Consider the following 228,123-nt stretch of genomic DNA (forward strand, 5'->3'; position numbering starts at 1 on the left):
CCCAGCATCTTATGACGCACCTGCTGACCAATTCCAAATTTACTGGCAATCATCAATACCTCCTGACAAACACTGCCTTTGATACCAATATGGCGTCAAAGGCATCGTTTTCAAGTTACAGTACGCGACAGGCGACGCCCTTCAGATAAAGCCCTTCAGGATAACTGGCGATCACCGGGTGATCGGCCGCCTGGCGGAACTGCTCTATAAATTGTACATCACGCTGGGCATCTACGGCGGCGTCGGCGATGATTTTCTGGAATAAATCGGTCGGCATCAGGCCTGAGCAGGAGAAGGTCAACAACATTCCACCCGGATTGAGCAGCTGCATCGCCAGCATGTTGATATCTTTATAACCGCGGCAGGCGCCCGCCAGCTGGTTTTTATTTTCCACAAACTTCGGTGGGTCCATCACAATCAGGTCGAACTTTTCACCGCTATCGCGATAGCTGCGCAGCAGTTTAAACACATCGTCGCGCAGGAACTGCGCTTTGCTGAGATCCAGCCCGTTCAGCTCGACGTTCTGTTTCGCGACGTCCAGTGCGGCCTGAGAGGTATCGACGCTAATGACTTCGCGGCAGCCGCCCATCAGCGTGGAAACGGCGAAACCGCCGGTATAGGAAAAGCAGTTCAGTACGCGCTTGTCCTGCGCATAGCGGCGCGTGGCGAAACGGCTGTCACGTTGATCGAGGTAGTAGCCGGTCTTATGGCCGGTGCGGATATCTACCAGCAGCTTCATGCCGTGTTCGGTAATCGGCAACAGGTCGGGCGGCAGCTCGCCGCTTACCGGCCCCTGCGTCAGCGCCAGGCCCTCTTTTTTACGCACCGACACGTCGGAACGATCGTAAATGCTGCACGTCGGGTAGCACTGCTGCAGCGCGGAGATAATCGCTGGACGCTGGTATTCGGCGCCGGCGGAGAGCAGCTGCAGCACCAGAAACTGACCGAAACGGTCGATAGTGACACCGGGCAGGCCGTCAGATTCGCCGGCGATCAGACGATAGCTGTCAAGGCCGTCGCGCGCGGCCAGCCAGTCGCGCAGCTGCTGCGCGCTCTGCAGACGACGAATAAAAAAGGCGATATCGACGGATTCATCTTGCTGCCAGCTCCAGACGCGCGCGCGGATCTGCGAATCGGGAGAAAAGGCGGCACGGGCCAGCCATTTGCCCTGGCTGTCGCAGACATCGATGGTTTCGCCGCGTTGGGCTTTACCTTCCATTCGGGCGACGGCGCCGGAAAATATCCAGGGATGACGACGGAGCAGGGACTTTTCACGGCCCTTAGCGAGAATCAATCGAACAGTCATATTTTGCTATGCTTACCAACGGAAAATGAGGCGACATTGTCCGGTGGATACCGGAAAAATGCAATCAAACTGGATCGCAGGAGGGCGCAATGGCGCAGCAGTGCATAAAAGCCTGGGTTTATGGACGGGTGCAGGGCGTCGGATTTCGCTACAGCACGCAGGCGCAGGCGCAGCAGCTGGGGCTGACGGGTTACGCGCGCAATCTGGATGACGGTAGCGTAGAGGTGCTGGCCTGCGGCGACAACGCGCAGCTGGAGCAGCTGCTGGCATGGTTAAAGGCGGGCGGGCCGCGCAGCGCGCGCGTCGATCGCGTGCTGACCGAACCGCATCAGCCAGCGGAGACGCCGCAGCGTTTCACCACCGGTTAAGCGGATAATAAAAGGGAGGCGCCTGGCGTTACAGGCACTTCACCGGTTTCGGCAGGCCCGCGATCCTGGTCGCCTGCTTTGCCGGGCCATCGGGAAAGAGCCGAAACAGATAGCGGCTGTTGCCTTTCTCTTCGCCGAATTTCTGCGCCATCGCTTTCACCAGCATGCGAACGGCAGGCGAGGTGTTGAACTCCATATAAAATGCACGCACGAAATGCACCACTTCCCAGTGCGCTTCGCTCATTTCAATCGACTCTTCTGCGGCGATCTGCTGCGCCAGCGCTTCGCTCCAGTCCGCCGGATCTAACAGATAACCTTGCGCATCGCGCGCAATTTCTTTGCCTTCGAACAGCACGGTATAACCTCAATAATGAAACCTGCGCCTATCTTAGCAAAATTGCCGACGGCAAAAAAACAAAGCCCCGCAGAACGGGGCCGGATAACGCAATCGCATAGCGGCTGGCTTAGTCGTTACGCGACGAGAAGCCAAGAATGCTGAGCAGGCTGATAAAGATGTTATACAGCGAAACATACAGGCTGATAGTAGCGCGAATATAGTTGGTTTCGCCGCCGTGAATGATATTGCTGGTTTCCCACAGAATCGCGCCGGTGGAGAAAAGAATAAACAGCGCGCTAATCGCCAGCTGCAATGCCGGCAGCTGCAGGAACAGGTTAGCGATCACTGCCACTAACAGCACGACGAAACCCGCCATCATCAGGCCGCCGAGGAATGACATATCGCGGCGCGTGGTCAGCACATAGGCCGAACAGCAGAAGAAGACCAGCGCGGTGCCGCCGAGCGCCAGCGCGATGGCGTCGCCCATCCCGGCCGACAGGAACGAATTCAGGATCGGCCCCAGGCTGTAGCCGAGAAAACCGGTAAAGGCGAAGGCGGCCAGAATGCCGGCCGGACTGTTCGCCAGACGGTAGGTCAGGAACATCAGGCCGTAAAAACCGACCAGCATCAGGATCAGGCCTGGCGCGGGCAGATTCAGCAGCGTGCTGGCAGTCGCCGTCGCGGCGGAGAAGGCCAGCGTCAGCCCCAGCAAGAAATAGGTGTTACGCAAAACTTTATGGGTGCTGAGCAGCGAAGCGCCGGCACCAGAACGGGAAACGATACGATCCATAATGCACCTCATACAGGGGTCACAATCTTAGCGCAGAGCATACGAAGCGGGGGAAAAGGGAAAAGGCGTTTTACCCTTCTTTACGCGTGAAGCCGCTGATTTTGTGAGCCGAGTGGTGATAATGGCAGCAAAAAAACTGTCGTTGGCTGTTTTTCAGGCGAACGGTCAGCTTAGCTATTTACATTGCCCTAAGGGGTGTTTATAGTTCGCCTCATTGCGGAGGGGTGGCCGAGCGGCTTAAGGCAGCGGTCTTGAAAACCGCCGATGGGAAACCATCCGAGAGTTCGAATCTCTCCTCCTCCGCCATCGAATCTATGACGGGCCAGCAGCGATGCTGGCCCGTTTTCGTTTGAGTGTCAAGCCTCGTTGCTGCCGTTTTCGCCGCTGCGCTGCGAAAATAATCAGTCAGCCATTTTTTGTTTTAAAGGGACTTGCACAAGCAGAATCAAGCCGTTAGACTGCGTCGCACAATATGACGCGTCGGCAATTACGGTTGCAGATGGTCTTGCGGAGGGGTGGCCGAGTGGCTTAAGGCAGCGGTCTTGAAAACCGCCGATGGGAAACCATCCGAGAGTTCGAATCTCTCCTCCTCCGCCACATTTCAGAGAGAGCCAGCACAGCGTGCTGGCTTTTTTGTTGCCTGTCATCCGCTCGCGTGCGTGCCCAGATTGCCTTCATATCCTGACCCCCGCGCTTTCCCGTCATGACGTCGCCATCCTCTTTTCTCCTGACGAAGACGAATAGCCGCCAGAAAGGTGCGCAAGTCTGAAAAACATCCCGTTGCTTTTCAATTGGCTGGCAGGACGCAACCGCGATGTCGCGCGTCTGCTATAGTCCTGATACGATATGAGTCCTGTATTCGCTGCCGCAGGCGGCGCGTCACACCTGATATTGGCTCTCACACCTCCGGTCAGGAGTCAGCAAGTCATCATCGGATCGAATGGAACAGTAACAATGATCAAAAAACTCACTCTTTGTGCATTGTCGGTTATTGCGGCGTTACCCTTAGGATTTTCCGCTCAGGCCGCTGATGGCGATCTGCAACTCCAACAGGTTCTTATGCTGAGCCGCCACAATCTGCGCGCGCCGCTGGCGGATAATGGCAGCGTATTGGCGCAGGCCACCAAAAAATCCTGGCCGCAGTGGGACGTGCCGGGCGGCGAACTGACCACGAAAGGCGGCGTGCTGGAAGTCTATATGGGGCGTTATACCCGTGCCTGGCTGGCGCAACAGGGACTACTTAAAGCTAACGCCTGCCCGGATTCGAACGAAGTATTCGCCTATGCCAACAGCCTGCAGCGCACCGTCGCCACCGCACAATATTTTGTTACCGGCGCGTTCCCTGGCTGCGACGTCGCGGTCACCCATCAGGATGAAATGGGCACGATGGACCCGGTATTCAGCCCGGTGATCACCAACGACAGCGATGAATTCAACAAAAAAGCGCTGGCGGCGATGAATGCGGAAGGGGAGAAGTTAAGTCTTAAGCCCGCCTTCCAGCAGCTGGAAAAAATCATCGATTACAAAAACTCACCGGCCTGCGACGGTAAAAAACAGTGCACGCTCAGCAGCGATAATCAGAATAAATTCAGTGCGGAAAACGGCAAGGAACCCAACGTCGCCGGCCCGCTGAAAGTCGGCAACTCGCTGGTGGACGCCTTTACCCTGCAATACTATCAGGGCTTCCCGCTTGAGCAGATCGCCTGGGGACAGATTAAAACCCCTGAGCAGTGGCAGACGCTGTCCGCGATTAAAAACGGCTATCAGGATGCGCTGTTTACCTCGCCAGAGATCGCGCGCGAGGTCGCTTCGCCGCTGATCGACTATATTCGCAGCCAGCTTATCGATCAGGATAAAGCCTCTGCGCCGAAGGTAATGCTGATGGTGGGACATGATTCCAATATCGCCTCGCTGCTGGCGGCGCTGGATGTGAAGCCGTATACGCTGCCGGGTCAGTATGAGAAAACGCCGATTGGCGGTCAGGTGGTGTTTGAGCGCTGGCATGATGCGAAAGCCGATAAAGATCTGGTGAAAATCGAATATGTTTACCAGACAGCCGATCAGCTGCGTGACGGCGAAGTGCTCAGCCTGAAAAATCCGCCGCAACGTGTCACGCTGCAGCTTAACGGTTGCCCGACGGATGGTAACGGTTTCTGTTCGTGGGAGCAGTTCAACGGCGTGCTGAACGCAGCGTTGCAGGGTACCGCGCTACAACCGGCTGCGGAGAAGCCGAGCGCGCCGGCAGCCAACGACGCCGCAGCAACGGATAAGGCAGCGACGGACAACGCGGCTACCGATAAAGCGGCGCAGGCAAAGGCTGCGGCGGACAAGGCAGCGCAGGAGAAGGCTGCCGCTGCTGACAAGGCGGCGAAAGAGAAGGCTGCGGCAGAGAAGGCTGCGGCGGACAAGGCAGCGCAGGAGAAAGCTGCCGCTGCTGACAAGGCGGCGAAAGAGAAAGCTGCGGCGGACAAGGCAGCGCAGGATAAAGCTGCCGCAGCTGATAAGGCGGCGAAAGAGAAGGCTGCGGCAGAGAAAGCGGCGGCAGAGAAAGCTGAGCCAGCCAGTCAGTCAAAACCGCAGGCTGCGCCGGAAGCGCAGACGCCAGCTGATAAAGCGCAGCAGGCGCCGGAGAAAGAGGCAACGCCTGCGGCGTAAACCGTTGAGTGCGAAAAAAGGGAGCCAGGCTCCCTTTTTTTATGGTTTGCGTCGGGCCATTTTACGCAGAATGGCCACTTTATGAGCTTACTGCCCTGACACGACCACCAGCTTCTGGTTTACAAACTCTTTAATGCCGAGATCGGAAAGCTCGCGCCCGTAGCCGGAACGCTTAATGCCGCCGAAAGGCAGCTCGGCCGCGGTATCGCTGGCGGAGTTGATAAACACCATGCCGGTTTCAATACGTGAGGCAAGACGTTTGCCGCGCGCGATATCGCCGGTAAACACGGCGCCGCCCAACCCGTAATGGGAGTCGTTCGCCAGTTTCACTATCTCGTCATCGTTTTCCACGACATAAACCTGCGCCACCGGGCCGAAAAACTCTTCGAAATAAGCCGGATTGTCGCGGGTGATGTTAGTTAAGATTGTTGGCTGATAAAAACAGCCAGGGCCGTCGATAACTTTGCCGCCATAGTGTAGCGTCGCGCCCTGTTTAACCGCATTTTCTACCTGCTTCGCCAGGGTATCGCGCGCGCTGGCTGAAGATAGCGGGCCCAGCGTAGTGCTTTCATCCAGTGGATCGCCGATTTTCATCGCTTCAAAGGCGGCAGTGAATCTCTCCAGGAAGCGATCGTAGATGCTGCGCTGCACAATAAAGCGTTTCGCGGCAGTGCAGACCTGGCCTGCGTTGCTCAGACGCGCCTGCGCGCCCTGTTTGACCGCCTCGTTGAGATCGCAGTCGTCCAGCACCACAAAAACATCATTGCCGCCCAGCTCAAGCGTGGTTTTCTTCAGATACTTGCCCGCCTGCTGCGCAACGGCGCTGCCGGCGCGTTCCGAACCGGTCAGCGCGGCGCCCTGTACGCGATCGTCAGCGATCAGCTCAGCCACCTTGTCGCTGGAGATAAATAGATTGGTCCATGCGCCTTCAGGCGCGCCGGCTTCACGCACCAGCTCCTCAAACAGGCTGGCACAGTGCGGCACGATGGCGGCATGCTTCGCCAGCACCGGATTGCCCGCCGCCAGATTAGGGGCGAGCACGCGCATCAGCTGGTAATAAGGGAAGTTCCACGGCTCGACGGCGACCAGCACTCCCAGCGGATGATATTCGACCCAGGCGTCGCCCAGCTCGGTGGGATAAGGAACCGGCTGTAAAAATTTCTCGGCATGTTCGGCATAGTAACGCGCAATCTGCGCGCAAATCGCCACTTCGCCGCGACTCTGCTTCAGCAGCTTGCCCATTTCAAGGCTGGCGACTTTCGCCAGCTCCTCCGCCCGGCTGTCGATCAAATCCGCCAGCTTATGCAGTACCTGAATACGTGGCTGAACAGGGCCTCTTGACCAGTCGGATTGCCAAAGCTGCCACGCTTTTTCCAGCGCCGATTCGACATACTCGTCGCTGTGCGCAGGCCAGGTTTTCATCACTTTGTTGGTGGCGGGGTTCACAGATTGATAAGCAGACATAAGAGGCTCCTTTTCACTGGCGGGAAATAGAGAGGGGCGGGAATTTCCCGCCCCCTGAATGGTATACGTGGCTCAGACGTTTTTACGTTCGACGACCGTATCATCCCATGTCAGGACGTCGGCCTCGGTTTTATCAAAAGCGCGGAACAGCACTTCGTCATTGCCCTGCTGGCGCCAGATCTCTTCGGCCAGCTTTTCATCGTAATTTGCCACTTCAAAAATTGCCTCAGCAATCTCAGGTGAGGTATGGCGCAGGCTTGCCCATTCGCCGACATGATGTGCTTTGGATTGTTGCGTTGCCATAATGTTCTCCTGTGTTGGTTGAGACTATCCGTTCAGCTTTACCGCCAGACGGGCGACATGCTCGCCCTGAAAGCGGGCGATATTCAGTTCTTCTTCCGAGGGCTGTCGCGAGCCGTCGCCGCCGGCGTAGGTCGATGCGCCATAAGGCGTGCCGCCGCGCACCTGACCAATATCGAACAGCTCCTTCGTGCCGTAGCCGATGGGAACGATTACCATGCCGTGATGGGCCAGCGTCGTCCAGGTTGAAGAAATCGTATGCTCTTGCCCGCCGCCGGTGCCGGTAGAGGTAAAAACGCTGGCCAGCTTGCCGTAAAGCGCGCCGGAAGCCCAGAGTCCGCCGGTGCGGTCAAGGAAGGTGCGCATCTGACCTGACATATTGCCGAAACGGGTAGGGGTGCCGAAAATAATGGCGTCATACTGAGGCAGTTCTTCTGGCGTGGCTTCCGGCGCGTCCTGATCGGTTTTACCGCCCACCTGAGCAAAGCGCTCAGCGTCCATGGTCTCCGGTACGCGCTTCACGATGACTTCAGCGCCCTCTACCTTACTCGCGCCTTCGGCTACCGCTTTCGCCATCGTTTCAACATGTCCGTACATTGAATAGTAAAGCACCAGAATTTTCGCCATTATTCGACTCCCTGTTGCATAGTGTCTGATGTGATATCTAACGACTTAACCGATTTTTTCAGTCAGATCGTTTATTTCTTGGTGGTATCCGGTTTTTTATCACCTGATTCCGGCGCCTGTTTCGGATCGTCTTTACTCTGCTGGGATTGATTCTGGGTCATAACGTTCTCCTGTAGCAATGAAAGATAACAACAGTAAATGAGTATAGAAGAAGACAGCGAGCTTGCCTGGACGCATCGCAGGATTGACCTGCCGCGCCGGGAAAAGCACACTGTCAGCCTCTTTTTTCAGGACTTTCTGAATATGAACGGTCGTTTATCACGTTACAAATGGCGTCTCACCCTGCCGGAAGCCATTCTGATTTTTATCACTATGATCTGGGGCGGCACCTTTATGGTGGTGCATCACGCCATGACCATGAGCGGGCCGTTCTTTTTTGTCGGTGTGCGTTTCGCTACCGCCGCCTCGCTGCTGCTGCTTTTTTCTCTGCGCGGCCTGGGGCGTTTTACGCGCCGCGAGCTCATGGCGGGGTTGTGGATCGGCATCGCCATCGGCTGCGGCTATGGTCTGCAAACCTGGGGTATGCAAACCATTTCCGGCAGCCAGTCCGCCTTTATCACCGCGCTCTATGTGCCGTTGGTGCCGCTGCTGCAATGGATCTTTTTAGGCAAAATGCCGGGGCTGATGTCCTGGTGCGGCGTCGCGCTCGCCTTCGGTGGATTGCTGCTGGTGGCGGGGCCGGAAAGCGGCGGGCTGGCCTTTAGCCAGGGCGAACTGGCGACGCTGCTCAGCACGCTGGCGATTGCGGCGGAGATCATTTTAATCAGCGCCTGCGCCGGCAAGGTGGATATCCGGCGCGTCACCATCGTGCAGCTGGCGGTAGCCTCGATCTTCTCCTTTATGCTGATGGCGCCGAACGGGGAGCAGGTGCCGACCATGTCGCCTTATCTCTGGGGCAGCGCGCTGGGATTAGGCCTGGCCAGCGCGTTGATTCAGGTCACCATGAACTGGGCGCAGCGCAGCGTGTCGCCGACCCGCGCGACGGTCATCTACGCGGGCGAGCCGGTCTGGGCTGGCGTGGTGGGGCGCATTGCTGGCGAGCGTCTGCCCGGCGCGGCACTGCTGGGCGGCGCGCTCATCATGCTGGGCGTCCTGGTAAGTGAAATAAGGCTGAAAAGGCGGGCAGAGGCGGCGCCCGCCGTCCGGCAAAATATCCGGGAAGAGTAAAAGCTAGCGATGCTGACGCGCGATGCCCGCTTCAGCTATCGGCGTCGCGCGGCGTCGGCGCAGGATAGCATGCAGCAGTATTGCGCCAAAGGTGGCGGTGCCGATGCCGCCGAGCGTAAAGTCGCCGATTTTCAATGCGAAGTCGCCCGCGCCGAGCACCAGCGTGACTGCCACCATAATCAGGCTGCCGTTCTGGCTCAGATCCACCTGATTTTGCACCCAGATGCGCGCGCCCGCTACGGCGATCAGGCCGAACACCACAATCGAGGCGCCGCCGATAACCGGTGCGGGGATGGTGTGGATCAGCGCGCCGAACTTCGGCGAAAATCCGAGCAGCAGCGCGATAAAGGCGGCGGCGACAAAGGCCAGCGTCGAATAAACACGCGTCACCGCCATTACGCCGATATTTTCGGCATAGGTGGTGACGCCACTGCCGCCCATGCTGCCGGAAAGCAGCGTCGCCAGCCCGTCGCCGACAAACGCGCGTCCGATCCAGGGGTCGAGATTACGTCCGGTCATCGCGGCCACCGCCTTGATATGGCCGAGATTCTCCGCCACCAGGATCACCGCCACCGGCGCGATTAGCATGATAGCGGAAGCGGAAAAGATCGGCGCGGTAATCTGCGGCAGGCCCAGCCAGGGCGCCTGCGCTACCAGGCTGAAATCCACCGGCGTGCCCAGTCCCAGCCCGTTGGTCAACAGCGCGTAGACGCCCCAGGCCGCAATCAGCCCCACCAGAATCAGCAGGCGCTGGATCATGCCGCGCGTAAACACCGCCGCCGAACCGATGCAGAGGATAGTCAGCACCGCCATCCAGCTGTCGAATATCGACGCTGAGACGCTGCGTACCGCTATCGGCGCCAGGTTCAGACCAATCGCCATCACCACCGCGCCAGTGACTACGGGCGGCATCAGCCGCTCGATCCAGCGCGTTCCCGCTTTCATCACGATAACGCCGATCAGCGTATAGAGCAGGCCGCAGGCGATGATGCCGCCCAGCGCCACGCCGAGGTGCGGATTCAGCCCCTGACCATTGAAGCCGGTGACGGCGATCACCACGCCGACAAACGCGGCGCTGGAGCCCAGATAGCTGGGTACCCGACCGCCGGTGATAAGGAAAAACAGCAGCGTACCGATGCCGGACATCATGATCGACAGATTGGGGTCCAGCCCCATCAGCAGCGGCATCAGCACCGTGGCGCCAAACATCGCCACCGCGTGCTGCAGGCCGAGGATCAGCGTCTGTCCGGCAGGGAGCGTCTCATCGGGCGCAACAATGCCCGTCTCGCCGACCGCTATTTTTTTATGCCATTGAGGAAACCACGAACGGGCCATTTTATTCTCCTGCAAAAGGATGATGTGCCGCGACGGCGTTAGCTGGCTTCCCGCCGCAGCAGGTGATGGTAGTCGCGATCGAACCAAATCAGGCCGGATCCCTGTTGGCTGCAAACCAGCGCCTGCGCTTCGCAAAACAGAATATCGTGCGTGCCGACGCTGACCGTATGGCTGATGCGACAATCAAAAGAGGCGACGGCGCCGTTCAGAATCGGCGCGCCCGTCGCCAGCGTACGCCAGTCGGCGGTGAGAAAGCGCGCCTCCATCGGCGTTTTGCCGCCGAACAGATTCGACAGCGCCTCATGACCGGCGGCCAGCGTATTGACGCACAGCACCTGATTTTGCGAAAACGCCGGCCAGACCGAAGCGGATCGGTTAAGGCAGACCAGCAGCGTAGGCGGCGTATCGGTCACGCTGCAAACGGCTGAGGCGGTAAAACCGGCGCGCCCGCCTGGTCCGTCGGTGGTAACGATATTAACGGCGGCGCCCAGCCGCGACATGGCGTTGCGAAAATCTTGTTTCTCCACGGCGGTCAGCGAGGAGACTAAAGCGGATGACAACATAGTGACTCCTTAATCGGCTCAGGCGACGCGGCTGGCGTCCTGCGAAGCGGTCACCGGCGTGGCGTCGAGCCAGGCCAGCAGCAGTGAATTAAAGGTGGCGCTGTCGGTAACGCTCATCGCGTGGCCGCCCCAGTCCATCTGGCGCAGCGAGGCATTGGGCAGCGCGTGGCAGAGCTGCTGCGAGCAGGGCCAGGGCACCAGCAGATCGTCTCGCGCGCAGATCGCCAGCACTGGCTGCGTGATGAGGGCGGCCAGCAGCTGAAAGTCGGCGCTCATCAGCGCGTTCAGGCGGCGTAGCAGATTTTCCATTCCCTGAAAATGCGCGCACTGCAGCGCCTCTTCCGCTTCAATGCGCGCCTGATTGGCGGAGAGCCAGTCGGCGGGATAGAGAAACAGCGGCTGCGCACGCACGTAGGCATCCACCCCAGCGTTAAGCAGCAGATCCTGACGTACCTGGAAGCAGCGGCGCGTATGGGCGTCCAGCGTCAGCCAGCCGTTGGCCACCACCAGCCGCTTTACGCGCGCGGGGTAATCGAGCGCCAGCTGTAGCCCGATCAGCCCGCCCAGCGCGTGTCCCATCAGATCGAAACGCGCGATGCCCGCCTCGCTCAGCGCCTGCGCCAGTTCGGCGGCCATATCGTGCAGGCTGTAGCCCTCCGGCAGGCTATCGGGGCTATTGCCGGTGCCGCGCTGATCGTAAGTTACCAACCGGTAACGCTGTTGCAACGCCGGTATCTGCGGCAACCAGAAGCTGCCCAGGCCGCCGAGACCGGCAGAAAGCACCATTACCGGGGCGTCGCTGTCGCTGCGGCCGGAAATCTCAATATGCATAAACGCCTCACTTAGCGATATGGGCGGTGGTGGCGATCTCGATCAGCGCTTCAGGCTTCACCAGTCCGCACTGAATACAGAAGCGGGCGGGCTTATCTCCAGGGAAATAGTCCGCGTAGACCTGATTGATGGCGGCGTAATGCTGCCAGTCGGTGAGAAACAGCGCGTTGAAGGTCACATCTTCCAGCGTGCCGCCTGCCGTTTCGATCACCCCTTTGATGATCTCCAGCACGTGACGCGTCTGCGCTGCCGCATCGCCCGGATAAACCACGTTGTTCTGCGCGTCGAACGGCAGCGTGCCGGAGACATAGAGCACGCCGTCCGCCAGCGCGCCGGGCGAAAAGGGCGCTATCGGCGCGCCGCTGCCGGGAGGAATAATCACTTGTTTAGGCATAACGGCGTTCCTTATTGCGCAGCGGCGCAGGTTGATTGTTGCAGAGCCTCATGCCCGGCCAGCGCCGTGCAGAAAGTGCTGACGTCCGAGACCCAGCCGAAAAAGGTTTCAATATTGAAAATCGCCGCCTGCTGAGCGAAAGGCGGGCCCGCCTGATGGGTAGCGTCTTCCAGCACGATGCCGAAATATTCCAGAAAGAAGCCGTCGCGCAGCGTTGACTCCACGCAGACGTTGGTAGCGATGCCGGTAAACACCAGATGACGAATGCCGCGGCTGCGCAGCATGCCGTCCAGCGGCGTATGGTAGAAACCGCTGTAGCGCGGCTTCGGCAGCACGATATCGCCCGGCTGCGGCTGTAGCCGTTCTACCAGCGCATAGTCCCAGCCGCCTTTAGCCAGTAGCTTGCCCTGCAGTTCCGGGCGTCGGCGCATGGTTTTTAGCGCGTTCGATTTATGAAAGTTTGGCGATCCGGCGTCGCCCGCCTCAATATATTGTTCGTCCCAGCCGTTCTGAAACCAGATAATCTGAAGGCCGGCGGCGCGTGCGGCGCTGACCGCAATGGCGATATTTTCAATTACCGGCTGCGTGGTCGAAACATCAAATCCCGCGAGGTCGAGATAGCCGCCCGGTGTGGCGTAGGCGTTCTGCATATCCACCACGATCAGCGCGGTTTGCGCGGGTGGAAAAACGATCGCTTCAGGACGGGCGGGCAGGGTGACGGCCGCCTGCTGACTGGCGCTGGCGCAGATAACCGGCTTCATCATGCCACCTCCTGCGCAGCCTGAGTCAGATGGGCGCGGCAGGCGAGCAGTGGCTGAATACGTTCGCCAAACGCTTCGATGCCCGGCAGGAAATCATCAAAGGTCAGCAGCACGCCCTGCGTGCCTTCAACCTGCGCGACCTCATCCAGCATGCGCGCCACATTGGCATACGAGCCGACCAGCGTGCCCATATTGATATTCACGGCGGAGGTCGGATCGGCCATCTGTCGCACGTTAGTATTGCTGCCGGAACGCTTATCCTGCTGGCTTTGCATGGTCAGCCACGCCAGCGCTTCCTCGTCAGCGCCCGCCTTGTAATGCTCCCATTTGGCGCGCGCCGCCTCATCGGTTTCATCGGCGATAATCATAAACAGCACGAAAGAGCCAACGTCACGCTGCTCAGCGTCAGCCGCCGCCTTCATGCGCGCCGCAGTGGAGGCAAAAGCGGCGGGCGTGTTGACTCCTTTGCCGAAGCAGAAATTGTAATCGGCGTGGCGGGCGGAGAAGGCCATGCCGGCATCGCTCTGACCGGCGCAGATCACCTTCATCGATTTGCGCGGACGCGGGCTGAGGCGGCAATCGTTCATGGTAAAAAACTCGCCTTTCAGATCGCTTTTGCCGCTGCCCCAGAGGTCGCGCAGCACGGTGACATATTCGGTGAGATAGTCGTAGCGCCGGGTGAAATAGTCGTCGCCGGGCCACAGGCCCATTTGCTCATACTCCGGCTTCTGCCAGCCGGTCACCAGGTTGACGCCGAAGCGGCCTTCGGCGATGGAATCAATGGTGGCAGCCATGCGCGCCACGATGGCTGGCGGCAGCGTCAATGTTGCCGCCGTAGCGTAGATTTCGATGCGTGACGTCACCGCCGCCAGGCCCGCCATCAGCGTGAAGGATTCAAGATTATGATCCCAGAATTCGGTTTTGCCGCCGAAGCCGCGTAGCTTGATCATCGATAGCGCGAAATCGAAATGGTAATGCTCCGCTTTTTGTACGATCGCCTTATTGAGTTCGAATGTGGGCATATATTGCGGCGCGTTGCTGGAAATCAGCCAGCCGTTGTTACCGACAGGAATAAAGATGCCTATTTTCATGTGAAACCCTCATAGTGGATGTTTCCCGATCGCGCTGCGGTGCATCCTGCCTCCTGTTCCGGCGGCGCTCAGAAGGAGGAAAGCAAAGGCTGTGCCATAAAAGATAAAAAGAAGATAATCAAACAGATAACCCAAAATAAGTAGCTAATGCGCCAGCGCGTTGCGCCAAAACAGACCATTTGGTCAAAACGCTTTGCACAAAAATCAGGCGGGAAAGAGGGCCATGTGCAGAGGCTGACGCAGCTTTCCCTATCTCTGCTAAGATGCAGCGCGAACAGTTGCAGAGAAAGGAGCGGGAAAAAATGGAAAACAAGACACCCACGCGGCGCGCGCGGGCGGTGGCGGCGAAGCGCTCGGCGATCCTTGACGCCGCGCTTGAGTACTTTTCACAGTTCGGCATGCACGGTACCAGCCTGGATAAAGTGGCCGAGCGCGCTGGCGTCTCGAAAACCAACCTGCTCTACTATTTTCCCTCGAAAGAGGCGCTCTATATCGCCGTGCTGAAAGAGATTCTGGATGTCTGGCTGGCGCCGCTGCGCGCGCTGCGTGAAGATCAGGACCCGCTGGCGGCGATTCGTCACTATATTCAGCTCAAGCTGGAGGTATCGCGTGACCATCCTCAGGCCTCCCGACTTTTCTGTCTGGAGATGCTGCAGGGCGCGCCGCTGTTAAAGGCAGAGCTGGAAGGCGATCTCAAGGCACTGATTGACGAAAAGTCGCGCGTCATTGAAAACTGGATCGTGCAGAAGCGTTTGGCGCCGGTAGAGCCGCAGCATCTGATTTTTATGCTCTGGGCGACGACGCAGCACTACGCGGATTTCTCCGCGCAGGTTGAGGCGATTACCGGACGCACCCTGAACGATGAGGAATTTTTCCAGCAGGCAGTCGCCAATGTGCAGCATATGGTGATTGAAGGCATTCGTATCCGCCCGGCGCCTTAAAAACTTTACGTTCAGCGCGACGGAACCCTGCCAGGCTTATAGCGTTACGTTTCAACGCAGGAGCAAGCATGGATTCCGTTTCGCAACTGGTTCTCGGCGCGTCGGTGACGATGGCTGTCATGGGCCGACGCGCGCTGCTCTGGCAGTCGGCGCTGGTGGGCGCGTTCTGCGGCACGCTGCCCGATCTGGATGTGTTTCTTGACCATGGCGATGCCATAAGAAACATGACGCTGCATCGCACCGAAAGTCATGCGCTGATCTGGCTGACGCTCCTCTCTCCGCTGCTCGCCTGGCTTACCGCCGGCGTGCTGAAGCAAACTTTCCAGTGGGCCCGCTGGTGGCCAGCCGTCTGGCTGGCGCTGATTACTCATCCGTTGCTCGATCTGATGACGGTGTACGGTACTCAGCTGGGCTTGCCGTTTACCGACTATCCCTGGGCCATCGGCAGCATCTTTATTGTTGATCCGCTCTATACGCTGCCGCTAATAATCGGTCTGATTGCCGCCCTGTGGCGTCGCCAACCGCGCTGGAGCCGCGTCGGGCTGGCGATCAGCTCGCTTTATCTGCTCTGGAGCATGGCGGCGCAGGGCATCGCGACGCATCAGGTTGCGCCGCAAATCGCACGGCAGGTGGGAGGCAATGCGCGGCTGCTGGTTACCCCGACCGCCTTTAATACGCTGGTCTGGCGCGTGGTGGCGGTCACGCCGGAGCGTTACTATGAAGGCTACTGGTCGCTGTTTTCGCCGCAGCGCCCGTTGCAGCTCAGCGCGCACGATCGCGGCGCGGGGCTTTATCAACAGTGGAAAGGGGACTGGGCGGTAGAGAGGGTGGCCTGGTTCAGCCACGGCTTTTTTGCGCTGCGTGAGCATGACGGCAATCTGCTTATCAGCGATCTGCGCATGGGCGAAGCGCCCCATTTCACGTTTACTTTCAATCTGGGCGCGCCGCAGGCGCGGGATCTGCATCCGGCGCGATTGCCTTCTGAACGGCCGTCGCTGACGGAAATGTGGCGGACGCTGCGTCAGCGCTTGTAAACAAAAAGGGCGAACCGCCGTTCGCCCTTTGCAATGTTAATCTCTGGTCATGCTGCCTTGCGGCGACGCATCCACCAGCCAAAGCCCAGCATGATAAACCACAGCGGCGTCACCATCAGCGCGTTGCGCGTATCTTCCTGCAGCGTCAGCAGAACGATAACGAAAGCGAAGAAGGCCAGACAGACCCAGCACATCACTTTGCCCAGCGGCATCTTGAAGGTGGACTGCTGGTGACGCTGCGGATACTGCTTACGGTATGCCATATAAGAGCAGAGAATGATGCTCCAGACGAACATAAACAGGATGGCCGAAACGGTGGTCACCATGGTGAAAACCGTCATTACATTTGGAATCAGGTAGATCAGCGCCACGCCCGCCAGCAGGCAGAAGCAGGAGAAGAACAGCCCGGAGGTCGGCACCGCGCGCGCGGAAAGACGACCAAAGGTGCGGTGCGCCACGCCCTGTTCCGCCAGGCCATAGAGCATGCGGCTGGTGGAGAAGATGCCGCTGTTTGCAGAGGAGGCCGCAGAGGTCAGCACCACAAAGTTGACGATGCTGGCCGCCGCCGGCAGGCCAATCAGCATAAACATTTCAACGAACGGGCTGCGGTCGGCCACAACGCTGCTCCACGGCGTAACCGCCATGATTACCATCAGCGCCAGCACGTAAAACATAATAACGCGCAGCGGAATTGCATTGATGGCGCGCGGCAGCACCTTGTGCGGATCGTGGGTTTCCGCCGCTGCGGTGCCCACCAGCTCGATGCCGACGAAGGCGAAAACAGCGATCTGGAAGCCAGCGAAGAAGCCGCTCAGTCCTTTCGGGAACATGCCACCGTGATCCCAGATATTCGAAAGCGCCGCGGTGCCGCCGCCGGGGGATGGATAGTGCATCGCCACCAGTACGATACCGGTCACGATCAGCGCAACGATGGCGACGATTTTGATAATCGCGAACCAGAACTCCAGCTCGCCGAACATCTTCACCGTCACGATATTTAGCGCGAGGAACACCAGCACGCAGAGCAGGGCGCTCATCCAGATGGAGAAGTCAGGGAACCAGAGCTGGAAATAGGCGCTGATCGCCACCACATCGGCGATGCCGGTCACCACCCAGCAGAACCAGTAGGTCCAGCCGGTAAAGTAGCCTGCCCAGGGGCCGAGCAGGTCGGCGGCAAAATCGCTAAAAGATTTGTATTCCAGATTTGACAGCAGCAGTTCGCCCATCGCGCGCATGACGAAAAACAGCATAAATCCGATGATCATATAGACGAAAATGATCGACGGACCCGCCAGACTGATCGTTTTCCCCGACCCCATAAACAGGCCGGTGCCGATGGCACCGCCGATAGCCATCAGCTGAATATGACGATTATGAAGGCTGCGCCGGAGCTTATCCGGGCCTTCTGCTTTTTGCAGCGTAGTTTTAACGTTGTCTACCATAAAATGGTTCCTGTCTGTGATGTTGTGCGGCTCTGCTGGCCGATATTTATCGTTCTTACCGGCAGGTAAGTTGGCATAAGATAGTGTAATTAACGGATTAACAGCTAATGATTTTTGCCAATCCTACAGGATCTCTTGCGCGATGTTGGCATCATTTATTTACGTCTTGTGCAAAGGCACAACTTTTATGCAGCATTGGTATAAAAAAACACATCATTGACCTCTTTTGCAGCAAACGACGGCGGAATGACTACACTTACCGGGTAACCGCAACGGCGGCTAACGGGAGAAACAGGTGAAAGGTATTGCGATCGCGCTGGCGATCATTCTGGCCGTGCTGGCGGGTTTTCCCTGGCTTGAGCGTCATCTGCCGTCGCACCTGAATCCGTTTGCGCCGCTTTTAGTGACCGATCCGCCTGGTTGGGTCACCCGCTACAAGCTGCAGCGCATCCGTCACGATCCCGCCGCCTGCCTGGCGGTGCTGGAGCGTGCGCGGGAGGCGGGGCTGGTAAGTTTTACCCAGCCGCCTCCGATGAGCGGCGCTTGTCCGTTGGCGGCGCCGATTCGCATCCAGCGCTTCGCCGATGTAAGGCTCAGCAGCAGCTTTCTTGCCAGCTGTCCGTTGGCGGTCAGCAGCACGATGTTTGTACTACAGGCAGACAGGCGCGCGCGCTCCGGCCCTCTGCATTCGTCGCTGAGGCAGATTGAACATGTCGGCAGCTACGCCTGCCGGAATATTTATCATCGTGCGCAGGGGCGGCGAAGCGAGCATGCAACGGCGGATGCGTGGGATGTGACGGCGTTCCGGCTGGCGAACGGCACACGCATCAGCGTTGGACGCGACTGGCGCAGGCCTGATGAAGCGAGCGATTTACTACATCAGTGGTTCAACGACAGCTGCGCCTGGTTTGGCAATACGTTGGGGCCGGACTATAACGCGGCGCACGCCACACATTTTCATCTGGGGATGCGGGGCTATGGAATTTGCCGTTAACGGTGGCGATTTTTAGCACAGCGGCGAAAAAATTTATTATCACGGCAGTGATAATTCACGCTTCCGGGACATTTTTTTTAGTGAATAAAAACTAATATGACATCTCAGAACTTCTAATATAAATTATAATAATCATTTACAGCGATTATTACCTGCCAATCAGAAATTTAATTTTTTGCGCTTTCATTTTGTTTACAAAACAGTGATATCTATTAGCCTGTGTTATGTTTTTCGCGGGTACTCTGTAGAAAACCAGGATTATCCTGGATTGCGTCTGGCCGCGGCTGAGTTATAGTTTGTTGCAGATCACAAAAATCCATTCTATGAAAACAGCAAGGGGATTGAATATTTTTAAGAAAAATCTTACTCTTTCTCCATTGGCGATTGGAAATGTATAAAAGCAGCGCTAATGAATATAACTTTACTAAATTACAAGGATTTAATAAGTCTACTTAAGACATTAAGTTTACATCTGCTTAACGGACCCTAAATGCAGCCTTTTTAAACATCAGTCCGTTGAACAATATAATTAAAAAAATTTTTCGAGAGCATTTAATTTTTTGTTACATCGGTGGCAGTTTGACTTAAACCACGGCGCGAGCAGGTAGCGCGTACCGGTGAGGCTTTAATGACGTTCGATGATTACTTTGCCTGGCGCAGGGAGGTCGAGGCTCAGTTTTTTTTACTGAATAACACGAAAGAGTTAACAAAAGCGTTGCAACAGCAGATTGAAGCGCTGGGGCTGGATCACTTTGCCTTATTTATTCGCCATCCAGTACCTTTTACCCGGCCTAAAACCTTTCTTTTCACCACATACCCACCTTGCTGGATAAAGCGATACGAAAATGAAAACTATTATGCCGTCGATCCTATTTTGCAGGAGTGTTCACTGCCGGGAAAATTTATAGCCTGGGGGGATGCCGTTTCGGATAAGAATGAAATATTCTGGCGTGAGGCAAAAGCGTACGGATTGACATCAGGCTTCTCTTGTTCGCTGATGGCGTCCAATCGCGCAACGGGTATATTATCGGTAGTATCCAAAAAAGCGTTAAATATGTCGCATATGTTGCCGGAACAGCAGTTAAGACTACAGTATCTATTGGACCTGTCTTTGCAATCGTTACTGCGCTTAGATGATGTATCCATGCGGATTTTAGATATAACCTTAAGTTCGCGTGAACTGGAAATTTTAAAATGGACAGCGGAAGGGAAAACGGCAGCCGAGATTTCATTGATACTTTCTATCTCGCCTTACACGGTTAACTTCCATCAGAAGAATTTACAAAAGCGGTTTAATGCGCCAAATAAAACCCAGGTTGCCAGCTATGCGGCCGCCATTGGCTTGCTGTAAATAGGATTGCAACTACTAAATTTAGTAGTTTCATAAGGTTAACCGGTTGTCTACCCTTCGGCCGGGGTATCAGCTGGGTAAACGCCGTATACATACGGCTCAAACGAGGGAGTGCGACAGGGGAATATGATGAAGATTATCCAAACCCAGCTAAAGGATATGCCATCCTCGTTATTGGCTGAATTGGGCAGTTATCGTTACAGTGTGTTTGCGCGCGGTGAAGGGTGGTCGATACCCTCGCGGCTCAGTACGCCGGGACAGGAGTACGATCGCTTCGACCGTTCCGACGTAACGTGGCTTATCGCCTGGCATGTACGTTTTGGCATCTGCGGTTGCGCCCGCCTGATGCAGTGGCAGGAACCCGGCAATATTGAAGGCTTCAGCGTACCGTTCGATCGTAAAGAGGCGGTCTGGGAAATGTCGCGTTTCTCCGCGCGTCTTGACGTTGACCATGAACTGCCGCTAACCATTCTCTGGCATGCTGTCCAGCTGGCGGAGCTGTCGGGCATCGATTATCTGGTCAGTGCCGCCACGCCGATGCTGGAGCAGATGTTTGAACAGCACAACGTGGGGTTCGAGCCTTTAACGCCGGGATTAATTCAGTCTGAAGACAATCTGTTCGCAGTAAAAATTCCGGTGAAACAGCAGGGTCTGGCGGAGAAGTATCGCGGCGCGCGCCGTTTCAGCCCGGAAGAGGTGTTGCCTTCGCTGGGCGTTTCTATCAACTGGCAGTCGCACGGGCGTTAATGCCAGCGGGTCCAGAGCGTAATCAGCAACCATGCGGCCAGCACCCAGCACAGCACGGCGCTGGCCAGCGCGAGCGGCAGACGCATTATGCCGATAAAAAACCATAACGAGAGAAGATAGAGAAAGTAGGGCAAAATCGCCCACATGCCGAAAATGATGGTGGCGCGCAGCGCTGCCGAGCCCTTATCTGTTGCGACAAGGTAGTGCGCAATCAGCGCAAATGTTGGAAAGAGCGGCAACAGCCCGGCGATATAGTAATTCTTACTCTTCGCCAGCAGGCCAATCGCCACCACCACGAATGCGCCAATCAGCGCTTTAAGCAACAGACCCATTGTTTTGTCCATGTTAAAAGATTTAACATGCGTGAATGCTGTCGCAAAATCAATGGGTTCGTGATAGTTAACGGCGGTATGCGGCCTTAATCTGACTGATTGTCTGACTGAACGTTTCCGCCTGCTGCGGATCGTCCAACTGGGCGATAACACGTTCCATGTTGATAATGACTTTGCCCGCGTCCGCCTGACCCATGCCTTTCAGCATCATCGTGACCATCGCTTTCAGGCAGGCCACTTCATTCGCCAGGGTTTTTGTCTCTTCCGAAGTGGTAAAATCGTTCTGACCCATAGTTTCTCCTTGATAATCCTGTGTAAATATTCAGGCCGTTACTTACATCCCGAACCTGGCAAAGTATAACATAAATTATGAGACCGCTTTCTCACACCGCGCCGTGGATTGCGGAATAATTCACCATCTGAATCATCTGCATAAAATAAAAGCTGGACGTTATTTGGAGTGAGAAAAAACCTGACAATGTAATTATTAATAAAAAACTCATCACACAAGTTATCATCGCAACCTGTTGTATATAAACACCTTTTTCTTTAATTTTCTCTTTACTTATTTTTAATGCTTTTGACTTTTTATTATCTGGGTCGATGAAAACATTTCACAAAATTGTGAATAAGAGACGTGCAGGAATGCTATTAGCGCCATCTAAAAAAACGGTGAATTATGTTCAAACCTGCAACAAAAAAGAGTAACATTAAGCGGCTTAATTAAAGCGTCCCATAAACATCACCATTTCCGGAGAAATCCTCTTTTGATTAGCATTCTTCTTGTGGATGACCACGAACTGGTACGCGCAGGGATTCGTCGCATACTGGAAGATATCAAAGGTATTCAGGTAGCCGGCGAGGCATGCTGCGGTGAGGACGCGGTGAAATGGTGTCGTACAAATCAGGTAGATGTGATCCTGATGGACATGAACATGCCAGGCATCGGCGGTCTGGAGGCCACACGCAAAATCGTGCGTTTCAATCCTGACGCTAAAATCATCATGTTGACTATCCATACGGAAAATCCGCTGCCGGCGAAGGTGATGCAGGCAGGAGCCGCGGGCTATTTGAGCAAAGGCGCTGCGCCGCAGGAAGTGATCAGCGCCATTCGCTCCGTACATGCGGGACAGCGTTACATCGCTTCCGATATCGCGCAACAGATGGCGCTGAGCCAGATTGAGCCTGAAAAGAGCGAATCTCCCTTTAGCTGTTTGTCGGAACGGGAATTGCAGATTATGCTGATGATTACCAAAGGGCAGAAAGTGACAGATATTTCTGAACAGCTTAATCTGAGCCCTAAAACCGTCAACAGCTACCGTTACCGAATGTTTAGCAAACTGAATATCAGTGGCGACGTAGAGTTGACGCATCTGGCCATCCGGCATGGCCTGTTTAATGCGGAGTCGTTGATCAGTAGTGAGTGAAGTCTTTGACGCAAAATCTTTTCTGAAAACCGTCACCAGTCAGCCAGGCGTATACCGCATGTATGACGGTGACGGTACGGTTATCTACGTTGGTAAAGCGAAAGATCTGAAGAAACGCCTCAGCAGCTACTTCCGCAGCAATCTTGCCAGCCGTAAAACCGAAGCGCTGGTGGCCAATATTCACCATATTGATGTCACCGTTACGCATACCGAAACCGAAGCGCTGCTGCTTGAACATAATTACATTAAGCTCTATCAGCCTCGTTACAACGTGCTGCTGCGCGACGATAAATCTTACCCCTATATCTTTCTGAGCGGCGATCCCCATCCGCGTCTGGCGATCCATCGTGGCGCCAAACATGCGAAAGGCGAATATTTCGGCCCCTTTCCTAACGGTTACGCGGTGCGCGAAACGCTGGCTCTGCTGCAAAAAATCTTCCCCGTGCGGCAGTGTGAAAATAGCGTCTACCGCAACCGTTCGCGTCCCTGTCTGCAATATCAAATTGGTCGCTGTCTGGGCCCGTGCGTCGCCGGACTGGTAAGCGAGGAAGAGTATGCTCAGCAGACGGAATATGTTCGCCTTTTTCTGTCCGGTAAAGACGATCAGGTGTTGAACATGCTGGTCAGCCGCATGGAGCAGGCCAGCCAGTCGCTACGCTTTGAGGAGGCCGGGCGCCTGCGCGATCAGATCCAGGCCGTTCGCCGCGTGACGGAAAAGCAGTTTGTATCCAATCAGGGCGACGACCTGGACGTTATCGGCGTCTCCTATGATGCGGGTATGGCCTGCCTGCACGTGCTCTTTATTCGTCAGGGCAAAGTCCTGGGCAGCCGCAGCTATTTCCCCAAAATTCCTGGCGGCACCGAGCTGGCGGAAGTGGTGCAAACCTTTGTCGGCCAGTTTTATTTGCAGGGCAGCGAATCGCGTACGCTGCCAGGCGAGATCCTGCTCGATTTTAATCTGCCAGAACGCGAGCTGTTGGCGGAATCACTCAGCGAGCTGGCCGGACGCAAAATTCATATACAGAGCAAACCGCGCGGCGATCGCGCGCGTTATTTGAAGCTGGCGCGCACCAATGCGGCAACGGCGCTGGTGACCAAATTAACCCAGCAGTCTACCATTCATCAGCGGCTGACGGCGCTGGCTGAAGTGCTGCATCTGCCACAGATAAAACGCATGGAGTGTTTTGATATCAGTCACACCATGGGCGAGCAGACGGTTGCGTCCTGCGTCGTGTTTGACAGCAATGGTCCGGCGCGAGCGGAATATCGCCGCTATAATATTACCGGCATTACGCCCGGTGATGATTACGCGGCAATGAATCAGGTGCTGCGCCGTCGTTACGGTAAGGCGCTGGAGCCGGAAAAGGTGCCGGATGTCATTTTGATCGACGGCGGTAAAGGCCAGCTGGCGCAGGCGAAAGAGGTTTTCGCCGAGCTGGAGGTGAGTTGGGACAAAAATCATCCGCTGCTGCTGGGCGTGGCGAAAGGCAGCGATCGTAAAGCTGGCCTGGAGACACTGTTCCTGGAGCCGGTAGGCGAGGGGTTCTCCCTGCCGCCCGATTCGCCGGCGCTGCATGTGATCCAGCATATTCGTGATGATTCTCACAATCATGCGATTACCGGGCATCGCAATAAACGCGCCAAAGTAAAAAATACCAGCGCGCTGGAAAGCATCGAGGGCATCGGCCCGAAACGGCGCCAGCAACTGCTGAAGTATATGGGCGGCCTGCAACCGCTGATGAACGCCTCGGTGGAGGAGATAGCCAAAGTACCCGGCATTTCTCACGCCCTGGCGGAGAAAATCTTTTACTCGTTAAAACACTAGCATTGAAACCCTGGTGGCAATGTAGCAACATACGGGTAAACCCTACTCATGCCAGACAGTTAGCGTACCTTATGCAATTGAATATTCCGACGTGGCTCACCCTGTTTCGTGTCGTCCTGATTCCTTTTTTTGTACTGGCATTCTATCTGCCGTTCCACTGGGGACCGATGGCATGCGCTATCATCTTTGTGGTGGCGGCGATTACCGACTGGTTTGACGGCTTTCTGGCCCGGCGCTGGAAACAGTCCACCCGTTTCGGCGCCTTTCTCGATCCGGTGGCTGATAAGGTGATGGTGGCGATGGCGCTGGTGCTGGTAGCGGAGCATTTTCACGCCTGGTGGATTACCCTGCCGGCGGCCACCATGATCGCGCGCGAAATCATTATTTCGGCGCTGCGAGAATGGATGGCGGAGATCGGCAAGCGCAGCAGCGTGGCTGTTTCCTGGATTGGCAAAGTAAAGACAACAGCGCAGATGCTGGCGTTGGTGGCGCTGCTCTGGCATCCTAACCAGCTGGTTTCAGGCATCGGCGTCGTTGCGCTTTATATCGCTGCGGTGCTAACTTTTTGGTCAATGTTTCAATACCTGAGCGCCGCCCGTGGCGATTTGCTTGAACATTGATCGATACGATGTAAAAAACGGCAACCGCTCCAAAGGTGAGGATAATTTTATTGACTCACTGACGCAGGCCGGTAGAATGCAATGCATGAGATGGCTACAGGCCGTCGACAGTAAAAGCGCACGATTAAAAGGCGAATTTTTTGTAAATGCGGGAATAGCTCAGTTGGTAGAGCACGACCTTGCCAAGGTCGGGGTCGCGAGTTCGAGTCTCGTTTCCCGCTCCAGTTATAGTTTGCAGATCTTCGCGATCTGTAAAATGCGAAAAAGGGCCTTTCGGCCCTTTTTTTGTATCTAAAATCTTCCTGCAAAACCCTCTGTAAGCAGCTTACCGTACTTCTCCTGCCGAGCCGGATATTCCTCTACCTTAAAATTTATTGCATTTAAATAAACCGCGATTTTTCAAAAACTGTTATTAAAGTGGCAGTTTACCTTTTCCGTTGATTACTAATTCTATTAATTATTAATAACTTTTTATTCCCTTCCAAAATTAATTAAAGGTTGTTGATTTTTTTTATATATATAATTTTCATTATGTCAATTAATGGAAGGCGTAAAAAAAATATATGCAGGTTATTGATTTAACGAAAGTATTTTTCTTCTTATTAAGAAAAACAATATCATTTTACCGTGAGAGAAATGTGCGGCTTCTGGTTTAACGATAAAATATCAGATAATCTACATATGCAGCCCAGCAGGTTATAGCCTTCAAGGAAATATATAGATAACCATGTCAATGCGCAGTGTAACTGGCATTGAAAATAGTAAATGGTAAAAGCTATATTATCAAAATTTTGCTATTGAAGTTTTTTGTTTTTAGTTGATGGTAAGTCTGTCTGATTTTTATTAATTACAAATGGCCGAAACTACCTTTTACAACTCGCCTTAACAGAAAGGAGATAATATATTTTAGCTCGTTTTTTAAATTGTTATCAGTAAATTCACCTCTGCTCAGGTGATGATTGCAACTGAAGATTGACAGCGTTAACGGATAAAATAGTTAATAACGGAATGGTATTTTCTTTTGCGTTAAGTCCATTTTAACCCAATAAGTTGTTAACCTTAAGCTGCTATTATTTATATACTCTGGAGCTGTTTAAAACGGTGCAACTTTGTCAACAAGAAGCGCTGTCTCGCACTATTGAAAAAAATAATAAATTTAATGGCAATGTAAGCCATTGAAGCTGTTGCCTTGGTGGGGATTACCAGGAATCAATGATTCTTATCCGTTTGTTAATCAAGGCGTTATCAACAATGATCGTTATTACAGGTAAAATGAAATGAAAAAAAACACCATGCTTGGATTAGTTAAGTTTAATCCAATTGCTGCCTCTATTCTGTTAGCGTTGCCGATCGTAACGCAAGCAGTCACACCGAGTACAAGGGGGACCAATGTCAATCAGGTCAATGGAGTAACTGTCATTGATATTGATACGGCAAATGCAAAAGGCATTTCTCACAATATTTATGGATCATTAAGCGTCGATAAAAATGGTTTGATATTCAATAACAGTAATACCAGCGTCAACACCTCGCTGGCTGGTCAGATTAATGGTAACAGCAACCTTACCTCTGGTAGCGCAAAAGTTATTGTTAACGAAGTGACAACCACTAATAAGAGCCATCTGAATGGCATATTGGAAGTTGCGGGTAGCAAAGCGCATTTAATTATCGCCAACCCGAATGGCATTAGCTGCCAGGGCTGTGGCTTTATTAATACGGATAAGGTGACAATAACCACCGGTAAGCCAGATATGCAAAATGGTGAGTTAAAAGGCTATAGCGTTAACGGTGGTATAATCAACGTCAATGGCCTGGGCAGCGATTCGCCAACGGAAATCCTGGCACGTTCTGTTGCCACAAGCGGCCTGGTTATCGCACCGTCCCTGTCAGTAGTAGCGGGCAGCAACTACGTTGATACGACAGGGAATGTGACGGGAAGCGTGAAGGCGCAGGGAAGCCGTAACCAATATAGCATTGACGTAGCCAATATTGGCGGCATGTACGCTGACAGAATTAGTCTGGTCAGCACGGATAAAGGTATTGGCGTTCGTAACTCCGGTGTAATAGCTGGCTCTTCCAGCGTCCAGATTAACAGTAACGGTAAGCTGGTTAACAACAATGCCCAAATAACTTCTGGCATGAACGTGGATATAAAAACCAGCGAAATGCTGGAGAATGTTACCGGAAAAATTTCCAGCGATGGCGATATCAGTATTAATACTAACCGGAAGACAATTAACAACTCGCGCGCGGGTAATATTATTTCTTCTGGAAACATTAATATTGACAGCGGTGCGCTGGACAACACTAATGGTAAAATGGCTGCAAGCGAAAAGCTGGAAATTAATACCAATAACAACAAGCTGATCAACTACGGCAAAGGTGAAAGGGTAGGCATCAATGCTGGGGCCGTGGTGCTGAATACCGGCGTCCTTGATAACCGTGATGGTTCCTTAAAAGGCTACAATATCAGCGCTAATAGCAGCGGCATCAATAATACTCATGGAATTATTGAAGCTTCAGGCAATATTGATTTAGTAAGTAACCTTGATATCTATAATACCGAAGGGCGAATCCGTACCGCTACAGGTCATATCAAAATCGATGCCTCTAAAGGTATCTTTAACAACAATAAAACCAGAACCGCTGATTATACCAGTGAGGATACGCTGGGCGTCGCTGCCGGTGAAGGCGGTGCCGAAATTAAAGCCATCACTGTGAATAACCAGTCAGGGCAAATTGGCTCAAACGGTACCATCTCTTTTATCAGCACCGGCAAAGTTGATAACTTCAAGGGTAAACTGTCCGCTGAGAAAGGGCTGACTATTAAGGCTAAGAACTTTAGCAACGGCCAGGCCGGCACCAGCGTTAATGGCAATGTTACTATAGATCTGACGGGCGAGTTTGCTAATAATATTGGCATCTTTTCTGCCAGAAATGGTGATATCTCCCTGAAGGCAAATTATGTTAATAACAGCGGTGCAGTACTGGAAGGGCGGAATGTTAATATTGAAGCTAAAGATTGGGTAAACAATAAGGATGCCCTGTTGGTTGCTCATCAAAAACTGGTGATCAATGCTGTTAACCATATAGATAACAGTAATGGCGAATATTTTGGCCATGATTACGGGATCTACCTGGGAATGATGAACCAGCCTGGCGGACTTGATGGCAAGGGCGGAGTGGAGATTCATACCAGAAGCATTAATAACAATCATAGCCGTATCGTTGCCGAATCTGGCTCGCTGGATATGGTAATCGGTGAAGCAGTTCATAACTCTCATGCCATGATTGTTTCTAAAGCAGGTGCCCCAGTCAACATCAAGGCCCAGAGTATCCATAACAACTACTCTACGATCAGCAGTAATGGTGCCCTGAATATTGAAACTGGCTTCCTGAGCAACAGCGGTAGTGGCACTATGATTGATAATAATGCTACAGGGATCATATCTTCTGTCGATGATTTAAGGCTGACGGTAGGGCAAAGTTTTACTAACTATGGCTGGATCAACAGTAAAAAAGATGCCTACATTAATGTTAACGGTACTTTATCAAACTCTAATACAATTAATGCCGATGGCTCGCTTTTTATTAACGGCACCAGCGTTAATAACTACAGAAGCATGTCGGCAGGCAACAGACTGGAAGCGAAATCAGATTCATATATCGATAACTTCGGCAATATGAACGCTGCTGTTATGGCGCTTGATGCTAAGGGTAGTATTGGCAATCTCGGCGTTATCCTCGGTAGAAGCGCGTTAACGACCAATGCCCGGAATATTTATAACTATGCCACTATGACGAGCTATGGCTTTTAAACGATAGTAACAAGCGGTCAATGCCGGTCGCTTTGCTAACTTATGAACGGCACGGCGCACCCTGCCTGACGCTTATCGCATAATAGTGGTAATTTAACTCAGTAATACAATAAAAGCGGCAGCTATGCTGCTGCTTTTATTTGATTGAGAAAAGGTATGAAATTCAAAACGGATCTTTCTTGTTTTTTTATCGCTTGCCTGCTCCCTTTCCAGGCGGTAGCCGAGACGGATTTAAACCATCTGATCAAGGAACAGCAGAATAATGACCATGCGACGCGTCGTGAAAACCGGATTGAAAAAAAAGATGTCTATTCCAGCGTTGAGCCGCAGGCGTTAAATAAACTGAATATTCCGCAGGAAAAAGAGTGCTTTGTAATAAAAGAAGTAGATCTACAAAATGATTTCCTGAAAAGCGCGGCAATTAAGAAAATAAAAAAAGAGATGGCGGGGCGGTGTCTGGGAGCGCAGGGCATAGAAAAACTGGCTGTTGCGCTACAGGATTATTTTATCAGCTCTGGTTTCGTCACTACGCGGGTTGAAATCCCTTCGCAGGATTTAACAACTCACCATCTGATATTAAAGGTTGTGCCGGGACGTATTGATAAGATTATTATTCAGAATAATGATGTTCGCCATGAAATTTTACCATTTGCTACCGGTGATATCCTTAATATCAGAGATATTGAACAGGGGCTGGAAAATTTACAAGGCGTACCGGGTGTTAACGTAAAGGTGGATATCGCGCCGGGAGAGCGGAATGGCTACAGCAATGTCGTTATCGCGACCAACCGCTCCTCAAACTGGAATGTAAGGGCATCTTATAATAATTGGGGAGATAAAACTACCGGACAACAGTTGGCAGGCGGTGCGGGATATTTATATAACCTGGCAAGAATTAATGATATTTTTTATCTGTCGGGAACACGCAGCTCAACGGGAGAATACAAAAGCATTGGCACCTATTATTCTTTCCCGTTTGGTTACTGGGACTATGAGCTGTTTTACAGTAAAAGCGGATCCCGGCAGGGCATGAAGATTGACTCTCTGGATCTAAATTACCGTGGTGAAAGCAAATACTGGAGCTTAAAATCGTCCAGAACGTTTTATCGCGATAAAGATAAAAAAATCACCGGTAGCGCTGAAATATTCAGAAGAAAGTCAGATTATAAGCTGGATGATATCGATCTGGTACTACAAAAACGTGATATGGGCAATGTGCGCTTTGGTGTTAATTATAAGCAAAATTTTTCTGGCGCGGTGCTGGATGGCGCTCTCACCTATCAACGTTTTTTAACCTGGTTTGGTGGAACCGCTACGCCGGGTATGAAGTCAGGAGATGTAAGCCCCTTGGCTCAGGTCGTGAATCTGGAGGTAAATTATGCCCAGCTATTAAATAATCTTCCGGTTAAGAGCTATTACAATATTAAATTTGGTGCACAGTACGCACCTGAATCGTTAACTTTACAGGATCAGATGACGTTGGGCGATCGCTGGAACGTACGTGGTTTTGAAAAAAGTCCGGGGCTATATGGCGACAGAGGTTACTATATTCAAAATACATTGAATATTGTTACAGGTGTTAGTGACGCTGAGTTTTATCTTGGCGCTGATTATGGACAAGTCTCAGATTGTATTTCTTCACAGGATGGCTACGATAGCAAAAAACTTATGGGGGCAACTGCCGGAGTAAAAGGCAGTATCAGATCGCTGGGGTATGACGTTTCGCTGTCTGCTCCCATCCTGTATCCAGATAATTTTTCTACTGATAAATTCAATATAAATTTTCAAATTTACTACCAGTTATAATAATGATCACAGGGAAAGAAATGTTTGTTGGTACGGATATTGTTGAAGTCGAACGCATTAAAAGAGCCATTTCGCACTGGAAACACGATTTCCTTAATCGCGTCTTTACCGCGCGTGAAGTCAGTAAAATTAATGCTGAAACGCCTGATTATCAGCGTGCTGCGGGACTGTGGGCTGCTAAAGAATCTATGGTAAAGGCCATTGGCCTGGGATTTCGTAACGGTATAAGTTTTCAGGATATGGAAGTAGAGTATGATGAGTATGGCTGCCCATATTTTATCCTGCGCGGACGATTAAAAGAAATTGTAGCCGAAAAAGGAAAAGCAAAAATATCACTGAGCATTTCACACTGCCAAAACTATGCGATCGCCGTTGTGGCTGTTACGCACGATTAAAATAAATTACCTAACAGAGCGTAGCTATTTGTATGTATAAGTATGACGACCTTATCAATAAAACAGTGCTGGTAACCGGAGCCAGCGGTGACATCGGGCTGGCCATTTGTGCGAAATTTCTTGAACAAGAGTGCCAGGTATATGCCCTGTATAACACACGATCCGCTGAATTAATCGAGCTTAAGAATCGGCATCCTCAAGGCGACAAACTTCATATTTTACAGTGCAATCTTGCTGATAAAGATGAGGTGAGCAATTTATGCGTCTGGCTGAATAAATCAGCCGGAAAGCTGGATGTTTTGGTTAATAATGCCGGCATCGTAAAGGATAGCCTGTTTGCCGCCATGAGTTTTGAAGATTTCAGTACGGTTATCGAACAGAACCTGCTTACTATTTTCAGACTGACAAAAGAGACGCTGATGTTGTTAAGAGCGGCAGAGAATCCGGCGATCGTGAATGTGGCATCTATCGCTGCGATTATCCCCAGTGTAGGTCAGACGAACTACAGCGCATCCAAAGGCGCGCTTCTTGGCTTTACCCGTACCCTGGCAGCAGAAATGGCAGCCAGAGGCGTACGCGTAAATGCCGTGGCGCCAGGCATGATTGAGTCGCGGATGGTAAAAAAGGTTTCGCGAACGGTGGTAAGAGATGTATTAAGTTCAATACCGCTGAAGCGTTTGGGGCAAAGCGCTGAGGTGGCCAACACGATTGTTTTTTTAAGCTCTTCAGCATCCAGTTATATTGTTGGACAAACCATCATTATCGATGGTGGTCTGGTTATGCGGTGATCTATGTCTAAATATGCGATTCCTGCAAAAATCTTCCTTGAGATGGGAGGCTGGCGTCAACCTTTGATAATGGTTGATCGTATTGACGATTATAAATATGGAGAAAAAGGCTATATTCGGGTTGTCAAGCATGTTACCTATAATGAGCCTTATTTACTGGGACACTTTCCTGAAGATCCCATTATGCCGGGCGTAATGATTGCTGAAATATTTGGGCAGGCCAGTGAATACCTTTCATTTCTGACCGATATCTGTGATATTTATCGGGAGCGCCATCAGGAAAATTTGCAATCGTTGCGGGATATTCGCGCCAGAATTTATGATGCCGGGATGCTTGAAATTATCCGCGCGCGTCGGGCTCAGGTACGGGGCGTGCTGGCAGCGCAGAATTTAAAATTTAAAGAAGTCGCCTGTCCCGGAGATACCATAGAAGTGATTAGCAGACTCGCTTTTTCCGACGAGAGCGGTTTTAAGCACTACGCTGTTTCTGCTCATGTCGGCAAAAGAGAGATTAGCAAAGGCACCATCATCAATTACCGTGAAGTTAAATAGTTATTACAGGGAGATAAGTGGATGAACACAGTTAAAGATGATATTGAAAAGCGTAAAAAGATATTATTTACCATCAAAACTGAAATTATTCAGCGGCTAAATATTTCTAAAGAACCATCGCAAATTGATGACGATACAGCGCTTTTTGGTAATGGCCTGAGGCTTGATTCCGTTGATGCCACAGAAATAGTCGTTATGCTGGATAAAGTTTTCAATGTTCAGGTAAGCGAAAGCGACGATCCCTCTTATATGAGAACGATTAATAGTTTGGCATCATTTATAATTAAGAAAAAACAATAAACATATATTATAAATAAAAAAGCCATAAAGGAATAAAGGTGTTTCATATGAAAACGCTTCATAATTTGCATTTGAACAGTAATGCCCGTATGGATGTTTATAACAGCATGAGTATGCCTGCTGCTTATCATGCTCCTGAAGTTGAATATAAAGCTGTGAGAGAAAACGCGTTGCTGGTTGACTATTCGCATATGGCTATAGTTAGCGTAACTGGCGAGGATGCCTGGGCGCTTGTTAACCAGATGGCCTCTGCCGATGTTTCCGCCATCCGCGATGAACAGGGAATATATTCTCTGATCCTTAATGACGACGGGACTATCCGTGGCGATGCTTACTTTCTTTGCACGGATGAGGGATATTATATTCTTTCCGAAGATCTGACCGCTGACGAGATTATAACTAGTCTCAATACGATTCTGGAAAATGCTGAGGAGTTAGATATTCAGGAGCGGCCTGAAATCAGCGCTCTGAATGAGGCCGATTGGGGCGCTATATTACTGGAAGGACCCTATTCCTGGGAGGTGCTGGCGGAAATTTACGGATTCGATATTATCGGTCTGCCTTACCATGAATTTATGCCCACGGATGATGGTTTGAACGTTTTCCGCTGCGGTAAGCATGGCGAGTTCGCCTACTTGATGCTTGGCGAGCAGAGGGCGCTGGCTGAACTCTGGATGCGCTTACTGGAAGTAGGAGAGAAGTACCTGCTTAAAACCGGCGGCCTTGAGTATCAAAAGATAGTGCGAATTGAAAATCCCGTGTGGGACGCATCAATTTATGCAGCCTGTTCGTATAATCCGGTTGAGCTTCAGTTGCAGTGGGCTGTTCAGTACGATAAAGAAAATTTTACCGGAAAAACGGCTGTCGAAACCCTTTCCCGCAACGGTGCGGAACGTAAATTAACCGGTATTATTCCCGTCACAACGTGCGAAAGTATCCAGGCTGGGGACAATGTGCTGGTCGGCGAAGAGGTTGTCGGTTCGGTCATTACCAGCATATTTTCGCCCGCGCGCCGCTCTGTTATCGCACTGGCTATGATTGATAAAGATTATGCCTATTCAGATATCGCCGGTTTTACCCTCAGTACCGCGCATGGCGACGTTGCTGCAATGACGCAGGGGTTACCGTTCCTTTATAATTTTAGTATGTTGGTTAATCCGGCTGAACACAGCTTTATCGACCCGGCAAAATTGCGCAGCGCGCTGTAGTTTTATTTCAGCGAAAAATTAAATAATGCGGGTCTGAAAAAAATGAGTAAAAAAGTGTTATCTCAGACCCGTTTTTTTCATGATGGCGAATATTCACAGGCAAGAATAGCGCTGTCAATATCAGGGATAGATTATGAAAATAACCAGGAAAAGAGTTGTTATTACCGGTATGGGGATCTTGTCATCGCTGGCTGATAATATTGTTGATTTCAGAGAGGCGCTATTCAATAAACAGTGCGGTATTAGCGACAGCAAGCGGTTTGCCGCATGGTTTGATAACGCGCGCGCTGCTGAAGTAGCGCAGCAGCTTGATTACTCCGAACTTTCGGACGATCTCGTTAAGTCACTCGATAATGCTGCGCTCTGGGCATATAAAGTCGGTAAGGATGCACTGACTCAGGCCGGACTGGTTAATAATAAAGCGTGTCTTAACGAAACCGGGCTGATTATCGGGGTTTCCTCTGCCGGTACCGAGGCTTTTCTGCCGCTATTTGAGCAGCGCATTCAGGATTTCTCTCTCAAAAAAGCGGTCTGTTCCGGTGGGTTTGCCTCCTGCTGTTCCAGCGTCTCTACCTTGTTGGGCTTGCAAGGCGGAATGGAGCTGGTTGCAACCGCCTGCACTGCCAGTCCGAACGCCATCGGCATCGCCTATGACTACATCCAGAACGGCAAAGGGAAAACTATGCTGGCGGTGGGAACCGAGCCGATTTATCTGCCTACGTTCGCCGGTTTTTATGTTCTGAACGTCATGCATTCCGATGCCTGCACCCCTTTTTCCGGCACGCCGGGCATGTCAATAGGAGAAGGGGCGGGAGCGCTGGTTCTTGAAGAGTATGAACATGCCGTGGCGCGCGGCGCCACCATCTATGGTGAGATTCTTTCCTATGCTACCTCTTGTGACGCCTATCATGAAACCGGGCCAGATCCGCGCGCTGGCGGTGCAACCCAGGTGATGTTGAAAGCCATGGAGAATGCAGGCATCACGCCCGACTGCGTTGACTATGTAAATGTGCATGGCACCGGAACGGAAGCGAACGACAGAATCGAAACGATGGCGATGAAAAAGGTTTTCCCCCATGCGGCGGACCTGCCGGTAAGCTCGACCAAATCTTATTTTGGCCACAATATCGGCGCGGCAGGTATTGTGGAATTAATTGCCTGTCTGGTGACGCTGCCGCAGAAAAAGGTTCTGCCGACGCTGAATTTTACTCTGCCACGTCCTAACTGCGATCTCGATTATGTAGCAAATGAATTTAGGGAAAAAGATGTCAACATCTTCATGAAGAATAACTATGCCTTCGGCGGCAATAATTGCAGCCTGGTGGTAAGTATGAAACCCGCCTCCGTGCCGGTAACCTCTTATGAAGCGAAGCGGGTGGTTATTTCCGGTATTGGCGCCGTTTCCGCCATTGGCCATACGTTTAATGAAATCGCGGACTTTATCTGGTCGCAGAATCGCTCTATTGAGCTCCAGCCCGTTAAGTTTCATAGCGATACGCTTGAGGAAGCCAGAGAGTTATTACGCGTGCTGGTTGAGACGCGGCAGCTGGAAGAATTACTGGGCGCTGAATATTCCTGCAATACACAGCCATTACCCGAGGAGAGAGAAAATTTTAAAACCTTCCGGATCGCGCATCTTGAGCCGCGAAAATATTTACGGCGCTACGATGCGCGCAAAGCCACCAACGGCGGAACCTACGCGCTGGTTGCGCTGGCCGAGGCGTTGAATAGCGGCAGGCGTAAAATCAGGAAAGAGGGTAATGAATTTGGCTTGATCATGGGCATGTGCCGTGGCCCGCAGGAAACGACCTATAAATATCTGCAAAGTCTGAAGCCAGATCCGCGCAAAGTGCGTACCTCGGAGTTCCCCGGTTCGCTGATGAATGCAATCGCCACCTTCTGCGGTATTTCTGAGGGAATCAAAGGTTACACCACGACGCTGGCGACCGGAGAGAATGCCGCGCTGGGTGCGTTAACCTACGGTTATGAACTGGTACGCCAGCAACTTCAGCCGCAGGTCATTGTAGGGGGCGCCGATGAATATTTCCCGTCGATGTCGCTCTATATGGACGCCGTTACTCAGAAACTACATATGACCTCGGAGGCGAGCGATTATCAGATCTACAGCAGGGATGCAAAAGGATCTATTCCAGGCGAAGGGGCATGTATGCTGCTGCTGGAGACGCCGGAAACGGCTGAAGCGCGCGGTATCGATGTGCTGGCGGAAATTGCAGGTTATGGTAAATCAAACAGCATCAGCTATTTTGATGCCGCCCAGCTAAGTGAAAAATCAGCGGCGTTGGCGCTGGCAATAAGGCGGGCGTTGGCAGATGCCGGTACCGCGCCGCATGAGATCGATCTCGTCTGCGGTAGCAGCAACGGCAGCAAAGAGAGCGCGCAAATTGAAATCGAGGCGTTCTGTCAGATATTTCAGCAGGAAAACCCCCGGGTGCCGGTGGTGAACTACAACGCTTTTTTCGGCTTTATTGAATCTTCCGCAGGGTTAATGAACCTGGCTGTGATTATCGACTGTATTAAGAGACAGGCGGTACCTGCTATCCCCTATACGCAGGAGTTTTGCGATGACCGCCTTAACTTTGTGCGCAGCCCACTAAAAGTAACGCTAAAGCAGGTTTTACTGGTAGGGGCGACCGAAGGGGGAAACTATTATGCATTTGTCATCAAAGCATGAGGCGTTGGATAACGCAGCGTTTATTTGCGGCTACAGTGCCCATTTACCTTTTGCTGCCAGCAGCGAAGCGTTAATCGAAAACCTTAAACAAGGTAAACGCGTCAATAAAAGCAACTGGTTCGCTTCAGATAAAGAGGCGATAAAGTGCGGGTTTAACAAAAATAAAACTGTGGCCCGGCTGACGCATAAAGAGCACAGCCCGCTGGAGCAGCTTGATCGCCTGATCGAAGAGGCGCTTGCACAGGCGAAGCTGAATACACGCTGCCTGGCGGGGGAAAATGTCCGGGTCTATTTAACCGGGCTTGGTCCCCGTGTTGATATAAAAGAGTACAGGTATTTCTACGACTACAACGATATTGACGATCTCAGGCTGGCAACATCGCTGAAAAGCCTTCACGCCTCTAATATGTCGCAGGATCGTCTGGCGCAGGCTATAGCACAAAAATATTGCCTGCAACATCTGCCGCCTAATTTACACTGCACCAGTAATTCTTCGCTGGCAGCAGTCCATATCGGCTGTCAGGCGATAGAAAAGGGTGGCGTTGATCTGGTAATGGTAATCAACTGTTCGGAAATTAAAACCCAGGATTTGTGGTTTCTTGAAAGCCAGTCAATGCTGGCCAGCGATGTGGTGCAGCCTTTTGGCGAAAATAGCAAAAGCGTATTATTTGCCGAAGGTTTCTGCGTTATGTTACTTGAGGGGGGCAGGCATCGCCAGGCGCGCCAGAAAAAAGGGGGCATCAGGCTGCGCTCCGCCTATACGCAAATTAGCGCCAAAAGAAGCAATGATGCCGCTTATTTAACCAGTAATATCTTAAAGGTTATGCACAGCATTATGGCTGCGACGGAAGTAACCTGTGATGATATTTGCGCGGTGATACCTCATGCCAATGGATCGGAAATAAGCGATAAAGCTGAGGCCAGGGCGTTAGCTATGCTGCTGGAACAGCATCCGGTTCCCGTTTTAGCTTATAAAGGCCAAATTGGATATACCACTACCGGATCGGGTATTATTGATTTAATTATCGCTCATCATACTTTATGTCATGGCGAATTGCTTCCACCCGTAACAAATGATGTGATTATCAAAGAAATTTCTCAATATATGCTGCCCGAAAAAGGTGTCATGAAGCATCATAAACATCATCTGCTAAAAACGGGCGTAGGCGTGGATGGTTCCGTTATCGGCTTAATGCTTTCTAATTATGAATAGTGGAACGGTGAGTATGGACCAGATCTACTTATCCTCTTTTGCAATGCTTGAGCCTGAAGACGATTTTTATTTATATTCTCCCAGTTGGCTGAATGTATGGGAGTCATATCACCATAACAAATCATTAAAAGCCACTCAGGCTCAGGCGTGGAACCTTAAACGTTTTGGTACCGTAAAAGATACCTATGCCGGGGAAATGATCAGATCGCCCGGTTATATGAAATATATTGAGGCGATGGAGCAGGCAGCAGATCTCGCCTTACAAAAAATGACAGCAAAAGAGCGGATGCTGTTAATGAGATCGCGTACGGCATTTATTTATATAGATTCATGGGGAGAATCGGGATTATTTGAAGATATTTCCAGCATGATGCATGTTACCCTGATTGATACGTTACCGAAAAATCTGCTGAAAATTTTTTCGGTTAAAAACTTCACCTGCAAAATACGCGGTGAAAAACAATCCCTGATGCAAGCAATAAGGCTGGCTCAGGATTATCTGAACTGGGATGTTTTCGATTTCGTGGTTATTTGCGGTGCTTATCGCGCCATACCGATTTTAATTTTTAGCGAAGAAGAGGGCGCGGCTACCCGTAAAGAAAAACCTCAGCGCATCAGGTCTAACATGTGCGTTGAGCGCGTTGGCTGTTTTATTTTCAGTCAGCGGGAGAGCCCGCTTAAGATCGGCTGCGGTAGCTGGGTGATGCCGCACCGGAATGAAACCGGCAACGCAGAGCCGCTCATCGGCGAAGCCGAGCTCAGTCTGGTGTCGATGGCAGGCTTGAGCAACAGCAAACTCAGTGTAACGCTCGCCAGCGCGCTACAGGCCGCAGGCGCTGAAACGATCAATCTTAGCGATCGCTATGGCAGCAGCGGCTGCCTTACGCCAGCGCTAAGCTGGATATACCTTGAGCAGCACGTTAACAGTTCAGCAAAAATGCGCACCATCGTACCGGACCATCTGGGCGGGTATAACTACTTTGATAGCTGGTATTGTTAACCAGATTAACAGGAAGCATTATGGCGAACGCTATTAAGGAACTGCCGGCAATTTTTCTGAGTGGTATTAATAAAAGCTTTGGCAGCAATGAAAATAAAGTTGAAGCATTGAAAAATATCAACCTGGAAATAGCCAGTGGTGAGTTTATCGCCCTGTGCGGACCTTCCGGCAGCGGTAAAAGCACTTTGCTCAATATCCTTTCAGGCATCGATCATCCCACTTCCGGGACGGTGATGTTTCTGAATAAAGTGCTTAACAATCTTAATGAAAATCAGCTTTCCCTGATCAGATGTCAGCATCTTGGATTTATTTTTCAGTTTTTTAATCTGATCCCGGTTTTAAATGCTTTTGATAATATTTTTTATCCGCTGATCCTGAACGGCAACTACAGTAAAAAAGAAGCGCAGGCGCGCGCATCGCACTATTTAAACAGTGTAGGACTCAGTCATATGGCAGATCGTAAGCCGGGCCAGCTATCGGGCGGTCAGCAGCAGCGGGTCGCTATCGCCAGAGCGCTGGCGCATGATCCGACGGTAGTAGTGGCTGATGAACCTACCGGTAATCTGGATCTGGCGACCGGCGATGCGGTTTTAGATCTGCTGATGAAAATTAATGAAGAAACCAAAACGACATTTATTATCTCGACGCATTCGACCCAGCTAAAGGAACGGGCCAGGCGTGTTGTTGAAATCAAGGATGGAGAATTAGTCAGTGACGCTGAAAACTAAGCTGCGCCTGTTGTTTTGCGTTTTTTTTCTGCTATTTGATCTCCGGGCGGCCGCTGAAACTTCTTTGCCTGCGGTGGAAAAGGTAGTGCAACAAAAATTTCCGGCTAAATGGAGTGAGCTGCAAAAAACTACGGATAGCTTGTGGCGCGAATATCGTGAAAAGGAAAATATTATTTCGCTGATATTCTATTCATACGGGATGCTGAAATTAGCTAATCACTATAATACGATAAACGATCTGGTTAATGCAGCCGAATATGCCAAGCTGGGTTTTTTTTACCTCGACGAGGCGGTAGATCTGTATGAAAACGATCTACGCGTGCGTTATCTGCGCGCGCGCGTTGATGCCTGGCTGCCCGGCAGCCTGGGACGCTGTATTATTGCAATAAATGATACGGAATTATTACTGAAATCAGCAGCGCGCTACGGTAAAGAAATAACCGATAATATTAATTACATGCGTTACCATGCGCTTAAAAGCTGTAAGGAAGATAAACAGGCTGATGCGCTGCTTGCGCAGATAGCAGGCAATAAACCGAAGACAGAGTCAGGCTCACCAGAGAGTAATGCTGCGTCTGAATGGGATGTGAGCGAGGTCCGGCAGATCATATTGCCGTTAGTGAGGGATGCACATGATTAGCGCCAGGGAAGGAATGGTTTTTTTTGCAGCACTGGTTTTGGCGATGGTGCTTTATTGCCTTTTTTTCAGGCTTCAGGATGCTAAGTTTGCCTTTTTAAATCTGTTTCGCCATAAAAGGCGTTCGCTTTCCACTATTATAGCGATTATTCTCGGTGGCGTGTCGATTTTCCTCTATGGCGGTTTTATCGATTACTCCTTCTGGATACTGAAAGAGCAGACGGTAAGAACCAACGTCGGACATCTGCAAATTTATAATAATTTATATTTTGAAACCTCCAACAGAAGCCTGAGCGTGATTAAAAATTATGAAACGCTGAAGAACGAAATCTTAAAAGATGATGGGCTGGCTAAATATATTTCTACCCTGTCCGGGCAACTGGAATTTACCGGAATTATTTCACAGTATGAAAGTGAAACCTCAAGCTATTTTTCCGCGTTGGGCGTAGAGCCGATTCCGGCGCTGAAGCTTGGCGCTTTTGATCGACTGCTGTCGGGAAGCGATCTCTCCCGGGTAAAGCATAATGAGGTAACGCTGGGAAGCGGCCTGGCAAAGACGCTTAACGCGCATTACGGCGACTGGGTGGATACTATGGTGGTGAATACACATGGCGGCCAGGGAGCGATCTCTCTTAAGGTGCGTGGTGTTTTCGCCTCCGGCATCAAAGATTATGACGATGTGGCAATGAAAATCCCGCTGGAGACGGCACAGCGCATGATGGGCACGGATGGCGTAAGCAAAATATTAATTTTGCTTAAAAACGACAGCGATTTGCCGATATTCGCCATGAAGCTTCGCCAGTTTATCAAAGATAAAAATTTGCCGTTAACCATCAAAACATGGCAGGAGATATCACTGTTTTACCAGCAGGTAGAGGGGCTGTTATCAGGGATCTATTTCTTTATAAAAATTATCGTCGCCCTGATCGTGATCTTTATGATCGGTAACGCCATGACCATGAATATTGCGGAAAGAACCCGCGAAATTACTACGCTGCGAGCCATAGGACTCAAACCTTCCCATATTACCCGGCTATTTTTGCTGGAGGGGATATTTACAGGTTTTACTGGCGCGATAGGGAGTTTGATCATTGGTTTTGCTATTGCCGGCGCCATTAATCTACATGGCATTGCCATGCCGCCATCTCCGGGACAAACGCAGGGATATACCGCCTTTATCAAGGTCAATAACCCTCAGTTAATCTGGATGACATTCTTATTGCCGGTACTGACTTCTGCTCTGGCGTCGATTCTGCCCGCGCTGCGGGCAGCCAGGCTGAATATCGCTGATGCGTTCAAATCTGTATAAGGAGAGCATAATGATGAAACAGAAAAAATGGTCCTTATTGTTCCTTCTGCCTCTCCTGCTCTCTCCTGTACCGGGATGGAGTGAGACATCGTCGCCGCAGGCGCTGGATATTATTCGTCTGTCCGACGCGGTGCGTTCCCCTAACCGACCTTTCCGCTATACCGTGACGATACAGGAATATAAGGCCGGTGCCACACAGCCCGACAGTAAACAAATTCTGGATATCTCAATGCGCTTTATCAAGCCTGAAAAAGGGAGCGAGGCTGATGCGCGCTCCCTGGTCCGATTCGTCTGGCCGCCCAGGGATAAAGGTAAAATCATGCTGTCAGATTGGTACGATCTCTGGTTTTACACGCCGGAACTCAGGCGTCCTATTCCGATATCCCGCCAGCAAAGGCTGCTGGGGCAGATATCTAATGGCGATGTTATCGTTACAAATTTTGAGTATGGCTATAACGCTGAGCTGGTAGGGGAAGTGCCCTGTGGAGAAAAAAAGTGCTATAAGCTGGTGCTGGCGCGCAAGTTACCCGAAGTCACCTATCCGAGAGTGATCTATTACGTTGAAAAAGAGAGCGACTATCGCCCCTATAAAGCGGATTACTACTCCCTCGATAATAAACTGATTAAAGAGGTGCGCTACCAAAACTACAGGCAGGTATTGGGGAAAGCAAGACCCACCAAAATTGTGATTCAGGATGCCCGCTACGGTAACGCTTACTCCGTTATGGAATACAGCGATATTCGCTTTGAATCGCTGCCCGTATCGCATTTTACAAAAGAGTATATTCAACGCGGGGGGCGCTGATGTTACGTTCTGCTCTGCCGGTTTTATCGGCAGTTCTCTTCCCGGCGATGCTTATGGCGGATTGTCTGCCTGCGGATATGGTGCTTTTTAGCCAGTTGGCCTATATGAACAGAACGCCAACGCTTTGGCAGATTGCGGGGAATAGCCCTTACCGTACCGATAATCTGTATAATGATTTTGGGATTAAATATGCCGGTCAGTGCGCTTTAATTGAGAATGAGCTTGATGTTAACTTTTCTGTTTATGGTCTGACTTATTATCCTTATCGGCATGTGGAAAAATTCGAGCAGGACGACAACCGTCTCAGAGGAATTATTAATCAGCTCAGCTTCTCTTATAGAGTTGCAAAAGCGCTCAGGGTAGAAGCGGGCAAACTGAAAAATCCTGTTGGGCTGTTCTATCTAAAATCTCCGGCGGTATTGCTGAACAATTATTATGCGGGCTTTAAAGCTACCCGCATATACGATCCGTTAATGAAACAGATCTATCCTGAAACCTCCTGGGCGATTAAATTAGCCAGTGACAGCACAGACTATTCATGGTCTTTAACGGCAGTACCAAAGTTAACCCATATTGATAAGCGGTATGAAGCATCCAGCAACTGGTCGGTAACGGAACGCGCTAATGCCAGTGAACGTTACCTGTTTTCTTACACCGATTATCGCCTGGCGGCCCATACACCTGCTGTCAACCTGGCTATAGGCGAGACAAAAAGCATTGCCGTATCCGACAGTTTTCACTATACGCCGCAGTGGGTGTTTAATGCTGAGTTCGCCTGGCACGGAAAAGAGCAGTGGCGTCATTTTAACGTTGATAATGCTGAGAGCGTACAAAATTATCGCTTCCCAACTTCACTCTACCGCCTTGCTGAGAAGAACGGCCTCGAGCTGGCGCTGGGCGGGCAGTACACTACCGATCATTTCAGCGTACTGGGCCTGGAATACTATTATCAGAGCGAAGGGTATTCCAGCAGCGAGTGGCGAAAACAGCGTAAATTTATTGATTTTTTAAACAAAACCACGCCTTATGTCACATTAAATCAGGCTTTTGACAGCTATAAATATTTAATGGCGGCTGAAATAAATAACATTGCTAATAAAGGCAGCCTGCAAGGGAAACATTATATTAATGGCTATGCCAGCTTCATGATGGCGGATAGCTCCACTCTGCAACCCTATGTCGTGTTGAATTTACAGGATCAAAGTGCGATGTGGGGTGTTAATTATAACAGGCCGCTGGCGCAGAGTGACGGGAAAATGGAATTTTACAGCGGGATTTACCATGCGCAGGGAAGTAAATATTCTGAGTTTGGTCTTTTTGGCAAGACCGTTGGGGTTTATTCTGGGATGAAATATTATTTTTGAGAAAATGCATATGAATAGCAATGTAAACTCATCGACTGTTGCTCTGCTTTTTGCCGGGCAGGGTAATCCTGTTATTGGTATGGGAGCCGATCTGTGGGATATTAATAAAACCACAAAAGCGATTTGGGATTGTGCCAGCGATATAGCGGGTATCGATCTGCGCCGCTGCTGCTTAAAAGGGCCAATGAATAAGCTGATACAGACCAGGGTTCAGCAGCTTGCTGTGACGGCAATAAATATTTCACTCTATTCATTAATGCGAGGAAAGTTAGAGTCCGAGTCCATTGTGGCTTCCTGCGGTCATAGCGTTGGGGAATATAGCGCATTATACGCTGCTGGCGTTATTACTCTTGAGGCGCTCTTTAAAATGATCGACTTTCGCGCCAGGGTAATGGATGAGCTGAGTAAAGTTAACAGAGGCGCTATGGTGGCGGTAAAGGGCGTGGACTACCTGGCGATGCGTGATTTGCTGGCCCGCTCTGATATGGAGTTGGATATTAGTTGCGATAACAGTCGCCGCCAGCAGGTGATTGGCGGAGCCTTGCCCGCGTTGAGCCAGTTTTCACAGAAGCTGGTTGCCGACCGTTATGAAACGATGAAGCTGGGCGTTAGCGGTGCCTGGCATACGCGTCTGATGAGCGAAGGCGTTCAGCCTGTGAGAGATTTTCTGGCCGGTATAAGCATCGAACAGCCTCAACATGAGGTAGTGATGAACGTAACCGGACGACCGGAAATGAACCCGCAAGAGATACGGGAAAATTTATCGCTGCATCTCACCCATACCGTGAAATGGACCGATTCGCTGGAATATTTGCTGATGCGTAAAGAGCCCGTTATGTTTATTGAAATAAGTAATAAAGCTTATCTGGGGCTGTTGCTGAATGATTTCTCTTCTTTTTCAGCGCAGCTGTCATTGCATTGCAGAAAAATAATCTGATATGAAGGTGCTGTTATGAGTCCCGATTATTTTAAATTTATACGCTATCATGACAAGAGATTGATCCTTATTCTTTATCTTGTTCTTTTTATGCTGCTGGGTTTTTACTGGAAAAATAATGGCTATTCACTAACGCGACAGGATACGTGGCTTATCAGCGGCATCGTGGCAATCGTATTTTTCAACCTTATTTGTGAACTTAAAGCCTGGTGGATGTATAAGTATGTCCTGAAAAGCATAGACTTTGAATTTTTCACTGGCAAACGCTGCTCCACAATAGAAAAAATAGCCAGCACACCGCTGGCAGGCGGTTTTATCGCTTACTTTATTACCTGGTTAACCATTCAGGCTGCTTTTTTTGTTTCTGAGAAGCTGGAGAGTGTTTTTGGCCTGCTGCTTCTGCTGCCGCTCTTTTTATATCTTATCTACAGACGATTAAGAATCTGTTATATCAAACAGGTAATCATGCAAGAGGAGCATAACACGCGTTATAAAACTCTTTATCAGGCGCTCAGCCATTACATTTTACTCAGCCTGGCATTAAATGTGTTAACTATTAGTCCGCTGAAAAACAATGCCGACTTTTCTTTAAATGAGGGGTGGCTCTCGGCGCGACTGATTATTGCGATGTTTATTCTTTGCGCTATCGTTCTGGCTATAGATCTGATTTTTTCCTGCCGCTCCAGACGTTATGTTCTTTTGGGTAAGTTGTTTCTGAAAGAGATTGAAATCACCTCGCCGGCTGCTGTCCCCTGTGCTTCGTTGTACGCTAAACCCGTCGTGCTCAGAATACTCTTTTTGTTGATCGTACAGTTTGCATGGATTTTACTTCTCAATGTCGTGCTTACCCTGCTGGAGTGGAACCTTCCGTTTGAAGTTTATTACCTGTTCTGCTTCTTTCCGGCAGGTGGATACTATTGCCTGCATTTATGCTGGCTATGGCGCACCGATTATCTTGCAGCATGTGATATGTACCTGCGCTGTAATGTAATCAGCAAGCGCTCTGGTTTCTGGTAGCGTCAGCTTTTTTGAACAAAGGGGCAGGGAAGCTGGCAGCCAGCCCAAAAGCGTCAGCGGGCGGTAGGCTGCGTCAGGGTATGAGGTTACGGTTAAGTCTGTTCTCCTTTCAGGAAACCCATCTATACTTATGGCGCCTTTCATACCAGGCGGCTGACGCAGACATTTACCCGGCTGCCGGCAGAGTTTGCTGTCGGTGTGAAAAGCGCGCAGTTGAAGCAGGGGCCGGAGCCGTGCCGCCCCGGAGAAGGAAAGGCTCTAAAAAAATTTAACTTCAGGGGGTTGCCAACCTCATTAAGTTAGTCCATAATGCCGTCCATCAGATGAGGGAAGGCGAAAAAACTTCTCGAATCAAGGAGTTAGCAGCGAAAATTGGTTGCTTCTCATACAGAATTTAGATTGTCCGGTTGCGGGTAATCATACGGAATAAAGGCGCGTTGGCAGAGTGGCCATGCAGCGGATTGCAAATCCGTCCACCTCGGTTCGACTCCGGGACGCGCCTCCAATTTACACCCTGCCCGGGTGGTGAAATCGGTAGACACAAGGGATTTAAAATCCCTCGGCTGTATGGCTGTGCGGGTTCAAGTCCCGCCCCGGGCACCATCGAACATACCGAATAAAATCAAAGCAATAAGCAGTGATGTCGTAACCGCCCAAGGGCGGTTTTTTTGTTTTTGTCGATTCTTTCCTGACAAATTGTAAAAACCTGTAGGCGCACAAAGATACGAGCAAACCACCATCATCCCGGCGTCAGTCACTCTTAATAATAGTTACAACATACTAATAAGCGATGCTTCTCGGTTTCAGCAGCATGAAAAGAAAGGCTTAACAGGGGCTGAAAGGGCGCAGATTGATAAGCGACAAAAGAGAAAAGCGCAGAAAGCGCATAATAGCGCTTTCCTTAACTTGTCCGTTTGGTCATCTCTTTATGACAGCGCCGGTTCGCTGCGAAAAAGAAGATAAACGATTCAGGGCCTGCCCGGCCTGATGCGCCGCCGCAGGCGATATCTTAACTTTCTGTCGTAAGTCACTATGTTAATTTGTCAGGATGAGGCCAGAACATTTGTCACCGACAGTCGACTGGCCGCTACGCTCGCGCTGGTGGCAGGCGCGCTGAATACCGCCGCTTTTGAGGCGGTAGGCTTCTTTTCGGCCAATATGACCGGCAACGTCTCCTCGCTCTCCGAGCGGCTGGCGCGCAGTGAGCTGCCGGTCGCATTCTTTTTTCTCGAAATTGTCTGCCTGTTTATTCTCGGCTCCGCCTTTTCGACGCTGCTGATTAATCAGGGTCGACGTCACGGCATTCGTTCCGTATATGCGATCAATATTCTGCTGGAGGCGCTGCTGTTGATGCTGCTGGGCTGGGTCGAAGCCTGCTTTACGGCTCTCTCCTCCGGTACGCTGATGATCCTTAGCCTGAGCTTTTTGATGGGCCTGCAAAATGCCGTTGTAACGCGGATCTCCAATGCGCGCGTGCGCACCACTCACGTTTCAGGAACCGCGACCGATATCGGTATTGAGCTGGCGATGCTGATCGACATTGTGCGACGCCGGGAATCACCGGAGTATGCGCCGGTTTATCTGCAACGGCTGCTGCTGCATGGCGCGACGTTAACAGCGTTTTTACTGGGCGGAGTCGGGGGATAGGGCTTTATCGTCTGACTGGCGAGGCGTTTCTGCTGGTTATCGGCGCGCTGCTGGCGTTGCTGGCGCTGGGCTCTCTCTGTAAAGCCCGGCGCCAGCGCACGTAACAGAAACCGCCGTGCGCGGCGGCCTCTGATCCCTTTAGAGTGTGCCGCTCAGGCGACGATGGAATTCGCTGCTGCGCGTATCCAGGCCGATGATGGTGACCTTCGCCTGGTAGCGCTGATAGCGATTTTCAATGGCGTCGAGCGCCGCCACGCTGGAGGCATCCCAGATCTGCGCATGGGTTAAATCGATAGTCACATCCTGCGGATCGTGCGCATAGTCGAAATGCTCGAACAGATCGTTGCTGCTGCCGAAAAACAGCGGCCCGCGCACGAGGTAACGCACCGATTCGCCATCGGCGCTCAGCTGCCGCTCGGCATGAATCACATGCGCCACGCGGCGGGCAAACAGCAGAATAGCGAACAGGACGCCGCCAACGACGCCAATCGCCAGGTTGCCGGTCCAGACGGTTGCCGCAACCGTCAGCGCCATGGTTACCGTTTCCGACAGTGGAATGCGCTTCAGCGTGGCAGGTTGCAGGCTGTGCCAGTTAACGGTCTTCAGCGCCACGATCATCATAATGCCCGCCAGCACTACCATCGGGATTTGCGCCATCAGGGCGCTGAGGCCGGTCACCAGTAACAGCAGCACCAGCGCGGCCGCCACGGTTGATACGCGGGTGCGCGCTTTGCCCAGCTCGACGTTCACAATTGTCTGACCGATCATCGCGCAGCCGGCGATACCGCCATAAAAGGCGGCAAGGATATTACCTACGCCGAGTCCCCAGCACTCACGACGTTTGCTGGAGGGCGTATCGGTCAGGTCGTCGACCAGCTTCGCGGTTAACAGCGACTCCATCAGGCCCACCAGCGCGATGCTTATCGCGGTCGGCCAGATAATCTGCAACGTGGCGAGGTTAAGCGGCACGGCCAGCTGATTCAGACCGGGCAGTCCAGCCTGCATCGGGCCTTCGTCGCCGACGTTCGGCACATGCAGCCCGCAGAAGATGGCGATGGCGGTAATCACCACGATCGCCACCAGCGGGGAAGGGACGCTTTTCAGCAGGCGCGGCAGCAGCAGTACGATAGCCAGCGTCAGCGCGAACAGCAGCCATACCGGCAGCGACTGCCCCCAGACGTGCGGCACCTGGGCAAAGAAAATCAACACGCCCAGCGCATTAACAAAGCCGAGCATCACCGAACGGGGAATATAGCGCATCATGCGCGCCAGCCCGGCGAGGCCGAACAAAATCTGTATCACGCCGCCCAGCAGCACGGCGGGCATAATGTACTCAACGCCGTGCGCGCGCACCATTGGGCCAATCACCAGCGCCACCGAACCGGCGGCAGCCGTCACCATCGCGGGACGTCCGCCCAGCAGAGAGAGCGTCAGCGCCAGCACCACCGAGGCGATCAGGCTCACTTTCGGATCAACCCCGGCAATAACGGAGAAGGAGATCACTTCCGGGATCAGCGCCAGCGCGGTAATCACGCCGGCCAGACACTCGCGCGTCAGTAATTTCGGCGAACGTAGCACGCGGGCAACGGTTAACTCGCTGTCGACGTGCTTTGCCTCGCGCGTCGCAGAAGGGGTAGTCATAATTTGCAGGCTCTTATTGTCTTAACAGGATGCGGCAGCGCGCACTGTAAATCTGAAAGGGATAAATTGTCCGGGCAGGACAAGCGCGATATGTTAACGGTTATTGTTCGCTGACACCAGTTTCAGGCTCCGTCCGACCATGGTGAAAACGCACGTTTATCAGCCAGAGGAAAAAAGATGCAGCTACGCATTGCCAGACCGGTCAGCGATTTACGTCATAGCCAGCAACTTTACTGTCAGGGATTGGGCATGCAGCTGCTGGGGGCGTTCAGCGATCATCAGGGGCACAGCGGCGTGATGCTCGGCTACGCGGATGAAAGCTGGCATCTCGAATTTACGCAGTGTCTTCATCACCCCGCCGCGCCTGTTTCAACCGAGGAAGATTTGCTGGTGCTCTGGCTGCCTGAGGAGCCGCTATGGCTGGCGCGCTGTCAGGCTATGCGGGCAGCTGGTTTCCAGGCGATTAACCCCTTTAATCCTTACTGGAAAACCGCCGCCCGCACGTTTATTGATGGAGACAACTACCGCACGGTGGTGCGTCTCGGCTGCTGGCCGCCGGTTAGCTGAGAATATCGTCTTCGGTCTTATGGACCACCAGCTCCAGAACGTGACGGTAAATATCGAGCATTACTACGTCGCTTTCCAGCTCCAGTCGCTGAATAAGCCTGGCGATGATCGCTTTGTTGGTAATCGGCTGGCCAGCCTGGAGGATCTCAGCCACTACAGTGCCAAGAATTTCCATCTCATTAATGGCCGCGGTTTCCTGCGCATTAAAGTAATCAGCAATTTCTCTGTCAGTCTGAGGTGTCATAGTCTGCATTTCAGTCCTCTTTAACGCGGCCAGCGCGCGTTAAGGCTTATTGTATCAAGACGATATCGGCCGGTAAGGTCGACCGGGTTTTAAGGGGTACAAGCAACGCAACGATGCCAAAACAGGATGCAACACATCCTTCAGACGAAAAAAAACCTCTGAAGGTGGAAATCCGAGTTAAACACCTTCAGAGGCGACGCAAATGCATCATTCGTTACAGAGCCGTTATCAGGCTCAGCGGTAAAGTTATACAGAAACATCAAAGTTGTACAAAGGTTGATTATACATATTGTGCTATTTATTAAAAATCATATAGTTAAATTACTAATTAATTATTCAGAACTTATACAAAATCCCTAAAAAAGTATTTAGATTGCAACATTTGCCAAACTCTTCTTTAGGTCAGTTAATTTTTTCCATAATTTGAGAATGTTCTGAAGGTCGCCTGCGCCTGAAAATCGCGTGTTTCACTGACAAAATCGCCATCTTACTTTGCGCGGCAAATTATCTTTCGTCTAACATTTTAGAAGAGATACGGGATAAGGCCAGTCGAAGAAAACATCGCTAGCGGTTTGGCTGCATGGAGGCTCGCATGTCGTGCTGTTAACGATGCAGGCGATGCCATTTTTTGCACAACAATACGCCATGTGCATTCTTCACAATCCTGTGCCTCAGCGCCTATACTTAACTACGGCGATTTACATTGAAGTCTAATCATTAGGTGCCTATATTTTGGATTCCCAACAGCGTTTCTCCCGTCTGCTGCATCTCGCTGCGCATGCCTGGCGTTTGGCGATCGATCGACGGCTGAAAGAGAGCGGCCTCAGCATGAACAGCTGGCTGGCCGTGGCGACGCTGGCCAGCGAAAGCGAACCCATGACGCAAAAAGCGCTGGCGCAGGTACTGGGCCTAGAAGAGGCGAGCGTGGTGCCGCTGGTGGATCGTCTGGTGGCGCAGCAGCTGGTTGAGCGCTCGCAGCCGGAAGAAGATCGCCGCAAGCGTCTGTTGCTGGTTACTGAGCAGGGCAACGCGCTGTTCAATAAGGTCAAAGTGGAAACGGATCGGCTGCGCGGCGAGCTGCTGGCGGATATCGACAGGGACGAGCTGGCGATAGCCCAACGGGTATTGCAACAGTTGCTGGATAAGACAGGAACGCTCTGACGTGGCGAAATCAAATCCCTACGCGCCGCGACAGTGGCAGCCGCATGAAAAGCCGATGCTGCCCGGCTCGCCTTCGACGCCGCTTCACCCCGCTCATAAGCGCATCGCCTTCGGGCTGGTGGGGCTGCTGATTACGTTGACCGGTGCGCTCAGTAACGCGCTGGTAACCGCGAACCTGACCAACCTGCAGGGCACCTTTGGCGCTTATTCCAACGAGATCGCCTGGTTGCCCGCCGTCTATGTAATGGGCAACATTTCTATCAACCTCTTACTGGTAAAGTTTCGCCAGCAGTTTGGCCTGCGCATTTTTACGGAAGCCTTTTTGCTGCTCTACGTGCTGGTGGCTTTCTTTCACCTGTTCGTTAACGATCTCAGTTCAGCGATCATTGTGCGCGCCGCGCACGGTATGGTGGCGGCCGCGCTCAGTTCGCTGGGCATTTATTATCAGGTGCAGGCATGGCCGGCGAAGCACCGCCTTAAGGCGCTGGCGATCGGCATCGGTGGTTCGCAGCTGGCGATACCGCTGGCGCGGCTGTTTTCGTCAGAGCTGTTGCAGCTCGAAGAGTGGCGTGGCCTCTATCTGTTTGAGCTGGGGCTGGCGGTGGTGGCGCTGGGCTGCGTGTTGATTTTGAAATTGCCGCCCAGCGACCGCAGCAAAGTTTTCGAAAAGATGGATTTCGTCACCTTTATTCTGATGGCGCCGGGCATGGCGCTGCTCTGCGGCGTGCTGTCGCTGGGGCGCATCGAGTGGTGGTTCACCACGCCCTGGCTCGGCATCTGCCTGGCGCTGTCATTGCTGTTGATCGTCAGCGCCATCGTACTGGAGCACAACCGCGCCAATCCGCTGATCAATACGCGCTGGCTGAGCAGCGGCGCGATCGTCAGGCTCGGCATCGTAATGATCATGATGCGCGTGGTGCTGGCGGAGCAGAATACCGGCGCCATCGGCTTTTTACAGCAGGTGGGCCTGATCAACGATCAGCTGCATGGCCTGGCGCTGGCGATCGTCAGCGGCGTGGCGCTGGGCATCGCCGCCAGCGCATTGACCCTGAAGCCCGCGCACTTCAGCTGGCCGATCGTTATCTCGCTGCTGATTATGATGGTCGCGTCGCTGATGGATGCGCACGCCAATCCGTTGACCCGTCCGCATGATATGTACCTTAGCCAGTTTCTGCTGGGCTTCAGCAGCTCGTTCTTTATGGCGCCCGCCATGCTGTTGGGCATCGGCAGCGTCGTCGCGCAGCCGAAAAACCTGGTGAGCTTCGTGGTGCTGTTCGGAATGAGCCAGAACCTGGGCGGCCTGATCGGTTCGGCGATGCTGGGCACCTTTCAGATTTGGCGCGAAAAATATCACTCCAGCCTGCTGGGCGATCAACTTTCGCTGCTCGATCCCAACGTCACCGATCGCCTGAGCCAGTACAGCAGCCTGTTCGGCAGCCAGCTGAACGACGCCACGCTGCTCAGCGCGCAGGCGGTCGCTCAGCTGCAAAGCGTCGCCACGCTGCAGGCGAACGTGCTGGCCTGGAACGATACCTATTTACTGACCGCAGGGATGGCGTTTTGCACGCTGGCGTGGGTGCTCTGGCGCCTGATGCGTCAGCGCATCCTCACCCGGCGCCAGCAGCGACGCGACGCCGCCGCCGCGGCGCAACCTGTTACGGCAACCTCTGAAAGCATGGAGAAACAATGAGTCAGCAGGAAGAAAGTAAAGCCGCAGAGCGCGAGCGCACCAATAAACGCCGCATTCTTTCTGTCGCCGTCGGCAGCGGCATCGTGATCGTCGGCGTCCTGATTATCCTTTACGCCTGGCAGCTCTGGCCGTTCACCAGCGCGGTGCAGAGCACGGAAAACGCCTATGTGCGCGGGCAGGTCACCTTTATCAGCCCGCAGGTCAGCGGCTATATCACCGCGGTCAACGTTCAGGACCTGCAACCGGTACGCAAAGGCGACGTGCTGATGACCATCGACGACCGCATCTACCGGCAGCGCGTCGAGCAGGCGAAAGCGCAGCTGGCGATGAAGCAGGCGGCGTTAGCCAACAATCAGCAGCAGCGTCGCAGCGCTGAGGCGGTGATAGCCCGCAACCAGGCCGCGCTGGAGAACGCAAAGGCGCAGGCGGTAAAAAGCGGCTTCGACCTGAAACGTGTAGAGAATCTGGTGTCGGACGGCTCCCTGTCGATCCGTGAACGCGACGCGGCGCGCGCCGCCAACAGCCAGGCGGTGACCGCCGTGCAGCAGGCGAAAGCGACGGTGGATGTTTCACGTCAGGATCTGCAAACGGTGATTGTGAACCGCGCCTCGCTGGAGGCGGACGTCGCCAACGCCGAAGCGGCTCTGCGGCTGGCGCAGATCGATCTGGATAACACGCGCATCATTGCGCCGGAAGATGGACAGCTGGGGCAGATTTCGGTACGGCGCGGCGCTTACGTCTCAGCCGGAACGCGTCTGACCTCGCTGGTGCCGGGCCAGAAATGGGTGATCGCCAATATGAAAGAGACGCAGATGGCCAACGTGCGTCCCGGCCTGCCGGTCACCTTTACTGTCGATGCGTTGAACGGCGCGACGTTCCACGGCGTGGTGGAGTATATTTCTCCGGCGGCGGGATCGGAGTTCAGTGCCATCTCGCCCGATAACGCCACCGGCAACTTTGTCAAAATCGCCCAGCGCATTCCGGTGCGCATCAAAATCAACGGTGAGGAACAGACGCGCCTGCGTCCCGGCATGTCGGTGCAGGTCAGCATTGACACTTCCGCCGCGCCGGTGGAGGCGCAGCCATGACGGGGCGCAAACTGCAAACCCTGGCGCTGCTGATCCCGCTGCTGGCGGGATGCGCCACCGAAGTGGAAAAGGCGCCGTCCTCGCTGCCGGTGCCGCAGCAGTGGCGCAACCAGGTCGGGCCCGCCGCCGCGCCGGAGGCAAACTGGTGGCGCGCCTTCGCCGATCCCGATCTTAACCGGCTGGTTGAGCAGGCGCTGCGCAATAATCCCGATATTCTGACCGCGCGTTCCCGCGTCGATCAATATCGGGCGCAGCTACGCGCCGCGACGGGGGATAACTTCCCCACGCTGGATGTCGGCGTCGGCGCGACGCGCGCCCGCACGCTGTCGGCGGCGACCGGCGCGCCGCATGACGGCAACGTTTATCAGGGGCTGTTGCAGGCGAATTACGACGTGGATCTTTGGGGCTCGCGCAGCAGCAGCATCGACGCGGCGCGCGCCTCGCTGGCGGCGCAGCAGGCGGCGGCCGCAGCGGCCGAGCTGACCATCGCCACCTCGGTGGCGTCCGGCTATATGTCGCTCCTGGCGCTGGATGAACAGCTGCGCGTCACCCAGGCGACGCTGGCGACGCGGGAGAACTCGCTGAATCTGGCGCAGCGTCAGTTTGAAGCGGGCTATACCTCGCGGCTGGAATGGATGCAGGCGGCGTCGGAATATCAGGCGGCGAAGGCGCAGATCCCGCAGCTTGAGCATCAGATCCGCCAGCAGGAGAACGCGCTGAGCATTCTGGTCGGCATGAATCCGCGCCATATCGCGCGCCAGACGCGCTTCGCGCAGGTGATGCCGCAGCGGATGCCGTCGCTGCTGCCTTCGCAGCTGTTGCAGCGACGACCGGATATTGTGCAGGCGCAACGCCAGCTGCTGGCGGCGGACAGCTCGCTCGCCTCGTCGCAGGCGAAGCTGCTGCCGTCGCTGAATCTGACCGCTTCCGGCACGTTGCAAACCTCGGTGCTGCATCAGCTGGTGGACAATCCTTTCCGTCTGTGGAGCGTCGGCGGCAGCGTGCTGGCGCCGCTGCTGAACCGCGAAGCGCTAACGGCGCAGGTCGACGTCTCGATGGCGACGCGCAATCAGGCGCTTTATGCCTATGAAAAAGTGGTGCGCAACGCCTTCAGCGAGGTCAACGACGCGCTCGACGCTATCGAACAAACCCAGGCGCAGCTGCGGGAAGTGGAAAAACAGCAGGAGATCGCCGCGGATACGTTGCGCATCGCCCGCAACCGCTATCAGAACGGCTACGCTTCCTATCTTGATGAGCTGGATGCGCAGCGCACGCTGTTTAGCGCGCAGCTCAATGTGGTGCAGCTGAAAAACACTCTGCTGCAGGCGCAAATCGATCTCTATCGCGCGCTCGGCGGCGGCTGGCAGCCGTAACGGTGGCAGGCTGCCAGCGACCGGCAAAGGTGCGCCAGCCTGCCGGTCTTCGCCACAGAGACGCTTTCCCGTGAAACAGGTTATGTTACACTGAAAAACCGCATTGCAGGCGCAGCGCGGTAGCGCGTTTTGCCGCGATTTATTCCTGCTGTGATGATAATGAAAATGAACGAATCTTTGCCGCCCGACCCGCCAGAAAGAGACGAACCGCCGACGCTGGATGATGCGCAGTTCGCGGTGGTGGTGCTTGCGGTAACCTCATTTACGCTTATAATTTTTGTGCTGCTCGTGACGCTGTGGATGTCATAAGGTCATGAGCATGCGGTTCGGGGCAAAAAAAGGAGAAGGGTATGGAGAGTCGGGAGGACAAGCTTATCGCATTGATCGTTTTACTTTCTGCCTGCCTGATTACCGTGGTATTTCTCTTCGCTGTAACCTGGCTGAACGACGTACGCCGTTCAGCCCAGACGTTTCCTGAACCACAAGCCTGCTATGCGCCCGTCGAGGAATCCGCGTCGTCACCGCCCGCTCGTCGCTAACCCTGATTCTGCATCTTAATTTGTTGACTGCGTAACGCCAGCGCCAGCGGCTCATACAGCGTGCGGCTGCCGTTGGGATCGGGCAGGCCGAACAGCGGGCCAGGCGAGCGGCGATCGTCCGCCCACGCGGGATACTCCACCACCGGATAGATCGAAATACCCTCCATCGCCACGCCGCGCTCCAACGCCAGCTGCACCTGATCGGCCACCACGTTCAGCCAGTTCGCCCGCGCGTCGCCCTCCGCGCCGGTCTCCGCCAGCAGCATCGGACGCTGATAGCGTTGCCATACCTCCTCCAGCAGCAGGTGCAGTGGCCGCCAGGCGGACTGGGTGATGGTCAACGGCGATCCGTCGCTCAGCCACTGATTATCGGGATAGTAGTTAAGCCCGATAATATCCAGCGCCTCCGGGCTGCCGCCCAGTTCAGGAAACTGGCGGCCGCACAGCATATCCCAGGCGTCGAACTGCGCCAGATTCTGACGCGTTGCTTCCTCGCGCGCCGCCGCGCTGTCGTCGGCCGGCGCCACATGCACCAGCGGATCGGTCAGCACAAAGCGCGCCTGCGGATAGACTTCGCGGATCGCCGCGATCGCCGCCAGGCTGGCGCGCACCAGCTGCTTCTTCAGTTCCGGGCCGCGCCCGCTGGCGTACGGGTTCAGCCAGGCGACCTCCGCGCCGGCCCAGGACCAGAAAGAGATCTGATTCACCGGCGTAAAGAAAGGCTGCTCGATGCCCTCATTGCGCATCACCTCCGCCATCGCTCTGGCAAAGCGGGCAAAGGCGGTAATAAATTCGGGGGACCAGATATCGAGATGAGACGGATAGCCGAAATGCGCCACCTCCCAGATGATCTGGATCCCGTGCTGGCTGGCGGCATGCACCATCGGCAGAAAAGAGGACCAGTCATACTCGCCGGGCTTTTTCTCGATCAGATACCAGCGCGCGCCATCGCGGGCGGTCAGCAGACGATGCTGCGCCAGCGCGGCGTAGTCTTTATGCACCAGCATGTCATGGCCGCTGCTGATAATCATATCGAGGCGTTTGCCTTCGCCGCGACAGGCGGTGGAGCAGGGGAAGCTGCCCTGGAAAAAGCTGTTGAACAGCGACGGTTGATGACGCTGCGGCGACATCGGTGAAGATGTGGTTGGCATGCGGTTCTTCTCCCGTGAAAAAGGCAGGCGCGGAACGTTTCGCTAAGTCTAGACTAAATGACAACCCTGACCTGATTTTCACAGCACATATTCCCAGGGAGGAAAGATGCATAACCGATTGCGTATTATGCGGGGCGACATTACTCAGATGGAGGTGGACGCCATCGTCAATGCGGCGAACAGCAGTCTGCTGGGCGGCGGTGGAGTCGACGGCGCGATTCATCGCGCCGCAGGCCCGGCGCTGCTCGCCGAATGTCGCCATCTGGCGGCCACGCGCGGCGGCTGTCCCACCGGCGAGGCGGTGCTGACCGGCGCCGGCAACCTGCCGGCGCGGGCGGTAATCCATACCGTCGGCCCGGTGTGGCGCGGCGGTCAGCAGGGCGAAGCCGAACTGCTGGCCAGCGCCTGGCGCAACAGCCTGCGGCTGGCGGCGGAAAACCGCTTCGCCACTCTCGCCTTTCCGGCGATCTCTACCGGTATTTACGGCTATCCTAAAGCGGCGGCGGCGGAAATCGCGCTGCGCACTATCAGTGAATTTTTTCAACATCATGACTACCCGCAACAGGTGTGGCTGGTCTGTTTTGATGAGGAGATGTATCGGCTTTATCAGCAGCAATCAGAACAGTCGTATGACGCCCGAGGAATACAGGGTGAATAATAACAATCAGAACCATATAAAAAGGACAATCAATGGCTGAAGCACTTTATCCGCAGGATAACTTGACGCCTGCAGACAGTCGCACTCGCCTCGCCAGGGCAGTGACGCCCCGTACCGCTCAGCATCCCCGACACAGCGGCCTGCATCCGCTGAGCGACGGTCTTGACGCCTTCGCCGCGCGCTACTTGCTGCTGTCGATGGCCGAAGAGCGCATCGATATTCAGTACTATATCTGGCAAAACGACATGTCCGGTCGGCTGCTGTTCAGCGCGCTGCTGGAAGCGGCCGATCGCGGCGTGCAGGTGCGCCTGCTGTTGGACGACAACAATACGATGGGGCTGGATAAAACCCTTAGCGAACTGAACCGCCATCCGCAGATCGCCATCCGGCTGTTTAACCCTTTCTCCTTCCGCACGCTGCGCGCGTTGGGCTATCTCAGCGATTTTGCCCGCCTGAATCGGCGTATGCACAATAAAAGCATCATCGTCGATAACATGGTCACCATCGTTGGCGGCCGTAACATCGGCGACGAATATTTCGGCGCGGGCAAGCAGCCGCTGTTTTCCGATCTCGATGTGATGGCGATCGGGCCGGTGGTCGAAGAGGTTGCGGACGATTTCGAACGCTACTGGCACAGCGGCGCGGTAAAAACCTTTGAATCGGTGGTGGATGAGGCGAGCGACGAGTCGCAGACGGCGGTGCGCCTGCCGGAAGCCTGGCGCGACAGCGAGCAGGTGCAGCGTTATATGCAGCGCGTGCAATCCTGCGGCTATATGGCGCAGCTGGACAGCGGCGAGCTGGAGATGATCTGGGCGCCGGCGCGTCTGCTGAGCGACGATCCGCGTAAAGGATTGGGCAAGGCGCGACGCGGCACGCTGCTGCCGCAGCGCATGTTGGAGGTAATAGGGCGTCCGCAGCGGCAGTTCGACATTATTTCCGCCTATTTCGTTCCCACGCGCGCTGGGGTGGCGCAGCTGTTGGGTCTGGTGCGCCACGGCGTCAGCATCGCGATTTTAACCAACTCGCTGGCGGCCAACGATGTTTCGGTAGTGCACGCGGGCTACGCTAAATGGCGCAAAAAATTGCTGCGCCACGGCGTAAAGCTCTATGAGCTGAAGCCGCAGCATGACGGTGAAGAACGGCCGCACGATCGCGGGCTGACCGGTAACTCCGGCTCCAGCCTGCACGCCAAGACCTTTAGCGTCGACAATGAAAAGGTCTTTATCGGCTCGTTTAATTTCGATCCGCGCTCGGCGGTGCTGAACACTGAAATGGGGCTGCTAATAGAGAGCGACGTGCTGGCAGGCAATATCCATCAGCGCTTTGTCGAGGAGATGCGCGATCGCGCCTGGTCGCTGCGGCTGGATAAGTGGGGCCGCATCAACTGGGTCGAGTATGAAGGCGAGCCGGGGGAAGTGGTGCATAAACATGAACCGAAGACGCGCTTCTGGCAGCGTCTGCTGGTGCGGCTGGTCTGGCGTCTGCCGGTGGAGTGGCTGCTGTAGGCGGGCGTTTACGCCCGCCGTAAAGACAGGAGAGAAAGCCGCCGCGGGCGGCTTAATCGTTTGGCTCTCAGGGACGCGGCTTTTTGCCGGAAAACAGAAAGCGCAGCAGCGGAATGCGCAGGTGAATCTCATACAGCAGAAAGGCGATGCCGAAGACAAACGCCAGGCCGGCGACGAAGCCCAGCGCGTTGTTGTGAATGTGCGGCGTAATAAAAATGCCATACAGCAGCGTTAACGGATGATGCACCAGGTAGATAAACAGCGAGGCGTTCACCAGCCAGGTAATACGCGCCGAGTGGGCGTTAAGGAAGCGATGGCCGAAGGCGAACACCATATTGACCATCCACAGCCCCATCAGCATCGACACTACCGCATCAATCTCATACATCCAGCCTTCGCCGCTGCTGTAGCGCTGGTTCGCCATATAGGCGATAAACGCCAGCGCCGCGCCCAGCGCCGTCCAGGGATTGAACCGGATAAAGCGCGCCTTCAGCGCCGGGTTGCGCCACGCCAGCGCGCCGAGACAGAAAAAGGGCAGGTAAAACAGCGTCTGCATCACCACAAAGTTAAACAGGCCGTCGGTCAGCAGGGCGGGCTGAAAAATAAAGATCAGACGGCGCATCACGCACCAGCAGAGGCTGTAGAACACTATCGCCAGCGTTAAGGTCATCCAGCCGGGCGCCGCCGCTTCTTCGCTGGTGACGCCGACGCGCAGGCGACGGAACAGCCAGAGGCCGAGCGTGGTAAAGATCACCAGCACCAGTAAAAACCACAGGTGTGAGATGAGTTCCCAGACCAGAGTGTTGTACTTGTCGTACAGAGAGAAGTGCGGCCAGCCGGCAACCTTACCGGTCCACGCTTTCAGCATAAAAAACTGCGGCAGGGTAATCAGCGGAATGGCGGTCAGCATGGGAATGCCGACGCGCTCGACGCGCACTTTCCACCACTCTTTTGGCGCATAACGCAAGTAAAGCATGTAAGAGAAATAGCCGGAGATCACGAAAAAGACCTGCATACGGAAAGCATGAATAAAATCATTAAATATGGTTAACCAGAGGGAGGGCTCCGCGCTGTTAACGGACCACTGGTGGCTGGAATAAATAAGTGAAACATGAAAAGGGACGCCAAGAAGCATCAGATAGGCGCGAATCGAGTCAAAAAAATATTCACGCTGCTGGGTTTTTGTACGCATAATTATCCAGTTTTAGTACGTTTTTTGCTCCGGCTCACTCTGAACCTGACAAAAGTGAGCGCTTTACTTTACCGGAGCGGGAATCCATATAATATCAGCCGATTCTGTAACAGACGATCAACTAAGGTTAACGTCTGAACCGCAGGGTAAATGGGAACAAAACCGCTGATATACTGTCGGAAAACGGAATAATCCATTAATATGGATGAGATTGATTTAAGCACACGAAAGGGGGGATGTGCTGATTACTAACAAAAATAAAACGGAACTGAAAAAACTGCACTGGTCAGGTGCGGCAGTTCTGCTTGCCTTGTATGCCAATAACAGTTGGGCTTTTAGCATTGACGATGTGGCAAACGAGGCGAAGTCGTTAGCGGGAAAAAGTTTTGAAGCGCCAAAGAGCAATTTGCCCTCTCAGTTTCGTGACATGAAATATGCTGACTATCAGCAGATTCAGTTTAATCACGATAAAGCCTATTGGAACAAACTGAAAACGCCATTCAAACTGGAGTTCTATCATCAGGGCATGTATTTCGACACGCCAGTGAAACTTCATGAAATCACCGCCAGTACGGTGCGTGAAATCAAATATAACCCAAACTATTTTAATTTCGGCAATGTGCAGCACGACCCGGAAACCATTAAAAACCTCGGTTTCGCCGGATTTAAGGTGCTCTATCCGCTCAATGCCAAAGGCAAGGATGATGAAATCACCAGTTTCCTCGGCGCCAGCTATTTTCGCGTGATCGGCGGCGGCCAGGTTTATGGTCTCTCCTCGCGCGGTCTGGCGATCGATACCGCGCTGCCGTCGGGCGAAGAGTTCCCGCGCTTCCGCGAGTTCTGGATTCAGCGTCCGAAACCGCAGGACAAGCAGCTGGTGATCTATGCGCTGCTTGATTCGCCGCGCGCCACCGGCGCCTACCGCTTTGTGCTGCGTCCGGGCAAAGACACCAATGTTGACGTGCAGGCAAAAGTCTATCTGCGCGATAAAGTGGGCAAGCTGGGCGTCGCGCCGCTGACCAGTATGTTCCTTTACGGGCCGAATCAGCCTTCTCCGATAGTGAACTATCGTCCTTCTCTGCATGATTCCAACGGTTTGTCGATCCATGCCGGCAATGGCGAGTGGATCTGGCGTCCGCTGAACAATCCGCGCCATCTGGCTGTCTCTACCTTTACCGTAGAGAACCCGAAAGGCTTCGGTCTGTTGCAGCGCGGCCGCGAGTTTAGTCAATACCAGGATCTCGACGACCGTTACGATCTGCGCCCGAGCGGCTGGATCGAGCCGCAGGGCGACTGGGGCAAAGGCCGCGTCGAGCTGGTGGAGATCCCGACCGCGGATGAGACCAACGACAACATCGTCGCCTTCTGGACGCCGGAGAATCTGCCGGAGCCGGGCAAGGAAATGAACTTTAAATATCGTCTGCACTTGACCCGTGATGAAGACCAGTTGCATTCGCCGGAAACGGCATGGGTGAAAAGCACGCTGCGCTCCACCGGCGATGTGAAACAGTCGAACCTGGTGCGTCAGCCGGATGGCACCATCGCCTTCGTGGTCGATTTCGTCGGCGAAGAGATGGGCAAGCTGGCGGATAATACGCCGGTCGCGCCGCAGGTCAGTATCGGCAACAACGGCGAGATTGTTGAACAGAGCGTACGTTATAACCCGGTCACCAAAGGCTGGCGCTTAATGCTGCGCATTCGCGTGAAAGACAATAAGCAGCCGACCGAAATGCGCGCCGCACTGGTTAACGGTGATAAAGCGCTGACGGAAACATGGAGCTATCAGTTGCCTGCCAATGAATAAATCAATGCTTACTCCAGCCGACTATATCGACGCGCTGCCGCTGACGCCGGAACGCAAAGCGGCGCTGTCGTCCAGTCTGCCCGCCCCGGAGGCGGGCGGTGACGTCTACAGTCAACTGCATCAACAGCTGGGCCAGGACGGCCCGGCTGAAGCGCGCCCTGACGATGCGCCGCTGACCTCGGTCAAAGCGCGCATCGAAATGAGCTGGCCCGATTCTGTCGACGGCGGAAAACAGTTCGGTCAGGATTACCTTGACCGCACGACGCTGAAGGCGATGCCGCCGGTAAAGCGTTCGTTGATGTTCCCGGAAGCCTGGCGCACCAACCCGCTGGCCCGCGCCTGGGATTCCCTGCGCGGCCGCAAATCAACGCCGCGCTATGCCACGGCGGAAGAGCAGCGACAGGAAGATAAATGGCGTCACGTCGGCTCCATTCGTCGCTACATTCTTCTGATCCTTACCCTGTTCCAGACGGTGATCGCCACCTGGTATATGAAGACCATTCTGCCTTACCAGGGCTGGGCGCTGATCGACCCGATGGACATGCTGAACCAGAACTGGCAGCAGTCGCTGTTGCAGCTGCTGCCTTATGTGTTGCAGACCGGCATCCTGTTCCTGTTCGCTATTCTGTTCTGCTGGGTCTCCGCTGGCTTCTGGACGGCGCTGATGGGCTTCCTGCAGTTGATGATCGGGCGCGATAAATACAGCATCTCTTATACGCTGAACGGCGATGAGCCGATCGATCCGACGCACCGCACGGCGCTGATCATGCCGATCTGCAACGAAGATGTGGAGCGCGTCTTCGCCGGTCTGCGCGCTACCTGGGAATCCGTCGTGCGCAGCGGCGAGAGCGAGCATTTTGACGTCTATATCCTCAGCGACAGCTACGACGCCGACATCGCCATGGCGGAGCAGAAGGCGTGGATGGAGCTGGTGCGCGACGTGGGCGGCGCCGGCAAGATCTTCTATCGCCGCCGCCGCCGCCGCGTGAAACGTAAAAGCGGCAACATTGACGACTTCTGCCGTCGCTGGGGCAGCCAGTACAGCTATATGGTGGTGCTGGATGCGGACAGCGTAATGAGCGGCGAGTGTCTGACCGGTCTGGTGCGCATGATGGAAGCGAACCCGAACGCCGGCATTATCCAGTCTTCGCCGAAGGCGTCGGGCATGGATACGCTCTATGCGCGTTGTCAGCAGTTCGCCACCCGCGTTTACGGGCCGCTGTTTACCGCCGGTCTGCACTTCTGGCAGCTGGGCGAATCGCACTACTGGGGCCACAACGCCATTATCCGCGTGAAGCCTTTTATTGAGCACTGCGCGCTGGCGCCGTTGCCGGGCGAAGGGTCGTTCGCCGGTTCGATTTTGTCGCACGACTTTGTCGAAGCCGCGCTGATGCGCCGCGCCGGCTGGGGCGTCTGGATCGCGTACGATCTGCCTGGCTCCTATGAGGAGCTGCCGCCGAACCTGCTGGACGAGCTGAAGCGCGACCGCCGCTGGTGTCACGGCAACCTGATGAACTTCCGCCTGTTCCTGGTGAAAGGGATGCACCCGGTGCACCGTGCGGTATTTCTGACCGGCGTGATGTCCTATCTCTCGGCGCCGCTCTGGTTTATGTTCCTGGCGCTTTCGACGGCGTTGCAGGTGGTGCATACCCTGATGGAGCCGCAGTACTTCCTGCAGCCGCGCCAGCTTTTCCCGGTGTGGCCGCAGTGGCGACCGGAACTGGCGATAGCTCTGTTCTCCACGACGCTGGTGCTGCTGTTCCTGCCGAAGCTGCTGAGCGTGGTGCTGATCTGGTTCAAAGGGGCGAAGGGCTACGGCGGCGCGCTGCGTCTGCTGCTGTCGATGCTGCTGGAGATGCTGTTCTCGGTGCTGCTGGCGCCGGTGCGCATGCTGTTCCATACGGTGTTCGTGGTCAGCGCTTTCCTTGGCTGGGAAGTGGTGTGGAACTCGCCGCAGCGCGATGACGACGCTACGCCGTGGAGCGAAGCGTTCCGCCGTCACGGTTCGCAGATGCTGCTGGGCATCGTCTGGGCGGTCGGTATGGGCTGGCTCGATCTAAACTTCCTGTGGTGGCTGTCGCCGATCGTCTTCTCGCTGATCCTGTCGCCGTTTGTTTCGGTGATCTCCAGCCGCGCGAGCAATGGGCTGGCGACCAGGCGCGCGAACTTATTCCTGATCCCGGAAGAGTACGCGCCGCCGAAGGAATTGCAGGATACCGACGCCTATCTGCAGCTGAACCGCGAACGCGCCCTGAAGCATGGCTTTATGCATGCGCTGTTCCATCCGTCGTTTAACGCGCTGGCTACCGCTCTGGCGACCTCGCGTCACCTGAAAAGCGACCTGCTGGATCACGCGCGCGACCGTCGGGTTGAGCGTGCGTTAAGCGAGGCGCCTGCGAAACTGAGCCGTGATGAGCGTCTGGTGCTGCTCAGCGATCCGGTGACGCTGGCGCGCCTGCACTATAGACTGTGGCAGGATGCGGAGAAATATCACGAGTGGCTCGATTACTATCGGACGCTGCAGCTCAATCCGCTGGCGTTAGCGCCAGCGAAGTAAGCCGCGCGGCCTGCAGGCCGCGGTGAAAAACGTCAAGCGCCGTTTCTGACGGCGCGCTAAATTCAGGCGGCCTGCGGGCCGCTTTTTTTATCCCGGCCCTTTACGCTACCTTTACCTTTGAAGCGCTGGCGGGCAGGGGACGGGCGGTTACAATGGCCTGTTTTTATAAGAGGGGAAAACGGGTGAAAAGAGGTTTACGCGGCGTCATGCTGCTGACGGCGGTGCTGCTGTTGAGCGGCTGTGGCAGTATCATCAGCCGTACAGTGCCCGGACAGGGAAACGGCAATCAATATTATCCTGGAGTGCAGTGGGACGTGCGCGACACGCCGTGGCGCTTTTTGACCATTATCGACGTGCCGCTGTCGGCCCTGCTGGACACGCTCCTGTTACCGGTAGATGCCCGACACGGCCCTTATGAGTAATCAACCGCGGCGCGGCGGTTACCAGCGGTCGGATTCGTTATTGCTGCCGCTGTCTTCCCACTCCTGCGCCACCGCTTCGCCTTCTTCAGTATCCAGCGGTGGTTCAAGCTGAAATTCGCCTTCATCCCATTCGTGCAGCGTGTTCTCCGGCATCCACTCCTGACGCAGCTCAACTTCATCGAAATCGCCGTCAAAAATCGCCTGCGCAGCTTCGCCGGTGCGAATCGGCGAGAGTTCGCCATCATCGCTTTCATCAGCGAGGAATTCCGCCTGCCACATAATTTCCCCATCCTGCATTACATATTTTTGCAGGTTGAATTGTCCTACCGATACCTCGTCATCATCCAGATCCGGGTTATTCGCCAAAAACTCTTCGCGGGCGTTATCGATAGCTTCTTCCAGCGTGCTAAACATGCTCATGGTTTCTCCTTATTCTCCTTGGGGATGGTTTCAAAAAAGGATAGACGAAGTTTTGCCGCGTCATGAGTTTGCTGAATAAAAAAAATGGCGGGCGAGAGCAAAAAAGAACCCCCTTTCGTTTCACGCTGAAACGAAAGGGAAAAGGCGATCAGTAGAGTTTTGGCTCGCCCTCAGGGCGTGTCTTAAAGCGGCGATGCAGCCACATATACTGCTCCGGCGCCATCAAAATCGACTCTTCGACGATCTGATTCATGCGCGCGGCGGTCGCCGCTTCGCTCTCGGTGGAAATGTCCTCGACGCTCGGCAGCACCACCAGCTCGTAGCCCTTGCCGTGCGGCAGACGGCGCGGCACAAAGGGGATCACCGCCGGGTTGGCGCTACGGATAAGCAGGTAGCTGCCCTTGGTCGAGGCGGCGTTCGGCACGGCGAAGAAGGGCACGAAGACGCTGCTCTTTGGACCGTAGTCGTGGTCGGGGGCGTACCAGATAATCTCGCCCGTCTTCAGCGCACGGATCATCCCCTTGAGATCTTTGCGATCGAGCATGCTTTTATTGGAGCGCATCCGCCCCCAGGTTTGCAGCCAGTCGATCACCGGGTTGTCATTCGGGCGATAAACGCCGATGCCAGGATTGAGCATGCCGAAGAAACGCGCACCCAGCTCCAGCGTCAGGAAATGCATGCCGATCAGCAGCACCCCTTTTTTCTCTTCCAGGGCGCGCTTAACATGCTCGTCGCCGGAGTTGGTGAACCATTTGCGTACCCGCCAGTCGGGCCAGAACCAGGCGATGCCGGTTTCCAGCAGGCCCATGCCGACTGATTCAAAATTGCGCTTTACCAGCGCTTCACGTTCGGCAACGGGCATGGTGGGAAAACAGAGCTCCAGATTGCGACGGGCAACCGCGACGCGGCGCTTCATAAAGCGCATCGATAAACGACCGAGGCCGCAGCCGAGGTGGTAAAGCACCGGATAAGGAAGCAGAACCACAAGATAAAGCAGGCCAATGCCAAGCCAGAGTAACCAGTAACGCGGATGCAGCAGATCGCGAGAAAATTGAGGCAGCTGAGTCATGTTCTTCCAGATAGTCGTTGCGGCAGGCGTCTGTTGCCGCAGTGTCCAGTTTAAGGGGCATATTGTGCCACTTTTTTTACGCCAGCTGAAATAATGGTGTCAGCCAAAATGAACGGCGGCGCTACAGAGGCGCCGCCGGAGAGGATTTACAGGTTAAACAGCCCCTTCACCTCATGGGGTTCGCAGCGCCAGTACTGCGGCGGCGCCTGCACTTTTTCGCCCAGTTCGGCGGCGGCGTGCCATGGCCAGCGCGGATCGTAAAGCATCGCGCGCGCCAACGCCACGGCGTCCGCCTCGCCATTCACCAGAATCGCTTCCGCCTGCTGCGGCTCGGTAATCAGACCGACGGCGATCACCGGCATAGAAGTCATCGCTTTTTTAATGCCGACGGCGAACGGCACCTGATAGTTGGGGCCCACGCTGATCTGCTGTTGTGGCGAAAGGCCGCCGCTGGAGACGTGGATATAGTCGCAGCCTGCCGCCTCCAGCGCCTTGCTTAACGCGACAGACTGCTCCTCATCCCAGCCGCCTTCAACCCAGTCGGAGGCGGAGATGCGCACGCCGACCGCTTTGTCGCGTGGGAAGACGCGGCGAACCTCGTCGAAGATTTCCAGTACCAGGCGCATACGGTTTTCCAGCGAGCCGCCATATTCGTCGTCGCGCTGGTTGGAGAGCGGAGAGAGGAACTGGTGCAGCAGGTAGCCGTGGGCCGCGTGGATTTCCACCAGCTCGAAGCCCAGACGGTCAGCGCGGATAGCGCTGTCGATAAAGGCCTGCTTGATCTCCTCAATGCGTGCTTTGGTCAGCGCCAGCGGCTTATCATCGCCTTCGCTGTAGGGCAGCGCGGAGGGCGCGGAGGTCTGCCAGCCGCCCTGCTGCGGCGTTAAAAAGCCGCCGCCGCGCCACGGCACGTCGCAGGACGCTTTGCGTCCGGCATGGCCCAGCTGAATACCCAGCGGCATCGTCGCGTAGCGTTTAACATCATTGATGGTTTCCGCCAGCGCCTGCTCCGTTTCGTCATCCCACAGCCCCAAATCCTGTGGCGTGATACGCCCGGCGGCTTCCACCGCGGTCGCTTCGATAATCAACAGTCCGGCGCCGGACAGGGAGAGATGGCCCAGATGAATGCGGTGCCAGGGCGTTGCTTTACCCTGTTCCGCCGAGTACTGGCACATCGGCGCAATAATAATGCGGTTACTGAGAGATAACTTACCCAATTTTATCGGCGTAAATAGCTGACTCATCTTTTTCTCCGTCTGTTATCACCTAAGTGATAGTAAGGGCGCTAATAAAGTAACTATGCTCAACGTGATTGCGATCCAGGTCAATTGTCAGTATGTGCGGTAGTGCCCGATCGTCAAATGTAGAAAAAATGCTGCGAGGCTTTGCTTCACTGTTAAATCAGGTATGATGTCGCCCGCTAAAAACCGCTCATTAATGGGAAAGAACACCATGCCAGTGTTACATAACCAGGTCTCCAACAAAGAGCTGAAGGCGCGCATGCTGGCCGAAACCGAGCCGCGCACCACCGTCTCTTTCTATAAATATTTCACCATCGACGATCCGCAGGCGTTTCGCGACGCGCTCTATAAAGCGCTGACCGAGCTGAAGGTCTTTGGTCGCATCTATGTCGCGCATGAGGGCATCAACGCTCAGGTCAGCGTGCCGGCCAGCCTCTATCCGCGTATGCAGGAGACGCTGTACGGTTTCCATCCGGCGCTAAATAACCTGCGCATGAACGTGGCGCTGGACGACGACGGCAAATCTTTCTGGGTGCTGCGCCTGAAAGTGCGCGATCGCATTGTGGCCGACGGCATCACCGACGACAGCTTCGACGCCAGCCAGGTCGGCGCCTATCTGAAAGCGGATGAAGTCAACGCCATGCTCGACGATCCCGATGCGGTGTTCGTCGATATGCGCAATCACTATGAATATGAAGTGGGCCACTTTGACAAGGCGCTGGAAATCCCCGCCGATACCTTCCGCGATCAGCTGCCGATGGCGGTGGATATGCTGCAGGATAAAAAAGATAAAAAGATCGTCATGTACTGCACCGGCGGCATTCGTTGCGAAAAAGCCAGCGCCTGGATGCGGCATAACGGTTTTGAGCAGGTTTATCACGTTGAAGGCGGGATTATCGAATATGCGCGCCGCGCGCGCGAGCAGGGCTTGCCGGTGCGGTTTAAAGGCAAAAACTTTGTCTTTGACGAGCGCATGGGCGAGCGCATTTCCGACGATGTTATCGCGCACTGCCACCAGTGCGGCACGCCGTGCGATACGCACGTCAACTGCGTCAACGACGGCTGCCATCTGTTGTTTATCCAGTGTCCGGCCTGCGCTGAGAAATATCAGCACTGCTGTAGTCCGATCTGCATGGAAGAAGCCTCGCTGCCGCCGGAAGAGCAGCGCGCGCGCCGCGCTGGTCGTGAAACCAGCAACAAGATTTTCAATAAATCGCGCGGCCTGCTGAATGCCACCCTGACCATCCCCGCGCCTTCCGATAAAGCGGAAAGCTAAGTAAGCCGGACAGCGGCAATAAAAAAGGGCAGCGCAGGCTGCCCTTATTCTTTCCCAACGGGTTATTTTTGACGGACGCCTTCCACAGAAATCATCAGCTCCACTTCCTGAGACGCCGGGCCGAGATCGGTTTTAATGTTAAAATCTTTCAGCGCCAGTTTGCCTTCCGCCTCGAAGCCGGCACGGTAGCCGCCCCACGGATCGTCGCCCTGGCCAAGCATTTTCGCTTCAAGCGTAATCGGCTTCGTCACGCCGTTCAGCGTCAGGTTGCCGGTAATATCCAGCTCGTCGCCATCCTTCTTCACGCCGGTAGAGACAAATGTCGCCTGAGGGAATTTGCCGACGTTAAGGAAGTCGGCGCTGCGCAGGTGCTTGTCGCGCTCGGTGTGGTTAGTGTCGACGCTGCTGGTGTTAATGGTGACATTCACCTTATCCGCGGCCGGATCTTTCTCATCAAAGGTAAAGCTGCCGTCGAAATCTTTAAAAGTGCCGTAGAGCCAGCTGTAGCCAAGGTGCTTGATGCGGAACTGAATAAAGGCATGCTGCCCCTGTTTATCGATTTTATAGTCCGCGGCAGTCGCCGTCTGGGCTGCAAGCAGCAGCGTTGCTGCGGTCAGACCGCAAAGCGTTTTTTTCAACATACTATTTCTCCGTTTCAATAGATGAAGCGATGCGGCAACCCAGCATCCGTTTTAGCGTGATATCTCGATCGATAAAGTGGTGCTTCAGCGCAGCCAGGCCGTGCAGCAGCGACAGGATCACCACGCTCCATGCCAGCCAGAGATGGATATCGCCCGCCAGATCGATCTGCACGGCGTCGGCGTTGATCGCGGCAGGCGCAGAGAGCAGGCCAAAGATCTCTATTGGCTGGCCTTCTCCGGTAGAGATCAGGTAGCCGGTGATAAAAATCGCGAACAGCAGCAGGTAGAGCAGCAGATGCGCGCCAATCGCGCCGTAGCGCACCAGCGGAGAGTAGCTGGCGAGCGGCGCCGGAGGAGGGGAGACAAAACGCCAGACGACGCGCAGGGTCATGACGGCAAACAGCACCATGCCGATACTTTTATGCAGCTCAGGCGCTTTGTGATACCAGGTATCGTAATAGCCCAGCGTGACCATCCACAGCCCAAGCGCAAACATGCCATAGACCGCTAAAGCAACCAGCCAGTGAAGCGATACGGCGATATGTCCATATTCGCCGCGACTGTTTTTCCACCGCATTATCGTCTCCCTCATTCACGTTTTGACATGAGACTGAACAAGCTGAAACAGAAAATCAACAAAAATCAGGACCGACGCGCGCTTTTTTTCTGGTATTCAAAAAAATTGTTATTGTTATGCTTTTATCGTGCAATTTTATCGAGAAGCAGAAGGTCTTTAAGGCGATTTTTTTATCTTCCGGTAGGGAAATAAAGAATGTCTGCTGAGAAAGAAGTTGCCTGACGCATTCAGTTAATTTGAAATAAATCTTGTTTTTTTACAGGGAACTGTCAGTTTTTGTCAGTAAGAAGGCATCTCTGTTGTAGGGAGAAACGATGCAGGGATGTAGTTTTTTAACAACTTATTTACGATGAGCTGTCAGATAAATTTATCCGGTACAACGTAAAGCAGGGTAAGCAGTCAAAACAGCGTTGGGTTAAACAATAAAAACCCACAGAGAGCAGGGCTATTTAGTGCCGAATTTATGTTAAAAAATGGCATTACAAGCCATTACTCTTTACTGTATCAGGAGTAAATTTCAACAAAGTTGCAATTTGTCGGCGGGATGTATAAAGTAAAAAAGTGTCAATAAGCGTGATGCATATCTCATTTTTGTGCCACGCACTCATGCTGCGTTATAGCTTTCCTTACCATTTGCCACCGGCTGGCTATGAAAGCTATGGTGCTGCCTCTCCGTCATCGCGTCATCCGTGAGGAAACGATATGAACGAAGCTACAGGCTCATCTATCCATACAAAAAAACATTTCTGGCAGAAAAAAGCGCAAAAGGAACTTACCGTCGACGATATCACCATTGTCGACAATGAGATGCTGAAGCGCGCCGTCGGCGCCGCGGCGCTGGGCAACGCCATGGAGTGGTTTGACTTCGGCGTTTACAGCTATCTGGCCGTCACTATCGGTAAAGTCTTCTTCCCTGGCGGCAGCCCGGCGGCGCAGTTGATCGCCACCTTCGGCGCCTTTGCCGCCGCCTTCCTGGTGCGTCCCATCGGCGGCCTGTTTTTCGGCCCGCTCGGCGACCGCATTGGACGTCAGAAAGTGTTGGCGATCACCATGATTTTGATGTCTATCGGTACCTTCTGTATCGGGCTGATCCCCGGCTATAACAGCATCGGTATTGCCGCGCCGCTGCTACTGCTGCTGGCGCGTCTGTTGCAGGGCTTCTCTACCGGAGGAGAATATGGCGGGGCCGCTACCTTTATCGCCGAGTACTCCACCGATAAACGCCGCGGCTTTATGGGCAGCTGGCTGGAGTTCGGCACGCTGGGCGGTTATTTGCTGGGGGCCGGGCTGGTCACCGCGCTGACGGCGGCGCTGTCGACCGACCAGCTGCTTAGCTGGGGCTGGCGCGTTCCTTTCTTTATCGCTGCGCCGCTGGGACTGTTCGGTCTCTATATCCGTCTGAAGCTGGAAGAGACGCCGGCGTTTCAGAAGCATATGGAGAAGCAGGAAGCGCTGGAGCACAGCAAGCCGCGCATGACGCTGTGGCAGATGCTGAGCAAATACCGTGCGCAGATGTTGAAATGCATCGGTCTGGTGCTGCTGTTCAACGTCTCCAACTATATGCTCACTTCTTACATGCCGAGCTATCTCACCGGCGTGCTGGGACTCAGCGAGCTGAGCGGCCTGATGCTGGTGCTGGTGGTGATGTTTGTGATGATGCCGCTGACGCTGTTCTGGGGCCACTGGAACGATCGCCTTGGCCGTCGTCCAGTGATCGCGCTTGGATCGGTCGGTTTGATCGTGCTGGCGATCCCGTGTCTGATGCTGGTGGCGACCGGCAATCTGGTGTTCGTCTTTATCGGCCTGATGATCCTTGGGGTGCTACACAGCTGCTTCAGCGGCACCATGCCTTCCGCGCTCCCGGCGCTGTTCGCCACCGATATTCGCTACAGCGCGCTGGCGATCGGCTTTAACATTTCTGTCTCGCTGTTTGGCGGCACCACGCCGCTGATGACCGCCTGGCTGGTCGATAAAACGCAAAATCTGCTGATGCCTGCTTACTACCTGATGGGTGCTGCGGTGATCGGTTTAATTACCGTCTTCTTTATGCGAGAAACGGCGCGTAAGCCGCTGCACGGCTCAGCGCCCGCGGTCGGTTCCGAAGCGGAAGCGGTCAGGCTGGTGAAAAAATTAAAGCTGCGCCGTCAGAAAGAAAAGATGCAGACGCAATAATATCGGCTTTAATGAAGCGCGCCGCGAATAAACAATCATAACGGTATTTATTAGCTTGAAAATAATAAGGCACAATTTAATTGTGCCTTTATTTTTTATTTAAAGCGGGAAAGAGAGAACGGCGTTAAGTCAAATTCACAGGGCTTATCGCTGGCAAAAGCACAGGCTATTTCACCTAATACGCTGGCGAATTTAAAACCGTGACCGCTTAATCCGCTTATTACCATGCGCTGATTATCATCCGGCAGCGTATCGATAATAAAATCTTCATCGGGCGAATTATCATAAGCGCAGGCGGCGCCGTGTAAACAGACGCCGACGCCCGGTAAAAAGCGGCGCAGGAAATTAAACACCTCATTACCATCGCTGGCCCAGGCGCCAAAAGGCCTGCGCGCCTCGCCGGTCGCCATCGGTTGACCGCCATCGTGTCGGCCTATTTTCAGCTCGTTATTATCAGCCGGAAAACCGTAATACTGGCTGCCGTCTTCCATTTCAACGGTAAAGCCGGGGAATTTATTGTTTTCGCTATAGCGGCCGTCGGCCTGATACCAGGCGAACACCTTGCGCACCGGCGTGACCGGCAGTTCAGGGCAGAGTGCTTTAATCGCGGTGCCGGCGCTGATCAGCACCTTGCGGCCATAGTAGTCGCCGTCAAGGGTGGTGACGCGCTGGAGCTCGCCTTCGCGGGCGAGGGCGCTAACCGGACAGTTAAACAGCTGGGCGCAGCCCGCCTCGCGCGCCAGGCGTATCCAGCTGCGAATCGCCACTTCCGATTTAAGGTAGCCGGAGCGCGGCTCATAAACCCCTACGTAGCCATCCGGCACGCTGATGTCCGGCCAGCGCTGTCGCACCTGTTCCGCCTCCAGCACCTCAATTTCAAGCTGGAACTGACGCGCGCTTTCAATAACGTTGGCGATAAACGGCGAGGCGGCAGGAGAGAGATTGATAATGCCGCTGCGGTGCATGATGCGCTCGCCGCTCAGCGTTTCCAGCTCGTCCCAGAGCTGTTGCGCGCGCAGCACCATCGGCACATAGCGCGCGCCTTCGCCGTAGGCGTGGCGGATAAGGCGCGTGGCGCCGTGATGGCTGCCTTCCTGATGAGGGGGATGGGCGCTGTCGATCATCAGCACCTTCAGCCCGGCGCGGGTGGCGTACCAGCCCGCCGCGGCACCGACGGAGCCACTCCCGATAACGATAAGATCATAAACCATTTGCCAACTTCTCCTGACGCTGCGAAGGGTTAGCAGCATAGCAAAAGGGCGCGGATAATAAAAAGGCACCCCGAAAGGTGCCTGTCAAACATGATGCTAATTAGTGCTTTTTGTAGTCTCGAGCAAGGATTTCGCTGGCTTCTATTTTAGCGATGCCCGCTTCCAGAATGGAGATAAATTGTCTGGCAACATCCGTAGTCAGCCAGTAAGTCGGCCCTACGTCGGCTTCATCAGGCTGTTGCTCATTAGATGAAAGCGAGTGCAGACGAATCATCATCGCATCATACGAGTCCACGGTACTGATATCCCATCCAACGAGGGGATGTGTCTGAATGATCTCTTTATTACTGTCCATTATAACCCCCTTATTACTCGTAGAACGAAGTGATTAATTGAGGTTTCAATGCGGCTTTTTTTCACAGAGCAGAATGATTATAACAGCGTTACAGAATTAAGCGGCACGAAAAATGCGCTAATCGCTACTTTAATCGGCAGGTGAATAATAATTGAACGGAAATCTGAAATTTCTTAGAGAGAAAAAACTCCTGCCTGAAGCAGGAGTTTATAAAATTAAACGCCGGCATCGGACTGAATTTTTACCGGCGCGCTGCGTTTTTCCAGTTCTTCTGCAAGGCGGGCAAAATGCAGCTGCATCCCCTCATCATAATTTTGATTCTGCGATTCCAGACGCAGGCTGTGAATCAACAGCTGGTTGGATTTGGCGTCCAGACAAAATGTCAGATAAGAAAACGCGTTTTCCAGCACGGTAAGACGACGCTGCTGTTCGCCAATTAGCGCCAGCAGTTCACCAAATGTCATCGCCTCTTCGGGTTTTTCAGTGGTCATGGGTAACACCTCCTGTAAGCATGACTGGCGCAAGAATAAGTCATCAGCTTAAAACAGTCTATAACCGCGTTGACGCGGCGGCGAGGCGGCAAAGATAAAAAAAAGCCGGATGGCGATATCCGGCAAACAACGGCACAAAGAGGGGATCAGTCAGTGATAAACCAGTCGTCCGCGCTTTCCCATGTCTCCTGCAGGATTTCGGTCACGCGATCTTTCGCTTCTTTACCACTGCCCATCACGGTCAGGTTATTGGCGCTGGCGTAGCGCACGGAAATATGGTTGCTGACTTCAGGAAATTCTTTATCAATACGTTTTGACAACTCCTGCGTCAGCGCATCGATAGCGCCGGCAGGGAGCTGAGTGGTTTTCGCTATAGTGACTTCAACACGCATATCTGCCTCCGCTTTGAGTACTGTGTATTTATACAGTTAACACGAACGCAAAGCAACGAAAAGCTGCGCGAGAAAGAGGGGAAGCGTAAAAGAAAAGCGGAGACGGCTGACGCGTACTGCGCCAGCCAAAAGGCGTATCAGGCGACGCGCCAGTTCAGCGTTTCACCGGCGAGGAAAGGCACTAGCGTATCGCCCGCCGCAGGGATGCTTTCGGGCACCGTCCAGGGCTCGCGCACCAGACGAATCGTTCCTTCATTCAGCGGCAGCCCGTAGAAGCGTGGGCCGTTCTCCGAGCAGAAGGCTTCAAAGTGCGCCAGCGCATCCATCTCTTCAAATACCGTGGCGTAGGCGGGCAGCGCCGTCGGCGCGTTAAATACCCCGGCGCAGCCGCAGCTCGTCTCTTTACGGTGACGCAGATGCGGCGCGGTATCGGTGCCGAGGAAAAAGCGCGGATGGCCGCTGGCGATCACCTTGCGCAGCGCCTCCTGATGCACATTGCGCTTCAGGATCGGCAGGCAATAAAGATGCGGACGCACGCCGCCGACCAACATATGGTTACGGTTAAACATCAGATGCTGCGGGGTAATCGTCGCGCCGAGACGCTCATTACCCGCCTCCACATACTGCGCCGCCTCTTTGGTGGTGATATGTTCAAACACCACCTTCAGCTCAGGGTAGCGCTGGCGCAGCGGCTCCATCACCGTTTCGATAAAGCGCGCCTCGCGATCGAAAATATCGATATGTGCGTCGGTGACTTCGCCATGGATCAGCAGCGGCATGCCGATGCGCTGCATCCGCTCCAGCACCGAAGCGATGGCATCGATGCTGGTGACGCCGTGGCTGGAGTTGGTGGTGGCGTGAGCGGGATAGAGTTTGGCGGCGGTGAAAACGCCAGCGCTGAACCCTTTTTCCACTTCGTCCGCGCTCAGCGAATCGGTCAGGTAGCAGGTCATCAGCGGCTGGAACGCATGGCCTTCCGGCAGCGCGGCGAGAATGCGCTCGCGGTAGGCGATGGCCGCCTCGACGCTGGTGACCGGCGGCGCCAGATTAGGCATAACGATGGCACGGCCGCACACGGCGCTGGTCCAGGGCAATACGGCGCGCAGCATCTCATCGTCACGCAGATGGATATGCCAGTCGTCAGGGCGGCGAATGATCAGTTGCTGGGGTTGTGCAGTCATCAGTTATGCTCCGGCGGTAAGAATGAAGAAAGGCGGTTTTTAGCCGGGTACCAAGCATAAGGATAAAGGCAACCGATTGCACTTGCTTTGTGCGCGTCAGGTAAAAAAAGCCCCGCGTGGCGGGGCGTTGAGAAGATAGCCGATAAGTTGAAAAGGGTTAGTCGGTAAAGGGAATAACCAGCTCGCCCGGTTTGACTTCAATGCCTTTCGCCAGTTTTTTCGCCATCGCTTCCGCTTTGCTGCGCTCGGTGCTTAACACCCAGGCCGGCTCACGATCGAAATAGCTTTTCAGCGACTGATTCAGATAGGGCGTCAGGGTTTGCAGCACCGGCTGCATTTTCTCCGGCTGTACGTCCGACTGCACGATTTCCATATCTTTCAGGTAAATCGCGCCTTTTTCTTTATCGAAAAACGGCTGCGCTTTCATCTTCAGCTGCATATCCGCCTGCTGCGGACCGAGCAGTGAAGTGATGTTGACCTTCGCGTTGCCGGAGAGCGTCACCTTGCCCGGCTCTTCGCGGCCAATCTGGCTGCTGAGGTTGGTCAGTACGATATGCGCATTGACCAGCCCGGAGACGCCGATATTTTTTTCGTAGTTATTATGCTTTTGCAAAGCCTGGTTCACCTCCTGTTCGGAGATGGTGTACTGGGTAAGCTGGTTACAGGCGGTTAGCAGACCGGCAACCAGAAGGGCGCAGAGCGCCAGAAACGCCTTGTTCATGACAATCCTCGAAAGTAATGCGGAGAAAGTCTCCTTTTTAAGGAGGCTAAGCTTGCCGCAATCGCCGCCGCGAGTCACCAGGAGAATACGTAAAGAAGGGGAAAAAGAGAGGCGGCATGATGCCGCCCGGCAATATCAAACCGCGATGGAGCTCAGCAAATTAACCTGCGTCTGCTTCGCCATATTATCGCGATACTCGGCAACCCGGCTGGGCCAGGTGACGCCTGCCACCAGCGTCAGCGAACGCAGCAGCGGGAAAAGGTGAATGTCATCATCCGACAGCTCGCCGTTGACCGCATTCGGCTTGACGATCAGCTTATCGAGATCGCGAAGATCGTCGCTGATCTTCTTCACCAGCCCGTTGGCGTGCTGTTTCAGCTCGGCGAAGTCACCGATGCTGGCTTCCTTTTTATTTTTAAAATAGCTGCGCGCTTCCGGCGTGGCGAACTCGGCGAAAGAGGCCTGCGCGATGCGGGGCAGCAGCAGCTTATTCACGTAGCCGTTCACGTTGCGCAGCCAGTCATTGATGGCGGGATTGGTTTTGCCGGTCAGCAGCGGTTCGCCATCCAGCTTATCGACAAAACGCACAATATCGAGGCTTTCCGGCATGCAGCTGCCATCCTCTTTTTGCAGGATCGGCGCAATCTTCTGACCGATCAGACGCTTCGGCGTTTCTTCATCGTCGTTGAGCATCACGATCAGTTCTACCGGCAGGTTTTTCAGACCGAAAATCATGCGCGCTTTCACGCAGAAGGGACAATGATCGTAAATATAGAGTTTCACCAGACCTCTCCTTACTGCTGCTGTCGGCAGCGTCGGCCGCCGACAATCGTTTGAATAGTCTTAAAAAGTATGGAAGAGATTCAGAGGGAGGGCAAACCGCGACGGCGGCTTTAGCCGCCGCTGAGCATCGCGGGCGCGGCGGTGCGCGGCTGAAACTGCCACCAGAGCGCCAGCAGCGTCGCCATGCCCACGCTGCCGAGCATCAGCCAGGGAAGCTCTGGCAGACCCAGCTCGCGGCCGGCGTCGAACATCCAGCCGCCGCCGGTGTAGCCGAGCGCGCCGCCCAGCGCCAGGCCGAGGCGGCTGAAGCCGAGATAGCTGCCGCGCGCCCGCGCGCTGGCCAGCTCGGCGCTGAGGGTTTCCCGCGCCGGCTCGGCGATAATCGAGCCGATATAAAACAGGCTGATCAGCACAAACAGCTGCTGCAACGAGTCGGTCAGGCCGATGGGCAGCAGGCTGAGCGTCATCAACAGCAGGCCCGCCATCAGGCGATGGTGCAGGCGAAAGCGCTTTTCGCTCCAGCGGGCGATGGGATAGAGCAGCGTCAGCGACAGCGTGGCTTCAATGGCGTACATCCATTTCACCGCGCTGGCGCTGCCAGCAACCTGATTCACCATAATCGGCAGCATCAGCATCACCTGTACCGCCAGCATGTAATAGCCGGTCAGCGTCAGCACATAGGTGCAGAAGCGGCGATCTTTCAATACGCGGCTTAACCCTTCGCGCATCGGCGTCGGCACGGTGGAGATGCGCCAGGCGGGCAGCAGCAGGGCGTTGAACAGCGCGGCCAGCACGAACACCAGCGCGCCGGCCCAGCAGACCAGACGGAAATCCCAGGCGAGCAGCCAGCTGCCGATTAGCGCGCCCAGCACTGCGCCAGCGCTGTCCTGCATCATTAACAGCGAAAAGAAGCGGCCGCGCGCCTCCGGGCGGATCAGCTTCACCACCAGCGCGGTGCGCGGCGGATCGAACAGCGTGCCGCCGATGCCCGAGAGCAGACAGGAGAACCAGAGAACCCAGGGCTCGTGCGCCACCGCCATGGCGGCGAAACCGGCGGCGCGCAGCAGCATGCCGCTGACGATCATCGGCTTGGCGCCGAAGCGGTCGGCGATCGCGCCGCCGAAGACCCCCAGCCCCTGCTGCACCAGCTGACGCAGCCCAAGCGCGATGCCCACCATTATCGCCGCCCAGCCCAGCTGATCGACGAAGCGAATCGAAATCAGCGGAAAAACGACAAAAAAGCCCAGCACCACCAGCATATTGTCGACCAGCAGAAAAATGCGCCCCAGACGCCGGGCGCGCGCAACACAAGCCATGCTGATTCCTTAGCAACCATAAACAAAGCGCATTTGAAGAAGCTCTATTCTCGGTGTTGGCTGTGCAATTTAACAGCAAACGGGGAATGATATTTTTTTATCGATCTTTGACAAAATGTGCTGTAATTTCAGGGCAGTAATAGCGTCTTCTCAGCTTTTCTTCACGCCGGGTTTGCTTCCGGGCAATCTGTGAAGCCAGAATAATGAGAGACGGATGGCCGGGCTGCGCTGACGACAGCCGCGCCGGGCATCAATCAATTTTGTTTATCAGCCATGGCTTTCAGGAGAAAAGATGTTTGGCTATCGTTCCGCCGCGCCGAAAGTGCGCCTGACTACCGATCGGCTGGTAGTACGTCTTGTTCATGAGCGCGATGCATGGCGACTGGCTGATTACTATGCTGAAAATCGCGCCTTCCTTAAGCCCTGGGAGCCGGTGCGCGACGAAAGTCACTGCTATCCCTCCGGCTGGCAGGCGCGTCTTGGCTTGATTACCGACATGCACAAACAGGGCAGCGCTTTCTATTTTATTGTGATGGACCCTGAAGAGAAAGAGGTGCGCGGCGTCGCCAATTTCAGCAACGTGCTGCGCGGTTCGTTTCACGCCTGCTATCTCGGCTATTCGCTGGGCGAAAAGTGGCAGGGGCAGGGGATGATGTTTGAAGCGTTGCAGTCGGCGATCCGCTATATGCAGCGCCAGCAGCGCATGCATCGCATTATGGCCAACTATATGCCGCACAATCAGCGCAGCGGCAATCTGCTGGCGCGCCTGGGCTTTGAAAAAGAGGGCTACGCCAAAGATTATCTGCTGATTGACGGCCGCTGGCAGGATCATGTACTGACCGCGTTGACCTGCCGCGACTGGACGCCAGAACGACGCGGCTGAGGCCGTAGCGCGCCGGCTCTTCTTCGCGCCGGCGTCTGACATATTCAGCCTGGCAAACAGGCTGGTTTTCATCCATCCGGGCGTCGCGCCTGGCGCAAAAGGTCCGATACAGAGGTCTGCTATGACAGTAAAAATTGGGGTAGTGGGGTTAGGCGGCATCGCGCAAAAAGCCTGGCTGCCGGTGCTGGCGCGCGCCGATGCGTGGACGCTGGTGGGCGGCTTTTCGCCAAACCAGCAAAAGGCGCAGCAGGTATGCGACAGCTATCGCATGCGCTGCTACGGCCATATCGACGCGCTGGCGGCCGACTGCGACGCGGTGTTCGTGCACAGCAGCACCGCCAGCCACTACCGCGTGGTGCGCGAGCTGCTGGAGCTGGGCGTCGACGTCTGCGTCGATAAGCCGCTGGCGGAGACGCTCGACGAGGCGGAAGCGTTAGTGGAACTGGCGCACCGGCGCGGCCGCAAGCTGATGGTCGGCTTCAATCGCCGCTTCGCGCCGCGCTATCAGCAGCTAAAGGCCGCGCTGCATCAGCCTGCCTCGATCCGTATGGAGAAACACCGCAGCGACAGCGTCGGCCCGCACGATCTGCGTTTTACCCTGCTGGACGACTATCTGCATGTGGTGGATACCGCCCTGTGGCTGGCGGACGGCAAGGTTAAACTGCATCACGGCTACATCCAGACCACCGAGGCGGGAGAGATGCTCTACGGCGAGCATCACTTCAGCGTCGGCAACGCTCAGGTCACTACCAGCATGCACCGACGCGCCGGCACGCAGCGCGAGTCGGTGAGCGCTATCGCCGACGGCGGCGTCTGGCAGCTGGACGAAATGCGCGACTGGCGCCATGAGGCGGAAGGAAAAACCCTGATTGAGCCGCCGCCCGCCTGGCAAACCACCCAGGCCTTGCGTGGTTTCGACGGCGCGGCGCGCCATTTTATCGACTGCGTGCAAAATCAGACAATGCCGGAAACCAGCGGCGAGCAGGCGCTCAAGGCGCAGCGCATCGTGGAAAAAATCTGGCGCGACCTTGAGCAAGAATAATCTGCTGTAACAATCCATTGTGGTTATTTCCCTGCGTATCGGTAGACTAACCGCCGGATCGGCCCGCTGCCGGTCCGCTATTGTCTGTTAACCGGATTGAACCTTCAGGATGCGCAGTTAACCATGAATTTGTTGAAATCCCTGGCGGCGGTCAGCTCTATGACGCTGTTCTCACGCGTGCTGGGCTTTGCCCGCGATGCGATTGTGGCAAGGGTGTTCGGAGCCGGGATGGCTACCGACGCCTTTTTCGTCGCCTTTAAACTTCCCAATCTGCTGCGCCGCATCTTTGCCGAAGGCGCGTTTTCGCAGGCGTTTGTGCCGATCCTGGCGGAATATAAAAGCAAGCAGGGCGAGGAGGCGACGCGCGTGTTCGTTGCCTACGTATCAGGGCTGCTGACCCTGGCGCTGGCGCTGGTCACTTTTCTCGGCATGATCGCCGCGCCCTGGGTGATTATGGTCACCGCGCCGGGCTTCGCCGATACCGCAGATAAGTTCGCGCTCTCCAGTAGTCTGCTGCGCATCACCTTTCCCTATATTCTGCTGATTTCGCTCGCCTCGCTGGTGGGCGCGATCCTCAACACCTGGAACCGCTTTTCGGTGCCGGCCTTCGCGCCCACGCTGTTGAATATCAGTATGATCGGCTTCGCGCTGTTCGGCGCGCCGCATTTCCATCCGCCGGTGCTGGCGCTGGCGTGGGCGGTGGTGGTCGGCGGCGTGTTGCAGCTGGGCTATCAGCTGCCGCACCTGAAAAAGATCGGCATGCTGGTGCTGCCGCGCCTCAATCTGAAGGATGCGGGCGTCTGGCGCGTGCTGCGTCAGATGGGACCGGCAATCCTCGGCGTTTCCGTCAGCCAGATTTCGCTGATCATCAACACCATTTTCGCCTCGTTCCTCGTCTCCGGCTCGGTATCATGGATGTACTACGCCGATCGCCTGATGGAGTTTCCCTCCGGCGTATTGGGCGTGGCGCTGGGCACCATTCTGCTGCCGTCGCTGTCGCGCAGCTTCGCCAGCGGCAACCATGATGAATATTCGCGCCTGATGGACTGGGGACTGCGTCTCTGCTTCCTGCTGGCGCTGCCGAGCGCGGTGGCGCTGGGGATTCTCTCCGGGCCGCTCACCGTGGCGCTGTTCCAGTACGGCAAGTTCACCGCCTTTGACGCCGCGATGACGCAGCGCGCGCTGATCGCCTATTCGGTCGGCCTGATGGGGTTGATCGTGGTGAAGGTGCTGGCGCCGGGCTTTTACTCACGGCAGGACATCAAAACGCCGGTAAAGATCGCCATCGTCACGCTGATTATGACGCAGCTGATGAACCTGGCCTTTATCGGGCCGCTGAAGCATGCGGGACTGTCGCTGTCGATTGGTCTGGCCGCCTGTCTGAACGGCGCGCTGCTGTTCTGGCAGCTGCGTAAAAAGCAAATTTTTCAGCCGCAGCCGGGCTGGTTCGGTTTTTTGCTGCGTCTGGTGCTGGCGGTGGTGGTGATGGCGGGCGTGCTGGTAGCGATGCTGATGGTGATGCCTGCCTGGGATATCGGCGGCATGCCGTACCGCCTGATGCGGCTGGCGGCGGTCTGCGCGGTGGGCGGCGGCGCCTATTTCGTGGTGCTGGCGCTGCTGGGTTTCCGCCCACGCGACTTCGCCCGTCGCTCGGTCGCCTGATTCAAAACGCGCAAAACCCGCCGGAAGCGAATCCGGTGGGTTAATGCTTCAGCGGTTAAACCCGCCGTGAGGTAAAGCCGCCGGAGGTCGCCTGACCGTCCGGGCCGTAAAAGGCCTGAGTCTGATGCGGCTTCAGCAGCGCCAGCGCTTTGCTGTTCAGCGCTACCTGCTGATTTAACAGCATGCCGTTATGGGTGTTGTTGTCGCGCAGTTGACGCGTGCGTTGTTCGATCGTCTGCCAGCGACGCGCCAGCTCCGGCTGGCCGCGATAGGGCGCCTGAAGACGATACTGTTTCTCTGATTCCCGCCGCATGCCGTCCAGATAGTTCAGCGTCGTCAGCAGTGAACTTTTATCTTCGGTAATACGCTGAAGCAGGCTGCTGTTAATAAAACCGGCAGAGAGCTGCTCATGCTCTTCCTTTATTATGTTGCTCAGCGAGCCGAGGACTTCCTGCATTTTATCCAGCGCGGTAATCAGGCTGTTCATAGCGGTTATTTATCCTGTAAGTACGATTTCGCTTCCTGAATCAGGGCGTCAGCGATTTTACCGGTATCCATCTTCAGCTCGCCGTTGCGAATGGCGGTTTTCAGCTGCTCGACGCGCGCGGTATTAATGTCCTGACTGCCCGGCTTCATCAGCTGGGACTGAGCGCCGCTCAGGCTGACCTGCGCGGCACCGGCTGGCGTTGCTGCGCTGCTGGTCTGACGCACTTTCGCGCCAGCGCTTTCATTGCTTTCGCGCGGCTGAACGGTGCTGACGGGCTGCATAGCTTTAGTTTTATCAATGCTCATGGTCTGGCTCCTGTAAATTCAGGCCTGGATGCTGCCTGATAGGCAAAGAGTACAATGTATGTTGATCCCACTATCGGCAGAACAACAGCCATCTTTAGCAGTTTATAGCGATATAAGAATATTCCCATCCGCACTGACGCTGCCGCTGACTATTTGCCCATTTCCCATTCGCACCCGCACCCGCTGCGTCGCCGTGGCGTTGTTCAGCGCCCGACCTTCGCCGCTGGCGTTAAAACCGTCGCCCTGCGCAATCACAATCACCGGCTGACCGGCTTTTACCCGCCAGGGCTGACGCACCATTGAGAGCGTCAGCGGCTGGTCGGGCAGCAGGTCGCGCACGCTGACCGCATCGACAATTTGCTGTGGATCGAGCACCGCGCGCGCAGGCAGGGTATCGAGTCGTCCCTGCTTTATGACCACGTCCGCGACGCTCAGCGTGGCGCCGCGCGGCACCTGACGGTTCACCACCACGTAATCGCCGGTCACCTGCACTTCCACCTGGATATAACGGCGCTGCTGATCGCAGTTCGCCGCCACGCTCATCGTGCCCCACAGACGGCTGTTGCCGGGAAGCGAGAACTGCGGCGCGGGGCAGGCCGGCCACTGCTGCGGCGGCGTGCGCACCACAACGTTCATACCGGCGGCATGCTGCGGATCGCGCGTTTTAAAAAACTGGTTGAGCTGTGCGGTCAAGTCGTCCGCCCATACCGGCATCGCCAGTATGAACAGCATCGCCGTCAGCCACCCTTTTATTATCCGCATCTGTTTATCCCCGTCACCTTGCATGCCGCTGATTCTACCCGTGCGCGCAATTCTTCAAGGCAAAAAATAGCGCTGCTTTTTAGCGCTATTCCGGCGATAGCTTTCCACGCGCCCGATTATGCTGACAACTCAAAATTTTCACTTTCGGAGGAAGCATGCTTGACAAACTGGATGCAGCACTACAGTTCGGCACCGAAGCGCTGAACCTGCGGGCTCAACGTCAGGAGATCCTGGCATCCAACATCGCTAACGCCGATACCCCAGGCTATCAGGCCAGAGATATCGATTTCGCCAGCGAGCTTAACCGCGCGCTGGAGAAAGGGCGTGCGCAGGGTTCAGGCCTGTCGCTGGCGGTGACGTCGGCACGCCATATTCCTGCACAGACTGCAAAGTTGCCGTCGATGGACCTGCTGTATCGCATTCCCGATCAGCCGTCGATGGATGGCAACACCGTCGATATGGATCGCGAGCGTACGCAGTTCGCGGACAACAGCCTGAAATATCAAACCGACCTCACGCTCATCGGCAGCCAGATAAAAGGCATGATGACCGTGCTGCAGGGACAATAACAGATGGCATTACTGAACATTTTTGATATCGCCGGTTCGGCGATGACTGCACAGTCTCAGCGATTGAACGTCGCCGCCAGCAACCTGGCCAACGCCGACAGCGTGACCGGGCCTGACGGCCAGCCCTACGTGGCGAAACAGGTGGTGTTCCAGGTGGACGCCGCGCCGGGTCAGGCGACCGGCGGCGTGCGCGTGGCCCAGGTGGTGGAAGACAAGACGCCAGCGAAGCTGGTTTACGATCCAGGCAATCCGCTGGCGGACGGCAAAGGCTACGTCAAGATGCCGAACGTCGACGTGGTCAGCGAGACGGTAAATAGCATGGCGGCATCGCGCAGCTATCAGGCGAACGTCGAAGTGCTGAACACCGTCAAGTCAATGATGATGAAAACCCTGACCATGGGTCAATAACGGAGAATAACAATGGGCTTAGCCGTTGGCGTTAACGAAAAGATCAACCCCAGTGTCCTGACCAACACCACCGGGGCGTCGAGCAGCAGCAGCGCGTCCGATCTGCAGAGCAACTTTTTGACGCTGCTGGTGACGCAGCTGAAAAACCAGGATCCCACCAATCCGATGGAGAACAACGAGCTGACCACGCAGCTGGCGCAGATCAATACCGTAAGCGGCATTGAGAAGCTGAACACCACGCTGGGTTCGATTTCCGGTCAGATCAACAGCAACCAGTCGATGCAGGCCTCTACCCTGATCGGCCACGGCGTCATGGTGCCGGGCACGCAGATTCTGGCGGGCAAGGGGCAGGCCACGCCGTTCGGCGTCGATCTGACGCGCGCCTCGACTACCACCACCGCGACCATTACCGACGGCAGCGGCAAAGTGGTGCGCACCCTCGATCTTGGCGGCCTGACGGCGGGCGTCCACACCTTCTCGTGGGACGGCACGCTGGCGGATGGCACTACGGCGCCGGATGGCAAATATAACGTCTCGCTCGCCGCCAGCGACGGGACAGAACAACTGGTGGCGCAGCCACTGAACTATGCCTTAGTGAACGGTGTGACCACCGATTCCAGCGGGGCAATCCTTGACCTCGGGACGATGGGCACCACCACGCTCGATAAAATTCGTCAGATTCTCTAAAACGACACCAATTTACTCAGGAGTGACACATGGGCTTTTCACAAGCGGTCAGCGGCTTAAACGCGGCCTCCAGTAACCTCGACGTTATCGGCAACAACATTTCCAACTCCGCGACCGCCGGTTTTAAATCCAGCACCGTCGCGTTCGCCGACATGTTCGCCGGCTCGAAAGTGGGCATGGGCGTAAAAGTAGCTGGCGTGATCCAGGACTTTAACGACGGCACCACCACTACCACCAGCCGCGGCCTGGATGTGGCGATCAGCCAGCAGGGCTTCTTCCGCATGGCAGACGACAACGGATCGGTCTATTACAGCCGTAACGGTCAGTTTATGCTGGATGAGAACCGCAACATCGTTAACATGCAGGGCATGAAGCTGACCGGCTATCCGGTTGCGGGCTCGCCTCCGACCGTGCAGACCGGCGCTAACCCGGTTGCGCTCAGCGTGCCGACCACTCAGATGACCGCCAGCGCTACCACCAAAGGCGGGCTGGTTGCTAACCTGAACTCATCCGACGGCACCAAATCGGACGCCAGCTTCGACAGCACCAACGCTTCCAGCTACAACGCCAAGTCGTCTATGACGACCTATGATTCGCTGGGCAACGCGCACACCATCGATCTCTATTTCGTGAAAACCGCGGACAACAACTGGAGCGTGCACCCGATCGACTCCAGCACCGGCACCGCGACCACGCCGTTTACCATGAGCTTTAACGCCAACGGCATCATGACCTCTGCGGCCAGCCAGACTATCTCCATGGGCGCGCTGAACGGCGCCAACGCGCAGACCTTTACGCTGGATTTCACCAACAGCATGCAGCAGAACACCGGCGCCAACACCTTCGGCAACCCGACGCAGGATGGCTACAAGCCGGGCGACCTGGTGAGCTACCAGATCAACAATGACGGCACGGTAGTGGGCAACTACTCCAACGAGAAAACGCAGGTGCTGGGTCAGATCGTGCTGGCGAACTTCGCGAACGCCGAAGGCCTGAAGTCGGAAGGCGATAACGTCTGGTCATCTACCGCCTCTTCCGGTCAGCCGCTGGTTGGCCTGGCGGGCACCGGCAACCTCGGCACCCTGACCGCAGGCGCGCTGGAGTCTTCTAACGTCGATCTGAGTAAAGAACTGGTCAATATGATCGTGGCGCAGCGTAACTATCAGTCGAACGCGCAGACTATCAAAACCCAGGATCAGATCCTCAACACGCTGGTTAACCTGCGTTAATAACGCTAACAGGATTGCGCTATGGATCACGCGATTTATACCGCCATGGGCGCGGCGAGCCAGACGCTCAATATGCAGGCGGTGACGGCCAACAACCTGGCCAACGCCTCCACCCCAGGCTTTCGCGCGCAGCTTAATGCGCTGCGCGCGGTGCCGGTAGAAGGCCTGTCGCTGCCGACGCGTACGCTGGTCACCGCCTCGACGCCGGGCTCCGATATGTCGTCGGGCGCGCTCGACTACACCCAGCGTTCGCTGGATGTGGCGGTACAGCAGGACGGCTGGCTGGCGGTGCAGGCACCGGACGGCACCGAAGCTTACACCCGCAACGGCAACATGCAGGTCAGCCCCACCGGGCAGCTCACCATTCAGGGCAACCCGGTGATGGGTGACGGCGGTCCGATTGCGGTGCCGCAGGGCGCGGAGATCACCATCGCCTCCGACGGCACGCTGACCGCGCTGAATCCGGGCGACGCCCCGAACGCGACGGTGCAGCTGGGACGTCTGAAGCTGGTGAAGGCGACCGGTCAGGAAGTGATGCGCGGCGACGACGGCATGTTCCGTCTGACCGCGGCGGCGCAGGCTCAGCGCGGCGCGGTGTTGCAAAACGACCCGACGGTGCATGTCATGCCCGGCGTGCTGGAAGGCAGCAACGTCAAGCCGGTTGAAACCATGGTCGACATGATCGCTAACGCCCGCCGCTTCGAGATGCAGATGAAAGTCATCTCCAGCGTCGATGAAAACGAACAACGCGCCAACCAGCTGCTCAATATGAGCAGCTAAGGCGAAAGGAAAACAGCATGATTAGCTCCTTATGGATCGCCAAAACCGGTCTTGACGCCCAACAAACCAATATGGACGTCATCGCCAACAACCTGGCCAACGTCAGCACCAACGGCTTTAAGCGTTCGCGCGCGGTATTCGAAGATCTGATGTACCAGACCATGCGTCAGCCGGGCGCTCAGTCCTCTGAGCAGACCACGCTGCCGTCCGGCCTGCAGATCGGCACCGGCGTGCGTCCGGTGGCGACCGAGCGCCTGCACACCCAAGGCAACCTGTCGAAAACCGACAACTCGAAAGATGTGGCGGTCAACGGACAGGGCTTCTTCCAGGTGCAGATGCCGGACGGCACCCTGGCCTATACCCGTGACGGCTCGTTCCAGGTGGACCAGAACGGCCAGCTGGTAACCAACGCCGGCTTCCCGGTTCAGCCCGGCATCACCATTCCGGCCAACTCCCTGAGCATCTCCATCGGGCGTGACGGCGTGGTGAGCGTGACCCAGCAGGGTCAGGCGCAGCCGGTGCAGGTCGGTCAGCTGACGCTGAGCACCTTTATCAACGATACCGGTCTCGAAAGCGTGGGCGAGAACCTCTACAAAGAGACGCAGGCTTCCGGCGCCCCGACCGACAGCACGCCTGGCCTGAACGGCGCCGGTCTGCTCTATCAGGGCTACGTGGAAACCTCTAACGTCAACGTGGCGGAAGAGCTGGTGAGCATGATCCAGACGCAGCGCGCCTATGAGATCAACAGTAAGGCTATTACCACCTCCGATCAGATGCTGCAAAAACTGACGCAGGTGTAACGGCAGTAAGCGCGCGTTAGCGCGAACCGGCGGGGCGTAAGTCCCGCCGATCCAGAGTGACATAATGAAAGGTATACAGGTCATGGCGAAGCAATACGCATTCAAGCCTGGACATTTGGTCATCGCCACGCTGCTGGTGACCCTTAACGGTTGCGCCTTAGTTCCCCGTAAACCGCTGGTCGATGGCCCAACGACGGCTCAGCCGATGCCAGCCATGCCGCCCGTGGTAAACGGCTCCATTTTCCAGGGGGTGATGCCGATGAACTACGGTTATCAGCCTCTGTTCGAGGATCGTCGTCCGCGCAATATCGGCGACACGCTGACTATCGTGCTGCAAGAAAACGTCAGCGCCAGTAAGAGCTCCTCCGCCAACGCCAGCCGAGACGGCAGCGCCACGCTCGGCCTGACCGCCGTGCCGCGCGCGCTGGAAGGCCTGCTGGGCGGCGATAAGACCTCGCTGAGCGGCGAAGGCAAAAACGATTTCGCCGGTAAGGGCGGCGCCTCCGCCAATAACACCTTCACCGGTACGATTACGGTTACCGTCAATCAGGTGCTGCCGAACGGCAACCTGAACGTGGTCGGTGAGAAGCAGATCGAGATTAACCAGGGCACCGAATTTATTCGCTTCTCTGGCGTGGTCAACCCGCGCACCATCAGCGGCAGCAATACCGTGGTGTCCACGCAGGTGGCCGACGCCCGTATCGAATATGTCGGCAACGGCTATATCAACGAAGCGCAGAACATGGGTTGGCTGCAGCGCTTCTTCCTGAACATCTCACCGATGTAAGAGGCTTTTATGTCACAGTCACGCATTATTCGTTTCGCGCTTTCGCTGCTGCTGCTGGGCGTCAGCGCATTTGCCTGCGCCGATCGCATCCGCGATCTCGCTACTATCCAGGGCGTCCGGGATAACCAGCTGATCGGCTACGGCCTGGTGGTCGGGCTTGACGGCACCGGCGACCAGACGGCGCAGACGCCGTTCACCACCCAGTCGCTGAACAACATGCTTTCCCAGCTCGGCATCACCGTGCCGACCGGCACCAACATGCAGCTGAAAAACGTGGCGGCGGTGATGGTGACCGCCAGTCTGCCGGCGTTTGGCCGTCAGGGGCAGCAGATCGACGTCGTCGTCTCCTCGCTGGGCAACGCCAAAAGCCTGCGCGGCGGCACGCTGCTGATGACGCCGCTGAAAGGCGTCGACAACCAGGTTTACGCGCTGGCGCAGGGCAACATTCTGGTCGGCGGCGCGGGCGCCTCGGCAGGCGGCTCCAGCGTGCAGGTCAACCAGCTGAACGGCGGCCGCATCACCGGCGGCGCGACCATTGAACGTGAAATTCAGAGTAACTTCGGCACCCAGGGCACGCTTAACCTGCAGCTGAATGACGAAGATTTCAGCATGGCGCAGCGCATCAGCGACGCTATCAACGGCCGCGGCTTAGGCGTGGCGCAACCGCTGGACGCCCGCACCGTACAGGTGCGTGTGCCGATGAACAACAGTTCGCAGGTGCGTCTGCTGGCCGATATCCAGGATCTGGACGTGTCGGTGCCGATTCAGGACGCGAAAGTGATTATCAACTCGCGAACCGGATCGGTGGTGATGAACCGCGAAGTGGCGCTCAGCTCCTGTGCGGTTGCGCAGGGCAACCTGTCGGTGACGGTGAACCAACAGCAGAATGTTAGTCAGCCGAATACCCCGCTGGCGGGCGGTCAGACCGTGGTGACGCCGCAAACGCAGATCGATATGCGTCAGGAAGGCGGCGCGCTGCAACGCGTTAACGCCAGCGCCAACCTGAACAGCGTGGTGCGCGCTCTGAACGCGCTCGGCGCGACGCCGATGGACCTGATGTCGATTCTTCAGTCAATGCAGAGCGCGGGCTGCCTGCGCGCCAAACTGGAAATTATCTGATGAATGATACGCAATCTGTAGCGAGCGCGGCGTTTGACAGCCAGTCGCTCAATGACCTGAAACGTCAGGCAGGCAACGATCCAAATGGAAAAGCGTTGCAGGTGGCGAAGCAGGTGGAAGGCATGTTTGTGCAGATGATGTTGAAAAGTATGCGTCAGGCGCTGCCGCAGGATGGCCTGCTCAGCACCGAACAGTCGCGGATGTTCACCTCAATGTATGACCAGCAGATTGCGCAGGAAATGGGCAATAAAGGGCTTGGGCTGGCGGACGTCATCGTGAAGCAGATGATGCCGGCTCAGGCGCCGGACGAAAAGGCGGGCACCGTGCCGATGCCGCTTGACCGTTCAGTCGTGATCAATACGCTGCTGCCCCGTCAGCTGGAACAGATGCAGACGCAGATGCTGCAAATGGTGCAGCGTGCGGTGCCGAAGCTGCCGCAGCCGACTGAAAGCGCGCCGCTGAGCGGCGACAGCAGCGACTTTATCGCCAAACTAACGCAGCCGGCGCAGCTGGCCAGCCAGCAGACCGGCATTCCGCATCAGCTGATCCTCGCCCAGGCGGCGCTGGAGTCGGGCTGGGGCAAACGTCAGATTCTGACCGAGGACGGCAAACCGAGCTATAACCTGTTCGGCATTAAAGCCACCAGCAGCTGGCAGGGGAAAACCACGGAAATTACCACCACCGAATATGAGAACGGCGTGGCGAAAAAGGTGAAGGCGGCATTCCGCGTCTATGACTCCTATCTTGATGCGTTAACCGACTACGCCAACCTGCTGAGCAACAATTCGCGTTACGCCAAAGTGACCACGGCGAAAACGGCGGAAGAGGGCGCGCATGCGTTGCAGGAAGCGGGCTACGCCACCGATCCGAAGTACGCCAAAAAGCTGGTGGGCATGATCCAGCAGTTTAAAAATCTGGGCGAAAAGGTCGCCAAAGCCTACGGCAATGATATCGGCGATCTGTTCTGATTTTTCACTCAAGTTTCACTTAAGCACGCCGATAACCACAACAGGCCAGAGAGTGTCCAGCACGCTCGCGGCACCCGATTCGTTTACTGCCGCCCGGTGCGTTACCGGGGCAAAAAGGAACCGACATGTCCAGCTTAATTAACTCCGCAATGAGCGGACTGAGCGCCGCGCAGGCTGCGCTGAGCACGACCAGCAATAACATCAGCAATTACAGGGTAGACGGCTATTCGCGCCAGACGGCGGATCTGTCATCGCTGCCCAGCACCCTGAGCGGCAGCAGCTATTACGGCAACGGCGTCACCGTTAGCGGCGTTCATCGCGAATATGACGAGTTCATTACCGGTCAGCTGCGCAGCGCTTCTGCGCAGAACAGTGGCATTACTTCGCAATATAACCAGATTTCGAATATCGACGACCTGATGTCTTCGTCGTCTAACAGCCTGTCGACCACGCTTTCTGATTTCTTCACCACGTTGCAGAACGTCGTGAGCAACGCGGACGATCCTTCCGCGCGTCAGACGCTGATGGGCAAAGCGTCCGGTCTGGTTAACCAGTTTAAAGTGACCGACCAGTATCTGCGCAACATGGACAGCAGCATCAACACCAACGTGGCGTCGTCCATCCAGCAGATCAACAGCTACTCCAGCCAGATCGCCAATCTGAACGGTCAGATCGGCAAGCTCCAGGCGGCGGGCGCCGGCGCCGATCCCAACAGCCTGATGGATCAGCGCGATGCGTTGGTGAACAAGCTGAACGACCTGGTGGGCGTCAATGTCTCCAAACAGGACGGCAGCTATATCGTTTCGATGTCGAACGGTCTGGCGCTGGTGAACGGTTCGGACACCAAAGAGCTGGTGGCGATGCCTTCCAGCAGCGATCCGACCCGCACCACCGTCGGCTACGTGGATAAAACCGCAGGCAATGTCGAAATCCCGGAAAACCTGGTCAGTACCGGTTCGCTGGGCGGCCTGCTGAAGTTCCGCAACGAAGACCTCGACTCGGCGCGCAACAAGCTGAACCAGCTGGCGCTCAACTTCGCCGACAGCTTCAACACCCAGCATAAAGCGGGCTTTGACAGCAAAGGCAACGCCGGTACCGACTTCTTCTCCATCGGCGGCCCGTCGGTGGTAAGCAACAGCAAAAACGGCTCCTCCGTGACCCTGACCGCCAGCTGGAGCGACACCAGCAAGGCGCAGGCGACCGACTACAAGGTGTCGTGGGACGGCAGCAACTGGAACGTCAAACGCCTGTCGGACAACACTAACGTCAGCGCGACGCTGGACGCGAACGGCAAACTCAATTTCGACGGCCTGCAGCTGACGCCGTCAGGCACGCCGTCCGCCAATGATAGCTTTGTGGTCAAGCCGGTCAGCAACGCCATCGTCAATATGGACGTGGCGATCAGCAACGAGTCGCAGATTGCCGCGGCGTCGGCGACGGGCGGCGAAAGCGATAACCGCAACGCGCAAAAACTGCTCGATTTGCAGAGCAAAAACCTGGTGAACGGCAACGCGACGCTGTCGCAGGCCTACGCCAGCCTGGTGAGCGATATCGGCAACAAAACCAATACGCTGAAAACCACCAGCGAGACGCAGACCAACGTGGTGACGCAGCTGACTAACCGCCAGCAATCGGTGTCGGGCGTCAACCTTGATGAAGAGTACGCCAACCTGCAACGCTACCAGCAGTACTACATGGCGAATGCGCAGGTATTGCAAACGGCGTCAGCGATTTTCGATGCGTTGATCAACATCCGTGGCTAATTGAATTAATGAAGGAATAACCACAATGCGACTCAGTACCAACATGATGTTTGACCAGCAGATGCGCGGCGTATCTAACGCGCAGTCAAGTTGGCTGAAGGCGGGGGAGCAGCTCTCCACCGGCAAACGGGTTGTCAACCCGTCTGACGATCCGCTGGCGGCTGCGCAGGCGGTCGTGCTGTCTCAGGCGCAGGCGGAGAACAGCCAGTACAAGCTGGCGCGCAACTTCGCCAGCCAGAGCGTTTCGCTGGAAGAAAGTACGCTGCAAAACGTCACTCTGGCCGTGCAGAGCGCACAGTCGGCGGTTATTTCTGCAGGCAACGGCGCGCTTTCTGACGACGACCGCGCCTCTTACGCTACGCAGCTTGAGGGGATTCGCTCGCAGCTGCTGAACCTGGCGAACAGCACCGACGGCAACGGCCGCTATATTTTCGCCGGTTACAAGAGCGACAGCGCGCCCTTTACTGAAGATGCCAACGGTAGCATCGTCTATAACGGCGGCACCGACGCCATTACGCAGAAGGTCGATGCCAGCCGTACCATGACCACCAGCCATACCGGCGCGCAGGTATTTATGTCGTTGACCAGCAACGCGGTGAAAGAGCCGAATAACGGCGTCAGCGAAAGCAATATTTTTAACACGCTGGATACCGCCATTAATGCGCTGAAGCAGCCGATTCAGAATGCGGACGACGCCACCAAAGCGGTCTCTAAAGATGCGCTGGATAAAGCGACGCGCGGCCTGAGCAACTCGCTGAACAACATTCTGGCGGTACGCTCCGAGTTGGGCACGCAGCTGGATGAGCTGGATAAACTGGACAGCCTCGGCGCCGATCGCAGCACGCTACAGGCGACCCGTATGAGCGGACTGGTGGATGTCGACTACACCAAGGCGATCTCTACCTACACCATGCAGCAGCAGGCGTTGCAGGCGTCTTATAAAACCTTCAGCGATATGTCTCAGATGTCCCTGTTCCAGATGAATCGTTAACCGTTTCGTTTTTGAACGTGCTTAAACCGGGCGCGTTCAGTTTTCCCGTCACCGATGGCTTATCGTCGCTGACGGGTTTTTTTTGCCCTGAAAACGGCGCAGGCGGTAAAACGGTAAAAAGCGAAAAATGACTTGAGGCAATACAGGGAGAAATTCGCCCGCTTCAGGCAATAAAAAACCCCGGCCGGAGCCGGGGTTGATAGCGAGCTACACGCTGTATCAGGGCTTGGTGGCCGGAGCCGTCGCCTGATGCGTGGCGCTGTGGCCGCCGGCTGCGCCTCTGCCTTCAAAGTTGAAGGGAGGACGCACCCAGTCGCTGTGACGCGGCGTTTCCGGCTGCCAGGCTGGCGCAGGTGCTTTAGTCATCGGCGCGCTGGCATGAAACTTACCGGCCATGACGGAAGGCTGGCTTGCCGTTGCGCTTTCAACGACAGACGGCGTGGCAACCGCGACAGGCGCTTCATCGCGCGCCGGCACCGGCGCATGCGGCTCGGTCACCGGCAGCGTTTCTTCCGCATCGATAGCGGGCGCGTTCAGCACCTGCTCGACCTGCGCGGCGGTTTCTTCGCTGACGTCGGCGGCGCTGTTTTCAGCAATGGCGCTGGGCTGCTGTTCATCCTGCGCAGCGACTGGCGCGATTTCCGCAGGCGCAACCTCTTCCTGAGCGGCGACGCTGACTTCCTCAACCGGTTTCGCCTGCGCGGCGACATATTCAGCGCGCGCTTCAGCGGCGGCCGGGATTACGGAAGGTTCTTCGTTCACCGGCACATCAATGGCGGAGGTATCGTGCGTATCAACCGGCGCGATCGGCGCGGCGATCTGCTCAGGCTCGGCGTACTGTACCGTTTGCTCCGGCTGCTGCTGTTCAGCAACGGCTTCGCTGGCGGCGGCAGGCAGCGCTACGGCGGCGGCGGTCTCTTCGCGGCTGTAGTCCGGCGTCTCATTTACGACGTCGGTCGCTTCCGTGTTTTCGTTACTGGTCTGCGCGACCGGGTAGCGAATCCAGACCTTGCCTGAAGCCATTTCCGGCGATGCGGCGCCAGAAGCGATCGGCATCGGAGACTGCGTCGGGTAACGCTCGTCACGGTAACGACGACGACGCTGGCCGCTCACGCGCAGGTGACGCGGAGAACGGCGTGAACGACGCGGCATATTGCCGTTATCACGGTTTTCCTGTTCTTCCTGCTCATCAGCGTGCGTCTGCGGCTCTGTCGGCTGCGGCTCAACCGGTTCAACGTTGGACGGCTTCGCTTCTTCGGCCATCCGCTCGGCGGCTCTCGCGGCGCTTTCTACACGGACTTTCTGCGACAGCTGACGCGGCTTACGACGCGGCATGACCTGCACACGTTCTTCCACTGCGCTTTCATCTTCGCTTTCAACCGGGACGGCGGCCTGCTGTTCTTCCTGTTGCGCGGCGGCTTTGGCGGCTTCCTGCTGCTGACGACGCTCTTCCTGACGGCGACGCTGGCGCTCGGCGCGCTGTTCGCGGCGCTGTTGCTGCTGCTCTTCGCGCTGGGCGCGCGCTTCGTCGCTCAGAACGTTCTGGCGGTCATCACGCACTTCGGCGTTTGGCTGCTGACGTTTGTTGTTGCGACGCGGCTCTTCACGCGTTTCGCGGTTTTCGCGCGTATCACGGCCTTCACGCGCTGGCTGCTGCGCGGTCTCTCCATTGCGATCGCGGTTGCGACGGTTATTGTTATTGCCGTTGCGACGATTGTTATTGTTGCGGCGCTCGCGCGGCTGCGTTGACGCTTCGCTGCTCTGCTGTTCCTCTTCCTGCGGCTTTTCAGCGACGGCGGTCGGAGCAGGGGCGTCGGCGGCGAACAGTTTTTTCAGGCCGCCAAACAGACGGCCGATGAAGCCGGTTTGCGCAGCGGGTTCGGCGGCAGGCGCTTTCGCAGCGGCCGGGGCTGGCGCTGTTTTCTCGCTAACCAGGGCTTCCTGCGGCGCAGGCGGCGCATCCGGCATGACAAACGCGGCCAGCGCGGGCTGCTCAGGACGACGGCGTTCAGCATGCTCATCTTCAGACGGCAGCGCCATTTCCGCTTCGTGCAGTTTCGGCAGATGGTAGCTGAGGGTCTGCGTTTCTTCGCCGCTGCGGACGCGCAGCACGGAGTAGTGCGGCGTTTCCATCTGATCGTTCGGCACGATAATCGCTTTTACGCCGCCCTGACGTTTTTCAATAGCGCTGACAGCGTCACGTTTTTCGTTAAGCAGGTAAGAGGCGATCGGCACCGGCACGATGGCGTGCACTTCTTTGGTGTTCTCTTTCAGCGCTTCTTCTTCAATCAGACGCAGAATGGAGAGCGACAGGGATTCGTTATCGCGGATGGTGCCGGTGCCGCTACAGCGCGGACAGACATGATGGCTTGATTCGCCCAGCGACGGGCTGAGGCGCTGACGCGACATCTCCAGCAGGCCGAAACGCGAAATATGGCTAATTTGAATGCGCGCGCGATCCTGACGCACCGCTTCGCGCAGACGGTTTTCCACCGCGCGCTGATGGCGCACCGGCGTCATATCGATAAAGTCGATAACGATCAGGCCGCCCAGGTCGCGCAGGCGCAGCTGGCGGGCGATCTCATCGGCCGCTTCGAGGTTGGTGTTGAACGCGGTCTCTTCGATATCGCCGCCGCGCGTGGCGCGCGCCGAGTTGATATCGATGGCGGTTAACGCCTCGGTGCTGTCGATCACAATCGAGCCGCCGGAGGGCAGGCGCACTTCACGCTGGAAAGCGGATTCGATTTGCGATTCGATCTGATAGTGGCTGAACAGCGGGATCTCACCGGTGTAGAGCTTGATTTTGCTGCTGAAATCGGGACGGCCGAGCGCGGCGATATGCTGGCGCGCCAGCTCCAGCACTTTCGGGTTGTCGATCAGGATTTCGCCGATGTCAGGACGCAGATAGTCGCGGAAGGCACGCACGATGACGTTGCTTTCCTGATGGATCAGGAACGGCGCGGGGCGATTTTCCGCCGCTTTTTTGATCGCTTCCCAGTGTTTCAGGCGGAAGCTCAGATCCCACTGCAACGCTTCGGCGGATTTGCCGACGCCTGCGGTGCGTACGATCAATCCCATGCCGTCCGGCAGTTCCAGAGACGAGAGCGCCTCTTTCAGCTCGGTGCGATCGTCGCCTTCGATACGGCGAGAGATACCGCCCGCGCGCGGGTTGTTCGGCATCAGCACCAGATAGCTGCCCGCCAGGCTGATAAAGGTAGTCAGCGCAGCGCCTTTATTGCCGCGTTCTTCTTTATCAATCTGAACAATGACTTCCTGGCCTTCGCGCAACACATCTTTAATGTTGGGGCGACCATGGGCGTTGTAGCTGGCGGGGAAATACTCGCGGGAAATTTCTTTAAGCGGTAGGAAACCGTGTCGTTCAGCGCCGTAATCAACAAAAGCCGCTTCCAGACTGGGCTCAATGCGGGTGATTTTTCCTTTATAGATGTTGGCCTTTTTCTGTTCGTGTCCAGGGCTTTCGATATCCAGGTCGTACAGACGTTGTCCATCCACAAGGGCAACACGCAACTCCTCCTGTTGAGTTGCGTTTATTAACATTCTTTTCATCGTAACGTACTCGTTATTCTTACGTGAGTGACTAAGCTGCGGGCTAAGTAACACTGGACGAAGAATAACCGACGGCCCCGTGTCTTATCGCGTCAGCGTCAACCTCACGGTTGTCGGTCGCTCAAGGGGCGCAAAAATCTCGGCAGCCTGTTTTTATAAGGAAAAACAGCGCTCGGATGAGGGAACCGCCACTGAATTTACCAGAGAGAGTCAATCCCGTCTTATCGTCCAGGCTGCAACCCGCAGCCCGCTAAATGCCTGATTTCACAATACGTCTTACGCCATTGCTGCGTGTATGTGCTATCCGGCAAAATTTCTTAATTCGCTATTTATGGTTTTCTGACGGTATACAGCCAGAAGACCGAGCCATTATTCCATTGCTAACCTTGTTATAGCAAGGTGACTTTTCATTACTGATAAACTTTCTTGCTGCATTACGCATTCATTTTGCAGGCTTTTTCACCACGTCCATCAGAAAGCAGGGAACAGGCCGCAAAATTGGCGGTACGCTGTCAGTTAAGCACAGAAAAAGAAGTGGCGCTATTATCTGCCACTCATTAGAATCGCCGACCATGAATATGAACACGCCATCAGTACGAATCGTCGCTATCTCCGAAGAAGAAGCGGGGCAGCGCATCGATAATTTTCTCCGCACGCAGCTTAAAGGCGTGCCGAAAAGCATGATTTATCGCATTTTGCGTAAAGGCGAAGTGCGGGTGAACAAAAAACGCATCAAACCTGAGTATAAGCTGGAGGCGGGTGATGAAGTCCGCATCCCGCCGGTGCGCGTGGCGGAGCGCGAAGAGGCGGCGATTTCGCCGAAGCTCGATCGCGTCGCCAGTCTCGCCAATGCCATCCTTTATGAGGATGACTATATCCTGGTGTTGAATAAGCCGTCAGGCACCGCCGTGCACGGCGGCAGCGGATTGAGCTTCGGCGTGATCGAAGGGCTGCGTGCGCTGCGTCCTGAAGCGCGCTTCCTTGAACTGGTGCATCGTCTCGACCGCGACACCTCCGGCATTCTGCTGGTGGCGAAGAAGCGTTCCGCGCTGCGCTCGCTGCATGAACAGCTGCGTGAAAAAGGAATGCAAAAGGATTACCTGGCGCTGGTGCGCGGGCAGTGGCCTTCCCATGTGAAAGTGGTGCAGGCGCCGCTGCTGAAAAATATTTTGCAGAGCGGCGAGCGCGTGGTGCGCGTCAGCAGCGAGGGCAAACCCTCCGAGACGCGTTTTAAGGTGGAGGAGCGCTACGCCCAGGCGACGCTGGTGAAAGCCAGCCCGGTAACCGGCCGCACCCATCAGATCCGCGTGCATACGCTGCATGCGGGCCATCCTATCGCTTTTGACGATCGCTACGGCGAGCGGGAGTTTGATAAGCTGCTCGCGCCGACCGGGCTGCGTCGCCTGTTCCTGCATGCGGCAGCGCTCTCCTTTACCCATCCGCACAGCGGCGATCGCATGCGCATGGAAGCGCCGCTGGATGATGAGCTGAAACAGTGCCTGGCGGCGCTGCGCAAGCAGCAGTAAGGGGTTAGCGCCCTGCGAGCGGGGCGCTTCGTCAGGCTTATTCTGCGGCGGGCAGGGCATAACGCGTTGTCCACCGCTTTTTCATTACGCCGTCAAAGGATCGACGCCCACCTCGCGCAGCATTTCGCATAGCGCTATCAACGGCAATCCCACCAGCGTATTCGGATCGCGTCCCTCCAGCCGCTCAAAAAGCGTAATGCCCAACCCTTCGCTTTTAAAACTGCCGGCGCACTGTAACGGCTGCTCGCGACAAACATAGGCGTTAATTTCCGCATCGCTTAATGGGCGAAAGTGAACATGGAAAGGTTCTACCCGCGATAACGTGCGATTTTTCGCAGCGGAATAGAGCGCCAGCCCGGTATAAAAGGTGATCGTTTTACCGCTGGCGGCGCGCAATTGGGCGCGCGCATTTTCTTCCGTGTGAGGTTTGCCGGTTATTTTTCCCGCCAGCACGCAGACCTGATCGGAACCGATAATCCAGCCGTCAGGATAGCGCGCGCCCAGCGCCTGCGCTTTAGCCCGCGCCAGCCTTTCCACCAGCTGCGGCGCCGTTTCGCCCGCCAGCGGCGTTTCATCCACCTCCGGCGCAGCGGTAATAAAAGGAAGGCCGAGTTTATTCAGCAGGGCCTGACGAAAAGGGGAGGTTGAAGCTAAAATAAGCTGAGACATAAATTTTCAGTTAAAATATAGCGAATCGGATGCAGACATTTTAAACTGTGCACCGCACTGGATGCGAATATCAGGTGAAAGATGCTGTTAAACGGCCTTTTTCTTTGACTCTCTGTCGTTACAAAGATAATATGCGCGCCCTATGCAAAAGGTAAAATTACCCCTGACACTCGATCCGGTTCGCGCCGCTCAAAAACGCCTTGATTATGAGGGTGTGTACGCACCTGAACAGGTAGAGCGCGTAGCCGATTCCGTTGTCAGTGTGGACAGTGATGTGCAATGCGTTATGTCGTTTGCCGTTGATAACCAGCGTTTAGCCGTATTGAAAGGCACGGCTGACGTTAGCGTCACGCTGAGCTGCCAGCGCTGCAACAAGCCCTTTGCACATCAGGTTCACGTAACGTATTGCTTCAGTCCTGTTGCAGATGATGCGCAGGCAGAGGCGTTGCCGGAAGCCTACGAGCCGATCGATGTCAACGATTTCGGTGAGATCGATCTGCTGGCGATGGTCGAGGATGAAATTATTCTCGCCCTGCCTGTAGTTCCGGTGCATGATTCTGAACACTGTGAAGTGTCCGACGCGGACATGGTCTTTGGCAAACTGCCTGAAGAGGCGGAGAAACCAAACCCATTCGCCGTATTAGCCAGTTTAAAGCGTAAGTAATAGGAGTAAGGTCCATGGCCGTACAACAGAATAAACCAACCCGTTCCAAGCGTGGCATGCGTCGTTCTCACGATGCGCTGACCACTTCCACTCTGTCCGTAGATAAAGTTTCTGGCGAAACGCATCTGCGTCACCACATCACTGCGGATGGCTACTACCGCGGTCGCAAGGTCATCGTTAAGTAATTCTTGCGGCAACGCAAGGCGATACTTTGACACGTTTGACCCTGGCCATTGATGCTATGGGCGGGGATTTCGGTCCCTGCGTGACAGTGCCTGCAGCTTTGCAGGCACTGGCCTCACATTCGCAACTACAGCTTCTTCTGATCGGCGATCCCGCCGCTATCACGCCATTACTTGCTAAAGCTGATTCCGCTGTAAAGGGGCGTCTGCAGGTTATTCCTGCCGAATCGGTTATCGCCAGTGATGCCAAACCTTCTCAGGCTATTCGCCAAAGTCGCGGTAGCTCAATGCGCATCGCGCTGGAGATGGTGAAAGAAGGCAAAGCGCAGGCCTGCGTCAGCGCCGGCAATACCGGCGCGCTGATGGGGCTGGCGAAGCTTTTATTAAAACCGCTGGACGGCATTGAACGCCCGGCGTTAATGACTGTGCTGCCGCATCAGCAGCACGGCAATACCGTGGTGCTGGATTTAGGCGCCAATGTAGAATCTGACAGCGCCATGCTGGTGCAGTTTGCCATTATGGGCGCGGTGATGGCAGAAGAGGTGCTCGCCATCGAGCGGCCGCGCGTGGCGTTGCTGAATATCGGCCAGGAAGAAACCAAAGGGCTGAGTTCGATTCGTGAGGCTGCGGAACAGCTCAGGACGGCGCCGCAAATTAATTATATCGGCTACCTTGAAGGCAACGATCTGCTGACCGGTAAGACCGATGTGCTGGTTTGCGACGGTTTCGTGGGCAATGTCACGCTGAAAACCCTGGAAGGCGTGGTAAGGATGTTTCTTTCGCTGTTGAAATCATCCGGCGAAGGAAAGAAAGGGGCGTGGTGGATGAAACTGCTGGGACGCTGGATTAAGAAACGTCTGGCGAAGCGGTTCGGCCATCTCAACCCCGACCAGTACAATGGCGCCTGTCTGTTAGGATTGCGCGGCACGGTGATCAAGAGTCACGGTGCGGCGAATCAACGCGCGTTTGCCGCAGCGATTGAACAGGCAGAGCAGGCGGTGCGGCGGCAAGTCCCGGAGCGGATTGCTGCGCGCCTAAAGGCTGTATTAGCCAGGAGTGATTGAGCGGACATGTATACCAAAATTATCGGTACGGGCAGCTATCTGCCCGCTCAGGTGCGGACTAACGCCGATCTGGAAAAAATGGTCGAAACCTCGGACGAGTGGATTGTCACCCGTACCGGCATCCGCGAGCGACGTATCGCCGCACCGGATGAGACCGTAGCGACAATGGGTTTTCAGGCCGCTGAGCGCGCGCTGGAAATGGCGGGCGTGGACAAAAATGACATCGGGCTGATTATTGTCGCCACGACGTCAGGCAGCCATGCTTTCCCCAGCTCAGCCTGTATGATCCAGAATATGCTGGAAATCAAAGACTGCGCCGCATTCGATCTGGCGGCCGCCTGCGCGGGCTTTACCTATGGCCTGAGCGTCGCCGATCAGTACATCAAAAACGGCGCGGTGAAGCATGCGCTGGTGATCGGCGCCGACGTGCTGGCGCGCACGCTCGATCCGAGCGATCGCGGTACGATTATTCTTTTTGGCGATGGCGCCGGCGCCGTCGTGCTTTCCGCCAGCGAACAGCCTGGCATTATCTCTACCCATCTGCACGCGGATGGCCGCTATGGCCAGCTGCTGACGCTGCCTTACCAGAATCGCGCGACCCAGGATCAGCCCGCTTATCTCACCATGTCCGGCAACGAAGTGTTTAAGGTGGCGGTAACGGAACTGGCGCACATCGTTGACGAAACGCTGGAAGCCAACAACCTCGATCGCTCGCAGATCGACTGGCTGGTGCCGCATCAGGCTAACCTGCGCATTATCAGCGCAACGGCGAAAAAGCTCGGCATGGGCATGGAGAAGGTGGTGGTGACGCTCGATCGCCACGGCAACACTTCTGCGGCTTCCGTGCCGGCGGCGCTGGATGAAGCGGTGCGCGATGGACGCATTAAGCCGGGCCAGTTGGTTCTGCTGGAGGCCTTTGGCGGCGGTTTCACCTGGGGCTCGGCGCTGGTTCGTTTTTAACCGAAGGAACAAAAGATGACGCAATTTGCAATGGTTTTTCCGGGACAGGGTTCCCAAACCGTTGGGATGCTGGCCGAGCTGGCTGCGGAAAACCCGATTATTGAAGCGACCTTTAAAGAGGCTTCCGATGCGCTGGGTTACGACCTGTGGCAGCTGACGCAGCAGGGTCCGGCGGAAGAGTTGAATAAAACCTGGCAGACGCAACCCGCGCTGCTGGCCGCTTCGGTCGCTATTTATCGCTTGTGGCAGCAGAAGGGCGGCCAGATGCCGACCATGATGGCTGGCCATAGCCTGGGCGAATACTCCGCGCTGGTATGCGCAGGCGTCATTGACTTCGCCGATGCGATCAAGCTGGTTGAACTGCGCGGCAAACTGATGCAGGAAGCGGTACCGGCGGGCACCGGCGCTATGCAAGCGATTATCGGCCTTGACGACGCGGCCATTCAGCAGGCGTGCGAAGAAGCGGCGCAGGGGCAGGTTGTCTCGCCGGTGAACTTCAACTCGCCGGGCCAGGTGGTTATCGCCGGTCATAAAGAGGCGGTGGAGCGCGCAGGCGCAGCCTGTAAAGCGGCGGGCGCGAAGCGTGCGCTGCCGTTGCCGGTCAGCGTGCCCTCACACTGCGCGCTGATGAAGCCTGCGGCGGAAAAACTGGCGGTTGCGCTGGAAAACATCACGTTTAATGCACCAGCCTTACCGGTCGTCAACAATGTTGATGTAAAATGCGAAACCTCGCCGGAAGCGATTCGCAGCGCGCTGGTTCGTCAGCTCTACAGCCCGGTTCGCTGGACGGAAAGCGTAGAATTTATGGCGGCGCAGGGCGTTACCGCGCTGCTGGAAGTTGGTCCGGGCAAAGTCCTTACCGGTCTGACGAAACGTATTGTCGACACACTGACGGCCTCGGCGGTGAATGATTCCGCCAGCCTGGCAGCGGCGCTTGAACAATAATACGAGGATAAACATGAGCTTCGAAGGAAAAATTGCCCTGGTGACCGGTGCCAGTCGTGGTATCGGGCGTGCTATCGCGGAAACGCTGGCGGCACGCGGTGCGAAAGTGATTGGCACAGCCACCAGCCAGAGCGGCGCGGATGCTATCAGCGCTTATCTGGGCGAACACGGTAAAGGTTTGCAGCTGAACGTTACCGATCCGGCGTCGATTGAAAGCGTACTTGAAAATATTCGCGCCGAATTTGGCGAGGTGGATATTTTAGTCAATAATGCTGGCATTACGCGTGATAATCTCCTGATGCGTATGAAGGATGATGAATGGGAGTCCATTCTGGACACCAACCTCACGTCCGTTTTCCGCCTTTCCAAGGCGGTAATGCGCGCCATGATGAAAAAACGCGTGGGTCGTATCATTACCATCGGTTCCGTTGTGGGCACGATGGGTAATGCGGGCCAGGCAAACTACGCGGCAGCAAAAGCGGGTTTGATCGGCTTTAGCAAGTCACTGGCGCGCGAAGTCGCGTCACGTGGTATTACCGTTAACGTCGTGGCTCCCGGTTTCATTGAAACCGACATGACGCGCGCGTTGAGCGACGATCAACGTGCTGGCATTCTGGCGGAAGTACCTGCGGGTCGCCTTGGCGACGCGCAGGAAATCGCCAATGCCGTTGCATTTTTAGCCTCTGACGAGGCAGCGTACATCACTGGTGAGACGCTGCATGTCAATGGCGGAATGTACATGGTCTGATAATTGCGAAAACTATTTGCGTTAATTGCGGCAATAGCCGCAAAATAGCGTCAAATCGTGGTTGGACCAGCCGGGATTGAGTTGCATCTTTTCCAACTTTTTATACACTACGAAAACCATCGCGAAAGCGAGTTTTGATAGGAAATTTAATAGTATGAGCACTATCGAAGAACGCGTTAAGAAAATCATCTCCGAGCAGCTTGGCGTTAAGCAGGAAGAAGTCACCAACGAAAAATCTTTCGTTGAAGATCTTGGCGCTGATTCTCTTGATACCGTTGAGCTGGTAATGGCTCTGGAAGAAGAGTTTGATACTGAGATTCCGGACGAAGAAGCTGAGAAGATCACTACTGTTCAGGCTGCTATTGATTACATCAATAACCATCAGGCCTAATGAACTACCATCAGGCGGTCATTCGACCGCCTGAGTTTTTTGTCCACCCCACATAGTATCAATCTTTCCCTCCCTGGAGGACGAACGTGTCTAAGCGTCGTGTAGTTGTGACCGGTCTTGGCATGTTGTCTCCTGTCGGCAATACCGTAGAGTCAACCTGGAATGCTCTCCTTGCCGGGCAGAGTGGCATCAGCCTGATCGACCATTTCGATACTAGTGCCTACGCAACGCGTTTTGCTGGCTTAGTAAAGGATTTTAACTGTGAAGAAATCATCTCGCGCAAAGATCAGCGCAAGATGGACGCCTTCATTCAATACGGAGTTGTCGCTGGCGTACAGGCCATGCAGGATTCCGGCCTGGTAATTACCGAAGAAAACGCTACCCGTATCGGCGCGGCTATCGGTTCAGGCATTGGCGGACTGGGACTGATCGAAGAAAACCATGCATCGCTGGTGCAGGGTGGCCCACGTAAAATCAGTCCGTTCTTTGTGCCTTCGACCATTGTGAACATGATAGCAGGCCACCTGACTATTATGTATGGCATGAAAGGGCCCAGTATCGCCATCTCTACTGCCTGTACTACCGGTGTACATAATATTGGCCAGGCCGCGCGGATGATCGCCTATGGCGATGCGGATGCGATGCTGGCAGGTGGCGCCGAAAAAGGCAGTACGCCTTTGGGTATTGGCGGCTTTGGTGCGGCGCGCGCGCTCTCTACACGTAACGACAATCCGCAGGCGGCCAGCCGTCCGTGGGATAAAGATCGTGACGGCTTTGTGCTGGGTGACGGTGCAGGCATTGTGATGCTGGAAGAGTACGAGCACGCCAAAAAGCGCGGCGCGAAAATCTACGCTGAGCTGGTGGGCTTTGGTATGAGCAGCGATGCCTATCATATGACCTCGCCGCCGGAAAACGGCGCGGGCGCCGAAGCGGCGATGATCAATGCGCTGAAAGATGCGCAGCTGACGCCGGAGCAGATCGGCTACGTCAATGCGCACGGCACCTCGACGCCTGCGGGCGACAAGGCTGAGGCGCAGGCGGTGAAATCGGTGTTCGGCGCAGCGGCGTCAAGCGTGATGGTCAGCTCGACGAAGTCGATGACCGGTCACCTGCTTGGCGCGGCGGGCGCGGTGGAGTCTATCTACTCTATCCTTGCTCTGCGCGACCAGGCCATTCCGCCAACCATTAACCTCGACAACCCGGATGAAGGCTGCGATCTCGATTTCGTACCGCACACCGCGCGTCAGGTTAAGAATCTTGAGTACACCCTGTGTAACTCCTTTGGCTTTGGCGGCACCAACGGCTCGCTGATTTTCCGTCGCGTCTGATTGCCCCATTGCTGATAAAAGGCCCGCTCTGCGGGCCTTTTTTACATCTGGACTATTCCGATCCTGTCGGGCTGTAACCTGATGGCCGGTACCGGTAAGCTTATAGCGATACTGTTAAATACTGAGCGTGCGCATGATTTGGATTAACGGAGAACGACAACAGCAGATTGCGGTCAGCGATCGTGCTTTACATTATGGCGACGGCTGCTTTACCACCGCGCGTCTGCGTCAGGGCAACATCGACCTGCTGGAGGCACATTTGCAGCGACTGCGCGAAGCGACCTCCGCGCTCAGAATTAACGGCGTCGACTGGCGCATCCTGAAAGAGGAGATGCTGGCGGCGGCAAACTGTTGGCCGCAGGCGGAAGGGGTATTGAAAGTTATCCTGACGCGCGGTTCAGGCGGGCGCGGCTACAGCGGGGCCGATTGCCGTCAGCCGACGCGCATTATTATGCTGTCCGCCGCGCCGGGCCACTATGCCGCGCAGCGAGAAAGCGGCGTGCGGCTGGCGACCAGCCCGGTGCGCCTCGGCATTAATCCGCAGCTTGCGGGTATTAAACATCTTAACCGGCTGGAGCAGGTGTTGATTCGCACAGAGCTTGAGCAGAGCGGGGCGGATGAGGCGCTGGTGCTTGACACTGAGGGTAAGCTGGTGGAATGCTGTGCGGCTAATTTATTCTGGCGCAAAGAAAATCAGCTGTTTACCCCGGCGCTGAGCGGCTCCGGCGTCAACGGCATTATGCGCAGGCATGTGATCGGCCTGGCGCGGCGGCATGGCTATCTCTGTCAGGAGGTACGCGAGCTGCCTCAGACGCTGAGCGATGCCAGTGAAGTGTTTATCACCAACGCCCTGATGCCGATCTTGCCGGTCGTCTGCATTGATGAATGGCGCTATAGCTCCCGCGCGCTCTGTCACCTGCTGGCGCCGGATTGTTGAAAGTGGATGAATCATGACTCGTAAAATAAAAATCTTTGTCGGCGCGGCGCTGCTGCTTATCGCCGTCGCCGCCGTTTGTTACTGGCAGGTGCTGCGATTCGCCGATTCGCCCCTGACCATCAACCAGGAAAAAATCTTCACTCTGCCTGCCGGTACCGGCCGCGTGGCGCTGGAAACCCAGCTGGAAGAACAGCATATCATTGCGCCGTCGCCGTGGTTCGGCGCGCTGCTGAAGCTGGAACCGGAGCTGGCGAAGTTTAAAGCCGGCACCTATCGTCTTAAAGCGGACATGAGCGTGCGTCAAATGCTGGCATTGCTGGCGAGCGGCAAAGAGGCGCAGTTTCCGGTGCGCTTTACCGAAGGAACTCGGTTGCAGGATGTACTGCGCGAATTACGCAACGCGCCCTGGATCAAACATACCCTGAAAGACGATCGACCCGAGACGGCGGCGGCGGCCCTGCAACTGAAGGAAGGAGAGAGCCTGGAAGGCTGGCTGTGGCCTGACACCTGGCTCTACACCGCCAACACCACCGACGTGGCGCTGCTGCAACGTGCGCATCAGCGGATGAAAACCGAGGTTGACGCCATTTGGCAAAACCGCATGGCCGATCTGCCTTATAAAACGCCGGGCGAGCTGGTAACGATGGCTTCGATCATCGAGAAAGAGACCGCCGTCAGTGAAGAACGCACCAAAGTGGCTTCGGTATTTATCAATCGTCTGCGCACCGGCATGCGTCTGCAAACCGATCCGACGGTCATTTACGGCCTGGGCGAAAAATATAACGGCGCGCTGACGCGTAAGGATCTGGAAACGCCGAGCGCGTACAATACCTACACCATTAACGGCCTGCCGCCGGGACCGATCGCGCTGCCGGGCAAAGCCTCGCTTGAGGCGGCGGCGCATCCGGTTAAAAGCAACTACCTCTATTTTGTGGCCGACGGCAAGGGTGGACATACCTTTACCACTAATCTGGCCAGCCATAACCGGGCGGTGCAGGCCTGGCGCACGACGTTGAAGGAAAAAAATGAACGGTAAGTTTATTGTGATTGAAGGCCTGGAAGGCGCAGGCAAAACGACCGCGCGCGACTGCGTAGTGGAACAGCTGTGCGAGCAGGGCATTACCGATATCGTTTTTACCCGCGAACCCGGCGGTACGCCGCTGGCGGAAAAGCTGCGCGATCTGATCAAGCAGGGACTGGACGGAGAGCAGATAACCGATAAGGCGGAACTGTTGATGCTCTACGCCGCGCGGGTACAGCTGGTGGAAACGATCATCAAGCCGGCGCTGGCACGCGGCGCCTGGGTGGTAGGCGATCGTCACGATCTCTCGTCGCAGGCCTACCAGGGCGGCGGTCGTGGTATTGATCAGCAGCTGATGCAGGCGCTGCGCGATACCGTGCTGGGTGACTTTCGACCGCACCTGACGTTATACCTGGACGTCACGCCTGCCATTGGCCTGCAACGCGCGCGTGCGCGCGGCGAACTCGATCGTATTGAGCAGGAATCGCTGCACTTTTTCGAGCGCACCCGCGAACGCTATCTGGCGCTGGCGGCCAGCGATTCCTCCATCAAAACCATTGATGCCACGCAGTCGCTGGATGAGGTGACACTGTCACTTAGGCGCGTCGTGCGTGACTGGCTGATGGAGCAGAACTAATGAACTGGTTTCCGTGGCTCAATCCTGTCTATCGTCAGGTCATCATGCAGCATCAGGTGGGGCGAGCGCATCATGCGCTGCTGGTGCAGGCGATGCCCGGTATGGGCGACGGCGAACTGGTATGGGCCATCAGCCGCTGGCTGCTTTGTCAGCGGCGCGACGGCCTGAAAAGCTGCGGCCAGTGTCACGGCTGTCAGCTGATGCTGGCCGGCACGCATCCTGACTGGCACCGGCTGGCGACGGAGAAAGGGAAAAGCGCGCTGGGCATCGACGCGGTGCGAGACGTCAATGAGAAGCTGTTTAATCACGCGCAGCAGGGCGGCGCGAAAGTGGTCTGGCTGCCCGATGCAGGACAGCTGACGGAAGCGGCGGCCAATGCCCTGTTAAAGACGCTGGAAGAGCCGCCGCAGAACACCTGGTTTTTTCTGAGCAGCCCGGAGCCGTCGCGGCTGCTGCCGACGCTACGCAGCCGCTGTCTGCGCCTGCATCTGGCGCCGCCTGACGAACAGCAAAGTCTGGCCTGGCTGCAAAAACAGCATCAGGGCGAGCCGGAAGCGATCCGTACCGCGTTGCGCCTGAGCAGCGGCGCACCCGGCGCGGCGCTAAGCCTGCTGGAGACGCAGAACTGGACGCAGCGTCAGGCGCTGTGCGATGCATTGTCCGTCGCGCTGGAAGAAGACGTCCTGGCGCTGCTGCCGCAGCTTAATCACGATAATGCCGTCGCGCGCATCGCCTGGCTGACTACGCTGCTGACGGACGCGCTGAAGTGGCAGCAGAGCGGCGATCGTTTCCTGACTAATACCGATCGGCCACAGCTGGTTCAGCAGCTGGCGCAGCGATTGCCGGCCGCGGCGCTTGATAAAAGCCTGCGTCAGTGGCTGCTCTGCCGCGATCGCCTGAGTCATATTGTGGCGGTCAACCGGGAGCTGCTGCTTACCGAACAGCTGCTGAACTGGGAAAGTTTGCTTAAGCCGGCGGCCAGACCGCTGGCTCAATAATCGAAGAGAGTTGTTATGTTTTTAGTTGATTCCCACTGCCATCTTGATGGCCTGAACTACGAGACGCTGCATAAAGATGTGGATGATGTGCTGGCGAAAGCGGCGGCGCGCGATGTGAAATTTATGCTGGCGGTAGCCACTACGCTGCCCGGCTTTAAAGCGATGACGACGCTGCTGGGCGACCGGCCCAATATCGCCTGGTCCTGCGGCGTGCATCCGCTGAATCAGGAAGAGGAATGGGATTTCGCCGAGCTGCGTCAGCTGGCGGCCGATCCGCGCGTTATCGCCATGGGCGAAACCGGCCTGGATTACTACTATCAGCAGGAAACCAAAGCGCGTCAGCAGGCTTCTTTCCGCGAACATATCCGCGTCGGGCGCGAATTAAACAAGCCGGTGATCGTTCACACGCGCGACGCGCGCGAAGATACGCTGGCGATCCTGCGTGAAGAGCAGGTCGAAGGCTGCGGCGGCGTGCTGCACTGTTTTACCGAGGATCGCGAAACCGCGGAGAAGCTGCTGGATATGGGCTTCTATATCTCGTTCTCCGGCATCGTCACTTTCCGCAATGCGGAAGCGCTGCGCGATGCGGCGCGCTATGTGCCGCTGGACCGCATGCTGGTAGAAACCGATTCGCCTTATCTGGCGCCGGTGCCACATCGCGGCAAAGAGAACCAGCCCGCTTTTACGCGCGATGTCGCCGAGTATATGGCGGTGCTGAAAGGGGTGGACGTAGAAACGCTGGCGCAGGTCACTACGCAAAATTTCTCCAGGCTGTTTCATGTACCCATGTCGCGTCTGACGGATGCCTGAACCCCGACCTTTTTTTATAGCTCGTAATTAATCCCTGAAAATCGTAAAGTGCAGCGCGAAAAAGGTCGCGCCGCCACTTTTTTCCGCCTGAAAGTTGGCGGAAAAATAAAAAATATTCTAAAGGTTAGCCGCCTGATGGGCGAAACGTGACAGGTATCAAACAAAACTGAACGGATTTATTTTACTCTTCGTAATAAATCCAGAGGGCCCTAAAAAGCCCCAATGGTGAAGGATCCTCCCTCCTTCGCCACGCGTAGAACGCGATTAAAAGCACTCATACTCAGGAGTTCCACAATATGTTTAAGAACGCATTTGCAAACCTGCAAAAGGTCGGTAAATCGCTCATGCTGCCGGTATCGGTACTCCCGATTGCCGGTATTTTACTGGGCGTCGGCTCGGCGAATTTTGCCTGGCTACCTGCTGTTGTTTCTCATGTCATGGCGGAAGCGGGCGGATCGGTGTTCGCCAATATGCCGCTGATTTTCGCCATCGGTGTGGCGTTGGGCTTTACCAATAACGACGGCGTTTCGGCGCTGGCTGCTGTTGTTGCTTACGGCATCATGGTGAAAACCATGGCGGTCGTGGCGCCGCTGGTGCTGCATCTGCCGGCAGAGGAGATTGCAACTAAACATCTGGCGGATACCGGGGTATTAGGCGGTATTATTGCTGGTTCTATCGCTGCTTATATGTTTAACCGCTTCTATCGCATCAAGCTGCCTGAATACCTGGGCTTCTTTGCCGGTAAACGTTTCGTACCGATTATCTCCGGTATGGCGGCGATTATTCTGGGCGTGATCCTCTCCTTTATTTGGCCGCCGATTGGCAGCGCGATTCAGGACTTCTCCCAGTGGGCAGCCTACCAGAACCCGGTCGTCGCCTTTGGTATTTATGGCGTGATTGAGCGTTCGCTGGTGCCGTTCGGCTTGCATCATATCTGGAACGTGCCTTTCCAGATGCAGATTGGTGAATTCACCAACGCGGCCGGACAGGTGTTCCACGGCGATATCCCGCGCTACATGGCGGGCGACCCGACCGCAGGCAAACTTTCTGGCGGCTTCCTGTTCAAAATGTACGGTCTGCCGGCTGCTGCGATCGCTATCTGGCACTCCGCGAAACCGGAAAACCGTGCAAAAGTGGGCGGCATCATGATCTCCGCCGCGCTGACTTCGTTCCTGACCGGCATCACCGAGCCGATCGAGTTCTCCTTTATGTTCGTGGCGCCGATCCTGTACGCTATCCATGCGATTCTGGCAGGCCTGGCTTTCCCGATTTGTATCCTGCTCGGCATGCGTGACGGCACCAGCTTCTCGCACGGTCTGATCGACTTTATCGTGCTGAGCGGCAACAGCAGCAAAATCTGGCTGTTCCCGATTATCGGTATCATCTACGGCCTGATTTACTACACCATCTTCCGCGTGCTGATTGCTAAACTGGATCTGAAAACGCCTGGCCGTGAAGACGCGACCAGCGAGCAGACTACCGGTTCCTCTAACGAAATGGCAGCGAACCTGGTAACCGCGTTTGGTGGTAAAGAGAACATCACTAACCTGGACGCCTGCATTACCCGTCTGCGCGTTAGCGTGGCCGACGTATCCAAAGTCGACCAGGCTGGCCTGAAGAAACTGGGCGCTGCCGGTGTGGTCGTGGCAGGTTCCGGCGTACAGGCTATCTTCGGCACCAAGTCCGATAACCTGAAAACCGAAATGGATGACTACATCCGCAACAATTAATCTGTTGTGACTGGAAAAGGCTGCCCCTGGGCGGCCTTTTTTTCGTCTGTCGCCGCCTGTTAACGCTTCAGAGCGGAGAAAGAGGGGGTAGGGTTTCTGTTTTGCCTCTTTAGCATCGTCGTGCAGGCAGCTCCCGCACCGGCTAAAAGCAGGAAGTGGAGTTTTTGATATCCCAGCCCATGCGGCTTTCCGCGCCTTTAATCCCGGATGCGGCCTGTTCCCAGTACTGGAATTTCACTTTGTCCGCCTGGAACTCATACGCGGCCTCAGCGACATCATCCAGATTCACATCAGTGACGGTGACGTTTTCCAGCGTTATCCGACAGGATTCAATCATGCCGTTACCCGCCTTACACAATGAAAGATGCATTGCTTTTATCCGGTTGCTGTTAGATGCGAACAGGAGTACCGCCGCGGTAGCCTTGTCTATGGCGCACTGAACCGACAGATTTCTATAACGGGATGCGCCAGGCCCGGCGGCATCACCGTTTCTCCAGACGCCCCATGTGTAGCTTGTTACATCGATCCACCCCTGATGAGCCGCATCCTGCGACTCGCCGGTTATCCCTTCTATTTTGAGAAATGTGCTTTCCATAGATTTCTTTTTTTCCTGATTAATGTATTGATGATGGCTGTAGGTTTTTATTGTCCGTCTGCCTGTTTCGGTAAAATTTACAGTCCGGTGGTTAAATTGGCTCCTCTGTTTTTCCGCTTCATAAACAGTGTTTCTGTATTTCCCTTCTGTCATATACCATCAAATTAGCTTATTTTTAGTCAGGCGTTCTTTTTGTTATTTCACCGTTACCTTTCAAATAGTAATAACCATCGGTGGCGGTAAAATAGAGGCCGCTATTTTCACTGTATCTGACCATAAAGGCTTTATCCTTCTCTATACAGTTTTTTGGCGTTTTCATTTCCATAAAACACAGCTTGTCATCGTACTTGCCTCTTTCCGTGTAGCCGTCGCCGAAGTACCAGAAGATAATAGTATAGTTACCATAAGGATCAGGTTTAGGGATGCCGTAACGGTTTTTAAGCATTTCTCTGTTTTTCTGCCACCAGATTATCTTTCCCCGCACGGTAACAGGAAAGTGATCTACCAGAACATCGCTATAATTGCCTTCATTATGTACCGCAATGACTTTTACCGGACGCAGAGGCAACCAAAGAAACCAGGCTACTGCTATAACGGCGATAATCAATATTGCCCTGGTAAGCTTCTTATTTTTTCGTGTCATTTCGCTTCCCCGCTGATCTCTACCGTGGCTTCCATATGAGTGATAAAAGGCTTAAAGCCAAAGCGATGATATCGCTGCAGCACAAACCAGATGCGGAAAAACCGAAACAGGTTGAATTTGGATTTTAGAATATCATTACTGTCCAGACCAAAATGGTCTTGCACTTTATAGTGCACCTGCGCCCGATAGCGGTTGTTGTCGATAAAAAGGCTTTTTAAGGTGATATGCGTCGACCAAGTGTCATGCACGGTGATGCCCATGCCGTTAATATTATCCTGAAAACGATCGAATTTAGGGAGCTTTCCTTTTAAAACGGTTTTTATTAATTCTTCTTTCAATCTTGTTGGGTAATTCCTATTTTTCCAGTCAATAAATACTTGAAGCGCGTCTTGCAGCAGCAACCGTGTACTGTTCTGCGTCGAATTATCATTCATTATTTGCATTCTGAGCGCACTATCCAGCGATAAACGCCTGAACGGCTCGCCTTCGCCGCGCTGCATATGGATAATCATCTCTTCGATAAGATGCCTGTAGGGACCCCAGATGGCGAAGCTTTGCGACAGGTGACGCATCTCGTCAAACAGGATGCTGGCGCACTCCTGCTGCGTGATTTTCCGGCCTTCGCCGCGCATGCCGTAAAACATCGAGTGCGGCTGTCTGAAAGGAGTGATTTCCGTCAGCGTGTAAGGGTCAACGCGGGTAGAAACATCGATCAGGTGGTAATCGTTTTTCAGCTGCGACTCGGTCAAATCGCCGTAACGCATATCCTCCGTGCTGTAATCATCCATTCTGTTTTGTGTTTTAAATATTGTGCAGGGAAAGCGTAAAGCGGTCATGTACACTCCTTGTGTCATCTTTTTTCCATACGTTTATTTATTGATATCAGGCCGCGGACTGTCAGCGGCCTTCGTAGCAAGGGGCTAACCATGGTGCTGTCGCCATATACCAGCATGCTGCTGTTACAGGCTTCTCCATGCTCTCAGAAACCCGACAGGATTCAATCATGCCGTTACGCGCCTTACACAATGAAAGATGCATTGCTTTTATCCGGTTGCCGTTAGATGCGAACAGGAGTACCAACGCGGTAGCCTTGACTGTAGCGCACTGAACCGACAGATTTCTATAACGGGATGCGCAGGCCCGGCGGCATCACCGTTTCTCCAGACGCCCCATGTGTAGCTTGTTACATCGATCCACCCCTGATGAGCCGCATCCTGCGACTCGCCGGTTATCCCTTCTATTTTGAGAAATGTACTTTCCATAGATTTCTTTTTTTCCTGATTAATGTATTGATGATGGCTGTAGGTTTTTATTGTCCGTCTGCCTGTTTCGGTAAAATTTACAGTCTGTCGATTAATTGGTTGGGAGTTTTATTATTCCTCCATTATCTTTAACTCGGTAATAACCATTATTAGCAAGGAAATAGAGTCCGCTTTTTTCACTATATGAAACTGTGAAGACTTTGTTTTTCTCTACGCAGTTTTGTTGGTTTTTCATATCGGTAAAGCACAGTCTGTCATATTTATCACGTGCCCTATAACCATCGCCGAACAGCCAGAAAGTAATGGTATAGCTACCATAGGGTGCGGGATCAGGGATGCCATAGCGACTTTTAAGCATTTTCTTATTTTTTTTCCACCACTCTATTTTTCCTCTGGCAGTCAAAGGAAAGTGGTTTACCAGAACTGCACTAAACCCCTGGTAATCATGAAATTTATGGACCGCAATGACTTTAATTGGACGTAGGTTAAGCCAGAGAAAAAGGCACAGCGATGCGATGACAATAGTTAATATTGCCCAACGGATTTTTTTACCTACTATTTTCATTACATTCTCCGCTGATCTCTATCGTCGTTTTCATCTCGGTGATAAAAGGTTTAAAGCCAAAGCGATGGTATCGCTGCAGCACAAACCAGATGCGGAAAAACCGAAACAGGTTGAATTTGGATTTTAGAATATCATTACTGTCCAGACCAAAATGGTCTTGCACTTTATAGTACACCTGCGCCCGATAGCAGTTGTTGTCGATAATAAGGCTTTTTAAGGTGATATGCGTCGCCCATGTATCATGCACGGTGATACCCATACCGTTAATATTATCCTGAATTCTGTCAAATTTAGGAAGTTTTCCTGCCAGGATAGCGACAGTTAGTTCCTTTCCTTTAGCAGCAGGATAAAATTTATTTTTGCAATCAATATGCTTATCAAGCATATCTTTTAGCAACAGTCGCGTACTGTTTTCCTTTGAAGCATCATTCATTATTTGCATTCTGAGCGCACTATCCAGCGATAAACGCCTGAACGGCTCGCCTTCGCCATGCTGCATATGGGTAATCATCTCTTCGATAAGATGTCTGTAGGGACCCCAGATGGCGAAGCTTTGCGACAGGTGACGCATCTCGTCAAACAGGATGCTGGCGCACTCCTGCTGCGTGATTTTCCGGCCTTCGCCGCGCATGCCGTAAAACATCGAGTGCGGCTGTCTGAAAGGAGTGATTTCCGTCAGCGTGTAAGGGTCAACGCGGGTAGAGACATCGATCAAGTGGTAATCGTTTCTCAGCTGCGACTCGGTCAGATCGCCGTAACGCATATCCTCCGCGCTGTAATCATCCATTCTGTTTTGTGTTTTGAATATTGTGCAGGGAAAGCGTAAAGCGGTCATGTACACTCCTTGTGTCATCTTTTTTCCATACGTTTATTTATTGATATCAGGCCGCGGACTGTCAGCGGCCTTCGTAGCAAGAGGCTAACCATGGTGCTGTCGCCATATACCAGCATGCTGCTGTTACAGGCTTCTCCATGCTCTCAGAAACCCGACAGGATTCAATCATGCCGTTACGCGCCTTACACAATGAAAGATGCATTGCTTTTATCCGGTTGCCGTTAGATGCGAACAGGAGTACCAACGCGGTAGCCTTGACTGTAGCGCACTGAACCGACAGATTTCTATAACGGGATGCGCAGGCCCGGCGGCATCACCGTTTCTCCAGACGCCCCATGTGTAGCTTGTTACATCGATCCATCCTGGATGCGCACTATCTTTTGATTCTCCGCTTACGCTATCTATTTTCAGAAATATGCTTTCCATACAGTTCCTTTGCTGTTACGCCCGTTAATGGCTACAGAGCCTCCATGTGATATATCTTTTTATTTAAGTCAGCTACAGGGTTAGCTTTATTGGAAAATACGTAATTTTCTAATTATTATCTACTTCTACTGTCTCAGATGCCGCTTATGCCCGTTATGTAAAACGGCTTTTTACATATAGTGAAGTTATTTTTCTGAGAAAAGTTTTTTTACCCATTTACCGTTATTATCTGTTTTGTATATACCATCGTAAACCATGAGTTGCATGCCGCCATTACGACCTTTACTTACAGAAAAAACTTTGTTTTTCTCGATGCAATTCTTATCAGTCTTCATATGGTTAAAACATAGCCTGTCATATTTTTCTCGCTTCATATAACCCTCGCCAAACAACCAGAAGGTAATGGTAAAATTCCCATCCGACGAAGGCCTGGGGATACCGTAGCGGTTTTTGAGCATATCTCTGTTATCATGCCACCAGTCGATTTTCCCTGTGTCAGTATAAGGAAAGTGCGTTACCAAAACAGCGCTATAGTTTCCATCGTTATGAACGGCAAGGATTTTCACTGGTTTTAAATAGAGCCGGGATAAATAAATCAACAATATGGCAGAAATGATGAATGTCGCCAGGAGAATTTTTTTTCTCTTGCTCACGATTTTCTGTCTCCGTAAATTTCTATTATGGCTTCCATATTGGTAATGAAAGGTTTAAAACCAAATCGGTAGTATCGCTGCAACACAAACCAGATACGAAAAAATCGAAACAGATGGAATTTTCCTTTCAAAATATCATAAGCGTCAAGACCAAAATGATCCTGTATTCTGTATTTCACCCGCGCATGATAACGGCTGTTTTCAATATGCAATGATTCAATGATGATATGTGTTGCCCAGGTATCATGAACCGTAATGCCCATGCCATTGATATTGTCCTGAAACCTGTCAAATTTAGGCAATTTTCCATCAAGAATTGCTGTTCTTAGCTCTGCATTCTTTTGAACTGGATAAAGTTTATGTTCCCAGTCTATATTGTCTTTAATTGTTTTTTGCAATAGCAGGAGTGTGCTGTTAGCGGTCTTATCATTCATTATTTGCATTCTGAGCGCACTATCCAGCGATAAACGCCTGAACGGCTCGCCTTCGCCGCGCTGCATATGGGTAATCATCTCTTCGATAAGATGCCTGTAGGGACCCCAGATGGCGAAGCTTTGCGACAGGTGACGCATCTCGTCAAACAGGATGCTGGCGCACTCCTGCTGCGTGATTTTCCGGCCTTCGCCGCGCATGCCGTAAAACATCGAGTGCGGCTGTCTGAAAGGAGTGATTTCCGTCAGCGTGTAAGGGTCAACGCGGGTAGAAACATCGATCAGGTGGTAATCGTTTTTCAGCTGCGGCTCGGTCAGATCGCCGTAACGCATATCCTCCGCGCTGTAATCATCCATTCTGTTTTGTGTTTTAAATATTGTGCAGGGAAAGCGTAAAGCGGTCATTGGGCACTCCTTGTGCTGCTTCTTCCATATTCACTCCGGCGATAATAGGTTGCTGTGAAAATTGTGTAAATATCGAACGCCGTTACGCGATAAGGTAAAGTCGGGCTTGGCAGGCGCATAAGCGCCGAATAAAAAAGCCATAGAGGGGGCAGGTTGCTGACAAGAAGACAAGATGACGCCGAAAAAATTAAGCGGGGAAACAGCTACCTGACTGCGCCCCGTCAGCGGGGCGCATGGATTGACACCGATTAACTCAGAGATAAACGCGCAGATACTCCGTCAGGCAGAGCAGCGCCATCGCCTGACCGTAAGGCATGGAGGTCAGCGGAATCTGGCGATAGTAATCCAGAGCGCTGCCCATTGCGGTGCCGAATGACACCTGCGTCAGTTCTCCATCCTCATTGATATGATTCACTACGCCTTTCACCGCCAGCTCCGCCATCGGCAGGTAGTCGCGCGACAGGTAGCGCTTGCGCACCGCTTTTAAAATACCGTAGGCGAAGCCCGCGGTGGCGGATGCTTCCAGGTAGCTGTCGCGATCGTCAAGCAGGGTATGCCACAGTCCGCTCTCATGCTGCCACTGACGCAGCGCGGCGACCTGGCTCTCCAGCACCTGTTGCAGGAAACGGCGCGTGGCGTGCTGCTCCGGCCAGTCCATCAGCTCGATAAACTCAGGGATGACGATGGTCAGCCAGCTATTGCCGCGCGCCCAGCGCGCCCTGGCAAAATTGTGGCGGCCGTCGAAGTTCCAGCCGTGAAACCACAGACCGGTCTCCCGATCCATCAGGTACTGTACGTGCAGCAGGAACTGATAGCTTGCTTCCTCGACATACTCCGGACGATTAAGCAGCTTGCCGATTTTCGCCAGCGGCAGCACGCTCATCATCAGCGTGTCGTCCCACAGCTGCTGGTGGTTCTCATTGTTGTAGACGATATGCTGCAGGCCGCCCTGTTCGGTACGCGGCATTTCATACATGACCCATTCCGCCCAACGCTCCAGCACCGGCAGCAGCGCCGGATTGCGCGTCTCTTCGTAGCGATAAGCCAGCGTCAGCAGCGGGCAAACGGTATTGACGTTTTTGGTCGGCGTGCCTTCCGCCAGGCGCTGACGGAACCAGTCGTCGATAATCGCCAGCGTTTTTTCATCGCCGGTCTGCTGGTAGTAGTGATACATGCCGTACAGACCGATGCCGTGCGTCCATTCCCAGCCGGCCCAGCCTTTGGTATCGATGACGCGCCCGTCATCCAGCCGCAGTAAGAATTCGCCGCTTTCATCGGTAATAGCGACCAGGTTATCGGTCAGCTTCTCAATCAGCTGCACCAGCTGAGGACGCGGCAGAAGGAATTCAGGCTGGCGCAGCAGGGCGCTATGTTTTACAGGAAATACAGTCATCGTTCAGATCCTATCTATCGTTTCAAAGTATGCGGCAACGCCGCGTCGGCAGCCTGGACAGGGCGCAGCGGCGGCGCGGGCGGGCGATGGCGGTTAAGAAAGCCAATATTGTTATTGCCCCACAGGTTTTCATAAGGCAGACCGGCGAGCGTCTCAACCGTCTCGCGCGCTTCGGGCGTAATGCGATCCGGCACCGGATGTCCGGCAAGGCGCATTTTGTTGGTCTCTTCGCGCAGTACGGAATGGGTATGCAGGTTCAGGCGAAAGCGCAGGGAAATAAAGAAGCCGATCGCCAGCACGCACAGCGTGCCGACGCTCAGAATCAGCAGAATGGTGTGCTGTACGCTATCGCTCTGCTGCGCCTGGCCGGAAACAAAGCCGGAGAGTTGCAGTACGATGCCGACCAGCATCACGGCGCCCGCCTGAGAGGCTTTGCGCGTCAGCGTCATAATGCCGGCGAAGATCCCTTCGCGGCGCTGACCGGTAATCACTTCATCGACGTCAGCGATATAGGTGTAGATATTCCATGGCACATAGTTGATGCCACCGCGGCCCAGCCCGGCCAGCGCGGAGATCAGCACCAGCAGCGCCATGCTATCGTTCATGCCGGTATACCAGAGCGCGGCGTAGGAGAGGGCGCTCAGGGCGAACAGCGTTACTACCAGGCGATAGGAAGGCGCAGGCCCAAGGCGGATACAGAGCGGGATCATGCCCATTACCGCAATAAACTGCAAAATCGCCATCGTGCCCATCAGGCTGGAAGCGATCTGCGCGCTCTGCATCAGCACAAACACCACATACCAGGTGAAAACGGCATTAAACACATCCTGCGCGATATAGCCGCCGAGATACATGCCCAGATGCTGACGGAAAATGCGGATGCGCAGCGTTGAGGCGAGTTCGACATAAAGGCGTTTCAGGCTCTGCGCCAGCGTCAGCTGCCGCTTTTCCTCTTCTGCACGGCGCGATTCCTCGGAAAAATCTTCCGGCGCGCGCTCCCAGGTGAACAGCCACACCAGCGTCAACACGATGGCGCAGATAATCGAGAACACCAGGCTGGCGTAAAAAAAGGAGATGGCGTTGTCTTTACCGAAATGGTTAATCAGCACGCCGGGCAGGAAAGCCGCCAGAATGGCCGACAGCTGCGCCAGCGCGATGCGCGCGCCGGAAAACTTGGTTTTCTTTTTGAAATCGTCGGTCATCTCCGGCACCAGCGTTTCATAAGGCACCAGAATCATGGTGTAGACGATATCAAACAGCAGGTAGGTGAGCAGGTAATAGAGATAGCTCATCTCGCCGACCCACATCAGGCTGTAGCTGAATACGCAGGGAATGCCGAGCAGAATAAAGAATTTGCGGCGGCCAAAGCGCTTGCCCAGCCAGGTAGAGCCGAAGTTATCGGTCAGAAAGCCCATCAGCGGGCTGATGACGGCGTCAAGCACGCGCGCCATGGCGAAAATAAAGGTCGCCTCGATCGGCGTCAGACCACAGAAGGTGGTGTAGAAGTAAAGCAGCCAGGCCGCCGTCAGGGCGGTGGTGCCGGCGCCCAAAAAATCGCCCGATCCATAAGCCAGGTAGTGCCGTAAGCCAATTTTACGCTCTGGCATTGTCAATCTCCTCATCATGACTACTGAAATAACGCATGAATTCCGACAGCTCAGACGGATACCTCGAAAGTAGAATGGCTGGCGCGTGCAAACCTTCGCTTTTTTGCTGCAAAGTGGAGGATACTGGCAAAAAAACGAAGAAAAACCTGCCCTGGCTCTAATTTATAAAACAACGTTTTATTTTTTATAGATGGCGTGGATGGTAATGCGAAAAGGCGCACAATAAATCGGCGCAACGGCGAGAGGGTGTACAAAAAAGTGGCACTACGGCGGCCTGAACAAAAGAAAAATGGTGGGAAGGTTGAAAGAAAACGAAATTCTCGCTCATACTCCCATGACTTACTTCTCTGCTAAGGATATGCATCATGGCTGAAGAAACCATTTTCAGTAAAATTATTCGTCGTGAAGTACCAGCCGATATCGTTTATCAGGACGAGCTGGTCACTGCCTTTCGCGATATTTCACCGAAGGCGCCGACGCACGTGCTGATTGTGCCGAACATTCTGGTGCCGACCGCCAACGACGTCAGCGAAGCGCATGAGCAGGCGATGGGTCGCATGTTCACCGTTGCGGCGAAAATCGCGAAAAAAGAAGGCATTGCCGAAGACGGTTACCGTCTGATCGTCAACTGCAATCAGCATGGCGGGCAGGAAGTTTACCATATTCATATGCACCTGGTCGGCGGGCGCCCGCTGGGGCCGATGCTGAGCTAACCGGATTGCGGAACTTCAACATGCGCGCGTTATTCGCCAGTCTGCCGCTGGTTATGCTTCTTACCGCCTGTAGCAGCGATAAAGCGATAATCGATACGTCGCAGTCGCTGATTATGGAATCCTCTGTGCTTTCCGCAGGCATTCTGACCAGCAAACCGACGATTTCCGAACAGTCAGGGCAACAGCGGGCGGCGAGCGTGCTGGAGAACCAGCAGAGCAAACCGGTGACCGTCCACTATCGTTTTTACTGGTATGACGATAAAGGGTTGGAGATCCAGCCGTTCGAGACGCCGCGCACCGTTGTGGTATTGCCAAATCAGCGGCTTGAGATCAGTTCGCAAATCGGCAATCTGATGGCAAGCAAAGTTCGTCTTTATCTTTATCTGTAAGAGGAAAAAACCGTGTCCAGGCGTTTAAAACTCTCCGGCGTCGTGCTGCTTGCATTTTTTCTGGCGGGTTGTATCAACAACCAGCAGTCTCAACAGCCGCCTGCGCCGGTAGAACCTGTCCAACCTTCGCAGCCGTTGCCGCCGGTGGTGCAGCCGCCGCCGATCACCACTCAGCAGCCGGGCGAAGCGGTGCCGCAGCCGCCAAAACTGAAATCTATCGACTGGGACGCCAGCATTCAGCCGCTGGTGGCGCAGATGCTGAAGGCGCAGGGCATTACTTCAGGCAGCGTGCTGCTGGTGGATCGCATTAAAAACAGCACAAACGGCAGCCTGCAAACCGCGAAGGCGACGGCGGCGCTGCAAAATGCGCTGGCGAACAACAACACCTTTACGCTGGTGACGCCGCAGCAGCTGGCGCAGGCGAAGCAGACGCTCGGCCTGTCGCCGGAAGACAGCCTGACTTCGCGCAGCAAAGCGGTGGGCCTGGCGCGTTACGTCGGCGCGCAGTATGTGCTTTACAGCAACGCTCAGGGCGATATCAAATCTCCTGAGTTGCAGATGCAGCTGATGCTGGTGCAAACCGGGGAGATCATCTGGTCAGGCAATGGCAGCGTACAGCATTGACGCCGCGCTGCAGACGCTGATTGATGCCCAACAACCGGCAGCGAAAGCTGCCGGTTGTTTTTATCATCCCCTTAACGGTCTGACCGGCCTCTCCGGCAAGGTGGTTTGCGGTCGCCGGCAGTGGCTGGCGCGGCGTATTCCTTCCTCCCCGATTCCCTTTATCTCGCGCCAGCGCGAATGGCGTATCCTGCATCGCCTGACGGCAAGCGGGCTGGCGCCGCGCGCATTGGCGATCAACGCGCGCTGGCTACTGCTGGAGTGGCTGCCCGGCGAGACGTTGCCGCCGGATCGCTTTTCCGCATGCCAGCCGGAGCTGGTCACGCTGCTGACGCAGCTGCACCGCCAACCGCTGAGCGGCTACCGCCTGCGACTGTTGCCGTTGCTGCAACACTACTGGCTTCAGTGTCGACACCGTCATCCGCGCTGGCTGCGACAGCTGAAGCGGCTGGCGCGGCGCGGTGAACCGCCGCCGCTGCGGCTGGGACTGCTGCATATGGATATTCATCCCGGCAACCTGTTGACGCAGCCCGCCGGTTTGCGCCTGATTGACTGGGAATACGCCGCTGACGGCGACGTGGCGCTGGAACTGGCGGCCATTATCGACGGCAACGGCCTGAACGCCGCGCAGGGCGATGCGCTGTTGGCCGCTTACGCGCGGGCGAACCGTATCGCTCCCGCCGCGCTGCGGCGTCAGGCGGCGCGCTGGCGCCCCTGGCTGCGGCTGCTGATGGCCAGCTGGTATCAGCTGCGTTGGGAGCAGAGCGGCGATGAAACGCTGCGTCAGCTGGCTATCGACGCCTGGCGACAAATTTAGCGCGCGGGTCCCGCATTCTCGTTATGATGTGCGCCAGTTTTTACAGGAGGAATCATCATGTCGATACCCGGTCCGGTCATGCTGGATGTGACAAGTTACGAGCTGGACGCCGAAGAGCGCGAAATTCTGGCTCACCCGCTGGTGGGCGGGCTGATTTTATTTGCGCGCAATTATCACGATCCCGAACAGCTGCGCGAGCTGGTGCGTCAGATCCGCGCCGCTTCCCATGCGCGGCTGGTGGTGGCGGTCGATCAGGAAGGCGGGCGAGTGCAGCGTTTTCGCGACGGCTTCACCACGCTGCCGGCGATGCAATCTTTTGCCGCGCTGAATGCGCCCGAAGAGGCGGACACGCTGGCGCAGGAGGCGGGCTGGCTGATGGCGTCGGAGATGATTGCGATGGATATCGACATCAGTTTCGCGCCGGTGCTGGACATTGGCCATATCAGCGCGGCGATCGGCGATCGCGCGTTCCATAAAGATCCGCATATCGCGCTGCGCGTGGCGCGTCGCTTTATTGCAGGTATGCACGAAGCCGGGATGAAAACCACCGGCAAGCATTTTCCTGGTCATGGCGCCGTCAGCGCCGACTCCCATAAAGAGACGCCGCGCGATGACCGCGACGCGGCGATCATTCGTCAGCATGATATGGCGATTTTCCAACAGCTGATCGCTGAGCAGGCGCTTGATGCCATTATGCCCGCGCACGTCATTTACACTCAGGTTGACCCGCGCCCCGCCAGCGGCTCTCCCTTCTGGCTGCAGCAGGTGCTGCGCGGCGAGCTGAATTTTAACGGCATTATCTTTTCCGACGACCTGTCGATGGAAGGGGCGGCGATCATGGGCAGCTATGCGCAGCGCGCTCAGGCGTCGCTGGATGCGGGCTGCGATATGATTCTGGTCTGCAACGACCGCAAAGGCGCGGTCAGCGTGCTGGATAACCTGCCGCCGATCAAAGCAGAGCAGGTGAGCCGTCTGTATCATCAGGGATCGTTCAGCCGCCAGCAGCTGCTTGATTCCCCGCGCTGGCAGCGCGCCAGCCAGTTGCTGAGCGCGCTACAGCAACGCTGGCTGGCGCACAAGGCGTCGGGCAACTGATACGGGATGCCCGGCAGGTTAATCAACGGTGAGGATAACCATGATTATTTATCTGCACGGTTTTGATTCCAGTAGTCCGGGCAATCATGAAAAAGTATTGCAGCTGCAATTCATCGATCCTGATGTCCGCCTGCTGAGCTACAGCACGCGCCATCCTAAGCACGACATGCAGCATTTGTTAAAAGAAACCGACAAAATGCTGATGCTGAACGTCGACGAACGACCGCTAATCTGCGGCGTGGGGCTGGGCGGTTACTGGGCGGAGCGCATCGGTTTTCTCTGCGATATCCGCCAGGTGATCATAAACCCTAACCTGTGGCCCAATGAAAATATGGGCGACAAAATCGATCGACCGGAAGAGTATCTCGATATCGCCACCAAGTGCGTCAGCAACTTTCGCGCGAAAAACCGCGATCGCTGCCTGACGCTGCTTTCCCGCCATGACGGCATCCTTGACAGCCAGCGCAGCGCCGAGGCGCTGAACCCCTATTATGAGATTGTGTGGGACGAGCAGCAGCCGCATAAATTCCCTGACGTTTCGTCCCATCTGCAACGTATCAAAGCCTTTAAAACGCTGGGCTAAAGCGCCGTTCCGACGGGATAACGCCCTGCGTTGTCCCGCGTTTTTGCGTCATTCTCTGAGTTGTTGCGCTAAAATTGATCTGTATCAAATTTGGTATGACCAAATTACCCCGCCATGCTATTCTGCCTTTAGCTCGCGATTAACGTCGCAACCCTATGTTAATTAAGGGTTTATTTAACCTTTAATTAACTTTTGGTTTACATTTTTGAGGGGGTCTTTTTGACTACGCCATTGAAAAAAATTGTTATTGTTGGAGGGGGCGCTGGCGGACTGGAGCTGGCAACGCAGCTGGGACATAAGCTGGGCCGTCGTAAAAAAGCGGAAATTACCCTGGTGGATCGCAACCACAGTCATCTGTGGAAGCCGCTGCTGCACGAAGTGGCGACCGGCTCGTTGGATGAAGGCATCGATGCGCTCAGTTATCTTGCCCATGCGCGCAACCACCATTTCCAGTTTCAGCTGGGCTCGCTGGTGGATATCGATCGTGAAAATAAACGTCTGCAGCTGGCGGAAATTCGTGATGCGCAGGGCGAAGTGCTGGTTCCCGCGCGCGAAGTGCCTTACGACACGCTGGTGATGGCGCTGGGCAGCACCTCAAACGATTTCGGCACGCCGGGCGTGAAAGATCACTGCATCTTCCTGGATAATCCGCATCAGGCGCAGCGCTTCCATAATGAGATGCTGAACCTGTTCCTGAAATTCTCCGCCAACGCCAGCGCGCAGGAGAAGATCAATATCGCCATCGTCGGCGGCGGCGCCACGGGCGTTGAGCTGTCGGCGGAGCTGCACAACGCGGTGAAACAGCTGCACAGCTACGGCTATAAAGGGCTGGATAACCAGGTGCTGAACGTAACGCTGGTCGAAGCGGGCGAACGCATTCTGCCGGCGCTGCCGCCGCGCATTTCGGCGGCGGCGCATCAGGAGTTGACCAAGCTGGGCGTTAAGGTGCTGACGCAAACCATGGTCACCAGCGCCGATAAAAACGGCCTGCACACCAAAAGCGGCGACTTTATCGAAGCGGACCTGATGGTTTGGGCTGCGGGCATCAAGGCGCCAGACTTTATGAAAGATATCGGCGGACTGGAAACCAACCGCATTAATCAGCTGGTGGTGAAAGAGACGCTGCAAACCACACGCGACGAGGATATTTACGCCATCGGCGATTGCGCCTCCTGTGCGCTGCCGTCGGGCGGATTCGTGCCGCCGCGCGCGCAGTCGGCGCACCAGATGGCCTCTAAAGCGCTGGAAAATATCCTGGCGCAGATGAAAGGGCAGACGCTGAAGCCTTACGTCTACAAAGATCACGGCTCGCTGGTGTCGCTCTCCCGCTTCAGCACCGTCGGCAGCCTGATGGGCAACCTGATGCGCGGCTCGATGATGGTGGAAGGGCGCATCGCGCGTTTCGTCTATATCTCGCTCTACCGCATGCACCAGATTGCGCTGCACGGCTACTTTAAAACCGGCCTGATGATGCTGGTAGGCAGCATCAACCGCGTGATCCGTCCACGTCTGAAACTGCATTAATCACTGGTCCGGCCACGCCGGGCTTTTGCTGCGTCGCGTCTGCGGCGCAGCGCACTTTCTCCGCCCGGCGCAAAAGCGCCATCAGTACCGCTAGGAACTCTCTGAAAACGGAGCATTTATCCTGGTTTGCTGCGTTTCTTCCCTTTATCTGATTGCTGGTTTTCCTCCCTGTCTGCAAAATTTTCATAACTAGCACGGCGAGTCGCGCACGCCGAGTATGCCTCGCTGCAACGGAACCGGCAGCGGCAGGATTGCGCGGTAACATTATCAGGAGGATTTCCTGTGAATAAATCAATGATAGCGGGTATGGGTATTGGTGTAGTTGCTGCTCTGGGTGTGGCGGCCGTGGCCAGCATGAACGTATTTAATCCTGGCCCCCAATACGCACAGGTTATTTCCGCAACGCCTATCAAGGAAACTATCAAGAATCCGCGTCAGGAGTGCCGCAACGTTACGTTAACTCATCGTCGCCCGGTGCAGGATGAAAACCGCATCGCCGGCTCGGTGCTGGGCGCAGTGGCGGGCGGCGTGCTCGGCCATCAGTTCGGCGGCGGACGCGGCAAGGATGTAGCGACCGTCGCGGGCGCGCTGGCGGGCGGCTATGCCGGCAACCAGGTGCAGGGCGGTCTGCAGGAGCGCGATACCTACACCACGACCGAACAGCGCTGTAAAACCGTCTACGACAAACAGGATAAGATGCTGGGTTACGACGTAACCTACAAAATAGGCGACCAGCAGGGGAAAATTCGTATGGAAAATGACCCCGGCACCCGTATTCCTCTGGACCGTAACGGCCAGTTGATTCTTAACAGCAACAGTAATCAAGCGTAGCTGACGCCTTATAATCAGGCGTAGCGAACGCCATACAAAAAAACGGGGCCTGACGGCCCGTTTTTTTGCCTCGGTTTTCCATCGGCCGTTAACCGGTCAGCGTATGTTGCTGCATCTGCTCCATCAGTTCACGGAGCCAGCTCATGCGCAGCTTGCGTTCGGTCAGATCGCGCGTGAATTTCAGGCGCGTCGGACCATCCAGCCGCCACTGCTGCGGGTCCTGCTGCAACAGGCCGATCAGCCAGGCCGGGTCCACTTTGTTCTTCTCGGCGAACTCGATAAAGCCGCCTTTCTCGCTGGCTTCGATACGGCGCACGCCGAGCTGCTGCGCGGTCAGGCGCAGCGCGGCGATATCCAACAGGTTGCGCGCCGCATCGGGCAGGTTGCCGAAGCGGTCGATCAACTCCACTTTCAAATCGTCCAGCTCGCGGCTGTCGTCCGCGCTGGCGATACGCTTGTAGAAGGAAAGACGCGTATTGACGTCGGGGATAAAATCGTCCGGCAGCAGCGCAGGCATACGCAGCTCGATATCGGTCTGATTGCTGGTGAGGTCCTCCAGCGACGGCTCTCGTCCCTCTTTCAGCGCATCGACGGCGTTCTCCAGCAGCTCCATATAGAGCGAGAAGCCGATGCTTTCCATCTGGCCGCTCTGATCTTCGCCCAACAGCTCGCCCGCACCGCGGATTTCCAGGTCGTGCGTCGCCAGCGCGAACCCTGCCCCTAAATCCTCCAGCGAGGCGATCGCCTCCAGACGTTTATGCGCGTCGGTGGTCATCGCTTTCGGCGGCGGCGTCAGCAGCCAGGCGTACGCCTGGTGGTGCGAACGGCCAACGCGTCCGCGCAGCTGATGCAGCTGCGCCAGGCCGAAATGGTCGGCGCGTTCGATAATAATGGTGTTGGCGGTCGGAATATCGATGCCGGTTTCAATGATGGTGGTGCACACCAGCACGTTGAAACGCTGATGATGGAAATCGTTCATCACCCGCTCCAGATCGCGCTCGCGCATCTGCCCGTGTCCGATAGCGATGCGCGCCTCCGGCACCAGTTCCGTCAGCCGTTGCGCCGCCTTTTCGATATTCTCCACGTCGTTATAGAGATAGTAGACCTGGCCGCCGCGCAAAATTTCACGCAGGATCGCCTCGCGCACCACCAGATGATCGTATTCGCGCACAAAGGTTTTCACCGCCAGACGTCGGGCGGGCGGGGTAGCGATAATCGACAGATCGCGCATTCCGCTCATCGCCATATTCAGCGTACGCGGAATCGGGGTCGCGGTCAGCGTCAGGATATCGACGTCGGCGCGCATCGCTTTGATGCGCTCCTTGTGACGCACGCCGAAGCGGTGCTCCTCATCGACGATCAGCAGCCCCAGATCGCGCCATTTCAGGTCGCTCATCAGCAGCTTGTGCGTGCCGATCAGAATATCAATTTTGCCTTCGCTTGCCTGCTCCAGCACCTGCGCCTGTTCTTTGGCGCTGCGGAAGCGTGAAAGCATCTCAATGCGCACCGGCCAGTTGGCGAAGCGGTCGCGGAAGTTATCATAGTGCTGCTGCGCCAGCAGGGTGGTGGGCACCAGCACCGCCACCTGCTTGTTGTTCTCCACCGCGAGAAAGGCGGCGCGCATCGCCACTTCGGTTTTGCCGAAGCCGACGTCGCCGCACACCAGGCGATCCATCGCCAGCGGCTCACACATATCGCTTATCACCGCATGAATCGCCTGCGCCTGATCCGGCGTAGTCTCAAACGGGAAGCTGTCGCAGAACAGCTGATACTGTTCGCGGTCAAATTTAAAGGCGTAGCCCTGCTTAGCGGCGCGCTGCGCATAGATATCCAGCAGTTCCGCCGCCACGTCGCGCACTTTTTCCGCCGCTTTCTGGCGCGCGCGCGACCAGGCGTCGCTGCCCAGCTTGTGCAGCGGGGCGTTTTCATCGGCGCCGCCGGCGTAACGGCTAATCAGATGCAGCGAGGAGACCGGCACGTAGAGCTTGGCGTCGTTAGCGTAAGCCAGCATCAGGTATTCCGCCTTGATGCCGCCCGCTTCTAGCGTCGTCAGGCCGATATAGCGCCCGACGCCATGCTCCAGATGCACCACCGGCTGACCGGGATGCAGTTCCGCCAGGTTGCGGATCAACACGTCGGGGTTGATAGTGCGGCGCGTTTCCTGACGACGGCGGGTAACGCGTTCGCCCAGCAGGTCGCCTTCGCAGATTAATGCGCGCTGGCGCAGATTATCGATAAATCCGCGTTCGCTGGCGCCGATCATCAGGTAGTGACCCGGCTCGGCGGCCTCGTCGAAGCGTTGAATCAATTTCGGATTCAGCTTGATGCGCGCCAGCAGTTCCTGCAACGCTTCGCGGCGGCCTTCGCTCTCAACCGAAAAGATCGCCGCGCCGTTAAAGCTTTCCAGGAAGCGACGCAGATTATCGAGCGGCGCCTTCGCCTGCGGCTCCACCGCCAGCATGGGCAGCGGCTGATAGTCGAGATTGGTGTTGGCCGCTTTATCCGGCAGCGCCTCGGCGCTCATGCGCACGCGCGGCCACTGCTTGAGCTCGGCGAACAGTTGATCGGTGTGCAGCCATAAGGTTTCCGGCGGCAACAGCGGACGCATCGGATCGACGCGGCGGTTTTCAAAGCGCGCGGTAATATCCTGCCAGAAGCGGTCGGCGCTGGCCTCCAGATCGCCGGTGCTGACCACCAGCGTATCGCGCGGCAAATAGCTGAACAGCGGCACCAGCGGCTGTTCAAAAAAGAGCGGCTGCCAGTATTCAATACCGGCCGGCAGCGTGCCCTTGCTCACCTGCTGATAGATATGCTCCGGCTCGCGCAGCACGTCGAAATGTTCGCGCCACTGGCTGCGGAACAGCTCGATGGCGGCTTTGTCGGTCGGAAATTCGTGAGCGGGCAGCAGGTTGATCGCCTCCACCTCTTCCAGCGTGCGCTGGCTGTCGACGTCGAACAGACGCAGGCTGTCGATCTCGTCATCGAAAAAGTCGATGCGGTAGGGCTGTTCGCTGCCCATCGGAAACAGGTCCAGCAGCGCGCCGCGCGTGGCGTATTCGCCATGCTCCATCACCTGATCGACATGGCGATAGCCCGCCTGCTCCAGCTGCGCGCGCAGCCTGTCGCGCGACAGCTGCTGCCCTTTATGCATCACCAGCGCATGGCCGTGCAGGAAATCGTGCGGGCAGTAGCGCTGCATCAGCGTATTGACCGGCAGGATCAGCACGCCGCGCGTCAGCGTTGGCAGGCGATAGAGCGTGGAAAGGCGGGAAGAGATGATGTCCTGATGTGGAGAGAAGCTGTCGAACGGCAGCGTTTCCCAGTCGGCCAGGCTGATCACCGGCTGGCGGGTAAACTGTTGGATCTCATCCTGCAGCCGCAGCGAGGTTTGCATATCCGGCGCAACCAGCATTACCAGCCCCCGGTGACGCTCCGCCATCTCCGCGCATTCGACGGCGCAGGCGGCGCCGGTGAGCTGTCCCAGCTGGCGTTGATCGGCTGCCGCGGCGGGCAGGGCATAGCGAATCTGTTCAGGCATAGTCGTTTCGACGTTCTCTCTGTTTATTTCAGGGGCGTAATCATTCCACAGAACGCGGCACGGATCATCTGCTGAGGCAGGCTTTTTGCCTCAGCGCGATAACTGGCCCGGCGGCTGTCTCCTGACGCGACGCGGCTCAGGAGGCGGGGCGCGACAAATTAACGCGGTCGCAACGCATCTCGTCGCCGGGGTTCAGCTCTTTTTCGGCATGCAGGCTCCAGGTGCCGTCATCCCAACGCACATGGTAACTGGCGGGAAAATTTCCCTGGGAAAACACCGCCGTTACCTGACCGCGAATTTCCCCGGACTGATGTTTGACAATCGCGCCTTTTGCATACTTACTCATAAACGGCTCCGGTGCCAACGGCACGGCTGATGTTCCACCTTAACCCTTTAAATAGTAAGGGCCAGTATAGTGCAGATTGGCGCGGGAGCGAGGAAGGCGGCTTCGTCTGATGCTTTTTCCGGCAGCTGACGAGCGCTGAAAAATTCTGACGCATCTTTAGCGTTAACTCGAAGGGGTAAAGGTTCCATAAAGCAGGCGGCTCCTTTATCATCCTGACTACTTTTGCTTTTTGCCACGCATAAGACGGATCTCATGTATCAACCTGTCGCGTTATTTATCGGTCTGCGCTATATGCGCGGACGTGCCGCAGACCGCTTTGGCCGGTTTGTTTCCTGGCTTTCCACTATTGGCATTACCCTTGGCGTGCTGGCGCTGGTCACCGTGCTGTCGGTGATGAACGGCTTTGAGCGCGAGCTGGAGGGCAATATTCTCGGTCTGATGCCGCAGGCGTTGATCGCCGGCGAAAAAGGCTCGCTCAATCCACAACAGCATCCCGCCAGCGAACTGAAGCTGCAGGGCGTACAGCGCGTCGCGCCGCTCACCACCGGTGACGTTGTGCTGCAAAGCGCGCGCAGCGTCGCGGTGGGGTAATGCTCGGCGTTCAGCCGGACGAGGCGGACCCGCTGACCCCTTATCTGGTGAATGTGCAGCAGCAGGCGTTACAGCCCGGCCAGTACAATATCATTCTCGGCGAACAGCTGGCTGCCCAGCTGGGCGTCAAACGCGGCGACCAGCTGCGCCTGATGGTGCCTTCCGCCAGTCAGTTTACCCCGATGGGCCGTCTGCCCAGCCAGCGCCTGTTCAACGTGATCGGCACCTTCGCCGCCAACAGCGAAGTGGATGGCTATCAGATGCTGGTGAACCAGCAGGACGCCTCGCGCCTGATGCGCTACCCGGCGGGCAATATTACCGGCTGGCGCCTGTGGCTCGACAGGCCGCTGGCGGTGGACAGCGTCAGTCAACAGGCGCTGCCGCAGGGCCTGGTGTGGAAAGACTGGCGCGACCGCAAGGGCGATCTGTTCCAGGCGGTGCGTATGGAAAAAGATATGATGGGGCTGCTGCTGAGCCTGATCATCGCCGTGGCGGCGTTTAACATCATCACCTCGCTCGGTCTGCTGATCATGGAGAAGCAGGGCGAAGTGGCGATTCTGCAAACCCAGGGGCTTACCCCCCGGCAAATTATGCTGGTGTTTATGGTGCAGGGCGCCAGCGCCGGCATTATCGGCGCGCTGCTCGGCGCGCTGCTCGGCGTGCTGCTGGCCAGCCAGCTTAATAACCTGATGCCGGTGATCGGCATGTTCCTCGACGGCGCCGCGCTGCCGGTCGATATCTCTTTCTGGCAGGTGATCGCCATTGCGCTGACCGCGATGGCGCTGGCGCTGCTCTCGACGCTTTATCCATCCTGGCGCGCCGCCGCCGTACAACCCGCTGAGGCTTTACGCTATGAGTGATTCAATTCTGTTGCAGTGTGACCAGCTGTGCAAACGCTATCAGGAAGGGAGCGTGCAGACAAACGTGTTACGCGACGTCAGTTTCACTATGCGGCCCGGCGAAATGATGGCGATTGTCGGCAGCTCCGGCTCCGGCAAAAGCACCCTGCTGCATCTGCTGGGCGGCCTGGACGCGCCTACATCCGGCGATGTGCTGTTCAACGGCCGCGCCTTAAGCAGCATGAGTTCCGCGCAGAAAGCGGAGCTGCGCAACCGCGAGCTGGGCTTTATCTATCAGTTCCACCATCTGCTGCCCGACTTTACCGCGCTGGAAAACGTGGCGATGCCGCTGCTGATCGGTAAAAAAAGCAAGCCGGAGGCGCAGGAGCGGGCGATGGCGATGCTGAACGCCGTCGGCCTGGCGAAACGCGCCGCGCACCGTCCCTCCGAGCTTTCCGGCGGCGAACGTCAGCGCGTGGCGATCGCGCGCGCGCTGGTCAACAATCCTCGTCTGGTGATGGCGGACGAGCCGACCGGTAACCTGGATGCGCGCAATGCCGACGCCATTTTCGATCTGTTGGGTGAGCTGAACGTGCGCCAGGGCACCGCGTTTCTGGTGGTGACGCATGACCTGCATCTGGCGAAGCGCCTTCCCGCGCAGCGTGAGATGCGCGACGGCCAGCTTAGTGACCATGTCACGCTGGCGGGAGCGTTGTAATGGCGTCTCTTTCTTTACTATTGGCGACGCGCTTCAGCGGCGGACGGCGGCGCGGCGGCATGGTGTCGCTGATTTCAGTGATCTCCACGCTGGGCATCGCGCTTGGCGTGGCGGTGCTGATCGTCGGCCTCAGCGCGATGAACGGCTTTGAGCGCGAACTGAATAACCGCATTCTGGCGGTGGTGCCGCATGGCGAAATCGAACCGGTCAACGGCCAGCTGGCGGACTGGCGGCAGCTGCTGCCGCGCATGGCGCAGGTGCCGGGCATCGCCGCCGCCGCGCCCTATATTAATTTTACCGGGCTGGTGGAGAGCGGGGCGAAGCTGCAGGCGATTCAGGTGAAAGGGGTCGATCCCGCGCAGGAAACGAAGCTCAGCGCGCTGCCGCAGTTTGTGCAGAACAACGCCTGGGCTAGCTTCAGCGCCGGTAAGCAGCAGATTATTATCGGCAGCGGCGTGGCGAAATCGTTAGGCATTCGCCAGGGCGACTGGCTGATCATCATGATCCCCAACAGCGACGGGCAGAATAAGCTTCTGCAACCGAAGCGCATTCGTCTGCAGGTCAGCGGCATCTTGCAGCTGAGCGGCATGCTCGATCACAGTCTGGCGCTGGTGCCGCTGGCCGACGCGCAGCACTATCTGGATATGGCGGATAACGTCACGGGCATCGCGCTGAAAATGACCGATCCCTTTAACGCGGTGAAGCTGGTGCGCGACGCTGGCGAGGTGACGCGCGCCTATGTTTATATCCGTAGCTGGATCGGCACCTATGGCTATATGTATCGCGATATTCAAATGATCCGCGCAATTATGTACCTGGCGATGGTGCTGGTGATCGGCGTCGCCTGTTTTAATATCGTTTCCACGCTGGTGATGGCGGTGAAAGATAAAAGCAGCGATATCGCCGTGCTGCGCACGCTGGGAGCGAAGGATGGCCTGATCCGCGCCATCTTCGTCTGGTACGGTCTGCGCGCCGGGCTGCTCGGCAGCCTGAGCGGCGTGGTGGTGGGCGTGCTGGCGGCGCTGAACCTGACGCGGCTGATCCGTGGGTTCGAACAGCTGACCGGGCATCATTTTCTTTCCGGCGATATCTACTTTATCGACTTCCTGCCGTCGGAGCTGCACTGGCTCGACGTGGCCTCGGTGCTGGCGACCGCTATCGTGCTGAGCCTTGTGGCGAGCTGGTATCCGGCGCGGCGCGCCAGCCGCATCGATCCGGCGCGGGTGTTGAGCGGGCAATGATCTTAGCGTGACAGGTGACCCGATGTTCTACGGCTTTGATATGGGCGGCAGTAAAATCGCGCTCGGCGTCTATGATGCGCAGCGCCAGCAGATATGGAGCAAGCGCGTCGCCACGCCGCGCGACGACTATGCGCAGCTGCTGGCGGCCTTTACCGACCTGACGGCGGAGGCGGACGCCTTCACCGGCACGCGCGGAAGCGTCGGCGTCGGCGTGCCGGGACTGATCGATCCTGACGACGGCACGCTGTTTACCGCCAACGTGCCGGCGGCGCGCGGGCGGGCGCTGGGCCGCGATCTCAGCCGTCTGCTGGGGCGCGAGGTGCGGGTCGATAACGACGCCAACTGTTTCGCCCTCTCCGAGGCCTGGGACGATGAGTTTCAGGCCTGTCCGGTGGTGCTGGGCTTGATCCTCGGCACCGGCGTCGGCGGCGGACTGGTGGTGGAGGGCAAGCCGGTTTCCGGCCGCAGCTTCGTTACCGGCGAAATGGGCCACATGCGCCTGCCGATCGACGCGCTGGCGGTGCTGGGCCAGGATATTCCGCTGCCCCAGTGCGGCTGCGGCAAGCGCGGCTGTATTGAACTGTTTCTCTCCGGTCAGGGCTTCGCCTGGCTGTTCCATCATTTTTATCAGCAAACGCTCAGTGCCGAAGCGATCGCCGAGCGCTATTATCAGGGCGATCGGCAGGCGCAGGAACATACCGCGCGTTTCCGCGCGCTGCTGGCGGTGTGCCTCGGCAATTTGCTGACGCTGATCGATCCGCACCTGGTGGTGCTGGGCGGCGGATTATCCAATTTCGATGCGCTTTATGACGGGCTGGCGGAGCAGGTGAAACCGCACCTGCTGCCGGTCGCAAAGCCGCCACGCTTTGCTCGCGCGCGTCATGGGGACGCAGGGGGAATGCGCGGCGCCGCATTCCTGCATCTCAGGTAACCAAAGGAGCTTTTATGCGCACACCCCGTCGCCGTTTACGCATCGCGCGCTTTCGTAAAACCAGGCGCAAGATGCACCAGCGTTTCCGGCAGCGTATTTTTGAACGCGATCGTAATGCTGAGCTGGCGGCGCGTCCCCAGCCGCGGGTCGTGGTGTTGACCGGCGCAGGCATTTCCGCCGAGTCGGGCATTCGCACCTTCCGCGCCGATGATGGGCTGTGGGAGGAGCATCGCATCGAGGATGTCGCCACGCCGGAAGGGTTCGCCCGCGATCCGGCGCTGGTACAGGCGTTCTACAATGCGCGCCGCCGCCAGCTGCAACAGCCGGAGATTCAGCCGAACGCCGCGCATCTGGCGCTGGCGGAGCTGGAATCGGTGCTGGGCGATAATTTCCTGCTGGTGACGCAGAATATCGATAACCTGCACGAACGCGCCGGCAGCCAGCGCGTGCTGCATATGCATGGCGAACTGCTGAAGGTGCGCTGTGAAATGAGCGGGCAGGTACTGGAGTGGACCGGCGACCTCAGCGCCGACGACCGCTGCCACTGCTGTCAGTTTCCGGCGCGTCTGCGGCCGCACGTGGTCTGGTTCGGCGAAATGCCGCTGGGTATGGATAAGATTTACCAGGCGCTCTCGGAGGCGGACTATTTTCTCGCTATCGGCACCTCCGGGCATGTCTATCCGGCGGCCGGTTTTGTCCATGAGGCGAAGTTGCAGGGCGTGCATACCGTCGAGCTGAATCTGGAACCGAGTCAGGTGGGCAGCCAGTTCGCTGAAAAACACTACGGGCTGGCGAGCGAAGTGGTGCCCGCCTGGGTGGAGAAATTTCAGAAAGGACTTTACCGCCTGGTCTGAACCGCTGCGGCAATAAAAAAGGCGACCTCAGGTCGCCTTTTTCGTCTGTCGCGCCTTAACGGCCCGCTTTCAGCTTCTGGAACAGCATCTCATACTGCACGCTGGCGTCGCCGACATCATCCTGCCACTCGCCGTTTTTAATCACGTCTTCAGACGGATAGAGCGATGGATCGTTAGCCACGTTGGCCGGCAGCAGTTTTTTCGCCGCCAGGTTCGGCGTCGGATAGCCGATGGTTTCCGCCACCTGCGCCGCCACGTCCGGGCGCAGCAGGAAGTTAATCAGCTTCAGCGCACCCTCTTTGTTTTTCGCATTGGCCGGAATCGCCAGGCTGTCCATCCAGAAAATGCCGCCCTCTTTCGGCCAGACAATCTCCAGCGGCGTGCCTGCCTGACGCGCTACGTAAGCCGAGCCGTTCCAGATCATCCCCAGGTTGACTTCGCCTTCCATAAAGGGGTTGCCCGGATTATCGGAGTTGAACGCCAGCACGTTCGGCATCAGTTTTTTCAGCTCTTCGTAAGCGGCGTTGATCTCTTTGGCGTCGCGGGTATTGCCGGAGTAGCCTAACTTGCGCAGCGCCATCTGGAACACTTCGCGCGCGTCGTCGGTCAGCAGCAGGCTCTGCTTATATTCCGGCTTCCACAGGTCGCTCCAGCGGGTGACGCTTTTCGCATCCATCGCATCGGTATTGACGCCGATAGCGGTAGCGCCCCAGATATAGGGAATTGAATAGTCGTTATTCGGATCGAACGGTTTGTTCAGCAGATTCGGGTCGAGGTTGCTGAAGTTTGACAGTTTGCTTTTGTCGATCTTCTGGATCATTCCTTCGTTGCGCATTTTCGCCACGAAGTAGGTGGAAGGCACCACCAGATCGTACGCGCCGTCTTTATAGGTTTTCAGCTTGGCGTACATGCTTTCGTTCGACTCATAGGTGGAGTAGATCACCTTGATGCCGGTCTCTTTGGTGAACTGCTCCAGCAGCCCCGGCGGCACGTACTCCGTCCAGTTGTAGAAATAAAGCGTTTTGCCGTCGTCAGCGGCCTGCGCGCTCTGTAAGCCTAACGCCAGCGCCCCAGCCGCCAGCCAGTAACCCCATTTCTTCATCGCCTTTCCTCTATTTTGTTTTATCACGCAGCAACAGCTGACTGCCCGCCACCAGCAGCAGCGACAGCACCATCAGGATCGTCGCCAGCGCGTTCACCTCCGGCGAGACGCCGACCTTGACCATCGAGTAAATTTTCAGCGGCAGGATCTCGAAGCCCGGACCGGTGACGAAGGAGGAGACCACGACATCGTCCATCGACAGGGTAAAGCTGAGCAGCCAGCCCGCCGCCACCGCCGGTATCGCCAGCGGCAGAATGATTTTACGCAGAATCGTCACTTCGCTGGCGCCGAGATCGCGCGCCGCCTCCAGCATCCGCACGTCGAACCCTTTCAGACGTGAATAGACGGTGATCACCACAAACGGCAGACAGAAGGTGATGTGCGACACCAGCAGCGACCAGAAGCCCAGCGAGATCCCCAGCAGCATAAACAGCACCAGCAGCGAAATCGCCATCACGATATCGGGCGACATCATCACCACAAACAGCATGCCGCTGACGAACGGCTTGCCGCGAAAACGGTAGCGATAGAGCGCCACCGCCGTCAGCGCGCCGATCAGCGTGGCGAAGGTGGCGGAAAGCACGCCCATGATCAGCGAATGCTTCGCCGCCTGGATCAGACTGTCGTTGTTCATCAACAACGCATACCACTGGGTGCTGAAGCCCTGCCAGTTAATGCCGAAACGCGAGGCGTTGAAGGAGTTGACGATCAAAATCACGATCGGAATATACAGCCAGGCGTAAATGAGAAACATAAAGCCGCTGCGTAAGGTTTTGCCCATTATTCCAGCTCCACTTTCTTATTCAGCATGCGCGCCGCGCGCCAGTAGAAAAGCAGCATCAGCCCCATCACCAGCGTCAGTACGATGCTGGTGGCGGCGCCGAACGGCCAGTCGCGGATATTGAGGAACTGGCTCTTGATCACGTTGCCGATCAGCAGATTTTTCGCGCCGCCCATCAGATCGGCGACGAAGAACAGCCCCATCGCCGGCAGCAGCACCAGCAGGCAGCCAGCGACGATGCCCGGCATGGTCAGCGGCAGAATAATGCGCCAGAAGGTTTGCAGCTTGCTGGCGCCGAGATCGCGCGCCGCTTCCAGGCAGGGCTTGTCCAGCTTCTCCAGACTGGAGTAGAGCGGCATCACCATAAAGGGCAGCAGAATATAGACCAGCCCCAGCACCACCGCCTCCGAGGTATACATAATACGGAAGGGCTTATCGATAACGCCCAGCCACAGCAGAAACTCGTTCAGCCAGCCGCGCGTGCTGAGGAAAATTTTCAGGCCGTAGATACGGATCAGCGAGTTGGTCCAGAAGGGGACAATCAGCAGAAACAGCATTACCGGGCGAATGCGCGTGGGCAGCTTTGTCAGACACCAGGCGAAAGGATAGCCGAGCAGCAGGCAGCAGAGCGTGGCGATCAACGCCATATTCAGCGAATGCAGCAGCACCGTAGCGTAGAGCGGATCGAGCAGCCGGGTGTAGTTATCAAACGTCAGCGCCATGCGCACGAAGTTGGCGTCATCACGCGTCAGGAAGCTGGTGGCGATAATCATTAAGTTCGGCAGAAAGACAAACAGCACCAGCCAGCCGACAATCAGCGTGATAATCGTTTTCTGGAAACGGTTACGCATTATTTTCATCAGGCAACACCACCTCCCAGCTTTCAACCCAGGTAATCGCCATTTTTTGATTCAGCGAGTGGTCAAAATCGGGATCGTCCTCGTTAAAGAATTCGCTGACGGTGACCAGCTTGCCGTTTTCCAGCTCGACGGTGGATTCCAGCGTCATGCCTTTATAGTTACGCTCGCGCACAAAGCCCACCAGCCCTTCGGCGGCTTCGCTGTCATTGATCTCTTCGACGCGCAGATCTTCCGGGCGCAGCAGCACGTTCAGCTTCTGACCGGGCGTGACCGGGAAGGGCACCAGAATATCGCATTCGCGGCCTTCCACCTTTGCGCGCACGCGTTGATCCGCCAGCGGCGCGACCACTTCCGCGTCGAAGACGTTGATTTCGCCGATAAAGCGCGCCACGAACAGATTCGCTGGCTCCTCGTAGATTTCACGCGGCGAGCCGTCCTGCTCAATGCGTCCGTCGCGCAGCACCACGATGCGATCGGACATACTGAGCGCCTCTTCCTGATCGTGCGTCACAAACACGAAAGTGATGCCCAGCTTGCGCTGTAACGCCTTCAGCTCGTTCTGCATCTGCTTGCGCAGCTTATAGTCGAGCGCCGAAAGGGATTCATCCAGCAGCAGCACCTTCGGACGGTTGACCACCGCGCGCGCGATGGCCACGCGCTGCTGCTGACCGCCGCTGAGCTGATGCGGACGGCGATCGGCGAAGCTCTCCAGCTGCACCATCGCCAGCGCTTCGTTGACGCGGGCGGTGATTTCCGTCGCCGGGGTTTTCTGCATGCGCAGACCGAAGGCGACATTTTCAAACACTGTCATGTGCGGAAACAGCGCGTAGCTCTGGAAAACGGTATTGACGTGACGATGCTCCGCCGGGGTAGCGGTGATGGTTTCGCCGTCGAGAATAATCTCGCCGCTGTCGGTCTCTTCAAGCCCGGCGATCAGGCGCAGGATGGTGGTCTTGCCGCAGCCGGAAGGGCCGAGCAGCGTAATAAACTCGCCGTGATGTATGGTCAGGTTAAAGTCGGCAATAATTTCTTTGCCGTCAAAAGCTTTACTGATGCCAGAAAGCGTAACCAGCGCCGTTTGCGCGCGTGTTTGCGTCATTTTAGTCACTCAGCCCGAAGTTATCGGCAGTCAGGGCTGCCTGTATGTATCAGAGCGCGATCGCTACGGTCGACCGGCCACAAAGTCAGGGGCGCGATGATACCTGAAAACCGCATGATTTCCATGCTCGCGAGCCAATAACCGCTATTTACCCGGATAAAAACGCGTATTCTCTTTTTGCGCACTACGCTTTAACAGTATGACCTGACGCAATATGTTGGCAGAGCAGGCTTCCCATAATAGCTCACGGCCATTGAGAGAGAAGAAAGATGACAACGCTACTCGACCGGTTTTTACACTATGTTTCGTTTGATACGCAGTCGCGCCCGCATGCGCGACAGGTGCCCAGCACGGAAGGGCAATGGACGCTGGCGCGAGTGCTGCAGGAAGAGTTGATCGCGCTTGGGCTGGAAGAGGTGACGCTGAGCGAACACTGCTGCGTGACGGCGACGCTGCCGGCCAATATCGACCATCCGGCGCCGACCATCGGCTTTATTTCCCATATCGATACGTCGCCCGATTTCACCGGCAAGCATGTTAATCCCCAGATTGTCGAAAACTACCGCGGCGGCGATATCGCGCTTGGCGTCGGCGAAGAGATCCTGTCGCCGGTGATGTTCCCGGTGCTGCATCAGCTGACCGGCCATACTTTAATCACCACCGACGGCAAAACGCTGCTTGGCGCTGACGACAAGGCGGGCGTGGCGGAGATCATGACCGCGCTGGCGCGTCTGACGCAAGGCGACATTCCGCACGGCAAAATTCGCGTCGCCTTTACGCCAGACGAAGAGGTCGGTCGCGGTACTGAGCATTTCGACGTGGCGGCATTCGGCGCGGACTGGGCCTATACCATTGACGGCAGCGGCCTCGGCGAGTTTCAGTTTGAAAACTTCAACGCCGCTTCGGTGACGGTGAAGATCGTCGGCAACAATGTGCATCCCGGCACGGCGAAAGGGTGATGGTCAACGCGCTGGATCTGGCGATGCGCTTTCACGCCGAGGTGCCCGCCACCGAGAAACCGCAGTTCACCAGCGGCTACGAGGGCTTTTATCACCTCAACAATATCAAAGGCTCGGTCGAGCGCGCCGAGATGAACTATATCGTGCGCGATTTCGATCGCGACAGCTTTGAGGCGCGCAAGCAGAAGCTGATCGATATTTCCCGTCGCGTCGGCAAAGGGCTGAATCCTGACTGTTACGTCGATGTCACCATCGAAGACAGCTACTACAACATGCGGGAGATCGTCGAGGCGCATCCGCACAGTATCGATCTGGCATTACAGGCGATGCGCGACTGTGGCGTGGAGCCGGACGTGAAGCCGATTCGCGGCGGCACCGACGGCGCCTGGCTCTCCTTTAAAGGCTTGCCGTGCCCGAATATCTTTACCGGCGGCTATAACTACCATGGCAAACATGAGTTCGCGTCGCTGAATATTATGGAAAAAACGGTGGAAGTGATTGTCGGCATCGCCCGGCTGGCCGCCGAGAAAAAGTAGCAGGAAAGCGGCTGGCGTGGTGCCAGCCGCTAAAGCGATTACGCTTCGTTAAAGAACCAGTAGCCGCTGTTGACCAGTCCCGCCAGCTGCGCGAGGAAGGCCGGATCGTCGAGCGCCTCCGCGAAATCGTTCAAATTCAGCGTCTGTTTATCGGCGAGCGCGCTCAGCGCGGCCGGATGGGCCGATTCCAGCTGCTCGCCGTTGATAAACACCGCGTCGCCAATCTTCAGTACCCGCAATCCGCCGAGGCGCGTCAGCCTGTCGCCCTGCTGTAGCGCGTCATAGATCTCGTCAGGTTGGTAGGGCGGTTCCGGCGGCGCGATATCCAGCTCATGACGCGACTGCGAAATAAATTCGCCGAACCACTGACGGAACTGCTCCGGCTGATCGATAACCTCCAGCATCAGATCACGGATGCCGGCGATCTCCTGCGGCAGGATCTCGGAAGGACAGTCGCGCGCAGCGATATCGGGATCGCTGTAGCGACGGCCGCCCAGCTCGCGCGCCAGTACGAAGTCGGCGAAGCCGCTGATCAGCTCGCGGCCGCTGGGAGCGCGGAAGCCGACCGAATAGTTGAGCGCGTTTTCCAGCGAATAGCCTTCATGGGGAAACCCGGCGGAATATAGAGAATATCGCCCGGCTCCATCTCTTCATCGATAATGGCGTCGAACGGTTCGACCTGCAGCAGATCGGGGTGCGGGCAGTGCTGCTTCAGCGACGTTTTATCGCCCACGCGCCAGCGACGGCGGCCGGTGCCCTGGATAATAAACACGTCATACTGATCGAGATGCGGGCCAACGCCGCCGCCCGGCACCGAGAAGGAGATCATCAGATCGTCGATGCGCCAGTCCGGCAGAAAACGGAACGGACGCATCAGCGCGGCGCACGGCTCGTGCCAGTGGTTCACCGCCTGCACCAGCAGCGACCAGTTATGCTCGCCGAGGTGATCGTAACTTTCAAACGGGCCGTGGCTTACCTGCCATTTGCCGTCCTGCTGGCTCACCAGTCGGCTGTCCACTTCGCTTTCCATCGCCAGCCCCGCCAGCTCGTCCGGCGAGATAGGATCGATAAAGTTTTTGAAGCCGCGTTTCAGGATCACCGGACGCTTTTGCCAGTAATTGTGTAAAAAATCGGTCCAGTTAAGATCGAGCTGATAATCCATAAGGTTGTCCAGTTCAGGCGAGAAATTGCAGCAAGTATAACAGCGGCAGCGCGGTTCTACTCAAGGTTATGTTCCACTTCCTGACGCTGGAAAAGCACTTTCATTCTGGCGCCGCCCAGCGCGCTGGTGCCCGCTTCGATATCGCCCGCGTACTGCTCCAGAATATCGCGCGCCACCGCCAGCCCCAGCCCCTGTCCGGGACGCAGCGTGTCGGCGCGCTGGCCGCGCAGAAAAATAATCTCCCGCTTGCTTTCGGGAATGCCGGGGCCGTCATCTTCCACCACCAGCAGCAGGCAGGAGTCGGTCTGGCGCGCGCTGATTTCCACAAACTCCAGGCAATATTTGCAGGCGTTATCCAGCACATTGCCCATCACTTCCATAAAGTCATTCTGATCGCCGACGAAGGTGATTTCCGGCGAGACATCCAGCGACAGGGAGATGCCTTTGCGCTGGTAAACCTTATTCAATGCCGAACAGAGGCTGTCCAGCAGCGCGGAAACGGAATGCAGTTCGCGCTTCAGCGGGTTGTGATCCGCCTGCATGCTGGCGCGGTGCAGGTAGTAGCCGATCTGCTGCGAGATGCGGCTGATCTGCTCCAGCATGATCGGCTCCGCCTGCTCGACGGAGAGATTCTTGCCGCCGCGCAGCGATCGCAGGGTGCTTTGCAGCACCGCCAGCGGCGTTTTCAGGCTGTGGGTAAGATCGGAGAGGGTGGTGCGGTAGCGCGTATAGCGCTGACGCTCGTTTTCCAGCAGCAGGTTCAGGTTGCGCACCAGACTGCGCAGCTCCTGCGGCGGATTTGGATCGAGCGCTTCGCGCTGACTGCTTTCCAGTTCACGGATCTGGCCAGCCAGCGTGCCGATAGGCCGCAGGCTCCAGTGCGCCGCCAGCCACAGCAGCGGGATCACCAACAGCAGATTAACCAGCAGCACATAGCTGAACCAGGACCAGACCACGTCAGAATGCTGTAATTCCTGCGGGATCGAATCGACTACCACCACCGTCAGCGCCGGCAGCGTGGTGGTGGCGTCATAGCGGTTAACCGCCACCGAGTGGGTAAAGGTGTCGTCGCCGTTATCGTCGTAGGCGTGCAGCTTATTTTGCGCCGCCTGGTCGTTGCCGAGCGCTTCGCGGCTGGTCTGATTACTGGTGTCGATTTCGTAAAAATCGGGCTTTTTCAGCCAGTCCGGGTTGATCTTCTGGCGGATCTCCGGCACGTCGCGCTGCTGCCACAGCAGGCGGCCGCGCTCGTCGTAGATAAACACCAGCGTCGGCGAATTCAGCGTCAGCTGCTCCGGCTGGGCGATGGTCAGCTGATTGTTTTTCCACTGGGCGAGGGTATAGAACAGATTGCTTTCGCCGCGCATCACGCGGTAGGTAGTCTTATCGAAGCTGACGATATACCCGACCACGGCGACCATGCCGTAAGAGAGAGAGAGCACCAGCACCACAGCGGCAGTGGCCAGCAGAAAGCGGGCGCGCAGCGAAAAGGGCCGTTGGCTTTGCAGGAAGCGCATCAGGAATCAGATATCGAAGCGGTAGCCCTGACCGCGCACGGTGGTAATCACCTCTTGCGGATGCACGGCCTGGATTTTTTTACGCAGTCGCCCCATTAACACATCGATGGTGTGGCTTTCTCGCAGCTCCGCGTCGGGATAGAGTTGCAGCATCAGGGAGTCTTTGCTGACTACCTTGCCGACGTTGCGAATCAGGGTCTCGATAATAGTGTACTCAAACGCGGTCAGCTTGATCTGTTGCTCATTGACCGTCAGTTCACGGCGCGAGAGATCGATCTGGAAGGGCGGCAGAGTAATGATCTGCGACGCCAGCCCGCTGTTGCGGCGCATCAGCGCCTGCATGCGCGCCACCACCTCTTCAATATGGAACGGCTTGGTTACGTAGTCGTCGGCGCCCGCTTCCAGCGCTTCCACTTTGGCCTGCCAGCCTTCGCGCGCGGTCAGCACCAGAATCGGCTGTTTGACATCCTGACCGCGCCAGCGGCGGATCAACGCCATGCCGTCTTCATCAGGCAGACCGAGATCGACCAGCGTAATATCAGGAGAGTGTTCAGCCAGAAAGTAATCCGCTTCTTTCGCATCTTCCGCGGCGTCGACCTGATGGCCCATTTCACGCAGCTGTACCGACAGGTGATGGCGCAGCAGAGCGTTATCCTCAACAACCAAAACGCGCATAGTCCTTTCCTTGTACAAATCATTCAGCGCTGAGTATAGGAGAGTGCAGATAAACCGCGCGTTAACACAGCGACAATCCTGGACGGACGCGTCGCGCCCGTCCAGGAAACACGGTTATTTCAGCTCGTCGACCATCTGCACCGCGCGGCCGAGGTAGTTGGCCGGGGTCATCTGCTTCAGGCGGGTTTTCTCTTCTTCCGGCAGCGCCAGGCTGTCGATAAACGCCTGCATGCCGGCGGCGTCGACGCGTTTGCCGCGCGTCAGCTCTTTCAGCTTCTCATACGGCTTTTCAATGCCGTAGCGGCGCATCACGGTCTGGATCGGCTCCGCCAGCACTTCCCAGTTCTGATCCAGCTCCGCCAGCAGGCGGTCGCGGTTCACTTCCAGTTTAGAGATGCCTTTCAGCGTCGCCTGGTAGGCGATCAGCGCGTAGCCGATGCCGACGCCCAGGTTGCGCAGCACGGTGGAGTCGGTGAGATCGCGCTGCCAGCGGGAAACCGGCAGTTTGGCGGCCAGGTGCTGCATCACCGCGTTCGCCAGGCCGAGGTTGCCCTCCGAGTTTTCGAAATCGATCGGGTTCACTTTGTGCGGCATAGTGGAGGAGCCGATTTCGCCAGCGATGGTTTTCTGTTTGAAGTGGTTCAGCGCAATATAGCCCCAGACGTCGCGATCGAAGTCGATCAGGATGGTGTTGAAGCGCGCGATGCAGTCAAACAGCTCGGCGATATAGTCGTGCGGCTCGATCTGTGTGGTGTAGGGGTTCCAGCTGATGCCCAGCGAGGTGACGAACGCTTCGCTCAGCTGATGCCAGTCCACTTCCGGGTAGGCGGACATGTGCGCGTTATAGTTGCCGACCGCGCCGTTGATTTTGCCGAGGATCTCCACCTGCTCCAGCTGACGCAGCTGGCGCGACATGCGGTAAGCGACGTTCGCCATCTCTTTGCCCATGGTGGAGGGCGTAGCGGGTTGGCCGTGGGTACGCGACAGCAGCGGAATATCGCGGTACTGCTGCGCCAGATCTTTCACCGCGTCGATCAGTTGGGTCCAGTAAGGCAGAATGACCTCGCGGCGTGCGGTTTCCAGCATCAGCGCATGCGACAGGTTATTAATATCTTCTGAGGTGCAGGCGAAGTGGATAAATTCGGAGACGGCGTGCAGCGCGGGCACCTCAGCCACTTTTTCCTTCAGGAAATACTCAACCGCTTTCACGTCGTGATTGGTGGTGCGCTCAATCGTTTTGATGCGCGCGGCGTCGGTTTCGTTGAAATTTTCAACGATCGCGTCAAGGAAAGCGTTTGCGTCGGCGTCAAAAGCAGGAACTTCCTTGATCTCTGCAGTCGCGGCCAGTTTTTGTAACCAGCGAACTTCAACCTGAACGCGGAATTTCAGCAGGCCATACTCGCTGAAAATGGCGCGCAGCGGGCTGACTTTTTCGCCGTAACGACCATCGACAGGTGAGACGGCGGTCAGAGAGGATAATTCCATCAGAGCAACTCCTGGATCGTTAACTAAAGGTCTGGCGTCTGTCGGCCATCAGGCCGACGGCATACCGGCTAAAATACGTTTCGCCTCACTCATGAGACGATTTCGGAAAAACATTAACTGCAGGCGGCCGCCGCCCACCTGCTGCCAGAGCACCGCGGAGCGGATGCCGGCCAGCAGAGAGGCGCGAATTTTACTCTGCACCTGGCTGTTTTGCAGCACCGCAGGCGATCCTGTCACCTGAATGCGCGGGCCGAGCGGGCTGATGACATCGACATAGATGCCCGCCATGGCGGCGACGATCGTCTCGGATTCGATATCGTAATGGGTCAGCTGGCGATCGAGCTGGGCGATACGCTGCGCCAGCGTATTGAGCGCGGATTTATTGGCGTTCAGCTTTCTTTCCAGCACCATCAGGCTCAGGGTATAGCGCGTCAGCTCCGCCCCGGCGCCCTGGCGGCTGGGCGTATTCAGCACCGCCAACAGCGTCTCCAGCCCGAAGCGCAGATGGGTTTCGTCGTTGCCGTAAACGGCCAGCGTGGAAGAGGGGTTTAAATCGAGCAGGCTGCTCAGGGAGGTTTTCAGCGACTGCGCGTCGCACTGGCCCTGATGGGCCAGCTGCTGCGCCAGATGCGCGGCCTGGCAGATGCCTGCCAGCGCCAGCGTGATGTCGTAATAATTTTTAGCCACGGTTACTCCTGTATACACATCGGCGCAGCATAAGCGATTATGCCGACACCAGCGGTAAACGCTGCTCGATGATGCCGCCGCCGAGGCAGATTTCGCCCAGATAGAAGACGGCGGACTGGCCTGGCGTGACGGCGGCCACCGGCTGCCCGAAGCGCACTTCGATGCGATCGTCGTCCAGCGGCGTAACGACGCAGGGGATATCTTCCTGACGGTAGCGCGTTTTCACCGCGCACTGCAGCGGCGCGCGCAACGGTTGACGGTCAACCCAGTGCAGCTGTTGCGCAATCAGGCCGACGGACATCAGGCGCGGATGGTCGGCGCCCTGCGCCACGATCAGGCGGTTATTGGCGACATCTTTATCCACCACGTACCAGGGATCGTCGCTGCTCTCTTTCAGGCCGCCGATGCCGAGGCCTTTACGTTGCCCCAGCGTATGGTACATCAGGCCCTGATGTTCGCCCACGGTCTGACCGTCGACGGTGACGATTTCGCCAGGCTGCGCCGGCAGATAGCGTCCGAGGAAATCACGGAATTTGCGTTCGCCGATAAAGCAGATGCCGGTAGAATCTTTTTTCTTCGCCGTCACCAGCTCCAGATCTTCCGCGATGCGGCGCACTTCCGGCTTCGACAGCTCGCCGACCGGGAACAGGCTCTGAGCGATCTGCTGGTGGCTGAGCGTGTAGAGGAAGTAGCTCTGATCTTTATTGCCGTCGAGACCGCGCAGCAGCTGGCTCTGGCCGTTGCTGTCCTGGCGGCGAACGTAGTGGCCGGTGGCGATAAAGTCGGCGCCGAGATCTTCCGCCGCGAACTCCAGGAACGCTTTGAACTTGATCTCTTTGTTGCAGAGAATATCGGGGTTAGGCGTGCGGCCCGCCTTGTACTCTTCAAGGAAATGCTCGAAGACGTTATCCCAGTATTCAGCGGCGAAGTTGACCTTATGCAGCTTCATGCCGAGTTTGTCGCACACTGCCTGGGCGTCGGCCAGATCGTCCGCGGCGGTACAGTACTCTTCGCCGTCGTCCTCCTCCCAGTTTTTCATAAACAGACCTTCCACCTGATAGCCCTGCTGTTGCAGTAACCAGGCGGAAACGGAGGAATCGACGCCGCCGGACATTCCGACGATCACTTTTTTCTGGCTGTTGTCAGACATGACACACTCACGACAAGGAACAAAAACAGGCGGCGTATTCTAGCACGCGTCAGACGAGGACGCATCCCCGCCGCGCGGCTGGCGCGATGGGAAAGCCATTATCGATAAATTCGCACCAGCGACAGCGGATAACGCACGCCGCTTTGCCAGATACGCACGCTTTCCGCCACCAGCGGCGAACGCAGACGATCCGCCGTCAGGATCTGCTGCGGCGACAGCCACCAGCAGCGGTCGATATCGCTGTCCTGCGGCTGCGTCGGCAGACGCGTCGGGAGATCGACGGCGAACAGAAAACGGATAAAGGGAGTATTGTCCGGCGCGGTCCACTGCTGCACGCCGAGAAAATATTCCATCTCCGCCTGAATGCCGGTCTCCTCGTACAGCTCGCGGCTGGCGGCCTCCAGCAGACTCTCGTCCGCTTCCAGATGGCCGGCGGGCTGGTTCCAGGTCGCTTTGCCGTGGACGGTTTCTTCCACTACCAGCAGTTCGCCTTCCGCCTGCACTATGCAGGCGACGGTCACGTGCGGTTTAAACATCAGCTGCTCCTTTCGGATTAAAATTGATCGGTGACGTCGCGCCATTCACCCTGCGCCAGGCCGTCCAGCGTCAGCGACGCCAGGCCGTAGCGGATCAGCCGCAGCGTTGGGAAACCGATATGGGCGGTCATGCGGCGCACCTGACGGTTGCGTCCTTCATACAGGGTGATTTTCAGCCAGCTGGTGGGAATCGCTTTACGTTCGCGGATCGGCGGCTGGCGCGGCCAGAGCCAGGCGGGTTCCGCCACCTTTTCGACGCCAGCGGGGAGGGTGGGGCCATCTTTCAGATTAACGCCATCGCGCAGTGCCTGCAGCGCGCTGTCATCGGGTTCGCCTTCCACCTGCACGTAGTAAATTTTGCCGGTGCGTTTGCCCGGTTGGGTCAGCTTCGCCTGTAACGCGCCGTCGTTGGTCAGCACCATCAGGCCTTCGCTGTCGCGGTCCAGGCGGCCCGCGGCGTAAACGTCGCCGACCGGAATAAAATCCTTCAGCGTGGCGCGGCCCGCTTCGTCGGTGAACTGCGGCAGTACATCATAGGGTTTGTTAAAAACGATCACCCGACGCGGCCCTTTACGTGACGGTGGCGGGGCGGAAGCACGGCTGAATCGTTTAACGTTGTGATTCTTAACGACAGTTTTACGCATGAGCTTTGCACTTGAGGGTAATGAGCGCATTATAACGCGAAATCGAGATGATTGGCGCGGCGGCAATATTCAAGTAGTATTGACGCGCATCTTACAAATCATTAACAAAAAAGCGCTCGAAGGAGAGGTTAATGGAAAGCAAAGTAGTTGTTCCGGCGGAAGGTCAGAAAATCACGCTTGACGGTCAGGGCAAACTGGTTGTCCCTGCTAATCCGATCATCCCTTATATTGAAGGTGACGGCATTGGCGTGGATGTATCTCCTGTCATGATCAAAGTGGTTGATGCCGCTGTGAAAAAAGCCTACAACGGCGAGCGAAAAATTTCCTGGATGGAAATTTACACCGGTGAGAAATCCACGCAGGTGTATGGCCCGGACGTATGGCTGCCGGAGGAGACGCTTGACCTGATTAAGGACTATCGCGTTGCCATCAAAGGCCCGTTGACGACGCCGGTTGGCGGCGGTATCCGTTCTCTTAACGTTGCGCTGCGTCAGCAGCTGGACCTGTACATCTGTCTGCGTCCGGTACGCTACTATCAGGGCACCCCAAGCCCGGTAAAACGTCCGCAGGACACCGATATGGTGATCTTCCGTGAAAACAGTGAAGACATCTATGCCGGCATCGAGTGGAAAGCGGGCACTCCGGAAGCGGATAAAGTGATCAAGTTCCTGCGCGAAGAGATGGGCGTGAACAAGATTCGCTTCCCGGAACAGTGCGGCATCGGCGTGAAGCCTTGCTCTGAAGCGGGCACTAAGCGCCTGGTGCGCGCGGCGATTGAATATGCCATCACCAACGATCGCGACTCTGTGACCCTGGTTCACAAAGGCAACATCATGAAGTTCACCGAAGGCGCGTTTAAAGACTGGGGCTACCAGCTGGCGCGCGAAGAGTTCGGCGGCGAGCTGCTGGACGGCGGCCCGTGGGTGAAAATCAAGAACCCGAACACCGGCAAAGAGATCGTTATTAAAGACGTGATCGCCGATGCGTTCCTGCAGCAGATTCTGCTGCGCCCGGCCGAGTACGACGTGATCGCCTGTATGAACCTGAACGGCGACTACATCTCTGACGCTCTGGCGGCGCAGGTTGGCGGCATCGGCATCGCGCCGGGCGCTAACATCGGCGACGAGTGCGCGCTGTTTGAAGCGACGCACGGCACCGCGCCGAAATACGCAGGCCAGGACAAAGTCAACCCAGGCTCTGTTATCCTTTCGGCGGAAATGATGCTGCGCCATATGCAGTGGTTCGAAGCCGCAGACCTGATTGTTAAAGGCATGGAAGGCGCTATCGCCGCGAAAACCGTGACCTATGACTTCGAACGTCTGATGGAAGGCGCTAAGCTGCTGAAATGTTCAGAGTTTGGCGACGCGATTATCAGCAACATGTAATGATTGTTGATGTGAAATAATAAGCGGAACTATGGTAGTTCCGCTTTTTTATTTTTCCGGCGATACGGCAGGGGATCTTCGCTGACGCATTTATGAGCACTCCTGTCAAATCGCCGTATCTTATCCTTTGAAAAAAGGTGTGTAACTGTATGGTTTTTCATCATAGGGAAATGATGTATGAGCCATTGCCTGCCTGGAACGGATCTTTACTATCTGCCGCGCGATAATCTCGAACCTGAGAAATTTAAGTTAATCATCAGTCCCTCTCATGCCTGGTCGCGTATTGACGATGAGTACGTTTTTGATGACCGCTGGTCATCGGGTTTTCAGCTGATCAATATGCAGCGCCGCGCTTTTAACGGTTATACCAATCAGCAGCCGCTACACGGGCCGCGCGAGCGTGAAAAACTGAAAAGCATGGTATATGGCGGCGAGATGGTGATGCTCGAAAGGTCCAATTCTTCGTCAGGCAGACTGTTTGATATCAATGATGACGGCGAACTGATTTGTCGCGATCCGCTGGCCTTCAGATTTGACGGCGCGCAAAGGATTATTGATGCGTATAAAAATGCCGTGGCGTGGCGTGGCGTGGCGTGACAACAGCGGCACGGATGGCAAACCACGCCCCACCGTACTGCCTGAGCAGTTGACAAACACATCACAGCCCGCCGCGCTCAGCACCATCAACAGCAAAATGGCGGGGCGCCTGTTAGCCGCTGGTGGTATTTATAATCAGAATCCTGAGATGTTTGCAGAAACCGCGCGCAAGCTGGGCGGCGAGGCGGCACAGGGTTTTGATGAAGTACTGAACGAGCAGACAGCCGGATCGCTAATTGCGTTAAGCTCAATATTTGCAGCTGGACGGGCAGGCATTCACTCTGCATCCATTACAGAGATAAAAAACTGGAAGCTTTTTTGGGCTGGTATAAAGGAAACCGAGTGTTACTCCAGAACATTGACGTTGTGAAAATGGAGTATGTTAAAAGAGACAGTACAGAGCTGAAAATATTAAGAAATTCTTTTAACAGCACTGTCAGGCGAGATTTCGTACAGCGCATAGCTGAGCACCCGGATGTGATTAATCGCTTGAGCGCATCTCAACGAGAGTTACTACAGGCTGGAATGATACCGAAGAAATACAGTGTTCATCATAAGTTGCCGCTGGACGATACTGGAACAAACGATTTCTCGAATCTGGTATTGATTAAAAATACGACCGAGCATTCTGTTTTCACCACCACTCAAAATGCTATCCGTCGAGGCATGGCGCCAGGAGACCACAGAACAGTTTTATGGCCGGTTCCCAAAGAGGTAATTTATCCATGAATAAAGAGATGAGCAGTTTAACATTAGCCGTAAACGAATTTAATCGGCTGAGTGAAGAACTGGGGTATGACATTAATCCTCCATACAAAGGGACGTTACCCACTCACGATTTTGGTCGTGGTATTACGCAGCTTGCACAATTCTGGCTGCAATATAATGAATTACTTCGTATAAGTAACGGATTATCCGCAGATGGGCATACTTGCTATGGCCTATCGACAGCCAGCAATGAGCCAGGATTAATTGAATTTAACGACGCGTTAAATACACCCGGTTTTGAATTTGATGGCATGCATGGGCGTATTGTTATTGGAGAAAATAATACTGATACGCTCTATTATGACACCGTTACAAAACGATGGGAGTCCTGCGATCGCATCGGCACTGAAAACGTATGGGAATCCTGCGATACGCTGGCAGAACTGATAGAAACTAAAATAAAATTGTTAAAAATAAAGTGACGCCATGTTAGAAGCTGAAAGGCGTAGTGTAATTAAAAAATAAGTTAATTTGTAATGGTGGGTGCTACGCCCCAATGATTAATCATTAAACCTTGCCATCCGGCGGGGTTTTATTTTTTATTTTATTTTTTTCGAATTTTCTACACCATATATAGTAAACTTATCGCCTGGCACAGATATGCATAATTACCCCTCCTGTAATCCAATATGTTTTAAATGCTGGGCTAATGTATGGTTGGCAACAATATTTATTTTGGCTATGAAGTGGGGGTGCAAAATTATCACCCGCCGTATTTACTTTTTTTCATTTAAATCCATGTCGTCTTGGTTAAATTTTATTGTCGAGAATTTTGAATCTTCTGGTCGGTTTTCAATCTTCTGAAAGACAGGCTGAACAGGGAAAAATATTTATACTCATGCGATGTCCACGGTGTTTAAATCAATCATTATATTAACCATAATACAACCGAGTGGGATAACAGTTATAAATGAACAATGTATTTGTTGATCATCACTGGCGATAATTCAGGCATTTTACAGCCCCAGCCGGGCAATTTTTATGGAGAAAACATGTCTGTTAAGATAACTCTTTCAGGGGTTTATTCGGACCCTGAAACTGGCCCTCTGGCATGCGTGACGCTTAATTTCACTACCATGAACAATTCATGCCAGAACCAACGACAAAGCGAGGTGTCAACCACAACTAACGAAAATGCTTTTTATAAGATTAGCCTGGTGCCGAATATCTACAGCGTTTGCGAAGTTGACCAGCGGTGGCAGCGTAAAGAGCTTGGCTTAATCCATATTTTCGCCGACAGCCAGCCGGGCACATTAAACGAATATCTGGTCGCATCCCAGCCCGATGAAGCTCAGACATGCGTCCTGCAGGCTATGCAAGAAATTCTCAGTGAAACGCGTGAGGTTGCCAACAACGCCGCGCAGCTAACAAAAGACGCGGAGGCAGCGGCGGCTAAGGCGCAGCAGGCCGCCGCTGGCGCAAGTGCTGCGGCACAGGCGGAGACTGAAAAACTGACTGAAAAACTGGTAACGGATGGCTCAGAAATAGCGGGGCACGGTGCAACGACGATTGCTAACGTGCTGGATAGTCACGGTGCCACTACGTCGTCGCGTGGGATCGGATTCGGGCCGGATGATGAGACGGATTTGACTACAGATCACAGCTCAGCGCTACAGGCGATGCTGAACACATACAAATACGTGGTGCTCGATACCATAGTGAACTGCGCCGCAACGGTAATGACCGGCGGCGCGGGGCAGGAGATCAGCGCCACGGGGATGGGTGAGTTGCGCCCGGTTGGCAACGCAATGAAGAATAAAGCACTGCTGGCGTTGGCGCATCCACGTTGCATTGTTGATGGCATGCTGATAACCAATCCGCTGCTGTTGAAAGCGCAGACGGGCGGACGGCAGTGTGCAATAGAAATTCGCGCAGACGACTGTCATGTGAATAACTCGACGCTGATTAATCAGCAAAGCGGCGTACTGGCCACCTCGGTTTATGCCCCGGCGCGCACAAAAATCACCTTCAACCGATTTATCGATGTTATCGGCGCGGGCGACGGGGAAGGGGCGCTGACCAGCAGCTATGGCGAAGATCGCGGCGACGCCGTTACGATATGGGGCAGCAGTACGGTGATCATGGGAAACCATGCAACGTGCAAAGCGGGCGAGGACGCGCGCATAGCGTTTCAGGCGGAATACCCGGTGTCGAAACCGGCGAACGTGCGCGATATTGACGGATGCCACACGCTGATGATTGGCAACTACGCGCGTGGGCCCTTTCGGAGGCACTTTGTTATGGAGGGCATTACCAACGGGCTGATGACCGGCAATATCTCAGCCGGCGGCGCAACATGGTGGGCCGTAGCCGTTATTCAGTGTACGAACGTGGAAACCAGCAATCAGATTTTCTGGGACAATCCGGGCAGCACCGCAGGCGCAAAATGGAACCCTATCCGGGCCGCCATCGGGGCGGTCAACTTCAATACAAACGTGACCATCAACGACCGCGTCACGTTCGCTAAAGGGGCACAGGGGTACGGGTTTGCGATTGCCACCCAGACGGGCGAGCATATTATTGATTTGAAAGCTTCGCTTTTCTGCGCGGGGAACAAATACGCCACTTATCTGCTACGGCCAAAGCTGCTGCGCATGCGTGGCGTAAAAATCGATGGTACAGAGAATGGGCACCGGTTTATCGGGGCAACAGGCCAGACGGGATTTATCCCGACCGTTTACGATATTGATGGCGCGGTAAACACATCTTCCCAGTGCGTGACAATGGACACCGGGATCAATGGCCGCTGGATTGCCCGCGGTTGTACTTATCAGAGCGCCGGTGATACGGCGCTGTCCCTGTTCAACATGGACAGCGTTATTCTGCAGGGCTGTATGCTGGATGCGACAAAATATGCCGTGTCGCTCAACAAGACCCGCTCAATCAAAATAACAGGCTGCATCAGCAACAGCGACGCGGCGCTGGCGGTGCGTATCAACTCAGACACGACCGGCAATATAGGACTAAGCGACTGGTTTTTTGACGGCAACGCGCTGACCGTTGATTTTGTGTATACAGACGAATCGCTGAGTAATATCAATTCGCCGCTGAATGTAAAGCACAAATGGCCCGGCCGGGTTGTCAGCACAGGGGCAGCTCAGTATGTGGCCGCAGGCGGTCAGCCTGGCAGCGGCTGGGTACCCCTGGTCGGTGGGGAAAAAATCATGCCAGTGCAACAGGAGATAATCGAACAATGAATTTTTATTACGCGTAATTAATAATTTTTGCAGCCTCGCTGAGATTGACGGGGCTTTTTATTCGAGCTGTCATAAAGGCGGAGTTTTTGTAATGAAGCAATCATATTAAATTTCAATAGAATGCGTATTGCATGACGGCTGTTTTTCACCCTGGTTTTTACGCAGCTTTAGTTTGACATTACCACTGTCCTTGCTAAATCTGGTAGTTATCCACCAAAAGGAATACCTTTTGTTAGGGCATTTTATTGCACGATGGATCGCTCTGGTGCATGAGAAAGGTTTGTTGCTTAGCATGACTTTATAGCGAAGGCATTCATGCCAGTCTCTTTTGAATTTTCCTGTTAATGACACAAACTCTAATCTCTTCTTCCTTTATCTGCACGTTGGCTTTGCCTGACATTCTGAGTAACGTCTTTTTTATGTTTAAGCTAAGTGGGAGGCTATGGACTCTCTGTAAGAGTAAACGCTGAATTAATGGCTTTGCGCAAAAATGCGAAGAGAGTAGCCGAAATTTTGTTCAGTATGCTTATCAGGCCCCGTTTATAGCGGGATCATTCGACTACTGCAGATGTAATGGATGTTTCGCATTTTGTATGGCGTTTAGTCTGTCTCTGGAGCCACAATCACTCATCTGTCATATAAACAGGGAAGATGAGATAAAGGCGCTGAAGCCGGTGATTAGGCTGCAAACGATTTGCATGGTACTGATTAACCGGGATTAAAAGACAAAAAAGAGAGCAATGCCCGGTTACGCAGCCGCTAAGACCAGGTAAAGCGCTGGCAGGCGGCCCGTTTTGCGAGACATTCCAGGCGGTGGGGAGAGGCGTACGCCATGCGCTTAGACGGCTTGTTAAGTGCTTCCTATCACTACAATAGGTAAAACTTTAGTACCAAATTTTATTTTGTGACTACGTTTAATTGTCACAACAATAAATAGAGAAGAAAAAATGCCTAAGTTTTATTACATTGAGAAACTGTCACAGCGCAATATCAAACACAATGTGCATTCTGAAGGATGTGCCGCATTACCGACCTGGGAACGGCGTGAGTTTTTAGGCACGTTTTATCATGAGCGTGATGCGGTAAAAGTATCCCGACAACGGCATCCTGCCGCTACGCCGTGTCCTGAATGCTTTGATAATCCCAGAAAGTATCTCATCAAACTTTAACCGCCTTCGGGCGGTTTTTTTAACGTTATTATCCAGTGGTTTACATTATTATTGAAGCGATCAGACCGCTTTTCGTCCAGCAGAACGGAGCATCCTGTCAAAAGAAATGTCAGTGTTACAGACAGTGCGTTTTACCATGCCCGCATATTTATTAGCCCTGAGAGGCTAAAAATATCTGTTACTGCGACAAGCGAACACAAAAATTGCGCCATAGTTATTTTGTTAAACTTCTCCATGGCGAATTTTTGATAAATTCCCCGATTAAGATTTTTTGGGCAAAAGCTCAGCGAGTTTTTGTTTCTGTTTGCCCGTTTCATCATGGTTAGCCGGGCTTAACCACCAGGCCATCGCATTTCTCATTTCAGACCACTCTTCTTCTATTATCGAATACCATCTTACGTCACGATTACGACCGTTCGATACCTGCATATTTCTGAATAGCCCTTCATACTGAAATCCCAGCCTTTCCGCAGCATTAATTGCGGACTCATGCAGGCTGTCGCACTTCCATGCGCATCGTCTGTAATGCAAAGTATCAAAAATATAACAAAGCAGAAGATAAATAGCTTCCGTGCTCATTGAAGTGCGCTTCATTAATGGAGACCAGTTGATATAGCCAATTTCTAATACTCCGTTCGCAGAATCGATGCGCTGTAATGCTACCGAGCCGACAGCCTTATGCGTTGCCTGGCAGATCACGGCATAAAACATAGGGTCGACGCTTGATGCGGGTGATGCTGCCAACTTACTGATTTAGTGTATGATGGTGTTTTTGAGGTGCTCCAGTGGCTTCTGTTTCTATCACCTGTCCCTCCTGTTCAGCTACTGACGGGGTGGTGCGTAACGGCAAAAGCACTGCCGGACATCAGCGCTATCTCTGCTCTCACTGCCGTAAAACATGGCAACTGCAGTTCACTTACACCGCTTCTCAACCCGGTACGCACCAGAAAATCATTGATATGGCCATGAATGGCGTTGGATGCCGGGCAACCGCCCGCATTATGGGCGTTGGCCTCAACACGATTTTACGTCACTTAAAAAACTCAGGCCGCAGTCGGTAACCTCGCGCATACAGCCGGGCAGTGACGTCATCGTCTGCGCGGAAATGGACGAACAGTGGGGCTACGTCGGGGCTAAATCGCGCCAGCGCTGGCTGTTTTACGCGTATGACAGGCTCCGGAAGACGGTTGTTGCGCACGTATTCGGTGAACGCACTATGGCGACGCTGGGTCGTCTTATGAGCCTGCTGTCACCCTTTGACGTGGTGATATGGATGACGGATGGCTGGCCGCTGTATGAATCCCGCCTGAAGGGAAAGCTGCACGTAATCAGCAAGCGATATACGCAGCGAATTGAGCGGCATAACCTGAATCTGAGGCAGCACCTGGCACGGCTGGGACGGAAGTCGCTGTCGCTCTCAAAATCGGTGGAGCTGCATGACAAAGTCATCGGGCATTATCTGAACATAAAACACTATCAATAAGTTGGAGTCATTACCCTTTTTTCAACTTCTGATGGATGCGAGTGATTGAACTCATACATTAATGTTTTCCCACGAAGTCTTTTTTCAGGTAAGCCTTCGCACATATCGGTAAATAGCTTGCCTGCTTTTATTTTTTCTGTCATCGACATGTTCATTTTTAACATTCCGTCCTGATAAGTTGGTCGGATAAGGCGCTCGCGCCGTATCCGACATTAATTTCTTAAGCGACTTCATTCACCTGGCGACGCAGCAGGGAAAGTGGGCCGGGGCCGCTAAGCGTGAACACGGAAATTAAGGTGAAGCCCAGCGCCACCAGACCCAGCACCAGGTAAGCGCCCTGGAAACCGATGCTTTCATACATATTGCCCGCCAGAATAGACATAAAAATCATCGCCAGTTGCTTAAAGAAGCAGAAACAGACCAGATAAATCGTCGCTGAAAAACGCACTTCAAACTGGCTGGTAATATATTTAAAGCAGCCCACCAGCAGGAACGGTACTTCAAACATATGCAGCGTTTTCAGAATAACCACTTCCAGTGCTGAGGTAGCGAACGATGAGCCAATAATACGTACTGACATAATAGTGCCAGCCAGCAGCAGGGCGTTTTTCCCACCGATGCGATTAATGATCAGTGGCGCAAAAAACATAATCGAGGCGTTAAGTAATTCGCCCATTGTCGTTACGTAGCCAAATACCCGCGTACCCTGTTCACCGGTAGCAAAGAACGAAGTAAAGAAATTAGCAAACTGTTGGTCAAAAACATCGTAGGTGCAGGAAACGCCAATAACATACAGTGACAAAAACCACAGTTTTGGCTGTCTGAACAGTTCCAGCGCCAGCTTAAGGCTAAATGCCGAATGGTTGGCACCTACCGCATTGGCAACCGTGGCAGAAGAGGGCGCATCCGTTTTGGCGAAAAAGAGTAAAACGGCGAGGATGAATGCACAGCCAGAACCCAGCCAGAAAACAAACTGATTATTGATGGTGAACATGATGCCGACAATCGAGGCACACAGCGCCCAGCCAACACAGCCAAACATCCGCGCGCGACCAAATTCGAAATTACTGCGACGGCTGACTTTCTCGATAAATGCCTCTACTGCTGGCGCACCGGCGTTAAAACAAAAGCCTAGATAAATACCACCAACAATCGATCCTACTAAAATGTTGTATTGTAACAGTGGCCCGAAGATAAAAATAAAGAACGGCGCAAACATCACTAACATGCCGGTAATAATCCACAGCAGGTATTTGCGCAGCCCGAGTTTGTCAGAAAGCAGACCAAACAGCGGTTGGAATAATAGCGAGAACAGAGAAATAGCGGCAAAAATAATACCCGTATCACTTTTGCTGATATGGTTGATGTCATGTAGCCAAATCGGGAAAAACGGGAAGTAGGCTCCCATGATAAAAAAGTAAAAGAAAAAGAATAAACCGAACATCCAAAAGTTTGTGTTTTTTAAATAGTACATAATGGATTTCCTTACGCGAAATACGGGCAGACATGGCCTGCCCGGTTATTATTATTTTTGACACCAGAGCAACTGGTAATGGTAGCTACCGGCGCTAAGCTGGAATTCCGCCGACACTGACGGGCTCCAGGAGTCGTCGCCACCAATCCCCATATGGAAACCGTCGATATTCAGCCATGTGCCTTCTTCCGCGTGCAGCAGATGGCGATGGCTGGTTTCCATCAGTTGCTGTTGACTGTAGCGGCTGATGTTGAACTGGAAGTCGCCGCGCCACTGGTGTGGGCCATAATTCAATTCGCGCGTCCCGCAGCGCAGACCGTTTTCGCTCGGGAAGACGTACGGGGTATACATGTCTGACAATGGCAGATCCCAGCGGTCAAAACAGGCCGCAGTAAGGCGGTCGGGATAGTTTTCTTGCGGCCCTAATCCGAGCCAGTTTACCCGCTCTGCTACCTGCGCCAGCTGGCAGGTCAGGCCAATCCGCGCCGGATGTGGCGTATTGCTCGCCACTTCAACATCAACGGTAATCGCCATTTGACCACTTCCATCAATCCGGTAGGTTTTCCGGCTGATAAATAAGGTTTTCCCCTGATGCTGCCACGCGTGGACCGTGGTAATCAGCACCGCGTCGGCAAGCGTATCTGCCGTGCACTGCAACAACGCTGCTTCGGCCTGGTAATGGCCCGCCGCCTTCCAGCGTTCGACCCAGGCGTTAGGGTCAATGCGGGTCGCTTCACTTACGCCAATGTCGTTATCCAGCGGTGCGCGGGTGAACTGATCGCGCAGCGGCGTCAGCAGTTGTTTTTTATCGCCAATCCACATCTGTGAAAGAAAACCTGACTGGCGGTTAAATTGCCAACGCTTATTATCCAGCTCGATGCAAAAATCCGTTTCGCTGGTGGTCAGTTGCGGGATGGCGTGGGGCGCGGAGGGGAGTGTCACGCTGAGGTTTTCCGCCAGACGCCACTGCTGCCAGGCGCTGATGTGTCCGGCTGCTGACCATGTGGTCGCGTTCGGTTGCACTACGTGAACCGTTAGCCAGAGTTGTCCGGCGCTCTTCGGCTGCGGTAGTCCAGGCAGTTCAATCAACTGTTTACCTTGTGGAGCGACATCCAGAGGCACTTCACCGCTTGCCAGCGGCTTGCCATCCAGCGCCACCATCCAGTGCAGGAGCTCGTTATCGCTATGACGGAACAGGCATTCGCTGGTCACTTCGATGGTTCGCCCGGATAAACTGAACTGGAAAAACTGCTGCTGGTGTTTTGCTTCCGTCAGCGCCGGATGCGGCGTGCGGTCGGCAAAGACCAGACCGTTCATGCAGAACTGGCGATCATTCGGCGTATCGCCAAAATCACCGCCGTAAGCCGACCACGGATTGCCATTTTCATCATATTTAATCAGCGACTGATCCACCCAGTCCCAGACGAAGCCGCCCTGTAAACGGGGGTACTGACGAAACGCCTGCCAGTATTTAGCGAAGCCGCCAAGACTGTTACCCATCGCGTGGGCGTATTCGCAAAGGATCAGCGGGCGCGTCTCTCCAGGCAACGAAAGCCATTTTTTGATGGACCATTTCGGCACAGCCGGGAAGGGCTGGTCTTCATCCACGCGCGCGTACATCGGGCAAATAATATCGGTTGCGAAGGTGTCGGCTCCGCCGCCTTCATACTGTACCGGGCGGGAAGGATCGACAGATTTGATCCAGCGATAGAGTGCGTCGTGATTAGCGCCGTGGCCTGATTCATTCCCCAGCGACCAGATGATCACACTCGGGTGATTACGATCGCGCTGCACCATTCGCGTTACGCGTTCGCTCATCGCGGGTAGCCAGCGCGGATCATCGGTCAGACGATTCATTGGCACCATGCCGTGGGTTTCAATGTTGGCTTCATCCACCACATACAGGCCGTAGTGGTCGCACAGCGTGTACCACAGCGGATGGTTCGGATAATGCGAACAGCGCACGGCGTTAAAGTTGTTCTGCTTCATCAGCAGGATATCCTGCACCATCGTCTGCTCATCCATGACCTGACCATGCAGAGGATGATGCTCGTGACGGTTAACGCCGCGAATCAGCAACGGCTTGCCGTTCAGCAGCAGCAGACCATTTTCAATCCGCACCTCGCGGAAACCGACATCGCAGGCTTCTGCTTCAATCAGCGTGCCGTCGGCGGTGTGCAGTTCAACCACCGCACGATAGAGATTCGGGATTTCGGCGCTCCACAGTTTCGGGTTTTCGACGTTCAGACGTAGGGTGACGTGATCGGCATAACCACCACGCTCATCGATAATTTCACCGCCGAAAGGCGCGGTGCCGCTGGCGACCTGCGTTTCACCCTGCCACAAAGAAACCGTCACCCGCAGCTCATCGCGCAGCTCGCCGTACATCTGAACGTCTGCCTCCAGTACAGCGCGGCTGAAATCATCATTAAAGTGAGTGGCTACATGGAAATCGCTGATTTGCGTGCTCGGTTTATGCAGCAACGAGACGTCACGGAAAATGCCGCTCATCCGCCACATATCCTGATCTTCCAGATAACTGCCGTCACTCCAGCGCAGCACCATCACCGCGAGGCGGTTTTCTCCGGCGCGTAAAAATGTGCTCAGGTCAAATTCAGACGGCAAACGGCTGTCCTGGCCGTAACCGACCCAGCGCCCGTTGCACCACAGATGAAACGCCGAGTTAACGCCATCAAAAATAATTCGCGTCTGGCCTTCCTGTAGCCAGCTTTCATCAACATTAAATGTGAGCGAGTAACAACCAGTCGGATTCTCCGTGGGAACAAATGGCGGATTGACCGTAATGGGATAGGTCACGTTGGTGTAGATGGGCGCGTCGTAACCGTGCATCTGCCAGTTTGAGGGGACGACGACAGTATCGGCGACAGGAAGATCGCACTCCAGCCAGCTTTCCGGAACCGCTTCTGGTGCCGGAAACCAGACAAATTGCCACTCACCATTCAGGCTGCGCAACTGTTGGGAAGGGAGATTGGTGCGGGCCTCTTCGCTATTACGCCAGCTGGCGAAAGGGGGATGTGCTGCAAGGCGATTAAGTTGGGTAACGCCAGGGTTTTCCCAGTCACGACGTTGTAATACGACGGCCAGTGAATCCGTAATCATAGTCATAGCTGTATCCTGTGTGAAATTGTTATCCGCTAACAATTTCACACAACATACGAGTCGGACGCATAAAGTGTAAAGCCTGGGGTGCCTAATGAGTGAGCTGACTCACATTAATTGCGTTGCGCTCACTGCCCGCTTTCCAGTCGGGAAACTTGTCGTGCCAGCTGCATTAATGAATCGGCCAACGCGCGGGGAGAGGCGGTTTGCGTCTTGGGCGCCAGGGTGGTTTTTCTTTTCACCAGAGAGACGGGCAAAAGCTGATTGCCCTTCACCGCCTGGCCCTGAGAGAGTTGCAGCAAGCGGTCCACGCTGGTTTGCCCCAGCAGGCGAAAATCCTGTTTGATGGTGGTTAACGGCGGGATATAACACGAGCTGTCTTCGGTATCGTCGTATCCCACTACCGAGATATCCGCACCAACGCGCAACCCGGACTCGGTAATGGCGCGCATTGCGCCCAGCGCCATCTGATCGTTGGCAACCAGCATCGCAGTGGGAACGATGCCCTCATTTAGCATTTGCATGGTTTGTTGAAAACCGGACATGGCACTCCAGTCGCCTTCCCGTTCCGCTATCGGCTGAATTTGATTGCGAGTGAGATATTTATGCCAGCCCGCCAGACGCAGACGCGCCGAGACAGAACTTAATGGGCCCGCTAACAGCGCGATTTGCTGGTGACCCAATGCGACCAGATGCTCCACGCCCAGTCGCGTACCGTCTTCATGGGAGAAAATAATACTGTTGATGGGAGTCTGGTCAGAGACATCAAGAAATAACGCCGGAACATTAGCGCAGGCAGCTTCCACAGCAATGGCATCCTGGTCATCCAGCGGATAGTTAATGATCAGCCCACTGACGCGTTGCGCGAGAAGATTGTGCACCGCCGCTTTACAGGCTTCGACGCCGCTTCGTTCTACCATCGACACCACCACGCTGGCACCCAGTTGATCGGCGCGAGATTTAATCGCCGCGACAATTTGCGACGGCGCGTGCAGGGCCAGACTGGAGGTGGCAACGCCAATCAGCAACGACTGTTTCCCCGCCAGTTGTTGTGCCACGCGGTTGGGAATGTAGTTCAGCTGCGCTATCGCCGCTTCCACCTTTTCCCGCGTTTTCGCAGAGACGTGGCTGGCCTGGTTCACCACGCGGGAAACGGTCTGATAAGAGACACCGGCATACTCTGCGACATCGTATAGCGTTACTGGTTTCACATTTACCACCCTGAATTGACTCTCTTCGGGTGCTATCATGCCATACCACGAAATGTTTTGCGCCATTCGGAGGGGGCACGCCGAAGTGAGATTCAAAATGCCGACGTCAGTTCACAGGTGGGTAATGATACCAACGGGTTAATTTCGTATTTTCACTGACACCAGGATCATCCTGATGTTACAAGGATTGAATGACTACAGATTAAAATAGTCATCAACAGGTTGACAGCATTACAAAGTTTAGGTGATGCTGCCAACTTACTGATTTAGTGTATGATGGTGTTTTTGAGGTGCTCCAGTGGCTTCTGTTTCTATCAGCTGTCCCTCCTGTTCAGCTACAGACGGGGTGGTGCGTAACGGTAAAAGTACTGCCGGACATCAGCGCTATCTCTGCTCTCACTGCCGTAAAACATGGCAGTTACAGTTCACATACACAGCCTCTCAACCCGGTACGCACCAGAAAATCATTGATATGGCCATGAATGGCGTTGGATGCCGGGCAACCGCCCGCATTATGGGCGTTGGCCTCAACACGATTTTACGTCACTTAAAAAACTCAGGCCGCAGTCGGTAACCTCGCGCATACAGCCGGGCAGTGACGTCATCGTCTGCGCGGAAATGGACGAACAGTGGGGCTATGTCGGGGCTAAATCGCGCCAGCGCTGGCTGTTTTACGCGTATGACAGGCTCCGGAAGACGGTTGTTGCGCACGTATTCGGTGAACGCACTATGGCGACGCTGGGTCGTCTTATGAGCCTGCTGTCACCCTTTGACGTGGTGATATGGATGACGGATGGCTGGCCGCTGTATGAATCCCGCCTGAAGGGAAAGCTGCACGTAATCAGCAAGCGATATACGCAGCGAATTGAGCGGCATAACCTGAATCTGAGGCAGCACCTGGCACGGCTGGGACGGAAGTCGCTGTCGTTCTCAAAATCGGTGGAGCTGCATGACAAAGTCATCGGGCATTATCTGAACATAAAACACTATCAATAAGTTGGAGTCATTACCTGGGTTGCGTATGCTTATATATTAAAAAGAGTGATTTAATAGTGGAGGTTAAGTGGATAATAAAGGTGTTTCACTTTTTCAGCAGAGGCTCGCCTGCCGAGGCCGCCTGTTAAGCTGTTATCAGACTAACGTTCGTTCAATAAGTCGTTTGTAGTCATAAAAATCGGCGGATGCAGCCTGAGCCAGCGCTCAGCTTTGCATAGCGCGGCCAGCATTAACTGTCTACCTCCTTCCAGGTAAGTTCCATAAGAAAAAATTTACCGAAACGATTCGCTATGTAACTTATTAATAACGATAGATAACGCAGGGGATATATGGAATAAACGGCTAAAGTTTATGTCTGATTCGCTGTTATTCTGTCCACGATCATCGGGAGGAAGCATGTACTTTCTAAGTTTTTGCTGCCCGAAGTGCGGCTGCGAAAAATTCGTCTTTACCCGTTACTGTCACTTTAGGCGGACCGGGCATGGCGCCGCCTGCGCAAGGTGTAAAGCGCCGCTGACCATCGCCTCGTGCCTGAGCCATAAGCATGGCCAGCCGACGGGCTCGAACCATCAGGCGGAAGCAACGCGCTTGCGCGAATAGGCGATTCGCCACGGAGCGAAGATTTCTCTTCGCCCGTTTTAATTCTTTTCACCGTCACAGCAAAAACGCCTCGCCAGGCTATAGTCAACAGGTTCCCACAACGCCGGAGGTAGATATGTCTGAACGCCCCGATTTTGACGAACCCTTGCCAGATGATATTGAAGATGATGAAGACGATATTGAATACATTGAGGGGGAAGACGATTTGCCTCCCGATGCCGGAAAAGATATCTGAGCAAGAATCAAACCGCCTGCGGGCGGTTTTTTTATGCGGTAAAAAATCCTTAAACGTGAAAGTGCGCCACAGGTACCCTGTAATGGTGATGCCGGGAAACGCGTGACGACGAGCATTACCCATACCGGACATTGTTTTATCATTTTTGTCTTTCCGACCCGTAAAAGAGAAGCGGAGTCGGTACGTCGTAACGTATCCGCATAAGGTATCAATACCGGTGCGTTGCCAGCGTGCGCGCGTGCGGCCAACAGGGGCAGCGGGCGGTGCGTTTGAAGAAATTGTAAAAGGGAAGAGAGCCATGATGTTCAGCATTCGCCGCGTTCGTCAGGATGAGGGAGAGATGGTCATCGCCATCTGGCGCCGAGCCGTCGATGCCACCCACCACTTTTTAACGTCGGCTGATAAACAAGACATTGAGCGCGAGGTGCGCGCATTTTTGCCGCAGGCGCCGCTGTGGGTTGCGGTCACACCGCAGGACAGGCCTGTCGCTTTTATGCTGCTTTCTGAAGATCATCTCGACGCGTTGTTCGTCGATCCCGAACTGCGCGGCTGCGGCGTGGGACGACTGCTGGTGAAACATGCGCTTGCGTTGATTCCGTCCTTAACCACTGATGTCAACGAACAGAATGCACAGGCCGCAGGATTTTATAAAAAGATGGGGTTTGTCGTAACCGGCCGCTCGCCCGTCGATGATTGCGGTCGGCCTTATCCGCTGCTGCATTTACGCTATCGCGGCGCCTGAAAAGGCGGTTTACAGGAATAAAAAAGCCCGGACTGAACGGGCTATGGAAAGTGCGACATTCGATATAAAACGGGTGACAATTAAGACTGCGGCTGGCCAACCGGGCCCTGGCCCTGGGTGCCGCCAGGCACTGACTGATTGCTTGGCGCGTGCGGACGGCCATCAGGGCCGACGGCGCTGCTGTCGTGCTGACAACCCGCCAGCGCAAACAGGCTGGAAAGAATAAATAAACCACCGATAATCTTTTTCATGAAATTCCCTGTGTAAGTTTAACGCAACAACAACGTTGCCCTTAAAGGGTAGTGAACAGCGGCGCGTTGTCAAAGCCGCAGGCGCGGCAGCGTCTTGTTTTTATGGATGTTTAAGATAAAACTGAGGAAGGAGTAAAGACCTGCGTGCGTCGGTAAAGAGGGCATAGGCCTGGTCGCGCGTTTTGAAGAAAGGGCTACTGAGGGAAATTCACCACGTCCGCTGACATATCGTCAATTGCCTGTTTCACGTCCGCCGCGCTGTTGGCGACATTTTTACCGTATTCCTCAATGCGTCCTGCGCCGCACCGGCAGTGTGATGCTTTCACACTATGCTTAAAGCGTAAAATCCATGATGAGGAGAAGGAAATGGCGATGATGCCGCTATGGGCGCAGGCAGGATTCTGGGGGTTTATTTCTGGCTTTGCATTAGTGATCGGCGCAGCGGTCGCGTGGTTTATCGCCGTGCCGCAGCGCGCTATCGCGGCGATAATGGCCTTTGGCAGCGGCGTGCTGATCTCCGCGCTCTCCTTTGAGCTGATGGATGAAGCGTATAAAACCGGCGGCTTTGATTCTACCGCCGCTGGTTTTGTCGGCGGCGCGGCTATCTATACTCTGGCGGGCTGGCTGCTGGCGAAGCGCGGGGCGCAGCATCGCAAACGCTCCGGCGGCAAACAGCCCTCGGAGCAGGAGGAGAGCGGCAGCGGTACGGCGATCGCGCTGGGGGCGCTGTTGGACGGCATCCCGGAATCGATTGTTATTGGTCTGTCGATGCTGCATGGCGGCGCCGTCAGCGTGGTGGCGGTGATCGCTATTTTTCTTTCCAATATTCCTGAAGGGTTATCGAGCGCGGCAGGGATGAAAAGAGCGGGGCGCAGCGCTGGTTATGTATTCGGCGTGTGGGGCGGCATTGCGCTGGCTTCCGGCCTGGCGGCGCTGGTGGGCTATACGCTGTTTCAGGGGTTCTCTCCTGACATTATCGCCGCCACGACCGCTATCGCCGCTGGCGCGATTCTGGCGATGCTGGTGGACACCATGATCCCGGAAGCCTTTGCCGAAACGCACAACTTTGCCGGTCTGATTACGGTTAGCGGATTTCTGGCGGCGTTCGTGCTCAGTAAAATGGGCGGCTAAAAGGGGCGGGCCTCCTTACATAAAGGGAAATTCGGGGCTTTGGCTGACAGAAAACGCGCCGTTTGTTGCGCTGGCCCGGCAAAAATGTCAGCAGCGGCCTGCCGTTCGGATAACAGCGCCTATAATAGGTGCGCAGGTAATCTCAGGACAGAAAAGCGCATCAGAAGGGGGCTTATGAAAAAGGTGTTTGTGCTGGTGGTCTGCTTATCTCTGACGGGCTGCTCATGGGGCGTCGCATCGCTGATCCCCGCAACGGATGTTTGTCCTAATGGACGTGACGGTGTAACAGGTCAGTGCCACTGACCATCAGCCCGGTTTGAACGCCGGGCTGTACCTCGCTTTAGCCTCCACCATCGTCTCTGGCCACCTTTCTTTACGCCCTGACAGACGGCTTGCCTGAACGTCTGCGGGCATAATGAAAAGCCCCGCCGGAGCGGGGCTGTGAGCCTGGCGGCTGCGCGCCGGGGAAAGACGTCTCAGTCGCGTGAGACAAAAATAATATGCGAGGCCGTTTCATCGCTCAGCAGCATCTCTTCAGCTTCGCCGCTGGCGGAAACGAAAGTCACGGTATCTCCCTGAATCAGATCCTGAAATGCCTCTGCGGGCTGCGTCGCCTTCTGAATTTCAAAATGGCGGCGAAGCGGTGCGTTTTCTCCTGCCGGCTGCTCGGTGAAGTAGTGGCCGGTAAATGCATATTCCGGGTGGTCTTTGATGTGCAGTTGAACAGAGGGCATAACAACCTCCACATTGCCGTAAACCGAATTATCAGCCTAAACCCAGTTAATCAGTTTGCCATCTTCAGGAGGGCGCGCTGATTGCGATTAAGAAAATTCCTAATCGTCAGGCAGAGATATCACGCCGTGAGCGGGGCGGGCTGCGGCATTGCCCGTTGAATGAAAATTATTCTGTCGTTTTACCTTTCGCCTCTGCTTGTTAAAGCAGCAGTAAAGCGTAGGCTTAAGACACATCAGATATTTACGAGGCGTCTCTTTATGAGGTAACTATGCGCTCACTTAAGTTCAGCTGTCCCGCCTGCGGTAGTCAGAAATTCATGTTCACCTGCTATTCCAGCACGAAAAAAACGCGCCACGGAGCCATCTGCGCCTGCTGTCGCCTGCCTTTAACCAAGACCTCCTGCTTTGCCGATATTGCGGCCAACTCGTGGTTGGAAGAAAAAGTCTGATGCGCTTTCGCCGTTTAACGGCATAACGCGTCCCCTCATTTTCGAAACGGGCGTGGTATAAGTGGAGATTACGCCGGCCGTACAGGCTGAGGATGCAGGTTCGAATCCTGCTGCCCGTTCCACTTCCGCCGCCATAACGTTTCTTCCAGACGGTACGTCTTGCATGGCTGCCTTATTCCGATCTTCCCTGCGCAACGCTGACCCTTTTGCTCTGCCGTGATAAAGTCTGCATGATGATTAACTGCCTGGCGTCGTCGCCAGATTGACCGGAGAGGTTCATTCGCGGATGACCGTCAGAAAAGCTACGGCCACGGGGCTTATCGCCATTTTTCTCTGGCGTCTCCTTGTCGGCTTCCTGCGCGGCGTTACCGAAGGGCCCGGCGCCATCGGCGGCGCGACGACAGGGCGTTGCTACTGCGTTATCACTAAAAAAATCGCTGGCGGCAGCAACGGCATCAGCCTGTTTTTTATCCTCACCGCCGTCACGCTGTGGATGACCTTTTTCTTTAACGCGACGCCCGCGTTTCACTTCAGCATGAAAGTGGCGGCCGAATTATTTAACACAAAACGGATGCGGTTTTAACTGCGGCCAGGGAAGTGAGAAAATGCCGGTAAATTTCGATCTGAACGACCTTTACGCCTTCCGGGCGCTGGTGGAGTATGGCAACTTTCGCATCGCGGCGGAATCGATCTGCCTGTCGCAGTCGGCCCTGAGCCGAAGAATCGACAAGCTGGAAAGCGCGCTGGGTCTGAAGCTGTTTGAAAGAACCACCCGGCGCGTAACGCTGACGCTAAAAGGACAGGCTTTTGCCGAGCGCTCAGGGCGACTACTGGCCGATTTTGAAGAGGTGATGGCCGACATCAGCGAGGTCAGCCAGACGCGAACCGGCCTGGTGACCGTCGCCTGCGTGCCGTCCGCAGCCTACTATTTTATGCCGAACGTGATTAGCCGCTTCCAGGCTCGCTACCCGCGCGTACGGGTGAAGCTCATCGACAGCAGCGCGGGCAATGTCTATGACGCGGTGATGAGCGGGCAGGCCGATTTCGGCATCAGCTTTTCCGGCGTATCGCAGCCGGATATCGAATTTCTGCCGCTGCTGGAGGATGAGTATGTCGCCGCCTGTCGACATGAGCATCCGATCGCCGGCAATAGCAGCATCAGCTGGCGCGATTTCTACCGGCACGCCTGGGTCGGGCTGGATAAAACCTCCGGCAACCGCAACCTGCTCGATCGGGCGCTGGAGGATATCGTACCGGAACGGCCCAGCATCTGCGAAACCCGACACGTCACCACCATGCTGGGCATGGTTGAAGCGGGGCTCGGCATTGCCGCCGTCCCCGCTATGTCGATGCCTTCGTCGGGTCATTCGGCTCTGACCAGCGTGCCGCTGACCGATCCAGTGGTGAAGCGCACGGTCGGGCTGCTGCGTAAAAATGGCCGCATGGTGTCGCACATCGCCAGAGAGCTGGAAAACCTACTTATTGAACAGTACTGCTCTGTTTAACCGGCGCGACCGAATGCAGGCCGGTTGAGCGCACTACCGCCTGCACCGCCGGCGAAGCCAGGTAGTTCAGTAAATCTTTTGCTTCATGACGATGCGCGGAGGTGACGACAACCGCGCCGGCGAAGCGGGTAATGTACTGGACGCTGGCGGGCAGCTCGCCGATAAAGGTGACGCCCGGCACCGGCAGTAGCTCGCTCACCTGCTGAAAGCCCAGCGTATATTTCCCGTCAGCGACCTGCGAGGCGACCGGAATTCTTTCCACCTTGTGCGCTTTGCCCTGCATCTCCTTCTCAATGCCGAGCGTGTTAAACAGCCGGATGCTGACATACCTGCCGCTGGCGCTGTCGGAATAAGCCACCGAAGGAGCATCAAGCAGCGCCGCGCGTAATGCTGCCACGGTTTTGATGCTCACCGGCGCGTCGCCTTTTTTAATCACCGCGCCTATCGGCGAATCGGCCAGCTCCACCCTGGAGCCGGGTAAGATCCGGCCCTGTTTCTCCAGTTCGCTCAGCGCATCGCCAACCATAATCACCACGTCCGCCGTTTCCCCGCGCGCCAGCCGCGCCGGGATCGCCTGCGGCGTATTGCCCATTGAAGGGCCGGATACCGTTTTAATGCTGTAGCCCTCCTGCGCGGCAAAGCGCGGGCCCAGCGTCTCCCAGGCGGTTTTAAAGCCGCCGGAGATCATGACGGTCAGCGCTTTCGCCTGCGCGCTCGCGCTGCAAAAGCAGACCATAATCAAAGCAAATAAAGCGTGATGAATTTTCACAATAGCGCTCCTTAGCTAACCGTCTTACCGGCCTGCGGGAAGGGAACGGCGCTGCGGCGATAGAGGTAAAGCGTCGCCAGCAGCGCGCACAGGGCGGCAAAGCTCATCCAGTAACCAGGCGACGCTTTATCGCCGGTATATTCAATCAGCGCGGTGGAGATAACCGGCGTAAAGCCTCCGAACACCGCCGTCGCCAGGCTGTAGGCCAGCGAGAATCCCGCCACTCTGACCTCGACAGGCATGATCTCCGTCAGCGCCGGGATCATTGCGCCGTTGTACAGGCCGTAAATCAGCGACAGCCAGAGCAGTACGCCCAGCATCATATGGAAACTGGGCGCGGCCGCCAGCAGGCTCAGCGCCGGATAAGAGGTGGCCAGCGCCAGCAGCGTCATGACGACCAGCACCGGCTTGCGGCCAAAGCGGTCAGAGAGCGCGCCGCCCACCGGCAGCCAGAAAAAGTTGGATACCGCCACCAGCAGCGTCACCAGCAGGCTGTCAGAGGCGCTGAGCAGCAGCACCTTTTTGCCGAAGGTCGGCGCGTAAACGGTGATCAGGTAGAAGGCGGTCGTCGTCATCGCCACCATCAGCATACCGGCAATCACGACCTGCCAGTTGCCAAGCAGGGTTCTGAACGCCTGTCCCATGCCCGGATGGCTGCGGCGGGCGTTAAACGCCTGCGTCTCTTCCAGCCTGCGGCGCAGCAGGAAAATGAACGGCACAATCAGGCAGCCCAGCAGGAACGGAATACGCCACCCCCATGCGCGCAGCGCCGCATCGTCAAGCAGGGCGTTCAGCGCGAAGCCGATCGCCGCAGCGACCATAATGGCCACCTGCTGACTGCCGGATTGCCAGCTGGTATAGAAGCCTTTGCGTCCCGGCGTGGCGATCTCGGCCAGATAAACCGATACGCCTCCCAGCTCCGCGCCAGCGGAAAAGCCCTGCAACAGACGGCCCATCAGCACCAGGAAGGGCGCCCAAAGGCCGATGCTCTGATAAGAGGGGATCAGGACAATCAGGAAGGTGCCCGCCGCCATGATCGACAGAGTCACAATCAGCCCTTTACGTCTGCCCACTTTATCGATGTACGCGCCGAGCACCACGGCGCCGATCGGTCGCATCAGAAAACCCGCGCCAAAAACGGCGAAGGTCATCATCAGCGAGGCGAATTCGCTGCTCGCCGGAAAAAAGGTGTGGGCGATATAGGTGGCATAGAAACCGAACAGGAAAAAGTCGAACTGTTCGAGAAAATTACCCGACGTCACACGGAATATTGCGCCAATACGGGAACGGGTTGTTGTGGGTGAGGTAGAAGATGTTTGCATCTGAGTCTCCGGTTTATTGATGACGCTTCTTGCTGCGCCTGTTTTGAAGACTGAACCAGCCGGACAAAGTTAATAAGTGCAATATGCGAATGATCCGATGCGTTTCGCGCATGAATAAATGACGCGTTGCAATAACAGGCCGTATTTACAGTGCTTTACCTTTCAGATGCTGATTATCCTGTCGCCCGGCACGGCAGAGTGAGTTTTCTATTTTGTGACATAATTCATAATAGAAATGCAAAGTTATGTAGGTTAAATGTTATTCGAAAAGGGAAGGCCGGGTGATAAAACCGTACTGTTGCGTTCACCAATTCAGCATGTCGCTGCGGGCTCGAACTGCCCAACAGGGTTATTTATTAATCTTTTGTAAAATAACGTCGCTGTAAAATAACCTGACTAAACATATTTAACGTTGCGGCTACGGAGACAAATTAAAAATGTGCTTTATTTGCCTTTTTAATGAGCATTGCCGCGTTCAGGGCGGCCTTAGATCAGTTTTTTCTGATAAGATCCGCGCGCCGTCGCTTCGCCATCTCGTCTGTTAATTCCTGCGGCAATACCGCAGTAAAACTTTAAACCAGACAGATGGCCTGTAAATTTTACTGAATAGCTGATTTTTTTATTTTGCAGGACTTTTATGAAACATCAGGGTTGGAAACTCCAGGATACGATCTGGACGTTAGGTTTATATGGCACCACGGTGGGCGCAGGCACGCTGTTTCTGCCGATTGAAATTGGCACCCGCGGGCCGGTGATCTTTATCATTATGCTGCTGCTGGGCCTGCCGCTCTCTCTGCTGCCGCACCTGGTACTGGGCCGCATCTATATGAGCGAGCCGGATCGCCAGCGTCTGCCGTCGCTAAGCACCTGGTTCGGACCGCGCGGCGATCGGCTGATGACCCTGCTTTACTGCGTCGCCTTCTATCCGGTCATGCTGGTCTACGGCATCTCACTGGTCAGCGCGCTGGATAACTTCCTCGTTGAGCATCTTCACTTCGCCAGCGTCAATAAGGGACTGCTGACGCTGATCTGCATGGTAGTGCTGTTCGGCATTCTCAGCAAAGGACGCGACCGGGTGGTCGGCACCATGAGCGTGCTGGCGCTGCCGTTCGCCATCGCTATTATCGCTATCGCGGCGGTGCAGATCCCCGCCTGGCGCTGGGAGAACGTCACCGATGCGCTGAGCGCGCTGCCGGAAACCTCTGCCTCCACCACCTTTAAAAATATCTGGCTGACGCTGCCGCTGATCACGTTCTCCTTCTGCTGCGCCCCGATTATTTCTCCGCTGGCCGCGCACTATCAGGAAAAAGGCGACGCGCCGCGCGCGTTCCGCGTCATTCGCATCGCCTACCTGGCTATTTTTGTCAGTATTATCTTTTTTGTGTTTAGCTGCGTGCTGAGCATGCCGCACGATATTTTTGTCGAAGCGAAAGAGAAAAATCTGAACGTGCTGTCGATTATTTCCTCGCCCGATAACGCTGGCGTACTGTTTTATATCGCGCCGTTTATCGCCATTATCGGTATGACCAAATCGTTTCTCGGCGTATCGCTGTCGGTCACCGAGACCTTCAGCGATTTTACCGTGCGGCTGTTTAACTGCCGTAGCGAAAAAGGGCGGAAAAGAGGCCAGACCGTCGCGGTGCTGACCATGTACGTGATGACTTCGCTGATCGTTTACGCCAACCCCAACGTTATTACCCTGATTGAAGCGTTTTGCGGCCCGCTGATCGCCATTATCCTGTTCCTGATCCCCGCCTGGCTGATCTACAACAAACCGGCGCTGGCGTTCCTGCGCGGCGGGAAGGCGCTTGGCATTTTAGCTGGCGGCATCGCCACGCTCTCCGCGCTGCTCTACGCGATGGCGTAACCTTTGCCGACGCGGGGTTTATGGCCCCGCTGTCGGCGACGCGGTATGAACCACCGCGCGGTCGCGGCCATTGCGCTTCGCCTCATAAAGCGCATGGTCGGCGCCTTCTTTGAGCAGCTGCGCATCCTGAACGTCGCCGCTGCTCTGCAGGGCGAAACCGCCCGCGCTAAGGGTAACGGTGCGCCCCGGCAGCTGCGTGCTTTCATGGGGAATAGCGATGTTACGCACCGCCTTGACGGCGTTTTCCGCCACGCGATTCGCTACCTCAAGCGTGGCGTTCGGCAGCACGATAGCGAACTCTTCACCGCCGTAACGCGCAATCAGATCGGCCTGGCGCATCGACATATTTTTCAACGCCTCGCCGACGCGACGCAGGCAATTATCGCCCGCCACATGGCCATAGGTGTCGTTGTAATATTTAAAGAAGTCGATATCCATCATGATCAGCGCCACCGGCTTGCCGGTAAGCGCCGATCGCTTCAGGCTCTGCGCCAGAAACAGATCGAACTGCCGCCGGTTCGCCAGGCCGGTTAAGCTATCCAGCAGCGCCATCGCCTGCAACGTCTGGTTGATGGTGGTCAGCTCGTCACGCAGCGCCGTCAGCTCTATCTGGTTATCCACGTTGGTACGCACCTGCCGCAGCATCACGGCGCCGATCATAATAATGATTAGCAGCAGCGTGCCGTTCAGCACCAGATCCGGCAGGCTGTCGTGCAGCCACTGCGACCATAGCGCTGACTTATCGAAGCCTGCCGCCACGATCAGCGGATACTGGCCGGAGCGCGCGTAGCCGAAAATACGCTCTTTCTCGTCCAGCGCCGAAAGCCAGGTGCCTTTGCCGCGATCGGCGCGCAGCAGCTGCGTGGTAAACAGCGAGCTGGAGGAGAGACTGCGGTTAATAAAGGAATCGGGGAAAGGGCGTACATAGAGCGCGGTGCCGTCATCCAGCAGCAGCGCCAGCAGATCCCCTTCGCCCAGTTCAAAGTAACTATAAAAACGCTTAAAGGAATCGACGCGCACCGTAGCCAGCGCCACGCCGGCGAAACCGCCGGCGGCATCGTTTAGCCGCACCGACACCGGGATCACCAGATCACCGGTGGTGCGGCTGCGGATAACGTGACCGATGTGGGAACCGCCGTGGCGATTCTGGCGATGATAGATAAAATATTCACGGTCGCTGTTGTTGGCGCCAGCGGGAATATGCGCCGCCGACGTGGCGACCCAGTTGCCCTGCGCATCATAAACAAACAGGCCGTTGAGCTGAGGCAGGCTGCTTTTCATCTCCGCCAGCACCGCATTCAGTTCCGCCTTATTGGCGTTATTCGGCCCGCTGTCGGGGATTTCACGCTGCATGGCGCGCAGCGTAATTTCAGTTTGCAGAAACGTGTCTTCTGCCTGGCGCGCCTGCGATACCGACAGGTTGACCGCGCTGCTCTCCGTATCCTGTAGCTTGCGCTCCCAGGATCTGTCCAGCGTCCAGGCGCTGACAATCAGCACCGCCGTCAACAGCAACAGCATAAAAATGGTCATGGTTCTGCCAAGCGAAGAGTGCAGAACAAACGCGCCGGAAACTTTTTCGCCGATCTTCATAAATAGTTTCGCTGTGAGGATATGGCGTTAAGTAAAGCACAGCTTATGCTTGTGCGCAGGAAACCAGTGCGTTGCGCCCAAAAACAGGCAGCTAAACGATGTGCGGTCCGTCACTTTCAGGGCATAATGTACTCTTAATTTGATAAATCGTGATACCGGATGCTAAAAATGGACGAGCTGGATTTTCGTATTCTGCGTGAATTGCAAAAGGATGGACGTATCGCTAACAACGTGCTGGCGGAAAAAGTGGGGCTGTCGCCGTCGCCCTGTCTGCGGCGCGTCAAACAGCTGGAGGAGAGCGGAGCCATCGCGCGCTACGTCGCCATTCTTAACCCGGCGTCGATGGGGCTGGAGCTGACGGTATTTGTCCGGGTCTGGCTGCATAGTCAGGATGCGGAAACGGTCGATAACTTCGCGCGCGAGGTGTGCGCGCTGCCGGAAGTGGTGGAGTGTCATCTGATGGTGGGCGACTGCGATTTTCTGTTGCGCGTGGTGACGGCGGACTTAAACGCCTATCGTCAGTTTCAGATCGACCATCTGGCGCGTATCAGCGGCGTCCAGTGCCTTAAAACCGAGCTGCCGATGCAGACCATCAAACAGACTTCCGAACTGCCGCTCGGCTGATGCCTTATCGCAAGACGCGTCAGAAACAACGCGTCTTGTCCTTATTTGCCGCTTAAAGAAGATGACGTAAAAGGGCGGTCGCGACGACGCTGATGACCACCACCGGCAGCAGCGAAAAGCGCATTGCTGCCAGCAGCGAAATTGCCAGCGCCAGTAGATCTGCCGGGTTGCTGGTGACAAAGTGCGGCGCGATAACCGTAATCAGCACGCAGCCGGGCGCCGCTTCCATCACCGCTTTGATGCGCGGGCTGAACGCGCGGTCGCGCAGCAGCAGATAGCCGCCGATGCGCGTCAGGTAAGTGGTCAGCGCCATCAGTACAATGGTCAGAATCGTCAGGCTCATGCGGATTTCCTGTGCAGCAGCAAAATAGTGACGATGCCTGACGCCGTGCCCGCCGGCACGAACCAGGCCGCGTCGGGAAAGGCGTGCCAGGTGGCACCGGCGCAAATCAGGCTGACCAGCCACGGCAGCGCGGAGCGCATCCCTTTCCACATCCCTTTCAGCAGCACCAGAAACACGGCGGGGAAGGCCATATCAAATCCCCAGCGGGTAATGTCGCCCAGCACCGGACCGATAACCACGCCCGCGCCGGTGGAAAGCACCCAGACCAGCCACAGCGCGCCGGCCACGCCGGTATAATAACCGGCGCTAAAAGCGGGCAGCCCCTGCGCGCGTCGTCGCGCCGCGTCCGCCATGCTCATCGCCCAGCTCTCGTCGCACATAAAAAACAGCGCCAGCAGCGCCTTGCGCGGCGGCAGATGCGCCAGCGCGGGCGTCATGGCGGCGCCCATCAGCAGATGGCGGCTATTGATTAGCATACTGACCAGCACAATGGTCAGCACGTGCGGCGGCGAGGCCCAGAGCGCGATGGCGGCGAATTCCGAGCCGCCGGCGAAGTTCAGGCCGGTCATCGACACCAGAGTAAAGGGCGACAGGCCCTTTTGCGCCGCCTGCGCGCCCAGCAGCAGACCAAACGGCACAACGCCGAGCAGTATGGGAACGGCTGCCAGCAGCCCGCGCTGGATTTCACCCAGCAGCGAGCGTTCAGCGGCGATGGAAAGATTACGGTGCATAACATCTCCTTATTTGCGGAGATTATATCTTCTTGCTGCGGGCAGCGGGATGCGTTTTCCGGCGAAAAAAGGCTGTAAAAGCGTTTGAATTTCAATAATAAAATAAAAAACAGAATTCAGTGCTAAAACCCTGCGCGATGAAGGGACTAAGCTGCGCATTCTCAACGTTTCGATATCAGGCGTCATAAAAAAGCCCGCGCGGAGCGGGCTGGACATTCCCGAAACGCCGGGGATAACCGGCAAGCAGCTTACAAGATTACGTTCGTGGTTAGTCACCCGACGCACGATAACGTCTCACGATTAACGCATCCTGCGTCAGGCTTGATGACTATCGGCGTAGCGCCAGGGAACTTTAGAGGCGAGGGCGCAATTAAACGTAAAGAGGTCAGGCCAGTCAAACGGGCGCTGCGATGCGTCGATTAAGCCTGCCGGGCGAGTGCGAACGAGGGCGCCTACTCGCTGTCCGCCATCGCGCTGACCTGCGTATTGATCAGCCGGTCGGAAACGTGAATAGCGGCGGTGAAGCTCGCTGCTATCGCCAGCACCCATATCAGTTTTTTCAGCGTCATTACCTTCTCCAGTGTGTTTTAACAGGGGATATCCTGGCGCGTCCGGGGCCATGTAAAAAGCGTAAAATATCCTACAGTTAAGCCCTTTTCTTGTACAGAAAGATATCTGTAAAGGCGCCACTTTGAGGCCGCGCTGCGCGACGGCTCACACTCTTAGCTTTTGTCTATTTCAGGAAGAACCCTTATCAGCTGGCCTGCGTCGCGCTTTGCGAAAATAATCGGGTCATGACGACTTATCGCATTCGGGTTGGGTTTCATAACCCTTCCGCCCTGACATTCTTACAGCTCGACGAGCTTCTTGAACCGCGCCGCTTCTGTCGGCTCAGCTCCTATGGCGAGAAGTTTCGTTGTTACATTGAATATGAGTATCAATCCGAGGTGCATGATTACTGCTCCGTCTGCCAGCTGGCGCGCGACCAGGTCTGCCGGGTAAAGAGAAATCCGCTGGTGCTGGTGGAGATTAAAAACGCCGATCCGCGCGCGCAGACATAAAATCGTACATTTCCGTAAGCGGGACGCAGACCGCGCCGCGCCTGCCTTTCGCCGCTGCGGAGCGAATCGGGCGCGGCTTTCGCTTTGACGCTTTCAAACCGGTAGACAACACTGCCCTGTGTACTCTATTTCATTAATAAGCTGGCACAGAGGAGCGTCGGATGAAAAAAACGGTGGTAGTCGCAGGTGCGGTAGGCGTGATTGGACGCGGCGTACTTAACCATTTTGAACATCAGGATGTGGAGTTGATTGCGCTGTCGCGTCGCGCGCCCGATTTTCCGACGCGCGCGCGTCATATCGCGGTAGATTTGACCGACCGTGCGGCGTGCGAAGCGCAGCTCGCGCAGCTGACGGACGCCACGCATCTGGTGTTTGCCGCATATCAGGAGAAGCCGACCCCGGCGGAGCTGGTGGAGGTTAACCTGTTGATGCTGCAAAACCTGGTGGAAACGCTGGAAACGCACGCGCCAGGTTTACAGCATGTGGCGCTGATGCAAGGCGGCAAGGCGTACGGCGCCCATATCGGGCCGTTCCCGTCGCCGGCAAAAGAGAGCGATCCGCGTCATATGCCGCCTAACTTCTATTACGATCAGGAAGACTTCCTGCGCAGTCAATCGCAGGGGAAAAGCTGGTCATGGACCGCGCTGCGCCCTGAGGCGGTTATCGGCATGGCGGTAGGCAATCCAATGAACTTGCTGATGGTGATCGCCGTTTACGGCAGCATCGCCAAAGCGCTGGGCGTGCCGATGTCCTTTCCTGGCCCGCGTGCAGCCTGGGACGCGCTCTATCAGGTGACCGACGCGCGCATTCTGGCGAAGGCTATCGACTGGGCGGGGGAAAATTCGGCCTGCCGCGGCGAGATCTTTAACATCACCAACGGCGACTATTTCCGTTGGTCGCGTATCTGGCCGCGCATCGCCGCTTTCTTTGACGTACCGGTCGGCGAGCCGTTCCCGCTGTCGTTGCAGCAGATGATGGCGGACAAAGCGTCGCTCTGGCAGCAGCTGACGCAGCAGCACGGCCTGCAAGCGTATCCCTATGAGAAGATCGTCTCATGGCAGTTCGGCGACTTTATTCTGAAAACCACCTTCGACAATATCACCAGCACCATCAAAGCGCGCCAGCACGGCTTTGCTGACTGTATCGACAGTGAAGAGATGTTTATCGAACTGCTGACCCAGCTGCGCAACCAGCGCTATATTCCTTAATCGCGCGGTAAAAAAGAAAACCGGCGCTGAGCGCCGGTTTTTTTATAGCGGTTATTCAGGAATGGCGAAGCCGAAGGAGGTCTGATCGAGATGGATATCGCAGACGGCGCTGTCGGCGTAGGGCGTATCGTTGGCGCTCATCAGCAGCCACTGTCCCGCTTTCAGGATGGGCAGATTCAGCACGCCCTGCGCATCGGTATGATCCTTCATCGCGGCGTTTTCATAGGCGTACGTGTGCGCCAGCGCCGGATGGGTCAGCGTCGTGTCGGCAGCGTGATGATGATGGTGGTGATGCTCGTGCGGCGCGGCGGCTTTGGCGGAAAGATCGACCATTGCGATGCCCACCTCGTGATTCGCCAGCGGCTTGCCGTTCGCCAGCAGCGTGACCTGCAGCGTATCGCCGGTTTTCAGCGTGGCGGGATCCACCTGCGGCACAAACTCCAGACGCGCGCCGGTGGGCTGCGTCAGGGCGCGGTTTTCGCCCGGCGCGCCGATATAGCTGGCGCTTTTCGCACTCATGGTGCTTTCCATGCAGTAGCTGCCCGGCCACTGTTGTTTGTTACTTTGCCGCCACTGATATTTTTCGCCGTCGGGTTTCAGCGACCAGAACGTGGGTTTATAGGTCGCGCTCACCAGCCATGAGCCCGCGGCAGGATGCGCCAGGCTGAACCGGTATTTTTCGCTGTTAATCGGAAACGACTCCGTTTGACCTGCGCCGTTGGTGGCGACCAGCGGGGCGAACAGCGCCTGACGCGCCGCCGGAATCGGCTCGCCGTGCGGAAAGCTGTCGCCATAGGCCATTTCAATGTCCAGTGTTTTATCAGCGGCCACGGGCGGCACGTTTAGCCAGAGCTCGTGAGCGTGCGGCGCGAATGAGGCCAGCGAGAGCGCGGCGGTAAACAGTGTTTTTTCATCTTATCTCCAGATCGTTCCCAAAGGTTGAGTTGCGCACGGCATAAATCGGGCGCGACGGCGCCCGTAACGTGAAATGTTATATCATAACAATTGTGCGAGTGGTAGCACAGCGGGAAGACAATCGCGTTGATAAAATAACAGGCGAGCGCCAGCGTTAAGGCCACGGCCGCGTTTATACGGGCTCTTCGGCAGCGCGCTGTTCGTCGTAAACCACCTGCGCCTGCTCCATATCCCCGCCATATTGTTTGGCCCAGCTCACCAGAGCCGTAAAAGGCTCCTGCAAGGTCCGGCCCAGCGGCGTAATTGCATACTCGACCGCCACGGGTGACGATGCGATCACGCGACGGCTGACCAGGCCGTTGCGCTCAAGTCGGCGCAGCGCCTCCGTCAGGGCCTTGTGCGTGATCGGATCGAGCCTGCGCCTGATGGCGTTAAAGCGCGCGGGTTGGCTGCACAGCACGGTCAGGATCAATACCGACCATTTGTTTGCCACCTGTTCCAGGATGGGGCGTGTGCTGTTGATCTCTGCCAGCAGAGCCGGGATATCGTTCGCCATTAGGTTTCCTTCTGTATATCTGATGTAGATCAGGTGCGTAATTGACACCAAATATACGAAATATATCATCTGGTTTCTATCTCTCTTTATCTGGAGCAATCATGTTGAGACTTGAAGGAAAAACCGCCCTGGTGACCGGCGGCAGCAGCGGTATCGGCCTTGCGATCGCCCGCCGCTTTGTGCAAGAAGGCGCCCATGTTTTCATCACCGGTCGACGCGAAGCGCAGCTGGCCGAGGCGGTTGCGCGTATCGGCGGTCGGATCGAGGCGATATCCGGCGACCTCACCAACGCCCGCGATCTTGCCCGTTTGTTCGAGACTATCCATGCCAGGACTGGCCGCCTCGATATCCTCGTCAATTCTTCAGGCGTGGCCGAGCCTACGAGCCTGGAAGAGACCACCGAGGAGCATATCGATCGCATCTTCGGCCTCAACGTGCGCGCCATGGTGTTCACGGTGCAGCAGGCGGTCCGGCACATGGGCGAGGGGGGCGCCGTCGTGTTGATCGGCTCGATTGCGGGAGCTATTGCCAATCCCGGCTATGGCGCCTATTCCGCCAGCAAGGCCGCAGTACGCGCCTATGCGCGCACCTGGAGCACCGAGCTGGCGCCGCGCGGCATCCGGGTCAACACAGTCAGTCCCGGACCTACGGATACGCCGATGTTCGACCAGGCCAGCGACGACGTCAGGCGGACGCTAAGCGCGCGGATACCGGCCGGACGTCTGGGAAATCCCGACGAAGTGGCGGCTGCGGCCTTGTTCCTTGCCTCGGACGACAGCACGTACGTCAGCGGCGCCGAACTGGTTATTGATGGCGGCATGACGGCGTAGAGGTATCGCTGCTGCCCGGCGCGATAGATATCACGCCGGGCAGGGTCCGCTTTGAGCGAAAAGCGGACCGTATGACCGTTATTACAACGCTCAATCCTCAAATTTCAACCACATTGCTACGCGCCGCGTTGGAATGAAACCTCTCTCCATTTCCTCTGCTTTTTGTCTTATCAGGTGCAGTGGGCACGAAGGGCCGTCAACAATTTCAAAACCCAGCCTGGCGTAAAATCTGGCATTGAAGGCCGCTATATTATCTGTGGTGAGTGTGGCGCCAGCCAGACCGCGTTGCTGCGCGGATGAGAGCAGAGTCTGCATCAATAAGCTACCGATGCCACGGCGCTGCCAGTTTGGATGCACATCCATTTCAGCAATGTGCAACCATATATCCTGGAATTTGCCTGCGATAAACCCTACGGGTTTAGAATCTGACGCAAAGGCGGCAAGCAGCAGACCGTCGCGGCTGAAAACACAAAATTCTTCCAGACTATTTACGACAGCCTGACCTGTTACCGCACCCGCTTCACGCAATGTTTCAAAAGCAGCCAACTCAATGGCGCGCAGATCGGCAAAATGTTCAGGCTGTGCAGCGCTGATAGTGATGTCCAACTGTACGTTCTCCCTGTGCTTTATCCATTCAAACAGCCCATCATAGCTGGCCTCTTTGTATAACGGAAAATTGTGTTGCTGGCACGATGCGGCCAGACAGAAGGAAGGCAGGGCAAAGCCCGCTTTGAGCGGAAAGCGGGCCTTTTAAGCTTTGTCTTCAACGGTGGCCATCATGGTCGGCAATGCGCTCACCAGTTTATCCACGGCCAGCCTGACTTTCAGAGGCAGATGAGGATTTCGCAGCCATACTGCATAGACAGGCCAGCTTCCTGAAGCGTGGTCTTTTAATATTGCTTTAAGCTCTCCACTGGCTAGTTGTTCCCTGACGAGCCAGTAAGGGAGCCAGACAATGCCGCCTCCCGTAACGGCAAAATTTTTTACCGCCTGCATATCGTCCATCATGATTCTGGCGGGCGGATTAATTTCTGATATTCCATCCTCTTCGTTTTTTATCTGCCACTTGAGAATACGTCCTGAATGAACATAAGCAACCGCCGCATGTCGCTGTAGTTCTTCTGGGGAGGCCGGCTCGCCGGCCTGTTGGAGATAATCCGGGGAGGCGCAGAAGACCATGGTGTACGTGGCCAGTTTTCGGGCGATAAGGCTGCTGCTGTCAGCCAGCGTGCCGATCCTGACGGCCAGATCAAACCCTTCTTCAGTCAAATCCACCTGACGATCGCTGAATGAGATTTCAAGCTCAAGCTTCGGATGTTCGTGTGCCAGCGCCGACAGTAAAGGCGCAATACAGAGGTGTCCTAACAGGACAGGAACAGTTACCCTCAGTTTCCCGCTCGCCTGAAGTTTGCCGCCTTCCAGAACATCCTCCGCCGTTTTTATCAGACTGAGCGCCCGGCGGCAGTATTCATAGTAAAGCGTGCCTTCGTCGGTCAGACTCTGACTGCGGGTGGTACGGTTAAAGAGAGTAACGCCAAGCCTTTCCTCAAGCCGGGATATGGTTTTCGCCACTGCCGAACGTGTAACGTGCAGTTTTTCAGCTGCCTGTGCAAAGCTCACTGTTTCAGCTGCGGCCACAAAAACAGGAATGCTGTTCATTTCACTTTTCATATTGTCGCTTCACAGGAATCAATAAGTGGAAATAGTATCCCCATTGTATCTTAAAGTGCAGTGCTAGAATCCTGTGCATCCGTTATTTGCCACACAGGAGTCTCTATGAATCGCACAATGAAATACTGGACGTTAAACGAAATCGGACGTCAGAACCTGAAACTCAAAGAAGAAGAAATCCCTCAGCCTGGCCCGAATGAAGTACTGATCCGGGTCAATGCCGTCTCTCTCAACTTCCGTGACAAGGTCATTATGGAAGGCGGAATGGGTATGGGGATGCCAATGCCTTTCACGCCCGGTTCCGATATGGCTGGCGTGGTTGAGGCTGTCGGACCGGGCACGACCCGTTTCAGCCAGGGAGACCGCGTTATCTCATCTTTTAACGCAGACTGGATTGACGGGAAACTGAACAACAATGCTAAGAACCCACATTACAACACTATAGGCTATGCGTATCAGGGCGTGCTGGCTGAATACGTGATCATGAGTGAAGAGTGGTTGGTCAAGTCCCCGCAGACGCTCAGCGATGCTGAAGCCAGCACGCTCGTCTGTGCAGGACTGACCGCCTGGTTTGCTCTGATTGAACGCGGCGGCCTTCGCGCCGGCGAAACCGTACTGGTGCAGGGAACCGGCGGCGTGGCGCTTTTTGCTCTTCAGATCGCCAAGGCTGTGGGTGCCGAAGTGTTTATTACCTCATCCAGCGATGAGAAGCTTGCCGCTGCGGTTGCGCTTGGTGCCGATCACGGCATTAACCGTAAAAAAGAGGACTGGGTCGAGGCCATTTACCGTCTGACGAACGATCGGGGCATTGATCACGTTGTGGATACAGTAGGTGGTCGTAACTTTGCAGATTCTGTTCGCGCCGTCGCTTCGCATGGGCGTATCTCGCTGATCGGTATGATGGACATGGACGATACCTCAGCGTCGGGGGGATTACTGCTGCTTAAATCTCCAACTATTCAGGGGATAGGTGTAGGCCACCGCAGAGCGCTGGAAGATCTGGTTCGGGCCGTTGACAGGATCAAGCTGAAACCGGTTATCGACAAATCCTTCCGCTTTGACCAACTCCCGGAGGCGCTGAAGCTGCTTGATCAGGGAGCGTTCGGAAAAATTGTTATCAACGTGGGCTGATATATCAGGCTTCAGAAATCCCGGCAGCGTTGTTCTGAAAACACCTCTGCCGCTTACACTTGCCACCGGCCTTAATGATTTTTATTGCACTATTGCTTTTAAGGTCCGCTAAGCGCGATAAGCGGACGTTACGTCTTCGAACCAGTGGGTTAAATGGCTGTAGAGCCGAAAAACGGTCGCCGTCCGGCTGCCCGTCATGAACCCGGCGCCAAAGCGCCTGGGCAGGCGCGCTCTGAACGGGGTACATAGTATCAGTCGGCCTGGGCGGGCGTTTTTCTCACGCTTATTTTATCAATGCAAACAGATCGTTTAACGATTCACTCATGGTCGGGTGAGTGAAGATCTGATCCCGCAGCACGGTGTATGGCAAGCCTGCATCCATGACCGTTTTCACCAGGTTGATCACTTCGTGGGAATCCGCCGCCAGCAAGGCTACGCCGAGGATGCGATGGTTGTCATTGTCGACCACGGCTTTGAGCATGCCCCGTGTATCGTTAATCACGCGTGCTCGCGGAGTCGCTGCCACGGGTAATGATACCACCTGGATATTCCTGCCCTGGGCACGTGCCTGCGCTTCGGTTAAACCGATGCGCGACAACGTGGGCGTCATAAATACCGAGTAAGGTATATTAACGCGATCGTCTGTCGTGCGCGTGCCTTTACCCAGCAGCTGATCATACACAATGCGGAAATCATCGAGAGAGACATAGGTAAACTGCGGCCCACCGGTGACGTCTCCCATAGCCCAGATATGATCTGCAGAAGTTTTCAGGCTTTTATCGACCCGAATCGCCCCACGCTCATCTGTTACCACTCCGGCTTTTTCCAGCTTCAGCGCCTGCGTTGCCGGGCGGCGCCCGATAGCGACCAGCAGGACATCCATCTTATGATCGCCCTTCATCGTGCGCAGCGTAACGCTGTCGTTGCCGTTGGTAACAGACTGAACTACCGTGCTCAGTTCTGTCTTCACGCCCTGTTCCTGCAGGATTGTACTTATTGCCGTGCTGATATCGGCATCTTCACGCGCCAGAAATTGCGGTGCAGTTTCAAATATCGTGACTTTACTACCGAAGCTGGCAAACATGGAGGCGAACTCGACGCCAATATAGCCACCGCCGAGAATGCCCAGTCTTTCTGGCAGGCTGGTTAAATTCAGAAGGCCGGTGCTGTCGACAATACGTGGCCCGGGAATCAGGCCTTCAATTTGAGGGAAGATGGCTTCAGCGCCGGTATTAATGAAAATGCGGTCCGCGCTGAGCGTACGGGCGTCCTGCTCAGTGGTGATTCTCAACGTGTGGGCGTCAAGGAATTCCGCCTGACCATCAATCACTTCGACTTTTTCCATCTTTGCCAGATTGAGATAGTTTTTTTCTCGCAGAAATTCAACCACTGACGCTTTGCGCTGCATAGCTTCACTGAAATCAGTTGCGGCTTGTGCATCATGCACCAGCGCTTTGGTGGGAATACAACCGATGTTAATGCAGGTGCCGCCATACATGGCTTTAGATTTTTCGATGATTGCCACGCGCCAGCCAGCGCGGCCCAGCGCCCCCGCCAGCGTTTTGCCTGCTTTACCAAATCCAATGATGACTGCCTGATAATGGTTCATGATGTTCTCCGCTGTAAAAGGCGGTAAAACTGTCACCACCTTCACTAACAATCCCACTGTAGTTTTTCCCGAACGGCTCCAGTCCACCGGGAAAATTCAGTACTACTGCCTGCATAATTATTTCGCTCCAGATTTACAGAGGGTTTAGCCGCCCTCACTGCCATTAATAAAGGCCAGCCTTCCTGACTGGCCGGAGCGGTTCTGTAAATCTGCTCGCATTAAATCTGGGAAGAGGAGGGCTGATAACGCGCTGCGGGCACGTTATGGGAAAAGTCCTCAATAACAGCCTGACGCGCCTGTTCCCAGCGCTGTAGACGGCTATCGTCATGCAGGGAAGGAATGGTAATCAGCTCACCGAGCTGGAAACCGACAAGAGCGGCATCAACCATATCTTCCGCCTGCATGACAATACCTGGGTCAAGCTGGCTTAAGGGCAGGCCGCCGTTTTCCCAGAATGGTGTTGCAGTAGCGCTGGGCAGTACTGCCTGAACCTGAATACCTTTATCAGCTAACTCGCGCTGTAAAGACCGGGTAAACGCCAGCACATAGGCTTTACTGCCACCATAAACGCCGTTTAAGATTTCAGGTGCTATCCCGACAATAGAAGCAATATTGATGATTGCGCCTTTTCCCCGGTTTATAAAACCGGGAACGACGGCATAAGTTAGTCGGGTGAGGGCGGTCACATTGAGATTGATCATGGTGATCATCTGCTCAACGTTACTGTCTACAAGAGAAGTGTGGGTGCCTACGCCTGCATTATTAACCAGCAGCGCTATGCTGGCGTCATTACGTAATTTTTCTTCAAGAGCAGCCAGTTGCTGTGAATCGTTCAGATCCGCAGCCACGACTTCTACATTACGCTCGGTGTCAGCAGTGATGTGGCTGGCCATCTGATTAAGCCGGTTATGATTGCGGGCAACAATCATCAGGTCGTAACCCATTCTGGCCAGACGGGCTGCATAAATAGCTCCCATACCGGTTGACGCACCTGTTACAACGGCCGTTCCTTTTGGAGATTTACTCATTTTATTCACCTCGATATGATGTGTCGGATGAGGTGAGATTACGGGAACGGGCGGCAAAAAAACGGACTTAGAAGGTTACGATTTCAGACATTTTTCAGCTGCATTAGGGATTAATGCGTTCAGCAATCCGGCCACGTCATTAGGCTGAACATTCGGACATCCAGCTGATATATCCTGAGTTCTGATTGTTAACTTATTGTCTTTGATAGGTAATTAATTATTCCTGACTTGGTGAAAGCATAAAGTCTGATGAGGTGGGCTTCGAAACTTAGTCAGAGGCACTTATTCTCGATTAAAAAGAGGGGGAGTTGAATGCACCGGGTAGGACTTATCATTGCCGAACAGTTCCAGTCTCTTGCGTTATCGACATTAACGGTTTTTGAGTTTGCCAATCTGGTGCTGGGTGAAACTTTTTACAGCTGCACGGTATATTCAGAGTCTGGTGGAGAGGTAAATTCCTCTTACGGATTAAGCATAATCAGCAGGAAGCTCACTGACGAAGCGGCAGCAGATACGTGGCTTGTTGGCGGTGTGCTTATGCCAACGAAACTGCCTGCAACTGACGGCATTATACGTTTTTTACAAAACCAGGCCAGTCACGCACGGCGTGTTGCCGGCATTTGTACCGGAGCTTTTGTGCTTGCACAGGCGGGATTGCTGAGCGAAAGACGTGCTACTACTCACTGGGCATACGCGCAGAGCATGAAGGTTCTGCACCCGGCAGTCAGGACCGAAGACGATTTGATTTACATCATTGATGACCGAATCTGGACCTCAGCCGGCATGACGGCCGGGTTAGATATGGTGCTGGCCATGGTTGAAAAGGATCATGGAACAGACGTGGCCCGTAATATCGCGCATCGTATGGTGATGAATCAGCGCCGTTCGGGTGGCCAGCGTCAGCATTCTGAACTGCTTACATTGTCGCCTAAAAGCGACCGTTTGCAGATGGCGCTGGAATATGTGCGGCAAAATCTCAACAAAACGTTGTCTGTTGAACATCTTGCTGATGCGGTACATGTTAGTACTCGTCAGCTTAATCGACTGTTTCTGAATGAGATGGGTAAATCTCCGGCTCGGGTAATTGAGCGGTTGCGGCTTGAAGCCGCACGATTAATGATTGAACAGAGCCGACTTTCGCTGGATGTGATTGCAAGGGAATCAGGTTTCAGGGATCGCCGCCATATGCGTGATGTTTTTATGCGGGGGTATGGCATTCCTCCACAGTCCTTACGTACTGGAAAGAACACGGCGGTATCCTGACGCGCTTTATTTTTAGCTGAAGGTATATCTGCATAACGTTATTTAAAAAAGCCAGGAAGCTAGCGGGGGACTAATTACTGGATAATGTCAGGTACAAATGACATATTCAGCTGCGTGAGACTACGCGCTCGCCCCTCCCATATCTGCGTCCTGTAAACACCCTGTAACGCCCGCTTCACACCCTGAGACATTTGCGCGGGCAAGGTCCGCTATAAGCGAAAAGCGGGCATTGAGCCATTTAAATAATCTGTGCAAGCATTTGTCGTTGAGGATGGCATTGACGAATAGATCCATTTCCCGCCTGTATTCTTAATCTCATCCTGCTGAATTTTCTCTACGGGATTAAAAAAAACCGCCGAAGCGGGTTTGGTATGTACAGCGGCTGACGGAGGGGCGGCTATGTAGCAGATAACGGCCTTTACGCCATTTCGTAACGAAGTACCTGCGGGGGCCAGCGGTATGTGAAATAAGACGGAGCAGCAGGCAATGTCCAGCGGACCTGGAGCCTGTATATTAACGATCGCAAAGGCTTTACTAAAACTTCCTGCCACAGAATTTACCCCAGCCCTAAGCAGGAATGAGTGGGTTCAGTCCTGCAACTAAAAATACCTTAGCGAACTGAGCCGAAGCCGGTCATCCCTGCGCAGAGCGGGAGAGGCTCGATTATCGCCAATGTGGCAGTCCGGACCGCTCGAAACGCCGGACCGGGTACAAAAAAATGGGGCGCTGGAGCCCCATTCTGTTTGTATTGATGTTTTTTAAGAACGATTACTCAGGTAGCGCGTAAACCACCACCTGATCGCCCACCTGATCCTTCAGAATAGTATTACCGCCTGCGACAAATGCGACATACTGACGGCCTTTATACTCATAGACCGACGGATTCGCCACCGCTGGTGCTTCAACCTGATCGGACCACAGCTCTTCTCCGTTATCCACGGAGTAGGCGCGAACTTTGGCATCCATTGAGGCACCTATAAAGATCACGCCACCCGCTGTCACTGCCGGGCCGCCGATGGTGGGTGATCCCCAGCTTTCCGGCATAAAGAAGCCATACTGTTGCGAAGCGCCAACCGGACGACGCCATTTTACGTCACCCGTATGCATATCCAGCGCCACGATTTCACCAAAGGGTGGCTGCCAGCACGGCATGCCAAGCCAGTTATTCGCCACCATCAGACGCAGCCCGTAAGGCGCACCTTCCTGAGGGGCAAAACCGCTCTCGTTGCCGGAACCATTATCCGCTTTTTCGTAATCTTCGCGGCTATAGAGCTTCACATACTGCACGATGTGTGAGGTGTTAACGATCGCAATCTGTTTTTGTGGATCGTACGCTACGCCGCCCCACTGAACGCCCCCGGCGCTGTCCGGATAGGTTAGTGTCCCTTCGCCCTTAGTGGTTGGTGGCGTGTACATGCCCTCATAGGTCAGCTTATCCCATAGTCGTGAACACTGGCCGGCACCCACTATATCCGCCAGTTTCCAGATCTCTGGCTTTTTCGATTGATCGAGCAGTGGCGCAGGTTTTGTAGGAAATGGCTGTGTTGGCGAAAGAACTTCACCCTGCACCGAACCATCACCCTGAGGCACCGGACGCTCTTCAATAGGCCAGACATCCTCTCCCGTCAGACGGTTCACAACAAACAGAAAGCCCTGCTTGGTAGCCTGAATCAGTGCCGGGATCTTTTTGCCGTTGACTGTGATATCCATCAGCGTTGGTGCCGAATTGATATCGTAATCCCACACGTCGTGATGCACCCATTGGCGAGACCAGACCACTTTACCGGTATTGATGTCCAGCGCGGTAGTAGACGTGCCGAGCGGAATCGGATCGACGCGGTTACCGCCCCAGTAGTTGGGAGATGGCGATGAGACCGGCAGATAGACCAGTCCATGAGCCTCATCGGCAGACATATGTGTCCAGACGTTGGCGGTACCGGTGCGTTTGCGGATTGCGGCCGGAATGGCTTCAAAAGTCCATTCGCGTTCGCCGGTCTGCGCATTGATTGAAAAGACGGTGCCCGGAGGCGCTTCAGCATAAGCCCAGTCTTTGCCGGCCCAACCAACAAGCAGGTGGTTGCCGACGACCGTGGGCGGCTGCAGCACAGATAGCGGGTATTTGGCGTTAACCGTGTTCCACTGATTAAGATCCAGCATGCCGTTGTCAGCAAAGTCACTGCACGGCTTACCCGAATCGGCATCCAGCGCAAAGAGCTTGCCATCAACGGTTCCCATATAGACGATCTTCTGACACGCTTGCCCGGGAGCCGGTTGTCGGGCCTGCCAGTAGGAGACACCACGGTTCTTCAGTACCGGCTGCGTCAGGGCTTTGCGCGAGGATTTAGTGTCATAGTGCCACTTCTCTTTACCTGTACCGGGGTCCAGCGCAATCAGGCGATCAAATGGGGTACCGATGTAGAGCGTCTGGTTGGCAAAAATTGGCGTTGCTGACCAGACGGTGGCAGGGATGTCACCTTTGCCATCCGAGACATCTCCGGTATGAAATTCCCAGATTTTCTTTAGCTTGCTGACGTTATCCGCAGTGATCTGTTTCAGCGGGCTATATTTCTGTGCGCTAATCTGACCATGGAAGCTGTCCCAGCTGGCAGAAGAAGGCACCAGTGAGCTCGCGGCGTGACTGGCAGACTCGACTTTCTGTCCGTCACGCTTGCCGGTGGACGCATCTTCAGTAGTTTCAGTGGTTCCCGGCGCCTGTTGATTGGCCGAATCCACATTAAGTTTTTCCTGCGTGCCCATAGAGGCTTCAGCAGCGTTATCCTGCTTCTGCGCCTGCGTCACCGGTATGAACAGTAGCGCCAGCGCCGTGATGCTGACTTTCATTAATGGAGAATAGTGATCATTATGCACGGGCAGTTCCTCAGGCTCTGACGCGATGATTATGACGAACGGAATTGCGGCTCAGCGTAATCAGGCCAATAAGGCCGACCACCATTGCTGCCGTAATGATGTACTGATGCAGTAGCGCAGCTGCAAAACCAATCGCGAATAACATCAGAAAAATGATAACAATCACGGAAGTGCGCGCACCGTGGCGGGATGCGCCACGTAAAATAAAGGTCAGTAGCGCCAGCACGGCGCTGGCGATGGCCACACTCAGTGCACCAATAGTACCGGTAACACCGGTGAGGGGTGTCAGCCACGCGTATAAAGCCACCGCGAAGCCGATCACGGCTGCCAGCAGCAGCAGTAAGCTGCCCAGGCGTGAGGGTTGAGATTGCGACATATCAGGACGTCCCCCGTTGAAATGAATAAGTATTAAATATGGCGTATCGATGGATTCAGGCAGCGGCTTTCGAGCAAGGCGGTGATTAAAAAACAACGCAGCACGATGAACAGCGGCAAAGTTAACTAAACGTAACAGAGTATAGAAGATGGTTTCTTATTGGGGGCACTCAACCGGATGTAGCATTCACGATGGCTGGCAGACCGGACTTAGCATCAATCATGGCTATTTTAATCGTGCATATTAACGATGCCTTTTTAATCAACTTAAAATGCAGCGGCCAACTGGCGTGGTTATTAACGTGTCGGGATATCAGTAATGCCCGCTTCCGGCAAATAATGGACGAATCCCCGCCATCTCTTGCTGTCATTGTGGGGGCAGCGGTGGCCGGGACCGGAACGGCGCCTTGCCGAAGGCGTTCATGTCAGAAAACTGACCTCACGGCTTGATGATGCCTGATACGTTCTGCGAATTTCCGGCGTGGGTGAGGAAGGTTAGGGTGCAAAATGTCCGCTTCATAATTCTATAGATGGCACCTGTCAGAATTTAATGTATCCTACTGAACTCATGTACTAGTCTAAAGGTTCAATCTATGTGCTTTTCCAATATTGACGAAGTTAGAGACCGTATTGATCAAATCGATAGTGAGTTGGTTAAATTAATAGCTCAGCGTGCAGGGTGTGTTAAAGCCGCTGCTGCGTTCAAAACCGATAGTACCGCCGTTCGTGCGCCGGATCGCGTAGAACAAGTCATCAGTAAGGTGCGTGAGAGAGCCGCGGAAATTGGACTTTCGAAAGTAATCATTGAAAAAGTCTACCGGAGCATGATTGATGCATTTATTGACTATGAGCTTAAGCAGCATGAACAATTGCAACAGGAAAAAGCCTGACACTGCGCGACATCAAAAATCGAAGCATTAGTGGTTGAGTATAAATATCTTCCAGGGTCCGCTTTTGGCACAAAGCGGACATTCATAGCCAGATAAGCGTATACGGGCGGTGCAAAACAGACCTCCTGAACGTTGCCCAGAACCGGCCCCGCCAGTCAGGACGGGGAACCAGAACGTTATGCCATCTGCGGGCGGGGTGCCCGAAACACCATCATGATCCCGAGCAGAATGGCGCCCATGCCCGCCACGCCTGACCAGGGCAGAGTGTTACCCAGCAGCAGGTAGTCCAGCACAGCCGTAATAACGGGCACCAGATAAAACAGACTGGTGACGTTAACAATGCTCCCGGCACTGAGCAGGCGGTAAAGCAGCAGCTGCGCCACCACGGAAATCAGCACGCCCAGAAACAGGACTGAGGTGAAAAAGGCCGGGGTATAGCTGACGTGAAAAACATCTGTGGGCAGCAGGCACACGCACAGCACCAGGCTTACCCCGTACTGCAGCGGAAGCACGTCAGCCGGAGACTGGCGGATTTTTTTCTGCATGATGGCACCAAACGTCATAAACAGCAGCGCCGCCAGGGCAAAGACAACGCCGGTTACGGGCAGATGTGACGCAGACAGGCTTCGCCAGACCAGCAGGATAAGCCCTGAAAGCGCCAGCATCAGTCCGGCCAGGCGTAGTCCCTGCATCCTGCGCTCAACGAGGCACAGCGTAAGTATGGGCTGAATACCCATAATGGTGGCAATCAGCCCGGGTGTGACGCCGTGCGCCATGGCCTGGAAGTAACACACCGAATAGCCGCCAATGAGCATCAGGCCGGTCAGAATAACCTGCCGGCGGGAGCCCTTTTCAGGCAGCCACCGGCGGCGAAAAATGCCGATGATCAACAGAGCTCCCAGCGCAATGGCAAAACGGAAAATAAGCAGGGCTAAGGGCGAGGCGTTATCCAGTCCCAGTCGGGTAAATATTGCGGCACAGCCCCAGAGCAGAACAAAACCCGATGTTGCGCCTTGCGAGGCAAAAGCTGATTTACTCAGTGGCATAAATTTGTAGGTCCTTTATCAATCCCGGGCAGCGACGGAATAGCGTTCAGTTGCCGAAAAGTTATCACCTCCGTTGTTATTACAAAAGCGTATGTTTAGCATGCAAAGCATGACCAATCCAGATGGTAAAGTTGCTATGGATATAAATATTCAAAAATACAAAGCCTTCCTGAAAGTCGTGGAGCTGGAAAGTTTTACCAGAGCGGCGGAAACGCTTTTTTATTCACAGTCCGGTATCAGCCGGATGATAAATGATCTGGAAAAAGAGTGGAGTGTCACGCTGTTTGAGCGTAGCCGGACGGGGGTGCGGCTGACTTCAGATGGCATTAAACTTCTGCCCTTTGCTAAAAATGTCTGTGAGGAGTATCAGAAGCTTCAGGCTGAGGTCGATGCGCTCAATGGGCTTCAGTCAGGGATTATCCGTATCGGCACCTTTTCCAGCGTGGCCACTCACTGGCTGCCCGGCATCTTAAAGGCTTTTCAGGAAGATTACCCCAACATCGATTTTGAGCTGCTGCTCGGGGACTACACAGAAATAGAAAGCTGGATAGCCGAAGGCCGGGTGGACTGCGGCTTCACCCGTTTACCTGCTTCGCCCGCTTTAGAAACTATTTTTCTTGAAAACGATGAATATCTGGTCGTTCTTCCTGAAGGACACGCCTTATCAGAATGTGACGTAATCCCACTTGCCTTATTATGTCAGGAGCCGTTTATACTGCTTGAAAAAGGAAAAAATAATGAAATATCAGAGATATTCAGAGCGGCCGGGCTCATGCCACGCGTAAAATTTACCCTGTGGGATGACTACGCCGTTATGACCATGGTGGAGAAAAACCTTGGCGTGGGTATTTTGCCTTCACTTATTCTCAGGAAGATTCCTTACAGTATCATTACCAGGAAAATCGACGTATCGCCCGGTCGCAAGATTGGCCTCGCTTTCAGGAACAGGAAAAGCGCTTCACGGGCCGTGCAGCAATTCATTGAATACCTCGACTACAGACATAAATAGTTATCTCAGCATGTCACGCTAAAAACAGCCTTATGGCCTGACGAACCTGGACATCTACTGACTGAAACCCTCCCGCTTATGCTGAAAAACAGCGCAAGCTCATAAGCAAATCCGCAGTAATGGCAATGACCTGTGACGCTATACTGCTCTGGCACAGCGCCCTGGCAGAATTCCCGTCATGATTTTCAACTGCAGTCCCGGCTGAATTGTAATCCGCTTCCAGGCCCTCCTTTCTGTACTTTTATATCCCTGTAAACAGCACATGGCTCGCCCCGTAACCGCAAATGAAAGATTTAACCTTTCATTTAATCTTTTATTTTGAAAGATTTTATAATCATTTTGTGATCGTTCCGTCTTTTATTGCTTTGTTTTTGATTTACCTTGTCGGTGCAGTGAATAAGAAAGCAAATCTGTTCTCTACGCGAAGGGGTTTTTAATGATTGAAAGCATCACACACGGAGCCGAGTGGTTTATCGGACTCTTTCAGAAGGGGGGAGAAGTCTTTACCGGCATGGTAACCGGCATTCTTCCGTTACTTATCAGCCTGCTGGTCGTCATGAATGCGCTGATCGTATTTGTCGGGCAGCGGCGTATTGAAGCGCTGGCACAGCGCTGCGCCGGCAATCCGGTCTCACGCTATCTGTTACTTCCGGTTATCGGCACCTTTGTTTTCTGTAATCCCATGACGCACAGCCTGGGCAGGTTCATGCCGGAAAAATACAAACCGAGCTATTACGCCGCCGCGTCCTACAGCTGTCACTCCATGAACGGGCTGTTCCCGCATATTAACCCGGGCGAGCTGTTTGTCTATCTGGGCATAGCCAACGGCCTGACCACGCTTGGCCTGCCGCTGGGGCCGCTGGCTGTGAGTTACCTGCTGGTCGGCGTGGTTACGAACTTTTTCAGGGGCTGGGTCACCGACCTTACCACCACCATTTTTGAAAGAAAGATGGGCGTACAACTCGACCGTCAGGTTCGTTTATAAGAACGGAGTAAAAGATGACTGACACCATTACCGTTAAAAAAGGCGAAAGTGGCTGGGGTGGCCCGCTCACAATCACCGTTACGCCCGGAAAAAAGATTGTTTACGTGACGGCAGGTACCCGACCGGCCATTGTTGACCGACTGAAAGAGCTGACCGGCTGGGAAGCTGTAGATGGTTTCAAAGAAGGAGAACCACCGGCAGAAGACATTGGCGTGGCAGTTATCGACTGTGGCGGCACGCTGCGCTGCGGTCTCTATCCCAAGCGACGTATTCCCACCATTAACATTCACGCCACCGGAAAATCCGGCCCGCTGGCGCAGTATATTCTTGAAGATATCTATGTGTCAGGCGTACGCCCGCAGGATATTCAGGCTGGTAGCAGCCCGCCTTTGCCTGCGGCTGAACAGCAGCCTGAGCCTGCACCGGCAGGTAAAGGGCGGGACTATGACACCAGTAAAAAAATCACTGAACAGAGTGACGGACTGCTCGCGAAAGTCGGCATGGGAATGGGATCGGTCGTGGCGGTTTTCTTTCAGGCCGGAAGGGAAACTATCGATACGGTGCTGAAAACCATTCTGCCCTTTATGGCGTTTGTCTCAGCCCTTATAGGGATCATCATGTCCTCCGGACTGGGCGATTTCATCGCGCATGGCCTGACGCCGCTGGCGAACAGCCCGATCGGACTGGTTACGCTGGCACTCATCTGTTCTTTCCCTCTGCTTTCGCCGTTTCTTGGCCCCGGTGCCGTTATTGCACAGGTCATTGGCGTGCTGGTAGGCGTACAGATAGGACAGGGGACTATCCCGCCGCATCTGGCCCTGCCGGCCCTGTTCGCCATTAACTCGCAGGCCGCCTGTGACTTTATTCCCGTCGGGCTGTCGATTGCGGAAGCCCGTCAGGAGACCGTTCGCGTAGGCGTGCCGTCCGTGCTGGTTGGACGTTTTCTCACCGGAGCGCCGTCCGTTCTTCTGGCGTGGGCCGTATCCGGCTTTATCTATCAGTAAATGCAGGAGCAGTTATGAAAACCATATATGAATCCACCTTTATTTCTGTCGGGCCCAGTGCGAACGAGTCGCTGGAAGATAACTTCATCATTACCTTTGGCGAAGGTGCTCCTCAGGACGTTGCGGAATATTGCTTTATTCACCGCACAGACGTGAATGACGGTGGTGAATTTGATGCCGGCTCCGTACTGGCTATCGGAGATCGGGAATACCCGGTTACGGCTGTAGGCGATGTGGCCCGTGAAAACTTGCGCGATCTTGGACATATCACCGTGCGGTTTGACGGTGCTGCGCAGGCAGAGTTTCCCGGCACCGTTCATGTCGCAGGCAGCGCGCCGGCGTCAATTGAACCGGGCCAGAAGTTTCGTATGTTGAGTGAATAATCAGGAGAACAAAATGGATCAGGTTGCTGTAGTCATCGGTGGTGGTCAGACGCTGGGTGCTTACCTGTGCGAGGGGCTGGCTGAGGCCGGCTATAAGGTGGCCGTTGCCGACCTTAATGAAGAAAACGCGAAGAAAATTGCCGGCACAATCAATGAGCGTCACGGTGCGGAACGCGCGCTGGCCTTCCGCGTGGATGCCACAAATGAGGAGAGCGTCATCGCGCTGGCTCGCCAGGTCGATGCCGGTTTCGGCCGGGCTGACGTGCTGGTTTACAGCGCAGGCATTGCCAAAGCCGCGCCAATTACTGAATTCGGGCTGGGAGATTTTGACCTGTCTCTTCAGGTAAATCTGGTGGGATATTTTCTCTGTGCCCGTGAGTTTTCGAAGCTGATGATCCGTGACGGGATAAAAGGCCGCATTATTCAGATTAACTCCAAGTCAGGCAAAGTCGGCAGCAAGCACAATTCCGGCTACAGCGCGGCCAAGTTCGGCGGCGTCGGGCTGACGCAGTCGCTGGCGCTGGACCTGGCTGAATATGGCATTACCGTTCACTCTCTGATGCTCGGCAACCTGCTGAAGTCACCGATGTTTCAGTCTCTGCTGCCGCAGTATGCGGAAAAACTGGGCATCCGTCCCGATCAGGTTGAACAGCATTATATTGACAAGGTGCCCCTGAAGCGTGGTTGCGACTATGAAGACGTGCTCAATGTACTGCTGTTCTACGCAAGCGATAAGGCGGCCTACTGCACCGGGCAGTCTATTAACATTACCGGCGGACAGGTTATGTTCTGACAGGCAAGTCGGCGGCGCAGGCTGCCGGCTTCAGAAGGAAAAAATATGGATCCTGTGAATTCCCTGATAGGTGTGGCAGCGCTGGCGTGGACGACGCAAATAGCCCTGGGCTGGCTGCAGATAAATCGTTTTAACCGGGCGCTTGCGTCGCTTTCCAGCAGCGGACGTGTACGGATAGGCCGCTCGGCGGGGCGCTTTAAACCCCGCGTCATCCTGGCGCTGGCCGTCAGTGACGAGGGCCGTATAACCGGTAACTTTGTCATGAAGGGTTTTACCGTGTTTTCCAGTCCGTATTCTGAAGAGCGACTGACCGGCAGCATGATGAATGAAATACGTCCTGAAGCGCTGTTTCCTGCAAATAAATCATTGCAGGAAGCGCTGGCATTAGCCATTTCAAATAAAAGATGATATCTTTCATTCTGAAAGAATATTCCTTTGCATCGCGAGTTAAGACGTCCGGGATGATGAGGAAGTTCAGAAACTGAAAGGACCTCTTTATGAAACCGATACAGCGACAGGCACAAATTCTTGAATACCTACAGCGAAATGGCCGTACTACCGTAGATGCGCTGATTGCCTATTTCAATACGACCGGAACCACTATTCGGAAGGATCTCACCCGGCTCCAGCAGGAAGGGGCAGTTATTCGGACCTACGGCGGCGTCATGCTGAACCGCGATGAGGGAGACCAGCCCATCGACAGAAAGACGCTCATTAACACGGAAAAGAAAAAGCGGATTGCCGCGCGCGCAGCTTCCCTTATCAGCGAAGGTGACTCGCTTATTTTTGATGCCGGCAGCACCGTGCTGCAAATGGTGCCGCACCTTGCGCGCTTCAACAATATCACCGTAATGACCAACAGCCTGAGCATCGTTAACGAGCTGGATGAACTGGATAATGACCAGGTCATACTCATGCCTGGCGGCACCTATCGCCGAACCTCGGCATCCTTTCACGGCAGCCTGGCAGAATCCGCATTCAGTCACTTCAGCTTCGACACGCTGTTTATTGGCGCAGATGGCGTGGATATGACGGCTGGCGTCACGACGTTCAATGAAGTGTTTGCCGTCAGCCAGGCGATGTGCCGGGCCGCAAAAAAAATCGTACTGCTTGTAGATTCATCCAAATTTGGCCGCCGCAGTCCGAACGTGGTGTGCAGCCTTGAGGCCGTCGATGTACTTATTACGGACGGAGATATATCCGATGACACGGTTACGCAGCTTCAGGAAAAAGGCATTGAAGTTATCATTGCCGGAGACGAATAGTTGATGAATAACGTAATACTCGATGCGGCCCGCGAGACGATTGAAACCGAGCTGCGTGAAGCTTCCCGCCTGACTGAGCGGCTGGACGAAGACTTTCGACAAGCCTGCGAACGCATTCATGCCTGTAGCGGAAAAGTGATTGTCAGCGGGATCGGAAAGTCAGGGCATATCGGACGTAAAATTGCGGCCACGCTTGCCAGTACCGGCACGCCAGCCTTTTATGTTCATCCTGCTGAGGCACTGCACGGCGACCTCGGCATGATTGCTGCCGGAGACACAGTTATCCTGATTTCTTACTCAGGTTACGCCGCAGAGTTCCGCCGCATGGTGCCTTTACTTAAGGCGCTTCCTGTCGTGATCGTCGCCTTTACCGGCAATCCGGCATCGCCGCTGGGTGAAGCCGCAGATCACTGCATTAATATTCACGTCAACAAAGAAGCCTGCCCGCTCGGGCTGGCCCCCACTTCCTCTGCCGTCAATACGCTGATTATGGGGGATGCCATGGCAATAGCCCTGATGCGGGCGCGCAATTTTAGTGAACAGGATTACGCCCGTACCCATCCTGCAGGCAGTCTTGGTACGCGGCTGCTGTGTCGGGTCGGCGATATTATGCGTACGGAAGCGAAGATCCCCCTGGTAAGCCAGTCTGCGACTGTTCATGACGCCCTGTTTGAGCTGACGCGTACCGGGCTGGGCCTTGTCGCCATAACAAACGAAGACCGCAGGCTGTCGGGAATATTTACTGACGGTGATTTGCGTCGATGGCTGCTGAAGGGGGGAACGCTCAGTGCGCCGGTTCAGGAGGCAATGACTTCGCCCGGCTTTACCTTATCGGCCGGTCAGTATGCGGCCGAGGCGCTGGCTTTATTTCAGGAGCGTAAAATATCCGCTGCCCCTGTAGTTTCTGAAACCGGCGAGGTTAACGGTGCAATCAATGCGCACGATATCAGAGATGCAGGCATCTGATTAAAAAAATCACGTTAGCACGGGTATATATTAATGTCCGTTTTGGCACGTTGCGGCCAAACGGGAGAAGGGCAGGTCGGCTTTAGCCAAAGCAGGCCCATCAGCTGGGCCTGAGCCAGAGATTATCGATGAAATAAATCAGAGGCGGCGTCAGGAGCCCCGGCCACTCACTTTTCAACATGACGCTTTCTATTTTCAGCCTCTGTGTCGGGCGCGTCACAGATAAATTTTACCGGCAAATCGCTTACGCCGTAAAAGCTGCCGATGCATCCCTTTCAGCTTTCGTTCGTCTGTTCCAGGCCTTTGATCAATGAAGCGAAGGCCGCAACCGCTTCAGTCTCATTCAGTCGCCCACGGGTAAGCGCAACGGACAGCGCTTCGCCCGCACCGACCAGACCGATGCAGCATGCATGTAGCGCCTCGGGCGTCATATTTACATGAGGTGTCAGAACGGTCACAAACATGGCAACACAATTGTCCAGCAGCTCCTGGAAAACCGCCGCCTTCTCTTCGCTCCCCGCCAGTGCCGCCCCTACTGCGTGAAACTCGTCCGTTTTGTCCGCGGCGCAGTGGATATAAGCACTCGCCAGTACCTGTACAGTTTCCTGAAAACTTCGGGATGTCGTGCTTATGGCCTCGGTAAACCGCCTGATCCGTTCTATATCAATCCACCTGTACAGCTCAATCAGCAGTGCCGAGCGAGTCGGGAAGTGATCATAAACCACGGGTTTCGAAACGCCGGCACGTACAGCCAGATGTCCCAGAGTCAGCCGATCCGCATTTTCCTCTCGCACGATCAGCAGCGCGGTATCGAGAAGTTGTTGTCGCCGTGCTGCCTTCGATAGCCTTCGCGCAGGCGCCCTGCCTGCCGGGACGTTATTTTCTTTCATTTTATTTCGCTCACTAAACCTACTAAAGGTAGCTTATGTTGATGTGTGGTGCTATCTTTCCTACTAATAGTAGCTTATCACAACCATGAGGAACCTCGCTTATGTCATTTGATTCTGTTCTTTTGCTGGGCGGTTCTGGAGCTATTGGCCGTCAGACTGCTCGGGCAATCCGCGCTACTTATCCTGATCTGCCCTTGCTGATAGGCGGACGCGACTTATCCAGGGCTCAGAACGCAGCGACAGAAATTGGCGGCGCGGAGGGTATAGCGATCGATAGCGCCTGCGCAGACCTGGGACTCGGCGCGCGAAAAGTCAGTGCGGTGGTCGTCCTCTATAAGGACCATTCGCTTGCCGCACTCCGTTTTGCTCAGTCACGGGGCGTTCCACATCTGAGTATTTCTTCTGGCGTGTTCGAAATTGCTCCAGAAATCGCAAGCTTTATGAATGCCCCGAGAGCGTCTGCGGTGGTGCTGGGTTATGAATGGCTGGTGGGTGCCACAACGGTTCCTGCGCTTCATCTGAGCAGGTCGTTCAGCCAGGTAGATGAAATCCGTATTGGCGCTTTAGTCGATGAGGAAGATGTTGGCGGGCCTGCGGTCGCCGTTGATTTCGAACATCTGAATCACTTCCTGCCCGCAGCGCTCACGCGCAGGGCTGGCGCCTATATATGGCGCGAGGGCAATGATGCCAGGACAACATTCCCGGCACTTGACGGCACCGAAATCGACGCTACAGGCTTCTCGTCAATTGACGTTGTGGGACTGGCATCAGCCACTGGCGCGCACAGCGTCCAGTTTGACCTGGGCACGGGTGTCAGCTCAAGCCGGCGTAGCGGCGGAACATTCTCGACCGAAATCATTATTGCTATGTCGGGTTTGGATCGGGCTGGAGAGGTTCTTCATACCCGACATGCGGTAGTACATCCGTATGGTGCAGCCCCATTGACAGGTATGGGAATTGCCTTGCTTCTTGAGCGACTGATTGGACTGGATGGAAAGCCACCGGTTGCGCCAGGCCTCTACTTTCCTTATCAGATTCTGGATGCGTCGCACTATTTAGCGCGGCTCGCAGAAGAGGGAGGAGAGCTTCTGGAAATACCGTTGTCACAGGTGTCAGCATCAAAGTCATAGCGGGCAGGTTTGTCGATACCTGTTTTTACTGAATGTTCCGCCTGCGGCGCTGCGAGGCGATATTGTGGTCTGGGTCAGTTGCGCGTTCATGAGCGGGATGTCCCTTATCCGTCCTTCGCCTTGCACGTCGCGCTATGCCATTTCCGCTTCTTTGCTGCCTTTCTTGCCTGCCGTCCTTCGTTGTGGATCCTGGCTTAACCTGCTCCCCAAATCATTGATCCACTATACTGACCATTGCAGTTGCAATTTATCTACGAGGTTACGCACGGTTAATGACCTGGCACCAACCTTATCCCTGTCTATCTGGAGAGCAATATGCAAAAGAGTAAAACCTTGAAAGGGCTGCTGGCCGCATCGGCAGTCGCAGCGATGTTCAACACTGTTGGCGTGCAAGCCCAGACGCCGACGAGCGCGGCCGCAAGCCAGACCGAATCGAGCGCCAGGCTCAGCGCCGGCGACGAAAAAGCGCTGAAGGACATGGCGCAGGCCAATATCAATGAAATTGCCGCCGCCAAGATCGCGCTGAGCAAGGCCGAAAGCAGCGACGTCAAAGCATATGCCCAGAAGATGGTCGAAGACCATGGCGGCGCCTTAAGTAAAGTACAGACGGTCGCCCAGCAAAAGGGCGTGACACTGCCAACTGATCCGGACGCCAGCCACAAGGCCATGGCCGCCGAGCTGGAAAAGCAGAGCGGCGCCGCCTTTGACAAGATGTATATGGAAAACGCCGGTACCAAAGATCACAAAATGGTGCTGTCGAGGCTGCAGAGTGACGCCACTAACATCAAAGACCCAGATGTGAAGGCGCTGGCCGACGCGCACACGCCGGTCGTTGAGCAGCACCTGAAGTCCGCTCAGCAGATGTCGATGCAGTGAGGCACGTCAGCCGATAAGTAAACAAGCCTTTTGGTGGGCGGATCGTCCGCCAGAAGCGAACGTGCAGCTGTCCTGAGGCTGATACAGCCTGCTTTCAGGCGCTGTACGTTCCGCCCTGTAAAAGGTGTATGACTCAGGCATCGGGGCCGGTCAGCGTAGCCCTCACATGAGGAAGACTCTGCGGATAATTTTGCTGAATAAATTCAATCATTTTTTCCCGCACGTGACAGCGTAGATCCCAGGCCGTAGGGGAATTCTGCGCCGTCATCAACATTCTGATCGTCATCGTTTTTTCAGTGGTATCGGTCACCTGAAGCACCTGAGTTTGTTGATCCCAGAGTTTTGTTTCGCTGAGCACTTTTTCAAAGTGTTTGCGGAGAGGCTCTAACGGCATGGAATAATCAAGATAAAGAAAAACAGAGCCTAAAATTTGGGCATTGTTACGCGTCCAGTTTTGGAAAGGATTTTCTGTAAAGTAAGTAATCGGCAAGACCAGTCGGCGCAGGTCCCAGAGACGCACCACAACATACGTCAGGTTTATCTCCTCAATCCAGCCCCATTCTTTTTCAACCACCACAGCATCATCGATTTTTATTGGTTGCGTAAAAGCTATCTGAATTCCGGCAAACAAGTTGACCAGCGACTTCTGTAGCGCAAATCCAATGATTATTCCGGCAACCCCGGCGCCGGCCAGGATAGTCGTGCCGAATTTTCGAACCCCAGGGAAACTGAGCAGAATCAGAGAAAGGCAGAGCGTCACGAGTACAACAATAGCGACTTTTTTAACATACATTATCTGAGTGCGAATTTTGCGGGCACGAAGATTATTGGAGATATTAATGTCATAACGTATAAAAAGCATATCCTGAGCAACATTGATCAATCGAATCAGGACTGAGCAAAAGGATAATATAATAAACATATTAACAGTTGCTCTAATAAAGCTAAGCGATTCAGGTTGGATGTTGACATAACTCACCCCCAACCTTATTAACAACAGGGGGATAAAAAGAAACATCGATCCACGAAGATGTTTTTCAAGAGATTTGAACAGTTTTTTGTCATGACTCTGCCAGTAACGGATGAACTGGAGAAGTATAAATCGCGTTAAAAAACCCACGGCGAGCGAGAGCGTGACGAGCAATACAGCAGGCACCCATGCTGGCGCGCCAGATAACTCACCAAATAACAAAGGCATTATTTCTCCTTACTATTCTGCCGGAAACCTCGTTGTTGAAAAAAGTCTGAGCCGCGTACTGACAGGGCGGCTAGTCAGTATCGCGCGTTATACTTTTGATAATGCTGGAAACAAGCACGGCTGTTGTTCTCTCATCATCTAAATCCGAATCGTAAATGGTCACGGTCATGCCACAACAGCTCCCGGAATGTGCCCGTCATAAAGCGGATTGAGACCAAGATTAGACGGGACAAGGATTATTTTCTTCATCATCAATCCGGCGGCTGGCTGGTGAACGTCTACAGTAACTAAAATTGTTCGCAGAGTAACCCTTCCGATAAAAAGATCGCCGCCCGGCCTGAAACCGGCAAGCAAACCGGAAGGGTACTTTTAGCCCCGGGCATGACGAAAAGGCCCTTCAAAAGTACGCCTTGTTTGTTCGGGCGTTCATTTTACTGCGCGCCAGCATGACTCAGAGTTGCGCTATCGCTTTCCATTAAAATCGCGCCTCAGATAAGATGATAGATAACTATCAATTGAGGTGAGATAAATGAAAAAAATTTCCATGACTGATATCGCCAGAGAGGCTGGCGTTGGCGTCGCAACGGTCGATCGTGTCTTAAACGGTCGGGCGTCAGTTCGCCAGGAGACCAGACAAAAAGTGTTAAAAGCAGCGGAACGACTGGGATACCGGGCGGGACTGCTGCAAGTTCTCTCCAGAGACGACAAGCCAGACGCCGTTCCGGCGCGTACAGGTTTTATGCTGCTGTCAAAAGATCACTCTTTTTACGCCCCTTTTGCAGAAGAACTGAGACACTTCGCCCGTACCACCTTTCAGAATGAGCCTGAATTTTTATGGCTCGATATTGATGATGTAGAAAGCGTGGCCGCCTCGCTGGAATCGCTGGCGCAGCGGGTGGATATCATTGGCCTGGTTGCGCTTGATCATCCGTTGATACGCCATACTATCAAGAAAATCACCGCTGCCGGCGTCTGTGTTTACGCGCTTTTTTCCGATTTTTCACCGTGCGGACATTCAGGCTATATCGGCCTGGATAATCAAAAAGCCGGACGCACGGCCGGCTGGTTTGCCGATCGGCTGTTACAGCAAAACGAGGTTATCGGCATCCTGTTGGGCGATCATCGCTTCAACTGCCAGGAAAGTTGTGAAATTAGCTTTCGTTCTTATCTGCGTGAAAAAAACAGGGGGTATACCGTGCTGGAGCCTTTGAAAACGCATGAAAGCGTTGAAGGAGGTTATACGGCCGCGAAGCGTCTGCTTAGTCAACACAAGGATTTGTCAATGATCTACGCCCCATGCGGCGGGATTGAGGGCGTCCTTAACGCTCTCAGAGAAAGTGGCCGGAAAGAGATAAAACTGCTTTGCCATGGACCGATTGTGGAAGGCGAGCTGGCGCTGATTGAAAGCCATATTGAGGTAATGTTTCGACATCGCCTTGATGCGATCGCCGCAACGGTTATCGACGTCTTTGCCCGTAAAATGCGCGACCGTGACGTCAATCCGGTGCATATCACTTTGCCTTTTGATGTGGTCACGCGTGAAAACATCTAAACCGCAACGCTGACGTGTTAAAACAGTATTTTTGATAGGAAAATATCATTTATTGATGCAATAAAATCATAATCGGCATCAAAAAATGAAATTTTCATTGTTGTTGAGAGTGAAACTTTTGTTTGATACTGCGTGCACTTCATACTGCAGGGGAAGAGCATGTCGGTATCACAAACGCGTCATAATATCGCTTATGTTATGGGGATCTGCTGTGTAGCCGCGCTGGGCGGGCTGCTGCTCGGCTACGACTCATCGGTTATTTCGGGCGCCATAGAGCCGCTGAGCCACCATTATCAACTCTCTCCGGCGGAAACCGGCTGGGCGGTATCCAACGTCATCATTGGATGCGTTGTGGGATGTCTGATAGCCGGTCAGATCGCCGACCGCTATGGACGGAAAAAGACGCTGCTTGTGACGGCACTGCTTTTCGTCGCTTCTGTCGCGGGTACCGCTCTGGCGCCTGAATTTGGAATATTTGTACTGTTTCGCATGATTGGCGGACTGGGCATAGGCATGGCCTCGGTGGTATCGCCAGTTTATATTGCCGAAGTGGCGCCGAAAGATTACCGCGGGCGCGCCATGACGATGCATATGATCTGCTGCGTGGGCGGCCAGGTGCTGGTGTTGCTGACCAACTATTTGATTGTCAGAGACGCAACGCCCGCATGGCTCAACGATGCCGGATGGCGCTGGATGCTGGGATCTGCCTTTGTCCCATGCCTGCTGTTTTTTCTCTTCATTAGCTTTATTCCCGAATCTCCGCGCTGGAACGTCATGGCCGGACACGACGATCGGGCGCTGAAAACCCTGACCCGCATTTCATCTGCCGCGCATGCCGAAAATGTGCTGCGCGAGATTAAAACCTCTCTGCGATCTGAAACGCACGCTACCCACGCGAATGAGCGGCTGCGATTTAATAAACGCACGTTGATTTTCCTCGTCATTGGCGTTGGCCTGACGCTGTTCAATCAGCTAACAGGCATCAATGTCATTCAATACTTTGGGCCCTCTCTGCTCAGGAACGTGACCGGCAGCATGGAGGAGGCGATGTTCATGACCATTTGGCTGGCGGTGATGCAATTTGTCGGCGTGATAGTCGGTATGGCTTTGATTGATCGGGTTGGACGCACCCGGCTGCTTTCAGTGGGCTCATGGGGAGCGGCGCTCTGCCTCATCCTTACCTTTATCTCTTTCTATAGCGGCATGAAAGGCGTGGCGTCAGTCATCGGGCTGTTTGGGTTCATGTTCATTTTTGGCGCGACCTGGGCGCAGGTTGTCTGGACCGTTATCGGCGAAATTTTTCCCACCCGACTGCGGGCGGCGGGGATGGGATTTTCAATCAGCGCGATGTGGACCGCTAATTTTCTGGTCAGCCAGAGTTTCCCGATGATGAATGAAAATTCCTGGCTGACGGCGCATTTCGGCGGCGGTTTCCCCTGCTGATTTTCGCCGTCTGCTGCCTGATTTCATGGTGGTTCGTGCGCAAGTACCTGCCTGAAACCAAAGGCGTCGCGCTGGAAAATATGGAACGTCTCGTGCTTGGCCACTTTGCCCTGACGAGGCGTAAAGAAGCTCCTCCTGTCGTACAACCTGATGAGAAAACCTCATGACAATACTTATCGCTAATGCGCCCTGTAGCTGGGGCGTGGATGACCCCAGTAATCCCTGGCTGCCCTCCTGGCAAAAGGTTCTGCATGAAGCTGCGCTGGCTGGCTACAAAAGTATCGAGCTGGGTCCATGGGGCTATCTGCCGATACAGGCGGATGAACTGACGGCGGCGTTGAATCAGCACCAGCTCTCGCTGGTTGCCGGCACCATTTTTGACGATTTGGTCAGTGAAGCTCATTTTCCGGCGCTGGTAAAGCTGACGCATGATATTTGCCGTAACCTCAAAGCCGCGCCCGGTGCTGAGAAAACGCATGGCGAAAATAAGCCGGCGCCTTATCTGGTCATTATTGATTTTGGTAATCCGGCGCGCGCCGCCCTGGCGGGACAGCCTGCAAAAGCGCCTCGCCTCTCTTCCGCAGACTGGCAAACCATGATGAAGCACATTGTTATTCTCAGCGACATCGCATGGAAAGAATATGGCGTGCGTCCGGTGATACATCCTCATGCCGGCGGATGTATCGAATATGAGGATGAGCTGGCACAGCTGGTTCAGGATATTCCTCATTCGGTCGCCGGTCTCTGCCTTGATACCGGCCATCTCTATTACTCCGGCATGAACCCGATCGCGGCGCTCGATAAATACTGGGACCGCATCGATTATCTTCACTTTAAGGATATCAATGCGCAGATCTGGCAAGAGGTGATTGCCGAAGAGGTGGATTTTTTCTCTGCCTGCGCCCGTGGCGTCATGTGCCCGCTTGGAAGCGGGGCGATTGATTATCCGCAAATATATCAATTCTTGCGTCAGCGCCATTATCGGGGCTGGATCACGATTGAGCAGGAAAGGGATCCGCGCAATGCGGACACCAGCCTGCGCGACGTAACGGCAAGCCTGCGCTATCTGCAGTCGGTAGGTTTCTGAGGAGAACAAAATGATTAACGGCATTAAACCGCTCGAATATTCGCTGCGCTGGGGCATGGTCGGCGGCGGCGGAACCAGCCAGATTGGCTATATCCATCGTTCAGCCGCGCTGCGGGACAACACCTTTACGCTGGTGGCAGGCGCCTTTGATATCGATGCCGAACGCGGACAGGCGTTCGGCGCCGCGCTCGGCGTACAGACTGAACGCTGTTATCCCGACTACGAAAGCCTGTTTGCTGCGGAAGCGGCCCGTGCAGACGGCATTCAGGCGGTTTCGGTTGCGACGCCTAACAACACGCATTTTGCCATTTGCCGGGCGGCGTTAATGGCCGGTCTGCATGTGGTATGCGAAAAACCGCTCTGCTTTACCGCGCAGGAAGCCGATGAGCTTGAGCGTCTCAGCATAGAAAAAAACAAGATTATCGGCGTGGCATACGGATATGCCGGTCATCAACTGATTCATCAGGCGCGGGAAATGATTGCCGCGGGCGAGCTGGGCGACATCCGGATCGTTAATATGCAGTTCGCCCATGGCTTTCATCATGAGGCCGTAGAGATGAAGAACCCGAGCACCCGCTGGCGCGTCGATCCCCGTTTTGCCGGGCCCAGCTATGTGCTGGGCGATCTGGCTACGCATCCTTTATTTATCGCCGAAACCATGGTGCCAGGCCTGCAGGTCAAACGCCTGCTGTGCGCACGCCAGAGCTTTGTCGAAAGCAGGGCGCCGCTGGAAGATAACGCTTACGTGCTGATGGAGTTTGATAAAGGCATAGTGGGAAGCATGTGGGTTTCCGCAGTGAACTGCGGCTCGATGCACGGTCAAAAAATTCGGGTCGTGGGCTCCAGAGCGAGCCTCGAATGGTGGGATGAGCAGCCGAATCAGCTGCGCTATGAAGTGCAGGGCGAGCCTGTGCGCATACTTGAACGGGGCATGGATTATCTCCATCCGCGCGCGCTTGAGGATGACCGTATCGGAGGCGGACATCCCGAAGGGTTGTTTGAAGCCTGGTCAAACCTGTACCGACGCTTCGCGCTGGCGATGGATGCCACCGATCGTCATGATACCGCGTTCCTCAGCAACTTCTGGTATCCCGATGTTCATGCCGGCCTGAGCGGGGTGCGCTGGGTAGAACATTGCGTTCGCTCGGCAGAGGCCGGCTCCGTATGGGTAGAGTGCTGAGAGGAAGGAGGCATAACTGCCTCCAAATCTTTTCGCACCGGGAGAAACGGTGGCGATAAGGAAAGCGCGTCCTTATCGCCAGGCCTGTCACCACTCGACGCAAATTTTTCCCAGATGGGCGCCGCTTTGCTGGTAAGCAAAGGCTTCGCTAAGCGCCTCATATTTAAAGGTACGATCAATCACCGGCTTCCTGTTCATGACCTCCAGCGCTTTGACAAAATCAGTCTGGTCCTGACGGCTTGCCACAATCACGCCCTTAATCTGTACCTGCTTCGCCAGAAGGGAAAGGATGGACACGGCGGCCTCATCGCCTGAAAGAATGCCGATCTGCGCAATATGACCGCCGACTTTGACGGATTTCAGGGATTCATGCAGGGTTGCCGGGCCGCCCACTTCCACTACGTGATCCACGCCAAACCCCTGCGTCAGTTCGAGAACTTTATCGCCCCATTCAGGCGTCGTTTTGTAATTGATGGTTTCATCAGCGCCCAGTTCCCGCACAACGGCGAGCTTTTCATCAGAGGAGGAGGTGGCAATGACTCTGGCTCCCATCGCTTTAGCAATCTGCAGGGCCGCGATAGAGACGCCGCCGGTGCCCTGAACCAGCACCGTTTCGCCTGCTTTAAGCTGGCCATCTGTCACGAGCGCGCGCCAGGCCGTCAGGGCTGAAGTGGTGATGGTCGCGGATTCGGTATGGCTCCATCCTTTCGGCGCGTGGGTAAAGGCATTTTCAGGACGTACGACATATTCACTGGCCATGCCATCAATGCCGTCGCCGGGCGTATGGGCAAAGCCGCCTACCGCAGGCGTAGGTTTGCCTGCCGGCCACACAGGGAAAAAGGTGGAGACCACATGATCGCCTACGCTGAACGCTTCAACGCCTTCTCCCACTTCCTCCACAACGCCCGCACCATCTGACAGCAAGATCCGGCCATCCTGGGTAGGAAAGTGTCCGCTTGCAACGATTAAATCGTGATAGTTCAGGGAGCTGGCTTTTATGGCAACCCGAATTTCGCCTTTGCCGGGCCTGCCCGGGTCGGCAATCTCTGACACGATGATGTTTTCCAGACCGCCGGGCGCCTTGAGCGTTACTGCTTTCATTATGCGTCTCCTGTAAGAGCGTAAGTTGATGTACTAACCGGTCGACTAACTTAAATCATAGGGCCACTTTGTGAAAGACGGTCTTTTTTCTTACCGGGATAGAGTAGGGTTGCGGTGAAAAACCGCGGCCTGAAGCTGATGGGCAGTAGCCCCGCCTGAACGCACTGGCGGACCTGCCTCAGGCGCAAACGCTGTGTGTTAGTGAGCAGAGAAAAGGGCAGGGCGATATCTCTTATAATCGCCCATCCATTAATGTATTTTGGGCTGCCATACCGACCGATTGCTGTGTAGGCACCTGCTGCACCGCTTCCGGCTCTGTTTTCCAGACGGGAAATAGTGGCTTATGATAGGCTCGCAATGATTTTATTACCTCATCAACAACTTGCTTGAGACAATCCAAAAATGGAAACAATTGAATGGTCCGATTTTCTGAAGGTCGAGCTTCGCGTTGGGCGCATTATTGCTGCTGAAGCGTTTCCCGAAGCGAGAAAGCCAGCATACAGACTAAAAATCGATTTCGGCCCTGAAATCGGTATTCGCAAATCCAGCGCGCAGATTACAGCGCTTTATTCGCCAGAAGAGCTTATCGGAAAGCAGGTCGTCGCGGTCGTTAATTTCCCGGAAAAGCAGATTGGCCCTATCATGTCCCAGTGCCTGGTCACCGGGTTTCACGATGCTTCTGGAAACGTCAGCCTCTGCGTGCCAGAGCATGAGGTACCGCTTGGTACCAGGCTTATGTAAACACGACTGCATGGGACGAGTACGATCATGGAGAGGTCGCAGGATAAAATCGCGTTTGCGAGGCGAAATGCCGAAATGCGAAGCACTCAAAGAGCTTACTCCCGGTAGAAAATCGTCGTTGCAGGTACGTCTTACCATAGGGCGATGCGTTGCTCGTCCTTTCATGGCTCGCTATATGGCACCCGCGCGGCTTGCCCGCGCTTGCCATGCATCGCCATCAGTTTTCTTTCTACCAGGGATAGGCTCTAGGAACTGAGTTGTAGCGTATCGGCGAACTGGAGGTAATATTGCTCGATGAGTTTCTGTCCATTGGCTGGGGAAAACAGATACAGCCGCATGAGCCCCTCAAAAACGAGAGACAGGCGCGCTGTAACGGCCTCAGGATTGAGCTCGCCAGATACCTGACCGCTTTGCTGGGCCGCGCGTATCAAGTTTTGAACACTGTTGATCAGGCCAGACTCCGAATCGCGAAGAAGTTCGGCGACATGTGCGTTGCGCGCACCTTCGCTGGCGATCTCGGCACGTAAAACTGCCACTGCGTGTCCCTCGGGTGTGAGGAAGATATCTGCCAGGAGTTCTTCAATCGCCTTGCGACTGAAATCGGTAGTCCAGAAACGGCTTATCAGATCGTGATGTCGCTGCAGGTCGAGTTCGATAAGCGCAATGATGAGGGCTTCCTTGCTCGGGAAGTACTGGTAGATGTTCGCAATGCTGACTCCTGCAGCCGCGCTGATCTCGGAAATGGATGAGGCGTGAAACCCGCGTTGTATAAAGCAGTTGCGGGCTCCGTTGAGGATCTGGGTCATGCGTTCTTCACGCGCATGCTCATTTACTGGACGCCCACGCTGGGGCTTGCTTGCACCCGTTTTCATTATCACAATATATCCCATTCAGTAAAACAAGGATGACACCAGTAGGGTGTCATCCTCAGTTTGCAGGTAAAGCTGGCGACATAGTGGACGGCTGTCGATGCGAGGCGATAAACGTCAGAGTAACGTCGGCGTTGCCTCAACGCTCGCATATACCTTAATTTCCTGGAACTGCCCAATCGCACACGGCCCGCAGAGGACGCCGATACCACTTTGCTTGAAGCCGCTCTGTTCGAAGTGCTCGGACATGACGCCCCAGCAGTTTATCCAGATATGGCCGGCCTGGATAGCTTTGCCGACTCGTCGGCAGCGCGCCGTGTCGCTTGAGAACACCGAGGCGGCGAGACCGAATTCGGTAGCGTTTGCGCGCATGATTGCGTCGGCCTCGTCTTCAAAAATTTCAAAAGTCTGGACTGGCCCAAAGATCTCGTTCTGGATGACACAGGTATCCAGGTCCTGTACTTCGATCAGGCTGGGGCGGTAGAAAGCGCCTGCGGCCAGAGGGCCCTCATCGACTGGGCCGCCGCGCAACAGGATATTTGCATAGGATTCTGCTTCGGCGACCACGGCATCGACGCGTCGAACACTGGCTTTATCGATCAGAGGACCAAGCTGCGCCTGAGGATCCTCGCTTTCGCCGAGCCGAACGTTTTGATAAGCCTCAATCAGCGCGGCGCGCAATCGGTCGGCAATGCCACGCTGGATCAGCACGCGCGAACCGGTGCAGCAGAACTGGCCATTCATCGCGACCAAAGCCATGACGATCTGTGGTACCACGACATCAAGGTTGGCATCATCGAATACGACCAGTGGTGCCTTGCCGCCCAGTTCCAGGTTTAGCCGCTTGAGCGTTTTGGCGCCGTTGGCAGCAATGATGCGGCCCACCCTGGTGCTGCCGGTATAGCTGATCATGTTCACCTGGGGGGAATCGACCAGCATGGAGGCGCCGATACTCCCGGTTTCCGTGATCACGTTTAGTACACCCGGCGGCAGCGATTTGACTGCTGCGATTGCCTGGGCAAACAGTGCATTGGTAAGCGCGGTTTGATGCGGTAGTTTCAGCACTACCGTGCATCCGGCAGCCAGTGCGGGAGCAACAGCGCGCACTGACAGGATGATCGGCGAGTTCCAGGGCGAGATCACCCCCACAACGCCAAGAGGTTCAGGATCGGAATGAAAGTGCACTCCTGGTGCGGCCTCAAGGGCACGCCCTCCGGTCTGTAGCAGCGCGGTGGCGGCGCCATAACGCAGCCAATCCACCGTCAATGCCAGTTCCCACTGGGTTTGTGCCAGCAGTTTTCCCCCTTCACGGGCGAGCTGAATGGCCATTTCGTCCATTCGTATGGCGACCTCGTCGGCTAACTCGAACAGGGCGCGAGAGCGCAGCGAGCGCTCTCTGGACCAACTGGTCGTGTCGAAAGCAGTGCGAGCGGCCTCGATCGCCTGGCGCGCTTCGTCAGGGCCGATGTCCAGGTAGTTGCCCAGCGGCTGACCGGTCGAAGGGCTGACCGCCTGTTTGATCTTGCCTCCGTTATTCCATTTGCCGTTGATCCAGTTCTTCGCAGCTTCGGTCAAATTCGAGCGTTCCATGATATTTCCTCTAAGGGTATCCCGCGGATTGATAGATGCAGACACGGAGCGGGTAATCCTTGGTCTGATCGTTTGACGCCGAAGCTAGAAGCTGTTCGCTGGCTTCGCATTTAATTTAAAAGTAAGTGATCGCTTATATAAATGCAAACGTTATTTTTGCGCGGAGTGTGCAGACATTATGGGGATGACTTGATGGTGTGGACGAGACCTGTCTCAATGAACATGGCACGAACAATCATGATCCCGAGGCGGTTGCTCAGCTCTTTTGCTGCACAACCTGAGGTGCAATGAAACTGTCCCTGGAAGCCATCGTCCAGATCAAGCCGTACATCGTTGGTTCAGCTTAACGGGCCGACGTCCGGTTGCAGGTGCGGTAACCTCATCGCGGTTCTCCGGTCATTTGCGGCTGGCGAAACGATAGAAAGGCGCGCGGGATAAACGTAACCGTTTTAATGAGGGTAAACCCTCAAAGCCCGGCCGGGAGAGGATGAAGAAGGAAAAGGAAGAAATCTGGCCGCCCCGTTTGAAATAGCGCGTCGTCTGGTGAAAAGGCACGCTGTTGAGCTGGCGGGAGAACTTAAAGACCGCCAGCGTTTGAAAGCGCTCCGTCGACGCATCGCGCAGCCGGGCGCCAGCGCCTGAAATGCGCAAGCGGGAAGAGAAAGGCGCTAATGACCAACGGAGCGGGCCGTCAGTAAATCGTGTGACGAGTCAGACGCCCCAGCCGAGGCGCGCCTTAATGCCGCGCCGGTAGGGCGTATCAATCTGCGTCGGCACCTGCTCAAGATAGTGGCGCGCATGGTCGCGCTTTTCACCCTGCAGTTCGCTGAGATAGGCTACCGCATCGTCAAGCGTCGGGATCAGCCCTTCACTGTACGCGATGCGCGGCGGAAGCGCCGTCCAGATCACCGCGTCGATCTGCCGCGCCTGCGCCCACTCCGCCAGCGGGCCGGTCGCCGACCCCTGCGTTATCAACGCGCCGATGCCATCTGATCGTTCTTCCGGGATCTGTTCGCGCTGGCGCAGCGCGTCACACGCCTGTTCCAGCGTATCCACTGCCAGCTTTGTCCAGAATACCGGCACCAGGAGCGCATTAATGCAGACGGCGGTCGCCAGTTCGCCGCTGTCGCCAATGCGGGAAAATTCGATCGGCAGAGAAGGGCCATCAGCGTGCCAGTCACCGCTCACTGGCAATGCGTCGGGCTTCCATAACAGCGAGCCCCAGCCTAAGCATGCGATATTCATATTTTTATATCCTGCGTTGTGAGTTATTCGTCCTGTTTGCATCGTTCAAAAGCGCCCTCGATCTGATCATAGAACGTACCGCAAAGAGTACCAGGCGCTGCCGGGGGCGTTTCGTTAACTTTTATTAACAAAAGCGCGGGCAAGGCAGTCAATTGCTATGGTCGAACAAATAAAGCAGCGGTTATTAAATCTATCGCTTTAATAGGTTATTTCTTAAATCAGGAGGTTTCTTTCGGTATTGGTTTAACAAAGACGAGCAAGCCTGACAGCGGAAAAATCTGCTATCGTCGGTTAAAAAAGCGGTTAGCGTCATGAAAATAGCGGGCGCTAAGGCCAGAAGAAAAGAGAGCGGCAGATCAGAGTCGTTACTAACAAATGATAATAGTTATTATCCTTATTTGCTTTCTGCATAAACACCTTCCAGGCTTGATCAGGCATTTCCACCCATCAAGCGAGAGAGGAGGATTTATGTTCCATCACTCATCAAAAATGCAGTTTCCGGTACGTGTAGAAAAACCCGATCCAGAATTCGCAATGCTGCTTCAGCAGGCTATCGGTGGTGTCGAAGGCGAAATCCGCGTCGCCATGCAATATTTTTTCCAGGCGATGGGCGCACGCGGCGATGCGCGCATCCGTGACCTGTTAATGTCAACCGCAACGGAAGAATTGGGTCATATCGAAATGCTGGCCTATGCGGTGGCGCTGAACCTTGAGGGCGCGCCGCTTTCCTATCAGGAAGCTTCAGCAAAAGATCCGGTGGTCAACGCCATTATGGGCGGCATGAACCCGCGTCATATCCTGTCATCAGGACTGGCCGCGCTGCCGGTAAATGCGAACGGCATGCCGTTTGATATGAGCCACATCTATGCATCAGGGAACGTGGCGGCGGATATGCTGGCTAACGTGACGGCGGAAGCCACAGGCCGCGTGCTGGCTACGCGCCTGTACAATATGACCGAAGATAAGGGCATGAAGGATTTCCTCTCCTTCCTGATCGCGCGTGACACTATGCACCAGCAGCAGTGGCTGGCGGTGATTGAAGATATGGGCGGTCTGAACGCCTCTCTGCCGATCCCCAACAGCTTCCCGCAGGAGCATGAAGCGTCTGAGCATTCCTATTACTGCCTCAACACCTCACTGGATAAACCGTTGCCGAAAGGCCGCTGGAGCGAAGGCCCCTCGTACGATGGCAAAGGCCAGTTTACGGCGAAAGAGAAGCCTGAAATTCTGGGCGACGAGCCGCTGCTGGGGTCAGCCCGTCCGGGTTCCGGCGCGCAGAATGAGCAGATCTCCGGCGCCGTTCCGCCGACCGGCACCGTGCCGCCTTCTGGCGCAGTGAAATAGGGCCGTTTGTACTGACGACCCGGGATATTGAAAATGGATGCAAAGGCCGCCTGAGGGCGGCCTTTTTTTGCGATCAACAAAGTGATTTAGCGCGGCTTACCGCCGCAGCGCGGCCGCTTTCCGCGCATGCCTTCTGGTATTATTCAACGCAGGACATACCTTTGCGGCTGGAACGTTGCATCCTTATGCCCTGAATTCCTCTTTTCCGCCAACATTCTGATAAACAGTAACGCAGTGCCTGCGGAGCGCCGTTAATACTTCAGTCACGATGAATCTGATTAACCTTGATCTTAACAAACCAAAAACCTGATGCCGAAAGGCGCAAATTTTACTGATGGCTAAAGGAAACGCACAGCCAGAACGAAAGGGGATAAAGTAGCAAAGTGACGGAATAAGCGGCTTAATATCTCTTTCGAGAACAGAGTGCGCATTATCGATCACCTGAATGATGTCAATGGGCTGCTTTCCGCTGACTCAGAAAAAGCTGGTCCGGTAACAGGAACGACCATGGATAATTCTGGCAAACAGAATACTGCTGACAAGAGATATTACCGACTTGAGAACCGGGGAAAATTGCCAGTTCGACATTATCTCAAACCAGGGCGCGTTTTACGTTACCGGACTACAGAGGTATGCCGTCAGCGAAGATCTCTGCGCAATAATACCTCCAGCGCCTGACGATAGACCTGCAGCTTAATGGTGTCGCTTTCCGTTTCAAGCTTTTCCAGCAGGCCAGAGATGATCGCCTTTTCTTTCAGCGTCTCTTTGGAGCGGGCGATATTATCGGTCAGCGTACGCAGCAGTTCCTCCTGACTTAATTGCTGCGGCGCTGACTGCTTAAAATAGTCAGCAATCTGCACTTCAATAGCGGGTTCCTGATGCACGGCTTCTCTCCATTGAAACAATTTGCTAATAAACGGTGGTAGAATGTTAAAGCAGTAATGCCTGCATTTACTTTTATTACAGAAAAAAAACCTCTGAAAACAGAAATCCCTTTGTTTCCAGAGGCGGTGTAAAGCACCATTCGTTACTTTGTGACTAAACATCACCGCAGAAGTTATATAGGAAAAATAAGATTATTCCATTTTTTTATCGAGTTTTTTGTGTGGTATGACCAGTTTCCTGGAATATAACTGCCTAATAGTTTCTTTTTTTTTATTAATGGCCTTAAAACTAGCATGCTTAGTAATTCATTTGAAATAAATAATATGTTAAAGATTGGTGTGTTAAATTAATTAATGGTTAAGCTTTAAAAACAACCAGGTGGTCAGGTAAAAAGTATAAGGATATTTGAATAAATAATGATAATTGATCATTTTGTTTTTCAGTATTGTTGCCAAAAAAATGTAAATTTACGCCCGAAAATGTCACTTTATTTAAGCTTTACAAAGTTTCCTGGTGAAACGTCACGTTTGCTATGTGCTTCTTAATTTTAATAAAATAATAAGACTTTTCCTTTCAGCTAATGTGTTACTGAAATATCATTGCCATGATTGATAAGCATCGCTGCAAGCCATCAGAAATGTCTTATCATAAAAATTGTAATTTTTATTTATGGTTTAACCGAGGGTAGATATGAAGTATAACGTCATGGATTCGCTGATGTGTCCCTTAACCGGCACTGTTTTTGCCTGCGTTATTACGCATAAAAACCTTAAACTGATTATCTGGTATCAGGGCGAAACGGTGGTTCATGCCGGAGATGTATTAACGACCCATGGAGAAGAACTGCTGGTTAATGGCGCAGCAAGCGATATGGTGATTATTTCTGTGTTTCCTTTTAACCGTGCAAACTGGTCGTTATTATCCGTCCGAACGGATTGCCCGGCAAATGGCCCGTTTAAGCCCACGTCTTGCGATCGTTCAGGGGAGTGCCGCTTTAAATGTTGCCCTTATGGTCTGGAAGAACGGGCCTTAGCTCACGGCTGAAATAGATACCTCAGGCCTTACATCATTATTTTTAGCATTGCGCTTTTTCCGTTAATGATGAAAATGCCCATTCATTTCCAGTTGCCTCATTACTGAGGCAGCTAAAAATAAAGGCTGTGCTTTATTACCGTTAACATGATCACAGCACGTACCCAACTCCGCTGCGAGCGTATCAGGTTAAATCTCGGCGGCTACAATAATGCTGTCAGAAATTATCAAAGCATTAATGGGAAACGAAAGGGCACTTTTTGACGCGGCACTGCTGTTTGTAGGAGCAGGTGGTATGAGACTGGTTGTTATTGCCAGGGCAGCGTTTATTGTAAACGCGAAGTTTTTTCCAGTAGTCTGAACGGAATATTGAAACATCAAGGATATAGACCGGCTGTACATGACCATTAACAATCAGGCCGTTATCAGACGTTTCCAGGCTATCGCCAGGAGAGAGATAATGCTCCGTATCGTACCACAGAACAAATTTTAGATTGCATGGCGAGCTAATAAGGGAAAACGCTGTATCTGAATCCGGGCTCACAATAGAGTCAAGCACATACCAAACCATAAACTGCTCCATCATACTCATTACAAAAAAATCCTGCTTTTTGAAAAGCCGAGTTTGCACTCCGCTAAAAAGATTATAGTAAGAAATTACTGTTATTACCTGAGATTCATTAATTAATTGTGTATTTTTTAATAAGATGATTTAACTTATTGATTATTTTGCGAAATGAAATAAGTCTGATCATCCGGGGATGACGTTGGTACTGTTTTCCCCTGGCAAAAAAGTCCATAGCGTTAGCAAAACAGGGCTCGCAAGGGCTGCAAAAGCGTGGCGCTGGAGCAGTATAAATCCATCGAGGTAACGCGGCTTCAGGCAAAGTAATTTTGGCGAATGGCGAATGGCGAATGGTCGATAGCAGACAGCAAATGACCGGTAGCTAAGGGCAGACAGGAGCCTGAGGGAGGGCAGATGACGATGCCGCTGCTAATGCTGCGCCATAAACAGTCTGTGATGTGCTCAACAGTCGTAGAGCCAGGGTAGGTTGACAGCCTGCCTGCTGCGCACAAAGGGAACAGGTAAGCGTACAGACTTATCGCGACAATGACGTCGCAATGTCTCTGCATAAAGTGGCGATACCTGTACTTTAAGAGAGTTGATACATAAGGTATTTTAAAGGAATATGGCGACGTCACCTGAACAACGTCCCGCAGCCTGAAAAGTTGCCCGACGCTGAAGAGGGCGACAGCGCTAATTCTCCTCTGAAAAGAGGGAAAGGCCACGTATCTGCCATACCAGGGAAAACTTTCCAGAAATTCGCACAATGCTTTTCTGAGAAAATATAAAAAAAGTAATAAATATTAAGGCCACCTCAGGGTGGCCTTTTTCATGTGAAGAGAGAAAGCCTGCTTAAAAATTCCAATAGCGTGCGTCTTACCTTTGTCGCGGCAGGGCCGTAACGGTATCAGGCGCCGTCTCTGATGCGCTGTAGTCGCCTGCGGCGGCAGAAAAAATAAAAGTCAATAAACAGCAGACAGTCGCCTCTGCGGGTGATAAGCTTGTCTGAATAACACGTAATTATTAAGGATTATTTATTTTAACGATTAAATATCGATGCTCGCGCTGTAGCGGACATCAATGCCGAATCTCCCTGTTCGATGTTTCTTACCGCAATCCTCATGGCGCCGTCTGTATCTTCTGTAAAGCCCCAATGATTGTTAGCTATTTAACCCCTCTGGCTGCCTGATACTTTCCCAACGAGCCATATTTTTACCTAATCCCTCTTCCGGTCATCGCTTGCCGGCTTGAAGTCTGGGCGCTCAGCAACCATATTTACTTCTGAATAACTTTTTCTGGAGGCAATAATGGCCAGCGGCTGGGCTTCTGACGGAGCCGTCAATGAACAAATCGACAGTACGGTAAATGATGGCGTGGCGCGCGTGCGTCAGGCGATGGGACAGGGCGAAAGCGAGCATTACTGCCAGGAGTGTGGAGAAGCGATCCCGGAAGCGAGGCGACAGGCGCTGAAAGGCGTACGCTACTGCCTTGCCTGCCAGACAGAACTGGACAAACAGCACAAGCATCTCAGCCTCTATAATCGCCGGGGCAGTAAAGACAGCCAGCTCCGCTAGCCGATGGCGCGGTTGTTAAAAAGCCGCCGCTTCACTCGTTACGTCTCCTTTATACCGCTCTGCCTCCCTTCTGCTGGAGAAAACGCATGGACCCTGGCGGCTTCGCTATCGCTATCCTACCCGTAGTGCTTTCTCCCGGCGCCAGCTTTACCCTGGCCATGAACAGCGCGCTTACCTCAGGAGCGCGGGGCGTGCTAACAATAATGGCTGGGACGGCGTTGGGCATTTTTACCCATGCGCTGCTGGTGGGGTTGGGCATTACCGCGGCGTTGACTGCGTTTCCCTCATTGTTCGGCGCGTTGAAAATAGCGGGTACGATCTATCTGCTCTGGCTGGGCTGTCGGCTGATTCGCGGCGGTCTCACGGCTCAGCCGCTGCGGCTGACGGCGCAGACGCAGCCCATCACTTTAACCCAGGCCTGGCTGGCGAACGTGATCAATCCGAAGGCGCTGTTGCTCTACCTGACGGTCGTCAGCCGTTTTGCCGGCAACACCGCCGGGACGGGCGCTTATCTGCTGCTGGCGTCGATGCATATTGCTATCATGGTCGCCTGGCTGACGATCGCCAGCCAACTGCTGCTGCGTTCAGTAGAAAGGTATCCCATTGACCGATTGCGAAAATGGGTGGATATCGGCGGCGGCCTGCTGCTGATCCTGTTTGCGCTCAGCGCGCTAACATAAAATCCGCATCGGCAACGCTGGCCGCGCGCTATTTCTTCGGCGCCAGCGCATAATCCGGGTGAAGATTACCCAGCAGCAACAACAGCTCATATTCTCCCTGCGTCAGCCCGCCATTTTTACCCGTTCCCGCCTCCGCTTCTTTTTTCTGCCACACCCGCAAACTATAATTAAAACGCTCTGCCGCTTCCGCCTGCGTCAGGCCTGCCGCCTGGCGAGCCGCTTTAATCGTGGCGGCGGTTGCGGGAATCATGGACAGCACTTTCAGAGGCATAGCTATCTCCACAACAGTTTTATTGTCCGTTTTTTTAATCATTGACACGGAAGATTCGGGTGTCAAGGCAAGCTATTTTGATTAAATTTTATAATTATTTGATATGGCGCATTTTTGCGATTTTTATGGCACGCCAAACGGAAGCTTTCAGCCAGTGTTGCAAGAAAAGGGCATATAACGGGCGAGGCGGAAAAATAAATGCGGGTGTGAGAATCGCAATCCCTGTTCGCCAGCGCTGATTTTTTTGCCAAACGTATTAATAATGCTATTGCGTACGGGACAAGATAGCGCTCCTGCTCACTCAATAATCAATAAGCCTTCGCAGAGTAAAATGGCTGAAATATAAACGCCGACCTCACGCTGCACGGAAAAAAAGATACCGCTGCGCTTGATTAAAACCGCCCATTACGTTTACTGTATTTATATACAGTATGTTTGGGCGAGTGGTTATGGAATTCATCAGACCTGTCGAGCTGGGCGCGCTGTTGCGTCTGCCGCTTTTTATCGAACACGTGCCGTGCGGCTTTCCTTCACCGGCGCAGGATTATATTGAGCAGCGTCTCGATCTTAACGACCTGCTGGTGCAACGACCCAGCGCAACCTACTTTGTCCGGGCCAGCGGTGATTCAATGACAGAAGGCGGCATCAGCGATGGCGATATGCTGGTGGTGGACAGCTCGCTCACTGCCGGGCATGGCGATATTGTCGTTGCGGCGGTGGACGGCGCCTTTACGGTAAAAAAGCTGGAGCTGCGGCCCAGGGTGCGGCTGATGCCGATGAACCCGGCCTGGCGGCCCATTATTCCCAGCGGGGAAGAGGGGCTGGAGATATTTGGCGTCGTGACCTTTGTGATTAAAGCGGTGAAATAGCGAGGCGGCGTCTGTCGCCAGGGCAAAAAAAGCCTCCGAAAACGGAGGCTTTTTTCTGTTGCGTTACAGCGTGCTTCGTCGCAGCGCGGCGCGCTATACAGCGAGGCTTACAGCGCCATATCGTGCTGAGGCGCTTTAGACTCTTCCTGCTTCGGCTGTGCGGCAGGCGCGGCAGGCGCATTGACGTTGTTCATCTGAATCACCGGCGGTTTGGTCAGTTTCAGCGTTGCCGCCGTTTCATCCCATACCTGCTGCGTCAGGGCAACGTTGCCGTTCAGCGTCTGGCCGTAGCTCGGTACGACGTCGTGCAGCTTGCTCTGCCATTCCGGTGAGTTGAACTGCTCCGGGAACAGTTTCTTGATCACGTTAATGGAGATCGGCGCGGCGGTAGAAGCGCCCGGCGATGCGCCCAGCAGGGCAGCCAGCGTTTTCTGCTGATCGGTAACAATTTCGGTACCCAGCTTCAGCACGCCGCCTTTCTCTGCGTCTTTTTTGATGATCTGTACACGCTGACCGGCCTGGATCAGTTTCCAGTCCTCTTTACGTGCGGACGGGTAGTACTCTTTCAGCGCTTCAAAACGATCTTCGTCGCTCAGCATCACCTGACCGATCAGATATTTCACCAGATCAAAGTTATCCAGACCAACGTCGGTCATCGGAATCACGTTTTTGGTGGTAGTGGTGCTTAACAGATCGAGGAACGAACCGTTTTTCAGGAACTTGGTAGAGAAGGTCGCAAATGGCCCGAACAGCACCACGCGCTTGCCGTCAAGGTAACGGGCGTCCAGGTGCGGTACGGACATCGGCGGCGCGCCGACGGAAGCCTGGCCATAGACTTTCTCAGCATGCTGGCTGGTGATGGCCGGGTTTTCGGTCACCAGGAAGGAGCCGCCAACCGGGAAGCCTGCATAGTTGTCCGCTTCCGGGATGCCGGTTTTCTGCAGCAGCTTCAGCGCGCCGCCGCCTGCGCCGATAAAGACGTATTTGGCGTCGATGGCATGTTTTTCACCGGTTTTCACATCGGTAACGGTTACGTGCCAGCTGTTGTCGTCGTTACGTTTGAAATCGGTCGCTTCGGTTGAGGTTTCCAGCGTGAAGTTTTTATTCTTCTTCAGGCTGCCGATCAGCTGACGGGTGATTTCACCGTAGTTGACGTCGGTGCCGACCGGCGTCCAGGTCGCCGCTACTTTCTGCTGCGGATCGCGGCCTTCGATAATCAGCGGCGCCCACTTTTTGATCTGCTGTTGATCGGTAGAGAATTGCATGCCCTGGAACAGGGTAGTCTGCTGCAGCGCTTTGTAACGTTTGGTCAGGTAATCGACGTTCTTATCACCCCAGACGAAGCTCATATGCGGCGTAGAGTTGATAAAGGAGTGCGGATCGTTCAGCACGCCGCGCTTCACCTGCGTAGACCAGAACTGACGGGAGATCATAAAGGCTTCGTTGATTTCCAGCGCCTTGCTGAAATCGATCGAGCCATCCTTACGTTCCGGCGTATAGTTCAGCTCCATGTTGGCGGAGTGGCCGGTACCGGCGTTGTTCCAGCCGTTAGAAGACTCAAGCGCAACGCCATCCAGCTTCTCAACCATCAACTGTTTCCAGTCAGGCTGCAAATCATGCAACAGCGTACCCAGAGAGGCGCTCATGATACCGCCGCCAATCAGCAGGACATCTGTCTTTTCCGTGGTGTTTTCAGCGTATGCGTTGGAACAGGCCAGCATTACTGCGAGAGATATTGCCGAATAAAGCTTAGTAGAATGTGACATTTGAGTTAAAAGCAATGATTTATAATAAAAAAGGAGCGACATTTTAACGTCTGATTCAACAAATGAAAGGTTTATTTAACAAATGTTGTTATTTTTTTCCGCGAATAAATGGTATAGGGCGGGCGTGATAATTGCTGCCGTGCGGAATAGCCCTCTTTTCTTTTTTAACCAAGGCCGCAGAAAGCGCTACATTTGCCTGGTCATAAGCATCATTATAAATATGTTTAAATTCAGTTAATTAAATTAGAAATAATTTGTATTACATAATCAAAGGTAAAATTTTCTCGCTTCTGTCAGGATACGCGCCACACAGCTGTGCTACGGTACTCTTTCAACATGAAGTGGTTTTCAAAAAACGCGGTTTTGTTCTCGCTCAAAACCTCTCTGGCCGCGTTTCTGGCGTTATCTGTCGCTCTCCTGCTTAATTTCGAAAAGCCCGCCTGGGCGCTGACCACGGTATTTGTTACTTCGCAGCTCTACGCGGCGTCGACGATCTCAAAGTCGGTGTTTCGGCTGGCGGGCACGCTGCTTGGCGGTCTGTTTATTCTGCTGATCTATCCGGAAACCGTGCAGTCGCCGATGCTGTTCAGCCTGTGCGTTTCGCTATGGGTCACCGCCTGCCTCTGTCTCTCGCTGCATGATCGCACGCCAAAAAGCTACGTTTTCATGCTGGCGGGCTACAGCGCCGCCATTATGGGCTTTCCTGATGTCACTACGCCATCGGCAATTACCTGGACGGTGATTTCGCGCATCGAGGAGATTACGCTGGGCATCGTTTGCAGCACGCTGATCCACCGACTGGTGTTCCCGGTTCCCATGCAACATCTGCTGGAACAGAGCGTCGATAACTGGTACCGCAACGCGCGTAAACTCTGTAACGAGCTGGTGGTGCGCCTGCCGAAGGATAAGTCGCTGGAGCGGGAGGATATTCTGATTCAGATGGCGAACTATCCGCTCAACGTCGAAACGCTGATAACCCACTGCGTTTATGAAGGGGAGGCGGCGCGCAAGGTGATCCGGCTGGTCAGCGTACAGTATCAGCATCTTAGCTATCTGCTGCCGACGCTGACCGCGATTGAAACGCGCCTGAGACTGCTGGCGGAACTGCAAATCCGCTTTCCGGCCTGCGTCACGCTGGTGCTACAACAGTTTCAGCTGTGGCTTAATTACGATGCGGTCAGCCATGTCGATACAGTGCGAAGCGCGCTGGCGCAGGGGAAATCTGAACTGGAGCAGGCCTGGCGTCGGCAGGAGCTGAGCGCGGAAGAGAGCATGCTGCTGCTGGGTCTGCTGGATCGCCTGGCCAACGTTGTACGCATCGTCGACGCTTATCAATCCGTTAGCGCGCGCGCCAGCGATCTTTACAGCGACAGCGATGCGCCGCTGATAAACAACCCGCGCGAACACCGGCATATCGATAAAGGCCTGCTGCTGCTGTCGTCGCTGACCGCTTTTCTCGCCACCTTTCTCTCCAGCCTTTTTTGGATCGGCAGCGGCTGGGCGGACGGCGCCAGCGCGCCGCTGATGGCGGCGATCATCAGCTCCTTTTTCGCCAGCATCGACTCACCGGTCACGCCGATGAAGCTCTTTGTAAAAGGCGTGCTGGTGGCGCTGGCGATCAGCCTGTTTTATGTTGGCGTGCTGATCCCGCAGGCAAACACGCTGCAGGCGCTGATGATGTGCCTGCTGCCCGGCCTGTTTGCGCTCAGCCTGGCGATCGCGCGACCGGCGACCAATCTGATCGGCCTGAGCGTGGCGATCCAGATACCCGGTTTTATCGGGCTTAGCCATCACTATGTTCCCAACCTGATCGCCACCCTGAACGCGGCGATCTCATCGCTGGTGGGCATCCTGTTTGCGGTGACGCTGACCGCGATCATCCGCAATAAGCGACCGTCATGGATTGCAAAGCGCGCGGTGCGCAAAGGCATCCGCGATCTGCTGGGTTTTATTAAGGAGATTGAGCGCAACGCTTCTTCGCTGCTGTCGCGCCAGCAGTTTGTCGCCCGCATGCTCGATCGGGTAAATATTATTCTGCCGCGCAAACGTCTCGATCCCGATCCTGAGCTGCTTGCTGGCGGCGATCTCATCACTGAAGCCTGGCTGGGCGCCAACTGTTATGATTTCTATGCCCGCCATCGCGAGGTGCTGGAAAAGCATCGGCTGGAAAGCGGCCAGATGTTTCATGAGCTGGGACTGTATCTGAAGCGGCGACTGCGTTCATTACAGGTCATCCCGCATCAGACGCTGTTGGATGAGCTGAACGAGCTGCTGCTTAAGCTGGAGGCGCTCGCCGCGCAGGACAGCGCCGCGCTCGCGCCGCTGGTCTCGCTGTTTAACCTGCGCGTATCCCTTTTTCCGCAGCAGCGCTGGCCGGAAAAACGCTGATGTTTCGTGCTGGAAAGGCGCGCCGCGACTGTCTGACACGGCGTCAGGCAGCCGCGCGCCGATTTATACTTATTCATACACAGGCTATCCCCATTTTCTGTGGATAACCTGCGCCAGACTGCGTCGCCGCTGGACGTCGCGCCCGACCCCCCGCGCGCCGCTGGCTTCAGCGTCGGCAGGCCAGCGATCTCACCAGGCGGTCGCCCGTCTTTTGCACCAGCAGCACCAGCAGCAGCAGCACGATAATCGTCGCCGCCATGATCTGATTATCGAAGCGCTGATAGCCGTAGCGGATTGCCAGATCGCCCAGCCCGCCGCCGCCTACCACGCCCGCCATCGCCGAAAAGCCAATCAGCATCACAATGGTCAGCGTGATGCCTGCCACCATCGCGGGCAGCGCCTCCGGCAGCAGCACCCGACTGACGATATGCCAGAGCGTGCCGCCCATCGATTCCACCGCCTCGATACGGCCGCGATCCACCTCATCCAGCGCGTTCTCTACGATGCGCGCAAAAAAAGGAAACGCTCCGATGGTAATCGGCACAATCGCCGCCGTACTGCCGAGCGTGGTGCCCACCAGCAGACGGGTAAAGGGATGAGGGCAATCAGCAGCACCACAAACGGCAGGGCGCGGCCGGTATTCACCAGCGCGTTCAGCAGCAGGGCGACGGCGCGGTTGGGCAGCAGGCCGTTTTTGCGCGTCAGGAACAGCAAAACGCCGACCGGCAGGCCTAGCGCGACGGTCAGCAGCGCGGCGAGCGATACCATATAGAGCGTCTCTGCGGTGGCGCTCAGCAGTAACGCCTGAAAACGATCCCAGTTTACGCTACGCAACGTGACGGCTCCTCCGCCCGATAGCGGGCGATAAAGGCGCGGTCGGCGTCGCCATCCTGCAACAGCATCTGGCGCAGCCGTCCCTCTTTACGGCTCATGATCTGCGCCAGGCTGCCGCTCTCCACCAGGCGGCCATGTTCCAGCAGGGCAGCGGCGTCGCAAATGCGCTTCACGACCGCCATCTCATGCGTGATCAGCACGATAGTGATCCCAAGCTGGCGCTGAATTGACGCCAACAGATCGAGGATTGAGACGGTGGTGTCGGGATCGAGCGCGCTGGTGGCCTCGTCGCACAGCAGATAGCGCGGCTGCGCCGCCAGCGCGCGCGCAATGCCGACGCGCTGCTTTTGTCCGCCCGACAGCTGCGATGGCCAGGCGTGAGCGAACGCG

At 55.0% G+C, this 228,123-nt stretch carries 223 protein-coding genes, 6 tRNA genes and 6 pseudogenes (2 of these 235 cut by a window edge); 135 read left to right on the plus strand and 100 right to left on the minus strand.

Translation table 11 applies throughout. From position 1 onward, the window contains the following. Together hspQ and rlmI are read right to left on the minus strand one after the other, a co-directional pair. Positions 1–53, minus strand: the beginning of a protein-coding gene (gene hspQ, locus C2E16_RS07780; protein ID WP_038626945.1) for a heat shock protein HspQ. The gene continues 265 nt to the left of window position 1, outside the view; the window shows 53 of its 318 coding nt (coding positions 1–53); the start codon lies at positions 51–53; the stop codon falls past the left edge of the window. A 62-nt stretch (positions 54–115) separates the two neighbouring features. Beyond that, positions 116–1,306: a 23S rRNA (cytosine(1962)-C(5))-methyltransferase RlmI gene (rlmI, locus tag C2E16_RS07785; RefSeq protein ID WP_084970485.1), complete on the minus strand. Its 1,191-nt coding sequence runs from the start codon at positions 1,304–1,306 to the stop codon at positions 116–118. A gap of 89 nt (positions 1,307–1,395) precedes the next feature. Between rlmI and yccX the strand changes: the two genes are divergently transcribed. Continuing rightward, positions 1,396–1,674: an acylphosphatase gene (gene yccX, locus C2E16_RS07790; protein ID WP_038626939.1), complete on the plus strand. Its 279-nt coding sequence runs from the start codon at positions 1,396–1,398 to the stop codon at positions 1,672–1,674. Between the two features lie 28 nt (positions 1,675–1,702). On the opposite strand, the gene tusE is transcribed toward yccX, so the two are convergent. Both tusE and yccA read right to left on the minus strand, forming a co-directional pair. Beyond that, on the minus strand, positions 1,703–2,029 hold the full coding sequence (gene tusE / locus C2E16_RS07795) for a sulfurtransferase TusE (protein WP_038626936.1): 327 nt from the start codon (positions 2,027–2,029) through the stop codon (positions 1,703–1,705). 109 nt (positions 2,030–2,138) lie between these two features. Then, complete coding sequence (yccA, locus tag C2E16_RS07800; RefSeq protein ID WP_038626932.1) at positions 2,139–2,801, minus strand: FtsH protease modulator YccA; 663 nt, start codon at positions 2,799–2,801, stop codon at positions 2,139–2,141. 218 nt (positions 2,802–3,019) lie between these two features. Here yccA and C2E16_RS07805 point away from each other — a divergent pair. The 3 genes from C2E16_RS07805 (at position 3,020) to agp (ending at position 5,456) form a co-directional block, all read left to right on the plus strand. Next, positions 3,020–3,107 (plus strand) — tRNA-Ser (locus tag C2E16_RS07805). A gap of 203 nt (positions 3,108–3,310) precedes the next feature. Next, a tRNA-Ser gene (locus C2E16_RS07810) sits at positions 3,311–3,398 on the plus strand. A gap of 357 nt (positions 3,399–3,755) precedes the next feature. Further along, positions 3,756–5,456, plus strand: a complete 1,701-nt coding sequence (gene agp / locus C2E16_RS07815) for a bifunctional glucose-1-phosphatase/inositol phosphatase (RefSeq protein WP_084970484.1) — start codon at positions 3,756–3,758, stop codon at positions 5,454–5,456. A gap of 87 nt (positions 5,457–5,543) precedes the next feature. On the opposite strand, the gene C2E16_RS07820 is transcribed toward agp, so the two are convergent. The 3 genes from C2E16_RS07820 to wrbA all read right to left on the minus strand — a co-directional run bounded on the left by C2E16_RS07820 (position 5,544) and on the right by wrbA (position 7,847). Next, a complete protein-coding gene (locus C2E16_RS07820) occupies positions 5,544–6,920 on the minus strand; it encodes an NAD-dependent succinate-semialdehyde dehydrogenase (RefSeq protein WP_084970483.1) in 1,377 nt (458 codons plus the stop codon). A gap of 72 nt (positions 6,921–6,992) precedes the next feature. Beyond that, the gene (locus tag C2E16_RS07825; RefSeq protein ID WP_038626927.1) at positions 6,993–7,223 is read right to left on the minus strand and encodes a YccJ family protein; all 231 of its coding nucleotides are present in this window, start codon (positions 7,221–7,223) and stop codon (positions 6,993–6,995) included. Positions 7,224–7,247: 24 nt separating this feature from the next. Then, positions 7,248–7,847 carry an NAD(P)H:quinone oxidoreductase gene (wrbA, locus tag C2E16_RS07830; RefSeq protein WP_038626925.1) on the minus strand — a complete coding sequence of 200 codons (600 nt, stop codon included), beginning with the start codon at positions 7,845–7,847 and terminating at the stop codon, positions 7,248–7,250. Positions 7,848–8,150: 303 nt separating this feature from the next. On the opposite strand from wrbA, the gene C2E16_RS07835 reads away from it, so the two are divergent. Then, positions 8,151–9,074, plus strand: a complete 924-nt coding sequence (locus C2E16_RS07835; protein ID WP_104951627.1) for a DMT family transporter — start codon at positions 8,151–8,153, stop codon at positions 9,072–9,074. A gap of 3 nt (positions 9,075–9,077) precedes the next feature. Here the strand turns inward: C2E16_RS07835 and rutG are convergent, their stop codons facing one another. The 6 genes from rutG to rutA are packed head-to-tail and all read right to left on the minus strand — an operon-like array spanning position 9,078 to position 14,049. Next, the gene (gene rutG / locus C2E16_RS07840; RefSeq protein ID WP_104951459.1) at positions 9,078–10,409 is read right to left on the minus strand and encodes a pyrimidine utilization transport protein G; all 1,332 of its coding nucleotides are present in this window, start codon (positions 10,407–10,409) and stop codon (positions 9,078–9,080) included. Between the two features lie 38 nt (positions 10,410–10,447). Next, positions 10,448–10,972, minus strand: coding sequence for an NADH-dependent FMN reductase RutF (rutF, locus tag C2E16_RS07845; RefSeq protein ID WP_084970459.1), 525 nt, complete (start codon positions 10,970–10,972; stop codon positions 10,448–10,450). 18 nt (positions 10,973–10,990) lie between these two features. Continuing rightward, positions 10,991–11,803 (minus strand): pyrimidine utilization protein D, encoded by an 813-nt coding sequence (gene rutD / locus C2E16_RS07850; RefSeq protein WP_084970458.1) that lies wholly within the window; start codon positions 11,801–11,803, stop codon positions 10,991–10,993. A gap of 7 nt (positions 11,804–11,810) precedes the next feature. Next, positions 11,811–12,197 carry a pyrimidine utilization protein C gene (gene rutC, locus C2E16_RS07855; RefSeq protein ID WP_038626916.1) on the minus strand — a complete coding sequence of 129 codons (387 nt, stop codon included), beginning with the start codon at positions 12,195–12,197 and terminating at the stop codon, positions 11,811–11,813. An 11-nt stretch (positions 12,198–12,208) separates the two neighbouring features. Further along, complete coding sequence (gene rutB, locus C2E16_RS07860; protein ID WP_052134020.1) at positions 12,209–12,958, minus strand: pyrimidine utilization protein B; 750 nt, start codon at positions 12,956–12,958, stop codon at positions 12,209–12,211. Continuing rightward, positions 12,958–14,049 carry a pyrimidine utilization protein A gene (gene rutA, locus C2E16_RS07865; protein WP_038626914.1) on the minus strand — a complete coding sequence of 364 codons (1,092 nt, stop codon included), beginning with the start codon at positions 14,047–14,049 and terminating at the stop codon, positions 12,958–12,960. Before rutA ends, rutB begins: the two co-directional genes overlap by 1 nt. Before the next feature lie 302 nt (positions 14,050–14,351). On the opposite strand from rutA, the gene rutR reads away from it, so the two are divergent. Beyond that, positions 14,352–14,990 (plus strand): HTH-type transcriptional regulator RutR, encoded by a 639-nt coding sequence (gene rutR / locus C2E16_RS07870; protein WP_104951460.1) that lies wholly within the window; start codon positions 14,352–14,354, stop codon positions 14,988–14,990. Positions 14,991–15,058: 68 nt separating this feature from the next. Then, entirely contained in the window at positions 15,059–16,024 is a 966-nt protein-coding gene (locus tag C2E16_RS07875; protein ID WP_084970456.1) for a metal-dependent hydrolase, read from the plus strand. A gap of 47 nt (positions 16,025–16,071) precedes the next feature. Here C2E16_RS07875 and cycA read toward each other — a convergent pair whose 3' ends face one another. Beyond that, positions 16,072–17,466, minus strand: coding sequence for a D-serine/D-alanine/glycine transporter (gene cycA / locus C2E16_RS07880; RefSeq protein ID WP_038626909.1), 1,395 nt, complete (start codon positions 17,464–17,466; stop codon positions 16,072–16,074). A gap of 295 nt (positions 17,467–17,761) precedes the next feature. Between cycA and C2E16_RS07885 the strand changes: the two genes are divergently transcribed. From C2E16_RS07885 to C2E16_RS07895, 3 genes are all read left to right on the plus strand, one after another. Next, on the plus strand, positions 17,762–18,460 hold the full coding sequence (locus C2E16_RS07885) for an extensin-like domain-containing protein (RefSeq protein ID WP_081981815.1): 699 nt from the start codon (positions 17,762–17,764) through the stop codon (positions 18,458–18,460). A gap of 628 nt (positions 18,461–19,088) precedes the next feature. After that, the gene (gene sdiA / locus C2E16_RS07890) at positions 19,089–19,811 is read left to right on the plus strand and encodes a transcriptional regulator SdiA (RefSeq protein ID WP_084970455.1); all 723 of its coding nucleotides are present in this window, start codon (positions 19,089–19,091) and stop codon (positions 19,809–19,811) included. Between the two features lie 129 nt (positions 19,812–19,940). Then, the gene (locus C2E16_RS07895) at positions 19,941–20,558 is read left to right on the plus strand and encodes an acyl-homoserine-lactone synthase (RefSeq protein ID WP_038626906.1); all 618 of its coding nucleotides are present in this window, start codon (positions 19,941–19,943) and stop codon (positions 20,556–20,558) included. On the opposite strand, the gene C2E16_RS07900 is transcribed toward C2E16_RS07895, so the two are convergent. Further along, positions 20,555–20,890: a GlpM family protein gene (locus C2E16_RS07900; protein ID WP_038626904.1), complete on the minus strand. Its 336-nt coding sequence runs from the start codon at positions 20,888–20,890 to the stop codon at positions 20,555–20,557. The genes C2E16_RS07895 and C2E16_RS07900 overlap by 4 nt on opposite strands. Before the next feature lie 67 nt (positions 20,891–20,957). Next, entirely contained in the window at positions 20,958–21,182 is a 225-nt protein-coding gene (locus C2E16_RS07905) for a DUF2594 family protein (RefSeq protein WP_038626901.1), read from the minus strand. Between the two features lie 475 nt (positions 21,183–21,657). Here C2E16_RS07905 and uvrY point away from each other — a divergent pair, with 475 nt between their 5' ends. From uvrY to C2E16_RS07930, 5 genes are all read left to right on the plus strand, one after another. Continuing rightward, positions 21,658–22,317: a UvrY/SirA/GacA family response regulator transcription factor gene (gene uvrY, locus C2E16_RS07910; protein ID WP_038626899.1), complete on the plus strand. Its 660-nt coding sequence runs from the start codon at positions 21,658–21,660 to the stop codon at positions 22,315–22,317. Further along, positions 22,310–24,142: an excinuclease ABC subunit UvrC gene (gene uvrC / locus C2E16_RS07915; protein ID WP_038626897.1), complete on the plus strand. Its 1,833-nt coding sequence runs from the start codon at positions 22,310–22,312 to the stop codon at positions 24,140–24,142. Before uvrY ends, uvrC begins: the two co-directional genes overlap by 8 nt. 71 nt (positions 24,143–24,213) lie before the next feature. Then, positions 24,214–24,762: a CDP-diacylglycerol--glycerol-3-phosphate 3-phosphatidyltransferase gene (pgsA, locus tag C2E16_RS07920; RefSeq protein WP_038626895.1), complete on the plus strand. Its 549-nt coding sequence runs from the start codon at positions 24,214–24,216 to the stop codon at positions 24,760–24,762. 148 nt (positions 24,763–24,910) lie between these two features. Then, positions 24,911–24,986: transfer RNA gene (locus C2E16_RS07925), tRNA-Gly, on the plus strand. A 1,053-nt stretch (positions 24,987–26,039) separates the two neighbouring features. Next, a complete protein-coding gene (locus tag C2E16_RS07930; RefSeq protein ID WP_071883688.1) occupies positions 26,040–28,580 on the plus strand; it encodes a filamentous hemagglutinin N-terminal domain-containing protein in 2,541 nt (846 codons plus the stop codon). On the opposite strand, the pseudogene C2E16_RS21375 reads toward C2E16_RS07930, so the two are convergent. Continuing rightward, positions 28,569–28,640: pseudogene (locus tag C2E16_RS21375) on the minus strand (hypothetical protein); the annotation flags it as partial. The gene C2E16_RS07930 and the pseudogene C2E16_RS21375 sit on opposite strands and share 12 nt — an antisense overlap. Before the next feature lie 96 nt (positions 28,641–28,736). On the opposite strand from C2E16_RS21375, the gene C2E16_RS07935 reads away from it, so the two are divergent. From C2E16_RS07935 to C2E16_RS08025, 19 genes are all read left to right on the plus strand, one after another. Further along, positions 28,737–30,386, plus strand: coding sequence for a ShlB/FhaC/HecB family hemolysin secretion/activation protein (locus C2E16_RS07935; protein WP_038626893.1), 1,650 nt, complete (start codon positions 28,737–28,739; stop codon positions 30,384–30,386). Positions 30,387–30,406: 20 nt separating this feature from the next. Next, on the plus strand, positions 30,407–30,781 hold the full coding sequence (gene acpS, locus C2E16_RS07940; protein WP_038626890.1) for a holo-ACP synthase: 375 nt from the start codon (positions 30,407–30,409) through the stop codon (positions 30,779–30,781). 26 nt (positions 30,782–30,807) lie between these two features. After that, on the plus strand, positions 30,808–31,569 hold the full coding sequence (locus C2E16_RS07945; RefSeq protein WP_133052063.1) for an SDR family oxidoreductase: 762 nt from the start codon (positions 30,808–30,810) through the stop codon (positions 31,567–31,569). 3 nt (positions 31,570–31,572) lie between these two features. Then, positions 31,573–32,121 carry a hotdog family protein gene (locus C2E16_RS07950; protein WP_038626888.1) on the plus strand — a complete coding sequence of 183 codons (549 nt, stop codon included), beginning with the start codon at positions 31,573–31,575 and terminating at the stop codon, positions 32,119–32,121. 21 nt (positions 32,122–32,142) lie between these two features. Further along, on the plus strand, positions 32,143–32,421 hold the full coding sequence (locus C2E16_RS07955) for an acyl carrier protein (protein ID WP_038626887.1): 279 nt from the start codon (positions 32,143–32,145) through the stop codon (positions 32,419–32,421). A 47-nt stretch (positions 32,422–32,468) separates the two neighbouring features. After that, positions 32,469–33,629: an aminomethyltransferase family protein gene (locus C2E16_RS07960; protein ID WP_084970460.1), complete on the plus strand. Its 1,161-nt coding sequence runs from the start codon at positions 32,469–32,471 to the stop codon at positions 33,627–33,629. Between the two features lie 133 nt (positions 33,630–33,762). Further along, the gene (locus tag C2E16_RS07965) at positions 33,763–36,321 is read left to right on the plus strand and encodes a beta-ketoacyl-[acyl-carrier-protein] synthase family protein (protein ID WP_071883687.1); all 2,559 of its coding nucleotides are present in this window, start codon (positions 33,763–33,765) and stop codon (positions 36,319–36,321) included. A gap of 4 nt (positions 36,322–36,325) precedes the next feature. Then, positions 36,326–37,534: a beta-ketoacyl synthase N-terminal-like domain-containing protein gene (locus C2E16_RS07970; protein ID WP_084970454.1), complete on the plus strand. Its 1,209-nt coding sequence runs from the start codon at positions 36,326–36,328 to the stop codon at positions 37,532–37,534. Positions 37,535–37,541: 7 nt separating this feature from the next. Next, complete coding sequence (locus tag C2E16_RS07975; RefSeq protein ID WP_084970453.1) at positions 37,542–38,534, plus strand: ATP-binding protein; 993 nt, start codon at positions 37,542–37,544, stop codon at positions 38,532–38,534. Between the two features lie 20 nt (positions 38,535–38,554). Further along, positions 38,555–39,262 carry an ABC transporter ATP-binding protein gene (locus C2E16_RS07980; protein WP_038626882.1) on the plus strand — a complete coding sequence of 236 codons (708 nt, stop codon included), beginning with the start codon at positions 38,555–38,557 and terminating at the stop codon, positions 39,260–39,262. Further along, on the plus strand, positions 39,246–39,902 hold the full coding sequence (locus C2E16_RS07985; protein ID WP_052133917.1) for a hypothetical protein: 657 nt from the start codon (positions 39,246–39,248) through the stop codon (positions 39,900–39,902). Before C2E16_RS07980 ends, C2E16_RS07985 begins: the two co-directional genes overlap by 17 nt. Further along, positions 39,895–41,208: an ABC transporter permease gene (locus C2E16_RS07990; RefSeq protein ID WP_244555298.1), complete on the plus strand. Its 1,314-nt coding sequence runs from the start codon at positions 39,895–39,897 to the stop codon at positions 41,206–41,208. Before C2E16_RS07985 ends, C2E16_RS07990 begins: the two co-directional genes overlap by 8 nt. 13 nt (positions 41,209–41,221) lie before the next feature. Continuing rightward, positions 41,222–42,013 carry an outer membrane lipoprotein-sorting protein gene (locus C2E16_RS07995; protein ID WP_038630054.1) on the plus strand — a complete coding sequence of 264 codons (792 nt, stop codon included), beginning with the start codon at positions 41,222–41,224 and terminating at the stop codon, positions 42,011–42,013. Next, entirely contained in the window at positions 42,013–43,377 is a 1,365-nt protein-coding gene (locus C2E16_RS08000; protein ID WP_084970452.1) for a hypothetical protein, read from the plus strand. Before C2E16_RS07995 ends, C2E16_RS08000 begins: the two co-directional genes overlap by 1 nt. A gap of 10 nt (positions 43,378–43,387) precedes the next feature. Further along, positions 43,388–44,314 carry an ACP S-malonyltransferase gene (locus C2E16_RS08005; protein WP_084970451.1) on the plus strand — a complete coding sequence of 309 codons (927 nt, stop codon included), beginning with the start codon at positions 43,388–43,390 and terminating at the stop codon, positions 44,312–44,314. A 15-nt stretch (positions 44,315–44,329) separates the two neighbouring features. Then, positions 44,330–45,331 (plus strand): hypothetical protein, encoded by a 1,002-nt coding sequence (locus tag C2E16_RS08010; RefSeq protein WP_038626878.1) that lies wholly within the window; start codon positions 44,330–44,332, stop codon positions 45,329–45,331. Between the two features lie 431 nt (positions 45,332–45,762). Beyond that, positions 45,763–45,836: transfer RNA gene (locus C2E16_RS08015), tRNA-Cys, on the plus strand. 11 nt (positions 45,837–45,847) lie between these two features. Further along, a tRNA-Leu gene (locus C2E16_RS08020) sits at positions 45,848–45,934 on the plus strand. A 429-nt stretch (positions 45,935–46,363) separates the two neighbouring features. Continuing rightward, positions 46,364–46,978 carry a YoaK family protein gene (locus tag C2E16_RS08025; RefSeq protein ID WP_409365940.1) on the plus strand — a complete coding sequence of 205 codons (615 nt, stop codon included), beginning with the start codon at positions 46,364–46,366 and terminating at the stop codon, positions 46,976–46,978. Between the two features lie 138 nt (positions 46,979–47,116). Here the strand turns inward: C2E16_RS08025 and C2E16_RS08030 are convergent, their stop codons facing one another. Then, complete coding sequence (locus C2E16_RS08030; protein ID WP_038626874.1) at positions 47,117–48,619, minus strand: SulP family inorganic anion transporter; 1,503 nt, start codon at positions 48,617–48,619, stop codon at positions 47,117–47,119. A gap of 177 nt (positions 48,620–48,796) precedes the next feature. Between C2E16_RS08030 and C2E16_RS08035 the strand changes: the two genes are divergently transcribed. Further along, on the plus strand, positions 48,797–49,186 hold the full coding sequence (locus tag C2E16_RS08035) for a VOC family protein (RefSeq protein ID WP_084970450.1): 390 nt from the start codon (positions 48,797–48,799) through the stop codon (positions 49,184–49,186). On the opposite strand, the gene C2E16_RS08040 is transcribed toward C2E16_RS08035, so the two are convergent. After that, positions 49,179–49,430 carry a biofilm/acid-resistance regulator YmgB/AriR gene (locus tag C2E16_RS08040; RefSeq protein ID WP_244555297.1) on the minus strand — a complete coding sequence of 84 codons (252 nt, stop codon included), beginning with the start codon at positions 49,428–49,430 and terminating at the stop codon, positions 49,179–49,181. The genes C2E16_RS08035 and C2E16_RS08040 overlap by 8 nt on opposite strands. Positions 49,431–50,162: 732 nt before the next feature. Here C2E16_RS08040 and C2E16_RS08045 point away from each other — a divergent pair. The 6 genes from C2E16_RS08045 to C2E16_RS08065 all read left to right on the plus strand — a co-directional run bounded on the left by C2E16_RS08045 (position 50,163) and on the right by C2E16_RS08065 (position 55,281). Then, the gene (locus tag C2E16_RS08045; RefSeq protein WP_103790895.1) at positions 50,163–50,591 is read left to right on the plus strand and encodes a MarR family winged helix-turn-helix transcriptional regulator; all 429 of its coding nucleotides are present in this window, start codon (positions 50,163–50,165) and stop codon (positions 50,589–50,591) included. Position 50,592: 1 nt separating this feature from the next. Next, entirely contained in the window at positions 50,593–52,281 is a 1,689-nt protein-coding gene (locus C2E16_RS08050) for an MFS transporter (RefSeq protein WP_038626870.1), read from the plus strand. Beyond that, positions 52,278–53,369 (plus strand): HlyD family secretion protein, encoded by a 1,092-nt coding sequence (locus C2E16_RS08055; protein WP_084971678.1) that lies wholly within the window; start codon positions 52,278–52,280, stop codon positions 53,367–53,369. Before C2E16_RS08050 ends, C2E16_RS08055 begins: the two co-directional genes overlap by 4 nt. Then, complete coding sequence (locus tag C2E16_RS08060; RefSeq protein WP_038626868.1) at positions 53,366–54,742, plus strand: efflux transporter outer membrane subunit; 1,377 nt, start codon at positions 53,366–53,368, stop codon at positions 54,740–54,742. The genes C2E16_RS08055 and C2E16_RS08060 overlap by 4 nt, the downstream gene beginning before the upstream one ends. A gap of 159 nt (positions 54,743–54,901) precedes the next feature. Then, positions 54,902–55,051 carry a hypothetical protein gene (locus tag C2E16_RS20765; protein ID WP_156462418.1) on the plus strand — a complete coding sequence of 50 codons (150 nt, stop codon included), beginning with the start codon at positions 54,902–54,904 and terminating at the stop codon, positions 55,049–55,051. A 41-nt stretch (positions 55,052–55,092) separates the two neighbouring features. Beyond that, positions 55,093–55,281, plus strand: a complete 189-nt coding sequence (locus tag C2E16_RS08065; protein ID WP_038626867.1) for a hypothetical protein — start codon at positions 55,093–55,095, stop codon at positions 55,279–55,281. Here C2E16_RS08065 and C2E16_RS08070 read toward each other — a convergent pair. Continuing rightward, entirely contained in the window at positions 55,278–56,432 is a 1,155-nt protein-coding gene (locus C2E16_RS08070) for a glycoside hydrolase family 1 protein (protein WP_038626865.1), read from the minus strand. The genes C2E16_RS08065 and C2E16_RS08070 overlap by 4 nt on opposite strands. 106 nt (positions 56,433–56,538) lie before the next feature. On the opposite strand from C2E16_RS08070, the gene C2E16_RS08075 reads away from it, so the two are divergent. Both C2E16_RS08075 and C2E16_RS08080 read left to right on the plus strand, forming a co-directional pair. After that, positions 56,539–57,090, plus strand: coding sequence for an O-acetyl-ADP-ribose deacetylase (locus tag C2E16_RS08075; RefSeq protein ID WP_052133916.1), 552 nt, complete (start codon positions 56,539–56,541; stop codon positions 57,088–57,090). A 32-nt stretch (positions 57,091–57,122) separates the two neighbouring features. Further along, positions 57,123–58,595 carry a phospholipase D family protein gene (locus C2E16_RS08080; RefSeq protein ID WP_038626863.1) on the plus strand — a complete coding sequence of 491 codons (1,473 nt, stop codon included), beginning with the start codon at positions 57,123–57,125 and terminating at the stop codon, positions 58,593–58,595. Positions 58,596–58,662: 67 nt separating this feature from the next. Here C2E16_RS08080 and mdoC read toward each other — a convergent pair whose 3' ends face one another. Then, positions 58,663–59,787, minus strand: a complete 1,125-nt coding sequence (mdoC, locus tag C2E16_RS08085) for a glucans biosynthesis protein MdoC (RefSeq protein WP_084970920.1) — start codon at positions 59,785–59,787, stop codon at positions 58,663–58,665. A 268-nt stretch (positions 59,788–60,055) separates the two neighbouring features. Between mdoC and mdoG the strand changes: the two genes are divergently transcribed. The 3 genes from mdoG (at position 60,056) to C2E16_RS08100 (ending at position 64,570) form a co-directional block, all read left to right on the plus strand. Next, positions 60,056–61,591, plus strand: coding sequence for a glucans biosynthesis protein MdoG (mdoG, locus tag C2E16_RS08090; protein WP_104951628.1), 1,536 nt, complete (start codon positions 60,056–60,058; stop codon positions 61,589–61,591). After that, on the plus strand, positions 61,584–64,148 hold the full coding sequence (gene mdoH, locus C2E16_RS08095) for a glucans biosynthesis glucosyltransferase MdoH (protein WP_038626856.1): 2,565 nt from the start codon (positions 61,584–61,586) through the stop codon (positions 64,146–64,148). The genes mdoG and mdoH overlap by 8 nt, the downstream gene beginning before the upstream one ends. A 206-nt stretch (positions 64,149–64,354) precedes the next feature. Then, positions 64,355–64,570: a YceK/YidQ family lipoprotein gene (locus C2E16_RS08100; RefSeq protein WP_104951461.1), complete on the plus strand. Its 216-nt coding sequence runs from the start codon at positions 64,355–64,357 to the stop codon at positions 64,568–64,570. 18 nt (positions 64,571–64,588) lie between these two features. Here the strand turns inward: C2E16_RS08100 and C2E16_RS08105 are convergent, their stop codons facing one another. The 3 genes from C2E16_RS08105 to C2E16_RS08115 all read right to left on the minus strand — a co-directional run bounded on the left by C2E16_RS08105 (position 64,589) and on the right by C2E16_RS08115 (position 67,303). Continuing rightward, a complete protein-coding gene (locus C2E16_RS08105; RefSeq protein ID WP_038626852.1) occupies positions 64,589–64,990 on the minus strand; it encodes a MysB family protein in 402 nt (133 codons plus the stop codon). A 148-nt stretch (positions 64,991–65,138) separates the two neighbouring features. Next, positions 65,139–66,059: a Kdo(2)-lipid IV(A) acyltransferase gene (locus C2E16_RS08110; protein WP_038626850.1), complete on the minus strand. Its 921-nt coding sequence runs from the start codon at positions 66,057–66,059 to the stop codon at positions 65,139–65,141. A gap of 146 nt (positions 66,060–66,205) precedes the next feature. Then, positions 66,206–67,303: an NADH:flavin oxidoreductase/NADH oxidase gene (locus C2E16_RS08115; protein ID WP_038626848.1), complete on the minus strand. Its 1,098-nt coding sequence runs from the start codon at positions 67,301–67,303 to the stop codon at positions 66,206–66,208. Positions 67,304–67,511: 208 nt separating this feature from the next. On the opposite strand from C2E16_RS08115, the gene trhO reads away from it, so the two are divergent. After that, the gene (trhO, locus tag C2E16_RS08120) at positions 67,512–68,576 is read left to right on the plus strand and encodes an oxygen-dependent tRNA uridine(34) hydroxylase TrhO (protein WP_038630052.1); all 1,065 of its coding nucleotides are present in this window, start codon (positions 67,512–67,514) and stop codon (positions 68,574–68,576) included. Positions 68,577–68,638: 62 nt separating this feature from the next. Here the strand turns inward: trhO and C2E16_RS08125 are convergent, their stop codons facing one another. Both C2E16_RS08125 and C2E16_RS08130 read right to left on the minus strand, forming a co-directional pair. After that, complete coding sequence (locus C2E16_RS08125; RefSeq protein ID WP_038630051.1) at positions 68,639–69,214, minus strand: YceI family protein; 576 nt, start codon at positions 69,212–69,214, stop codon at positions 68,639–68,641. 4 nt (positions 69,215–69,218) lie between these two features. Further along, positions 69,219–69,794 carry a cytochrome b gene (locus tag C2E16_RS08130; protein ID WP_084970926.1) on the minus strand — a complete coding sequence of 192 codons (576 nt, stop codon included), beginning with the start codon at positions 69,792–69,794 and terminating at the stop codon, positions 69,219–69,221. A 702-nt stretch (positions 69,795–70,496) separates the two neighbouring features. Here C2E16_RS08130 and proP point away from each other — a divergent pair. Beyond that, positions 70,497–71,966, plus strand: a complete 1,470-nt coding sequence (gene proP, locus C2E16_RS08135; protein WP_038626843.1) for a glycine betaine/L-proline transporter ProP — start codon at positions 70,497–70,499, stop codon at positions 71,964–71,966. A gap of 95 nt (positions 71,967–72,061) precedes the next feature. Here the strand turns inward: proP and solA are convergent, their stop codons facing one another. From solA to mdtH, 8 genes are all read right to left on the minus strand, one after another. Next, positions 72,062–73,177: an N-methyl-L-tryptophan oxidase gene (solA, locus tag C2E16_RS08140; RefSeq protein WP_084970928.1), complete on the minus strand. Its 1,116-nt coding sequence runs from the start codon at positions 73,175–73,177 to the stop codon at positions 72,062–72,064. Between the two features lie 100 nt (positions 73,178–73,277). Further along, positions 73,278–73,532 (minus strand): biofilm formation regulator BssS, encoded by a 255-nt coding sequence (gene bssS, locus C2E16_RS08145; protein WP_084970930.1) that lies wholly within the window; start codon positions 73,530–73,532, stop codon positions 73,278–73,280. Positions 73,533–73,747: 215 nt separating this feature from the next. Continuing rightward, on the minus strand, positions 73,748–74,023 hold the full coding sequence (locus C2E16_RS08150) for a hypothetical protein (RefSeq protein ID WP_038626839.1): 276 nt from the start codon (positions 74,021–74,023) through the stop codon (positions 73,748–73,750). Positions 74,024–74,169: 146 nt separating this feature from the next. Further along, positions 74,170–74,415, minus strand: a complete 246-nt coding sequence (gene dinI, locus C2E16_RS08155) for a DNA damage-inducible protein I (RefSeq protein ID WP_038626837.1) — start codon at positions 74,413–74,415, stop codon at positions 74,170–74,172. 137 nt (positions 74,416–74,552) lie between these two features. After that, on the minus strand, positions 74,553–75,596 hold the full coding sequence (gene pyrC, locus C2E16_RS08160) for a dihydroorotase (RefSeq protein ID WP_084970932.1): 1,044 nt from the start codon (positions 75,594–75,596) through the stop codon (positions 74,553–74,555). Between the two features lie 157 nt (positions 75,597–75,753). Further along, a complete protein-coding gene (locus tag C2E16_RS08165; protein ID WP_038626833.1) occupies positions 75,754–76,317 on the minus strand; it encodes a lipoprotein in 564 nt (187 codons plus the stop codon). A 135-nt stretch (positions 76,318–76,452) separates the two neighbouring features. After that, positions 76,453–77,100 (minus strand): glutaredoxin 2, encoded by a 648-nt coding sequence (grxB, locus tag C2E16_RS08170; protein ID WP_038626831.1) that lies wholly within the window; start codon positions 77,098–77,100, stop codon positions 76,453–76,455. Positions 77,101–77,210: 110 nt separating this feature from the next. Continuing rightward, positions 77,211–78,416 carry a multidrug efflux MFS transporter MdtH gene (gene mdtH, locus C2E16_RS08175; protein WP_104951462.1) on the minus strand — a complete coding sequence of 402 codons (1,206 nt, stop codon included), beginning with the start codon at positions 78,414–78,416 and terminating at the stop codon, positions 77,211–77,213. Between the two features lie 292 nt (positions 78,417–78,708). Here mdtH and rimJ point away from each other — a divergent pair, with 292 nt between their 5' ends. From rimJ to murJ, 3 genes are all read left to right on the plus strand, one after another. Beyond that, positions 78,709–79,299 (plus strand): ribosomal protein S5-alanine N-acetyltransferase, encoded by a 591-nt coding sequence (gene rimJ, locus C2E16_RS08180; protein WP_038626827.1) that lies wholly within the window; start codon positions 78,709–78,711, stop codon positions 79,297–79,299. A gap of 121 nt (positions 79,300–79,420) precedes the next feature. Then, positions 79,421–80,341, plus strand: coding sequence for a Gfo/Idh/MocA family protein (locus tag C2E16_RS08185; protein WP_084970490.1), 921 nt, complete (start codon positions 79,421–79,423; stop codon positions 80,339–80,341). A 123-nt stretch (positions 80,342–80,464) separates the two neighbouring features. Then, positions 80,465–82,003, plus strand: a complete 1,539-nt coding sequence (gene murJ / locus C2E16_RS08190) for a murein biosynthesis integral membrane protein MurJ (protein ID WP_084970491.1) — start codon at positions 80,465–80,467, stop codon at positions 82,001–82,003. A gap of 55 nt (positions 82,004–82,058) precedes the next feature. Here murJ and flgN read toward each other — a convergent pair whose 3' ends face one another. From flgN to flgA, 3 genes are all read right to left on the minus strand, one after another. Next, positions 82,059–82,490: a flagellar export chaperone FlgN gene (flgN, locus tag C2E16_RS08195; protein WP_038626821.1), complete on the minus strand. Its 432-nt coding sequence runs from the start codon at positions 82,488–82,490 to the stop codon at positions 82,059–82,061. A 5-nt stretch (positions 82,491–82,495) separates the two neighbouring features. Further along, entirely contained in the window at positions 82,496–82,795 is a 300-nt protein-coding gene (gene flgM, locus C2E16_RS08200) for a flagellar biosynthesis anti-sigma factor FlgM (RefSeq protein ID WP_038626819.1), read from the minus strand. A gap of 102 nt (positions 82,796–82,897) precedes the next feature. Further along, positions 82,898–83,557, minus strand: a complete 660-nt coding sequence (gene flgA, locus C2E16_RS08205) for a flagellar basal body P-ring formation chaperone FlgA (RefSeq protein WP_038630049.1) — start codon at positions 83,555–83,557, stop codon at positions 82,898–82,900. Positions 83,558–83,712: 155 nt separating this feature from the next. Between flgA and flgB the strand changes: the two genes are divergently transcribed. The 11 genes from flgB to flgL all read left to right on the plus strand — a co-directional run bounded on the left by flgB (position 83,713) and on the right by flgL (position 93,658). After that, a complete protein-coding gene (gene flgB / locus C2E16_RS08210; protein ID WP_038626817.1) occupies positions 83,713–84,126 on the plus strand; it encodes a flagellar basal body rod protein FlgB in 414 nt (137 codons plus the stop codon). Between the two features lie 3 nt (positions 84,127–84,129). After that, positions 84,130–84,534 carry a flagellar basal body rod protein FlgC gene (flgC, locus tag C2E16_RS08215; RefSeq protein WP_038626816.1) on the plus strand — a complete coding sequence of 135 codons (405 nt, stop codon included), beginning with the start codon at positions 84,130–84,132 and terminating at the stop codon, positions 84,532–84,534. Positions 84,535–84,546: 12 nt separating this feature from the next. Then, complete coding sequence (gene flgD / locus C2E16_RS08220) at positions 84,547–85,221, plus strand: flagellar hook assembly protein FlgD (RefSeq protein WP_038626814.1); 675 nt, start codon at positions 84,547–84,549, stop codon at positions 85,219–85,221. Between the two features lie 29 nt (positions 85,222–85,250). Beyond that, positions 85,251–86,450: a flagellar hook protein FlgE gene (gene flgE / locus C2E16_RS08225; RefSeq protein WP_084970492.1), complete on the plus strand. Its 1,200-nt coding sequence runs from the start codon at positions 85,251–85,253 to the stop codon at positions 86,448–86,450. 21 nt (positions 86,451–86,471) lie between these two features. Beyond that, the gene (locus C2E16_RS08230) at positions 86,472–87,230 is read left to right on the plus strand and encodes a flagellar basal body rod protein FlgF (RefSeq protein WP_038626811.1); all 759 of its coding nucleotides are present in this window, start codon (positions 86,472–86,474) and stop codon (positions 87,228–87,230) included. Between the two features lie 17 nt (positions 87,231–87,247). Then, positions 87,248–88,030 (plus strand): flagellar basal-body rod protein FlgG, encoded by a 783-nt coding sequence (gene flgG, locus C2E16_RS08235; protein WP_038626809.1) that lies wholly within the window; start codon positions 87,248–87,250, stop codon positions 88,028–88,030. An 82-nt stretch (positions 88,031–88,112) separates the two neighbouring features. After that, positions 88,113–88,817: a flagellar basal body L-ring protein FlgH gene (gene flgH, locus C2E16_RS08240; RefSeq protein ID WP_038630048.1), complete on the plus strand. Its 705-nt coding sequence runs from the start codon at positions 88,113–88,115 to the stop codon at positions 88,815–88,817. 9 nt (positions 88,818–88,826) lie between these two features. Beyond that, the gene (locus C2E16_RS08245) at positions 88,827–89,936 is read left to right on the plus strand and encodes a flagellar basal body P-ring protein FlgI (RefSeq protein ID WP_038626807.1); all 1,110 of its coding nucleotides are present in this window, start codon (positions 88,827–88,829) and stop codon (positions 89,934–89,936) included. Beyond that, on the plus strand, positions 89,936–90,904 hold the full coding sequence (gene flgJ, locus C2E16_RS08250; protein ID WP_084970493.1) for a flagellar assembly peptidoglycan hydrolase FlgJ: 969 nt from the start codon (positions 89,936–89,938) through the stop codon (positions 90,902–90,904). Before C2E16_RS08245 ends, flgJ begins: the two co-directional genes overlap by 1 nt. A gap of 125 nt (positions 90,905–91,029) precedes the next feature. Then, the gene (flgK, locus tag C2E16_RS08255; protein WP_084970494.1) at positions 91,030–92,667 is read left to right on the plus strand and encodes a flagellar hook-associated protein FlgK; all 1,638 of its coding nucleotides are present in this window, start codon (positions 91,030–91,032) and stop codon (positions 92,665–92,667) included. Positions 92,668–92,692: 25 nt separating this feature from the next. Then, on the plus strand, positions 92,693–93,658 hold the full coding sequence (gene flgL / locus C2E16_RS08260; RefSeq protein WP_084970495.1) for a flagellar hook-associated protein FlgL: 966 nt from the start codon (positions 92,693–92,695) through the stop codon (positions 93,656–93,658). Between the two features lie 219 nt (positions 93,659–93,877). Here flgL and rne read toward each other — a convergent pair whose 3' ends face one another. Further along, positions 93,878–97,225, minus strand: coding sequence for a ribonuclease E (gene rne, locus C2E16_RS08265; RefSeq protein WP_038626798.1), 3,348 nt, complete (start codon positions 97,223–97,225; stop codon positions 93,878–93,880). A gap of 572 nt (positions 97,226–97,797) precedes the next feature. On the opposite strand from rne, the gene rluC reads away from it, so the two are divergent. Further along, entirely contained in the window at positions 97,798–98,751 is a 954-nt protein-coding gene (rluC, locus tag C2E16_RS08270) for a 23S rRNA pseudouridine(955/2504/2580) synthase RluC (protein WP_038626796.1), read from the plus strand. Between the two features lie 84 nt (positions 98,752–98,835). Here rluC and C2E16_RS08275 read toward each other — a convergent pair whose 3' ends face one another. Beyond that, positions 98,836–99,420 carry a Maf family protein gene (locus C2E16_RS08275; protein ID WP_038626793.1) on the minus strand — a complete coding sequence of 195 codons (585 nt, stop codon included), beginning with the start codon at positions 99,418–99,420 and terminating at the stop codon, positions 98,836–98,838. Positions 99,421–99,562: 142 nt separating this feature from the next. On the opposite strand from C2E16_RS08275, the gene yceD reads away from it, so the two are divergent. The 14 genes from yceD (at position 99,563) to ptsG (ending at position 111,835) form a co-directional block, all read left to right on the plus strand. Continuing rightward, complete coding sequence (gene yceD, locus C2E16_RS08280) at positions 99,563–100,084, plus strand: 23S rRNA accumulation protein YceD (protein WP_038626792.1); 522 nt, start codon at positions 99,563–99,565, stop codon at positions 100,082–100,084. A 14-nt stretch (positions 100,085–100,098) separates the two neighbouring features. Next, the gene (rpmF, locus tag C2E16_RS08285) at positions 100,099–100,269 is read left to right on the plus strand and encodes a 50S ribosomal protein L32 (protein ID WP_038626789.1); all 171 of its coding nucleotides are present in this window, start codon (positions 100,099–100,101) and stop codon (positions 100,267–100,269) included. Positions 100,270–100,295: 26 nt separating this feature from the next. After that, positions 100,296–101,330 carry a phosphate acyltransferase PlsX gene (plsX, locus tag C2E16_RS08290; protein WP_084970496.1) on the plus strand — a complete coding sequence of 345 codons (1,035 nt, stop codon included), beginning with the start codon at positions 100,296–100,298 and terminating at the stop codon, positions 101,328–101,330. Between the two features lie 6 nt (positions 101,331–101,336). Then, positions 101,337–102,290, plus strand: a complete 954-nt coding sequence (locus C2E16_RS08295) for a beta-ketoacyl-ACP synthase III (RefSeq protein WP_038626784.1) — start codon at positions 101,337–101,339, stop codon at positions 102,288–102,290. A 15-nt stretch (positions 102,291–102,305) separates the two neighbouring features. Beyond that, positions 102,306–103,235 carry an ACP S-malonyltransferase gene (fabD, locus tag C2E16_RS08300; protein WP_084970497.1) on the plus strand — a complete coding sequence of 310 codons (930 nt, stop codon included), beginning with the start codon at positions 102,306–102,308 and terminating at the stop codon, positions 103,233–103,235. A gap of 13 nt (positions 103,236–103,248) precedes the next feature. Beyond that, positions 103,249–103,983 (plus strand): 3-oxoacyl-ACP reductase FabG, encoded by a 735-nt coding sequence (gene fabG / locus C2E16_RS08305; protein WP_084970498.1) that lies wholly within the window; start codon positions 103,249–103,251, stop codon positions 103,981–103,983. A gap of 154 nt (positions 103,984–104,137) precedes the next feature. Next, positions 104,138–104,374, plus strand: coding sequence for an acyl carrier protein (gene acpP / locus C2E16_RS08310; protein WP_038626777.1), 237 nt, complete (start codon positions 104,138–104,140; stop codon positions 104,372–104,374). 86 nt (positions 104,375–104,460) lie between these two features. Beyond that, complete coding sequence (gene fabF, locus C2E16_RS08315; RefSeq protein WP_038626775.1) at positions 104,461–105,702, plus strand: beta-ketoacyl-ACP synthase II; 1,242 nt, start codon at positions 104,461–104,463, stop codon at positions 105,700–105,702. Between the two features lie 133 nt (positions 105,703–105,835). Continuing rightward, positions 105,836–106,639, plus strand: a complete 804-nt coding sequence (gene pabC, locus C2E16_RS08320; RefSeq protein WP_084970499.1) for an aminodeoxychorismate lyase — start codon at positions 105,836–105,838, stop codon at positions 106,637–106,639. A gap of 13 nt (positions 106,640–106,652) precedes the next feature. After that, positions 106,653–107,675 carry an endolytic transglycosylase MltG gene (gene mltG / locus C2E16_RS08325; protein ID WP_038626770.1) on the plus strand — a complete coding sequence of 341 codons (1,023 nt, stop codon included), beginning with the start codon at positions 106,653–106,655 and terminating at the stop codon, positions 107,673–107,675. Then, a complete protein-coding gene (tmk, locus tag C2E16_RS08330) occupies positions 107,665–108,297 on the plus strand; it encodes a dTMP kinase (RefSeq protein ID WP_084970500.1) in 633 nt (210 codons plus the stop codon). The genes mltG and tmk overlap by 11 nt, the downstream gene beginning before the upstream one ends. Then, positions 108,297–109,295 (plus strand): DNA polymerase III subunit delta', encoded by a 999-nt coding sequence (gene holB, locus C2E16_RS08335; protein WP_084970501.1) that lies wholly within the window; start codon positions 108,297–108,299, stop codon positions 109,293–109,295. Before tmk ends, holB begins: the two co-directional genes overlap by 1 nt. Positions 109,296–109,310: 15 nt before the next feature. After that, positions 109,311–110,105 (plus strand): metal-dependent hydrolase, encoded by a 795-nt coding sequence (locus C2E16_RS08340; protein WP_038626764.1) that lies wholly within the window; start codon positions 109,311–109,313, stop codon positions 110,103–110,105. A 296-nt stretch (positions 110,106–110,401) separates the two neighbouring features. Then, entirely contained in the window at positions 110,402–111,835 is a 1,434-nt protein-coding gene (gene ptsG / locus C2E16_RS08345) for a PTS glucose transporter subunit IIBC (RefSeq protein WP_038626763.1), read from the plus strand. A 142-nt stretch (positions 111,836–111,977) separates the two neighbouring features. On the opposite strand, the gene C2E16_RS08350 is transcribed toward ptsG, so the two are convergent. From C2E16_RS08350 to C2E16_RS08400, 11 genes are all read right to left on the minus strand, one after another. Then, positions 111,978–112,583: an Hcp family type VI secretion system effector gene (locus tag C2E16_RS08350; protein WP_306552689.1), complete on the minus strand. Its 606-nt coding sequence runs from the start codon at positions 112,581–112,583 to the stop codon at positions 111,978–111,980. A 22-nt stretch (positions 112,584–112,605) separates the two neighbouring features. After that, on the minus strand, positions 112,606–113,073 hold the full coding sequence (locus tag C2E16_RS08355) for a DUF943 family protein (protein ID WP_084970503.1): 468 nt from the start codon (positions 113,071–113,073) through the stop codon (positions 112,606–112,608). After that, on the minus strand, positions 113,070–113,909 hold the full coding sequence (locus C2E16_RS08360) for a YPO3983 family protein (protein ID WP_104951463.1): 840 nt from the start codon (positions 113,907–113,909) through the stop codon (positions 113,070–113,072). The genes C2E16_RS08355 and C2E16_RS08360 overlap by 4 nt, the downstream gene beginning before the upstream one ends. Before the next feature lie 207 nt (positions 113,910–114,116). Beyond that, a complete protein-coding gene (locus tag C2E16_RS21380) occupies positions 114,117–114,335 on the minus strand; it encodes a type VI secretion system tube protein Hcp (protein ID WP_104951464.1) in 219 nt (72 codons plus the stop codon). A gap of 91 nt (positions 114,336–114,426) precedes the next feature. Further along, positions 114,427–114,900, minus strand: a complete 474-nt coding sequence (locus C2E16_RS08370) for a DUF943 family protein (protein ID WP_084971761.1) — start codon at positions 114,898–114,900, stop codon at positions 114,427–114,429. Beyond that, entirely contained in the window at positions 114,884–115,735 is an 852-nt protein-coding gene (locus tag C2E16_RS08375; protein WP_104951465.1) for a YPO3983 family protein, read from the minus strand. The genes C2E16_RS08370 and C2E16_RS08375 overlap by 17 nt, the downstream gene beginning before the upstream one ends. A gap of 207 nt (positions 115,736–115,942) precedes the next feature. Next, positions 115,943–116,161, minus strand: coding sequence for a type VI secretion system tube protein Hcp (locus C2E16_RS21385; protein ID WP_104951466.1), 219 nt, complete (start codon positions 116,159–116,161; stop codon positions 115,943–115,945). A 185-nt stretch (positions 116,162–116,346) separates the two neighbouring features. Further along, positions 116,347–116,817: a DUF943 family protein gene (locus C2E16_RS08385; protein WP_084971593.1), complete on the minus strand. Its 471-nt coding sequence runs from the start codon at positions 116,815–116,817 to the stop codon at positions 116,347–116,349. Beyond that, entirely contained in the window at positions 116,811–117,650 is an 840-nt protein-coding gene (locus C2E16_RS08390; RefSeq protein ID WP_084971595.1) for a YPO3983 family protein, read from the minus strand. Before C2E16_RS08390 ends, C2E16_RS08385 begins: the two co-directional genes overlap by 7 nt. Positions 117,651–117,903: 253 nt before the next feature. Then, a complete protein-coding gene (gene bglB / locus C2E16_RS08395; protein ID WP_084971597.1) occupies positions 117,904–119,043 on the minus strand; it encodes a beta-galactosidase BglB in 1,140 nt (379 codons plus the stop codon). Positions 119,044–119,057: 14 nt separating this feature from the next. Then, positions 119,058–120,650 carry an MFS transporter gene (locus tag C2E16_RS08400; protein WP_038626758.1) on the minus strand — a complete coding sequence of 531 codons (1,593 nt, stop codon included), beginning with the start codon at positions 120,648–120,650 and terminating at the stop codon, positions 119,058–119,060. A 365-nt stretch (positions 120,651–121,015) separates the two neighbouring features. Here C2E16_RS08400 and hinT point away from each other — a divergent pair, with 365 nt between their 5' ends. The 8 genes from hinT (at position 121,016) to C2E16_RS08440 (ending at position 127,223) form a co-directional block, all read left to right on the plus strand. Next, positions 121,016–121,363 carry a purine nucleoside phosphoramidase gene (hinT, locus tag C2E16_RS08405; protein WP_038626756.1) on the plus strand — a complete coding sequence of 116 codons (348 nt, stop codon included), beginning with the start codon at positions 121,016–121,018 and terminating at the stop codon, positions 121,361–121,363. A 20-nt stretch (positions 121,364–121,383) separates the two neighbouring features. Then, positions 121,384–121,752: a YcfL family protein gene (locus C2E16_RS08410; protein WP_084971599.1), complete on the plus strand. Its 369-nt coding sequence runs from the start codon at positions 121,384–121,386 to the stop codon at positions 121,750–121,752. A 12-nt stretch (positions 121,753–121,764) separates the two neighbouring features. After that, positions 121,765–122,376, plus strand: coding sequence for a penicillin-binding protein activator LpoB (lpoB, locus tag C2E16_RS08415; RefSeq protein WP_038626751.1), 612 nt, complete (start codon positions 121,765–121,767; stop codon positions 122,374–122,376). After that, positions 122,357–123,190, plus strand: coding sequence for a thiamine kinase (gene thiK, locus C2E16_RS08420; protein WP_038626749.1), 834 nt, complete (start codon positions 122,357–122,359; stop codon positions 123,188–123,190). The genes lpoB and thiK overlap by 20 nt, the downstream gene beginning before the upstream one ends. Positions 123,191–123,247: 57 nt before the next feature. Further along, positions 123,248–124,285 carry a beta-N-acetylhexosaminidase gene (gene nagZ / locus C2E16_RS08425; RefSeq protein WP_174705313.1) on the plus strand — a complete coding sequence of 346 codons (1,038 nt, stop codon included), beginning with the start codon at positions 123,248–123,250 and terminating at the stop codon, positions 124,283–124,285. A gap of 40 nt (positions 124,286–124,325) precedes the next feature. Next, complete coding sequence (gene ycfP / locus C2E16_RS08430; RefSeq protein ID WP_038626745.1) at positions 124,326–124,868, plus strand: alpha/beta hydrolase YcfP; 543 nt, start codon at positions 124,326–124,328, stop codon at positions 124,866–124,868. Between the two features lie 219 nt (positions 124,869–125,087). Then, on the plus strand, positions 125,088–126,392 hold the full coding sequence (locus C2E16_RS08435; protein WP_084971688.1) for an NAD(P)/FAD-dependent oxidoreductase: 1,305 nt from the start codon (positions 125,088–125,090) through the stop codon (positions 126,390–126,392). Positions 126,393–126,674: 282 nt separating this feature from the next. After that, on the plus strand, positions 126,675–127,223 hold the full coding sequence (locus C2E16_RS08440; protein ID WP_104951467.1) for a glycine zipper 2TM domain-containing protein: 549 nt from the start codon (positions 126,675–126,677) through the stop codon (positions 127,221–127,223). An 88-nt stretch (positions 127,224–127,311) separates the two neighbouring features. Here the strand turns inward: C2E16_RS08440 and mfd are convergent, their stop codons facing one another. The 3 genes from mfd to C2E16_RS20975 form a co-directional block, all read right to left on the minus strand. After that, positions 127,312–130,761, minus strand: coding sequence for a transcription-repair coupling factor (mfd, locus tag C2E16_RS08445; RefSeq protein WP_038626738.1), 3,450 nt, complete (start codon positions 130,759–130,761; stop codon positions 127,312–127,314). Positions 130,762–130,897: 136 nt separating this feature from the next. Further along, on the minus strand, positions 130,898–131,107 hold the full coding sequence (locus tag C2E16_RS08450) for a hypothetical protein (protein ID WP_038626736.1): 210 nt from the start codon (positions 131,105–131,107) through the stop codon (positions 130,898–130,900). Between the two features lie 47 nt (positions 131,108–131,154). Then, positions 131,155–131,343, minus strand: a complete 189-nt coding sequence (locus tag C2E16_RS20975) for a hypothetical protein (protein ID WP_146051635.1) — start codon at positions 131,341–131,343, stop codon at positions 131,155–131,157. A gap of 16 nt (positions 131,344–131,359) precedes the next feature. Between C2E16_RS20975 and lolC the strand changes: the two are divergent. The 5 genes and pseudogenes from lolC to cobB all read left to right on the plus strand — a co-directional run bounded on the left by lolC (position 131,360) and on the right by cobB (position 136,281). After that, a pseudogene (lolC, locus tag C2E16_RS08455) lies at positions 131,360–132,558 on the plus strand (lipoprotein-releasing ABC transporter permease subunit LolC). Continuing rightward, positions 132,551–133,255, plus strand: coding sequence for a lipoprotein-releasing ABC transporter ATP-binding protein LolD (gene lolD, locus C2E16_RS08460; protein WP_038626731.1), 705 nt, complete (start codon positions 132,551–132,553; stop codon positions 133,253–133,255). The pseudogene lolC and the gene lolD overlap by 8 nt, the downstream one beginning before the upstream one ends. Next, positions 133,255–134,496, plus strand: a complete 1,242-nt coding sequence (gene lolE, locus C2E16_RS08465) for a lipoprotein-releasing ABC transporter permease subunit LolE (protein WP_084971518.1) — start codon at positions 133,255–133,257, stop codon at positions 134,494–134,496. The genes lolD and lolE overlap by 1 nt, the downstream gene beginning before the upstream one ends. A gap of 22 nt (positions 134,497–134,518) precedes the next feature. After that, positions 134,519–135,427: an N-acetylglucosamine kinase gene (gene nagK, locus C2E16_RS08470; RefSeq protein WP_104951468.1), complete on the plus strand. Its 909-nt coding sequence runs from the start codon at positions 134,519–134,521 to the stop codon at positions 135,425–135,427. Positions 135,428–135,441: 14 nt separating this feature from the next. Then, positions 135,442–136,281, plus strand: coding sequence for a Sir2 family NAD+-dependent deacetylase (gene cobB, locus C2E16_RS08475; protein WP_038626725.1), 840 nt, complete (start codon positions 135,442–135,444; stop codon positions 136,279–136,281). 55 nt (positions 136,282–136,336) lie between these two features. Here the strand turns inward: cobB and potD are convergent, their stop codons facing one another. From potD to potA, 4 genes are read right to left on the minus strand one after another with little or no spacing between them, the layout of a single operon-like run. Continuing rightward, positions 136,337–137,383, minus strand: coding sequence for a spermidine/putrescine ABC transporter substrate-binding protein PotD (gene potD, locus C2E16_RS08480; RefSeq protein WP_038626723.1), 1,047 nt, complete (start codon positions 137,381–137,383; stop codon positions 136,337–136,339). A gap of 10 nt (positions 137,384–137,393) precedes the next feature. Then, the gene (gene potC / locus C2E16_RS08485; RefSeq protein WP_038626721.1) at positions 137,394–138,167 is read right to left on the minus strand and encodes a spermidine/putrescine ABC transporter permease PotC; all 774 of its coding nucleotides are present in this window, start codon (positions 138,165–138,167) and stop codon (positions 137,394–137,396) included. Then, entirely contained in the window at positions 138,164–139,024 is an 861-nt protein-coding gene (gene potB, locus C2E16_RS08490) for a spermidine/putrescine ABC transporter permease PotB (RefSeq protein WP_038626719.1), read from the minus strand. Before potB ends, potC begins: the two co-directional genes overlap by 4 nt. Beyond that, positions 139,008–140,123: a spermidine/putrescine ABC transporter ATP-binding protein PotA gene (potA, locus tag C2E16_RS08495; RefSeq protein ID WP_038626717.1), complete on the minus strand. Its 1,116-nt coding sequence runs from the start codon at positions 140,121–140,123 to the stop codon at positions 139,008–139,010. The genes potB and potA overlap by 17 nt, the downstream gene beginning before the upstream one ends. A 269-nt stretch (positions 140,124–140,392) precedes the next feature. Between potA and pepT the strand changes: the two are divergent. Then, positions 140,393–141,618 (plus strand): annotated as a pseudogene (pepT, locus tag C2E16_RS08500) (peptidase T). A 38-nt stretch (positions 141,619–141,656) separates the two neighbouring features. Here the strand turns inward: pepT and C2E16_RS08505 are convergent. From C2E16_RS08505 to rluE, 8 genes and pseudogenes are all read right to left on the minus strand, one after another. Continuing rightward, positions 141,657–142,780: pseudogene (locus tag C2E16_RS08505) on the minus strand (ribosomal protein uL16 3-hydroxylase). Positions 142,781–142,836: 56 nt separating this feature from the next. After that, a complete protein-coding gene (gene phoQ, locus C2E16_RS08510) occupies positions 142,837–144,297 on the minus strand; it encodes a two-component system sensor histidine kinase PhoQ (protein WP_084970788.1) in 1,461 nt (486 codons plus the stop codon). 6 nt (positions 144,298–144,303) lie between these two features. Then, positions 144,304–144,972 (minus strand): two-component system response regulator PhoP, encoded by a 669-nt coding sequence (gene phoP, locus C2E16_RS08515; protein WP_038626708.1) that lies wholly within the window; start codon positions 144,970–144,972, stop codon positions 144,304–144,306. Between the two features lie 114 nt (positions 144,973–145,086). Beyond that, on the minus strand, positions 145,087–146,457 hold the full coding sequence (gene purB / locus C2E16_RS08520; RefSeq protein WP_038626706.1) for an adenylosuccinate lyase: 1,371 nt from the start codon (positions 146,455–146,457) through the stop codon (positions 145,087–145,089). A 48-nt stretch (positions 146,458–146,505) separates the two neighbouring features. After that, a complete protein-coding gene (gene hflD / locus C2E16_RS08525) occupies positions 146,506–147,144 on the minus strand; it encodes a high frequency lysogenization protein HflD (RefSeq protein WP_038626703.1) in 639 nt (212 codons plus the stop codon). Positions 147,145–147,181: 37 nt separating this feature from the next. Beyond that, on the minus strand, positions 147,182–148,294 hold the full coding sequence (gene mnmA / locus C2E16_RS08530; RefSeq protein ID WP_084970790.1) for a tRNA 2-thiouridine(34) synthase MnmA: 1,113 nt from the start codon (positions 148,292–148,294) through the stop codon (positions 147,182–147,184). 98 nt (positions 148,295–148,392) lie between these two features. Further along, on the minus strand, positions 148,393–148,830 hold the full coding sequence (locus C2E16_RS08535; RefSeq protein WP_038626700.1) for an NUDIX hydrolase: 438 nt from the start codon (positions 148,828–148,830) through the stop codon (positions 148,393–148,395). A gap of 17 nt (positions 148,831–148,847) precedes the next feature. After that, positions 148,848–149,504 (minus strand): 23S rRNA pseudouridine(2457) synthase RluE, encoded by a 657-nt coding sequence (rluE, locus tag C2E16_RS08540; RefSeq protein WP_038626699.1) that lies wholly within the window; start codon positions 149,502–149,504, stop codon positions 148,848–148,850. 101 nt (positions 149,505–149,605) lie between these two features. Between rluE and icd the strand changes: the two genes are divergently transcribed. The 7 genes from icd (at position 149,606) to C2E16_RS20535 (ending at position 156,590) form a co-directional block, all read left to right on the plus strand. Further along, positions 149,606–150,859, plus strand: coding sequence for an NADP-dependent isocitrate dehydrogenase (icd, locus tag C2E16_RS08545; RefSeq protein ID WP_038626698.1), 1,254 nt, complete (start codon positions 149,606–149,608; stop codon positions 150,857–150,859). Between the two features lie 177 nt (positions 150,860–151,036). Then, positions 151,037–151,456, plus strand: coding sequence for a hypothetical protein (locus C2E16_RS20770; protein WP_052133914.1), 420 nt, complete (start codon positions 151,037–151,039; stop codon positions 151,454–151,456). Beyond that, complete coding sequence (locus tag C2E16_RS21090; protein WP_244555319.1) at positions 151,416–151,826, plus strand: hypothetical protein; 411 nt, start codon at positions 151,416–151,418, stop codon at positions 151,824–151,826. Before C2E16_RS20770 ends, C2E16_RS21090 begins: the two co-directional genes overlap by 41 nt. 2 nt (positions 151,827–151,828) lie before the next feature. Continuing rightward, positions 151,829–152,185 (plus strand): HNH endonuclease signature motif containing protein, encoded by a 357-nt coding sequence (locus C2E16_RS21095; protein WP_257152262.1) that lies wholly within the window; start codon positions 151,829–151,831, stop codon positions 152,183–152,185. Positions 152,186–152,193: 8 nt separating this feature from the next. Then, on the plus strand, positions 152,194–152,646 hold the full coding sequence (locus C2E16_RS08555; protein ID WP_084970795.1) for a YrhA family protein: 453 nt from the start codon (positions 152,194–152,196) through the stop codon (positions 152,644–152,646). 495 nt (positions 152,647–153,141) lie between these two features. Further along, on the plus strand, positions 153,142–155,421 hold the full coding sequence (locus C2E16_RS08560; protein ID WP_084970792.1) for a prophage tail fiber N-terminal domain-containing protein: 2,280 nt from the start codon (positions 153,142–153,144) through the stop codon (positions 155,419–155,421). A 947-nt stretch (positions 155,422–156,368) separates the two neighbouring features. Beyond that, positions 156,369–156,590, plus strand: a complete 222-nt coding sequence (locus C2E16_RS20535; RefSeq protein ID WP_038626696.1) for a hypothetical protein — start codon at positions 156,369–156,371, stop codon at positions 156,588–156,590. Positions 156,591–156,851: 261 nt separating this feature from the next. On the opposite strand, the gene C2E16_RS08565 is transcribed toward C2E16_RS20535, so the two are convergent. Then, positions 156,852–157,301: a GNAT family N-acetyltransferase gene (locus tag C2E16_RS08565; RefSeq protein WP_052133913.1), complete on the minus strand. Its 450-nt coding sequence runs from the start codon at positions 157,299–157,301 to the stop codon at positions 156,852–156,854. Between the two features lie 74 nt (positions 157,302–157,375). Between C2E16_RS08565 and C2E16_RS08575 the strand changes: the two genes are divergently transcribed. Then, positions 157,376–158,073 (plus strand): IS1-like element IS1A family transposase gene (locus C2E16_RS08575; protein ID WP_257152263.1). Its coding sequence is split into 2 segments (ribosomal slippage): positions 157,376–157,625 and positions 157,625–158,073, totalling 699 coding nucleotides; the frame shifts between segments, so codons are not numbered across the junction. 14 nt (positions 158,074–158,087) lie between these two features. Here the strand turns inward: C2E16_RS08575 and C2E16_RS08580 are convergent. The 4 genes and pseudogenes from C2E16_RS08580 to lacI form a co-directional block, all read right to left on the minus strand. Beyond that, positions 158,088–158,228: pseudogene (locus tag C2E16_RS08580) on the minus strand (maltose acetyltransferase domain-containing protein); the annotation flags it as partial. A 65-nt stretch (positions 158,229–158,293) separates the two neighbouring features. Next, a complete protein-coding gene (lacY, locus tag C2E16_RS08585) occupies positions 158,294–159,547 on the minus strand; it encodes a lactose permease (RefSeq protein ID WP_004182120.1) in 1,254 nt (417 codons plus the stop codon). A 51-nt stretch (positions 159,548–159,598) separates the two neighbouring features. After that, positions 159,599–162,673 (minus strand): beta-galactosidase, encoded by a 3,075-nt coding sequence (gene lacZ / locus C2E16_RS08590; protein ID WP_084971634.1) that lies wholly within the window; start codon positions 162,671–162,673, stop codon positions 159,599–159,601. Positions 162,674–162,795: 122 nt separating this feature from the next. Further along, positions 162,796–163,878 carry a DNA-binding transcriptional repressor LacI gene (gene lacI / locus C2E16_RS08600; RefSeq protein WP_038626691.1) on the minus strand — a complete coding sequence of 361 codons (1,083 nt, stop codon included), beginning with the start codon at positions 163,876–163,878 and terminating at the stop codon, positions 162,796–162,798. Positions 163,879–164,176: 298 nt separating this feature from the next. On the opposite strand from lacI, the gene C2E16_RS08605 reads away from it, so the two are divergent. Beyond that, a protein-coding gene (locus tag C2E16_RS08605; protein ID WP_103215986.1) for an IS1-like element IS1A family transposase occupies positions 164,177–164,874 on the plus strand; the annotation gives its coding sequence in 2 pieces (ribosomal slippage) (positions 164,177–164,426 and positions 164,426–164,874; 699 coding nt in all). 466 nt (positions 164,875–165,340) lie between these two features. Here the strand turns inward: C2E16_RS08605 and C2E16_RS20780 are convergent. Beyond that, on the minus strand, positions 165,341–166,021 hold the full coding sequence (locus C2E16_RS20780) for a hypothetical protein (RefSeq protein ID WP_156462392.1): 681 nt from the start codon (positions 166,019–166,021) through the stop codon (positions 165,341–165,343). Here C2E16_RS20780 and C2E16_RS08610 point away from each other — a divergent pair. Then, positions 166,008–166,451, plus strand: a complete 444-nt coding sequence (locus tag C2E16_RS08610; protein ID WP_038626687.1) for an acetyltransferase — start codon at positions 166,008–166,010, stop codon at positions 166,449–166,451. The two genes, C2E16_RS20780 and C2E16_RS08610, sit on opposite strands and share 14 nt — an antisense overlap. 80 nt (positions 166,452–166,531) lie before the next feature. Here C2E16_RS08610 and C2E16_RS20785 read toward each other — a convergent pair whose 3' ends face one another. Then, positions 166,532–166,702 (minus strand): membrane lipoprotein lipid attachment site-containing protein, encoded by a 171-nt coding sequence (locus tag C2E16_RS20785; protein WP_038626685.1) that lies wholly within the window; start codon positions 166,700–166,702, stop codon positions 166,532–166,534. 372 nt (positions 166,703–167,074) lie between these two features. Between C2E16_RS20785 and C2E16_RS08615 the strand changes: the two genes are divergently transcribed. Then, entirely contained in the window at positions 167,075–167,833 is a 759-nt protein-coding gene (locus tag C2E16_RS08615; RefSeq protein WP_211278239.1) for a ZIP family metal transporter, read from the plus strand. Between the two features lie 476 nt (positions 167,834–168,309). Here the strand turns inward: C2E16_RS08615 and C2E16_RS08620 are convergent, their stop codons facing one another. After that, complete coding sequence (locus C2E16_RS08620) at positions 168,310–168,567, minus strand: hypothetical protein (protein ID WP_038626683.1); 258 nt, start codon at positions 168,565–168,567, stop codon at positions 168,310–168,312. A gap of 495 nt (positions 168,568–169,062) precedes the next feature. On the opposite strand from C2E16_RS08620, the gene C2E16_RS08625 reads away from it, so the two are divergent. The 3 genes from C2E16_RS08625 to C2E16_RS08635 all read left to right on the plus strand — a co-directional run bounded on the left by C2E16_RS08625 (position 169,063) and on the right by C2E16_RS08635 (position 170,521). Beyond that, a tRNA-Val gene (locus C2E16_RS08625) sits at positions 169,063–169,138 on the plus strand. Positions 169,139–169,302: 164 nt separating this feature from the next. Beyond that, a complete protein-coding gene (locus tag C2E16_RS21100) occupies positions 169,303–169,599 on the plus strand; it encodes a hypothetical protein (RefSeq protein ID WP_038626680.1) in 297 nt (98 codons plus the stop codon). A gap of 22 nt (positions 169,600–169,621) precedes the next feature. After that, positions 169,622–170,521 (plus strand): LysR family transcriptional regulator, encoded by a 900-nt coding sequence (locus tag C2E16_RS08635; RefSeq protein WP_038626678.1) that lies wholly within the window; start codon positions 169,622–169,624, stop codon positions 170,519–170,521. Here the strand turns inward: C2E16_RS08635 and C2E16_RS08640 are convergent. Then, complete coding sequence (locus C2E16_RS08640) at positions 170,496–171,293, minus strand: substrate-binding domain-containing protein (RefSeq protein WP_104951469.1); 798 nt, start codon at positions 171,291–171,293, stop codon at positions 170,496–170,498. The genes C2E16_RS08635 and C2E16_RS08640 overlap by 26 nt on opposite strands. 8 nt (positions 171,294–171,301) lie before the next feature. Continuing rightward, positions 171,302–172,612, minus strand: a complete 1,311-nt coding sequence (gene tcuC, locus C2E16_RS08645) for an MFS transporter (RefSeq protein ID WP_038626674.1) — start codon at positions 172,610–172,612, stop codon at positions 171,302–171,304. 637 nt (positions 172,613–173,249) lie between these two features. On the opposite strand from tcuC, the gene C2E16_RS08650 reads away from it, so the two are divergent. Continuing rightward, complete coding sequence (locus C2E16_RS08650) at positions 173,250–174,479, plus strand: amino acid permease (RefSeq protein ID WP_052133910.1); 1,230 nt, start codon at positions 173,250–173,252, stop codon at positions 174,477–174,479. 18 nt (positions 174,480–174,497) lie between these two features. On the opposite strand, the gene C2E16_RS08655 is transcribed toward C2E16_RS08650, so the two are convergent. Beyond that, positions 174,498–176,069: a sensor domain-containing diguanylate cyclase gene (locus tag C2E16_RS08655; protein WP_084969952.1), complete on the minus strand. Its 1,572-nt coding sequence runs from the start codon at positions 176,067–176,069 to the stop codon at positions 174,498–174,500. Positions 176,070–176,237: 168 nt separating this feature from the next. Here C2E16_RS08655 and C2E16_RS08660 point away from each other — a divergent pair, with 168 nt between their 5' ends. Continuing rightward, the gene (locus tag C2E16_RS08660) at positions 176,238–176,693 is read left to right on the plus strand and encodes an Lrp/AsnC family transcriptional regulator (RefSeq protein WP_306552690.1); all 456 of its coding nucleotides are present in this window, start codon (positions 176,238–176,240) and stop codon (positions 176,691–176,693) included. A gap of 52 nt (positions 176,694–176,745) precedes the next feature. On the opposite strand, the gene C2E16_RS08665 is transcribed toward C2E16_RS08660, so the two are convergent. Genes C2E16_RS08665 through C2E16_RS20540 form a run of 3 tightly spaced genes read right to left on the minus strand, consistent with a single transcriptional unit; the run spans position 176,746 to position 178,043 of the window. Further along, positions 176,746–177,036, minus strand: coding sequence for an AzlD family protein (locus tag C2E16_RS08665; protein WP_084969953.1), 291 nt, complete (start codon positions 177,034–177,036; stop codon positions 176,746–176,748). After that, complete coding sequence (locus C2E16_RS08670; RefSeq protein ID WP_084969954.1) at positions 177,033–177,767, minus strand: AzlC family ABC transporter permease; 735 nt, start codon at positions 177,765–177,767, stop codon at positions 177,033–177,035. The genes C2E16_RS08665 and C2E16_RS08670 overlap by 4 nt, the downstream gene beginning before the upstream one ends. Before the next feature lie 9 nt (positions 177,768–177,776). After that, positions 177,777–178,043 carry a hypothetical protein gene (locus C2E16_RS20540; RefSeq protein WP_133052038.1) on the minus strand — a complete coding sequence of 89 codons (267 nt, stop codon included), beginning with the start codon at positions 178,041–178,043 and terminating at the stop codon, positions 177,777–177,779. 518 nt (positions 178,044–178,561) lie between these two features. On the opposite strand from C2E16_RS20540, the gene C2E16_RS08675 reads away from it, so the two are divergent. Together C2E16_RS08675 and C2E16_RS08680 are read left to right on the plus strand one after the other, a co-directional pair. Next, the gene (locus C2E16_RS08675; protein WP_084969956.1) at positions 178,562–178,828 is read left to right on the plus strand and encodes a hypothetical protein; all 267 of its coding nucleotides are present in this window, start codon (positions 178,562–178,564) and stop codon (positions 178,826–178,828) included. Between the two features lie 161 nt (positions 178,829–178,989). Further along, positions 178,990–180,036: an SDR family oxidoreductase gene (locus C2E16_RS08680; protein ID WP_084969957.1), complete on the plus strand. Its 1,047-nt coding sequence runs from the start codon at positions 178,990–178,992 to the stop codon at positions 180,034–180,036. Between the two features lie 51 nt (positions 180,037–180,087). On the opposite strand, the gene C2E16_RS08685 is transcribed toward C2E16_RS08680, so the two are convergent. Then, positions 180,088–180,939, minus strand: a complete 852-nt coding sequence (locus tag C2E16_RS08685) for a DUF4198 domain-containing protein (RefSeq protein WP_104951470.1) — start codon at positions 180,937–180,939, stop codon at positions 180,088–180,090. 184 nt (positions 180,940–181,123) lie between these two features. Further along, on the minus strand, positions 181,124–181,507 hold the full coding sequence (locus tag C2E16_RS08690) for a winged helix-turn-helix transcriptional regulator (RefSeq protein WP_084969959.1): 384 nt from the start codon (positions 181,505–181,507) through the stop codon (positions 181,124–181,126). 101 nt (positions 181,508–181,608) lie between these two features. Here C2E16_RS08690 and C2E16_RS08695 point away from each other — a divergent pair, with 101 nt between their 5' ends. After that, positions 181,609–182,337, plus strand: a complete 729-nt coding sequence (locus tag C2E16_RS08695) for an SDR family NAD(P)-dependent oxidoreductase (RefSeq protein WP_104951471.1) — start codon at positions 181,609–181,611, stop codon at positions 182,335–182,337. A gap of 90 nt (positions 182,338–182,427) precedes the next feature. Here C2E16_RS08695 and C2E16_RS08700 read toward each other — a convergent pair whose 3' ends face one another. Both C2E16_RS08700 and C2E16_RS08705 read right to left on the minus strand, forming a co-directional pair. Continuing rightward, complete coding sequence (locus C2E16_RS08700; RefSeq protein ID WP_104951472.1) at positions 182,428–182,943, minus strand: GNAT family N-acetyltransferase; 516 nt, start codon at positions 182,941–182,943, stop codon at positions 182,428–182,430. Between the two features lie 144 nt (positions 182,944–183,087). Continuing rightward, positions 183,088–184,008, minus strand: coding sequence for a LysR family transcriptional regulator (locus tag C2E16_RS08705; RefSeq protein WP_084969960.1), 921 nt, complete (start codon positions 184,006–184,008; stop codon positions 183,088–183,090). A gap of 105 nt (positions 184,009–184,113) precedes the next feature. Between C2E16_RS08705 and C2E16_RS08710 the strand changes: the two genes are divergently transcribed. Continuing rightward, the gene (locus C2E16_RS08710; protein ID WP_084969961.1) at positions 184,114–185,139 is read left to right on the plus strand and encodes a zinc-dependent alcohol dehydrogenase family protein; all 1,026 of its coding nucleotides are present in this window, start codon (positions 184,114–184,116) and stop codon (positions 185,137–185,139) included. Between the two features lie 283 nt (positions 185,140–185,422). Here C2E16_RS08710 and rclA read toward each other — a convergent pair whose 3' ends face one another. Together rclA and C2E16_RS08720 are read right to left on the minus strand one after the other, a co-directional pair. After that, complete coding sequence (gene rclA / locus C2E16_RS08715; protein WP_084969962.1) at positions 185,423–186,748, minus strand: reactive chlorine resistance oxidoreductase RclA; 1,326 nt, start codon at positions 186,746–186,748, stop codon at positions 185,423–185,425. Positions 186,749–186,966: 218 nt separating this feature from the next. Further along, on the minus strand, positions 186,967–187,776 hold the full coding sequence (locus tag C2E16_RS08720; RefSeq protein ID WP_084969963.1) for an SDR family NAD(P)-dependent oxidoreductase: 810 nt from the start codon (positions 187,774–187,776) through the stop codon (positions 186,967–186,969). Between the two features lie 312 nt (positions 187,777–188,088). Between C2E16_RS08720 and C2E16_RS08725 the strand changes: the two genes are divergently transcribed. Next, positions 188,089–189,039, plus strand: coding sequence for a GlxA family transcriptional regulator (locus C2E16_RS08725; RefSeq protein ID WP_084969964.1), 951 nt, complete (start codon positions 188,089–188,091; stop codon positions 189,037–189,039). Between the two features lie 768 nt (positions 189,040–189,807). Here C2E16_RS08725 and C2E16_RS08730 read toward each other — a convergent pair. Both C2E16_RS08730 and C2E16_RS08735 read right to left on the minus strand, forming a co-directional pair. Continuing rightward, positions 189,808–191,880 carry a pyrroloquinoline quinone-dependent dehydrogenase gene (locus tag C2E16_RS08730; RefSeq protein WP_373996392.1) on the minus strand — a complete coding sequence of 691 codons (2,073 nt, stop codon included), beginning with the start codon at positions 191,878–191,880 and terminating at the stop codon, positions 189,808–189,810. A 37-nt stretch (positions 191,881–191,917) separates the two neighbouring features. Then, a complete protein-coding gene (locus tag C2E16_RS08735; protein WP_084969965.1) occupies positions 191,918–192,283 on the minus strand; it encodes a hypothetical protein in 366 nt (121 codons plus the stop codon). Between the two features lie 592 nt (positions 192,284–192,875). On the opposite strand from C2E16_RS08735, the gene C2E16_RS08740 reads away from it, so the two are divergent. Further along, a complete protein-coding gene (locus C2E16_RS08740; RefSeq protein WP_084969966.1) occupies positions 192,876–193,172 on the plus strand; it encodes a chorismate mutase in 297 nt (98 codons plus the stop codon). 176 nt (positions 193,173–193,348) lie between these two features. On the opposite strand, the gene C2E16_RS08745 is transcribed toward C2E16_RS08740, so the two are convergent. Then, positions 193,349–194,218, minus strand: coding sequence for a DMT family transporter (locus tag C2E16_RS08745; protein ID WP_038626629.1), 870 nt, complete (start codon positions 194,216–194,218; stop codon positions 193,349–193,351). A gap of 100 nt (positions 194,219–194,318) precedes the next feature. Between C2E16_RS08745 and C2E16_RS08750 the strand changes: the two genes are divergently transcribed. The 8 genes from C2E16_RS08750 to C2E16_RS08785 all read left to right on the plus strand — a co-directional run bounded on the left by C2E16_RS08750 (position 194,319) and on the right by C2E16_RS08785 (position 200,623). Then, a complete protein-coding gene (locus tag C2E16_RS08750; protein ID WP_244555251.1) occupies positions 194,319–195,227 on the plus strand; it encodes a LysR family transcriptional regulator in 909 nt (302 codons plus the stop codon). Positions 195,228–195,663: 436 nt separating this feature from the next. After that, positions 195,664–196,212, plus strand: a complete 549-nt coding sequence (gene srlA / locus C2E16_RS08755) for a PTS glucitol/sorbitol transporter subunit IIC (protein WP_038626627.1) — start codon at positions 195,664–195,666, stop codon at positions 196,210–196,212. Positions 196,213–196,226: 14 nt separating this feature from the next. Next, the gene (gene srlE, locus C2E16_RS08760; RefSeq protein ID WP_104951473.1) at positions 196,227–197,216 is read left to right on the plus strand and encodes a PTS glucitol/sorbitol transporter subunit IIB; all 990 of its coding nucleotides are present in this window, start codon (positions 196,227–196,229) and stop codon (positions 197,214–197,216) included. A 14-nt stretch (positions 197,217–197,230) separates the two neighbouring features. After that, complete coding sequence (locus C2E16_RS08765) at positions 197,231–197,599, plus strand: PTS glucitol/sorbitol transporter subunit IIA (RefSeq protein ID WP_038626622.1); 369 nt, start codon at positions 197,231–197,233, stop codon at positions 197,597–197,599. Positions 197,600–197,612: 13 nt separating this feature from the next. Then, a complete protein-coding gene (gene srlD / locus C2E16_RS08770; protein ID WP_038626621.1) occupies positions 197,613–198,392 on the plus strand; it encodes a sorbitol-6-phosphate dehydrogenase in 780 nt (259 codons plus the stop codon). Between the two features lie 45 nt (positions 198,393–198,437). Then, positions 198,438–198,800 (plus strand): transcriptional regulator GutM, encoded by a 363-nt coding sequence (gutM, locus tag C2E16_RS08775; protein WP_038626620.1) that lies wholly within the window; start codon positions 198,438–198,440, stop codon positions 198,798–198,800. An 89-nt stretch (positions 198,801–198,889) separates the two neighbouring features. Beyond that, the gene (srlR, locus tag C2E16_RS08780; protein ID WP_038626618.1) at positions 198,890–199,657 is read left to right on the plus strand and encodes a glucitol operon DNA-binding transcriptional repressor SrlR; all 768 of its coding nucleotides are present in this window, start codon (positions 198,890–198,892) and stop codon (positions 199,655–199,657) included. A gap of 3 nt (positions 199,658–199,660) precedes the next feature. Next, positions 199,661–200,623: a KpsF/GutQ family sugar-phosphate isomerase gene (locus C2E16_RS08785; RefSeq protein ID WP_038626617.1), complete on the plus strand. Its 963-nt coding sequence runs from the start codon at positions 199,661–199,663 to the stop codon at positions 200,621–200,623. A 275-nt stretch (positions 200,624–200,898) separates the two neighbouring features. On the opposite strand, the gene C2E16_RS08790 is transcribed toward C2E16_RS08785, so the two are convergent. Next, positions 200,899–201,513 (minus strand): TetR/AcrR family transcriptional regulator, encoded by a 615-nt coding sequence (locus C2E16_RS08790; protein ID WP_081981811.1) that lies wholly within the window; start codon positions 201,511–201,513, stop codon positions 200,899–200,901. A 101-nt stretch (positions 201,514–201,614) separates the two neighbouring features. Here C2E16_RS08790 and C2E16_RS08795 point away from each other — a divergent pair, with 101 nt between their 5' ends. Next, positions 201,615–202,643: a saccharopine dehydrogenase gene (locus tag C2E16_RS08795; protein ID WP_084969967.1), complete on the plus strand. Its 1,029-nt coding sequence runs from the start codon at positions 201,615–201,617 to the stop codon at positions 202,641–202,643. 315 nt (positions 202,644–202,958) lie between these two features. Continuing rightward, positions 202,959–203,519 carry a DUF4142 domain-containing protein gene (locus tag C2E16_RS08800; RefSeq protein WP_038626616.1) on the plus strand — a complete coding sequence of 187 codons (561 nt, stop codon included), beginning with the start codon at positions 202,959–202,961 and terminating at the stop codon, positions 203,517–203,519. 133 nt (positions 203,520–203,652) lie between these two features. Here C2E16_RS08800 and C2E16_RS08805 read toward each other — a convergent pair whose 3' ends face one another. Then, entirely contained in the window at positions 203,653–204,717 is a 1,065-nt protein-coding gene (locus C2E16_RS08805; protein ID WP_084969968.1) for a mechanosensitive ion channel family protein, read from the minus strand. 529 nt (positions 204,718–205,246) lie between these two features. Here C2E16_RS08805 and C2E16_RS08810 point away from each other — a divergent pair. From C2E16_RS08810 to C2E16_RS08825, 4 genes are all read left to right on the plus strand, one after another. Further along, positions 205,247–206,269: a LacI family DNA-binding transcriptional regulator gene (locus C2E16_RS08810; protein ID WP_104951474.1), complete on the plus strand. Its 1,023-nt coding sequence runs from the start codon at positions 205,247–205,249 to the stop codon at positions 206,267–206,269. A 159-nt stretch (positions 206,270–206,428) separates the two neighbouring features. Further along, positions 206,429–207,712, plus strand: coding sequence for a sugar porter family MFS transporter (locus C2E16_RS08815; RefSeq protein WP_257152264.1), 1,284 nt, complete (start codon positions 206,429–206,431; stop codon positions 207,710–207,712). A gap of 163 nt (positions 207,713–207,875) precedes the next feature. Continuing rightward, positions 207,876–208,799 carry a TIM barrel protein gene (locus C2E16_RS08820; protein ID WP_084969970.1) on the plus strand — a complete coding sequence of 308 codons (924 nt, stop codon included), beginning with the start codon at positions 207,876–207,878 and terminating at the stop codon, positions 208,797–208,799. Between the two features lie 10 nt (positions 208,800–208,809). Continuing rightward, positions 208,810–209,979, plus strand: a complete 1,170-nt coding sequence (locus C2E16_RS08825) for a Gfo/Idh/MocA family protein (RefSeq protein WP_084969971.1) — start codon at positions 208,810–208,812, stop codon at positions 209,977–209,979. Positions 209,980–210,066: 87 nt separating this feature from the next. On the opposite strand, the gene C2E16_RS08830 is transcribed toward C2E16_RS08825, so the two are convergent. Further along, a complete protein-coding gene (locus tag C2E16_RS08830; RefSeq protein ID WP_084969972.1) occupies positions 210,067–211,080 on the minus strand; it encodes a zinc-dependent alcohol dehydrogenase family protein in 1,014 nt (337 codons plus the stop codon). 402 nt (positions 211,081–211,482) lie between these two features. Between C2E16_RS08830 and C2E16_RS08835 the strand changes: the two genes are divergently transcribed. Beyond that, a complete protein-coding gene (locus tag C2E16_RS08835; RefSeq protein WP_084969973.1) occupies positions 211,483–211,821 on the plus strand; it encodes a tRNA-binding protein in 339 nt (112 codons plus the stop codon). Positions 211,822–212,066: 245 nt separating this feature from the next. On the opposite strand, the gene C2E16_RS08840 is transcribed toward C2E16_RS08835, so the two are convergent. The 3 genes from C2E16_RS08840 to C2E16_RS08855 form a co-directional block, all read right to left on the minus strand. Then, positions 212,067–212,627, minus strand: coding sequence for a TetR/AcrR family transcriptional regulator (locus C2E16_RS08840; protein WP_159378811.1), 561 nt, complete (start codon positions 212,625–212,627; stop codon positions 212,067–212,069). Positions 212,628–212,807: 180 nt separating this feature from the next. Then, positions 212,808–214,280, minus strand: coding sequence for an aldehyde dehydrogenase family protein (locus C2E16_RS08845; RefSeq protein WP_084969975.1), 1,473 nt, complete (start codon positions 214,278–214,280; stop codon positions 212,808–212,810). Positions 214,281–214,991: 711 nt separating this feature from the next. Beyond that, complete coding sequence (locus C2E16_RS08855; RefSeq protein WP_084969977.1) at positions 214,992–215,525, minus strand: hypothetical protein; 534 nt, start codon at positions 215,523–215,525, stop codon at positions 214,992–214,994. A gap of 468 nt (positions 215,526–215,993) precedes the next feature. Between C2E16_RS08855 and C2E16_RS08860 the strand changes: the two genes are divergently transcribed. Beyond that, a complete protein-coding gene (locus C2E16_RS08860) occupies positions 215,994–216,869 on the plus strand; it encodes a manganese catalase family protein (protein ID WP_084969978.1) in 876 nt (291 codons plus the stop codon). A 638-nt stretch (positions 216,870–217,507) separates the two neighbouring features. Here C2E16_RS08860 and C2E16_RS20790 read toward each other — a convergent pair. Beyond that, positions 217,508–217,753, minus strand: a complete 246-nt coding sequence (locus tag C2E16_RS20790) for a biofilm development regulator YmgB/AriR family protein (protein WP_159378810.1) — start codon at positions 217,751–217,753, stop codon at positions 217,508–217,510. Between the two features lie 691 nt (positions 217,754–218,444). On the opposite strand from C2E16_RS20790, the gene C2E16_RS20545 reads away from it, so the two are divergent. Then, complete coding sequence (locus C2E16_RS20545; RefSeq protein WP_133052040.1) at positions 218,445–218,798, plus strand: hypothetical protein; 354 nt, start codon at positions 218,445–218,447, stop codon at positions 218,796–218,798. Between the two features lie 223 nt (positions 218,799–219,021). On the opposite strand, the gene C2E16_RS08870 is transcribed toward C2E16_RS20545, so the two are convergent. Then, complete coding sequence (locus C2E16_RS08870; protein WP_084969980.1) at positions 219,022–219,378, minus strand: hypothetical protein; 357 nt, start codon at positions 219,376–219,378, stop codon at positions 219,022–219,024. Between the two features lie 1,018 nt (positions 219,379–220,396). Between C2E16_RS08870 and ymcF the strand changes: the two genes are divergently transcribed. The 3 genes from ymcF to C2E16_RS08880 all read left to right on the plus strand — a co-directional run bounded on the left by ymcF (position 220,397) and on the right by C2E16_RS08880 (position 221,605). Beyond that, positions 220,397–220,540 carry a cold shock small protein YmcF gene (ymcF, locus tag C2E16_RS21480; RefSeq protein WP_425325812.1) on the plus strand — a complete coding sequence of 48 codons (144 nt, stop codon included), beginning with the start codon at positions 220,397–220,399 and terminating at the stop codon, positions 220,538–220,540. Positions 220,541–220,658: 118 nt separating this feature from the next. Then, entirely contained in the window at positions 220,659–220,925 is a 267-nt protein-coding gene (locus C2E16_RS08875) for a DksA/TraR family C4-type zinc finger protein (protein WP_038626615.1), read from the plus strand. Between the two features lie 86 nt (positions 220,926–221,011). Then, positions 221,012–221,605, plus strand: a complete 594-nt coding sequence (locus C2E16_RS08880; RefSeq protein ID WP_038626614.1) for a LysE family translocator — start codon at positions 221,012–221,014, stop codon at positions 221,603–221,605. Positions 221,606–221,633: 28 nt separating this feature from the next. Here C2E16_RS08880 and C2E16_RS08885 read toward each other — a convergent pair whose 3' ends face one another. After that, on the minus strand, positions 221,634–221,876 hold the full coding sequence (locus C2E16_RS08885; protein ID WP_052133909.1) for a helix-turn-helix domain-containing protein: 243 nt from the start codon (positions 221,874–221,876) through the stop codon (positions 221,634–221,636). Between the two features lie 449 nt (positions 221,877–222,325). Here C2E16_RS08885 and umuD point away from each other — a divergent pair, with 449 nt between their 5' ends. Then, positions 222,326–222,745: a translesion error-prone DNA polymerase V autoproteolytic subunit gene (umuD, locus tag C2E16_RS08890; protein ID WP_038626612.1), complete on the plus strand. Its 420-nt coding sequence runs from the start codon at positions 222,326–222,328 to the stop codon at positions 222,743–222,745. Between the two features lie 107 nt (positions 222,746–222,852). Here the strand turns inward: umuD and mqo are convergent, their stop codons facing one another. Continuing rightward, complete coding sequence (gene mqo / locus C2E16_RS08895; protein WP_038630035.1) at positions 222,853–224,511, minus strand: malate dehydrogenase (quinone); 1,659 nt, start codon at positions 224,509–224,511, stop codon at positions 222,853–222,855. A 336-nt stretch (positions 224,512–224,847) separates the two neighbouring features. Here mqo and C2E16_RS08900 point away from each other — a divergent pair, with 336 nt between their 5' ends. Continuing rightward, positions 224,848–226,899, plus strand: a complete 2,052-nt coding sequence (locus C2E16_RS08900; RefSeq protein ID WP_084969981.1) for an FUSC family protein — start codon at positions 224,848–224,850, stop codon at positions 226,897–226,899. Between the two features lie 166 nt (positions 226,900–227,065). Here the strand turns inward: C2E16_RS08900 and C2E16_RS08905 are convergent. Both C2E16_RS08905 and C2E16_RS08910 read right to left on the minus strand, forming a co-directional pair. After that, a pseudogene (locus C2E16_RS08905) lies at positions 227,066–227,667 on the minus strand (methionine ABC transporter permease). 53 nt (positions 227,668–227,720) lie between these two features. Then, positions 227,721–228,123, minus strand: the 3' portion of a protein-coding gene (locus tag C2E16_RS08910; RefSeq protein WP_052133908.1) for a methionine ABC transporter ATP-binding protein. 386 nt of this gene lie beyond the right edge of the window; the window shows 403 of its 789 coding nt (coding positions 387–789); the start codon falls outside the window, past its right edge; it ends in the stop codon at positions 227,721–227,723.

It is taken from the genome of Mixta calida, assembly GCF_002953215.1.
GTDB classification, from domain to species: Bacteria; Pseudomonadota; Gammaproteobacteria; order Enterobacterales; family Enterobacteriaceae; genus Mixta; species Mixta calida.

Coding starts and splice junctions, on each gene's coding strand:
- rlmI (WP_084970485.1), bottom strand. CDS start 1,306: ATGACTGTTCGATTGATTCTCGCTAAGGGCCGTGAAAAGTCCCTGCTC.
- yccX (WP_038626939.1), top strand. CDS start 1,396: ATGGCGCAGCAGTGCATAAAAGCCTGGGTTTATGGACGGGTGCAGGGC.
- yccA (WP_038626932.1), bottom strand. CDS start 2,801: ATGGATCGTATCGTTTCCCGTTCTGGTGCCGGCGCTTCGCTGCTCAGC.
- agp (WP_084970484.1), top strand. CDS start 3,756: ATGATCAAAAAACTCACTCTTTGTGCATTGTCGGTTATTGCGGCGTTA.
- C2E16_RS07820 (WP_084970483.1), bottom strand. CDS start 6,920: ATGTCTGCTTATCAATCTGTGAACCCCGCCACCAACAAAGTGATGAAA.
- C2E16_RS07825 (WP_038626927.1), bottom strand. CDS start 7,223: ATGGCAACGCAACAATCCAAAGCACATCATGTCGGCGAATGGGCAAGC.
- wrbA (WP_038626925.1), bottom strand. CDS start 7,847: ATGGCGAAAATTCTGGTGCTTTACTATTCAATGTACGGACATGTTGAA.
- C2E16_RS07835 (WP_104951627.1), top strand. CDS start 8,151: ATGAACGGTCGTTTATCACGTTACAAATGGCGTCTCACCCTGCCGGAA.
- rutG (WP_104951459.1), bottom strand. CDS start 10,409: ATGGCCCGTTCGTGGTTTCCTCAATGGCATAAAAAAATAGCGGTCGGC.
- rutF (WP_084970459.1), bottom strand. CDS start 10,972: ATGTTGTCATCCGCTTTAGTCTCCTCGCTGACCGCCGTGGAGAAACAA.
- rutD (WP_084970458.1), bottom strand. CDS start 11,803: ATGCATATTGAGATTTCCGGCCGCAGCGACAGCGACGCCCCGGTAATG.
- rutC (WP_038626916.1), bottom strand. CDS start 12,197: ATGCCTAAACAAGTGATTATTCCTCCCGGCAGCGGCGCGCCGATAGCG.
- rutB (WP_052134020.1), bottom strand. CDS start 12,958: ATGAAGCCGGTTATCTGCGCCAGCGCCAGTCAGCAGGCGGCCGTCACC.
- rutA (WP_038626914.1), bottom strand. CDS start 14,049: ATGAAAATAGGCATCTTTATTCCTGTCGGTAACAACGGCTGGCTGATT.
- rutR (WP_104951460.1), top strand. CDS start 14,352: ATGGAAAACAAGACACCCACGCGGCGCGCGCGGGCGGTGGCGGCGAAG.
- C2E16_RS07875 (WP_084970456.1), top strand. CDS start 15,059: ATGGATTCCGTTTCGCAACTGGTTCTCGGCGCGTCGGTGACGATGGCT.
- cycA (WP_038626909.1), bottom strand. CDS start 17,466: ATGGTAGACAACGTTAAAACTACGCTGCAAAAAGCAGAAGGCCCGGAT.
- sdiA (WP_084970455.1), top strand. CDS start 19,089: ATGACGTTCGATGATTACTTTGCCTGGCGCAGGGAGGTCGAGGCTCAG.
- C2E16_RS07895 (WP_038626906.1), top strand. CDS start 19,941: ATGAAGATTATCCAAACCCAGCTAAAGGATATGCCATCCTCGTTATTG.
- C2E16_RS07900 (WP_038626904.1), bottom strand. CDS start 20,890: ATGGGTCTGTTGCTTAAAGCGCTGATTGGCGCATTCGTGGTGGTGGCG.
- C2E16_RS07905 (WP_038626901.1), bottom strand. CDS start 21,182: ATGGGTCAGAACGATTTTACCACTTCGGAAGAGACAAAAACCCTGGCG.
- pgsA (WP_038626895.1), top strand. CDS start 24,214: ATGCAATTGAATATTCCGACGTGGCTCACCCTGTTTCGTGTCGTCCTG.
- C2E16_RS07930 (WP_071883688.1), top strand. CDS start 26,040: ATGAAAAAAAACACCATGCTTGGATTAGTTAAGTTTAATCCAATTGCT.
- C2E16_RS07935 (WP_038626893.1), top strand. CDS start 28,737: ATGAAATTCAAAACGGATCTTTCTTGTTTTTTTATCGCTTGCCTGCTC.
- acpS (WP_038626890.1), top strand. CDS start 30,407: ATGTTTGTTGGTACGGATATTGTTGAAGTCGAACGCATTAAAAGAGCC.
- C2E16_RS07950 (WP_038626888.1), top strand. CDS start 31,573: ATGTCTAAATATGCGATTCCTGCAAAAATCTTCCTTGAGATGGGAGGC.
- C2E16_RS07955 (WP_038626887.1), top strand. CDS start 32,143: ATGAACACAGTTAAAGATGATATTGAAAAGCGTAAAAAGATATTATTT.
- C2E16_RS07960 (WP_084970460.1), top strand. CDS start 32,469: ATGAAAACGCTTCATAATTTGCATTTGAACAGTAATGCCCGTATGGAT.
- C2E16_RS07965 (WP_071883687.1), top strand. CDS start 33,763: ATGAAAATAACCAGGAAAAGAGTTGTTATTACCGGTATGGGGATCTTG.
- C2E16_RS07980 (WP_038626882.1), top strand. CDS start 38,555: ATGGCGAACGCTATTAAGGAACTGCCGGCAATTTTTCTGAGTGGTATT.
- C2E16_RS07990 (WP_244555298.1), top strand. CDS start 39,895: ATGATTAGCGCCAGGGAAGGAATGGTTTTTTTTGCAGCACTGGTTTTG.
- C2E16_RS07995 (WP_038630054.1), top strand. CDS start 41,222: ATGAAACAGAAAAAATGGTCCTTATTGTTCCTTCTGCCTCTCCTGCTC.
- C2E16_RS08000 (WP_084970452.1), top strand. CDS start 42,013: ATGTTACGTTCTGCTCTGCCGGTTTTATCGGCAGTTCTCTTCCCGGCG.
- C2E16_RS08005 (WP_084970451.1), top strand. CDS start 43,388: ATGAATAGCAATGTAAACTCATCGACTGTTGCTCTGCTTTTTGCCGGG.
- C2E16_RS08010 (WP_038626878.1), top strand. CDS start 44,330: ATGAGTCCCGATTATTTTAAATTTATACGCTATCATGACAAGAGATTG.
- C2E16_RS08025 (WP_409365940.1), top strand. CDS start 46,364: ATGTTAATTTGTCAGGATGAGGCCAGAACATTTGTCACCGACAGTCGA.
- C2E16_RS08030 (WP_038626874.1), bottom strand. CDS start 48,619: ATGACTACCCCTTCTGCGACGCGCGAGGCAAAGCACGTCGACAGCGAG.
- C2E16_RS08035 (WP_084970450.1), top strand. CDS start 48,797: ATGCAGCTACGCATTGCCAGACCGGTCAGCGATTTACGTCATAGCCAG.
- C2E16_RS08040 (WP_244555297.1), bottom strand. CDS start 49,430: ATGACACCTCAGACTGACAGAGAAATTGCTGATTACTTTAATGCGCAG.
- C2E16_RS08055 (WP_084971678.1), top strand. CDS start 52,278: ATGAGTCAGCAGGAAGAAAGTAAAGCCGCAGAGCGCGAGCGCACCAAT.
- C2E16_RS08060 (WP_038626868.1), top strand. CDS start 53,366: ATGACGGGGCGCAAACTGCAAACCCTGGCGCTGCTGATCCCGCTGCTG.
- C2E16_RS20765 (WP_156462418.1), top strand. CDS start 54,902: ATGAAAATGAACGAATCTTTGCCGCCCGACCCGCCAGAAAGAGACGAA.
- C2E16_RS08065 (WP_038626867.1), top strand. CDS start 55,093: ATGGAGAGTCGGGAGGACAAGCTTATCGCATTGATCGTTTTACTTTCT.
- C2E16_RS08070 (WP_038626865.1), bottom strand. CDS start 56,432: ATGCCAACCACATCTTCACCGATGTCGCCGCAGCGTCATCAACCGTCG.
- C2E16_RS08075 (WP_052133916.1), top strand. CDS start 56,539: ATGCATAACCGATTGCGTATTATGCGGGGCGACATTACTCAGATGGAG.
- C2E16_RS08080 (WP_038626863.1), top strand. CDS start 57,123: ATGGCTGAAGCACTTTATCCGCAGGATAACTTGACGCCTGCAGACAGT.
- mdoC (WP_084970920.1), bottom strand. CDS start 59,787: ATGCGTACAAAAACCCAGCAGCGTGAATATTTTTTTGACTCGATTCGC.
- mdoH (WP_038626856.1), top strand. CDS start 61,584: ATGAATAAATCAATGCTTACTCCAGCCGACTATATCGACGCGCTGCCG.
- C2E16_RS08100 (WP_104951461.1), top strand. CDS start 64,355: ATGCTGCTGACGGCGGTGCTGCTGTTGAGCGGCTGTGGCAGTATCATC.
- C2E16_RS08105 (WP_038626852.1), bottom strand. CDS start 64,990: ATGAGCATGTTTAGCACGCTGGAAGAAGCTATCGATAACGCCCGCGAA.
- C2E16_RS08110 (WP_038626850.1), bottom strand. CDS start 66,059: ATGACTCAGCTGCCTCAATTTTCTCGCGATCTGCTGCATCCGCGTTAC.
- C2E16_RS08115 (WP_038626848.1), bottom strand. CDS start 67,303: ATGAGTCAGCTATTTACGCCGATAAAATTGGGTAAGTTATCTCTCAGT.
- trhO (WP_038630052.1), top strand. CDS start 67,512: ATGCCAGTGTTACATAACCAGGTCTCCAACAAAGAGCTGAAGGCGCGC.
- C2E16_RS08130 (WP_084970926.1), bottom strand. CDS start 69,794: ATGCGGTGGAAAAACAGTCGCGGCGAATATGGACATATCGCCGTATCG.
- proP (WP_038626843.1), top strand. CDS start 70,497: ATGAACGAAGCTACAGGCTCATCTATCCATACAAAAAAACATTTCTGG.
- solA (WP_084970928.1), bottom strand. CDS start 73,177: ATGGTTTATGATCTTATCGTTATCGGGAGTGGCTCCGTCGGTGCCGCG.
- bssS (WP_084970930.1), bottom strand. CDS start 73,532: ATGGACAGTAATAAAGAGATCATTCAGACACATCCCCTCGTTGGATGG.
- C2E16_RS08150 (WP_038626839.1), bottom strand. CDS start 74,023: ATGACCACTGAAAAACCCGAAGAGGCGATGACATTTGGTGAACTGCTG.
- dinI (WP_038626837.1), bottom strand. CDS start 74,415: ATGCGTGTTGAAGTCACTATAGCGAAAACCACTCAGCTCCCTGCCGGC.
- pyrC (WP_084970932.1), bottom strand. CDS start 75,596: ATGACTGCACAACCCCAGCAACTGATCATTCGCCGCCCTGACGACTGG.
- C2E16_RS08165 (WP_038626833.1), bottom strand. CDS start 76,317: ATGAACAAGGCGTTTCTGGCGCTCTGCGCCCTTCTGGTTGCCGGTCTG.
- mdtH (WP_104951462.1), bottom strand. CDS start 78,416: ATGGCTTGTGTTGCGCGCGCCCGGCGTCTGGGGCGCATTTTTCTGCTG.
- rimJ (WP_038626827.1), top strand. CDS start 78,709: ATGTTTGGCTATCGTTCCGCCGCGCCGAAAGTGCGCCTGACTACCGAT.
- C2E16_RS08185 (WP_084970490.1), top strand. CDS start 79,421: ATGACAGTAAAAATTGGGGTAGTGGGGTTAGGCGGCATCGCGCAAAAA.
- murJ (WP_084970491.1), top strand. CDS start 80,465: ATGAATTTGTTGAAATCCCTGGCGGCGGTCAGCTCTATGACGCTGTTC.
- flgN (WP_038626821.1), bottom strand. CDS start 82,490: ATGAACAGCCTGATTACCGCGCTGGATAAAATGCAGGAAGTCCTCGGC.
- flgM (WP_038626819.1), bottom strand. CDS start 82,795: ATGAGCATTGATAAAACTAAAGCTATGCAGCCCGTCAGCACCGTTCAG.
- flgA (WP_038630049.1), bottom strand. CDS start 83,557: ATGCGGATAATAAAAGGGTGGCTGACGGCGATGCTGTTCATACTGGCG.
- flgB (WP_038626817.1), top strand. CDS start 83,713: ATGCTTGACAAACTGGATGCAGCACTACAGTTCGGCACCGAAGCGCTG.
- flgC (WP_038626816.1), top strand. CDS start 84,130: ATGGCATTACTGAACATTTTTGATATCGCCGGTTCGGCGATGACTGCA.
- flgD (WP_038626814.1), top strand. CDS start 84,547: ATGGGCTTAGCCGTTGGCGTTAACGAAAAGATCAACCCCAGTGTCCTG.
- flgE (WP_084970492.1), top strand. CDS start 85,251: ATGGGCTTTTCACAAGCGGTCAGCGGCTTAAACGCGGCCTCCAGTAAC.
- C2E16_RS08230 (WP_038626811.1), top strand. CDS start 86,472: ATGGATCACGCGATTTATACCGCCATGGGCGCGGCGAGCCAGACGCTC.
- flgG (WP_038626809.1), top strand. CDS start 87,248: ATGATTAGCTCCTTATGGATCGCCAAAACCGGTCTTGACGCCCAACAA.
- flgH (WP_038630048.1), top strand. CDS start 88,113: ATGGCGAAGCAATACGCATTCAAGCCTGGACATTTGGTCATCGCCACG.
- C2E16_RS08245 (WP_038626807.1), top strand. CDS start 88,827: ATGTCACAGTCACGCATTATTCGTTTCGCGCTTTCGCTGCTGCTGCTG.
- flgJ (WP_084970493.1), top strand. CDS start 89,936: ATGAATGATACGCAATCTGTAGCGAGCGCGGCGTTTGACAGCCAGTCG.
- flgK (WP_084970494.1), top strand. CDS start 91,030: ATGTCCAGCTTAATTAACTCCGCAATGAGCGGACTGAGCGCCGCGCAG.
- flgL (WP_084970495.1), top strand. CDS start 92,693: ATGCGACTCAGTACCAACATGATGTTTGACCAGCAGATGCGCGGCGTA.
- rne (WP_038626798.1), bottom strand. CDS start 97,225: ATGAAAAGAATGTTAATAAACGCAACTCAACAGGAGGAGTTGCGTGTT.
- rluC (WP_038626796.1), top strand. CDS start 97,798: ATGAATATGAACACGCCATCAGTACGAATCGTCGCTATCTCCGAAGAA.
- C2E16_RS08275 (WP_038626793.1), bottom strand. CDS start 99,420: ATGTCTCAGCTTATTTTAGCTTCAACCTCCCCTTTTCGTCAGGCCCTG.
- yceD (WP_038626792.1), top strand. CDS start 99,563: ATGCAAAAGGTAAAATTACCCCTGACACTCGATCCGGTTCGCGCCGCT.
- rpmF (WP_038626789.1), top strand. CDS start 100,099: ATGGCCGTACAACAGAATAAACCAACCCGTTCCAAGCGTGGCATGCGT.
- C2E16_RS08295 (WP_038626784.1), top strand. CDS start 101,337: ATGTATACCAAAATTATCGGTACGGGCAGCTATCTGCCCGCTCAGGTG.
- fabD (WP_084970497.1), top strand. CDS start 102,306: ATGACGCAATTTGCAATGGTTTTTCCGGGACAGGGTTCCCAAACCGTT.
- fabG (WP_084970498.1), top strand. CDS start 103,249: ATGAGCTTCGAAGGAAAAATTGCCCTGGTGACCGGTGCCAGTCGTGGT.
- acpP (WP_038626777.1), top strand. CDS start 104,138: ATGAGCACTATCGAAGAACGCGTTAAGAAAATCATCTCCGAGCAGCTT.
- pabC (WP_084970499.1), top strand. CDS start 105,836: ATGATTTGGATTAACGGAGAACGACAACAGCAGATTGCGGTCAGCGAT.
- mltG (WP_038626770.1), top strand. CDS start 106,653: ATGACTCGTAAAATAAAAATCTTTGTCGGCGCGGCGCTGCTGCTTATC.
- tmk (WP_084970500.1), top strand. CDS start 107,665: ATGAACGGTAAGTTTATTGTGATTGAAGGCCTGGAAGGCGCAGGCAAA.
- holB (WP_084970501.1), top strand. CDS start 108,297: ATGAACTGGTTTCCGTGGCTCAATCCTGTCTATCGTCAGGTCATCATG.
- C2E16_RS08340 (WP_038626764.1), top strand. CDS start 109,311: ATGTTTTTAGTTGATTCCCACTGCCATCTTGATGGCCTGAACTACGAG.
- ptsG (WP_038626763.1), top strand. CDS start 110,402: ATGTTTAAGAACGCATTTGCAAACCTGCAAAAGGTCGGTAAATCGCTC.
- C2E16_RS08350 (WP_306552689.1), bottom strand. CDS start 112,583: ATGACAGAAGGGAAATACAGAAACACTGTTTATGAAGCGGAAAAACAG.
- C2E16_RS08355 (WP_084970503.1), bottom strand. CDS start 113,073: ATGACACGAAAAAATAAGAAGCTTACCAGGGCAATATTGATTATCGCC.
- C2E16_RS08360 (WP_104951463.1), bottom strand. CDS start 113,909: ATGACCGCTTTACGCTTTCCCTGCACAATATTTAAAACACAAAACAGA.
- C2E16_RS21380 (WP_104951464.1), bottom strand. CDS start 114,335: ATGGAAAGTACATTTCTCAAAATAGAAGGGATAACCGGCGAGTCGCAG.
- C2E16_RS08370 (WP_084971761.1), bottom strand. CDS start 114,900: ATGAAAATAGTAGGTAAAAAAATCCGTTGGGCAATATTAACTATTGTC.
- C2E16_RS08375 (WP_104951465.1), bottom strand. CDS start 115,735: ATGACCGCTTTACGCTTTCCCTGCACAATATTCAAAACACAAAACAGA.
- C2E16_RS21385 (WP_104951466.1), bottom strand. CDS start 116,161: ATGGAAAGCATATTTCTGAAAATAGATAGCGTAAGCGGAGAATCAAAA.
- C2E16_RS08390 (WP_084971595.1), bottom strand. CDS start 117,650: ATGACCGCTTTACGCTTTCCCTGCACAATATTTAAAACACAAAACAGA.
- bglB (WP_084971597.1), bottom strand. CDS start 119,043: ATGACTGTATTTCCTGTAAAACATAGCGCCCTGCTGCGCCAGCCTGAA.
- C2E16_RS08400 (WP_038626758.1), bottom strand. CDS start 120,650: ATGCCAGAGCGTAAAATTGGCTTACGGCACTACCTGGCTTATGGATCG.
- hinT (WP_038626756.1), top strand. CDS start 121,016: ATGGCTGAAGAAACCATTTTCAGTAAAATTATTCGTCGTGAAGTACCA.
- C2E16_RS08410 (WP_084971599.1), top strand. CDS start 121,384: ATGCGCGCGTTATTCGCCAGTCTGCCGCTGGTTATGCTTCTTACCGCC.
- thiK (WP_038626749.1), top strand. CDS start 122,357: ATGGCAGCGTACAGCATTGACGCCGCGCTGCAGACGCTGATTGATGCC.
- nagZ (WP_174705313.1), top strand. CDS start 123,248: ATGTCGATACCCGGTCCGGTCATGCTGGATGTGACAAGTTACGAGCTG.
- ycfP (WP_038626745.1), top strand. CDS start 124,326: ATGATTATTTATCTGCACGGTTTTGATTCCAGTAGTCCGGGCAATCAT.
- mfd (WP_038626738.1), bottom strand. CDS start 130,761: ATGCCTGAACAGATTCGCTATGCCCTGCCCGCCGCGGCAGCCGATCAA.
- C2E16_RS08450 (WP_038626736.1), bottom strand. CDS start 131,107: ATGAGTAAGTATGCAAAAGGCGCGATTGTCAAACATCAGTCCGGGGAA.
- lolD (WP_038626731.1), top strand. CDS start 132,551: ATGAGTGATTCAATTCTGTTGCAGTGTGACCAGCTGTGCAAACGCTAT.
- lolE (WP_084971518.1), top strand. CDS start 133,255: ATGGCGTCTCTTTCTTTACTATTGGCGACGCGCTTCAGCGGCGGACGG.
- nagK (WP_104951468.1), top strand. CDS start 134,519: ATGTTCTACGGCTTTGATATGGGCGGCAGTAAAATCGCGCTCGGCGTC.
- cobB (WP_038626725.1), top strand. CDS start 135,442: ATGCGCACACCCCGTCGCCGTTTACGCATCGCGCGCTTTCGTAAAACC.
- potD (WP_038626723.1), bottom strand. CDS start 137,383: ATGAAGAAATGGGGTTACTGGCTGGCGGCTGGGGCGCTGGCGTTAGGC.
- potB (WP_038626719.1), bottom strand. CDS start 139,024: ATGAAAATAATGCGTAACCGTTTCCAGAAAACGATTATCACGCTGATT.
- potA (WP_038626717.1), bottom strand. CDS start 140,123: ATGACGCAAACACGCGCGCAAACGGCGCTGGTTACGCTTTCTGGCATC.
- phoQ (WP_084970788.1), bottom strand. CDS start 144,297: ATGCGCTTCCTGCAAAGCCAACGGCCCTTTTCGCTGCGCGCCCGCTTT.
- phoP (WP_038626708.1), bottom strand. CDS start 144,972: ATGCGCGTTTTGGTTGTTGAGGATAACGCTCTGCTGCGCCATCACCTG.
- purB (WP_038626706.1), bottom strand. CDS start 146,457: ATGGAATTATCCTCTCTGACCGCCGTCTCACCTGTCGATGGTCGTTAC.
- mnmA (WP_084970790.1), bottom strand. CDS start 148,294: ATGTCTGACAACAGCCAGAAAAAAGTGATCGTCGGAATGTCCGGCGGC.
- C2E16_RS08535 (WP_038626700.1), bottom strand. CDS start 148,830: ATGTTTAAACCGCACGTGACCGTCGCCTGCATAGTGCAGGCGGAAGGC.
- rluE (WP_038626699.1), bottom strand. CDS start 149,504: ATGCGCTCATTACCCTCAAGTGCAAAGCTCATGCGTAAAACTGTCGTT.
- icd (WP_038626698.1), top strand. CDS start 149,606: ATGGAAAGCAAAGTAGTTGTTCCGGCGGAAGGTCAGAAAATCACGCTT.
- C2E16_RS20770 (WP_052133914.1), top strand. CDS start 151,037: ATGAGCCATTGCCTGCCTGGAACGGATCTTTACTATCTGCCGCGCGAT.
- C2E16_RS21090 (WP_244555319.1), top strand. CDS start 151,416: ATGCGTATAAAAATGCCGTGGCGTGGCGTGGCGTGGCGTGACAACAGC.
- C2E16_RS21095 (WP_257152262.1), top strand. CDS start 151,829: ATGGAGTATGTTAAAAGAGACAGTACAGAGCTGAAAATATTAAGAAAT.
- C2E16_RS08555 (WP_084970795.1), top strand. CDS start 152,194: ATGAGCAGTTTAACATTAGCCGTAAACGAATTTAATCGGCTGAGTGAA.
- C2E16_RS08560 (WP_084970792.1), top strand. CDS start 153,142: ATGTATTTGTTGATCATCACTGGCGATAATTCAGGCATTTTACAGCCC.
- C2E16_RS20535 (WP_038626696.1), top strand. CDS start 156,369: ATGCCTAAGTTTTATTACATTGAGAAACTGTCACAGCGCAATATCAAA.
- C2E16_RS08565 (WP_052133913.1), bottom strand. CDS start 157,301: ATGTTTTATGCCGTGATCTGCCAGGCAACGCATAAGGCTGTCGGCTCG.
- lacY (WP_004182120.1), bottom strand. CDS start 159,547: ATGTACTATTTAAAAAACACAAACTTTTGGATGTTCGGTTTATTCTTT.
- lacZ (WP_084971634.1), bottom strand. CDS start 162,673: ATGACTATGATTACGGATTCACTGGCCGTCGTATTACAACGTCGTGAC.
- C2E16_RS08610 (WP_038626687.1), top strand. CDS start 166,008: ATGATGTTCAGCATTCGCCGCGTTCGTCAGGATGAGGGAGAGATGGTC.
- C2E16_RS20780 (WP_156462392.1), bottom strand. CDS start 166,021: ATGCTGAACATCATGGCTCTCTTCCCTTTTACAATTTCTTCAAACGCA.
- C2E16_RS20785 (WP_038626685.1), bottom strand. CDS start 166,702: ATGAAAAAGATTATCGGTGGTTTATTTATTCTTTCCAGCCTGTTTGCG.
- C2E16_RS08615 (WP_211278239.1), top strand. CDS start 167,075: ATGATGCCGCTATGGGCGCAGGCAGGATTCTGGGGGTTTATTTCTGGC.
- C2E16_RS08620 (WP_038626683.1), bottom strand. CDS start 168,567: ATGCCCTCTGTTCAACTGCACATCAAAGACCACCCGGAATATGCATTT.
- C2E16_RS21100 (WP_038626680.1), top strand. CDS start 169,303: ATGACCGTCAGAAAAGCTACGGCCACGGGGCTTATCGCCATTTTTCTC.
- C2E16_RS08635 (WP_038626678.1), top strand. CDS start 169,622: ATGCCGGTAAATTTCGATCTGAACGACCTTTACGCCTTCCGGGCGCTG.
- tcuC (WP_038626674.1), bottom strand. CDS start 172,612: ATGCAAACATCTTCTACCTCACCCACAACAACCCGTTCCCGTATTGGC.
- C2E16_RS08650 (WP_052133910.1), top strand. CDS start 173,250: ATGAAACATCAGGGTTGGAAACTCCAGGATACGATCTGGACGTTAGGT.
- C2E16_RS08655 (WP_084969952.1), bottom strand. CDS start 176,069: ATGAAGATCGGCGAAAAAGTTTCCGGCGCGTTTGTTCTGCACTCTTCG.
- C2E16_RS08660 (WP_306552690.1), top strand. CDS start 176,238: ATGGACGAGCTGGATTTTCGTATTCTGCGTGAATTGCAAAAGGATGGA.
- C2E16_RS08665 (WP_084969953.1), bottom strand. CDS start 177,036: ATGAGCCTGACGATTCTGACCATTGTACTGATGGCGCTGACCACTTAC.
- C2E16_RS08670 (WP_084969954.1), bottom strand. CDS start 177,767: ATGCACCGTAATCTTTCCATCGCCGCTGAACGCTCGCTGCTGGGTGAA.
- C2E16_RS08675 (WP_084969956.1), top strand. CDS start 178,562: ATGACGACTTATCGCATTCGGGTTGGGTTTCATAACCCTTCCGCCCTG.
- C2E16_RS08680 (WP_084969957.1), top strand. CDS start 178,990: ATGAAAAAAACGGTGGTAGTCGCAGGTGCGGTAGGCGTGATTGGACGC.
- C2E16_RS08690 (WP_084969959.1), bottom strand. CDS start 181,507: ATGGCGAACGATATCCCGGCTCTGCTGGCAGAGATCAACAGCACACGC.
- C2E16_RS08695 (WP_104951471.1), top strand. CDS start 181,609: ATGTTGAGACTTGAAGGAAAAACCGCCCTGGTGACCGGCGGCAGCAGC.
- C2E16_RS08705 (WP_084969960.1), bottom strand. CDS start 184,008: ATGAAAAGTGAAATGAACAGCATTCCTGTTTTTGTGGCCGCAGCTGAA.
- C2E16_RS08710 (WP_084969961.1), top strand. CDS start 184,114: ATGAATCGCACAATGAAATACTGGACGTTAAACGAAATCGGACGTCAG.
- rclA (WP_084969962.1), bottom strand. CDS start 186,748: ATGAACCATTATCAGGCAGTCATCATTGGATTTGGTAAAGCAGGCAAA.
- C2E16_RS08720 (WP_084969963.1), bottom strand. CDS start 187,776: ATGAGTAAATCTCCAAAAGGAACGGCCGTTGTAACAGGTGCGTCAACC.
- C2E16_RS08725 (WP_084969964.1), top strand. CDS start 188,089: ATGCACCGGGTAGGACTTATCATTGCCGAACAGTTCCAGTCTCTTGCG.
- C2E16_RS08730 (WP_373996392.1), bottom strand. CDS start 191,880: ATGAAAGTCAGCATCACGGCGCTGGCGCTACTGTTCATACCGGTGACG.
- C2E16_RS08735 (WP_084969965.1), bottom strand. CDS start 192,283: ATGTCGCAATCTCAACCCTCACGCCTGGGCAGCTTACTGCTGCTGCTG.
- C2E16_RS08740 (WP_084969966.1), top strand. CDS start 192,876: ATGTGCTTTTCCAATATTGACGAAGTTAGAGACCGTATTGATCAAATC.
- C2E16_RS08745 (WP_038626629.1), bottom strand. CDS start 194,218: ATGCCACTGAGTAAATCAGCTTTTGCCTCGCAAGGCGCAACATCGGGT.
- C2E16_RS08750 (WP_244555251.1), top strand. CDS start 194,319: ATGCAAAGCATGACCAATCCAGATGGTAAAGTTGCTATGGATATAAAT.
- srlA (WP_038626627.1), top strand. CDS start 195,664: ATGATTGAAAGCATCACACACGGAGCCGAGTGGTTTATCGGACTCTTT.
- srlE (WP_104951473.1), top strand. CDS start 196,227: ATGACTGACACCATTACCGTTAAAAAAGGCGAAAGTGGCTGGGGTGGC.
- C2E16_RS08765 (WP_038626622.1), top strand. CDS start 197,231: ATGAAAACCATATATGAATCCACCTTTATTTCTGTCGGGCCCAGTGCG.
- srlD (WP_038626621.1), top strand. CDS start 197,613: ATGGATCAGGTTGCTGTAGTCATCGGTGGTGGTCAGACGCTGGGTGCT.
- gutM (WP_038626620.1), top strand. CDS start 198,438: ATGGATCCTGTGAATTCCCTGATAGGTGTGGCAGCGCTGGCGTGGACG.
- srlR (WP_038626618.1), top strand. CDS start 198,890: ATGAAACCGATACAGCGACAGGCACAAATTCTTGAATACCTACAGCGA.
- C2E16_RS08785 (WP_038626617.1), top strand. CDS start 199,661: ATGAATAACGTAATACTCGATGCGGCCCGCGAGACGATTGAAACCGAG.
- C2E16_RS08790 (WP_081981811.1), bottom strand. CDS start 201,513: ATGAAAGAAAATAACGTCCCGGCAGGCAGGGCGCCTGCGCGAAGGCTA.
- C2E16_RS08795 (WP_084969967.1), top strand. CDS start 201,615: ATGTCATTTGATTCTGTTCTTTTGCTGGGCGGTTCTGGAGCTATTGGC.
- C2E16_RS08800 (WP_038626616.1), top strand. CDS start 202,959: ATGCAAAAGAGTAAAACCTTGAAAGGGCTGCTGGCCGCATCGGCAGTC.
- C2E16_RS08805 (WP_084969968.1), bottom strand. CDS start 204,717: ATGCCTTTGTTATTTGGTGAGTTATCTGGCGCGCCAGCATGGGTGCCT.
- C2E16_RS08810 (WP_104951474.1), top strand. CDS start 205,247: ATGAAAAAAATTTCCATGACTGATATCGCCAGAGAGGCTGGCGTTGGC.
- C2E16_RS08815 (WP_257152264.1), top strand. CDS start 206,429: ATGTCGGTATCACAAACGCGTCATAATATCGCTTATGTTATGGGGATC.
- C2E16_RS08820 (WP_084969970.1), top strand. CDS start 207,876: ATGACAATACTTATCGCTAATGCGCCCTGTAGCTGGGGCGTGGATGAC.
- C2E16_RS08825 (WP_084969971.1), top strand. CDS start 208,810: ATGATTAACGGCATTAAACCGCTCGAATATTCGCTGCGCTGGGGCATG.
- C2E16_RS08830 (WP_084969972.1), bottom strand. CDS start 211,080: ATGAAAGCAGTAACGCTCAAGGCGCCCGGCGGTCTGGAAAACATCATC.
- C2E16_RS08835 (WP_084969973.1), top strand. CDS start 211,483: ATGGAAACAATTGAATGGTCCGATTTTCTGAAGGTCGAGCTTCGCGTT.
- C2E16_RS08840 (WP_159378811.1), bottom strand. CDS start 212,627: ATGACCCAGATCCTCAACGGAGCCCGCAACTGCTTTATACAACGCGGG.
- C2E16_RS08845 (WP_084969975.1), bottom strand. CDS start 214,280: ATGGAACGCTCGAATTTGACCGAAGCTGCGAAGAACTGGATCAACGGC.
- C2E16_RS08855 (WP_084969977.1), bottom strand. CDS start 215,525: ATGAATATCGCATGCTTAGGCTGGGGCTCGCTGTTATGGAAGCCCGAC.
- C2E16_RS08860 (WP_084969978.1), top strand. CDS start 215,994: ATGTTCCATCACTCATCAAAAATGCAGTTTCCGGTACGTGTAGAAAAA.
- C2E16_RS20545 (WP_133052040.1), top strand. CDS start 218,445: ATGAAGTATAACGTCATGGATTCGCTGATGTGTCCCTTAACCGGCACT.
- C2E16_RS08870 (WP_084969980.1), bottom strand. CDS start 219,378: ATGAGTATGATGGAGCAGTTTATGGTTTGGTATGTGCTTGACTCTATT.
- C2E16_RS08875 (WP_038626615.1), top strand. CDS start 220,659: ATGGCCAGCGGCTGGGCTTCTGACGGAGCCGTCAATGAACAAATCGAC.
- C2E16_RS08880 (WP_038626614.1), top strand. CDS start 221,012: ATGGACCCTGGCGGCTTCGCTATCGCTATCCTACCCGTAGTGCTTTCT.
- C2E16_RS08885 (WP_052133909.1), bottom strand. CDS start 221,876: ATGCCTCTGAAAGTGCTGTCCATGATTCCCGCAACCGCCGCCACGATT.
- umuD (WP_038626612.1), top strand. CDS start 222,326: ATGGAATTCATCAGACCTGTCGAGCTGGGCGCGCTGTTGCGTCTGCCG.
- mqo (WP_038630035.1), bottom strand. CDS start 224,511: ATGTCACATTCTACTAAGCTTTATTCGGCAATATCTCTCGCAGTAATG.
- C2E16_RS08900 (WP_084969981.1), top strand. CDS start 224,848: ATGAAGTGGTTTTCAAAAAACGCGGTTTTGTTCTCGCTCAAAACCTCT.